The 225139-nt window shown below is 62.9% G+C and carries 231 protein-coding genes, 1 tRNA gene and 2 pseudogenes (2 of these 234 cut by a window edge); 116 read left to right on the top strand and 118 right to left on the bottom strand.

The annotated features are described in order from the left end of the window. Positions 1 to 1683 carry the 5' portion of a CHAT domain-containing protein gene (locus tag ABIB57_RS09540; protein ID WP_354040287.1) on the bottom strand. 129 nt of this gene lie to the left of the window's left edge, so the window shows 1683 of its 1812 coding nt (coding positions 1–1683); it begins with the start codon at positions 1681 to 1683; its stop codon lies off the left edge, out of view. Then, entirely contained in the window at positions 1680 to 3065 is a 1386-nt protein-coding gene (locus tag ABIB57_RS09535) for a lipase/acyltransferase domain-containing protein (protein ID WP_354040285.1), read from the bottom strand. The genes ABIB57_RS09540 and ABIB57_RS09535 overlap by 4 nt, the downstream gene beginning before the upstream one ends. 1031 nt (positions 3066 to 4096) lie before the next feature. Here ABIB57_RS09535 and ABIB57_RS09530 point away from each other — a divergent pair. Together ABIB57_RS09530 and ABIB57_RS09525 are read left to right on the top strand one after the other, a co-directional pair. Continuing rightward, on the top strand, positions 4097 to 4447 hold the full coding sequence (locus ABIB57_RS09530; RefSeq protein ID WP_354040283.1) for an antitoxin Xre/MbcA/ParS toxin-binding domain-containing protein: 351 nt from the start codon (positions 4097 to 4099) through the stop codon (positions 4445 to 4447). A gap of 8 nt (positions 4448 to 4455) precedes the next feature. Next, the gene (locus ABIB57_RS09525; protein WP_354040281.1) at positions 4456 to 4953 is read left to right on the top strand and encodes an RES family NAD+ phosphorylase; all 498 of its coding nucleotides are present in this window, start codon (positions 4456 to 4458) and stop codon (positions 4951 to 4953) included. Positions 4954 to 5242: 289 nt separating this feature from the next. On the opposite strand, the gene ABIB57_RS09520 is transcribed toward ABIB57_RS09525, so the two are convergent. The 14 genes from ABIB57_RS09520 to ugpB form a co-directional block, all read right to left on the bottom strand. Beyond that, positions 5243 to 6715, bottom strand: coding sequence for a tyrosine-type recombinase/integrase (locus ABIB57_RS09520; RefSeq protein ID WP_354040280.1), 1473 nt, complete (start codon positions 6713 to 6715; stop codon positions 5243 to 5245). Between the two features lie 279 nt (positions 6716 to 6994). Continuing rightward, positions 6995 to 7882: a TIM barrel protein gene (locus ABIB57_RS09515; RefSeq protein WP_354040278.1), complete on the bottom strand. Its 888-nt coding sequence runs from the start codon at positions 7880 to 7882 to the stop codon at positions 6995 to 6997. Between the two features lie 15 nt (positions 7883 to 7897). Further along, on the bottom strand, positions 7898 to 9016 hold the full coding sequence (locus tag ABIB57_RS09510) for an ABC transporter ATP-binding protein (protein WP_354040276.1): 1119 nt from the start codon (positions 9014 to 9016) through the stop codon (positions 7898 to 7900). A 13-nt stretch (positions 9017 to 9029) separates the two neighbouring features. After that, positions 9030 to 9947 (bottom strand): ABC transporter permease subunit, encoded by a 918-nt coding sequence (locus ABIB57_RS09505; RefSeq protein WP_354040274.1) that lies wholly within the window; start codon positions 9945 to 9947, stop codon positions 9030 to 9032. A gap of 10 nt (positions 9948 to 9957) precedes the next feature. Further along, positions 9958 to 10842: an ABC transporter permease subunit gene (locus ABIB57_RS09500; protein ID WP_354040273.1), complete on the bottom strand. Its 885-nt coding sequence runs from the start codon at positions 10840 to 10842 to the stop codon at positions 9958 to 9960. A 70-nt stretch (positions 10843 to 10912) separates the two neighbouring features. Further along, positions 10913 to 12256, bottom strand: coding sequence for an extracellular solute-binding protein (locus tag ABIB57_RS09495; RefSeq protein ID WP_354040271.1), 1344 nt, complete (start codon positions 12254 to 12256; stop codon positions 10913 to 10915). A gap of 77 nt (positions 12257 to 12333) precedes the next feature. Continuing rightward, positions 12334 to 13155 (bottom strand): HAD-IIB family hydrolase, encoded by an 822-nt coding sequence (locus ABIB57_RS09490; protein WP_354040269.1) that lies wholly within the window; start codon positions 13153 to 13155, stop codon positions 12334 to 12336. Beyond that, complete coding sequence (locus ABIB57_RS09485; protein ID WP_354040267.1) at positions 13152 to 13937, bottom strand: DeoR/GlpR family DNA-binding transcription regulator; 786 nt, start codon at positions 13935 to 13937, stop codon at positions 13152 to 13154. The genes ABIB57_RS09490 and ABIB57_RS09485 overlap by 4 nt, the downstream gene beginning before the upstream one ends. 8 nt (positions 13938 to 13945) lie before the next feature. Then, positions 13946 to 14554: a glycerophosphodiester phosphodiesterase family protein gene (locus ABIB57_RS09480; RefSeq protein WP_502914364.1), complete on the bottom strand. Its 609-nt coding sequence runs from the start codon at positions 14552 to 14554 to the stop codon at positions 13946 to 13948. Then, positions 14521 to 14694, bottom strand: coding sequence for a glycerophosphodiester phosphodiesterase family protein (locus ABIB57_RS26830; protein ID WP_502914363.1), 174 nt, complete (start codon positions 14692 to 14694; stop codon positions 14521 to 14523). Before ABIB57_RS26830 ends, ABIB57_RS09480 begins: the two co-directional genes overlap by 34 nt. 23 nt (positions 14695 to 14717) lie before the next feature. Further along, positions 14718 to 15764 carry a sn-glycerol-3-phosphate ABC transporter ATP-binding protein UgpC gene (gene ugpC / locus ABIB57_RS09475; protein ID WP_354040265.1) on the bottom strand — a complete coding sequence of 349 codons (1047 nt, stop codon included), beginning with the start codon at positions 15762 to 15764 and terminating at the stop codon, positions 14718 to 14720. A gap of 1 nt (position 15765) precedes the next feature. Further along, positions 15766 to 16614, bottom strand: a complete 849-nt coding sequence (ugpE, locus tag ABIB57_RS09470; protein WP_299727866.1) for a sn-glycerol-3-phosphate ABC transporter permease UgpE — start codon at positions 16612 to 16614, stop codon at positions 15766 to 15768. A gap of 9 nt (positions 16615 to 16623) precedes the next feature. Then, on the bottom strand, positions 16624 to 17508 hold the full coding sequence (gene ugpA, locus ABIB57_RS09465; RefSeq protein WP_354040262.1) for a sn-glycerol-3-phosphate ABC transporter permease UgpA: 885 nt from the start codon (positions 17506 to 17508) through the stop codon (positions 16624 to 16626). 72 nt (positions 17509 to 17580) lie between these two features. Then, positions 17581 to 18909 carry a sn-glycerol-3-phosphate ABC transporter substrate-binding protein UgpB gene (gene ugpB / locus ABIB57_RS09460; RefSeq protein ID WP_354040261.1) on the bottom strand — a complete coding sequence of 443 codons (1329 nt, stop codon included), beginning with the start codon at positions 18907 to 18909 and terminating at the stop codon, positions 17581 to 17583. Positions 18910 to 19226: 317 nt separating this feature from the next. On the opposite strand from ugpB, the gene ABIB57_RS09455 reads away from it, so the two are divergent. Together ABIB57_RS09455 and ABIB57_RS09450 are read left to right on the top strand one after the other, a co-directional pair. Next, entirely contained in the window at positions 19227 to 19748 is a 522-nt protein-coding gene (locus ABIB57_RS09455; protein ID WP_354040260.1) for an NUDIX hydrolase, read from the top strand. 52 nt (positions 19749 to 19800) lie between these two features. Continuing rightward, positions 19801 to 20094, top strand: a pseudogene (locus tag ABIB57_RS09450) (sugar phosphate isomerase family); the annotation flags it as partial. Between the two features lie 36 nt (positions 20095 to 20130). Here the strand turns inward: ABIB57_RS09450 and ABIB57_RS09445 are convergent. Both ABIB57_RS09445 and ABIB57_RS09440 read right to left on the bottom strand, forming a co-directional pair. Further along, on the bottom strand, positions 20131 to 20667 hold the full coding sequence (locus tag ABIB57_RS09445) for a sugar phosphate isomerase family (RefSeq protein ID WP_354040259.1): 537 nt from the start codon (positions 20665 to 20667) through the stop codon (positions 20131 to 20133). Further along, positions 20636 to 20764, bottom strand: a complete 129-nt coding sequence (locus tag ABIB57_RS09440) for a hypothetical protein (RefSeq protein WP_354040258.1) — start codon at positions 20762 to 20764, stop codon at positions 20636 to 20638. Before ABIB57_RS09440 ends, ABIB57_RS09445 begins: the two co-directional genes overlap by 32 nt. A 311-nt stretch (positions 20765 to 21075) precedes the next feature. On the opposite strand from ABIB57_RS09440, the gene ABIB57_RS09435 reads away from it, so the two are divergent. The 12 genes from ABIB57_RS09435 to ABIB57_RS09380 all read left to right on the top strand — a co-directional run bounded on the left by ABIB57_RS09435 (position 21076) and on the right by ABIB57_RS09380 (position 36357). Continuing rightward, the gene (locus ABIB57_RS09435; RefSeq protein ID WP_354040256.1) at positions 21076 to 22125 is read left to right on the top strand and encodes an HD domain-containing phosphohydrolase; all 1050 of its coding nucleotides are present in this window, start codon (positions 21076 to 21078) and stop codon (positions 22123 to 22125) included. Positions 22126 to 22687: 562 nt separating this feature from the next. Then, positions 22688 to 23029, top strand: coding sequence for an STAS domain-containing protein (locus ABIB57_RS09430; protein ID WP_354040254.1), 342 nt, complete (start codon positions 22688 to 22690; stop codon positions 23027 to 23029). Continuing rightward, on the top strand, positions 23026 to 23394 hold the full coding sequence (locus tag ABIB57_RS09425) for a response regulator (protein ID WP_299730593.1): 369 nt from the start codon (positions 23026 to 23028) through the stop codon (positions 23392 to 23394). Before ABIB57_RS09430 ends, ABIB57_RS09425 begins: the two co-directional genes overlap by 4 nt. After that, positions 23391 to 25478: a chemotaxis protein CheA gene (locus ABIB57_RS09420; protein ID WP_354040252.1), complete on the top strand. Its 2088-nt coding sequence runs from the start codon at positions 23391 to 23393 to the stop codon at positions 25476 to 25478. The genes ABIB57_RS09425 and ABIB57_RS09420 overlap by 4 nt, the downstream gene beginning before the upstream one ends. Further along, entirely contained in the window at positions 25475 to 25972 is a 498-nt protein-coding gene (locus tag ABIB57_RS09415) for a chemotaxis protein CheW (protein WP_354040250.1), read from the top strand. The genes ABIB57_RS09420 and ABIB57_RS09415 overlap by 4 nt, the downstream gene beginning before the upstream one ends. Next, positions 25969 to 28059, top strand: coding sequence for a HAMP domain-containing methyl-accepting chemotaxis protein (locus ABIB57_RS09410; RefSeq protein WP_354040248.1), 2091 nt, complete (start codon positions 25969 to 25971; stop codon positions 28057 to 28059). Before ABIB57_RS09415 ends, ABIB57_RS09410 begins: the two co-directional genes overlap by 4 nt. Positions 28060 to 28155: 96 nt before the next feature. Then, a complete protein-coding gene (locus tag ABIB57_RS09405; protein WP_354040247.1) occupies positions 28156 to 30096 on the top strand; it encodes a methyl-accepting chemotaxis protein in 1941 nt (646 codons plus the stop codon). 85 nt (positions 30097 to 30181) lie between these two features. Continuing rightward, complete coding sequence (locus tag ABIB57_RS09400) at positions 30182 to 32026, top strand: methyl-accepting chemotaxis protein (RefSeq protein WP_354040246.1); 1845 nt, start codon at positions 30182 to 30184, stop codon at positions 32024 to 32026. Positions 32027 to 32038: 12 nt separating this feature from the next. Then, the gene (locus ABIB57_RS09395; RefSeq protein ID WP_299747742.1) at positions 32039 to 32503 is read left to right on the top strand and encodes a chemotaxis protein CheW; all 465 of its coding nucleotides are present in this window, start codon (positions 32039 to 32041) and stop codon (positions 32501 to 32503) included. Between the two features lie 61 nt (positions 32504 to 32564). Next, positions 32565 to 33452 (top strand): CheR family methyltransferase, encoded by an 888-nt coding sequence (locus ABIB57_RS09390; protein WP_502914371.1) that lies wholly within the window; start codon positions 32565 to 32567, stop codon positions 33450 to 33452. An 8-nt stretch (positions 33453 to 33460) separates the two neighbouring features. Continuing rightward, the gene (locus ABIB57_RS09385) at positions 33461 to 34597 is read left to right on the top strand and encodes a protein-glutamate methylesterase/protein-glutamine glutaminase (RefSeq protein WP_354040242.1); all 1137 of its coding nucleotides are present in this window, start codon (positions 33461 to 33463) and stop codon (positions 34595 to 34597) included. Beyond that, on the top strand, positions 34594 to 36357 hold the full coding sequence (locus ABIB57_RS09380) for a hypothetical protein (RefSeq protein WP_354040241.1): 1764 nt from the start codon (positions 34594 to 34596) through the stop codon (positions 36355 to 36357). The genes ABIB57_RS09385 and ABIB57_RS09380 overlap by 4 nt, the downstream gene beginning before the upstream one ends. 24 nt (positions 36358 to 36381) lie before the next feature. Here the strand turns inward: ABIB57_RS09380 and ABIB57_RS09375 are convergent, their stop codons facing one another. Beyond that, entirely contained in the window at positions 36382 to 37419 is a 1038-nt protein-coding gene (locus ABIB57_RS09375) for an ATP-dependent DNA ligase (RefSeq protein WP_354040239.1), read from the bottom strand. Positions 37420 to 37545: 126 nt separating this feature from the next. Further along, a complete protein-coding gene (locus ABIB57_RS09370; protein ID WP_354040237.1) occupies positions 37546 to 37728 on the bottom strand; it encodes a hypothetical protein in 183 nt (60 codons plus the stop codon). A gap of 171 nt (positions 37729 to 37899) precedes the next feature. On the opposite strand from ABIB57_RS09370, the gene ABIB57_RS09365 reads away from it, so the two are divergent. Continuing rightward, complete coding sequence (locus tag ABIB57_RS09365) at positions 37900 to 39294, top strand: M20/M25/M40 family metallo-hydrolase (protein WP_354040236.1); 1395 nt, start codon at positions 37900 to 37902, stop codon at positions 39292 to 39294. Here ABIB57_RS09365 and ABIB57_RS09360 read toward each other — a convergent pair. The 4 genes from ABIB57_RS09360 to ABIB57_RS09345 all read right to left on the bottom strand — a co-directional run bounded on the left by ABIB57_RS09360 (position 39291) and on the right by ABIB57_RS09345 (position 42069). After that, positions 39291 to 39683 carry a DUF1304 domain-containing protein gene (locus ABIB57_RS09360; RefSeq protein ID WP_354040234.1) on the bottom strand — a complete coding sequence of 131 codons (393 nt, stop codon included), beginning with the start codon at positions 39681 to 39683 and terminating at the stop codon, positions 39291 to 39293. The genes ABIB57_RS09365 and ABIB57_RS09360 overlap by 4 nt on opposite strands. Continuing rightward, positions 39680 to 40174, bottom strand: coding sequence for a hypothetical protein (locus ABIB57_RS09355; RefSeq protein ID WP_354040232.1), 495 nt, complete (start codon positions 40172 to 40174; stop codon positions 39680 to 39682). Before ABIB57_RS09355 ends, ABIB57_RS09360 begins: the two co-directional genes overlap by 4 nt. 66 nt (positions 40175 to 40240) lie before the next feature. After that, on the bottom strand, positions 40241 to 41125 hold the full coding sequence (locus tag ABIB57_RS09350; RefSeq protein WP_354040230.1) for a carbohydrate kinase family protein: 885 nt from the start codon (positions 41123 to 41125) through the stop codon (positions 40241 to 40243). Further along, entirely contained in the window at positions 41122 to 42069 is a 948-nt protein-coding gene (locus tag ABIB57_RS09345; RefSeq protein WP_354040228.1) for a pseudouridine-5'-phosphate glycosidase, read from the bottom strand. The genes ABIB57_RS09350 and ABIB57_RS09345 overlap by 4 nt, the downstream gene beginning before the upstream one ends. Positions 42070 to 42472: 403 nt before the next feature. On the opposite strand from ABIB57_RS09345, the gene ABIB57_RS09340 reads away from it, so the two are divergent. The 4 genes from ABIB57_RS09340 (at position 42473) to ABIB57_RS09325 (ending at position 46886) form a co-directional block, all read left to right on the top strand. Further along, positions 42473 to 43564 carry a polyamine ABC transporter substrate-binding protein gene (locus ABIB57_RS09340; protein WP_354040226.1) on the top strand — a complete coding sequence of 364 codons (1092 nt, stop codon included), beginning with the start codon at positions 42473 to 42475 and terminating at the stop codon, positions 43562 to 43564. Between the two features lie 190 nt (positions 43565 to 43754). After that, positions 43755 to 44897 carry an ABC transporter ATP-binding protein gene (locus ABIB57_RS09335; RefSeq protein ID WP_354040224.1) on the top strand — a complete coding sequence of 381 codons (1143 nt, stop codon included), beginning with the start codon at positions 43755 to 43757 and terminating at the stop codon, positions 44895 to 44897. 157 nt (positions 44898 to 45054) lie between these two features. Beyond that, positions 45055 to 46077, top strand: coding sequence for an ABC transporter permease subunit (locus ABIB57_RS09330; RefSeq protein ID WP_354040223.1), 1023 nt, complete (start codon positions 45055 to 45057; stop codon positions 46075 to 46077). After that, entirely contained in the window at positions 46077 to 46886 is an 810-nt protein-coding gene (locus ABIB57_RS09325) for an ABC transporter permease subunit (protein ID WP_354040222.1), read from the top strand. Before ABIB57_RS09330 ends, ABIB57_RS09325 begins: the two co-directional genes overlap by 1 nt. A 318-nt stretch (positions 46887 to 47204) precedes the next feature. On the opposite strand, the gene ABIB57_RS09320 is transcribed toward ABIB57_RS09325, so the two are convergent. Together ABIB57_RS09320 and ABIB57_RS09315 are read right to left on the bottom strand one after the other, a co-directional pair. Beyond that, complete coding sequence (locus ABIB57_RS09320) at positions 47205 to 47633, bottom strand: RrF2 family transcriptional regulator (RefSeq protein ID WP_299730540.1); 429 nt, start codon at positions 47631 to 47633, stop codon at positions 47205 to 47207. A gap of 781 nt (positions 47634 to 48414) precedes the next feature. Beyond that, positions 48415 to 50178 (bottom strand): annotated as a pseudogene (locus ABIB57_RS09315) (cation:proton antiporter domain-containing protein); the annotation flags it as partial. Between the two features lie 198 nt (positions 50179 to 50376). On the opposite strand from ABIB57_RS09315, the gene ABIB57_RS09310 reads away from it, so the two are divergent. Next, entirely contained in the window at positions 50377 to 50709 is a 333-nt protein-coding gene (locus ABIB57_RS09310) for a nuclear transport factor 2 family protein (RefSeq protein ID WP_354040220.1), read from the top strand. Positions 50710 to 50775: 66 nt separating this feature from the next. Beyond that, positions 50776 to 51612, top strand: a complete 837-nt coding sequence (locus ABIB57_RS09305) for a transglutaminase-like domain-containing protein (protein WP_354040218.1) — start codon at positions 50776 to 50778, stop codon at positions 51610 to 51612. 161 nt (positions 51613 to 51773) lie between these two features. On the opposite strand, the gene ABIB57_RS09300 is transcribed toward ABIB57_RS09305, so the two are convergent. The 4 genes from ABIB57_RS09300 to ABIB57_RS09285 are packed head-to-tail and all read right to left on the bottom strand — an operon-like array spanning position 51774 to position 55486. Next, positions 51774 to 52664, bottom strand: coding sequence for a transglutaminase family protein (locus tag ABIB57_RS09300; RefSeq protein ID WP_354040216.1), 891 nt, complete (start codon positions 52662 to 52664; stop codon positions 51774 to 51776). Further along, complete coding sequence (locus ABIB57_RS09295; protein WP_354040214.1) at positions 52661 to 53749, bottom strand: ATP-dependent DNA helicase; 1089 nt, start codon at positions 53747 to 53749, stop codon at positions 52661 to 52663. The genes ABIB57_RS09300 and ABIB57_RS09295 overlap by 4 nt, the downstream gene beginning before the upstream one ends. Beyond that, positions 53749 to 54432 carry a fumarylacetoacetate hydrolase family protein gene (locus ABIB57_RS09290; RefSeq protein ID WP_354040212.1) on the bottom strand — a complete coding sequence of 228 codons (684 nt, stop codon included), beginning with the start codon at positions 54430 to 54432 and terminating at the stop codon, positions 53749 to 53751. The genes ABIB57_RS09295 and ABIB57_RS09290 overlap by 1 nt, the downstream gene beginning before the upstream one ends. After that, complete coding sequence (locus tag ABIB57_RS09285) at positions 54425 to 55486, bottom strand: aldo/keto reductase (RefSeq protein ID WP_354040210.1); 1062 nt, start codon at positions 55484 to 55486, stop codon at positions 54425 to 54427. The genes ABIB57_RS09290 and ABIB57_RS09285 overlap by 8 nt, the downstream gene beginning before the upstream one ends. A 241-nt stretch (positions 55487 to 55727) precedes the next feature. On the opposite strand from ABIB57_RS09285, the gene ABIB57_RS09280 reads away from it, so the two are divergent. The 8 genes from ABIB57_RS09280 (at position 55728) to ABIB57_RS09245 (ending at position 62158) form a co-directional block, all read left to right on the top strand. Further along, positions 55728 to 56591 (top strand): EamA family transporter, encoded by an 864-nt coding sequence (locus tag ABIB57_RS09280; protein WP_354040209.1) that lies wholly within the window; start codon positions 55728 to 55730, stop codon positions 56589 to 56591. Between the two features lie 205 nt (positions 56592 to 56796). After that, on the top strand, positions 56797 to 57186 hold the full coding sequence (locus ABIB57_RS09275; protein WP_354040207.1) for a YciI family protein: 390 nt from the start codon (positions 56797 to 56799) through the stop codon (positions 57184 to 57186). Further along, the gene (locus ABIB57_RS09270) at positions 57183 to 58451 is read left to right on the top strand and encodes an RNA polymerase sigma factor (protein WP_354040205.1); all 1269 of its coding nucleotides are present in this window, start codon (positions 57183 to 57185) and stop codon (positions 58449 to 58451) included. Before ABIB57_RS09275 ends, ABIB57_RS09270 begins: the two co-directional genes overlap by 4 nt. A 75-nt stretch (positions 58452 to 58526) precedes the next feature. Beyond that, a complete protein-coding gene (locus ABIB57_RS09265; RefSeq protein ID WP_354040203.1) occupies positions 58527 to 58928 on the top strand; it encodes a VOC family protein in 402 nt (133 codons plus the stop codon). Between the two features lie 21 nt (positions 58929 to 58949). Beyond that, positions 58950 to 59366 carry a DoxX family protein gene (locus tag ABIB57_RS09260; protein WP_354040201.1) on the top strand — a complete coding sequence of 139 codons (417 nt, stop codon included), beginning with the start codon at positions 58950 to 58952 and terminating at the stop codon, positions 59364 to 59366. A 221-nt stretch (positions 59367 to 59587) separates the two neighbouring features. Beyond that, positions 59588 to 60391, top strand: a complete 804-nt coding sequence (locus ABIB57_RS09255) for an MBL fold metallo-hydrolase (protein WP_354040200.1) — start codon at positions 59588 to 59590, stop codon at positions 60389 to 60391. Positions 60392 to 60400: 9 nt separating this feature from the next. Further along, positions 60401 to 60667, top strand: a complete 267-nt coding sequence (locus ABIB57_RS09250) for a DUF2277 domain-containing protein (RefSeq protein ID WP_354040198.1) — start codon at positions 60401 to 60403, stop codon at positions 60665 to 60667. Between the two features lie 102 nt (positions 60668 to 60769). Next, the gene (locus tag ABIB57_RS09245; protein WP_354040196.1) at positions 60770 to 62158 is read left to right on the top strand and encodes a diguanylate cyclase domain-containing protein; all 1389 of its coding nucleotides are present in this window, start codon (positions 60770 to 60772) and stop codon (positions 62156 to 62158) included. Between the two features lie 348 nt (positions 62159 to 62506). Here the strand turns inward: ABIB57_RS09245 and ABIB57_RS09240 are convergent, their stop codons facing one another. The 3 genes from ABIB57_RS09240 to ABIB57_RS09230 all read right to left on the bottom strand — a co-directional run bounded on the left by ABIB57_RS09240 (position 62507) and on the right by ABIB57_RS09230 (position 65022). Beyond that, positions 62507 to 63520, bottom strand: coding sequence for a LacI family DNA-binding transcriptional regulator (locus ABIB57_RS09240; protein ID WP_354040194.1), 1014 nt, complete (start codon positions 63518 to 63520; stop codon positions 62507 to 62509). 94 nt (positions 63521 to 63614) lie between these two features. Next, positions 63615 to 64058, bottom strand: coding sequence for a VOC family protein (locus ABIB57_RS09235; RefSeq protein WP_354040193.1), 444 nt, complete (start codon positions 64056 to 64058; stop codon positions 63615 to 63617). A 151-nt stretch (positions 64059 to 64209) separates the two neighbouring features. Next, a complete protein-coding gene (locus ABIB57_RS09230; RefSeq protein ID WP_354040191.1) occupies positions 64210 to 65022 on the bottom strand; it encodes an aldo/keto reductase in 813 nt (270 codons plus the stop codon). Positions 65023 to 65216: 194 nt separating this feature from the next. Between ABIB57_RS09230 and ABIB57_RS09225 the strand changes: the two genes are divergently transcribed. The 6 genes from ABIB57_RS09225 to ABIB57_RS09200 all read left to right on the top strand — a co-directional run bounded on the left by ABIB57_RS09225 (position 65217) and on the right by ABIB57_RS09200 (position 70901). Beyond that, positions 65217 to 66113 (top strand): carbohydrate ABC transporter permease, encoded by an 897-nt coding sequence (locus ABIB57_RS09225; protein ID WP_354040190.1) that lies wholly within the window; start codon positions 65217 to 65219, stop codon positions 66111 to 66113. 8 nt (positions 66114 to 66121) lie between these two features. Beyond that, positions 66122 to 67039, top strand: coding sequence for a carbohydrate ABC transporter permease (locus ABIB57_RS09220; protein ID WP_354040188.1), 918 nt, complete (start codon positions 66122 to 66124; stop codon positions 67037 to 67039). A 4-nt stretch (positions 67040 to 67043) separates the two neighbouring features. After that, positions 67044 to 68144, top strand: coding sequence for an ABC transporter ATP-binding protein (locus ABIB57_RS09215; RefSeq protein WP_354040186.1), 1101 nt, complete (start codon positions 67044 to 67046; stop codon positions 68142 to 68144). Between the two features lie 25 nt (positions 68145 to 68169). After that, complete coding sequence (locus tag ABIB57_RS09210; RefSeq protein WP_354040184.1) at positions 68170 to 69423, top strand: ABC transporter substrate-binding protein; 1254 nt, start codon at positions 68170 to 68172, stop codon at positions 69421 to 69423. Between the two features lie 78 nt (positions 69424 to 69501). After that, positions 69502 to 69981 carry a VOC family protein gene (locus ABIB57_RS09205; RefSeq protein WP_354040182.1) on the top strand — a complete coding sequence of 160 codons (480 nt, stop codon included), beginning with the start codon at positions 69502 to 69504 and terminating at the stop codon, positions 69979 to 69981. A gap of 164 nt (positions 69982 to 70145) precedes the next feature. Further along, positions 70146 to 70901: a sugar phosphate isomerase/epimerase family protein gene (locus ABIB57_RS09200; protein WP_354040181.1), complete on the top strand. Its 756-nt coding sequence runs from the start codon at positions 70146 to 70148 to the stop codon at positions 70899 to 70901. 119 nt (positions 70902 to 71020) lie between these two features. Here ABIB57_RS09200 and ABIB57_RS09195 read toward each other — a convergent pair whose 3' ends face one another. Further along, a complete protein-coding gene (locus ABIB57_RS09195) occupies positions 71021 to 72052 on the bottom strand; it encodes a helix-turn-helix domain-containing protein (protein WP_354040180.1) in 1032 nt (343 codons plus the stop codon). A gap of 356 nt (positions 72053 to 72408) precedes the next feature. Between ABIB57_RS09195 and ABIB57_RS09190 the strand changes: the two genes are divergently transcribed. The 8 genes from ABIB57_RS09190 to ABIB57_RS09155 all read left to right on the top strand — a co-directional run bounded on the left by ABIB57_RS09190 (position 72409) and on the right by ABIB57_RS09155 (position 80786). After that, the gene (locus tag ABIB57_RS09190; RefSeq protein WP_354040179.1) at positions 72409 to 73260 is read left to right on the top strand and encodes a sugar phosphate isomerase/epimerase family protein; all 852 of its coding nucleotides are present in this window, start codon (positions 72409 to 72411) and stop codon (positions 73258 to 73260) included. Next, positions 73257 to 74768, top strand: coding sequence for a sugar ABC transporter ATP-binding protein (locus ABIB57_RS09185; RefSeq protein WP_354040178.1), 1512 nt, complete (start codon positions 73257 to 73259; stop codon positions 74766 to 74768). Before ABIB57_RS09190 ends, ABIB57_RS09185 begins: the two co-directional genes overlap by 4 nt. Continuing rightward, positions 74765 to 75748: an ABC transporter permease gene (locus ABIB57_RS09180; protein ID WP_354040177.1), complete on the top strand. Its 984-nt coding sequence runs from the start codon at positions 74765 to 74767 to the stop codon at positions 75746 to 75748. The genes ABIB57_RS09185 and ABIB57_RS09180 overlap by 4 nt, the downstream gene beginning before the upstream one ends. Further along, positions 75745 to 76731, top strand: coding sequence for an ABC transporter permease (locus ABIB57_RS09175; RefSeq protein ID WP_354040176.1), 987 nt, complete (start codon positions 75745 to 75747; stop codon positions 76729 to 76731). The genes ABIB57_RS09180 and ABIB57_RS09175 overlap by 4 nt, the downstream gene beginning before the upstream one ends. 77 nt (positions 76732 to 76808) lie before the next feature. Beyond that, positions 76809 to 77936, top strand: coding sequence for a substrate-binding domain-containing protein (locus tag ABIB57_RS09170; protein ID WP_354040175.1), 1128 nt, complete (start codon positions 76809 to 76811; stop codon positions 77934 to 77936). Between the two features lie 258 nt (positions 77937 to 78194). Next, positions 78195 to 79163: an aldo/keto reductase gene (locus ABIB57_RS09165; protein ID WP_354040173.1), complete on the top strand. Its 969-nt coding sequence runs from the start codon at positions 78195 to 78197 to the stop codon at positions 79161 to 79163. A 52-nt stretch (positions 79164 to 79215) separates the two neighbouring features. Further along, positions 79216 to 79992, top strand: coding sequence for an SDR family NAD(P)-dependent oxidoreductase (locus ABIB57_RS09160; RefSeq protein WP_354040172.1), 777 nt, complete (start codon positions 79216 to 79218; stop codon positions 79990 to 79992). 164 nt (positions 79993 to 80156) lie between these two features. After that, the gene (locus ABIB57_RS09155; protein WP_354040171.1) at positions 80157 to 80786 is read left to right on the top strand and encodes a TerC family protein; all 630 of its coding nucleotides are present in this window, start codon (positions 80157 to 80159) and stop codon (positions 80784 to 80786) included. Between the two features lie 211 nt (positions 80787 to 80997). On the opposite strand, the gene ABIB57_RS09150 is transcribed toward ABIB57_RS09155, so the two are convergent. From ABIB57_RS09150 to ABIB57_RS09115, 8 genes are all read right to left on the bottom strand, one after another. Beyond that, positions 80998 to 81468, bottom strand: coding sequence for a GNAT family N-acetyltransferase (locus tag ABIB57_RS09150; RefSeq protein WP_354040169.1), 471 nt, complete (start codon positions 81466 to 81468; stop codon positions 80998 to 81000). Between the two features lie 17 nt (positions 81469 to 81485). Then, positions 81486 to 82496: an ABC transporter ATP-binding protein gene (locus ABIB57_RS09145; protein WP_354040167.1), complete on the bottom strand. Its 1011-nt coding sequence runs from the start codon at positions 82494 to 82496 to the stop codon at positions 81486 to 81488. Then, a complete protein-coding gene (locus tag ABIB57_RS09140) occupies positions 82478 to 83446 on the bottom strand; it encodes an ABC transporter ATP-binding protein (RefSeq protein ID WP_354040165.1) in 969 nt (322 codons plus the stop codon). Before ABIB57_RS09140 ends, ABIB57_RS09145 begins: the two co-directional genes overlap by 19 nt. Beyond that, a complete protein-coding gene (locus ABIB57_RS09135) occupies positions 83436 to 84467 on the bottom strand; it encodes an ABC transporter permease (RefSeq protein WP_354040163.1) in 1032 nt (343 codons plus the stop codon). Before ABIB57_RS09135 ends, ABIB57_RS09140 begins: the two co-directional genes overlap by 11 nt. A 1-nt stretch (position 84468) precedes the next feature. After that, positions 84469 to 85452, bottom strand: coding sequence for an ABC transporter permease (locus ABIB57_RS09130; protein WP_299730436.1), 984 nt, complete (start codon positions 85450 to 85452; stop codon positions 84469 to 84471). 159 nt (positions 85453 to 85611) lie between these two features. Then, a complete protein-coding gene (locus ABIB57_RS09125) occupies positions 85612 to 87282 on the bottom strand; it encodes an ABC transporter substrate-binding protein (protein ID WP_354040162.1) in 1671 nt (556 codons plus the stop codon). A gap of 119 nt (positions 87283 to 87401) precedes the next feature. Then, the gene (locus tag ABIB57_RS09120) at positions 87402 to 88424 is read right to left on the bottom strand and encodes a LacI family DNA-binding transcriptional regulator (protein WP_354040161.1); all 1023 of its coding nucleotides are present in this window, start codon (positions 88422 to 88424) and stop codon (positions 87402 to 87404) included. A gap of 293 nt (positions 88425 to 88717) precedes the next feature. Then, the gene (locus tag ABIB57_RS09115) at positions 88718 to 88954 is read right to left on the bottom strand and encodes a hypothetical protein (protein WP_299730429.1); all 237 of its coding nucleotides are present in this window, start codon (positions 88952 to 88954) and stop codon (positions 88718 to 88720) included. A gap of 141 nt (positions 88955 to 89095) precedes the next feature. Here ABIB57_RS09115 and ABIB57_RS09110 point away from each other — a divergent pair, with 141 nt between their 5' ends. Together ABIB57_RS09110 and ABIB57_RS09105 are read left to right on the top strand one after the other, a co-directional pair. After that, the gene (locus ABIB57_RS09110) at positions 89096 to 89623 is read left to right on the top strand and encodes a gamma carbonic anhydrase family protein (RefSeq protein WP_354040160.1); all 528 of its coding nucleotides are present in this window, start codon (positions 89096 to 89098) and stop codon (positions 89621 to 89623) included. A gap of 48 nt (positions 89624 to 89671) precedes the next feature. Next, positions 89672 to 90601, top strand: coding sequence for an aldo/keto reductase (locus ABIB57_RS09105; protein ID WP_354040159.1), 930 nt, complete (start codon positions 89672 to 89674; stop codon positions 90599 to 90601). A 134-nt stretch (positions 90602 to 90735) separates the two neighbouring features. On the opposite strand, the gene ABIB57_RS09100 is transcribed toward ABIB57_RS09105, so the two are convergent. After that, entirely contained in the window at positions 90736 to 91611 is an 876-nt protein-coding gene (locus ABIB57_RS09100) for an SDR family oxidoreductase (protein WP_354040158.1), read from the bottom strand. A 125-nt stretch (positions 91612 to 91736) separates the two neighbouring features. On the opposite strand from ABIB57_RS09100, the gene ABIB57_RS09095 reads away from it, so the two are divergent. The 5 genes from ABIB57_RS09095 to ABIB57_RS09075 all read left to right on the top strand — a co-directional run bounded on the left by ABIB57_RS09095 (position 91737) and on the right by ABIB57_RS09075 (position 97266). Next, entirely contained in the window at positions 91737 to 92687 is a 951-nt protein-coding gene (locus ABIB57_RS09095; RefSeq protein ID WP_354040157.1) for an AraC family transcriptional regulator, read from the top strand. 158 nt (positions 92688 to 92845) lie between these two features. Beyond that, positions 92846 to 93301, top strand: coding sequence for a MarR family winged helix-turn-helix transcriptional regulator (locus ABIB57_RS09090; protein ID WP_354040156.1), 456 nt, complete (start codon positions 92846 to 92848; stop codon positions 93299 to 93301). Then, entirely contained in the window at positions 93298 to 94908 is a 1611-nt protein-coding gene (locus ABIB57_RS09085; protein ID WP_354040155.1) for an MFS transporter, read from the top strand. Before ABIB57_RS09090 ends, ABIB57_RS09085 begins: the two co-directional genes overlap by 4 nt. Positions 94909 to 94975: 67 nt before the next feature. After that, positions 94976 to 96046, top strand: a complete 1071-nt coding sequence (locus ABIB57_RS09080; RefSeq protein WP_354040153.1) for an HlyD family secretion protein — start codon at positions 94976 to 94978, stop codon at positions 96044 to 96046. Positions 96047 to 96174: 128 nt separating this feature from the next. Beyond that, positions 96175 to 97266, top strand: coding sequence for a LacI family DNA-binding transcriptional regulator (locus tag ABIB57_RS09075; RefSeq protein WP_354040151.1), 1092 nt, complete (start codon positions 96175 to 96177; stop codon positions 97264 to 97266). Here ABIB57_RS09075 and ABIB57_RS09070 read toward each other — a convergent pair. Then, positions 97263 to 98285, bottom strand: coding sequence for a LacI family DNA-binding transcriptional regulator (locus ABIB57_RS09070; RefSeq protein WP_354040149.1), 1023 nt, complete (start codon positions 98283 to 98285; stop codon positions 97263 to 97265). The genes ABIB57_RS09075 and ABIB57_RS09070 overlap by 4 nt on opposite strands. Positions 98286 to 98439: 154 nt before the next feature. On the opposite strand from ABIB57_RS09070, the gene ABIB57_RS09065 reads away from it, so the two are divergent. The 5 genes from ABIB57_RS09065 to ABIB57_RS09045 all read left to right on the top strand — a co-directional run bounded on the left by ABIB57_RS09065 (position 98440) and on the right by ABIB57_RS09045 (position 105843). After that, on the top strand, positions 98440 to 101211 hold the full coding sequence (locus ABIB57_RS09065) for a glycoside hydrolase family 2 protein (RefSeq protein ID WP_354040147.1): 2772 nt from the start codon (positions 98440 to 98442) through the stop codon (positions 101209 to 101211). Between the two features lie 219 nt (positions 101212 to 101430). Continuing rightward, the gene (locus ABIB57_RS09060) at positions 101431 to 102507 is read left to right on the top strand and encodes an ABC transporter ATP-binding protein (RefSeq protein ID WP_354040145.1); all 1077 of its coding nucleotides are present in this window, start codon (positions 101431 to 101433) and stop codon (positions 102505 to 102507) included. Between the two features lie 100 nt (positions 102508 to 102607). Beyond that, a complete protein-coding gene (locus tag ABIB57_RS09055; RefSeq protein ID WP_354040144.1) occupies positions 102608 to 103882 on the top strand; it encodes a type 2 periplasmic-binding domain-containing protein in 1275 nt (424 codons plus the stop codon). Positions 103883 to 104083: 201 nt separating this feature from the next. Then, entirely contained in the window at positions 104084 to 104965 is an 882-nt protein-coding gene (locus ABIB57_RS09050; protein ID WP_354040142.1) for a carbohydrate ABC transporter permease, read from the top strand. Further along, positions 104962 to 105843, top strand: coding sequence for a carbohydrate ABC transporter permease (locus tag ABIB57_RS09045; RefSeq protein WP_354040140.1), 882 nt, complete (start codon positions 104962 to 104964; stop codon positions 105841 to 105843). Before ABIB57_RS09050 ends, ABIB57_RS09045 begins: the two co-directional genes overlap by 4 nt. A 27-nt stretch (positions 105844 to 105870) precedes the next feature. On the opposite strand, the gene ABIB57_RS09040 is transcribed toward ABIB57_RS09045, so the two are convergent. The 5 genes from ABIB57_RS09040 to ABIB57_RS09020 all read right to left on the bottom strand — a co-directional run bounded on the left by ABIB57_RS09040 (position 105871) and on the right by ABIB57_RS09020 (position 110415). Continuing rightward, positions 105871 to 106425 (bottom strand): c-type cytochrome, encoded by a 555-nt coding sequence (locus ABIB57_RS09040; RefSeq protein ID WP_354040138.1) that lies wholly within the window; start codon positions 106423 to 106425, stop codon positions 105871 to 105873. Positions 106426 to 106552: 127 nt separating this feature from the next. Beyond that, positions 106553 to 107440: a pentapeptide repeat-containing protein gene (locus ABIB57_RS09035; protein WP_354040136.1), complete on the bottom strand. Its 888-nt coding sequence runs from the start codon at positions 107438 to 107440 to the stop codon at positions 106553 to 106555. Further along, entirely contained in the window at positions 107430 to 108152 is a 723-nt protein-coding gene (locus ABIB57_RS09030; RefSeq protein WP_354040135.1) for a hypothetical protein, read from the bottom strand. The genes ABIB57_RS09035 and ABIB57_RS09030 overlap by 11 nt, the downstream gene beginning before the upstream one ends. Before the next feature lie 50 nt (positions 108153 to 108202). Further along, on the bottom strand, positions 108203 to 110002 hold the full coding sequence (locus ABIB57_RS09025; protein WP_354040134.1) for an outer membrane protein assembly factor BamB family protein: 1800 nt from the start codon (positions 110000 to 110002) through the stop codon (positions 108203 to 108205). Between the two features lie 194 nt (positions 110003 to 110196). Continuing rightward, positions 110197 to 110415: a calponin homology domain-containing protein gene (locus ABIB57_RS09020; RefSeq protein ID WP_354040133.1), complete on the bottom strand. Its 219-nt coding sequence runs from the start codon at positions 110413 to 110415 to the stop codon at positions 110197 to 110199. 126 nt (positions 110416 to 110541) lie between these two features. Here ABIB57_RS09020 and ABIB57_RS09015 point away from each other — a divergent pair, with 126 nt between their 5' ends. Beyond that, positions 110542 to 111054 carry a MarR family winged helix-turn-helix transcriptional regulator gene (locus ABIB57_RS09015; RefSeq protein ID WP_354040132.1) on the top strand — a complete coding sequence of 171 codons (513 nt, stop codon included), beginning with the start codon at positions 110542 to 110544 and terminating at the stop codon, positions 111052 to 111054. Positions 111055 to 111070: 16 nt separating this feature from the next. Here the strand turns inward: ABIB57_RS09015 and ABIB57_RS09010 are convergent, their stop codons facing one another. Beyond that, positions 111071 to 111700 (bottom strand): methyltransferase family protein, encoded by a 630-nt coding sequence (locus ABIB57_RS09010; RefSeq protein WP_354040131.1) that lies wholly within the window; start codon positions 111698 to 111700, stop codon positions 111071 to 111073. A gap of 256 nt (positions 111701 to 111956) precedes the next feature. Here ABIB57_RS09010 and ABIB57_RS09005 point away from each other — a divergent pair, with 256 nt between their 5' ends. Both ABIB57_RS09005 and ABIB57_RS09000 read left to right on the top strand, forming a co-directional pair. Further along, a complete protein-coding gene (locus tag ABIB57_RS09005) occupies positions 111957 to 114254 on the top strand; it encodes a Tex family protein (protein ID WP_354040130.1) in 2298 nt (765 codons plus the stop codon). A 161-nt stretch (positions 114255 to 114415) separates the two neighbouring features. Beyond that, positions 114416 to 115132 carry a FadR/GntR family transcriptional regulator gene (locus tag ABIB57_RS09000; protein ID WP_354040129.1) on the top strand — a complete coding sequence of 239 codons (717 nt, stop codon included), beginning with the start codon at positions 114416 to 114418 and terminating at the stop codon, positions 115130 to 115132. A gap of 2 nt (positions 115133 to 115134) precedes the next feature. Here ABIB57_RS09000 and ABIB57_RS08995 read toward each other — a convergent pair whose 3' ends face one another. The 9 genes from ABIB57_RS08995 to ABIB57_RS08955 form a co-directional block, all read right to left on the bottom strand. Next, positions 115135 to 116082: a dihydrodipicolinate synthase family protein gene (locus tag ABIB57_RS08995; protein ID WP_354040127.1), complete on the bottom strand. Its 948-nt coding sequence runs from the start codon at positions 116080 to 116082 to the stop codon at positions 115135 to 115137. Positions 116083 to 116113: 31 nt separating this feature from the next. Further along, complete coding sequence (locus tag ABIB57_RS08990; protein WP_354040126.1) at positions 116114 to 117340, bottom strand: mandelate racemase/muconate lactonizing enzyme family protein; 1227 nt, start codon at positions 117338 to 117340, stop codon at positions 116114 to 116116. 137 nt (positions 117341 to 117477) lie between these two features. Next, complete coding sequence (locus ABIB57_RS08985) at positions 117478 to 118245, bottom strand: ABC transporter ATP-binding protein (protein ID WP_354040125.1); 768 nt, start codon at positions 118243 to 118245, stop codon at positions 117478 to 117480. Continuing rightward, on the bottom strand, positions 118242 to 119096 hold the full coding sequence (locus ABIB57_RS08980; RefSeq protein ID WP_354040124.1) for an ABC transporter ATP-binding protein: 855 nt from the start codon (positions 119094 to 119096) through the stop codon (positions 118242 to 118244). The genes ABIB57_RS08985 and ABIB57_RS08980 overlap by 4 nt, the downstream gene beginning before the upstream one ends. After that, positions 119093 to 120025 (bottom strand): ABC transporter permease, encoded by a 933-nt coding sequence (locus ABIB57_RS08975; RefSeq protein ID WP_354040123.1) that lies wholly within the window; start codon positions 120023 to 120025, stop codon positions 119093 to 119095. The genes ABIB57_RS08980 and ABIB57_RS08975 overlap by 4 nt, the downstream gene beginning before the upstream one ends. 3 nt (positions 120026 to 120028) lie before the next feature. Further along, positions 120029 to 121081 (bottom strand): ABC transporter permease, encoded by a 1053-nt coding sequence (locus ABIB57_RS08970; RefSeq protein WP_354040602.1) that lies wholly within the window; start codon positions 121079 to 121081, stop codon positions 120029 to 120031. Positions 121082 to 121110: 29 nt separating this feature from the next. Next, entirely contained in the window at positions 121111 to 122697 is a 1587-nt protein-coding gene (locus ABIB57_RS08965) for an ABC transporter substrate-binding protein (protein ID WP_502914370.1), read from the bottom strand. 67 nt (positions 122698 to 122764) lie between these two features. Continuing rightward, positions 122765 to 123904 carry a mandelate racemase/muconate lactonizing enzyme family protein gene (locus ABIB57_RS08960; protein WP_354040121.1) on the bottom strand — a complete coding sequence of 380 codons (1140 nt, stop codon included), beginning with the start codon at positions 123902 to 123904 and terminating at the stop codon, positions 122765 to 122767. 620 nt (positions 123905 to 124524) lie between these two features. Beyond that, positions 124525 to 124614, bottom strand: a tRNA-Ser gene (locus ABIB57_RS08955). 113 nt (positions 124615 to 124727) lie between these two features. Between ABIB57_RS08955 and ABIB57_RS08950 the strand changes: the two genes are divergently transcribed. The 18 genes from ABIB57_RS08950 (at position 124728) to ABIB57_RS08865 (ending at position 140417) form a co-directional block, all read left to right on the top strand. After that, positions 124728 to 125186, top strand: coding sequence for a gamma-glutamylcyclotransferase family protein (locus ABIB57_RS08950; RefSeq protein WP_354040119.1), 459 nt, complete (start codon positions 124728 to 124730; stop codon positions 125184 to 125186). Positions 125187 to 125269: 83 nt separating this feature from the next. Continuing rightward, the gene (locus tag ABIB57_RS08945; RefSeq protein ID WP_354040118.1) at positions 125270 to 126046 is read left to right on the top strand and encodes an MBL fold metallo-hydrolase; all 777 of its coding nucleotides are present in this window, start codon (positions 125270 to 125272) and stop codon (positions 126044 to 126046) included. A gap of 226 nt (positions 126047 to 126272) precedes the next feature. Then, positions 126273 to 126848 carry a 50S ribosomal protein L21 gene (rplU, locus tag ABIB57_RS08940; RefSeq protein ID WP_354040117.1) on the top strand — a complete coding sequence of 192 codons (576 nt, stop codon included), beginning with the start codon at positions 126273 to 126275 and terminating at the stop codon, positions 126846 to 126848. 12 nt (positions 126849 to 126860) lie between these two features. Continuing rightward, positions 126861 to 127127, top strand: coding sequence for a 50S ribosomal protein L27 (gene rpmA / locus ABIB57_RS08935; RefSeq protein WP_354040115.1), 267 nt, complete (start codon positions 126861 to 126863; stop codon positions 127125 to 127127). Positions 127128 to 127246: 119 nt separating this feature from the next. Then, positions 127247 to 127774, top strand: coding sequence for a GNAT family N-acetyltransferase (locus ABIB57_RS08930; RefSeq protein ID WP_354040114.1), 528 nt, complete (start codon positions 127247 to 127249; stop codon positions 127772 to 127774). Further along, a complete protein-coding gene (locus tag ABIB57_RS08925) occupies positions 127771 to 128304 on the top strand; it encodes a GNAT family N-acetyltransferase (protein ID WP_354040112.1) in 534 nt (177 codons plus the stop codon). Before ABIB57_RS08930 ends, ABIB57_RS08925 begins: the two co-directional genes overlap by 4 nt. Further along, a complete protein-coding gene (locus ABIB57_RS08920; RefSeq protein ID WP_354040110.1) occupies positions 128301 to 128834 on the top strand; it encodes a GNAT family N-acetyltransferase in 534 nt (177 codons plus the stop codon). Before ABIB57_RS08925 ends, ABIB57_RS08920 begins: the two co-directional genes overlap by 4 nt. Further along, positions 128831 to 129874 (top strand): GTPase ObgE, encoded by a 1044-nt coding sequence (gene obgE / locus ABIB57_RS08915; RefSeq protein ID WP_299731810.1) that lies wholly within the window; start codon positions 128831 to 128833, stop codon positions 129872 to 129874. The genes ABIB57_RS08920 and obgE overlap by 4 nt, the downstream gene beginning before the upstream one ends. A gap of 247 nt (positions 129875 to 130121) precedes the next feature. Further along, a complete protein-coding gene (gene proB / locus ABIB57_RS08910) occupies positions 130122 to 131258 on the top strand; it encodes a glutamate 5-kinase (RefSeq protein WP_354040108.1) in 1137 nt (378 codons plus the stop codon). Next, the gene (locus ABIB57_RS08905; protein WP_354040107.1) at positions 131255 to 132535 is read left to right on the top strand and encodes a glutamate-5-semialdehyde dehydrogenase; all 1281 of its coding nucleotides are present in this window, start codon (positions 131255 to 131257) and stop codon (positions 132533 to 132535) included. The genes proB and ABIB57_RS08905 overlap by 4 nt, the downstream gene beginning before the upstream one ends. 172 nt (positions 132536 to 132707) lie before the next feature. Beyond that, positions 132708 to 133349 carry a nicotinate-nucleotide adenylyltransferase gene (locus ABIB57_RS08900; protein WP_354040106.1) on the top strand — a complete coding sequence of 214 codons (642 nt, stop codon included), beginning with the start codon at positions 132708 to 132710 and terminating at the stop codon, positions 133347 to 133349. 226 nt (positions 133350 to 133575) lie between these two features. Continuing rightward, positions 133576 to 133923, top strand: coding sequence for a ribosome silencing factor (gene rsfS / locus ABIB57_RS08895; protein WP_354040601.1), 348 nt, complete (start codon positions 133576 to 133578; stop codon positions 133921 to 133923). 9 nt (positions 133924 to 133932) lie between these two features. Then, positions 133933 to 134415, top strand: coding sequence for a 23S rRNA (pseudouridine(1915)-N(3))-methyltransferase RlmH (gene rlmH, locus ABIB57_RS08890; protein ID WP_354040104.1), 483 nt, complete (start codon positions 133933 to 133935; stop codon positions 134413 to 134415). A 106-nt stretch (positions 134416 to 134521) separates the two neighbouring features. Next, positions 134522 to 135994 carry a murein hydrolase activator EnvC family protein gene (locus tag ABIB57_RS08885; RefSeq protein ID WP_354040102.1) on the top strand — a complete coding sequence of 491 codons (1473 nt, stop codon included), beginning with the start codon at positions 134522 to 134524 and terminating at the stop codon, positions 135992 to 135994. Positions 135995 to 136010: 16 nt separating this feature from the next. After that, the gene (locus ABIB57_RS08880) at positions 136011 to 137483 is read left to right on the top strand and encodes a S41 family peptidase (protein ID WP_354040100.1); all 1473 of its coding nucleotides are present in this window, start codon (positions 136011 to 136013) and stop codon (positions 137481 to 137483) included. Between the two features lie 248 nt (positions 137484 to 137731). Further along, complete coding sequence (locus ABIB57_RS08875) at positions 137732 to 138844, top strand: divergent polysaccharide deacetylase family protein (protein WP_354040099.1); 1113 nt, start codon at positions 137732 to 137734, stop codon at positions 138842 to 138844. A 13-nt stretch (positions 138845 to 138857) separates the two neighbouring features. Next, positions 138858 to 139394 (top strand): RNA pyrophosphohydrolase, encoded by a 537-nt coding sequence (locus ABIB57_RS08870; RefSeq protein WP_354040097.1) that lies wholly within the window; start codon positions 138858 to 138860, stop codon positions 139392 to 139394. A 336-nt stretch (positions 139395 to 139730) separates the two neighbouring features. Then, positions 139731 to 140417: an aspartate/glutamate racemase family protein gene (locus tag ABIB57_RS08865; protein ID WP_354040095.1), complete on the top strand. Its 687-nt coding sequence runs from the start codon at positions 139731 to 139733 to the stop codon at positions 140415 to 140417. 61 nt (positions 140418 to 140478) lie between these two features. On the opposite strand, the gene ABIB57_RS08860 is transcribed toward ABIB57_RS08865, so the two are convergent. From ABIB57_RS08860 to ABIB57_RS08795, 14 genes are all read right to left on the bottom strand, one after another. After that, positions 140479 to 142392, bottom strand: a complete 1914-nt coding sequence (locus ABIB57_RS08860) for a methyl-accepting chemotaxis protein (RefSeq protein WP_354040093.1) — start codon at positions 142390 to 142392, stop codon at positions 140479 to 140481. 110 nt (positions 142393 to 142502) lie between these two features. Next, positions 142503 to 144392: a methyl-accepting chemotaxis protein gene (locus ABIB57_RS08855; RefSeq protein WP_354040091.1), complete on the bottom strand. Its 1890-nt coding sequence runs from the start codon at positions 144390 to 144392 to the stop codon at positions 142503 to 142505. Between the two features lie 51 nt (positions 144393 to 144443). Then, positions 144444 to 145028 carry a hypothetical protein gene (locus ABIB57_RS08850; RefSeq protein ID WP_354040089.1) on the bottom strand — a complete coding sequence of 195 codons (585 nt, stop codon included), beginning with the start codon at positions 145026 to 145028 and terminating at the stop codon, positions 144444 to 144446. A 149-nt stretch (positions 145029 to 145177) separates the two neighbouring features. Then, complete coding sequence (locus ABIB57_RS08845) at positions 145178 to 147370, bottom strand: methyl-accepting chemotaxis protein (protein ID WP_354040087.1); 2193 nt, start codon at positions 147368 to 147370, stop codon at positions 145178 to 145180. A 335-nt stretch (positions 147371 to 147705) separates the two neighbouring features. Next, on the bottom strand, positions 147706 to 148131 hold the full coding sequence (locus ABIB57_RS08840) for a F0F1 ATP synthase subunit epsilon (protein WP_354040085.1): 426 nt from the start codon (positions 148129 to 148131) through the stop codon (positions 147706 to 147708). A gap of 73 nt (positions 148132 to 148204) precedes the next feature. Continuing rightward, positions 148205 to 149644, bottom strand: coding sequence for a F0F1 ATP synthase subunit beta (atpD, locus tag ABIB57_RS08835; RefSeq protein ID WP_354040083.1), 1440 nt, complete (start codon positions 149642 to 149644; stop codon positions 148205 to 148207). 21 nt (positions 149645 to 149665) lie between these two features. Continuing rightward, positions 149666 to 150550, bottom strand: coding sequence for a F0F1 ATP synthase subunit gamma (locus tag ABIB57_RS08830; RefSeq protein ID WP_354040081.1), 885 nt, complete (start codon positions 150548 to 150550; stop codon positions 149666 to 149668). Positions 150551 to 150634: 84 nt separating this feature from the next. Continuing rightward, positions 150635 to 152170, bottom strand: coding sequence for a F0F1 ATP synthase subunit alpha (atpA, locus tag ABIB57_RS08825; RefSeq protein WP_354040079.1), 1536 nt, complete (start codon positions 152168 to 152170; stop codon positions 150635 to 150637). Further along, complete coding sequence (locus ABIB57_RS08820) at positions 152170 to 152772, bottom strand: F0F1 ATP synthase subunit delta (RefSeq protein WP_354040077.1); 603 nt, start codon at positions 152770 to 152772, stop codon at positions 152170 to 152172. Before ABIB57_RS08820 ends, atpA begins: the two co-directional genes overlap by 1 nt. A 176-nt stretch (positions 152773 to 152948) precedes the next feature. After that, the gene (locus ABIB57_RS08815; protein WP_354040075.1) at positions 152949 to 153254 is read right to left on the bottom strand and encodes a BrnA antitoxin family protein; all 306 of its coding nucleotides are present in this window, start codon (positions 153252 to 153254) and stop codon (positions 152949 to 152951) included. Then, positions 153244 to 153510 carry a BrnT family toxin gene (locus ABIB57_RS08810; RefSeq protein WP_354040073.1) on the bottom strand — a complete coding sequence of 89 codons (267 nt, stop codon included), beginning with the start codon at positions 153508 to 153510 and terminating at the stop codon, positions 153244 to 153246. The genes ABIB57_RS08815 and ABIB57_RS08810 overlap by 11 nt, the downstream gene beginning before the upstream one ends. Before the next feature lie 58 nt (positions 153511 to 153568). After that, positions 153569 to 155737 (bottom strand): primosomal protein N', encoded by a 2169-nt coding sequence (locus ABIB57_RS08805; protein WP_354040071.1) that lies wholly within the window; start codon positions 155735 to 155737, stop codon positions 153569 to 153571. 61 nt (positions 155738 to 155798) lie between these two features. Next, positions 155799 to 156473, bottom strand: coding sequence for a L,D-transpeptidase (locus ABIB57_RS08800; RefSeq protein ID WP_354040069.1), 675 nt, complete (start codon positions 156471 to 156473; stop codon positions 155799 to 155801). Between the two features lie 63 nt (positions 156474 to 156536). Beyond that, positions 156537 to 156869 carry a hypothetical protein gene (locus tag ABIB57_RS08795; RefSeq protein WP_354040067.1) on the bottom strand — a complete coding sequence of 111 codons (333 nt, stop codon included), beginning with the start codon at positions 156867 to 156869 and terminating at the stop codon, positions 156537 to 156539. Between the two features lie 222 nt (positions 156870 to 157091). Here ABIB57_RS08795 and ABIB57_RS08790 point away from each other — a divergent pair, with 222 nt between their 5' ends. After that, the gene (locus ABIB57_RS08790; RefSeq protein ID WP_354040065.1) at positions 157092 to 157283 is read left to right on the top strand and encodes a hypothetical protein; all 192 of its coding nucleotides are present in this window, start codon (positions 157092 to 157094) and stop codon (positions 157281 to 157283) included. Positions 157284 to 157291: 8 nt separating this feature from the next. On the opposite strand, the gene ABIB57_RS08785 is transcribed toward ABIB57_RS08790, so the two are convergent. Next, a complete protein-coding gene (locus tag ABIB57_RS08785) occupies positions 157292 to 158257 on the bottom strand; it encodes an omptin family outer membrane protease (protein ID WP_354040063.1) in 966 nt (321 codons plus the stop codon). Between the two features lie 90 nt (positions 158258 to 158347). Here ABIB57_RS08785 and ABIB57_RS08780 point away from each other — a divergent pair, with 90 nt between their 5' ends. The 3 genes from ABIB57_RS08780 to ABIB57_RS08770 all read left to right on the top strand — a co-directional run bounded on the left by ABIB57_RS08780 (position 158348) and on the right by ABIB57_RS08770 (position 162052). Then, positions 158348 to 159277 carry a tyrosine recombinase XerC gene (locus tag ABIB57_RS08780; RefSeq protein WP_354040061.1) on the top strand — a complete coding sequence of 310 codons (930 nt, stop codon included), beginning with the start codon at positions 158348 to 158350 and terminating at the stop codon, positions 159275 to 159277. Between the two features lie 210 nt (positions 159278 to 159487). Next, positions 159488 to 160438, top strand: coding sequence for a DMT family transporter (locus ABIB57_RS08775; protein ID WP_354040060.1), 951 nt, complete (start codon positions 159488 to 159490; stop codon positions 160436 to 160438). An 87-nt stretch (positions 160439 to 160525) separates the two neighbouring features. Beyond that, positions 160526 to 162052, top strand: a complete 1527-nt coding sequence (locus tag ABIB57_RS08770; RefSeq protein WP_354040058.1) for a hypothetical protein — start codon at positions 160526 to 160528, stop codon at positions 162050 to 162052. 287 nt (positions 162053 to 162339) lie between these two features. On the opposite strand, the gene ABIB57_RS08765 is transcribed toward ABIB57_RS08770, so the two are convergent. The 8 genes from ABIB57_RS08765 to ABIB57_RS08730 form a co-directional block, all read right to left on the bottom strand. Next, on the bottom strand, positions 162340 to 163122 hold the full coding sequence (locus tag ABIB57_RS08765; RefSeq protein ID WP_354040057.1) for a succinate dehydrogenase iron-sulfur subunit: 783 nt from the start codon (positions 163120 to 163122) through the stop codon (positions 162340 to 162342). A 24-nt stretch (positions 163123 to 163146) separates the two neighbouring features. Then, positions 163147 to 163440, bottom strand: a complete 294-nt coding sequence (locus ABIB57_RS08760; protein WP_354040056.1) for a hypothetical protein — start codon at positions 163438 to 163440, stop codon at positions 163147 to 163149. After that, the gene (locus ABIB57_RS08755; protein WP_354040055.1) at positions 163437 to 163877 is read right to left on the bottom strand and encodes a DUF3052 domain-containing protein; all 441 of its coding nucleotides are present in this window, start codon (positions 163875 to 163877) and stop codon (positions 163437 to 163439) included. Before ABIB57_RS08755 ends, ABIB57_RS08760 begins: the two co-directional genes overlap by 4 nt. Then, positions 163877 to 164506 carry a DUF1684 domain-containing protein gene (locus ABIB57_RS08750; RefSeq protein ID WP_354040053.1) on the bottom strand — a complete coding sequence of 210 codons (630 nt, stop codon included), beginning with the start codon at positions 164504 to 164506 and terminating at the stop codon, positions 163877 to 163879. Before ABIB57_RS08750 ends, ABIB57_RS08755 begins: the two co-directional genes overlap by 1 nt. Positions 164507 to 164509: 3 nt before the next feature. Continuing rightward, positions 164510 to 166366, bottom strand: a complete 1857-nt coding sequence (gene sdhA, locus ABIB57_RS08745) for a succinate dehydrogenase flavoprotein subunit (RefSeq protein WP_502914362.1) — start codon at positions 166364 to 166366, stop codon at positions 164510 to 164512. Continuing rightward, the gene (gene sdhD / locus ABIB57_RS08740) at positions 166329 to 166721 is read right to left on the bottom strand and encodes a succinate dehydrogenase, hydrophobic membrane anchor protein (RefSeq protein ID WP_354040049.1); all 393 of its coding nucleotides are present in this window, start codon (positions 166719 to 166721) and stop codon (positions 166329 to 166331) included. Before sdhD ends, sdhA begins: the two co-directional genes overlap by 38 nt. Beyond that, a complete protein-coding gene (gene sdhC, locus ABIB57_RS08735; RefSeq protein ID WP_354040048.1) occupies positions 166721 to 167107 on the bottom strand; it encodes a succinate dehydrogenase, cytochrome b556 subunit in 387 nt (128 codons plus the stop codon). Before sdhC ends, sdhD begins: the two co-directional genes overlap by 1 nt. A 119-nt stretch (positions 167108 to 167226) precedes the next feature. Beyond that, positions 167227 to 167364: a hypothetical protein gene (locus ABIB57_RS08730; RefSeq protein ID WP_299731903.1), complete on the bottom strand. Its 138-nt coding sequence runs from the start codon at positions 167362 to 167364 to the stop codon at positions 167227 to 167229. 213 nt (positions 167365 to 167577) lie between these two features. Between ABIB57_RS08730 and ABIB57_RS08725 the strand changes: the two genes are divergently transcribed. Beyond that, positions 167578 to 168147 (top strand): NUDIX domain-containing protein, encoded by a 570-nt coding sequence (locus ABIB57_RS08725; RefSeq protein WP_354040046.1) that lies wholly within the window; start codon positions 167578 to 167580, stop codon positions 168145 to 168147. A 16-nt stretch (positions 168148 to 168163) separates the two neighbouring features. On the opposite strand, the gene ABIB57_RS08720 is transcribed toward ABIB57_RS08725, so the two are convergent. Beyond that, entirely contained in the window at positions 168164 to 168370 is a 207-nt protein-coding gene (locus ABIB57_RS08720) for a DUF1737 domain-containing protein (RefSeq protein ID WP_354040044.1), read from the bottom strand. Positions 168371 to 168443: 73 nt separating this feature from the next. On the opposite strand from ABIB57_RS08720, the gene ABIB57_RS08715 reads away from it, so the two are divergent. From ABIB57_RS08715 to ABIB57_RS08705, 3 genes are all read left to right on the top strand, one after another. After that, on the top strand, positions 168444 to 169085 hold the full coding sequence (locus ABIB57_RS08715) for a carbonic anhydrase (protein WP_299731906.1): 642 nt from the start codon (positions 168444 to 168446) through the stop codon (positions 169083 to 169085). Positions 169086 to 169497: 412 nt separating this feature from the next. After that, complete coding sequence (locus ABIB57_RS08710; RefSeq protein WP_354040042.1) at positions 169498 to 169737, top strand: EF-hand domain-containing protein; 240 nt, start codon at positions 169498 to 169500, stop codon at positions 169735 to 169737. 102 nt (positions 169738 to 169839) lie between these two features. Then, positions 169840 to 170181 (top strand): EF-hand domain-containing protein, encoded by a 342-nt coding sequence (locus tag ABIB57_RS08705; RefSeq protein WP_354040040.1) that lies wholly within the window; start codon positions 169840 to 169842, stop codon positions 170179 to 170181. A gap of 46 nt (positions 170182 to 170227) precedes the next feature. On the opposite strand, the gene ABIB57_RS08700 is transcribed toward ABIB57_RS08705, so the two are convergent. Next, complete coding sequence (locus tag ABIB57_RS08700; protein ID WP_354040038.1) at positions 170228 to 171115, bottom strand: EamA family transporter; 888 nt, start codon at positions 171113 to 171115, stop codon at positions 170228 to 170230. Between the two features lie 123 nt (positions 171116 to 171238). Further along, positions 171239 to 172279, bottom strand: a complete 1041-nt coding sequence (locus ABIB57_RS08695) for an aspartate-semialdehyde dehydrogenase (protein ID WP_354040036.1) — start codon at positions 172277 to 172279, stop codon at positions 171239 to 171241. A 350-nt stretch (positions 172280 to 172629) separates the two neighbouring features. Between ABIB57_RS08695 and ABIB57_RS08690 the strand changes: the two genes are divergently transcribed. After that, complete coding sequence (locus tag ABIB57_RS08690) at positions 172630 to 173820, top strand: BaiN/RdsA family NAD(P)/FAD-dependent oxidoreductase (RefSeq protein WP_354040034.1); 1191 nt, start codon at positions 172630 to 172632, stop codon at positions 173818 to 173820. Here ABIB57_RS08690 and ABIB57_RS08685 read toward each other — a convergent pair. Further along, positions 173817 to 174617: an alpha/beta fold hydrolase gene (locus ABIB57_RS08685; protein ID WP_354040032.1), complete on the bottom strand. Its 801-nt coding sequence runs from the start codon at positions 174615 to 174617 to the stop codon at positions 173817 to 173819. The two genes, ABIB57_RS08690 and ABIB57_RS08685, sit on opposite strands and share 4 nt — an antisense overlap. A 104-nt stretch (positions 174618 to 174721) precedes the next feature. Then, on the bottom strand, positions 174722 to 175273 hold the full coding sequence (locus ABIB57_RS08680) for a hypothetical protein (protein ID WP_354040030.1): 552 nt from the start codon (positions 175271 to 175273) through the stop codon (positions 174722 to 174724). 159 nt (positions 175274 to 175432) lie between these two features. Here ABIB57_RS08680 and ABIB57_RS08675 point away from each other — a divergent pair, with 159 nt between their 5' ends. The 5 genes from ABIB57_RS08675 (at position 175433) to ABIB57_RS08655 (ending at position 177757) form a co-directional block, all read left to right on the top strand. Continuing rightward, complete coding sequence (locus ABIB57_RS08675) at positions 175433 to 175756, top strand: ArsR/SmtB family transcription factor (protein WP_354040028.1); 324 nt, start codon at positions 175433 to 175435, stop codon at positions 175754 to 175756. Then, positions 175753 to 176178: an SRPBCC family protein gene (locus tag ABIB57_RS08670; protein ID WP_354040026.1), complete on the top strand. Its 426-nt coding sequence runs from the start codon at positions 175753 to 175755 to the stop codon at positions 176176 to 176178. Before ABIB57_RS08675 ends, ABIB57_RS08670 begins: the two co-directional genes overlap by 4 nt. A gap of 27 nt (positions 176179 to 176205) precedes the next feature. Continuing rightward, positions 176206 to 176598: a VOC family protein gene (locus ABIB57_RS08665; protein WP_354040025.1), complete on the top strand. Its 393-nt coding sequence runs from the start codon at positions 176206 to 176208 to the stop codon at positions 176596 to 176598. 142 nt (positions 176599 to 176740) lie between these two features. Further along, positions 176741 to 177139, top strand: coding sequence for a DUF1801 domain-containing protein (locus ABIB57_RS08660; protein ID WP_354040024.1), 399 nt, complete (start codon positions 176741 to 176743; stop codon positions 177137 to 177139). Between the two features lie 105 nt (positions 177140 to 177244). Then, positions 177245 to 177757, top strand: coding sequence for a hypothetical protein (locus ABIB57_RS08655; RefSeq protein ID WP_354040023.1), 513 nt, complete (start codon positions 177245 to 177247; stop codon positions 177755 to 177757). Between the two features lie 65 nt (positions 177758 to 177822). On the opposite strand, the gene ABIB57_RS08650 is transcribed toward ABIB57_RS08655, so the two are convergent. Then, entirely contained in the window at positions 177823 to 178386 is a 564-nt protein-coding gene (locus ABIB57_RS08650; protein WP_354040599.1) for an acyloxyacyl hydrolase, read from the bottom strand. A 270-nt stretch (positions 178387 to 178656) separates the two neighbouring features. On the opposite strand from ABIB57_RS08650, the gene ABIB57_RS08645 reads away from it, so the two are divergent. Both ABIB57_RS08645 and ABIB57_RS08640 read left to right on the top strand, forming a co-directional pair. Further along, positions 178657 to 179667 carry an LLM class flavin-dependent oxidoreductase gene (locus ABIB57_RS08645; protein WP_354040022.1) on the top strand — a complete coding sequence of 337 codons (1011 nt, stop codon included), beginning with the start codon at positions 178657 to 178659 and terminating at the stop codon, positions 179665 to 179667. Positions 179668 to 179748: 81 nt separating this feature from the next. Beyond that, the gene (locus ABIB57_RS08640) at positions 179749 to 180039 is read left to right on the top strand and encodes a 4a-hydroxytetrahydrobiopterin dehydratase (protein WP_354040020.1); all 291 of its coding nucleotides are present in this window, start codon (positions 179749 to 179751) and stop codon (positions 180037 to 180039) included. A 2-nt stretch (positions 180040 to 180041) separates the two neighbouring features. On the opposite strand, the gene ABIB57_RS08635 is transcribed toward ABIB57_RS08640, so the two are convergent. The 3 genes from ABIB57_RS08635 to ABIB57_RS08625 are packed head-to-tail and all read right to left on the bottom strand — an operon-like array spanning position 180042 to position 185879. Next, a complete protein-coding gene (locus ABIB57_RS08635) occupies positions 180042 to 183461 on the bottom strand; it encodes an error-prone DNA polymerase (RefSeq protein WP_502914369.1) in 3420 nt (1139 codons plus the stop codon). Between the two features lie 44 nt (positions 183462 to 183505). After that, on the bottom strand, positions 183506 to 185185 hold the full coding sequence (locus ABIB57_RS08630) for a Y-family DNA polymerase (RefSeq protein ID WP_354040017.1): 1680 nt from the start codon (positions 185183 to 185185) through the stop codon (positions 183506 to 183508). Then, positions 185070 to 185879, bottom strand: coding sequence for an ImuA family protein (locus ABIB57_RS08625; RefSeq protein ID WP_354040015.1), 810 nt, complete (start codon positions 185877 to 185879; stop codon positions 185070 to 185072). Before ABIB57_RS08625 ends, ABIB57_RS08630 begins: the two co-directional genes overlap by 116 nt. 240 nt (positions 185880 to 186119) lie before the next feature. Here ABIB57_RS08625 and ABIB57_RS08620 point away from each other — a divergent pair, with 240 nt between their 5' ends. After that, a complete protein-coding gene (locus ABIB57_RS08620; protein WP_354040013.1) occupies positions 186120 to 186560 on the top strand; it encodes a tellurite resistance TerB family protein in 441 nt (146 codons plus the stop codon). A 16-nt stretch (positions 186561 to 186576) separates the two neighbouring features. Here the strand turns inward: ABIB57_RS08620 and ABIB57_RS08615 are convergent, their stop codons facing one another. Then, positions 186577 to 187152, bottom strand: coding sequence for a hypothetical protein (locus ABIB57_RS08615; RefSeq protein WP_354040011.1), 576 nt, complete (start codon positions 187150 to 187152; stop codon positions 186577 to 186579). A gap of 118 nt (positions 187153 to 187270) precedes the next feature. Between ABIB57_RS08615 and ppa the strand changes: the two genes are divergently transcribed. The 3 genes from ppa (at position 187271) to ABIB57_RS08600 (ending at position 189867) form a co-directional block, all read left to right on the top strand. Then, on the top strand, positions 187271 to 187804 hold the full coding sequence (gene ppa, locus ABIB57_RS08610; RefSeq protein WP_354040009.1) for an inorganic diphosphatase: 534 nt from the start codon (positions 187271 to 187273) through the stop codon (positions 187802 to 187804). A gap of 63 nt (positions 187805 to 187867) precedes the next feature. Continuing rightward, complete coding sequence (locus tag ABIB57_RS08605) at positions 187868 to 189256, top strand: serine hydrolase (protein WP_354040008.1); 1389 nt, start codon at positions 187868 to 187870, stop codon at positions 189254 to 189256. After that, positions 189253 to 189867 carry a chloramphenicol phosphotransferase CPT family protein gene (locus ABIB57_RS08600; RefSeq protein WP_354040006.1) on the top strand — a complete coding sequence of 205 codons (615 nt, stop codon included), beginning with the start codon at positions 189253 to 189255 and terminating at the stop codon, positions 189865 to 189867. The genes ABIB57_RS08605 and ABIB57_RS08600 overlap by 4 nt, the downstream gene beginning before the upstream one ends. A gap of 37 nt (positions 189868 to 189904) precedes the next feature. Here the strand turns inward: ABIB57_RS08600 and ABIB57_RS08595 are convergent, their stop codons facing one another. Next, positions 189905 to 190327: a VOC family protein gene (locus tag ABIB57_RS08595; RefSeq protein WP_354040004.1), complete on the bottom strand. Its 423-nt coding sequence runs from the start codon at positions 190325 to 190327 to the stop codon at positions 189905 to 189907. Positions 190328 to 190548: 221 nt separating this feature from the next. On the opposite strand from ABIB57_RS08595, the gene ABIB57_RS08590 reads away from it, so the two are divergent. Continuing rightward, positions 190549 to 190746, top strand: coding sequence for a hypothetical protein (locus ABIB57_RS08590; RefSeq protein ID WP_354040003.1), 198 nt, complete (start codon positions 190549 to 190551; stop codon positions 190744 to 190746). Positions 190747 to 190764: 18 nt separating this feature from the next. Here ABIB57_RS08590 and ABIB57_RS08585 read toward each other — a convergent pair whose 3' ends face one another. Further along, a complete protein-coding gene (locus tag ABIB57_RS08585; protein WP_354040001.1) occupies positions 190765 to 191601 on the bottom strand; it encodes an SMP-30/gluconolactonase/LRE family protein in 837 nt (278 codons plus the stop codon). A gap of 140 nt (positions 191602 to 191741) precedes the next feature. Beyond that, positions 191742 to 192218 carry a VOC family protein gene (locus tag ABIB57_RS08580; protein ID WP_354039999.1) on the bottom strand — a complete coding sequence of 159 codons (477 nt, stop codon included), beginning with the start codon at positions 192216 to 192218 and terminating at the stop codon, positions 191742 to 191744. A gap of 331 nt (positions 192219 to 192549) precedes the next feature. Here ABIB57_RS08580 and ABIB57_RS08575 point away from each other — a divergent pair, with 331 nt between their 5' ends. The 3 genes from ABIB57_RS08575 (at position 192550) to ABIB57_RS08565 (ending at position 195340) form a co-directional block, all read left to right on the top strand. Next, positions 192550 to 193464 (top strand): NmrA family NAD(P)-binding protein, encoded by a 915-nt coding sequence (locus ABIB57_RS08575; protein WP_354039997.1) that lies wholly within the window; start codon positions 192550 to 192552, stop codon positions 193462 to 193464. A gap of 1015 nt (positions 193465 to 194479) precedes the next feature. Next, a complete protein-coding gene (locus ABIB57_RS08570; protein ID WP_354039995.1) occupies positions 194480 to 194884 on the top strand; it encodes a hypothetical protein in 405 nt (134 codons plus the stop codon). Between the two features lie 210 nt (positions 194885 to 195094). After that, positions 195095 to 195340 carry a hypothetical protein gene (locus ABIB57_RS08565; protein ID WP_354039993.1) on the top strand — a complete coding sequence of 82 codons (246 nt, stop codon included), beginning with the start codon at positions 195095 to 195097 and terminating at the stop codon, positions 195338 to 195340. 65 nt (positions 195341 to 195405) lie between these two features. On the opposite strand, the gene ABIB57_RS08560 is transcribed toward ABIB57_RS08565, so the two are convergent. From ABIB57_RS08560 to ABIB57_RS08505, 12 genes are all read right to left on the bottom strand, one after another. After that, positions 195406 to 197547, bottom strand: coding sequence for a sodium-translocating pyrophosphatase (locus ABIB57_RS08560; protein ID WP_354039991.1), 2142 nt, complete (start codon positions 197545 to 197547; stop codon positions 195406 to 195408). 216 nt (positions 197548 to 197763) lie between these two features. Next, entirely contained in the window at positions 197764 to 198060 is a 297-nt protein-coding gene (locus tag ABIB57_RS08555; protein ID WP_299731968.1) for a YggT family protein, read from the bottom strand. A 306-nt stretch (positions 198061 to 198366) separates the two neighbouring features. Then, positions 198367 to 198792: a hypothetical protein gene (locus ABIB57_RS08550; protein WP_354039989.1), complete on the bottom strand. Its 426-nt coding sequence runs from the start codon at positions 198790 to 198792 to the stop codon at positions 198367 to 198369. Positions 198793 to 198874: 82 nt separating this feature from the next. Continuing rightward, on the bottom strand, positions 198875 to 199483 hold the full coding sequence (locus ABIB57_RS08545; protein WP_354039987.1) for a DedA family protein: 609 nt from the start codon (positions 199481 to 199483) through the stop codon (positions 198875 to 198877). 115 nt (positions 199484 to 199598) lie between these two features. Next, on the bottom strand, positions 199599 to 201413 hold the full coding sequence (gene typA, locus ABIB57_RS08540) for a translational GTPase TypA (RefSeq protein WP_354039986.1): 1815 nt from the start codon (positions 201411 to 201413) through the stop codon (positions 199599 to 199601). Positions 201414 to 201622: 209 nt separating this feature from the next. Then, entirely contained in the window at positions 201623 to 201835 is a 213-nt protein-coding gene (locus tag ABIB57_RS08535) for a VOC family protein (RefSeq protein WP_354039984.1), read from the bottom strand. A gap of 11 nt (positions 201836 to 201846) precedes the next feature. After that, entirely contained in the window at positions 201847 to 202002 is a 156-nt protein-coding gene (locus ABIB57_RS08530; protein ID WP_354039982.1) for a hypothetical protein, read from the bottom strand. Positions 202003 to 202028: 26 nt separating this feature from the next. Then, positions 202029 to 202634 carry an RNA polymerase sigma factor gene (locus ABIB57_RS08525; RefSeq protein WP_354039981.1) on the bottom strand — a complete coding sequence of 202 codons (606 nt, stop codon included), beginning with the start codon at positions 202632 to 202634 and terminating at the stop codon, positions 202029 to 202031. 119 nt (positions 202635 to 202753) lie between these two features. Beyond that, positions 202754 to 203410 (bottom strand): ferritin-like domain-containing protein, encoded by a 657-nt coding sequence (locus tag ABIB57_RS08520; protein WP_354039979.1) that lies wholly within the window; start codon positions 203408 to 203410, stop codon positions 202754 to 202756. 11 nt (positions 203411 to 203421) lie between these two features. Further along, positions 203422 to 204078, bottom strand: a complete 657-nt coding sequence (locus tag ABIB57_RS08515; protein WP_354039977.1) for a ferritin-like domain-containing protein — start codon at positions 204076 to 204078, stop codon at positions 203422 to 203424. Positions 204079 to 204327: 249 nt separating this feature from the next. Further along, positions 204328 to 206457: an EAL domain-containing protein gene (locus ABIB57_RS08510; protein ID WP_354039975.1), complete on the bottom strand. Its 2130-nt coding sequence runs from the start codon at positions 206455 to 206457 to the stop codon at positions 204328 to 204330. Between the two features lie 132 nt (positions 206458 to 206589). Continuing rightward, entirely contained in the window at positions 206590 to 207813 is a 1224-nt protein-coding gene (locus ABIB57_RS08505) for an argininosuccinate synthase (RefSeq protein ID WP_354039974.1), read from the bottom strand. A gap of 125 nt (positions 207814 to 207938) precedes the next feature. On the opposite strand from ABIB57_RS08505, the gene ABIB57_RS08500 reads away from it, so the two are divergent. The 3 genes from ABIB57_RS08500 (at position 207939) to ABIB57_RS08490 (ending at position 209493) form a co-directional block, all read left to right on the top strand. Beyond that, entirely contained in the window at positions 207939 to 208403 is a 465-nt protein-coding gene (locus ABIB57_RS08500; protein WP_299744872.1) for an Lrp/AsnC family transcriptional regulator, read from the top strand. A 91-nt stretch (positions 208404 to 208494) separates the two neighbouring features. Continuing rightward, positions 208495 to 208842, top strand: coding sequence for a hypothetical protein (locus ABIB57_RS08495; protein WP_354039972.1), 348 nt, complete (start codon positions 208495 to 208497; stop codon positions 208840 to 208842). 3 nt (positions 208843 to 208845) lie between these two features. Next, positions 208846 to 209493, top strand: a complete 648-nt coding sequence (locus ABIB57_RS08490) for a LysE family translocator (protein ID WP_354039971.1) — start codon at positions 208846 to 208848, stop codon at positions 209491 to 209493. Positions 209494 to 209636: 143 nt separating this feature from the next. On the opposite strand, the gene ABIB57_RS08485 is transcribed toward ABIB57_RS08490, so the two are convergent. From ABIB57_RS08485 to thpR, 5 genes are all read right to left on the bottom strand, one after another. Further along, positions 209637 to 210056, bottom strand: a complete 420-nt coding sequence (locus tag ABIB57_RS08485; RefSeq protein ID WP_354039970.1) for a GNAT family N-acetyltransferase — start codon at positions 210054 to 210056, stop codon at positions 209637 to 209639. Between the two features lies 1 nt (position 210057). Further along, positions 210058 to 211305 carry a dual-specificity RNA methyltransferase RlmN gene (gene rlmN / locus ABIB57_RS08480; protein ID WP_502914361.1) on the bottom strand — a complete coding sequence of 416 codons (1248 nt, stop codon included), beginning with the start codon at positions 211303 to 211305 and terminating at the stop codon, positions 210058 to 210060. A gap of 220 nt (positions 211306 to 211525) precedes the next feature. Then, positions 211526 to 212029, bottom strand: a complete 504-nt coding sequence (locus ABIB57_RS08475; RefSeq protein ID WP_354039968.1) for an invasion associated locus B family protein — start codon at positions 212027 to 212029, stop codon at positions 211526 to 211528. 158 nt (positions 212030 to 212187) lie between these two features. Then, entirely contained in the window at positions 212188 to 212715 is a 528-nt protein-coding gene (locus tag ABIB57_RS08470) for an invasion associated locus B family protein (RefSeq protein WP_354039966.1), read from the bottom strand. Positions 212716 to 212940: 225 nt separating this feature from the next. Continuing rightward, entirely contained in the window at positions 212941 to 213480 is a 540-nt protein-coding gene (thpR, locus tag ABIB57_RS08465) for an RNA 2',3'-cyclic phosphodiesterase (RefSeq protein WP_354039964.1), read from the bottom strand. 213 nt (positions 213481 to 213693) lie between these two features. Here thpR and ABIB57_RS08460 point away from each other — a divergent pair, with 213 nt between their 5' ends. Both ABIB57_RS08460 and ABIB57_RS08455 read left to right on the top strand, forming a co-directional pair. Beyond that, a complete protein-coding gene (locus ABIB57_RS08460) occupies positions 213694 to 214464 on the top strand; it encodes a Bax inhibitor-1/YccA family protein (RefSeq protein WP_299732041.1) in 771 nt (256 codons plus the stop codon). 90 nt (positions 214465 to 214554) lie between these two features. Beyond that, positions 214555 to 215052 carry a GNAT family N-acetyltransferase gene (locus tag ABIB57_RS08455; protein ID WP_354039963.1) on the top strand — a complete coding sequence of 166 codons (498 nt, stop codon included), beginning with the start codon at positions 214555 to 214557 and terminating at the stop codon, positions 215050 to 215052. Here ABIB57_RS08455 and ABIB57_RS08450 read toward each other — a convergent pair. The 4 genes from ABIB57_RS08450 to ABIB57_RS08435 all read right to left on the bottom strand — a co-directional run bounded on the left by ABIB57_RS08450 (position 215049) and on the right by ABIB57_RS08435 (position 217470). Continuing rightward, positions 215049 to 215510, bottom strand: coding sequence for a GNAT family N-acetyltransferase (locus ABIB57_RS08450; protein WP_354039962.1), 462 nt, complete (start codon positions 215508 to 215510; stop codon positions 215049 to 215051). The two genes, ABIB57_RS08455 and ABIB57_RS08450, sit on opposite strands and share 4 nt — an antisense overlap. Before the next feature lie 19 nt (positions 215511 to 215529). Beyond that, the gene (locus ABIB57_RS08445) at positions 215530 to 215922 is read right to left on the bottom strand and encodes a DUF2794 domain-containing protein (RefSeq protein WP_354039960.1); all 393 of its coding nucleotides are present in this window, start codon (positions 215920 to 215922) and stop codon (positions 215530 to 215532) included. Between the two features lie 343 nt (positions 215923 to 216265). Then, on the bottom strand, positions 216266 to 217003 hold the full coding sequence (locus ABIB57_RS08440; RefSeq protein WP_354039959.1) for a DUF1223 domain-containing protein: 738 nt from the start codon (positions 217001 to 217003) through the stop codon (positions 216266 to 216268). 86 nt (positions 217004 to 217089) lie between these two features. After that, positions 217090 to 217470: a VOC family protein gene (locus ABIB57_RS08435; protein ID WP_354039958.1), complete on the bottom strand. Its 381-nt coding sequence runs from the start codon at positions 217468 to 217470 to the stop codon at positions 217090 to 217092. 138 nt (positions 217471 to 217608) lie between these two features. On the opposite strand from ABIB57_RS08435, the gene ABIB57_RS08430 reads away from it, so the two are divergent. Beyond that, positions 217609 to 218328, top strand: coding sequence for a hypothetical protein (locus ABIB57_RS08430; RefSeq protein WP_354039957.1), 720 nt, complete (start codon positions 217609 to 217611; stop codon positions 218326 to 218328). Between the two features lie 51 nt (positions 218329 to 218379). Here the strand turns inward: ABIB57_RS08430 and acnA are convergent, their stop codons facing one another. Continuing rightward, the gene (gene acnA / locus ABIB57_RS08425) at positions 218380 to 221052 is read right to left on the bottom strand and encodes an aconitate hydratase AcnA (RefSeq protein WP_354039956.1); all 2673 of its coding nucleotides are present in this window, start codon (positions 221050 to 221052) and stop codon (positions 218380 to 218382) included. A gap of 160 nt (positions 221053 to 221212) precedes the next feature. Between acnA and ccmA the strand changes: the two genes are divergently transcribed. The 8 genes from ccmA to ABIB57_RS08385 are packed head-to-tail and all read left to right on the top strand — an operon-like array spanning position 221213 to position 225006. Further along, on the top strand, positions 221213 to 221848 hold the full coding sequence (gene ccmA, locus ABIB57_RS08420; RefSeq protein ID WP_354039955.1) for a heme ABC exporter ATP-binding protein CcmA: 636 nt from the start codon (positions 221213 to 221215) through the stop codon (positions 221846 to 221848). Beyond that, positions 221845 to 222510, top strand: coding sequence for a heme exporter protein CcmB (gene ccmB, locus ABIB57_RS08415; protein WP_354039954.1), 666 nt, complete (start codon positions 221845 to 221847; stop codon positions 222508 to 222510). Before ccmA ends, ccmB begins: the two co-directional genes overlap by 4 nt. Before the next feature lie 9 nt (positions 222511 to 222519). Continuing rightward, positions 222520 to 223284: a heme ABC transporter permease gene (locus tag ABIB57_RS08410; RefSeq protein WP_354039952.1), complete on the top strand. Its 765-nt coding sequence runs from the start codon at positions 222520 to 222522 to the stop codon at positions 223282 to 223284. After that, positions 223281 to 223454 (top strand): heme exporter protein CcmD, encoded by a 174-nt coding sequence (gene ccmD, locus ABIB57_RS08405; protein WP_354039950.1) that lies wholly within the window; start codon positions 223281 to 223283, stop codon positions 223452 to 223454. The genes ABIB57_RS08410 and ccmD overlap by 4 nt, the downstream gene beginning before the upstream one ends. Further along, positions 223454 to 223987, top strand: a complete 534-nt coding sequence (locus ABIB57_RS08400) for a DsbE family thiol:disulfide interchange protein (protein ID WP_354039948.1) — start codon at positions 223454 to 223456, stop codon at positions 223985 to 223987. Before ccmD ends, ABIB57_RS08400 begins: the two co-directional genes overlap by 1 nt. Before the next feature lie 3 nt (positions 223988 to 223990). Beyond that, positions 223991 to 224392: a DUF6232 family protein gene (locus ABIB57_RS08395; protein ID WP_354039946.1), complete on the top strand. Its 402-nt coding sequence runs from the start codon at positions 223991 to 223993 to the stop codon at positions 224390 to 224392. A gap of 46 nt (positions 224393 to 224438) precedes the next feature. Continuing rightward, positions 224439 to 224711 (top strand): type II toxin-antitoxin system ParD family antitoxin, encoded by a 273-nt coding sequence (locus ABIB57_RS08390; protein ID WP_354039944.1) that lies wholly within the window; start codon positions 224439 to 224441, stop codon positions 224709 to 224711. Then, complete coding sequence (locus tag ABIB57_RS08385) at positions 224704 to 225006, top strand: type II toxin-antitoxin system RelE/ParE family toxin (protein ID WP_354039942.1); 303 nt, start codon at positions 224704 to 224706, stop codon at positions 225004 to 225006. The genes ABIB57_RS08390 and ABIB57_RS08385 overlap by 8 nt, the downstream gene beginning before the upstream one ends. On the opposite strand, the gene ABIB57_RS08380 is transcribed toward ABIB57_RS08385, so the two are convergent. Further along, on the bottom strand, positions 225003 to 225139 hold the 3' portion of the coding sequence (locus ABIB57_RS08380; RefSeq protein WP_354039940.1) for a DUF1674 domain-containing protein. Its footprint extends 61 nt past the window's final position; the window shows 137 of its 198 coding nt (coding positions 62–198); its start codon lies off the right edge, out of view; it ends in the stop codon at positions 225003 to 225005. The two genes, ABIB57_RS08385 and ABIB57_RS08380, sit on opposite strands and share 4 nt — an antisense overlap.

Raw genomic sequence — 225139 nt, 5'->3', positions numbered from 1 at the left:
AAGCTGCTCGACCAAGCTGCGCACATAAAGCGAAGCGTGCTCGTCCTGCACCGACCACAGAGGCGCAACAATGCCGCCAAAGGATCGCTTAGCAAGCTGACTTGGCCAGCCCACAACAGAGCCAAGAGCAACGTTGGAACTGCCTACTTGGCAGGCGTTCAGGATAAAGAGTGGAGCGTCTCGCTCTCCAAGCTTCACACTGCTGTTTATATTCTCAACCGCAACCCAGTGGTCCTGCATTCTGAGCCCGATTGCGTTGGGTGGCCCTTCCGAAGCACCGTGCCCTGCAAAGTGGACGAGCTGAACCTTATCGACGGGCGGCTCCGTCAACAGGTCAACGAAATCGGCAAAGGTCGGATGGGCGCGGAGTACCCCATGGGTCTCGTGCAGCCAGCGCCCCTCTTCTTCAGCTGCCGGAAGCGTCGCACCGCGCTCGTAGCTGGGAACGAACGAGATGCGTTGACCGAAGCCGAAGCTTGATGCGGCCGCCCTTTCGTTTAGGGCCCATCGAGCTACGGGATGAAGGAGCAACAAATGCCCGTCTTCGCCGGCCACCGATGCCCCCAAAAACATCAGCTCCCAAGGAACATAAGGCTCGTCAGTCAAAATTTGGATCGTAAATCCTGGGCCGACTGCATCGTGAACTGCCCTGTAAATAGAAAGAAAGTCAGCCGGCACAATTTCGGAAATTCTTTCCCCGATACCGCGAAGCGCACCAGCATGTGCGCCCGCTGGCAATACGGGGCACATCTGAAACTTCGCGAGAAAGTAATCCTTCGGCGACTCGCCGCCCAATGAACTCGTACACACGGTGTTTGTCGCACCGATATGTCGAAGGGCGGGCGACGTCTCAAATGACCACGTGCACTGCCCATCAGACCGACCACCACTGTAGATCTTCACAGTGAGATCGGGTGGTGTTGCGTTCCTTTCAAGCGATAGCGAACCGTCGCCGGCCTTGTTGATAGGCTCGGCGGCAATGGTTTTTTGGACGCCCTTGACCTCAAGTGTTCTGCTTGCAGAACCACAGAACCGACCACCGAGCGAAAACGTCAGCTGAATGGTCACCTCTTGAGCGTCGGCGACGACCTTTCCTGAGAACAGTGTCGGTATCGAGCGCTCGAGACGACGAATACGGATAACCCCGCGCCGGTCCTGGGGGGCGATATCGAGCTGTAAGGAGTGAATCTCGACATCGACATCAAGTGACGTCCAATCTCCGTCGTCAAAGACGATCGGACCGCCGTCAACATTGTCGTTTGGCGACAGGCCAAGGTCAGCCACCACATCGATTACATCGCCGGGCGTAGCGACCTCGGTTGTCCGAATGTCTGGATACCTGATGACACCCGAAAAGCTGCTCGGATCCAAATCCAAATCGACCTGATGAGCACCAACAAAATCATCAAAAGGATCTCCAGCCGAGTAGAGCGGCGACGAGACAACCAGGTGATTATCAATCGTGGAAACAGATGTGTTTGCCAGGATGACTCTCTCTAGCGTCGTTTTGACCTCCAAGGAAAAAACCAAACCATCCAACACCGCACGTTCGCCATTCAGCGACAGCCGAAGCGTTTCAATCTGGTCGTCATACTGCTGCGTCAGGATTGTCCGAAGCGCTTCCCACTGCTGTCCGTCTGGCAGATAAAGCTGGGCGTGGTAGGCGTCCCAATCGTCGGTCATGGGTGTTCACTAAATACTGGTTGAACGAAGAATATGTCGCCTGCTGCTTCCGCACCCATACAAGCAGCGGTTGCCTCATAGACCCCAACCGGAAGGTCTCCCTGCCATCTATACCGGCCATCCTTGGGATACATTCGGGTTGTGAACGGAGCGGTCGCGCTATCGACTGGTTTGATCGTCAATTCGAGATATTGGGCTGAGACGCCCGTAATGGCGTGAATGATAACGGGCTCGTCGACCGGGTACATGTCCTCGATAATTAAGCTGATGGTCCCGTGGCCGCCGCGATCGCGGAGCGTGACTTCCGGAAGTCCAGCAATCGCATTGGTTATGTGAGCGATAGTGCTCTGGTGGGACGGGATGACCGCGTGGCCGGTGGGTACGAACGCTGCCACCTCCTCCCCTACTTCAGCAGGCGTAGCTGATGCGCGCGGAACAGTACCGTCACCCCATAGCAACCTGTTACCCGACGTCCCACCGTCGCAGAGAATAGATCCGTCGGGTTGTAGCGTGGCAAAACCCGAGGTTGGTTGTTCCGTCCCTATCACCGTCCGCATGGGACCCCGGCGTTGCGCATAGCCAGATTCATCGAGGTTTGACTTGGCGCGCGACGAGAGGTCGGTATGGAACTTGAGCGCTTCAATTGCACGCCCGCGGTCGATGTTTGGTATCGTGACATCGATTACCCTGCTCGCCTTGCCTGCGCCGTCGGTCACGAACTCTCCTGTCGGCAAGAGCTGGTATATGGAGTCAAAGTCCCTGACTTTGTTTATTGCCTCAGAGACATGCCCGGGCATCCATCGCTTCTGCAAACCATTGCTGAGAAACGAAATTGCATTGCCCGATCCCCCAAATGGGGTGCTGACCGCAAAAGTGGCCTTGGTCGTTTTCCAACCGTCCATGGCCTCCACAAAGTGTCGGGCCACCAGCCCGCCCATTGAGTGCGCGACGAGGATCAGTTTTGCTTTATCATTTCCGCTGGAGCCGCGCCAGGCAGCCAGCCAGACATGGGCGGCTTTTGCGAGCTTTGATGCCGCCACTCGGTTGTCGCGCCGCCAATCGTAAGCGAACTCGAAAAAGTTCTGCCCATTCGATAGCCCAAGAGCTGACTGCAAGCCCGCACTAAGGTCCTGATAGGTGCCGATCTTCCAGAAATCCGGGATCAGAGCCGGCCTTCGTAGTATTCCAGTAGCGACAACTCCATCACCGATATCCTCATCAAGACTGCCTTGAGCATGTAATGCCAGTTTTGAAATGCCATCGAGTGCCAGCGCATTCCAGAAGACGCTGGCACTCGCTCCCCAAATGACTTGGCCATCTTTGGAGAGTTCAGACCCAATGATGCCTGGGATCAATATCACAACGTCGGAAAATCTGGACAAGCTTGCCTCCGCCCCTTGAAGCAATCGGCTCAATTCATGAAAAACAGAGCACCGAATCAATAATACAAGTAGTTGCGGGCTTTGCGACCAGATATTTGCAACATGCTGCGACCTCATAAAGCTCGCATGGGTTGGCGTAAATGCGACCAATTCGTTCGCCGCGCGACCTGGATCTAAGCGCCGCTACTGACGATTGCGAAGGCTGATGCCGGAAGCGAAGGATTTGCCCGGGACGAAGGCATGCAGCCCGAAAGGACGTGGCGTTAAATTGGTCCTGACGCACAGACATATTCATTTGCGGCCAACGCCACCTGCCTTGCGCTCGTTGCCCAGCATTTACTACCTCAAAGCTCCATGCAGGACCTTGTTGGAATACAGAGCCCGCCCTAGCGGCTTCCGCTGGTCTGCGGTGCGAGAAATCCTGCGTCAGCCCTCATGCCAACGGTGATCGTGAAAGGTCGAATCAGGCCAGCCGAGAGAGCTTCAGCGATATCGTCGGTCAGCGCGCTTTTCGAACGTGACGACTTTAATGTCTGGAGATTAACACCTGCTTGGGCAAGCCGCGAAGGTTGGGTTTTTCCAAATTTCCGGCTCTGTGCAGGCAGGTCCAAATGACTTCGAGCTTCGGCCCCAAGGCATGAATGATCGTTCCTGCAGCCGGCATTGTTGTCTCCGTCGCTAGCCACAATATCCGCCGGCGCAGTGGTGCGAAACAGCCGCGTTTCATCCTATTTCATTCTCGCGACGGAGGGTTTGGTGGCCTGGACCAGGATTTGGGCACGAGCCGGCAGGCATTAGCGCCTTGACGCGAACCAGTTTCACCCCCGGGACCGGACGACCAATATCGTTTCATCCGATGGGACAATGTTCAACAGCGCATCCGGGATTCATTCCGATCTCGATGGTTTCGTCGCGGAACGCCCGGATCTGCGAGTGGATTACTCGCGTTCCCTACCGTCTATCCGCATTGCAATCCGGGCATTCTGACGCTATATTGCGTCATAATGATTGGCAGATAACTGGAGTATTCTATGGGCCTTGCTCAATATGCTGATGGCGGTCTCTTCTCGCCCCGCAAGATCGCGGCCGCATTGCGCACGACGAGCGAGGAAATCGCTCGCACGGCCGGACTTGGAAAGGATGCGATCCAGCGAAAGGATCGTATCAGCTCGGATAAGACGCAGCGTCGACTGCGCGAGATGACGGAGATCGTCAACAAGGTCGAGCCGCGCTTCGGTTCGGCGCTGATGGCTTATGCCTGGTATCGCTCCGAGCCGCTGCCCGGCTTTTCCGGGCAGACGGCGATGCAGCTCGTCCGTGACGGACGCTCCGACGACGTGCTCGACTATATCGACGCGGTCGACGCCGGCGTCCACGCCTAGTTCGGTCCGTGCGTTTCCAGGGGGCACTATACCGGGCACTGAACCCGATCTATGCGCGTGAACCGATGTCGGGACGTGGCGCGGAGCTTTACGGCGGGCGCTTCAATCGGAAGGGAACACCCGCACTCTATTTGTCCTTATCGGTCATGACGGCATTGCGGGAAGCCAATCAGGCCGGCAGCCTGCAACCGACAACGCTGGTGTCCTATGACGCGGATATCGAGGGCGTTTTCGACAGCCGCGACGATGCTGCCCTCAAGGCGGAGGGTATGGACGCGGTAGCGCTCGCCGACGGGCGTTGGCGCGACCAGATGAAGGCGACCGGAGAAGCGGCGACGCAAGCCTTCGCCCGGCGTCTCGCCGCGGCGGGCTATAGTGGATTGCTCGTCAGCAGCTACGCTCCCGGCGCAACCATGGCCGGTCTCAACCTGGTCCTCTGGACATGGGGCGCCACGACACCATGTCGCCTCACGCTGATCGACGACGAAGACCGCTTGTCGCGGTAGCGCCGGATGTCGGCCATCGCCTAGCCCGCAGCTGGACTAGGCTGTAATCGGGCGCCCCGCCGGTTCGCTAAAAGCGCCGCTGACGTCGAGCTGCGAAATGATAGTGGCAATGTCGAATTGTCGATGACGCGCCCCTCTCGGCCCTCTCGGGGGCGCAGACTAGTTGCTCGCGCATCTCGCTCCAGAACTGGCGCGGTCAGCCTGAGCAGCTGCGCTATTGTCGGGTTCAACATTTGTCTGGCAATTCCCGAGGTATCGCGCCGAGCCGAGGTGACTTTCTCTGCTGCGGTTATGATTTCGGGGTTACGGCCTCGGGTTGGATGACCGGCGAGCCGTCCAGAGGCGGTAGCTTGATCTTGCCCACGGTGCGACGGGCCGCCTTCATTTCCGGTCCCTCCGAATAGACGCTAAGCGTCATGCCTTCGCGAGTATGTCCAACCAATGCCGCAATCATTCCCTCCGGCGGGTTCGTCCGTTCCCCCTTGGTGATGAACCAACGCCTGAACGAATGGTAGTTCACCCGCGACCGGCGCTTTCCCTCGACCACGTCGGCAACGCCAACAGAGCGACGGTATGTCGTGAAATGTTTGGACGCTCGGAAGCTGCGCTCGACCTTGGGGTTTCGCTTGTCCTTAGGGTTTCGCTTGTCCTTGGGATACTCGGGGAAGAAGTCATCCTCGGCTTTCCCCGCCGTTCGACGGTGTACGATCTCCATCAAATCCGGATGGATCGGAACGTAGCGTTCTGCGGTCTCGTGCTTTTGAGGGTCGAAGCGAAATACCTTGTTTTGGATGACATCACCTATTTTGAGACTCACGATGGCGTTGATACGAGCGCCGGTCAGTGCGCCCATCATCATCAAATCCTTCATGACGGGCTTTGCGGGCCCAGTCAGCAAGGTCACCATCTCCCGTTCGGTGAACGGCCGCTCCTTTTCTGCATTTTTGATCACCTGCATGAACACGACAGCATCGCGCCAAGGATTGATGGATACCTGTCGCAGAGATTTTAGATAGTCAAAATAGAGGGCCAATCGCGATACGTATTTCTTGATCGTGCGCCCCGTCAGGCGGCGGTTGTTCTCGAGATAGGCGAGGAAGTCGGTGACGACGAATTCATCGACCGCTTCGACGTCATCGCCGCGCCCCTTCTGGATGCACCATGCTGCCAGCAACCGCAGCGCCCTGTCATGGTCGTCTTCGGTGCGGGGCGAAACCCTGAGGCGGCTTTTCTTGTAATCCGGGTCGGCGTTAGCAATGGGCCGGCTGCCCTTCAGGGCGACCGCAACGAATTGGTCCGCAAGCCTGACCCGGTCGGGGTCGTATACCGGAACCCGCACCGGACTAGGATCGTAGGTATCGTTGTTCTCGTATGCGGGAACCGCGGTATCGTACCGCACCGGTACGCCGATGATCTCTGTCGTCCTTGCTTCGATGTGGTCCCTAGCGGCGGGGTACCGATCCTTGGGATCGTATTTTTCCAGGTACGCGGCGATTTCGGCCGCTTCCCGCAGGGTGCGGGTGCGCTCGTCGTCGCTGGTCGCCTTGCCGGCCCTCTCAAAGGACCGCATCTTGTCCTTGAGCTGCTTGATCACGCCCCACCGCAATTCCTTGGCGACGGCCAGACTGTCGGTATGCAAGGATTGTTTGAGCTTAGTCGCGCCAACAACTTTTTGCAGGCTCGTCGGCACGGACAAGGTCACACGCCATTTGCCGCCATGCATTTCCAGGAATTGTCGATCGGTATTGGCGATGCGCGCCATGGCAAGGTCCTCCGTACCCAAATTCGTACCCAAACAGGGTACCCTAAGTCCAAGGAATACGGGCATCATGTTAAGGAATAATGGGAAATTCCTTGCTATTGGGAGTGCCCGCTCAGCTCCACCATTCCGGCTTTCAGAACATCGCTGCGTCGACGCCCGACCAGTTCCACGCTTGGCCCGAAGCTCTCGCAGGTGAGAATCGGAACAGGCGGAAGCGCTCGCTTGCGCCCCCGCCCGGCATTGTCTCCTGGCCCGCAATGCGCGGGCCACCCTGATGGCTTACCGTGCCGTCATCAGCGCCTTGGCGCGCTGCAGGCTGTCGGGCTGTTCGCTGCGATAGCGGCAGCCGATTTCCATCATCAGGACGGTGTCCGGCAGGAAATCGAGTTCGGCGAAGATGTCGTCCCAGGCGATATCGCCCCAACCCAGCGGCATGTGCAGGTCGCCAATGCCCATCGCGGTGTTTTCCTGCGGGAAGAACGGCTTGTAGAAGGCCTGGGGACGGCCGAAATTGTCGTGCACATGCAGGTGCCCGGTGACCGGGGCCATCGCGGCGATCTGCTCGCGGAAGTTGAGGCCCTTATAGGTGCTTTCCAGATAAGCATGGCCAAAGTCGATCAATGCGACAACGTTGGGATGATTGACCGCCTTGACGGTCTCGGCCAGTTCGGCCGGAGTCTGGCGGTACTGGCCGGGCTCGGTGGTGAAAATGTTCTCGAAGGCGATGCGCACGCCATGCGGACTGGCGAAATTGCCCACCTCCACCAGTGCCTCGCGTTCGCGCAGGTCCGCCGCGGGACGATCCTGCCACTGGTCAGCGCGCAGGCAGCCGCCGTGCTGCACGATGATGCCGGCGCCAATATCGTTGCACACCTCGATCAGCGCCTTGGCGGCGGCGATCTGGTAGGGCGCGGTCACCGGGTCCATGAAGTTGGACGAGACCAGGCCGTGCACGGTGTAGCGGAAATCGAACTGGCTGGTGATCGCCTTGAGGCGACGGGCGCGTTCGGGGATGATGCGGCCACCGGCCACCAGGTCAAGGCTGGTGACGGCCAGTTCCACCGTGTCGACGCCCATGTCCGCCAGCGCGCGCAGGTCGGCCTCAAGGCTGGGCAGTTCGCCATCGTCGGAGCCGGCGTTGAAACCGACAGCCGTAATATTGCTCATGAAACTTTCCTAAAATCAGGCGTTGATGGGGTGGGCGGCGTGCGCCGCGATGCGAGCCGCGCTGGCGTGGGTTTCGATGCGGCGGCCATCCTCGGCGAAGAGGTGAACATCCTGTTCGGCGAAGGTGAAATGCAGCTTTGTGCCGCTGGGCAGCGGACCGTTGCCGGCATCCACCACGATCAGCCGGCTGCCGTTGGCATCGGCATAGATCAAGCGCGAGGCGCCCAGTTCCTCGACATAGTCGACCACGGCGGCGATGGCGCCATTGCTGCCCTCGGCGGCGCGGCGGATGGCTTCGGGACGGATGCCCAAAGCGGCCTTGCGACCAGCCATCGCCAAGCCGCCCTCGGTGCGTAACTGCCCGCCTTGGCCGTGGTGAAACACGCCCTTGGCGTCGAATTCACCCTCGATCAGGTTCATCGCCGGCGAGCCGATAAAGTCGGCGACGAAGCGGCTGGCGGGATTGTGATACACATCGGACGGTCGCCCGATCTGCTCGACGCGACCGCCATTCATAATGATCAGCCGATCGGCCAGCGTCATTGCTTCAGTCTGGTCATGGGTGACAAACACCGAGGTCACGCCCAGGTCGCGGTGCAGCCGCCGCACTTCCGAGCGCATGGCGACACGCAGTTTGGCGTCGAGATTGGAAAACGGCTCGTCGAACAGGAACACCTTTGGCTCGCGCACCATGGCCCGCGCCATGGCGACGCGCTGGCGCTGGCCACCCGACAACTCGCCGGGAAGGCGGTCGAGATAACCCTCAAGGCTGACCGACTGGGCCACCTTGAGCACCCGCGCCTCGCGTTCGGGCTTGGGCATGCCGGCGACCTTGAGCGCATAGCCGATATTCTTGCGCACGCTCATATGCGGATAGAGCGCGTAGTTCTGGAACACCATGGCGCAGCCGCGTTCGCGCGGTTCGAGCTGGTTGACCACGGTATCGCCGATCAGGATTTGCCCGTCGCTGATCTCCTCGAGGCCCGCGATCATGCGCAGCAGCGTGGACTTGCCACAGCCCGAAGGCCCCAGGATGACGACGAACTCGCCGGACTCGATCTGCGCATCGACGCCGTGCACGACGAGCGACTTCTGGTAGCGCTTCTTGACGGATTTGAGGGTGATTGAGGTCATGGGAGAATCCGTTTCATTTGTCGCGAGAAATGAGCCCGCGCACGAACCAGCGCTGCATCAGGGCAACGACGAGCAAGGGGGGCAGCATGATGATGAGCGCGCCGGCCATGGTCACATTCCAGTCGGGGGTGCCGTTCTGGGCCGGGATCAGCGCCTTGAGCTGCATCACCACGGTGCCGAAATTCTTGCGGTCGGTGGTGATCAGCAGCGGCCAGAGATACTGGTTCCAGCTTGAGACGAAGAGGATCGTCGCCAGCGCCAGCATATTGGTGCGGCTGAGCGGCAGCAGCACATCCCAGAAGAACCGCAGCGGGCCAGAACCGTCCATCTTGGAGGCCTCGACCAGCTCGTCGGGGATGGTCATGAAGAACTGACGATACAGGAACGTGCCGGTCGCGGTCGCCACCAGCGGCAGGATCAGCCCGGGATAGGAGTTGAGCAGGTTCCAGTTCAGCACGATTTGCGTGCCGGTCAGCGACTGCACCAAGCCGGTAATGCCCAGCACATCCAGCAGCGCCTGGAACGGCCCCAGGGCATTGGCGGCGATGGAATAAGTGGGCACGATGCGCACTTCGAGCGGCAGCATCAGGGTGATGAAGATCAGCCAGAAGCACAGCATGCGAGCGCGGAAGTTGAAGAACACGATGGCGAAGGCCGACAGCGCCGCCAGCGTGATCTTGCCCACCGTCACGCCCACGGCTACGATCAGCGAGTTGACCATTTTGGGACCGAGATCGGCGCGCCGCCAAGCCTCGGACAGGTTCTCCAGCAGATGACCGCTGGGCCATAGATGGAGCGGCACTTGCGAGACTTCTTGCAAGGATTGCGAGCCTGCGACCAGCACGACCCAGAATGGCACCAGCACCAGGAACAGGCCGAACACCATGGCCGCATAGGTGAAAAAGTCGAAAACAGGCGAACGTTCGATCACGACCCGCTCCTCAATTGTAGTGAATGCGGCGTTCGACCCATTTGAACTGGACGAAGGTCAGGGCGATGACGAGCACCATGAGAACGATCGACTGCGCGGCGGCGCCCGAATAGTCGAGCCCCTTGAAGCCATCGACATAGAGTTTGTAGACCATGACTTCGGTCGAACCGATCGGCCCGCCCTCGGTCATCACGTCGATCAAACCGAAGCTGTCGGTGAAGCTCGAGATCAGGTTGATGATCAGCAGGAAAAACACGGTCGGCGCGATCAGCGGCAGTTGAAGGTCCAGCATGCGCTGCATCGGGCGGGCGCCGTCCATGGCCCCGGCTTCCGAAATCGAGCGCGGGATCATCTGCAAGGCCGCGAGGAAAAAGATGAAATTGTAGCCGATGCCCAGCCAGGCATGGCAGACGATGACCATGCCCAGGGCATGCCAGCCATTGATGGCCGGGTTCCAGATGCCGGGCCACATCTGGTTGATCGAGCCGATCAGCCCGGCCTCGGGCGAGAAGATGAAGCGGAATGCCACACCGGCAGCGGGCGCCGCAATCGCGTAGGGCCAGACGAACACCGACTGGAACAGGCGCGTGCCCTTAAGCGCACGATCGACGAACATAGCCAGCATGAGCGCCACCACCATCGACAGGCCGGTTGCGGTGATGGCGTAAAAGGCGCTGCGGCCGACGGTGTTCCAGTAGCGCCCGTCATGAAACAGGCTCATGAAATTGTCGAAGCCGACCCAGCTATTGCCGCCGCCCCAGGCCTGTTCGAGTGTAAAGGCCCAGTACAGCGCCTGCGAAGTCGGCCAATAGAAGAACACGAAAACCAGGATGAGCTGGGGCGCGATCAGCAGCCAGGGCAGTGTGCCGTTTTTATAGAAGGCGCGTCGTTCCATCAGTCATGGCCTTTGGCTATGCGGAAAAGATGATGGGCGGCCGAAGCCGCCCATGCCGGAGCCGTAGAGATCAGGGTAGCGCAACGCCCTTGTAGGTCTGCTCGAACTTGCGCAGCACGGCGTTGGAGCGTTCGGCGGCAGTATCGAGGGCCTGCTGGACGGGAACGTTATTGAACAGCACGTCCTGCATGGCGTTCTGGATTTCGACGCGCACGGCGCCGAAATTGCCCAGGCGCACGCCGCGGGTATATTCGGTCGGCGGAGTGAAGGTCAGGCTCTTGATCGCCAGTTCGCGGCCCTTATAGGGGGCAGCATTGTAAAAGCCCTTGGCGACCATGGCCTGGTAGCCGGTATTGGTGACCGGAATATAGCCGGTCACGGTCGACCACCATTCGGCCTGCTTGGGCGTTGCGATGAAGGCGTAGAACGCGGCAGCGCCCTTATATTCTTCAGGCGATTTGCCCTTGAGGGTCCAGAGCGCCGCGCCGCCCACCAGCGAATTGGTGCGCTCGCTGCCTTCCTGCAGCGGCAGCATGGCGACGTCCCAGTGCATGCCGGCAATTGCCTGCTTGCCGAAGGTGCCATGATCGGCGATCGAGGACGAAGTCATCTGGCACTTGGCATTGACGAAGGCGTCATTGGCGGTCTCGCCGGTGGCCTTGCTTTTGACGACGAACAGACCCTCGTCGTACATCTTCTTGATCCAGGTAAGCTGATCGACGAACTTGCCCTGGTTGAATTCGACCACAGCATCGAGCCCGCCGTAACCATTGCCTTCCGAGGCGATCGGCTGGTTGTGCACGGCCGAAAACTGTTCCCACCACTGCCACTGGCCGGTCGGATCGAACGCCACGGGGCACTCGTAGCCGGCGGCCTTGAGGTCCCGGGCGATCTTTTCGACCTGCTGCCAGGTCTGCGGCGCGCCGTCAAAACCGACAGCCTTGAGGGCGTCGGTATTGTAGTAGAACATTGCGGTCGAGCTGTTGAAAGGCATAGCCAGCAGCTCGCCCTTCGAGGTCGAGAAATAGCTGGCGATACCGGAGAAATAGTCGTCCCACTTGATGTCGTAGCCGTTTTCTTCCATCAGCTGGCGCACCGGGATATAGGCGCCCGACAGCATCAGGTCGACCACGCCGCCATCGCTGATCTGGGTGATCGTGGGCTGCTTGTCGGCGCGGAATGCCGCGATGGTGTTCTGCAGGTTGGACTCGTAATTGTCCTGGCTGACGCAGACGATTTCGTAATCGGCCTGGGACGCATTGAAATCCTTGCACATGTCCTGGATGCGCTCGGACAGATCGCCCGACAGGCCATACCAGAACTCGAACTTGGTGGGAGCCGCGAGGGCGGGCGCAGTGGCGAGCGCAAGCGCGCCCACCGAAAATGCTGCATTGAGCAGCCAATTGCGTGTCATTGGGGTCTCTCCGAATGGGGTGCCGAGCGCTCTTGCCAGCGGCGGCAGTCCTATTCGGCCAGTTTGACAGTCGCGCTTCATGGCCGTGACGGTGATGTGACCCTTATACGACGGTTGCGCGACGCGCCGCGGTCCGCCCCCTTAGCTATTGGCGCGGACCAGAATACTGGCGATATCGCTGAAACCCAGCGCGGCGCGACCGGAAGCTCGTCCAGATAGGGCACGATATTGCGCACCCCAAACGTGTTGCCGATGGCGCTGAACATAGAGGCATCGTTGCGCGAATCCCCCACAAAGCACACCGCGCCACCCGCCTCGGCCAGCGAAAGTCCCGACAAAGCCAAGAGCACCCGCTCGCTCATGGCGCGCTTGTCATAGCGGCCGATCCAGCTGTTGATATGGATGGAGCTGATCGCGGCGGTGGCGCCGCTGGCCCGGATTTCCGCCGCCAGCGCATTGATCGCCCCGGGCTCGTGGCCAGCAATGTCCACCGCCACGTCGGCAATCCTGAATGCCTGGTCGTGCGCCAGCCCGAACCCGTCATGACGCGCCAACGTCTCGGCAACGAACGCCAATTGCTCGGCCTGCCGCTGGCGCTGAACGGCCTCGCTCTCCCAGAACTCGAAAGCGACGCGGCCATTGTCCTGCGTCATCGCTACCGCGCCGCTCTCGGCGATCGCGGCGGCCACCGGCCAGGTCCGCACGATATGCTCGCACCAACCGGCCGAACCGCCGGTCACTGGCACGACGGCAATACCCACCCCGGCCAGGTCCCAGAGCGCCTGATAGGTCTGCGGCAACAGCTTGCCGCCGGTGGTCAGGGTATCGTCGATATCGGTGCACAGGTAGCGCACCCCGGCCAGCTCAGCCAGCGAGGGTGCGGCGCCGAGAAAGCTCATGCCCCCGCCTCATCGCACACCACAACCTTGACGCCGCTCTGTTTCAAAGCCGCTTGGGTCGCCTCGTCATCGGGCCTCCTATCGGTCACCAGATGGGTGAACTGGTCGAACGGCGCCACCCTTATGCTGGCATCGCGGCCCCATTTGCTGAAGTCGGCGGCGAGGAACCGCACCCGCGAATTCTCGATGATCGCATTGGCGATCTGTGCCTCGCCATAACTGAAATCGAGCACGCCATGTTCGGCGCTGAGGCCACCGGCGCCGATCACCGCAAAGCTCGCATAGAACTTGCCAAAGAACTTGACGGCATCGGGCCCCACGACGTCCTGGTCATTGGCCCGCCAGATGCCGCCTGTGAGGTGCAGTTCCACATCGGGTGCCTCGCCCAGCGTGCGCGCCACATCGATATTGTTGGTGACCACCGTCAGCCCGCTGCGCTCGCGCAGGGCGGCGGCAACAAACTGCACCGTGCTGCCGATCCCGAGGAACACCGTCGAGCCATCAGTGATCTGCGACGCGATATAGAGCGCGATGCGCCGCTTGGCGCTGCTGTTGAGCTGCGAGCGCGCATTGACCGAAATATTGCGCGACATCACCGGCAGATCGACGCCGCCGTGAAACCGCCGCGCCTGGCCGAGATCGCAGAGGACATTGATGTCACGGCGAATGGTCTGGGTCGTCAGCCCAAACCGCTGCGCCAGATCCTCGATCTGTTGGGCACCATCGGCCTCGATCAGCGCCATGATGTGCCGCTGCCGAACCGACAGTTGGGGGACGGCCATGGCGAACCTCAGCTCAGGAATAACTTTGGATTGTCGGTAATGACGCCAGCCAGCCCTTCGGCCCAGAACGGCGCCAGTTGCTCGGGCGCGTTGCAGGTCCAGACCCGCACCAGCACGTCGCGCTTCCGCGTCGCATCGAGCAGGGCGAAGCTCAGATGACGATAGTGCAAATGAATGGCGCTGGCCGGAATGGCGTCTAGCACGGTTTCCCAGTCAGCCGGCAGCTCGCCCCACAGCATGGCGACGTCATAGCTCGGATCGAGCTGTTTCATCGCCTTCAGCGCCTGGGCATCGAAGCTGGAAATCATCACCTGCGTCTGCCCGTTGCGCCGCTGCAAATCTGCGTGCACCGCTTCGGTGAGTTGCGCCAGCGATTTGTGATGGGCGTGCTGCTTGATCTCGACATTGACGTTCAGCCCCAATTCGCCCAGCGCCACCAGCGCCTGCTCAAAGGTCAGCAGCTTCTCGCCACCGAATAGGGGATCGAACCACGATCCTGCGTCGATCGTGTGAAGGTCCGCCGCGCCTATTCCGGCCAGCGACCCCGATGCCGATGTGGTCCGATCCAGGCTCGGATCGTGGATCACCACCAGCGTGCCGTCGCCCAGCAGCGCCACGTCGAGTTCAACCCACCGCGCCCCTGCTCGCGAGCCGCGCGGAATGCCGCCAGGGTGTTTTCCGGCGCCACGGCAGAGGCTCCGCGATGCGCCTGCACCTCGTCGACAGTGCGCTTGGTGGCAGAAGAGAGATCGGTCATTGACGCTAAATATCCTTGCTCGCTCAGTCGGTTCGGTTTCCGCTGGCGCGGTTATAGGGATGCAGCTCGCTTATGCGGGCGAAGACGGAAATCTCGGAGCCCTCGACAAAGCTGGGCCGGCCCGGCACCCGCACGATGGCCAACTGGTTAGAGCCAGCCAGCCGGATATGCAGATGGCTTTCGCCGCCGACCGGCTCCAGCAATTCCACAGTCGCTTTGAGGGCGATGGACGGCTCGGCTGGCCCGATCAGCACCATATCGTCAGGGCGAATACCCACGAGGTCGGTCTCGTTCGGCAATGCCAGGTCGGTCCCGACCGACTGCGCGCGCAAATAGTCGAGATCGACCAGGTTCATTGGCGGCGAGCCGATGAAACCCGCCACGAACACCGTGGCCGGCCGTTCATAGACCTCGACCGGCGTGCCAACCTGCTCGACCAATCCGCCATTCATAACCACCAGCCGATCCGCCAGCGTCATCGCCTCGAGCTGGTCATGCGTCACATAAAGACTGGTGGTCTTGAGCCGGCGCTGCAGTCGCCGGATTTCCACCCGCATCTGCACCCGCAGCTTGGCATCCAGATTGGACAGCGGTTCGTCGAACAGGAACGCCGCCGGTTCGCGCACCAAAGCGCGCCCCATGGCGACGCGCTGACGCTGCCCACCCGAGAGTTCGCGCGGCTTGCGATCGAGCATCGGCCCGATCTCCAGCATCGCCGCAGCCTCCTGCACGCGTCGGGTGATTTCCTCGTTCTTCACGCGCCGATTGCGCAGGCCATATTCGAGGTTCTTGCGCACCGTCATGTGCGGATAGAGCGCGTAGTTCTGGAACACCATGGCGATGTCGCGCTCGGCGGGCTCGGCCTTGACCACATCGCGGCCACCGATCTCGATGCGCCCCGAGGTCACGCTTTCCAGCCCCGCCACCATGCGCAGCAAGGTCGACTTGCCGCAGCCGGATGGGCCGACCAGAACGATGAACTCGCCATCGGCAACACTGAGGTCCACGCCCTTGACGGCCGGAATGGCTCCATAATTCTTCTTGAGGTCGATCAGCTCGATCGTTGCCATCCTATTTCTCCGTTTCCGTGAGACCTTTGACGAAGAGGCGCTGCATGGCGACAATCACCAGCACCGGCGGCAGCGCCGCCAGCATCACTGCCGCCATGACGATATTCCAGCGCGGTTCGGCATCGGCCACCGCCGCCATCCGCTTGATGCCCATGACCACGGTATAAAGGTGGGGATCGGTGGTGATCAGCAGCGGCCACAGATACTGGTTCCATCCCAAGACGAAGAGGATGATGAACAGCGCCGCGATATTGGTGCGCGACAGCGGCAACAGGATATCCCAGAAGAACTTCAGCGGCCCCGCTCCGTCGACGCGGGCGGCTTCCATCAACTCGTCGGGCACCGTCAGGAAGAACTGGCGGAACAGGAATGTCGCCGTCGCCGAAGCGATCAGCGGCACGATCAGCCCGCCGTAATTGTTGAGCATCCCCAGGCTTGCCACCACCTGGAATGTGGGCACGATGCGCACCTCCACCGGCAGCATCAGGGTGATGAAAATCATCCAGAAGGCCAGCGTGCGGAACGGAAAGCGGAAATAGACGATGGCGAAGGCCGACAGGATCGAGATGGAAATCTTGCCCACCGCGACACCCACCGCCATGATCAGCGAATTCCACATCATCGGCAGCAACGGCGGCGCTCCCGAACTGGAAAGCCCCGTGGTCAGCATCTGCGAATAGTTTTCCAGCAGATGCGGCCCCGGCCACAATGGCACCACCCCGGACAGGAAATCGTTGGGCCCGTGGGTCGAGGCGATGAACGCCACATAGACCGGGAACACCACCACGGCGACGCCCAGGATCAGCAGCAGGTGCGACAGGAAATTCAGCAGTGGACGGTTTTCAACCATGATGCGCCCTCAATACTGTACGCGCCGCTCGACCCAGCGGAACTGGACGACGGTAAGGCCGATAACGATGACCATGAGAATGACTGACTGCGCGGCGGACGAACCCAGGTTGAGCCCGACAAAGCCGTCGAAATAGACCTTGTAGACCAGGATTTCGGTGGCCCGTGCCGGCCCGCCTTCGGTGGTGGCGTGAATGACGCCGAAGGTGTCGAACATGGCGTAAACCACGTTGATCACCATCAGGTAGAATGCCGTGGGAGACAGCAGCGGGAAGATGATGGTCCAGAACCTTTTGGTCGGCCCGGCTCCGTCGATGGCGGCGGCTTCTTCCAGCGAATGGGGAATGGATTGCAGCCCCGCCATGAAGAACAGGAAATTGTAGGAAATCTGCTTCCAGGTCGCGGCGATCACCACGAGGATCATGGCGTCGTTCGGATCGACCAGGTGGTTCCAGTCGATACCGAAGCGCCGCAGCACATAGGAGATGATGCCGATCGAGGGATTGAACGGGAACCACCACAGAATGCCCGCAATGGCCGGCGCCACCGCATAAGGCCACACGATCAATGTCGAATAGATGCGCGACGAGCGCAGCATCCGCGTCGCCGCCACCGCCAACAGCAGGGCAATGCCCAGCGACAGCAGCGATACCGCCAGCGAGAAGATCACCGTGGTGCGGAACGAGTTGAGATAAACCGGATCGGCGAACAGCTTGGTATAGTTGGCGAACCACACGAAGGTGGTCTTGAACCCGAACGCATCCTCGCGCAGAAACGATGACCAGAACGCCTGGGCTGCCGGCCAGAGGAAGAAGACAATGGTCACGGCCAGCTGCGGCAACAGCAGCAGATAGGGCAGGACCTTGTTGGGAAAAACGGTGCGCTTGCCTTGCATGGCCCCTCGCGTCGGATCAGTTCTGCCCTCGAAGGGGCCGGCGCTCGCACACCGGCCCGGGAGGTATGGGGCCTACTCGTTGGCGCTCTGGAAATCGCGCAACTGCTCGTTGCCGCGCTTGACGAGGTCATCGAGCGCTTCTTGCGCGGTCTTCTGCCCGCCCAGAAGAGCGGCGAACTCATCATCGATGAGGCCGCGCACCTGCACGTAATTTCCGAAGCGAATGCCTTTGCTGTTCTCCGTGGGTTCGACCCGGGTTAGCTGCTTGATGGCAATGTCCGAACCGGGATTGGCCTCGTAATAGCCCTGGCTCTTGCCCAGCTCATAGGCGGCTTCGGTGATCGGCAGGTAGCCGCTGAACTGATGCCAGTCGGCCTGCACTTCGGGCTTTTGCAGATAGGTGAAGAACTTGGCGACGCCGGCATATTCCTCGGCCGGACGGCCCTGCAACGTCCACAGCGTGGCCCCACCGATGATCGAGTTCAGCGGCTCCTGGATCACGTCGTCATAATAGGGCAGCGGCGCAAAACCGACCTTGAAATCCTTGGCGTTGTTGATCACCGCGGCGCGGCCGGCCGAGGAGTTCATGAACATCGCGCATTCCTGCGAATAGAACAGCGGGGGTGTGTTGTCGCCGCCGGCCGGGCCGCCGAACTTGAACAGCCCTGAATCCTGCCACTTCTTGCGATTGCCCCAATGCCGCACGGTCAGCGGGTTGTTGAACACGAACTCGGCGCCCAGACCGCCAAAGCCGTTGGCCTCGGTCGAATAGGCCATGTTGTGCAGGGCGTTGAGGTTCTCGGTGTGGATCCAGGAAATCCACGCCGTGGTGAAACCGCAGGTGGCGGCACCGCTATCGACGATCTGCTGGGAGAACTTTTCCATGTCCGCCCAGGTCTTGGGCGGCGTCTCGGGATCGAGGCCGGCTTTTTCGCACACGTCCTTGTTGTAATAGAGGATCGGGGTCGACGAGTTGAACGGCAGTGACAGCACATTGCCGTCGGTATCGGAATAATAGCCCACGACGGCGGGCAGGAACTTGGATTGATCCCACGGCTCGCCCTGGTCCTTCATCAATTGGTAGACCGGATAGACCGCGCCCTTGGCGGCCATCATGGTGCCGGTGCCTACCTCGTAAATCTGGATGATGGCAGGTTGTTCATTGGCGCTGAAGGCCGCAATTGCGCCGTTCATCGCCTCGTCATAGGTGCCCTTGAACACCGGGTCGATCTCGTAGTCGGACTGCGATTGGTTGAACCCCTTGGCGATCTCTTCGAGCTTGGCGCCGTTTTCGCCACCCATGGCGTGCCACCATTGAATTTGCGTCGCCGCCTGTACCGTCGGGGAGGCCGCCAACATGGCGACGAGACCCGCGGACATGACCAAAGCCTTCTTCAACATGCTCTCTCCCACTTATGCTTGCCGGACCTCCCGCCCCTGATTGCGACAAGTCGTAGCGGCATGTCGCTTTGCAACCCAGAAATGTTCAAATGAACATTTTGAAGGTGCTGGGTGCCGTGTGTCCCCGGGCAATAAACTCCAGATAAACGGGAGCAGGGGGCGTTTGCACAGCCTTTTTCGCAGCGACGTTTCAATAGGACAAATATCGCTTGGACATTGCGACCCTACGGCTCACATGAACATTGTGCTGTGATGAGGGGTTGGGGGGGCCATCCCGTCGCCTGTCCGAAGGACTCAACCATCCAAAGCGACTCTGTGTGACTGAACTGGCGCCGTATTCGAAACGCCTCAAGCAAGTGGCCGCGCTGCCATGGCGATTGAACGCGAACGGCGAGCTGGAAATCCTGCTCGTCACCTCGCGCATCAGCCGTCACTGGCTGCTGCCCAAAGGCTGGCCGATGGATGGCAAGAGCAACGCCCAAGCGGCGCGCCAGGAGGCGTTCGAGGAGGCCGGCATCGAGGGCAGGATCAGCAAGTCGCGGCTGGCCAAGTTTGCCTACCGCCGCATCGAGCCAGACGGCTCGACCTCGCCCTGCGTGGTTTCGGTCTTTGCTTTACGGGTCAGCCACCAATTGGATGACTGGCCCGAGCAGCATCAGCGCGACCGGCAATGGTTTGCGCTGGACGCCGCCGCCGCCGTAGTGTTCGTGCCGAGTCTGGCCGCCATGCTGTCGCTGCTGATGGTCAAGAACGATGCCCTCGTTCTGCGCCGCGTCTGGCGGCCGAAAGGGGGGCGCTCCAGGACCTCCACCTTCGGCAGCGATCGCAGCGACGAATAGTCCTAAAGCAGCGTCTGCTCGTTCCGCCCCATGAAGCCTTGGCACCACATTCCACGCTTTGCACGAAATCCTCGTGCGTCATCCCGGCGTGCTGATCGCCACGCCTAATCTTGAAGTCGCTTATTCCTACGCGCTCAAAACCGACGCAACCGTCTATGTCTATGGCGGCTACGTGCGCAACAAGGACTCCCCGGTGCTGACCCTGGCCGACTCTAACCGCCAGCGCTTCAAGTTCGACATCGCCATCATCGGCGCGCGAGTGCCATCGACCGCGATGGCTCGGTGCTGGAATTCGATCCGATGGAAGTCGATCTGGTCAGCGATATCCTGCCCGCATAACCGTTGACCTGCAGATCAAACAGGCCGGCGCTGCTCCAGGAACTCATCCGAGCAAGCTGGCCGATGCCAAGTCGAGATGTAGCGTCGCATCGGCATGTTGCTGCAGGATCGAGGCCGGAAACTCCGGGCTGACCGGCCCTTGCGCCGCGTGTCGCACGGCTTCGGCCTTGCGGACATCGGGCACCGACAGGATGATCTTGCGCGATTTCATGGTCTGGCGAATGCCCATCGACACCGCCCGCTGCGGCACGGCGTCGAAGTTCTCGAACCAGCCTTCGCCCAGTTGCTGACGCCGGCAGGCCTCATCCAGCGCGACCACGATATAGGGATCCTCGATGGTGAAATCGGCTGGCGGATCGTTGAAAGCCAGATGGCAATTCTCCCCGACGCCCGCAAAACACACATCGACCGTGTCGCGCCCGAGCCGATCGTTGAGCCGCCCAATTTCCCCCCTCAGGTCCTCGGCATCGCCCCCCACCATGACGAATTCCGCCAGTGCCGGCAGCCGCTCCACCACCCGTTGGCGCAAATAGCCGCGAAAGCTCGCTTTATGCGTGGCCGGGCAGACCGACATATTCATCAAGGTGAAACGCCGTGACCTTAGCCCAGTCGATATCGGCCTGGATCAGGCTTTCCAGCGTCGCGAACTGGCTCGTGCCGGTAGCAAGAATGACCACAGCGCGGCCCTGCTTGCGATCGCACTATTGATCGCCTCGGCGCCTTGCTGGGCCGCGGCCTGCCCCATATCGGCGGCATCTCTGTGATGGACCATTTTCATGGTGCGATCATCGCCGCGGTGGGAAGATGGCGCAAGAGCCAGGTCTGGACGCATCGTCGTGCACCCGCGATTTCTGAGCCCCCACCGTCGTTTAAACGCCTTGGAAACCGTGTTTTATCTTCGGCTGACAGGGCGTTCCGGACCCGCAAAAATTAAGCATCGAATAAGAGCTTGCCCTTATGTTTCGGGTGGGGAATTCCAGGGGCGAAAATGCGGGTGCTCATAGTCGACGACAGCCGCTCGAGCCTTGCGATGATCGGCTCGATCGTCAAGCAGGCCACCACCGCGCTGATCGATACCTGCCTGCTGCCGCTCGACGCCATCGCCATGACCAAGGCCTGCCAATACGATCTGATCCTGGTCGATCACATCATGCCCGGCATGGACGGCATCGAGCTGACCGCGGCGCTGCGCGCGCGCGATGCCTATCGGCTGGTCCCGATCATCATGGTCACCTCCGACATCGACAAGCACACCAAGCTCGAAGCGTTTCGCGCCGGAGCGACCGACTTCGTCAACAAGCCCTTCGACCCCACCGAATTGCAGGCCCGCGTCGTCAACCTTTTGGCGCTGCGCCAAGCCCAGGTCGAGCTGGCCGATCGCGCCACCTGGCTGTCGCGCGAAGTGGATCAGGCCACCAAGCATTTGCTGGAGCGCGAGGAAGAAGTCATCTGGCGGCTGGCCCGTGCCATCGAATATCGCGACGGCGACACCGGCGAGCATGTCTCGCGCGTCGCCCTGATCAGCCAGTTGATCGCCGCCGGTATTGGCCTCAGCCCGCAGCGCTGCCGCACCATCTATCTGGCCGCCCCGCTGCACGATATCGGCAAGATCGCCATCGCCGATGCCATTCTCAGCAAGCCCGGCAAGCTGACGCCCGAGGAAATGGCCATCATGCGCGAGCATGTCACCATCGGCGCCCGCATTCTGGAAAACGGCTCGTCCGACCTGATCAAGACCGCCGAGCTGATCGCCCAGAGCCACCACGAACGCTGGGACGGCGCCGGCTATCCCGACAAGCTCTCAGGCACCGATATTCCGATCGAGGCCCGCGTCGTCGCCATTGCTGACGTGTTCGACGCACTCTGCTCGAAGCGCCCCTACAAGCAGGCCTGGCCCATCGAAAAGGCCTATGCCGAAATCATCGCCTGCAGCGGCACCCATTTCGATCCGACCTGCGTCGCCGCCTTCCGCGACAAGTGGAGCGACATCCAGGTGATCATGCAGGGCGAGCCACCGCGCGCCGCCATCGGCTTCTAGTCCGGGCGCACGCCACTCCACTTCCCCGCTGCCTATCGCTAACCTACGGTCGCGCAAGAGATTTACGATTTGTTGCCTGGTGCGCTCACGTCCTCGATTTGTGGCAAATTTGCGGCACGGATGCTGCCGTCACAAGTCTATATTTGCCAAACTTCCGAATACCGGCAAAGAGCACAAGTCTAATTTTAGTATATCGATACCGATTTGATTGGACCGACTCGCCGATCTGAATCGATGACTCGCCCTCTCCGCCAACGGATTCATTCGCAGCCGCAGGAATCCGGGAATGATTCATGGCAAGTCGATAAATATTGCTTCGTCGCCATCATGTCACCGCAAGTGTAACTTTGCACGCCCAGTAACGCTCAATTAAGCACCTTCGTATACCTTAAGTCATGCGCTCGATGGGAATAGGGCGCACACAGAAGAAACTCCGTGATGCAGATCGAAGGCAAATTAATAGACTAGTAATACCTCGAAAAGCGCCTCCGCTTCCCAACCTCTTAGTGCGGTAGAGTAATATAATGCCCAGCCATATCAGTCTTGCCTTCCGGTCATTCCAATGACCGGAGATAGCGCCCACATGCTCTCCATCAGCGGTGATGCCGGCCTGCGCAATGTGCAGGATATAGCCGGGTTACTGCGCCAGGCCCTGGATAACCACGATACCATTACCGTGGTCGCCGATGGCCTGACCAGTATCGACGTCACCATTCTCCAATTACTCGTCGCCGCCCGGAAATCCGCCCTGGCGTCAGGCAAGACATTGACCCTGCATGCGCCCCCGGACGGCGTGCTGCATCGTCTCCTGGTCCAAACCGGATTTGTCGGCACCGATGGCAAGTCGCGCACGCCGGAAGGCGAATTCTGGACCGGCCCCTCACCAACGGAACACGCAGCATGAGCAAAACCATCCTGACCATCGATGACAGCGCCTCCATCCGGCAGATGGTAGTCATGACCCTTGCATCCGCAGGCCACGAGGTCATCGAGGCCATCAACGGCGCCGATGGCTACACCAAGGCCACCACCAACACCGTGCACGCGGTCATCACCGATCTCAACATGCCGGTGCTGAACGGCATCGAGTTCATCCGCAAATACCGCCAGCACCCCTCCAGCAAGGGCGTACCGATTATTTTGCTGACCACCGAGTCCGATGATGAGCTCAAGCGCCAGGCCAAGGAAGCCGGCGCCACGGGATGGATCGTCAAGCCGTTCAAGCAGGACCAGCTGTTGGCCGTCATCAAGAAGGTAACCGGCGAATGAGCTTTCCCGATCCTACCGAGACCTTCCGCCAGGAAGCGCGCGAGCTGCTCGAACAGCTTGAGCAGGGCCTGCTCGATCTGGAGCAGAACCCCGCCAACGACGATCTGATCAACTCCACCTTCCGCGCCCTGCATACCATCAAGGGTTCGGGCGCCATGTTCGGCTTCACCGCCGTCGCCAATTTCGTGCACGAATTCGAAACCGCGTTCGATCAGGTCCGCAAGGGCCAGACCGTAGCGACCCCCGCACTGATCGAGGTGGCGCTGGACGCCAAGGACCACATCCACAAGCTGATCGAGCAACCCGATACCAAGCTTGCCGGCGGCGACGCCATACTCGAGGCACTGCGCGCCGTCATCGATGGCACCAATGCGCCCGTCGAAGCCGCAGTTGCGCCCGCCGAAAGCGCCGTTATCGCGCTGGATCTGGACGAGCCGGCCGTGACCGAAACCGCGGCCGCCGCACCGAGCACCTGGCGCATCCGCTTCCGCCTGCCCAGCGACGCGCTGGTCTATGGCACCAATCCGCTGCTGCTGCTCAAGGAAATCACCGACCTTGGTCCCTGCGTAGTCACTGCGCTGACCGACACCATTCCAAACCTCGAGACCATCGATCCCGAAGTGCCCTATCTGGGCTGGCAGATCGACCTCACCATGGCCGAGGACCCGCACGCCGCCATCGACGATGTCTTCATGTTCCTGCGCGACGGCATGGAGCTGTCCATTGTGCCGCTGACCGGCGCCGAGCCCGCCGCTGAACCTGTCGCGGTCGCTGCCCCAGTTGTCGAAACCGCACCGACCCCCGTGGCCGCCGCGCCAAAACCTGCCAAAGCCGCCAAGGCCAAGCCTGCGCCCGCGCCAGCCGCCGAGGCCCCGTCCGCGCCCCCCGTCGATGCCAAGGCGCCCGCCGCTTCTTCCATGCGCGTCGATGCCGAACGGCTCGACGAGTTGATGGACCGCGTGGGCGAACTGGTGATCGCCCAGGCCCGCCTGACCCAGATCGCCGCCTCCAGCAGCGACGGCAATCTCAAGACCATCGCGGAGGAACTCGAACGCCTGTCCTCAGGCCTGCGCGATACCACGATGGGCATCCGCATGGTGCCGATCGGCACCCTGTTCAGCCGCTTCCGCCGCCTGATCCACGACCTCAGCCGCGACCTCGACAAGGACATCGAGTTCATCACCACCGGTGAAGATACCGAACTCGACAAGACCATGATCGAGCGCTTGGCCGATCCCCTGGTCCACCTGATCCGCAACTCGGTCGACCATGGCCTCGAGAGCGTCGAAAAACGCCTCGCCGCCGGCAAGACCCCCAAAGGCACGGTCCGCCTCTCGGCGGTCTATGCTGGGGCCGAGGTGGCTATCTCGGTTTCTGACGACGGCGCCGGCCTCAATGCCGAGCGCATCCGCGCCAAGGCCGAGGAAAACGGCATCATCACGCCCGAACAGAAGCTGACCGACCAGGAACTCAACCACCTGATCTTCGCACCCGGCTTCTCCACCGCCAAGGAAGTCACGTCCCTGTCGGGTCGCGGCGTCGGCATGGACGTGGTCAAGCGGACCATCGATGGCCTGCGCGGCAGCATCGATGTCACCACCAAGGCCGGCGAGGGTTCCACCATGACCCTGCGCCTGCCCCTGACCCTGGCCATCATCGATGGCATGCTGGTGCGCGTCGGCAATGGCCGCTTCACTATCCCGCTCTCGGCGGTGGAAGAATGCGTCGAGTTGCCCGAAGGCATCGACGGCAAGGGCCGCAACTTCCTCGATATCCGCGGCGCCCTCGTGCCCTTCCTGCGACTGCGCGAAGTGTTCAACACCACGACGCCCGCCGAACCGCACCAGAAGGTGGTCATCGTCTCCTCGGGCGAAGGCCGGGTCGGGCTCGTGGTCGATCAGATCATCGGCAACAACCAGACCGTGATCAAGCAGCTCAGCAAGCTGCACTCGCCCATCAAGTCCTTCTCGGGCGCCACCATTCTGGGCGACGGCACCGTCGCCCTCATCCTCGACACCGCCCATCTGGTTGCCCACGGGCAGACCTATGTCGACCGCAATAAGTCCGAAGGGAAAGCCGCATGAAAGCGTTCAAAGCCGGGCCCATGAAAGCCCTGACGCTGCGCCTGCAGGACGAGCTGTTTGCCATCGAGGCCGAGAGCGTGCGCGAAATCCTCGATCTCGTGCCGATCACCGAAGTGCCCAATGCACCCCCCTTCGTGGGCGGGCTGATCAATGTGCGCGGCCGCGTCGTTCCGCTCGCCGATCTGCGGGTCATGTTCGGCATGGATCGGCCACCGCCGGATAAGGACACCCGCATCGTCGTCATCGAGATCGAGATCGATGGCGAACCCACCATCGCCGGCGTGCTTGCCGACAAGGTGCATGACGTCACCGACATCGAGGCCGCTTCCATCGAAGAGGCCCCCCGCGTCGGCATGCGCTGGCGCGCCGACTTCGTGCGCGGCATCGGCAAGCGCAATGGCGGCTTCATCATCATCCCCGATCTGGGGCGTATTTTCGAAACCCAGGGCGCCCGGACACCGCCCTCCACAGCAGAAGAAAGACTTGCATCGTGAGACTGACCATCAAGGCTAAACTGGCAGGCGTGTTCGTCGTCGTCGTCGCCCTTTCGGGCATCAGCATGTTCTTTGCCCTGCAGAGCCTGGGCAAGATTAATGATTCGCTGGGCGACATCGTCAAGGTCCGCTCGGCCAACACCATCACCATGTCCAATCTGCAAACCGCGCTCGAAAGCGTTGGCTCGCAGATGCGCGCCATGATCATCACCTCCGATCCCGATCTGATGGCCACTTTCAGTGCCGGCATCGCGTCGGAAATGGCCAGCATCACCGCTGATTATGCGACGCTGGACGGCAATATAGTCGACCCCAAGGTGCGCGAGGGCCTGGACCAGTTCCATGTCAAGCTCACCCAGTATCAGGCGATGATCCCGCAGGTCGAGGAACTCACCACCCAGAACAGCGATGCCGTTTCGCTGGCTATCTCGCGCTCCGATGGCAGCACGGCGCTCGGCCAGGTCGAAGACACCATGGTCGCGCTCAAGAAGGCGCTCGCCGCCCGCGTATCGGCCGGCGACATGACCGTGTTCCCGGCCTATCAGGCCGCCACCGACATGTACCTGACCATGACCGACATCTTCCGCCAGCAGCGCAATGTCCTGCTCGCCTCTGGTGACCCGGAGCTACAGGACAAATGGCACGCCGACTACATCACCGGTCTGGCGGCGATAGCCGAGCAGATGCCGGCGCTGCAACGCCTGATCCCCGCCGCGGACACGGCCCTCTTCACCGCCGCCAAGGCCGCCTATGATGGTCTCGTCGTCGCCATGGACAAGGCTGTCAGCGTCGCCATGACGCGCACGGACTTCCTCGCCACCGCCAAGGCGGACGAAGCTGGCACCATCCGCGCCGAGGGCGATGCCATGCTCGACACCATGATCGATCTCAACAAGGCCGCCCTGCAACAGGCCGACGCGGATGCCGATGCACTCTACAATTCGAGCATGGCCCTGTTGATTGGCCTGCTCATCGGTTCGGTGCTCATTGCCGCCGTCGCCGCCACCTGGATTGTCGTGGCCATCTCCCGCTCGCTGTCGAGCGCCGTTGCCCTGGCCAACGCTGTCGCCGGTGGCGACCTCAATGCCACGGCGACCGCCAAGGCGGATGACGAAATCCGCGACCTGATCAATGCCCTCAACGCCATGGTGCGCAAGCTGCGCGATGTGGTCAGCGAAGTCACCACCGCCACCCGCAACGTCGCGGCCGGCAGCCAGGAAATGTCGGCCACCGCTGAGCAATTGAGCCAGGGCGCGACCGAGCAGGCATCCTCCACCGAAGAGGCTTCGGCCTCGATGGAAGAAATGACCGCCACCATCAAGCAGTCGGCCGATAACGCCAACCAGACCGAGAAGATCGCCCGCCAGTCGGCGGCCGATGCCATCGCCTCCGGTGAAGCGGTCAACAACGCCGTCGCCGCCATGCAGACGATTGCCGAAAAGATCATGGTGGTGCAGGAAATCGCCCGCCAGACCGATCTGCTCGCCCTCAACGCCGCGGTGGAAGCCGCCCGGGCCGGCGAACATGGCCGCGGCTTTGCGGTCGTCGCCTCCGAGGTTCGTAAGCTCGCCGAACGCAGCCAGGCTGCCGCCGCCGAAATCTCGACCCTCTCCGGCACCACCGTCAAGGCCGCGCGCTCGGCTGGCGACATGCTGGCCAAGCTGGTGCCCGATATCCAGCGCACCGCTGAACTGGTCGAGGAAATCTCAGCCGGCAGCCGTGAGCAAAGCTCAGGCGCCAGCCAGATCAACACTGCCATCCAGCAGCTCGACAAGGTGACCCAGCAGAACACCAGCGCCGCCGAAGAAATGTCGGCAACGTCGGAAGAACTGGCCTCCCAGGCCGAACAGCTCCAGTCGGCCATCTCCTACTTCCGGCTCGACGAACACCACAGTGGGCCCGCTCCCGTCGTGGCCCAGCCAGCCAAGGCGCGGGCCTCCAGCGCCGCCCTGCGTCAAGCTATCGCCGCCAAGGCGCCACACACGGTCCGCAAGGCCGCGCCCGCCAATACCGGCGGTTTCGACCTCGACCTCGAAGACGGCCACGATGCACTAGACGGAGAGTTTTCCCGCCGCACCGCTGCCTGATTGCTTTGCCGGCCGCGGTCCGCCGCGGCCGGCTTCCTATATTGCCTACCTTTTTTCACTGAGGGCCGCAGAAGCGGCTCTGCTTAGGGGGTTACCGTGAGACTTACGATCAAGGCCAAACTCACCGCTGCGTTTGTAGTGGTTATCGTCCTCTCTGGAATCAGCATGTTCATCGCCCTGCAGAATCTGGGCGCATTGAACGACAGCTTCAGCGCTGCCACCGAGGGCAACGTCAAGCGCATCCAGCTCGCCTCCGAGCTGGAAGTCGCCACCTTGACGGTGGCCCGTGACGAAAAGAATTACATTCTCACCCAGGATGCCCCTGGGCTTGAAAAGTTGGCCGCTGAAATGGATGCCAAGATCGCGGAAATTGCCGCCGCGTCATCCCAGCTCAAAGACTTGTCGAGCCAACAAGGCAAGCCGCTGGTTGAGCAGTTCACGGCCGACTACAACGCCTATCTGGTCCAACACGCCGAAGTGCGTCGTCTCGGCAGCCTCAATCTGAACGCCGAGGCCTTTGCCTTGGCTTCAGGCAAAGCCGCCCAGGTGCGCGCGGCCTCGGTCACCGCTCTCGACAACATCGCCAAGCTGAACAACGAGCAATTGGCCGAAGCGGTCCAGGCTGCCGAGGACCTCTACAATACCAGCCGCCTTCTACTGCTCGCGCTGCTGGGCGGTTCGTCCATCCTCGCCATTGGCGCGGCCCTGTGGATCATCACCGGCATCAGCCGCGGCCTGGGCAAGATCAAGACCGCCATCGATGCCGTCGCCATCGGCGATCTCGACCAGAAGATCGAGATCAAGACCAATGACGAGATCAAGGACGTCGTCGATACCGTCAATACCATGACCGATAACCTGCGCGCCTCGGCCGCTATTGCCGACGCGATCGGCTATGGCGATCTGGCCAACAAGCCCAAGATCCTGTCCGACAAGGATACGCTGGGCAAGGCCATGGAGCGCATGGTGGATGGCCTGCGCGCCTCCGCCTCCATCGCTGAACAGATCGCCGCCGGCGACCTGACCGTCACCCCCAAGCCGCTATCCGATAAGGACACGCTGGGCCTGGCACTTCTGCAGATGGTCGAAAAACTGCGCGAAGTCATCGCCGATGCCATCGCCTCGGCCAACAACGTCTCGGCCGGCAGCCAGGAAATGTCGGCGACCGCCGAACAGCTGAGCCAGGGCGCCACCGAACAGGCATCGTCCACCGAAGAGGCCTCGGCCTCGATGGAGGAAATGGCCGCAACCATCAAGCAGTCGGCCGATAATGCCAGCCAGACCGAAAAAATCGCCCGCCAGTCCGCGGCCGATGCCCTGGCCAGCGGGCAAGCCGTGACCAACGCCGTGGCCGCCATGCAGACCATTGCCGAAAAGATCATGGTGGTGCAGGAAATCGCCCGCCAGACCGACCTACTCGCCCTCAATGCCGCCGTGGAAGCGGCCCGCGCCGGCGAACATGGTCGCGGCTTCGCGGTCGTGGCCTCCGAGGTTCGTAAGCTTGCCGAACGCAGCCAGGCCGCGGCGACCGAGATTTCCACCCTCTCCGGCACCACCGTCAAGGCGGCCCAGTCGGCTGGCGACATGCTCGCCAAGCTGGTCCCCGATATCCAGCGCACCGCCGAACTGGTTGAGGAAATCTCCGCCGCCAGCCGCGAACAGAATGCCGGCGCCGCCCAGATCAATACGGCGATCCAGCAGCTCGACAAGGTGACCCAGCAGAACACCAGCGCCGCCGAGGAAATGTCGGCAACCTCCGAAGAGCTGGCCACCCAGGCCGAGCAGTTGCAGTCGGCGATCAGCTACTTCCGCATCGATGAACGCCAGATCGCCAACAGAAATGAGGCGACCGGGCCTGCCCGCAAGTCCCTCACCAAGCCCAAGGCCGACATGCGTTCCGCCGTCATGGCTTCGGCGCCCCACATGTCCTCCAATCGCGGCTCCAGCAACACTGGCGGCAGCGGCGGGTTCGATCTGAGCCTCGACGACGCCCATGACGACCTCGACGGCGCCTTCAGCCGCCGCGGCGCGGCCTAGCCTGAACCCACCCTGATAGCGACGCCGCCGGCATGGTGCCGGCGGCACCACGGCCGCCCCATCTAATTCCCCCATGGATCACCCAATGACCACCGCCAGTGCCCGCCGTTCGAAATTCCGGAGCATCTCCGCCAAAATCCTGATCGTCCAATTGCTGTCGGCCTTTTCGATCGCGCTGATCGTCGGCGGCATGGGCTATTACGGCATGAGCCAGATGGCCGCGCAGATGACCTCGATGTATGACGATCGGGTCATACCACTGCAGCAGCTTAAAACCGTCTCGGACGCCTATTTCGCCGATATCGTGGGCACCGCCCATAAGGTCGCCGCCGGCTCGGTGAGCTGGTCAGACGGTCGCAATTTGCTCCAGACCGCCCGCGGCGATATCGACACCAACTGGAACGCCTATCTGGCTACCCAGATGACCGATGAGGAATTGATCCTGGTCGAGAAGGTCAAGACCGCCCTGGCTGGCTCCAATGCCACGATCGATAAGCTGAAGACTTTGCTGGACAGCCAGAACATGGCCGGCCTGCAGCAATTCGTCGCCACCGAGCTTTACGCCGCCACCGACCCGGTCGATGCCAGCGTCGATGCCCTGTCCTCGTACCAACTGGTCCAGGCCCAGGTGCTGCGCACCGACGGCGACGCCCTGTTTGGCTTCCTGACTTGGATGATCGTGGGGGCGGCCCTGCTGGTCACCGTGGTCGCCATCGTCATCGTACTGCTGGTCACCTCGGCCATCAAGCGCAACCTGGCCTCCGCCATCGCACTGGCCAACGCTGTCGCCGCCGGCGATCTCAGCGCCACCGCGACAGTGACCTCGGCCGACGAAGTGCGCGACCTGGTCGACGCCCTCAACGTCATGACGACCAACCTGCGCGGTACTGCCGAGGTCGCCGACATGATCGCCAACGGCGATCTGACCGTCGATCCCAAGCCGCTCTCGGACAAGGACACGCTCGGCATCTCGCTCAAGCGCATGGTCGAAAAGCTGCGCGAAGTCATCTCTGACGCCATCGCCTCGGCCAACAACGTCTCGGCCGGCAGCCAGGAAATGTCGGCGACCGCCGAACAGCTGAGCCAGGGCGCCACCGAGCAGGCATCGTCCACCGAAGAGGCCTCGGCCTCGATGGAAGAAATGACCGCCACCATCAAGCAGTCGGCCGATAACGCCAACCAGACCGAGAAGATCGCCCGCCAGTCCGCGGCCGATGCCATCGCCTCCGGTGAAGCGGTCAACAACGCCGTTGCAGCCATGCAGACCATCGCCGAAAAGATCATGGTGGTGCAGGAAATCGCCCGCCAGACCGATCTGCTTGCCCTCAACGCCGCGGTGGAAGCCGCCCGTGCCGGTGAACATGGCCGTGGCTTTGCGGTCGTCGCCTCGGAGGTTCGTAAACTAGCCGAACGCAGCCAGGCTGCCGCCGCCGAAATTTCGACCCTCTCCGGCACCACCGTCAAGGCGGCCCAATCGGCTGGCGCCATGCTCGCCAAGCTGGTGCCCGACATCCAGCGCACCGCCGAACTGGTGGAAGAAATCTCCGCTGGTAGCCGCGAGCAGAGTGCCGGTGCTTCCCAGATCAACACTGCCATCCAGCAGCTCGACAAGGTGACCCAGCAGAACACCAGCGCCGCCGAGGAAATGTCGGCAACGTCGGAAGAGCTGGCCTCCCAGGCCGAGCAGCTGCAGACGGCCATCTCCTACTTCCGCATCGATGGCAATCAGGTCAACCGCGCCAGGGCTCCCGCTCCAGCCGTGCGCAAGCCAGCCAAACCCAGCATGCGCGATGCCGTCATGGCCGGCGCCCCCCATATGAGCGCGCGCAAGCCGGCTGCGGCCGATAATGACGGCGGCGGTTTCAACCTGTCGCTCGATGACGCCCACGACGAACTCGACGGTGCTTTCTCGCGCCGCGGCGCAGCGTAAAGGCAGGACAAGATGGCAGAGAACCAGCAATACGTAACCCTCGGGGTCGCGGACGAAATCTTCGCCGCCCCCGTCGAAAAGGTACAGGAAATCCTGGACATGCGCCCGATCGCGCGCCTGCCCCAGGCCCCCGCCAACCTGCTCGGCATGATCGATGTCCGCGGCCAGGGTATTCCGGTGCTCGACCTGCGCCTGACGCTCGACATGGAGCCGCGCGAGGACACCGAGAACACCCGCATCGTGGTGCTGTCGATCGACGGCGCCGATGGCGAGCGGCGACTTGGCCTGCGCACCGACCGGGTGTTCGAGGTCACGATCCTCGACGAAAACGAGCTCGATCCGCCCCCCTCGATCAGCGGCGCCTGGAACGGGCGCTGCATCGCCGGCATCGGTCGTCGCAACGGCAAGTTCGTTACCGTGCTCGATCTCGACACTCTGCTGGGCGCTTCTGCGGCGCCCGTGACGCAGGCTGCCTGAACCCTTCCGGCACGTCGTCCCGCAGCAGCGGGCTTCGACGTGCCGCCACCGGCCGGAGTTTATTGTGTCCCTTCCCGCTCGTACCGCCGCCGCCATCCGCATCGACGACGAAGACGATCACCTCACCGCGCTCGACTACAAGCGCATCGCCACCCTGATTGTCGACGAGGTCGGCATCAAGCTGCCGCCCGCCAAGCGCCTGATGGTGGAAGGTCGCCTGCGCAAGCGTATCCGCACTCTGGGTCTCGATAGCTTCGACGCCTATTGCGCCTACCTGTTCAAGAAGGACGGCCTCACCGCGGAGCGCCCCTTCCTGATCAATGCGGTGACCACCAACAAGACCGATTTCTTCCGCGAGCCCGAGCATTTCGACTGCCTCGAACAGCGCATGGTGCCTGCGTTGCTGGAATTGCGGCGCGGCGAACGAGCGCCCATGCTCAAAATCTGGAGCGCCGCCAGCTCCACCGGCGCCGAGGCCTATACGCTGGCGATGGTGCTGGCCGACCTCGCCGGCCAGCGCGGTGACTTCCGCTTCTCCATCCTGGGCACCGACATCTCGACTGCCGTGCTGGACCAAGGCCAGCGCGCCGTCTATCCGGCCGAAATGATTACGCCCGTCCCCCAGGCCAAGCAATCGCGCTACCTGATGTTCGCCCGCAAGGCCGGTGTCCGCTCCGAAGTGCGCATTGTGCCCGAATTGCGGCGCCTCGTGCGCTTCGCCCGGCTCAACCTGATGGACAAGGCCTATCCCTTCGATAACGACGTCGACATCATCTTCTTGCGCAATGTGCTGATCTATTTCGAGAAGGTCGATCAGGAAGCCGTGATCCTCAAGTTGATCAAACATTTACGCCCCGGGGGGTATCTGGTCCTTGGTCATTCCGAATCCATGATCGGGACCAACATCACCATGCGCCAGGTCGCGCCCGCCGTTTTCCAGAAGCCGTGAGCGCGCCCATGCCCGAAGCCTCCCAGAGCGGCTCCCATCGCAAGATCCGCGTCCTCATCGTCGATGACAGCGCCTCCGTGCGCATGACCCTGAGCGAGATCATCGGCAGCGATCCCGACCTCGAGGTCATGGCCACCGCCGCCGATCCCTATGTGGCCGTCGAGCGCATCCGCCAGGAAGTGCCCGACGTCATGTTCCTCGATATCGAGCTGCCGCGCATGGACGGGCTGACGTTCCTGCGCAAGATCATGAGTCAGCGGCCCATCCCTGTCGTCATCTGCTCCTCGCTGGCCGAAGCCGGTTCGGACACGCTGATGCAGGCGCTTGAAGCCGGCGCCGTCGACGTCGTCACCAAGCCGCGCGTCGATACCGCCGAATTCCTCAAAGAATCCCGGATGCGCATCTGCGACGCCGCCAAGGCCGCAGCCCATGCGAAATTCCGTGGCGTGCACAAGCCGGCCCCCCGCCTCACCGTCGAGGCCAAGCTCAATGCCGACGCGATCATCCCGCCCCATTCCGAAGCTCGCGCCGCCTCCCAGCGCGCCAAGATGCCGGTGACGGAGCCGATCATCTGCATCGGCGCATCGACCGGCGGCACCGAAGCGCTACGCGAAGTGCTCGAAGCCCTGCCCGCCACCACGCCGGGCATCATCATCGTCCAGCACATGCCGGAAAAATTCACCAATGCCTTCGCGCGCCGCCTCAACGGCATCTGCGCCATGGAGATCAAGGAAGCCGAGGATGGCGACGTGGTGCAAGCCGGCCGCGTCCTCATCGCGCCGGGCAACCTGCACATGCTGCTGCACCGCGCCGGCTCCCGCTACACCGTCAATATCGTCGAGGGCCCCCACGTCTCGCGTCACCGCCCCTCGGTCGACGTGATGTTCCGCTCCGCCTCCCAGGCTGCTGGCAAGAACGCCATGGGCATCATCCTGACCGGCATGGGCGACGATGGCGCACGCGGCCTGCTCGAAATGCGCCAGGCCGGCAGCTACACGGTCGCCCAGGACGAAGAAAGCTCCGTCGTCTTCGGCATGCCCAAGGAAGCCATCCAGCGCGGCGCCGCCGCCAAGGTGGTGGCGCTCAACCGCGTCGCCAACGAAATCAACACCTATGTCCGCACCGCCTTAGGGGCAATCAAATGACGGCTCTCGCCCGCCAGACCCAAACTGCCCTGCCCACCGCCAGCGACCTGCGGGCGCTCGTGCCCGGCATTGTCGAGCCGCGCGAGCGCATCGAAACCACCTTCGTGGCGGTCGGCGATCGCCTGACCAAGGGCGCGGCCATGCTCAACCGCATCACCCGCATTTTCGAGGCCCTGCCGCAGAGCCTTGAGAGCCCAGAACTGCACGAGGCCTCGGCGCGCCTCGCCGCCATTGGCACCGAATCCCAGGCCATCGCCGCCGTCTTTGCCACCGAGCAGGCCGATCTGGCGCGTCTGGTCAGCGTTGTCGCCGCCGCCGATCATCCGATTTCCGACCTGCGCCGCACCGTCAAGATGATGGGCATCGTCGCCATCAACGCGCGCGTCGTTGCCGCCGGCATCGTCGGCGATGGCGATGACTTCGAGGTCTTCACCACCGATATCGCCAAGCTCAGCGAAAGCGCCAGCCGCACCATCCAGGAATTCTCCACCGTCTATCGACAATTGACCGACGAAGTGCGCCGCGCCGCCGAACAGCGCGCCCATTTCGAGGCTGCCCATGCCGATACCCTGAGTGGCCTCGCCGCCAGCATGGATGGCAGCCTTGAGGCCGTCACCCGCCAGCGCCAGGCCTCGGTCGATGGCAGCGCCGAAACCGGCCGTGTCTCGCGCCAGATCGGCGGCCGCATCGCCAGCGCCGTCATGGCCCTCCAGGTCGGCGACGCCACCCGCCAGCGTCTCGAACATGTCGAAACCGCGCTTGAAACCCTGGCCGACCTGTTTGACGGCAAGAGCGTCGCCGGCGCCGATCTGCCCGCCGAGGAGCACGACGCCGCCCTTGCCGCCATCACCGGCTTGCAGGCCGCCCAACTGGCCAGCGCTGCCGACGCCTTTACCGCCGACGTCGCCGACGCCGCCAATGCCTTGAGCGACCTGGCGACCGATGCTCGCACCATCATGGTGCGCAGCCGCGATATCTACGGCCACGGCAAGGCCGGCGCCCAATCCCCGCTTGCCGCCCTCAGCGACCAGCTCCGCCACGCCGCTGAGGTGCTGCGCGATTGCGAGACCGAGCGCGGCAAGCTCGAAATCGTCGCCGGCGCCGTGCAGGCCACGGTGCAATCCCTGCTCGGCCATGTCGAAGCCGTGCAGGAAATCGAGGCCAACATGCGCCTTGTCAGCCTCAACGCCGCCGTCAAATGCGCTCAGCTCGGGCCACGCGGCACCGCCCTCAACGTCATTGCCAGTCAATTGCGCGAATTGACCGGCGAAACCGTCGCTGCCGCCGAAACCGCCATGAGCGGCCTTCACGAAGCCGCCGGCCTCGCCCAGTCCTTCGGCGCCGCCGCCTCGGGTGACGCCGCCGGCCAGGTCGGCCAACTGGAGCAGGAAGCCACCGCCGCCCTCGGACTGCTCGAAACCGTCGATCAGACGCTGGCCGAAGCCCTTGGCGTGCTCAACCTTGATGGCCCCAAGGTCGTCAACCTGTTGGGCGAAGCCGCATCCAGCTTTGCCGACCAGTCCGCCATTTCCGAAGCCATGGCCGACATGCACGTCCTCATCGCCCAATATTCGGCCGACCACATCGATCCGCCGTCCGAAGCGCTGGCCGCAGTGCTGTCCGTCTTGCGCACCAAATACACCATGGACGCAGAACGCCGTATCCATGAACAACTCTTCGGCAAGGATCTCACCGCTCCACCGCCGGTTGTTGCCAGCGAGACCTCGGCCGAAGCGGACCTGGACGATCTGTTCTTTTAGCGCCGCGGCACGCTTGCCGGCCCTCTAGCCGCCGGCAATCGTCTTAGCCACCACGCCCTCGGGCTTCCGCGCCGGCTCCAATTGCTCGAACGTGCACTGGCGCGGCGCCTTGTCCGGGCGCCAGCGATGCAGCTTGGTGCCGTGGCGGAACCGGTTGCTCGTCGCATGGTCATACAGCACCTCCACCACCAGTTCATGGCGCAGGCTCTCCCACTGGGTGGAACGCTCTGTCGACCACCGGCTCGGCCCGCCCGGCGCGTCCCCGGTAAAACCCGGCGGTCCCTTGAGCGCTTCCAGCCGCTCGGTGATCTCCGGCTTCTCGGCCTCCGAAAGTCCTGAGGTAAACCCCACATGGTCGAGCAGCCCATTGTCGTTGAACAGTCCCAGCAGCAACGAGCCGACGAGTTTGCTGTCCGTGCCATAGCGAAACCCGCCCACCACGCAATCGGCCGAGCGAATCCGCTTGACCTTGAGCATGGCCCGCTCGCCGCTGAGATAGGTCCCATCCAGTCGCTTGGCGATAACGCCATCCAGCGCCCCGCCCACCTTTTCCAGCCATTTGACCGCCTGCTTGCGATCAAGCGTGAACGGCGACAGCCGTAGTCCCGGTGCCTTGGCCGCCCCCACAAATGCCTCCAGCGCCGCACGGCGCAATTCCAGGCTCGACCCAGTCAGGTCGCCCTCCGCATTGGCCAGCATATCGAAGGCAATGAACAGCGCCGGCGTCTCTGCCGCCAGCTTGCGCACCCGACTCTCGGCGGGATGCAACCGCATCTGCAACGCATCGAACGACAGCTCATCGCCAGTCTCGATTACCAGCTCACCATCGAGTACAAAGTGCCCGCCGGGCAGTTCAGCAATCATCGCCACCACTTCGGGGAAATACCGCCCTAGCGGCTTGCCCGATTTGGCGAACAGCGCCACCGCATCCCCGCTGCGCACTGCAATGCAGCGAAAACCATCCCACTTCGGTTCGAACTGCCAGCCCTCGTCCTCCGGCAGGTTTTCAACGCTCCTGGCTTCCATCGGCTCGATCGGCTGCGGCGCTGCGGTCTTGGTCATGTGCGGTCTCCACTCGCTCAACGACTGGCGCCACGCAATCGGTTCCCGACCAAGAAAAAAGCCCCGGTACGAGACCGGGGCTTGAAGTTTGTGCATGGGAGGAAGGAGGTCAGGCAATAAATAGGATCAGGCGGCCATAGCTTGCCTGACATTGCCGTCGCCGGCCTTGCCCTGCAGGAATTGCGGTGTCGATATCGGCGCCATCGCGGAGGAGGTGCGGCCGATGGTGGATACCGGCGCGGCCTCGGTCAGGCTGCCCACGCCGGCAGCAAGCAGCAAAGCCGTGATGGCTGAGGCTGAAAGGTGCATGGGAAACTCCTTTGGTTCGCGTCCAGAACATCCGAACTTGCGTTAACCATAAATGGTTCCAACTGACGCCCGCTTGAGCGCCCCGTTCATGTTCGATTCATCATAAATCGGCTGGACAGGCTTCATCGCCCCGCGCCATGGTCGCGCCAAATCAAATCGGAAGTTCTACCCATGACCATCGCCCCCGCCACGCTCGACGCAGTCCTTGCCCGCGTCGATGCCGATCTCGACAACAGCCTCGAGCGCCTCAAGACCCTGCTGCGCATCAAGTCGATCTCGACCGATCCGGCCTATGCGGACGAATGCCAGCGCGCCGCGCAGTTCCTGGTCGATGATCTGGTCGGCCAGGGCTTTACCGCCGCTGCTCGCCCCACGCCCGGCCATCCCGTCGTCGTCGCCCATGACACTGTCACCACCGGCCCGCATGTGCTGTTCTATGGCCACTATGACGTGCAACCCGTCGATCCGCTGAACCTGTGGCACACCGATCCATTCGAGCCGGTGATCAAGGACGATGCCAACGGCCGCAAGATCATCGTGGCGCGCGGCTCATCCGACGACAAAGGCCAGTTGATGACCTTCGTGGAAGCCTGCCGCGCCTGGAAACAAGTCAATGGCGCCCTGCCCGTCCGCGTCTCCCTGATGCTCGAAGGCGAGGAGGAAAGCGGTGGCAAGAACCTGCCCCCCTTCATGGCCGCCAATGCCGACGAATTGCGCGCCGATATCGCTCTCGTCTGCGACACCGACATGTGGGACCGTAAAACCCCCTCGATCACCACCATGCTGCGCGGCCTCGTCGGCGAGGAAATCGAAATCACCTGCGCCAGTAAGGACTTGCATTCGGGCATGTTCGGCAATGCCGCCCGCAATCCCAATCAGGTGCTGGCCGAAATCATCGCCAGCCTGCGCGCCCCCGATGGCAGCGTCACCCTGCCGGGTTTCTACGACGACGTCGCCGAAGTGCCCGACGCCGTCAAGGCGCAGTGGAAGGGCCTGGGCTTCGACGAAAAGGCCTTCCTCGCCGAAGCTGGCCTCTCCATCCCCGCCGGTGAAAGCGCCCGCTCGGTACTGGAGCAGACCTGGTCGCGTCCTACCTGCGAAATCAACGGAATGATCGGCGGCTATACGGGCGACGGCTTCAAGACCGTCATTCCCGCCAAAGCCAGCGCCAAGATTTCCTTCCGTCTCGTTTCCGGCATGGTGCCCGACAAAATCCGCGCCGCCTTCCGCAAGCATGTCGAGGACCGCATCCCCGCCGACTGCTCGGTGACCTTTAGGGAACATGGCGGTTCCCCCGCCATCACCGTCCCCTCGGACGGCGTCTATCTCAAGCAGGCTTTGGCCGGCCTCACCGGCGAATGGAACAAGGAAGCCGTCATCACCGGCTCGGGCGGCTCCATCCCCGTCGCGGGCGAGTTCAAGACGATCCTCGGCATGGATACGCTGCTCATCGGCTTCGCCCATGTGGACGACAGCATCCACAGCCCCAACGAGAAATACGACCTCGAAAGCTTCCACCGCGGCATCCGCTCCTGGGTGCGGGTGCTGGCGGCATTCGCCGCCTAAACAGCCGGCGGATCGGTCTGCAGGTAAATCGCCATGGTCACCACGATCATGGCGATCACAGCCGGCACGGTCTGGACGAACAGGATCGAGCGCTTGGCGGTAATCGCACCATAGATCCCCGCAATCGCCACGCAGCCAAGGAAGAACATCTGCAATTCCCAGGCGACCTGCCGATCCGGATGCAGCAGTCCCCAGACCAGCCCGACCGCCAGGAACCCATTATAAAGCCCCTGATTGGCCGCCAGCGTCTTGCTGGCCTCTGCCGATTCAAGCGTTTGCCCAAACGCCTTGAGCCCGCGCGGCGTAGTCCACAGGAACATCTCCAGCACCAGGATGTAAAAGTGCAGCAGCGCGATCAGCCCAACCAGGACTTGCCCGATGAAGCTCATTTGGTCTTGGTTTTCCCCGATGGGGCCGGCAGTGCCGAGGTCCCCGCGTCCCAAGCATCCTGCATCTTGCGCCAATCCTCATAGGCTGCGTCCTGATCCGGCAGCGCCTCGCGCGAGCCGCCATGGGCGACCAGGTCGTCAAGGATCGGCTGAACCTTGGGACCCTCGACGGCGCAGGTATCGGCCTCGTCGAGCGCCGCAAATGCCGGCGTCTCATAGGTGGCGACATATTCGTCTGTCGTCAGCTTCAGATTCTCATGAGACACAATATCGGCCGAGTCGGTCAGCAACGACCATTCCTCTTCGGTCGCCTCAAAGCCCGGGCAATTGGAAGACACGATATTGGCCAGCACCACCTGATGCAGGAAATCCTCGGCTTCCCGGCCCTGATAATCCGACAGGTCCGGCAATTGCACATAGATCTTGCCATCGGCCATTGCCGGGCCTGCCAGCATCAATCCAACGAGACCGGCGCCTATCAACTTCCGCATCAATGTCTTGCTCCTCAAAAATTGCTACTCAGTCTAGCACTGTCGATTGGGACCAAACCATGGCCCTTAGGCGGGCTGCCCGCCAATCGAACGCACCGCCTTGGCCCCCGCCTCGATGGCACGCGACAATGACTGCTCGACGCTCGCCCCATCCACATGCGCCGCCAGAAACCCCGCTGCGAACGCATCGCCCGCCCCGGTGGAATCCACCACCGTTACCACCGGCGCCTCCATGGTCAGCCTGATCCCGTGCGAACCGCCCAAAGCCGCGCCGAAGCGCCCGCGCTTGATCACCACATTGACGTAATGCGCACCCAACAGCCGCATCTGCACATCCAGTTCCACCGCCCCGCACAGCGTTTCCGCCTCGTCCTGATTGGCGAAAATCCAGTCCGCCCCCGCCGTCCATTCGATGAACCTGTCTGGCCCCACTTCGAGCAAAAACCCTTCCGACGCCGGATCGACGGCGACAGCCACCCCGCTCGTCTTGGCCCGCACCATGAAGTCGCGCACCGCCGCGCGCGGTCCCGGCGCGAACAGCGCATAACCTGAGACCACCACCATACCCAGCCCGTCGAGCAGACTCTCTGGCAGATCGTCGGCACACAGGTTCAGGTTCGCCCCGCGATCGGTCAGGAAGCTCCGCTCCCCATCCGGATCAACGATGGTCACCAGCACGCCCGATGGCAATTCCTTGTCGCCCGCGAGGAATGGCACCACGTCCAGCCCACGGAAATAATTCTCGTACATATGCAGCTCGTCGGCGCCGACCCGCGACACCAGCCCCACCTCGGCCCCCATGGCGCCCAGCCAAACGGCTTGATTGGCGCCCGAGCCGCCTGGCCGGCTGCGCACCTTGGCGCGCCGATCACTGCCCCGGACCAGCGGCCCTTCGGGCATGACGATAACATCGGTCATCACATCGCCGACGACCAGAACCTGTCGTTTCATGCGCGACGGATCGCAGGCTTGGGCTGGGCCCGCGCAGCCAGTGCAACCGCGATCTGCGCCGCGACCTTGGCGTTGTTTTCCACCAGCGCGATATTGGACTTGAGCGACCTGCCTTCGGTCAATTCGAAAATGCGGTTGAGTAGGAACGGCGTCAGCGCCTTGCGCGACACCCCTTCGGTTTCGGCCCCGCGAATGGCCTCGGCAATGCGCGCCTCGATGCTGGCCGCATCCAACGCATCGGCCTCGGGAATCGGATTGGCGATCAAGACGCCCCCCATGCCCAGCTCGATCTGCAGCGCCACCACCTTGGCGAGATCGGCGACATCATCGAACCGGTGATCCACCTTGTGCCCGCTGACCCGCGCCCAGAATGCCGGGAACTCGTCGGTGCCATAGCCCAGCACCGGCACGCCATTGGTCTCCAGCACTTCGAGCGTCTTGCCGATATCCAGGATCGACTTGGCACCCGCGCAGATCACCGCCACCGGCGTGCGGCTCAATTCCTCCAAGTCCGCCGAAATATCGAACGTGTCCTCGGCGCCGCGATGCACGCCGCCAATACCACCGGTGGCGAAAATGGCGATCCCCGCCAGCGCCGCGATCTGCATCGTGGTCGCCACCGTGGTGCCCGCCATACCGCCCTGCACCAGCAGCGCCGCAACATCGCGCCGCGATGCCTTGGCGGCCTTGCCGCCCTCCAGCGCCAGCCGCTCCAGATCATCACCCGAAACGCCCACTGCGAAGCGCCCGTCCATGATGGCGATCGTCGCCGGCACGGCGCCATGCTTGCGCACCACCGCCTCGACGTTCTTGGCCATTTCCAGGTTCTGCGGATAGGGCATGCCATGGGTGATGATGGTGGATTCCAGCGCCACCACCGGCTTGCCGGCCGCAAGAGCGGCCTTCACTTCATTGCTGATCGAGAGATACGCTTTGGCGCTCATGTTCGCGCTCCGTCACTAGGGTCAAACGGCCGCCTGCTGCGGCCCTGTTGCCCCGGTTTTGCGCTTGCGCCGCGCCGCGCGTCAACCCCTGCAAAATCTTGCCACGCAATCTCTTGTGGCCCCGCAATTTTGGCTCTAGCTTGCCCCCATATTCCTCGCGCCAAGGGTTACTTCGCTGAAGACGATCATCATTGATTTCGCCTTGTTGGCGGATCGATACGCGCCCGGCCCCGGGCCCATGACCAGCGACTGTCCCGATGCCCGCCGGCATCCCCTTGGTGCAACCCTATCGGTTTTTTCAGTTCTTCTCGGCCCGCAAAGATAAGCGCGTCCGGCTTCGCCAATTGCCGCGCGTCAGAACGCGGCACCGCCAAAAATCGACCCTCACAGGAGTTCAATCCAGATGAACAAATCGCTCGTCCTCGCCCTTGGCGCCCTGATGGTCGCGGCCCCCGCCGTGGCCCAGGAAGAAGCCGTGCTCAACGTCTATAACTGGTCCGACTATATTGCCGAGGACACCATCGCCAATTTTGAGGCGGAGACCGGCATCAAGGTCAATTACGACGTCTACGACAATAACGAGATCGTCGATGCCAAGCTCCTGGCTGGCTCCTCGGGCTATGACGTCGTCGTGCCCTCGGGCAATTTCCTCGAACGCCAGATCAAGGCCGACCTGATCCTGCCGCTCGACAAATCCAAGCTCCCCAACCTGGTCAATCTCGACCCGGCCGTGATGGCGACGGCGTCCAAGCAGGACCCCGACAATGCCCACGCCGTGCCCTACATGATCAACACCATCGGCTATGGCTACAATGTCGCCAAGGTCAAGGAAGCGCTGGGCGACGCTGCCCCGGTCGATAGCTGGGACCTGATCTTCAAGCCTGAAAATGCCGAAAAGCTCGCCTCCTGCGGCATCAGCCTGCTCGACAGCCCGTCCGAAGTCGTCGGCATCGCGCTGAACTATCTGGGCCTCGATCCCAATTCGGAGAACGAGGACGATCTCGCCAAGGCCGAGGCGCTGCTGACCTCGATCAAGCCCTATATCCGCTACTACAGCTCGAGCCAGTATATCGACGACCTGGGCAATGGCGAAACCTGCGTGGCGCTGGGCTATTCGGGCGACGTGTTCCAGGCCGTCGACGCCGCCGCCAAGGCCGCCACGCCAGCCGAAGTCAAATACGTCATCCCCAAGGAAGGCGCCGCGACCCTGTTCGACTTCCTCGCCATCCCCGCCGATGCACCGCACCCCGACAATGCGATGAAGTTCATCAACTACATCCTTGAGCCCAAGGTCGTCGCCGCGATCACCAATTACGTATTCTACGCCAACCCGAATTTGAAGGCGACCGAGTTCGTGGACGACGCCGTCAAGAACAATCCCGGCATCTATCCGCCGGCCGAAACCATCGCCAAGGCCTTCGTGCTGGGTGCCCACAGCCCCGATTTCGAAGAAACCCTGACCCGCACCTGGACCCGCATCAAGACGGGGCAGTAGGGCCGAGTTCGGCGCGCCCTGATCTGCCTCCCTCCCCCTTGTGGGGAGGGAATGAGGGTGGGGGTCGCCGGACGTTCAAACGGGCATCCTGCTCGGGATCGCTCCACAGCACCCCCACCCTAACCCTCCCCACAAGGGGGAGGGAACTGATTGTGGCTCTCCACCTGATGCGCCTGCCTGGGAACCTGTAATGGCCAAGAAACCTCAGATCGCTGCTGACACCCGCCCCTGGCGCGATCCTGCCGCAAAACCCTTCGTGCGCATCAGCAACGTCACCAAGAAATTCGGTGACGTGTATGCCGTCGCGGATGTCTCTCTCGACATCTACAAGGGCGAACTGTTCTGCCTGCTGGGCGGCTCGGGCTCGGGTAAATCCACCCTGCTGCGCATGCTGGCGGGCTTTGAGGAGCCCACCTCCGGCAGAATAGAAATCGACGGCCAGGACATGACCGGCGTCGCGCCCTACAATCGCCCCGTCAACATGATGTTCCAGTCCTATGCGCTGTTCCCGCACATGAATGTGGAGCAGAACATCGCCTATGGGCTCAAGCGCGACCACCTGCCCAAGGCCGAAATCGCCGACCGCGTGGCTGAACTCCTGTCCCTCGTCAAGCTGCAGGACTACGGCAAGCGCCGCCCCGACCAGCTTTCGGGGGGCCAACGCCAGCGCGTCGCTCTCGCCCGCTCGCTCGCCAAGCGACCAAAACTGCTGCTGCTCGACGAACCCCTCGGCGCGCTCGACAAGAAGCTACGCGAGGAAACCCAGTTCGAATTGGTCAAAATCCAGGAAACGCTGGGCGTCACTTTCATCGTCGTCACCCACGACCAGGAAGAGGCCATGAGCCTCGCCACCCGTATCGGCGTGATGAACTACGGCGAAATCGCCATGATCGGCGAGCCCACCGATATCTACGAATTCCCCAATTCCAAGTTCGTCGCCGGATTCATCGGCTCGGTCAACATGGTCGAGGGCGTCGTCACCGAGGACGAGGCCGATCACGTGCGCATCCGATCGGCCGAGCTGGGCTGCGATATCTTCGTCGGCCACGGCGTCGATTGCGCTCCCGACCAGATCCTCTGGTGGGCCATCCGCCCCGAAAAGATCGCCCTCAGCCGCGAACGCCCCGAAGGCGACGCCAATGTCACCAAGGGTCTGGTCGAAGACATCGGCTATCTGGGCGACATGAGCGTCTATCAGATCCTGCTCGACAGCGGCAAACGCCTGCGCGTCACCCAGACCAACACCGTCCGCGGCAATCCCGACGCCATCACCTGGGACGAGCCCGTCTACTGCACCTGGGACGACAATGCCGGCTCGGTGCTGACGGTATGAGCGGGCTTGTGGGCATCGGCTTTCTTCACCTCGCCCTGGGGGGAGAGGTCGGCGCGCAGCGCCCGGTGAGGGGGCCTTCCCCAAACACCCAGCGCCGCAAAGGCCCCCTCACCCGACCCAAGCGGGTCGACCTCTCCCCCGAAGGGAGAGGTGAGCCATGAGCTCCTTCGACATCGATCACCCCGCTCCACGCCGTCGCCGTCCCTGGACCGTCGTCGAGCGCGCCTTCGCTGCCGTGGGCCTCTCCGGCCGCGCTCTCGTCATCGCCGCGCCCGCCGCCTGGCTGACGCTTTTGTTCCTGATCCCCCTCGCCGTGGTCTTCGGCATATCGCTGGCCACCAAGCAGTTCGGCAAGCCGCCCTATTCCGATCTGCTGACCACCGAAGACGGCACCGTGCAGCTTACCCTGCACCTGTCCAATTACGTCCGCCTGTTCACCGACAGCCTCTATGTCGCGGCCTATCTCAACTCGATCAAGATCGCCTTCATCTCGACCATCTTCGCGCTGCTGATCGGCTTTCCGATGGCCTATTTCATCGCTCGCTCCTCCGATCGCTGGCGCAACATCCTTCTTATGCTGGTCATCTTGCCGTTCTGGACCTCGTTCCTGCTGCGCGTCTATGCGCTGACCGGCTTCATGCGCGGCAATGGCGTCATCAACCAATTCCTGGAATTCATCGGCTTCCAGCACGTCATCAACGGCTTCAACACAGTCATGGTCTGGTCGGGCTTGCAGATGCCCTCGCTGCCCTTCGTGATGATGCAGACCGATTTCGCCGTCTATGTGGGCATCGTCTACACCTACCTCCCCTTCATGATCCTGCCGCTGTTCACAAATCTGGTGAAGCTCGATGGCGCCCTGCTCGAAGCCTCCGCCGATCTGGGCGGTCGCCCGATGCGAACTTTCTTTTCCATCACCCTGCCGCTCTCCATGCCCGGCGTCATTGCCGGCTCGATGTTGGTCTTCATTCCCGCCATCGGCGAATTCGTCATACCCTCGCTGCTTGGCGGGCCCGAAACCCTGATGATCGGCCGTGTGCTCTGGGACGAGTTCTTCACCAATACCAATTGGCCGCGCGCCGCCGCCGTGGCTATTGCCATGCTGGTGGTCGTCGTGGTGCCCATCATGCTGCTGCAAAAGGCGCAGGACGCCGTGCAAGACACCGCGAGGACCAAATAATGCGCCGCGGCTGGTTCCTGCCCACAATGGCCATCCTGGGCTTCGTCTTCCTCTATGCGCCCATCATTTCGCTGGTCGTGTTCTCGTTCAACGAAAGCCGCCTCGTCACCGTCTGGTCGGGCTTCTCCACCAAATGGTATGGCGAGCTGTTCGCCGATCCGCAAATGCTGGGCGCCGCCTGGCTGAGCCTGCGCATCGCCGCCGTCTCGGCCACCATCGCGCTGGTGCTGGGCACGCTCTGCGCCATCGCCCTCGTCCGGTTCCGCCGCTTCCGCGGCCGCACCGCCCTCTCCGGCATGGTTTCGGCCCCGCTGGTCATGCCTGACGTCATCACCGGCCTGTCGCTGTTGCTGCTGTTCGTGGGCATGGAGAGCATTTTCGGCTGGCCCGCCGGCCGCGGCATGCTCACCATCATCCTGGCGCATTCGACCTTCTGCATGGCCTATGTCTGCGTCGTGGTGCAGTCGCGCCTCGCCGACTTCGACATGAGCCTCGAGGAAGCCGCCATGGATCTCGGCGCCACTCCGGCCCGCGTCTTCTTCGACATTACCCTGCCCATCATCGCTCCGGCGCTGGTGTCGGGCTGGCTGCTGGGCTTCACCCTCTCGCTCGACGATCTGGTGATCGCCAGCTTCGTAAGCGGCCCCGGCTCGTCCACCCTACCCATGGTGATCTTCAGCAAGGTCAAGCTCGGCGTCTCGCCCGACGTCAATGCGCTCGCCACCATCATCATCGGCTTCGTCGCCCTCGGCGTCTTCGCCGCCACCATCTTTCAGCTCCGCTCGCGCCCCAAAAAGGCGCGCGCCTGAACTGAGTCGTTCACGCTACACCGCCGATCACGTAAAATCTAATCAGCGTTTGTTCATATTTAGTTCGCGTTCCGTTCATAAATGGACCTATTTACAGGTCGGAAAAACGGGCGCATGCTTTCCTCATGTTCAACCAACGTGAAGGAGGTGATCCAATGGCTTATGAGATTACGGCGCTCGAAGAGGGTCTTGGATATAATGTGTTCGTGTCGGGGGTAAGCCTCGGCTAGAACACACTTCCTTCAGACGAGAGATCGTCAGGCACTTGAGGCCGAATACTCATGGAAGGGTCGCAGCAATGCGGCCCTTTTCTTTTGCCTAGACTGGAAGGTCTTCCAGACGCAGCGAATCCGCCAGGGTTGTACTGTCGAGCACTGCGCGCGTCGCCAGCGTCACCCGCTCGAACACATGCCGGATTTCGCAAGAGCTTTCCTCCCGGCAATCCTCGCATTTGCGATAGGCAATTTTGGACAAACAGGGCAGCGGCGCGATCGGCCCATCGATCAACCGCAGCACCTCGCCGAAGCGAATTTCCTCGGGCGCCTTGAGCAACTCATAGCCCCCGGTCCGCCCACGCCGGCTCGCCACAAACCCAGCCCGCTTGAGTTCCAAGAGGATCTGTTCGAGGAATTTTTTGGGGATCGCCTGCTCGCGCGCGATGTCGCCGATCATCATCGTGGCGCCACGCTGGGCCCGCGCCAGTGACACCAGCGCGCGCAGAGCATATTTGGCCTTCTGCGAAATCATCGAAGCTCAGTGACTTTCAAATCTTGGGTTCTGGCACGACAGGCGGCACTTTAGGCTCTTCCGGCTCGCTTGGCTCCGACCCAGGCTCGGCGTCAACCGAAACCACCGGGCTACCCTCGGAGACTTCATCCTCAGCTTCGATTTCTGCCTCAGCCTCAGCCGCGATTTCGGCCTGCACCTCGCTCACCGGCTCGGCCGGAGCCACAGCCACGATTTCGGCAGGGGCCGCATCGGCAATCCCAGGCGCCGCCGGCACGATCACCGGGCTGCCTTCATAAATCTCGTCTTCCGCCGCCTCTTCTTCAGGCGTCTCGTCGGCAGGCAAGGCGGGCTCGGCAATCTCTTGCGGCGTCTCGGCCACGGCCGGCGTCGCCTCGACGCTTTCCAGCATTGCAGCCTCGACGATAGCGGCCTCTTCGCCGACCACCGGTTCCGTCGCCGCAACCGGCGCTGCCTCGACCGCCTCGATCACCGCTACATCCTTGAGCGGCGCAGCCGGCGGCGGCAATTCGATGACGGTTTCGGGCGCCGCCACCTCGGCGGCTTCCGCCTTTGCGGCGGGCTGCACGGCGGCAGGTTCGGCCGCGCCGATCGGCTCCCGGGTCGCCACCAGTTCCACTGGCACGGGCGCCTCAGCCGCGACCGGGGGTTGGGTCGCAACCACCGCAGCGGTCGCTGCGGCCTTTTCCAGAATATTGTCCACCGGCGCCAGCTTGGGCTCCACTGGCGGCACCGGGGCCGTGTCGACGATATCCTCGGTGCGCTCGCCGCGCAGCCAGGCGAGCATGCCCAGGCCGATCTCGCGCTCGCCCATGATCACCTGGTCGGCGCCCAGGTGCCGCAGATGGTTCTCTTCGTCTTCCGAATGCGCCCGCGCCAGAATGCGGATGCCCGGATTGATCTTGCGGCCAACCTCAACCACCGTTCCGGCCTCAAAGCCATTGGGAATGGCGATCATCAACACCTTGGCCTGCGCCAGGTTGGCCAGCTTCAGCACCTCGGCGCTGGCCGCATTGCCGCTGACCACTTCGATACCCTTGGAGCGCGCATAAGCGATGCTGTGATCGGAATCCTCGATCACCACCAGCGATGCGCCGGCATCCTTGAGCCCCTGCCCGACCACGCGACCCACCCGGCCAAAACCGACCAGGATCGTATGGTCCTTCTGCCGCGTCGGCTGGGCCTCGTCCTCATGGTCCGAAACCGGCGCCTCTGCGGCGGGCGCTTCGGGCGCAATCGCGCCTTCGACCGCAACGGTATTGTCGCCAGGCTCGATCCGCACTTCGGGCTCGCCGCGACGACGCGCGACGCGCTGCTCCAGCCGCGGCTTGGCCATCTCGACGGCCCAGAACACCACGGGATTGAGCACGATGGAAATCAACGCACCGGCCAGGATCAAATCCTGCCCTTCCTTGGGCAGGATCGCTAGCGACACCCCCATGCTGGCCAGGATGAACGAGAATTCACCGATCTGCGCCAGGCTGGCCGAAATCGTCAGCGCTGTGGCCACCGGTCGCCGGAACAGCAGCACGATGGCAAAGGCCGCCACCGACTTGCCGATGACGATGATGAACACCGTCGCCAAAACCTGCAGTGGCTGGCTGACCAGAATGGACGGATCGAACAGCATGCCGATGGAGACGAAGAACAGCACAGCGAAAGCGTCACGCAGCGGCAGGGTTTCCTGCGCCGCCCGTTGGCTCAGTTCGCTCTCCGCCAGCATCATGCCGGCAAAGAACGCGCCCAGCGCCAGCGACACGCCGAACAACAGCGAGGAACCCAGCGCCACGCCCAGCGCAATGGCCAGCACCGCCAGGCGGAACAGTTCGCGCGAGCCGGTATGGGCCGTGGCATGCAGGGCCCAGGGAATCGCGCGGCGTCCGACGATCAGCATGAAGCCCACAAAGGCCGCAACCTTGATCAGGGTCAGTGCAATAACGCCGTAAATGCCGATCTGCATGCCCAGGATGCGCTCGACGAACGATACGAATGGATCGTGGATGGCGCTTTCGGCATTGCCGGACAGGCTCGCAAAGGCGGGGATCAGCACCAGCGCCAGCACCATGGCCAGATCTTCGACGATCAGCCAGCCAACTGCGATGCGGCCCTTTTCAGTCTCGATCAGGCGCTTGTCCTGCAGGGCCTTGAGCAGCACCACTGTGGAAGCCACCGATAGCGCGAGGCCAAACAGGATACCGGCGCCCAGGCCCCAGCCCAGCAGCGTCGCCAGCCCCAGTCCGAGCAGCGTTGCAAAGGCGATCTGTACCAGTGCGCCCGGAATCGCCAGGGCGCGCACGCTCAACAAATCCTTGAGCGAAAAATGGAGGCCCACGCCGAACATCAGCAGGATCACGCCGATTTCGGCGAGTTCGGCGCTCAGTGCCTGGTCGGCCACAAAGCCCGGCGTATAGGGCCCCGCCAGCATGCCGGCGAACAGATACCCCACCAATGGGGGCATCTTGAACCGGTTGGCGATCATCCCAAATATGTATGCAAGCACAAGACCCGCGACGATCATGGTGATCAGGGGGGTTTCATGCTGCATGGGGCGCCTCCGGAGCGGTAATAAACCTGTCGAACTAAACTCTACGGACAAGATGGGGTATTGGCCTTCCGCATGCAAGCGCATGGCGTCGGAAAATCGAGCAATCCCGCATGTTTGGCCGCAAGCCTTCACATTAGGCGATACATCAGGGTAAGTTCGGCTTTGTCATGGCGTAACCAGCACGCCGGAGGATCAGCAATGGCCGACGAAAGCCTTCCACCAATCCTCATCCAGGTCCGCGACGCCATCAATGGCGGCGACACCGACGCTTTCCTAGGCTTTTTTCCCCCCTCGGGCATTGTCGAAGACTGGGGCCGCCGCTTTTCCGGCCTCACCGCCATTCGCGGCTGGAGCGACAAGGAACTGATCGGCGCCAAGGGGACCATGACCTTCGGCTCCGTCATCGAAGAGACGCCAGAGCGCATTAGCCTGAACGTCGACTGGACCAGCAGCTTCTATACCGGGCCCGGCGTTTTCACCTTCGTCTTCGCCGATGACAAAATCCGCGAAATGAAGATTTCGGGCGCCTGACCGCCGGAACCACGGCGTGGCGCCCGTGTTGTCGCAATAACGCGGTATGGCCGCAGAGGAACGCCCGTGAGATTTAATGTCGGCTGTGAAATCGGCTACGAGGTCAATGACGCTGCAACGCTGATTTTCAACATCGAGGCCATGCGCGGCGGGCGACAATCCATCTTGCACGAAACCCTCACCATCACCCCGCAATACGAGGCCGACGAGAACACCGCCGCCGATACCGGCAACCGCTATCTCCGCCTCACCGCGCCGCAGGGTCCGGTGCAATTGCGCTACGAGGCCGTGGTCGAGCTCGATCCGGTGCACCAGCAGCCCGACTTCATTGGCGAGGTGCCGGTGGCAAAGCTGCCGCTCGACACCATGGCCTATATCAATCCGTCGCGGTATTGCCCGTCGGACCAGCTTGCCCGCTTCGCCGGCCGGCAATTCGGCAATATCCAGCCCGGCTTCCAGCGCGTCACCGAAATCTGCAACTGGATCAACGGCGAAGTCGACTACATGTTCGGCTCCAGCGACACCAGCACGACTGCCGCCGATACGTTTTCAACCCGTGCCGGGGTCTGCCGCGACTTCGCCCATCTGGGCATCACCTTTTGCCGCGCGCTGGGCATCCCGGCCCGCTTCGTCTCTTGCTACGCCTGGCAATTGCAGCCGCAGGATTTCCACGCCGTGTTCGAGGCCTATCTGGGCGACCGCTGGTATCTGTTCGACGCCACCCGCATGGCCGCGCTGGACGGCATGGTCCGCATCGGCTGCGGCCGCGACGCTGCCGACACGGCCTTCGCCACCATCTACGGCAACGTCAACTCCATGCCGATCCGCGTCTGGAGCGAAGCCATCGACGGCGACAAGAATGAGGAGTGGACCACGGATGCGGTAAGCGTGGCGCGGGTTTAGCAAATTCCCGCGTTCGCACCTGAAATATCCCACCCACCGTCGCTTCCCGCGGACTTGATCCGCGGGCCACTATCAGGCTGGCACTCACGACGAGAGACCCGCCGATCAAGTCCGCGGGAAGGCCAAAGTGGTTGTCCAGTATCTATACGAACGGACGGGGTCTACCCCATGCCATCCTGCAACGACACCACACGCTCCACCTTCACCTCGACGTCCATGCCGATATAGTCGCCCTTGCTCCCGATAAACGTCCCCGCAATCGGGATCGCCTGCCTTGGCTCCCGCGCCACGCCCACCCGGATCAAATCCCGCGTGCCGATAATGCCATTGGTCGGATCGAACTCCACCCAGCCCGCGCCCGGCAGATAAACCTGGCACCAGGCATGGGTCGCCCCGCCGCCGCGATGATAACCGTCCCGCGCCGGTGAATAGAGGTAGCCCGTCACAAACCGCGCCGAAAATCCCAGCGACCGGCACGCCTCCATCATCAGCCAGGCGAAATCGCGGCACGTCCCCTGGCGTGTGGACAGCGTCACGGCCGGCGTCTGCGTCCCCGGATCGGGCCGCCGCAGATATTTGAAGCCTTCCTTGATGGCATAGGTCATCGTCATCAGGAGATTGCCCGTATTGGTCGCCCCGCCGGCATTGACGAACCGCCGCGCCCAGGCATCGACTTCAGTCTGCTCCGGAAACTGCCGCAGCGTCGTCGACGCCAGGTCGATCGCGTCGGCGGCCGCATACTCAAACGGATAACTCCGCGCCCGGGTGTCGATCTCGAAATCGGGCGTCAGTTCCGGCGCATGATCGAGCACCATATGTGCCTCGATCCGCAACTGCTTGGCCTCGCCCTCGAACTCGGCAATCGCGATCCCATTGCCGAACACGTCATGAATCCAGCGCACAGCTTTGGGCTCCGGCCAGATGCGCAGGCTGAAGCTCTCCAGCGTCTGCTCCATGCTGTCGCGCGGTCGCACCAGCATGCGATGCTCGCCGAACCGCACTGGCGTGGCATAGCTGTAAACCGTCTGATGACTGACTTGCAGCAGGGTCACGAAACGACCGTGATCTTTTCGGCTGCCCGCGTGATGCCGGTATAAAGCCAGCGTGCCCGCTCCTCGCGGAACACAAAACTCTCGTCGAACAGATAGACATTGTCCCACTGGCTGCCCTGCGCCTTGTGCACGGTCAGGCAGTAGCCAAAGGTGAATTCGTCGAACTGCCGCCGTTCGGGCCAGCTCATGGCGTCTTCCTCGCCGGAAAAGAACGCCTTGTGGGTCAAGACCCGCGTCTCGCCCTTGCCCTCGTCGTCGGCCATCAACAGGCTCCATTTGCCATTGGTGCGGCGCGTCACCTCGGTGCAGATCCAGATTTGTCCATTGAGCAGCTTCTTGCGCGGATTATTGCGCAGGCAAACCATGCGGTCGCCCTCGACCGGCTCGTGGAAGGGCAGCCCCTTCAGCTCGCGCAGCCGGTCGTTATATTGCAACCGCGTCTTGTTGCGCCCCACCAGCACCTGGTCGGCCAGCAGCACCGCGCCGCGATCCACGTCTTCGCGACCGACCACCACGGACTCGCCATAGCTGCCGCGCTCGAGATAGCCGCCCTCGCGCACCTGCATCGACAGGTGGATGATCGGATTGTCCGCCGCCTGACGGTGAATCTCGGTCAGCATGATGTCGGGCTCTTCGGCGGTGAAAAAGCCCGCGCCCTGCACCGGCGGCAGCTGGAACGGATCGCCCAGCACCAGCACCTTGACGCCAAAACTCAGCAGGTCCCGCCCCAGCTGCTCGTCCACCATCGACACTTCGTCGATGACGATCAGGCCGGCGTCGGCCGCGGGCGATTCCGGATCGAGCACGAAACGCGGCTCGCCCTCTTTCTCGCTGACCAGCGTATAGATCAGGCTATGGATAGTCTGCGCGCCCTTGCAGCCGCGCTTGCGCATCACCAGCGCCGCCTTGCCGGTAAAGGCCGCGTATTTGACGCTCTTGACGTCCTGCGCCAGGTGCACCGCCAGCGTCGACTTGCCCGTGCCGGCCCAGCCGAACAGGCGGAACACTTGCGGCCCGTTCTTGTCCTTGAGCCATTCGGCGACGGCGACGAGCGCCGCGTCCTGCTGGGGCGACCATTCAACCATCAGACTATTCTGGTCCTGACCGTGCCGACGCCTTCGATCTTGCCTTCCAACAGGTCGCCCCGCACCACCGCGCTGACGCCCGAGGGCGTGCCGGTCATGATCAGGTCGCCGGCCTTGAGCGCCACGAAGCGCGACAGTTCGGCAATCGTCGCCGCCACGCTCCAGATCTGGTCGCCCAGATCGCCGCGCTGCCGCTCCTGTCCATTGACGCTCAGCGTGATGGCGCCCTTGTCCGGATGGCCAATATTGCTCGCTGGCTCGATCGAGCCGATCGGCGCCGAAAAATCGAACCCCTTGGCCATTTCCCACGGCCGCCCGGCCTTCTTGGCCACGGCCTGCAGGTCGCGCCGCGTCATGTCGATGCCCGCCGCGTAGCCATAGACATGGTCCAGCGCATCGGCCTCGGCGATATTCTCGCCATCCTTGCCGATCGCCACGACCAGCTCGATCTCGTGATGGAAATCGGCCGTCAGGCTCGGATAGGGCGTGTCCGCCCCGCCGATCACCAGCGCATCGGCCGGCTTGGCGAAAAAGAACGGCGGATCGCGCTCGTCATTGCCCATTTCGCGGATGTGCTCGGCATAGTTGCGCCCCACGCAATAGATGCGGCGGACGGCGAACAGCCCGCCTCGCGCAATCGGCACACTGGCAGGCGCGTAAGGTTCGAACAGGAAATCAGCCACGGCGATCTTCTTCCACGAAAGGAGCAAGCAAGGTCATGTCGATCGGCCCCGCGCGATCGGCGGCCGTGAACGTCTGGTGCCAATAAGGATACAGCATGGGCGGCTGGCTGACCTTGTCGAGCCTTGCGCGCTCGTCGTCCGTCAGTTTCAATTCCGCCGCGGCGAGATTGTCCTTGAACTGCGCTTCGCTGCGCCCGCCGATGATCACGGAGGTCACGCCGGGTCGGCCCAGTTCCCAGGCCAGCGCCACCTGTGCGCCCGATACGCCACGGGCGTCCGCAATCTCCACGACCACGTCGACGATATCGTAGAGGCGATCCCAGTTCGGCACCGGCGGCTCCTTCGAGCCACCCACATGGCGCCCCGCCTCCGGCCCGCCATTGCGGCGATACTTGCCGCTCAGCAGGCCACCAGCCAGCGGCGACCAGATCAGGATGCCCAGGCCTTGGTCCAGCGTAATCGGCACCAGCTCATATTCGGCTTCGCGCGAATGCAGCGTGTAGTGGATCTGCTGGCTGACGAACCGCTGCCCGTGCCGCGAATCGGCCGCGGCGAGCGCCTTCATGATGTGCCAGCCCGAATAATTCGAGCAGCCGATATAGCGTACCTTGCCCTGCTTCACGAGCGTATCGAGCGCTTCCATCGTCTCCTCGATCGGCGTCAGCCCGTCCCATTCGTGAACCTGATAGAGATCGATCGCGTCGGTCTTGAGCCGCTTGAGGCTCGCTTCCGCCTGCGCCACGATATGATGCCGGCTCAGCCCGATCTCGTTGGGACCATCGCCCATCTTGAAGCGCACCTTCGTCGCCACCAGCGCCTTGTCGCGACGGCCGTTCTCGCTCAGCGCCACCCCGATCATCTCCTCGGAGACGCCCGCATTGTAGACATTGGCGGTATCGAGCAGGTTGATGCCATGGTCGAGACACAGGTCGATCTGCCGATTGGCATTGGCCTGGTCGGTATGGCCGACCTTCTCGCTGCCGCCAAACGTCATCGTGCCCATGGTCAGCACCGAAACTTTGAGCCCTGAACGGCCCAGCAACCGATATTCCATAATCAACTTCCTCTTGCCCGAAGCCGCACCGTAGGCAGACTCACGGAACTATCGCACCTACATAAAGCACGGCGCCATTCCCGCGAAGGCCGTATCTCGACCACCGCGTCATTCCCCCAAAGCCGGAACCTGTTCTTTGCGAGGCTCGTGACAGCGATGAGTTCCGGCTTTGGCGGGAATGACGCGGTGGGAAATATCGCAGAACCCTGCTACGCACAGGCGCAATTCTGAGAGTCGCAGCGTGCGCCCGTCTTCCATCATTCTGCCCGTCGCCCTCATCACCTTCGGCATGGTGGCGACGCAAATCGGCGCCTCGCTGGCCAAGGGCCTGTTTCCCGCGGTCGGTGCCTCGGGCGCTACTGCCCTGCGCTTGACCCTGGCCGCGCTGGCGCTACTCGCCTTGTTCCGCCCCTGGCGCCATAAGCTCGACGCAAGCCAATGGCGTGCCGTGCTGCTTTATGGCGCCGCCATGGGCGCCATGAACCTGCTGTTCTACGGCGCCATCGCGCGCATTCCCCTCGGCATCGCCGTCGCCCTCGAATTCACCGGCCCGCTCGCCGTGGCCCTGGCGGGCTCGCGCAAGCCGCTCGATTTCCTCTGGATTGGCATGGCCCTGCTCGGCTTCCTTGCCCTCTTGCCGTTTGGCAAGATGAGCGGCGCCCTCGACCCCGTCGGCATCGCGCTGGCGCTGGCCACCGGCATCTGCTGGGCCGGCTATATCGTCTTCGGCCAGCGCGCCGGCACCGGCGGTGGCCCCCATATCGCCGCCCTCGGCGTCGGCCTTGCGGCCATCATTGCCCTTCCCTTCGGCATTGCCTCGGCCGGCATGGCCCTGGTCGATCCAGCCATCCTGCCGATCGCCTTGGGCGTGGCCCTGCTGTCCAGCGCCATCCCCTATACCCTGGACATGATCGCCCTGCCCCACATCCCGACGCGCCTGTTCTCCATCCTCGCCAGCGCCCATCCGGGCCTCGCGGCGATTGCCGGGTTTGTCATCCTGTCCGAACAGCTCAGCGCCTGGCAGATCGCCGGCATCACCTGCATCGTCCTCGCCTCCATCGGCGGCACCGCCACCATCACGCGAGATACTCCTCCTTTGGCCTAGCCTTTCTTCACCTCTCCCTTTGGGGGAGAGGTCGGCGCGCAGCGACGGGTGAGGGGCCTTCCCCGCACACCTCACCCAGTAAAGGCCCCCTCACCCGACCCAATGGGGTCGACCTCTCCCCCAGAGGGAGAGGTGAAAAAAACGCTGCAAGCCGTGTCTGTCTTGGGCATAGTCATCCGTCATAACCTCATGACAGGGACACGCCATGCAATACGCCATCCTCTGCTATAACGACGAAAACGCCGTCGCCTCCTGGACCAAGGAGGAGGACGATGCCTGTATGGCGCGCCTCGCCAAAGTCCAGGGCGATATGGCCGCCAAGGGCAAGATGGGCCCGGTCGCGCGCCTGCTGCCCACCACCGCGGCCACCACTTTGCGCAAATCGGCAACCGGCACCATGGTCATCGATGGCCCCTTTGCCGAAACCAAGGAGCAGTTCCTCGGCTTCTACGTCGTCGAGGCCGACACGCTGGACGAGGCCATCGCCTTCGCCAAGGACTTGGCCGTGGCCAATCCGGGCATCGGCGCTTACGAACTGCGCCCCGTCTCCCTGTTTTTCCCCAACACCATCGCGGTGGGAAGCGGGGCCACATGACCGACAATGCCTGGATCGGCGCTGCGCTTGCCGCCGCCCGCCCACAGGCGGTCAGTGCCCTGCTGCGCTATTTCCGCCAGCTCGATACCGCCGAAGAGGCCTTTCAGGAGGCGTGCCTGCGCGCTATCCGCACCTGGCCCGACAAGGGCCCGCCGCGCGATCCCACCGCCTGGCTGATTTTCGTCGGCCGCAATTCGGGCGTCGACGCCATCCGCAAGAGCCGCCGCAATGTCGCCCTGCCGCCCGAAGACCGGCTATCGGACCTCGATGACGCCGAAGCCAATATCGCCGAGCGCCTCGATGGCGAGCATTACCGCGACGATATCCTGCGCCTGTTGTTCATCTGCTGCCACCCCGACCTGCCTGCCAACCAGCAGATCGCGCTGGCGCTCCGCATCATCGCCGGCGTCCCGACCGCAAGAATCGCCCGTGCCTTCCTCGTCAGCGAAACCGCCATGGAGCAACGCATCACCCGCGCCAAGGCCCGCATCGCCGCCAACGACACGCCGTTCGATCCGCCCGATGCCGTGGCGCGGCAGGAACGGATCGGCACCGTCGCGCTCATGCTCTATCTGGTCTTCAACGAAGGCTATTCGCGCGGCCATGCCGATCCCGCCGCCGCCCAGCTTTGCGACGAAGCCATTCGCCTGACCCGCCTGCTCTTGCAGCTCTTCCCGGCCCAGCCCGAAATCATGGGCCTCTGCGCGCTGATGCTGCTGCAACATTCGCGCTCGCCCGCCCGCACCGATGTCAGTGGCCAGATCGTACTGCTCGACGCACAGGATCGCGCCTTGTGGAGCCGCCCCAAGATCGCCGAAGGCCTGGCGCTGGTTGACAAGGCCCTGCGCCACGGCACCCCCGGCAGCTACCAGGTGCAGGCCGCCATCGCCGCCCAGCACGCCCGCGCTCGGCATGCCCAGGATACCGACTGGGCCGCCATCGACCGCCTCTACCAGATCCTCGAAGTCATCCAGCCGTCCCCGGTCATCACCCTCAACCGTGCCGTCGCGGTATCCAAATCCCGGGGCCCGGCCGCTGCCCTCGCTTTGATCGCTCCCCTCGCCGACCAGCTCGACAACTATTTCCATTTCCACGGGGTCCGGGGTGGCCTGTTGCAGCAGCTCGGCAATGCAACCGCCGCCCGCCTCGCCTTCAACCGCGCCATCGCGCTGGCCAATTCGCCGGCCGAAGCGGCCCATATCCGCGCCCACCTCGATGCCTTGAGCGCCCCTGCGCTTCCCGATCCGGCGGCCGCCGCAAAATAATCGACGTGCGCTGTCGAAGTCGCCGGCTACCGCTCGTCGTACTTGCAGAAACCCACAAACGGAGGAAACCACACCATGACCGACACCCCAGCCACCAGCGGCCTGACGCCCTATATCAGCATCGACGGCACCAGGGCCGCCATTGCCTTCTACGAGAAAGCCTTTGCCGCACAGGTCATCGACGTGCGCGATGCCGATGGCATGGACGGCAAGGTCATCCACAGCCAGGTCCAGATTAACGGCGCGCCGCTGTTCATCTCCGACTTCTTCCCCGACTACGGCTATCCGGCCGTCGCCCCGGCCGCCTTCATGCTGCACCTGCAGGTCGAGGACGCCCAGTCCTGGTGGGACCGTGCAGTCGGCGCCGGCTGCGCTATCAAGTCGCCCATCAAGGTCGAGTTCTGGGGCGATATCTATGGCCAGCTCACCGACCCCTACGGCGTCGTCTGGACCATCGGCCAATCGGTCAAGAAGTAACCCCCCAGCAGGAGATCCATCATGGCCGCCATCGATAATTCCACCGCCCTCGCCCCACCCCGCAACTGGACCTTCTGGCTCGGCTGGGTGCTTTCGGGACTGTTCATCGCTTTCATGATCTTTGATGGCGCCATCAAGCTGGTACCGATCCAGCCGGTGATCGATACCATGACCGAGCTGGGCTACCCCGTCGAATATGCCCGCCTGCTCGGCATCCTCAGCCTCGTGGGCACACTGCTCTACGCCATCCCGCGCACCTCGGTGCTGGGCGCCGTACTGCTAACCGCCTATCTGGGCGGCGCCGTCTCCGCCCATGTGCGCATCGGCTCGCCGCTATTCACCCACGACCTGTTCGGCGTCTATATGGGCGTCTTCGCCTGGGGTGGCATCTGGCTGCGCAACCCCCGCCTGCGCGCCATATTTCCTATCGTGCGCTGAGTTCTCCTCGCCCTCAGGCCGTCTAGCAGACCCGGACGTTACGGCTCTTTCTGTCCCCTCCCCCTTGAGGGGAGGGCTAGGGTGGGGGTGTCGGGAGCCGGCCACACTCCCCGCCATCAGCTTGCTGAACTGCCGCCCCCCTAATCCCTCCCCTCACATCTCCCGGTTGCGATGATGTCGCCTGCCTGCCAAGCTGCGTCATCGCCACTCGGATGCCCGCCATGACCATTTTTCTCTGCGCCACCTGCGGCACTTCGTTCCCCGATAGCGCCACGCCACCCGCCGCCTGCCCGATCTGCGACGACGAACGCCAATATGTCCCCGCCTCAGGCCAGGCCTGGACCACGCGCGACGCCCTGGCCAAAACCTATCGCAATGCCTGGCAGCATCACGAACCCAACCTGTTCAGCATCCAGCCGGTGCCGGCCCTCGGCATCAACCAGCGCGCTTTCCTGCTCCGCACGCCGTCCGGCAATGTGCTCTGGGACTGTGTCGCGCTGCTCGATGACGCCACCAAAGCCCTGGTCGATAGCCTGGGCGGCATTGCTGCCATTGCCATTTCCCACCCGCATTATTACACCGTGATGCAGGACTGGGCCGAAGCCTTCGGCGCCACCATTCACCTGCACGCCGCCGACGCCGCCCACATCGTGCGCCCCGATGCCAATGTGCACCTGTGGCACGAGGAAACCCGCCAACTTCTGCCCGGCGTCACCCTGATCCGCGCTGGCGGCCATTTCGATGGCGGCACGGTGCTGCATTGGGCCGATACCGAAGACAAGGCCGGCGCCATGCTTGTCGGCGATATCCTCCAGGTCACCCCAGGCGGCCACCGCGTCTCCTTCATGTGGAGCTATCCCAACATGATGCCGCTCTCCGCCGTCAAAATCCGCCACGTCACGGACGCCATCGCTCCCTGGCGCTATGATCGCATTTACGGTGCCTTCGCCGGCCAATATATTCCCACCGACGCCCCTGCCATCGTCGCCCGCTCGGCCGCCCGATACATCGAATTGATCGCGTAGGAGTTTGCCATGTGCCGCAACATCAAAACCCTGTTCAATTTCGAGCCGCCCGCCACCGGCGACGAAATTCACGCGTCGGCCCTGCAATATGTGCGCAAGCTGAGCGGCTTCACCCATCCGTCGCAAAAGAACCAGGCGGCCTTCGAACACGCCGTCGAGGAAGTCGCCGCCACCACCCGCCGCCTGCTCGCCGCGCTCGAGACCAATGCGCCGCCGCATGATCGCGACATCGAAGCCGCCAAGGCCCGTGAACGCTCCAAGGAGCGTTTCGCCTGATCGCGCCGGCCGAGCGCCGATTGCGCGCAATGTCAGAAATTCTTAATCGCCCCCGCGCTAGGGTTCACCAATTGTGCATCCGCACGTCAACCGAGTTTAGCGATGCTCGCCGCCGCTTCGGCCCAGATGGCTTCCGCACCGTTCCAAACCCCGTCTCGGGTCGGTCGTGCCGCCAGCGGCCTGGCGCCCCTGCTCGAGAGCATCCGCCAGCGTCTCGATGTCGATTTCGCCACACTGCGCCTCATCGAGGGCGATCAACTGCTGCTAAACTGTTCGGCCGGCGAACCGCCCCACGCCCTCGAAACCGAGGCCCGTTTCTCCAGCCATGCCTTGATGGCGCCCCTGGTCGTCCCGGATACGGCTCTGGATGCGCGGTTCCGCCACTCTGGATCGATCCGGTTTTACGCCGGCATTCCGCTGGTGACCGCCGAGGGCGCCACCATCGGGCTACTCAGCCTGTTCGACCATTCACCGCGTCCTCTCAAACTGGCCGCGCGCCTCGCCCTTCTGGCCGCCAATGCCATGCGGCCGGTCGACGAACCGCCGAGCCAGCAGCGGCTCATCGCCACCCTCCGGGGGCAATTGGCCGACCAGGCCCGCCTGATCCACGAGCAGGCCGATGCGCTGGACCATAGCCGGCTGATCTTCGAACGCGCCGCCGCCACCGCGCGGATCGGCGTTTGGGAATGCGATCTGGCGACCGAGGAATTGACCTGGACCGACGGCGTCTACGACCTGTTCGAACTGCCGCGTGGCAGCACCATCGACCGGGCCACGACCCTGTGTTGCTACGCCCCGGCCTCTCGCGCGCTGCTGGAAAAGCTGCGCGCCCAGGCCATCGCAGGGGGCATCGGCTTCACGCTCGACGCCGAAATCACCACAATCCGGGGCACTCGGCGCTGGATGCGGCTGACCACCAGCGTGGAATCTGAAAACGGCGTTGCCACCCGCCTGTTCGGCATGAAGCAGGACATTACCGAAGAAAAAATCCTGGCCGACCGCACCCGCTATCTGGCCGAATTCGATGTCATGACGGGGCTGGCCAACCGCAGCCGCTTCCAGTCCCGCCTTGCCGATCCGGCCCAGGCGATCGGCGCGCTGCTGCTGGTCGACCTCGATGGCTTCAAGTCGATCAACGACACCTTCGGCCATGCCCTGGGGGATGAATGCCTCAAGGAGACCGCTTTGCGCCTCGAAGCCGTTGGCATCGAGGCCGAACTTGTTGCCCGCATCGGCGGCGACGAGTTCGCCGTCCTGCTCGGCCCCCAGACCGATGGCGCCGCTGCCGCACTGCTGGCCGGCAAGATCGTCGAAATCCTCGGCCGCCCGGTCACCCGTGGCGATCAGGTCCTCCAGCTCGGCGCCTCCGTCGGCATTGCCCTAGCCGCGCCCGATATCTCCCCGGACCAGCTGTTCAAACAAGCCGACACCGCCCTCTACGCCGCCAAAGCCGCCGGCCGAAAAACTTTTCGGCTGTTCGACGCCATCTAGCGCATCGAACCTTTACCTGCACCCTCCCACCGTCATCGCCGGGCCCCTCCCGGCAATCCAGCGATATGCCCCCACCCCTTGACCACCGGCACAAGCCCAGTGGTGACGGCGCGAAGGGAGCGTGTGTTTGGCTGATGGCTCCCCCCGCACTCAGTCTTCCCGCGGGCTTGACCCGCGGGCCTCTCACCATCCCACCCAATTCAGTGCGAACCGTCAGCGCCCCGCGGGTCAAGCCCGCGGGAAGGACGGTGGATGGGGGTCCCTGAGTGGACACGAACCGACTTTCACCCTGCGTCCCTCCCTCAAGAGCGCCATTTGCAGACCGGCCTCACCTGAATATCGATGCACCTACCCGTTGGTGCTGTCGCGGATGACGAGATCCGGCTCGATCATGGTCACGCGCGGCTCCGGCAGCACGTCGCCGGCGCCTATCAGCCCGATCAGCCGCTCCACGGCCTGCTCGGTCACCATCTGCACCGCATAATTAACGCTGGAGATTGGCGTCGCCGCGTGCTCGGCGAATTCGATATTGTCGAACCCCATGATGGCGACGTCCTGCGGCACCCGATAGCCATTCTTCTGGGTCCAGCGCAATGCCCCCATCGCCAGGCTGTCGCAGGCCGCGAGCAGCGCGGTGGGCGGCTTGGCAAGGTTCATCAGCCGATCCATGGCCCAATAGCCACGAATGACCGCATTGCCCTGCGGGTCGGCGACGAGGCTTTCGTCGGTGCTCAATCCCGCTTCGGTCAAGGCCCGCGCATAACCCTCGCGCTTTTCGAAATTGCCGCCCGGCTTGGCGCCATCGATGATGCCGATGCGCTGGTGGCCGATATCGATCAGGTGCCGCGTCGCCTGATAGGCGCCCCGCCTTTCGTCCATGCACACCGCGTCGATGCCCGCATCGAGATCGGCCACCAGCAGCACCACCGGATAATTGTTGTCGCGCAGCCGCCTGATGTGATCGAGATCGCGATGGTTGCGCGGATAGATCAGCATGCCGTCCACCTGGCGCGAGCGGAACATCTCGATGACCCTCTTCTCGGTCGCCAGGTCATTGTTTGAGGTCGCAAACAGGGTGGAATAGCCGCGCTCGGCCAGCGCCAGCTCGATCGCCTGCGCCACATGGGTCAGCATCGGATTGGTGATTTCGGTCAGCACCAGCCCAATCGTCATGGTCTGCCGGCTGACCAGCGATTTGGCCACATGATTGGGCGCGTAGTTCAGCGCTTCGGCCGCCTGCTGGATGACGACGCGCGTGTCCTCGGGAATGCGCGCGCTTTGGCGCAAGGCCAGCGACACGGTGTTTACCGAGAACCCGGTGCGCTCGGCAATGTCCTTCAGGCGAACGATGGATCTGCCCATGCTTACTGTCTATCCCGCTTCAGTCTGCCCGATTGCTCCCTAGCACGCTTAAATGCGGCGGCGACCGCCAATCGGGCACGCTGGCGTTATCCGATCAAATTCCCTGTTGGCGCAACCGCGCGATCGCCTGCAATTGCTGGCTATTGGGGTGCATCTGCATCAGCTCGATCTTGTTGCCATCGGGATCCAGCAGCCAAGCCTGGCTATTGCCGTCGGCGCCCGATTTCGGCTCGATCATCATGGTGATGCCCTTGCCCTTGAGCTCCGTCACCACCGCGTCCAGATCGTCCACCATCAGGCACAGATGCCCAAACCCATTTGCATGCCAGCTCTCCGAGGTCTTCTCGGTTTCGGCGCCAGGAAAGATTTCGATGAACTGATCATCGGTGACGCGCAGATAGACCAGCCACGGCTCGCCGCTATCATGGTTGATCCGCATCATCTCGGGAAACCCCATCGTGCCGATGTAGAAATCCAGCGACTTGCCGAGGTCCGCGGTGTTGATCGCCACGTGCCCGATGCTGATAATGCCCTTCATTCGAAATCCTCCCGGCCGTCATTGCGGCCAAAACTTGCCCGTAACCCTTAGGGCGCCAATGCGCCCCGGAACTCCGTGTTCCACCGTGTAGGAACGTTAATACGGCGGACCATACGCCACGCTTTGGTCTTGTCAACAGCCGTGCTCGGGATCAGTCCCAGGCCGGACCCCAGCTCGGATTGATCTCGCGCTGGCCCCGGTCCACGCCCTCGATGGCGGAAATATCCTCGGCGCTCAGCGTCAATTTGGTCGCTTCGAAGTTGGAGCGGATGCGCTCGGCCTTGCCTGAAGTGGGGATGGCAATGTAGCCCTTGGCGAATTCGAAGGCCAAAGCCACCTGCTCGGGCGTAGCCCCATGCTTGTCGGCAATGGCGCGGACCACCGGCTCGCTCCCCAGCACGCCCCGCGCGATCGGCAGATAGCAGGTCACCGAAATTCCGTTGCCTAAACAATAGTTTGCAAGCTTACGATTTTGCAGCAGCGGATTGAGCTCGAACTGATTGTTGGCAATGGGCACTGCGCCCAAAACCATTTTCGCCTGCTCGATCAACGCGATGGTGAAGTTGGAAACCCCCACCAGCCGCGTCAGCCCCAGCGCATGGGCCTCGGCCAATTGCTCGATATAGACCGGCAGCGCGATCTCCTCGTTGGGCGATGGCCAATGGATCAGCGTCAGGTCCAGAGCGTCCACCTGCAGGTTATCGCAGCTCTGCTTCAGCGATGGGACCAGCGCGCCCTTGCCGAAATTCGACGTCTTGATCTTGGTGGTCAGGAACACTTCGGAGCGTTTTAGCCCCGAACGCCGCACCGTTTCGCCCACTTCCGTCTCGGTGCCATAATCCTGCGCCGTGTCCAAATGTCGATAACCGGTCTCCAGCGCCACCAGCATGGCGGCGATTCCCGCCTCCCCGCCTCGACCATAAGTGCCGAACCCCATTGCCGGGATACCATATTGATTTGTCATCGCTTTTAACCTCCACACGCCCCCTCGGGCCGCTTGCTATTTTCCACAGCCTCGATGCTGCCGCTGATAGACGCCGATTTTTTTATTGACGGACTGTTCCGGATGACCTTAGTTTAACGATAATATGGCTCGCAAGGGCAGAGATGCCAAAGAGCAGAATAATCTGACGTGGCGAATTGGAAAGGGAGAGGATCATGGCCTTTCGGTGGAGCCGATGGTCGCCACAACTGGCTTTGGTGCCGGCGGTAGCCGTCACTGCGGTCGCCTTTGTGGGCGCGATCATCTGGACCATTTACCTGTCGCTGACTCGGAGCCGGCGCCTGCCGGAATACGAGATCGACTGGTCCGAGCCGCTGCGGCAATACACCCGCCTGTTCGCCGACGACGCCTGGGCGATTTCGCTGAAGAACCTGATCATCCTTGGCCTTGGCAGCGCCCTGGCAATCGTGTTCGGCTTCATCCTGGCCGCCATGATGGACAAGGAAAAGCGCGGCGAGAGCCTGTTCCGCACCGTGTTCCTTTACCCCCTCGCCGTCTCGCTGATCGTCACCGGCACCGCCTGGCGCTGGCTGTTCAACCCCGAATTCGGCGTCGAGCATGCGCTCCATTCCATCGGCCTGACCTGGATCAACTTCTCCTGGCTCGCTTCGGGTGAAACCGCCATGTACGGCGTGATCCTGGCCTCAGTCTGGCAGTCTTCGGGCTTCTACATGGCGCTGATGCTGGCTGGCCTCAAATCCATCAATTCGGAAATCTGGAGCGCCGCCCGCCTCGATGGCGTCAGCCTCTTCCGCCTCTATACCGAAATCATCATTCCGATGATGAAGTTCACCTTCGTCACCTGCGCCATCCTGCTCTCGCTGGGGGTGATCAAGGCCTATGACGTGATCGTCGCCATGACCAACGGGGGCCCCGGCCAGTCCACCTTCGTGCCGGCCTATTTCACCATCCAGGCGCTCTCGGCCAAGGGTAATCTTGGCTTCGCCTCCGCCGCCGCCGTCATGATGCTGGTCATCACCGCCGTGATTTTCCTGCCGCTGGTCATGCTCACCGCCTGGCAGCAACGCCGCACCGGGAGGGCTGCACATTGAGCGACACCATGGCCCAAAAGACCCTCGGCGCCGAAATCGCCGTCCGCAGCGCTCCCTATTTCCCGCGCCAGAAAAAGCGCATCTCCAGCCGCTCCATCGGCATCATCGTCTTCTTGTCGATCTGCGCGCTGTTCTTCTGCATACCGCTCTATGTGGTGGTGATCACCTCGTTCAAGACCATGGACCAGATCCGCGAGGGCGCCATGTTCGCCCTGCCCAATGTGTGGACGCTGGAAGCCTGGGATCACGCCTGGAACAGTGCCTGCTCGGGCATCAACTGCAACGGCCTCAAGGTCGGCTTCTGGAACTCGGTGCAAATCCTGTTCCCCTCGCTGATCCTCTCCATCGGCATTTCCATGATCACCGGCTATGCGCTGGCCTTGTGGAACGTGCGCTGGGCCGGCGGCTTCCTGTTCCTCTTGTTCATCTGCGCCTTTGTGCCGTTCCAGATCATCATGTTCCCGCTGATCTCGATGACGGCGGCGATCAAGGTCTACGGCAATATCTGGGGCGTCGCCATCATCCATGCCGTGCTGGCCATGCCGGTGCTGACGCTGATCTTCCGCAATTACTATAAGGATATCCCCCAGGAGATCATGAATGCGGCGGTGATGGATTCCGGCTCGTTCTGGAAAATCTTCACCGAGATCATCCTGCCCATGAGCGGCAATATCCTGATCGTGGTGCTGATCATGCAGATCACCTCGATCTGGAACGACTACCTGATCGGCGTCACCTTCGGCGGCATGGGCAGCCAGCCGATGACCGTGAACCTGGCCAACCTGATCACCATCTCGACCGGCACCACCCGCTACAATGACAACATGGCGGCCGCCCTGCAGACCGCCATTCCCCCGCTCGTCATCTACTTCTTCGTCGGCAAGCTCTTCGTCCAGGGCATCACCGCCGGCGCCATCAAGGGTTGAACCCATGCCACAAGTCAGCTTCGAGCACATCACCAAGACCTACGGCCAGGTGCCCGTCCTCAAGGACCTGAACCTGGCCATCCATGACGGCGATTTCCTGGTTTTGCTCGGGCCATCGGGCTGCGGCAAGACCACGCTGCTGAACCTGTTGGCCGGCCTGCTCGACGTCACCGACGGCCGCATCATGATCGGCGACCGCGACGTCACCGATGTCGACCCCAAGGACCGGGGCCTGGCCATGGTGTTCCAGTCCTACGCGCTCTATCCGACCAAGACCGTCTACGGCAACCTCAAGTTCGGCCTCTCGGCCAGCAAGCTGCCCAAGGACGAAATCGAGCGCCGCATCGCCTGGGCCGCCAAGCTGCTCCAGATCGAGCCGCTGCTCGATCGCAAGCCGGCGCATCTGTCGGGTGGCCAGCGCCAGCGTGTCGCCATCGGCCGCGCTCTGGTGAAAAACGTCGGCGTCTTCCTGTTCGACGAGCCGCTCTCCAATCTCGATGCCAAGCTGCGCACCGAGATGCGCCTCGAGATCAAGAAGCTGCACGATACGCTGCATCACACCATCGTCTACGTCACCCACGACCAGATCGAAGCCATGACCATGGCCACCAAGATCGCGGTGATGAATGGCGGCGTGATCCAGCAGTTCGGCACGCCCGACGAAATCTACGAGCAGCCTGCCAACCTGTTCGTCGCCGGCTTCATCGGCTCGCCTGCCATGAATCTGCGCAAGGCCACGCTCAGCATCGCCAATGGCAAGACCGAAGCCGTCTTCGCCTCGGGCGTCCGTTTCGACCTGTCCGATTACCGCTTCATGACCCCGCCTCGGGATGGCACGACCGTCACCCTGGGCCTGCGCCCCGAACACTTCGTGGTCGGCGCCGGCACTGCGGCCGATAGTGCCGCCACCTTCGAGGTGCCGGTGCAATACGCCGAGCGCACCGGCCCCGATGCCAGCGCCTACTTCGTCTTCGAAAACGATTTGCTTGCCCTGCGGGTCGAGCCGGCCATCGCCGCGGCTCTCAAGCCCGGCCAGCAGGTGCCGGTGCATTACCTCAAGGGCAAGGCCCACCTATTCGACGCCCAGACCGGGCAGAGAATGTAAGTCGACATCAAAGGGAGAGAGACCGATGTCTAAGAGAACTCTAGCCGCCGTCATGGCCGGGCTCATGCTGAGCACGGCCTCGTTCAGCGCCATGGCCACCGATCTGGTGATCTACCACACCTGGTCCGCTGGCCCCGAAGTCGCTGCCCTCAACGTGCTCAAGGGCGCGCTCGAGGCCAAGGGCCACTCCTGGACCGATATCGCTATTCCGCACGATACCGGCTCCAATGTGAACCTGATGAGCATGGTCACCGGCGGCTCGCCACCGAACCTGTTCGTTGAATCCAATCCCGGCGTTTATCGCGACCTCGCCGGCCTGGGTTATGAGTTCGATCTGACCCAGTGGTATGCCGACAATAACATCCTGCCGAACCTGCCGAAGGCCGTCGCCGACTCGCTCTCGGTCGATGGCAAGATCGTCAAGGTGCCGATGGCGCTGCACATCGACGGCATGGTCTATTACAATATGGACGTTGCCAAGAAGGCCGGTGTCGATCCCGCGACCTGGACCTCGCTCGACGCCATGTTCGCCGATTTCCCGAAAATCCGCGAAGCCGGCTTCGCCCCGCTCGCCGTCGGCAGCCAGCCCTTCCAGGTCGGCTACCTGTTCCACACGCTGGTGGCAGCCGTCGCCGGCCAGGAACTCTACAACCGTGTCTATGGCGAGGATGTCGACGAGACCGCGCTGGACGATCCGGCATTTGCCAAGGCTCTGCAAGAGCTGCGCCTGTTCGCCAATGAGGCCGGCCCCGAATCGCAGAACCGCCCCTGGAACGAGACCACCAACGAGGTCATCACCGGCAAGGCGCTGATGCAGATCCACGGTGACTGGATGAAGGGCGAATGGCTCGCTGCCGGCAAGAAGGCCGGCACCGATTTTGGTTGCTTGCCGATTCCGGGCGCCAAGGCCGTTTCGGCTTCCGTTGACTCCTGGGGCCTGCTGGGCGGCAGCGGCGTCGCCGACGACGTCAAGAAGGCCGAACTGGACTTCGCTTCTATCGTCGTCGATCCTGAAATCCAGGCCAAGTTCGCCGCTGCCAAGGGCTCGACCCCGGTGCGCAGCGATGCGCCTGCCGCCAGCCTCGACGCCTGCTCGACTGAAGTTCTGAGCATCCTGTCGGATCCCGCAAAGGGCGTACAGACGCCCAATGCCATCACCGATGCCGATTGGCGCAATTCCATCTGGGACGTCGTCTTCAACTACTGGAGCGATCCCTCGATGACTGTCGAACAGGCCATCGCCAAGATGAAAGAAAACTACGAGACCATCCTCGGCTAAGTTTCCTCCCAAGGAAAGCGGCCCGGTGCTCCCTCGCACCGGGCCGCTCTGTTTCAAATCCAACCAATGGATGCCTCAATGGACAAGCGCTTGCTTGATGAAGACGCGGTGATGCAGATCTGCTTCGTCACCGACGACGTGGAAAAATCCGCCGCCTGGTTCTCCGACCTGACCGGCAAGCCCATCCCCCCTGAGGGCCGCGCTGCCGAGCCCGAAGAAGCGCAGGCCATCTATATGGGCAAGCCCGCTTCCGTCGGCTGCCGCATCATGATGTTCAAGTTCGGCAATATCGACGTCGAATTCCTCGAGCCCGGCCCGGAAAAGAGCGCCTGGCGCGACCTGCTCGAAGAAAAGGGCCCAGGTTGCCACCATATCGCCTTCAAGACCAAGAACCTGACCAAGCGCGATGCCTACCTGGAATCCAAGGGTCACAAACTCCTCCAGCGCGGCGAATTCGACGGCTCCCACGGCCGCTACGCCTATTACGACACCGTCAAAGCCCTCGGCGTCATGATCGAACTGCTCGAATTCGACAACGACAAAGAGCCACAGAACTGACTTTCTTCACCTCTCCCTTTGGGGGAGAGGTCGACCTTCTTGGGTCGGGTGAGGGGGCCTTCCCCACACGCCGCACCCGGTAAAGGCCCCCTCACCCGGCGCAGTGCGCCGACCTCTCCCCCAAAGGGAAAGGTGAAGAGCGCCGCCACCGCCTGGAGCCCCCCATGACCTACCCCATCGCCTACCAGCTCTATTCCTCCCGCAATTTCCCCCCGCTCGCCGACCAGCTCCCGATTTTGAAATCCATGGGCTACGACGCCATCGAGCCGTGGTTGCCCGCCTATGAAGCCGACCCAAAACTGTTCCGCCGTCAGCTCGATGACGCGGGCCTCGCCTGCTATGGCTTCCACATGCCACTCTCGGGCCTCGTGTCCGAACCCAACCGCTTCATCGAGATCGCGCTGACCCTCGGCGCCACCGTCCTCATCCCGCCCTATGTCACCGCCGAAGAGCGCGAAAACACCCCCGCCTACTGGCAGTCCCTCGGCCATAAGCTCGCCCAGGGCGCCGATGCCGCCAAGCCGCACGGTCTCAAGGTCGCCTGGCACAACCACGATTTCGAATATTACGCCCTGCCCGACGGCACCCGCCCCATCGACCACATCTTCGAGCAAAGCGGCGATGCCTGGTTCGAGATCGACTGCGGCTGGATCGTCCGCGCCGGTGCCGACCCCGCGGCCGAGCTCAAGCGCTACGCCTCCCGCATCATCGCCATCCAGCTCAAGGACACCGCGCCGATCGGCACCAAGCAAGACGATGGTTGGACCGCCACCGGCGACGGCATCATCGAGTGGGGCCACCTGACTCCCTTGTTCCGCGCCACCACTGCCGACCATCTCGTCGCAGAACACGACAACCCCACCGACTGGCAGGCCTTCGCCAAACGCTCGATCGACTACATGAAGAAGATCGGGCTGTAGGACAGGCAAGGCACCTCCCCCTTGAGGGGAGGGCTAGGGTGGGGGGAACGCCCCACACAAACGGAGCCCCACCCGAACCCAACCTTAGTCGTCAGTGCGAGATCAGGGTGAGGGGTGTCTCACTCCGCAGCCACCATCACCTGCCGCCTTGCATCGACCGGGGAAATCCCGAACCGCTTCTTGAAGCAGGTTGCGAAATACTGGCTCGACGAAAACCCGCAATCATAGGCCACCGCCGTTACCGCTAGGCCCGGCTGCTCCACCAGCATGCGCCGCGCCGCGTCCAGCCTTATCATCTGCAGATACCGCACCGGCGTAATATTGGTCAGCCCCAGGCAATGCTGGGTAAACTGGGTGCGCGACAGGTTGCACTCCGCCGCCATGTTCTCCAGCGTCCAGTCCTCGTCCAGGGCATGCCGCAGCCGCTCAAGGAAAATCTGCACCGTGCGCTTGGAATGCGCCAAGGCCTGGTCCAGTGCCGGCGCCTGCGCTTCGATCTGCACCATGAAATGCATCAGCATCATCGAAATGGTCAGCCGCAGCCGGATTTCCCCGCCCTCGATATCCCCGGTCGCCACGATATCCGCAATGCTCTCGAAGTCGCGTGCCACCTCGCGTGACGCCTGGTAAAACGGCTGCTCGTTCTTGGACAGCAGTTCCGTCAGCCGCTTCTGGTCCCGTTCCGGCCAGGCCAGCCAGTCCGGCCATAGCCACGGATCGTGCGGCCGCCGCGTGCCCATATCGAACAACACCCAGACGATCTGGCTCGCCACCACGTTGGGATCGCCAAAGGCGTGCAACTGCCACGGCCGCACGACGAACATCTGGCCTTCCTGGATGTGGTGCTTGTGGCCATCCAGCGTCAGCGTCAGGCTACCCCGCGCCAGATAGGCGATTTTGACGCCCTCATTGCAGTGCACCTTGAGGCCCCAATCCTGCGGCGCCGTCGCGTCCCAGCCACCCACCGAACAGACCTGCGGCAACGCTTCGCCCAGATCGCGCCCCGGATAGCCCCGCCGCGTCCACGCGTTCAGCGTTACTTTCCCGGCCAGCGAGGCATCCAGCAAATCCTTGCAATTGCCGGCATACAGCAGGGCGCCCGGCTCGCGGAACACCGCTGGTCGCCCCAATGCCATGGCCCTGATATCCATCCCGCCCTCGTGTTCAAAATTTACCGGCGCGCCATTTCGAACGCAAATCACCGGCGGCTGGACAATGATCGCCTAACGCCAGCCGCGCCGTGATCCTAGGGAGGAGACGCCGGAAAAGTCAACGCTACGGGCAATTTCTTGGCTAGCCGACAAGGCAGGAGCAAATCGGCCCCGCCGAAAGGGTCAGTATCGCTGACGTTCGAAAATCGCCGGCACGGATTACGAGGCACGCTCCTCATGCCGTTTCGTCTCAACTATCGGACTTTGGGTAAAGTTTGCGCATTGCACGCTCACCCAGCTTCCAAAATACTGAATGCATAACAAGGCCTCGCAAAAGAGGCCGGTGGGGAGAAGCAATGCAGGTCGGCATCAATCTGCTGTGCCTTAGCGGGTTCATCGAAGACCATCACCTGCCTCAGATCAGGCGGCTGAAGGAACTCGGCTATGACGGCGTCGAGGTTCCCGTGCTGCGCGGTGACCCCTCCCACTATGCCTGGCTCGGTCGCGAACTCGATTCCATCGGTCTGCGCCGCACCACCACCTCGGTTATCCCCTCGCCCGAAGCCAGCCCGATCAGCAGCGATCCAGAAATCCAGCATGCTGGACAAAAACACCTCGATTGGGCGCTCGATTGCGCCATCGCGGTCGGTGCCGAAAGCGTCGGTGGACCCTTCCACGCCCCCATCGGCCACTTCACCGGCTCGGGTCCCACCGAGAGCGAACTGGCCCACGGCGCCGAGGCCCATCACCGCATGGCCACCCGCGCCAGCGCCAATGGCATGTTCCTCGCGCTCGAGCATTTGAACCGCTTCGAGACCTATTTCCTCAACACCATGGATCAGGCGCGCGCCTATGTGGACCGCGTCGATCACCCCGCGTTCCGCATCATGTACGACACCTTCCACGCCAATATTGAAGAGCAAAAACAACCACTTGCTATCGCCAAGCTGGGTGACGGCATGGGCGTGCTGCACATCTCGGAGAACGATCGTGGCATTCCCGGCCGTGGCCACATCGACTTCGCCGAGATATTTTCCGCCACTCGGAAAACCGGCTTCGATGGCTGGGTAACGCTGGAAGCCTTCGGCGCCGGCCTGCCCGAACTCGCCGCCGCCACCCGCGTCTGGCGCCCATTATTCCCCGATTTCGAAACCCTGTTCACCGAATCCATCGCCTTCATCCGCGCCGGCTGGAAGGCTGCCGCATGAGCGATACCCCCGTCATCGCCATGGCCCACATTTCCAAATCCTTCCCGGGCGTACGCGCGCTCAATGATGTCAGCTTCGCCTGCCACGCCGGCCAAGTGCATGCTTTAGTTGGAGAAAATGGCGCCGGCAAATCGACGTTGATCAAAATTCTGTCGGGCGTCTACCGCCCCGACGCGGGCAATATCGTGCTCAACGGCGCCAACGCCAATTTCAAGCACCCCGTCGAATCCCTGCGCGCCGGCATCTCCGTCATCTACCAGGAATTCTCCCTGCTGCCCGAACGCACTGTGGCGCAGAACATCTTCCTCGGCCGCGAACCCCGCAAAGGCCTCGTGCTCGACCATGCCGCCATGCGCTCCGAAACTCGTCGTGTGCTCGACCTGTTCGGCGCCGGCGCCCGCGTTTCGCCCGATGCGCTGGTCGCCGATCTCGATGTCGCCACCCAGCAAATGGTTGAAATCGCTAAGGCAATTTCGCTCGACGCCCGCGTCGTGGTGATGGACGAGCCCACCGCCGCCCTCAACGAAGCCGAATGCGAAGTGCTGTTCGCCACCGTCGACAAGCTGCGCGAGCGCGGCACGGCGATCATCTACATCACCCACCGCATGCGCGAAGTCACGCGCCTGGCCGACCGCGTCACCGTGCTCAAGGACGGCGAAGTCGCCGCCCATTTCGACACCCCGCCCGCCCCCGACGCCATCGTGCGCGCCATGGTGGGCCGCGACATCGCTGACTATTACGCCCCACCCGCCACGCAAGCCGAGATCGGCGCGCCAGTTCTGAGCGTTCGCAATGGCGGCAACGCCTTCCTGCGCCATATCGATCTCGACCTGCGCGCTGGCGAAATCGTCGGTTTTGCCGGCATCCAGGGCGCCGGCCGCGTCGCCCTGGCCATGGCGCTGTTCGGCCAGGTGCCGTTCACGACGGGCACCGTCACCCTCAATGGCGCCAACGCAGCCTTCGCCAATCCGCGCGACGCCATTCGCGGCGGCGTCGGCCTGCTGCCCGGCGACCGCAAGGCCGAAGCCCTGGTGCTGATGCAATCGGTGCGCGACAATGGCCTGCTCACAGCCCGTGCCTTCTCTCCGCTGGTCGGCACGCAAAAATCCAACGCCCACGCGAGCCTCTCCAGCATGGACGCGCTCCTTGACCAGATGCAGGTCAAGGCCGCCTCCTATGAGCAGGACATAAAATTCCTCTCCGGCGGCAACCAGCAGAAGGCCGTGGTCGCCCGCTGGCTGGCGCTCAAGCCCAAAGTGCTGATCTTCGTCGAGCCAACCCGCGGCATCGACGTCAACGCCAAGGCCGGCATCTACCACCTGATGCGTGATCTGGCCCGCGCCGGCACCGCCATCATGATGATCTCGTCGGACCTTCCCGAAGTGATTGGCGCCGCCGACCGGATTGTCGTCATGCGCGCCGGCACCATCGTGGCAGAATTCCCCCACGGCGCCGCCGAAACCGACCTCATGCTGGCGGCGACCGGCGAGACGGAGGTAGCCGCATGACCGATCTTATCGCAACCCGGCCAAAACTGGCATTCCGCTTCGACCGCTGGGCGCCCGCTTTGCTGCTGGCCATCGCCCTGCTCGCCTATGTCGTCATCGCGCTTTATACCGGCCAGACCCAGTATCTGACCGTCGACAACCTCATCTCCGTGCTCGGGCGCTCGATCGCGCTGGGCATCACCGCGGTCGGCCAGACCTTCGCCATCCTGGTCGCGTCGATCGACCTGTCGGTCGCCAGCCTCATCTCGGCCGTCTCGGTGCTGACTTCGGTGATCATGAACGGCAATCCCGCCATGGTGCTTCCCGCCATAGCCGCCGCGCTCGCCCTTGGCCTCGTGGTCGGCCTCGTCAACGGCCTCATCATCACGCGGCTCGAGGTCAATCCGCTGATTGCCACGCTGGGCATGAGCCTGATCATCCAGGGCTGCCTGTCGGCTTTCGTGTCCAATTTCGCCGGCTCCGTCCCGCCCGAATTCCAGGTCTTCGCTTATGGGGGTTTTGGCAGCCTGTCCTATAGCCTGATCTTCCTGGCGCTGCTGGCCGTCGCCGCCTGGTTCGTGCTGCGCCATACCCGCTTCGGTTCCGATATCTACGCCGTCGGCGGTAACAAGGACGCCGCCCGCGTGGCCGGCATCAAGACCGCCCGCGTCACCATCGGCGCCCATATCCTGTGCAGCCTTTGCGCCGCCATGGCCGGGCTTTACCTGGCCAGCCGCCTGCGCTCGGGCGCTCCCTGGATCGGCAGCGATGGCGTTTATGATCTGGAATCCATCGCCGTCGTCGTCATCGGCGGCACCATCCTGGCCGGTGGCCGCGGCGGCATCTGGGGCACCATGGCGGGCGTCATCATTTTCTCCCTGATCGACTCGATCTTCAACCTGGCCGGCGTCGACGCCTTCGCCAAGCAGGTGCTGCGCGGCATCATCATCGTGGCGGCCGTCGCCTTCTATGCCGTGCGCTCCAAGAGGCTGGTAGCATGACCGAACAGACCCTGCCCCATGCCGACCGGCGCAAGCGCCAACTGCCGCAGATCAACCCGGTTTATTTCGTGCTGGCCGCGCTTATCGTCGCCATCGTGGTCATGAACCCGGCCTTCGCCGAACCCACCGGCTACATGAATTTCCTCAAGCGCGCCGCGCCCTTGGCGATCCTAGCCGCCGGCCAGCTCTACGTCATCGTCTCGGGTGGCTTCGATCTTTCGGTCGGCTCGGTCATTACCCTCGTCGTGGTCGGCTCCTCGATCCTCTCCAACAACGATCCCAACTCCACCTGGTGGGTCATCGCCACCATGTTCGCCATTGGTGCTGGTGTCGGGCTGATCAATGGTCTGGTGGTCTGCTACCTCAAGGTGCCGTCCCTGATCGCCACACTGGGCATGATGATCACGCTGAACGGTGTCGCTTTCATGTGGTCGGGCGGCTCGCCGCGTGGCTACCTTACCGACCAGTTCCGCTTCTTCGGTCGCGTCAACATTTCCGATCTGCCGCTGATCCGGATCCTGCCGGTTGCGCTCATCGTGTTGATCGTACTTGGCTTTGCGCTCTATTGGCTGATGCATCGCACCAATCTGGGCCGCATGATCCACGCCATCGGCGACAATCCCCGAGCCGCCAATCTGGCCGGCGTGCCGGTCAATCGCGTCCGCATCCTGGCCTTCATCGTCTCCTCGCTCAGCGCCGTCGCGGCCGGCATCATGCTGGGTGGCTTTGCCGGCGTTTCGACCGACGTGGGCACCGGCTATGAGCTGCAGGCCATCACGGCCGCCGTGCTGGGTGGCGCCCAATTGCTCGGCGGCCGTGGGTCGGTCCCGGCCGCTATTGCGGGCGCGCTGACACTCAACGCCATTTTCACCCTGCTCAATTTCCTGGGCCTGCCGCAGCCGATCCGACAGGTGGTCCAAGGCCTCATTCTCATCGCCGCCGTGGCTGTGGCCATGCAACGGCGCAAGCATACCGGGCGCTAGTGCCCGATCCTGCATTCGTACGAGCCGGTCAACCCGGTCGCGCGAACGACGACCGCAACCCTAGGGAGGATTTTATCATGAAGAAGATTTTGGCTCTGGCGCTCGCCGCCGGGCTGGCACTGACCGGGGCCGCGTTCGCGCAGGCGCCCAATTTCGACGATCCCGCCGAGTTCGCGCGCCAGAAGGCGCTGCTGACCACCACCCCGATGGGGCCGGCGGACATGCCTTGGGAGCAGTACCTTGTCGATGGCATGAAGGACACCGCGTCCTTCAAGAAGGAAGGCCCGTATACGGTCTGCTTCTCCAATGCCGGCGTGAACAATCCCTGGCGCGTGGTCGGCTTCACCGATCTGCAGCAGGAAGTTGCGCTGCATCCTGAAATCGGCGAACTCGTCCATGTCGATGCCGAAGGCTCCGACGACAAGCAGATCGCCGATATCGATGACCTGCTGGCTGGCGGCAAGTGCTCGATCCTGATCGTCTCGCCCAATACCACCGCCGCCCTCACCCCCGCCGTCGAAAAAGCCTGCGCCGTGCTGCCGGTCATCGTCTTCGACCGTGGCGTCAACACCGATTGCCCGGTCACCTTCGTGCATCCGGTCGGCGGTTACGGCTTTGGCATCCAGGGCGCCGAGTTCATCGCCGCCAACGTCAAGAAGGGCGCCAATGTGCTGATGTTACGCATCCTGCCCGGCGTGGACGTGCTCGAAACCCGCTATTCGGGTGGCAAGCACGTGCTTGAAGACGCGGGCCTCAACATCGTCGGTGCCGAATTCACCGACGGCGATAATGCCAAGACCAAGTCGATCGTCGAGGACTATCTGCAGCGCGGCACCATCGACGCCGTGTGGATGGACGCCGGCGCCACCGCCGTGGCCGCCGTCGAAGCCTTCCAGGATGGCGGCTACCCCATCCCGGTCTTCGTTGGCGAAGACCAGCAGGATTACCTGCAGACCTGGCAGGCCAATGGCATGACCGCCATTGCGCCCACCTACCCGACCTACCAGTGGCGCACGGCGATCATCGCCGCCGTCAAGACGCTCAAGGGTGAAGCGGTCCCCAGCCCGGAATGGATCCTGCCGCAGCCTGCCATCACCATGGACACGCTCGACAAGTTCGTGAACCCCAAAATGCCGCCGCTGCATTATGCGATGTGCGGCTGCGAAGCCATGGCCAACTACCCCACCGCATGGGGCGGCCAGTAAACCACAATCTCGGCCACCCAACGGCCAACACTGGGCGCTCCTCGGAGCGCCCTTTTTTATGCGTCGGAATAGTGCTGTAGCACCGTCCTCGCGAACAAAATGTCAATAATCGGGTTGCCGCCAGTCCAAACCCCGGTGTAACCTTCAGCCGCGCCTCCCCGCGCATCCATTGGTTATCACCATCTCATTCAGCGCCGGCTTCTCCGCCCAGACCTTCCTCTGGCCGCGACCGCCCGGTGCATCGCAAAAGGAATTGCCATGAAAACCGTCCGGCTCGGCCGCACCGGCCTCGAAGTCAGCCGCATCTGCTTTGGCTGCATGTCCTTCGGCAAGCTCACCGAGGAGCGCCCCTGGGTGCTTGGCCTCGATGAGGCCCGCCCGCTGTTCCAGCGCGCCTGGAACGAGGGCATCAATTTCTTCGATACGGCCAATGTCTATGCCCAGGGCACCAGCGAGGAAATCACCGGCGCCCTGATCAAGGAACTCGCGCCGCGCCAGGAGATCGTGCTGGCCACCAAGGTGTTCGGCCGCATGCGTCCCGGCCCCAATGGTCAGGGCCTGTCGCGCGGCGCCATCATGGCCGAAATTGACAATAGTCTGCGCCGCCTCGGCACCGATTATGTCGATCTCTACCAGATCCACCGCTTCGATCCGTTCACGCCGGTCGAGGAAACCATGGAGGCCCTCAACGACGTGGTCCGCGCCGGCAAGGCCCGCTATATCGGGGCGTCTTCCATGTATGCCTGGCAATTCGCCAAGCTGCAGAACGCCGCCGAGCGCCATGGCTGGACCAAGTTTGTCTCCATGCAGGACCAGCTCAGCCTGGTCTATCGCGAGGAACAGCGCGAAATGCTCCCCCTCTGCCGCGATCAGGGCATTGCCGTGCTGCCCTGGAGCCCGTTGGGCGGCGGCAAGGTCACCCGTCCGTGGGGCAGTGAAACCAAGCGCGCCACCACCGACCGCTATAACAAGTCGATGTATGAAAAGGACGACGCCAAGCCCATCGTCGATGCCGTCGAGGCCGTCGCCAAGGCCCGCAATGTGCCGATGGCGCAGGTCGCCATGGCCTGGGTTCTGGCGCAGCCCGATGTCACCTCGCCCATAGTGGGCGTCAGCAAGATGGGCCATTTGGAAGACGCCGTGGCGTCGGTCGATCTGGTGCTGACCGCCGACGAGATCGCTAAGCTCGAAGCGCCCTACAAGCCCTTGGTCGTTACCGGCTTCTAGGCTTTATTGGGCCGGACGCATGTCCGGCCCCACCCCATCACAAGGCAGTCCCATGACCACGCTCACCATTCCCGACCTGGCCGGCAAAGCCGTGCTCATCACCGGCGCCTCCACCGGCATCGGCGCCGCCCTCGCCAAGGGCTTCGCAGCGCAAGGCGCCCTGGTCGGCCTGCACTACAATTCCAGCAGCGATGCCGCCCATGCGGTCGCCAAGGACATCGAAACCGCCGGCGGCAAGGTTGTCCTCATCAAGGCTGACGCCAATCACTCCAAAGAAATGGCCCGCGCCGTCGATGAAACCGCACAAAAATTCGGCCGCCTTGATGGCCTGATCAACAATGCCGGCGGCATGGTCGCCCGCGTCAAATACGAGGACATGACCGACGCCCATTACGACGCGGTGATGGACCTCAACGGCCGCTCGGTGCTGGCCGCCTGCACCGCCGCCATCCCGCATTTGAAGCGCCAGAACGGCGGCTTCATCATCAACACCACCTCGATCGCCGCCCGCAATGGCGCCAGCAACGGCGCCGGCATCTACGGCTCGTCCAAAGCCTTCGTCTCCAACGTCACGCGCGGCATGGCCAAGGAACTGATTGCCTTCGGCATCCGCGTCAATGCGGTAGCGCCGGGCGTCATCGATACGCCATTCCACGAACGCTACTCCACCGAGGCGCAGATGCAGGCCATGCTGGCCACCATCCCGCAGGGCCGCGTCGGCACCGCCGAGGATTGCCTGGGCACGTTCCTGTTCCTGGCGTCCGCGGCCCTGTCCGGCTACATCATCGGCCAGACCATCGAGGTCAATGGCGGCCAGTTGATGCCGTAATCGAGGGACGCAATGGACCTAGCACTATCGGCTAGGTCTCACGGCGCCCGATAATTGCTATGACCCTAATGAGTGCTTATCTGATGATCGCGTGGTCATATTTGCCTGCAATGCCTTAGGCCCGCACCACCGGCGCGGGCCTTGAGTTCCGGGAACGCCGACCGATGTTTTTCGACGCCGCCACCATTTCCGCCTATCTCGAAATCATCACCATCAATATCGTGCTCTCGGGGGACAATGTCGTCGTCATCGGCATGGCGGCCGCCACGCTGGCGCCAGAACTGCGCTCGAAGGCGATCCTGGCCGGCATCGCCGCCGCCACCGTCATCCGTATCGGCTTCGCCGTGCTGGCGACCCAGCTTCTCGCCGTGCCCGGCCTGCAACTGGTCGGCGGCCTGTTGCTGCTCTGGGTGTGCTGGAAGATGTACGAGGAACTGCGCGAGCAGGGCCAGGCGCACGCACCCACGGCCGAGGTCGCCAATCTACCCCGCAAGACCCTGCGCCAGGCCGTTACCCAGATCATCATCGCCGACGTATCGATGTCGCTCGATAACGTGCTGGCCGTGGCGGGCGCCGCCAAGCAGAACATCACTGCGCTGGTGTTCGGCCTCGTGCTCTCGGTCGTGCTGATGGGCTTGACCGCCAGCCTCGTCGCCCGCATCCTCGATCGCTATCGCTGGATCGCCTGGGTAGGTCTTCTGATCATCGTCTACGTCGCCGCCACCATGCTGTATGAAGGCGCCGACCAGTTGATGGGCCACACCCTGCCGAACATTCCGCTGCTCAAGGGCTAGGATTTTAGCTTCCCGCTTCCGGCTTTAGGTTTCAACGCCTCCAGCGCGCGGAGTACTTGGCCTGGTCTATCCCACCCACCGTCCTTCCCGCGGACTTGATCCGCGGGCCTCCATCAGCACGGCAAAAAAACGGCCAATGGCCCGCGGGTCAAGCCCGCGGGAAGATCGGTGGGGAGGAGCGTGCGAGCATCCACCGGGAAACGCCAGTCCCCTAACCCCTCAACATCCCCGCATAAACTCCAGGCTTCGACTTCGGAATTTCCACCGCGTCCAGCCGCTTCTGGTAAAACGCCACCGGCCCGGGATCGCCGATCACCGCATAGCCGTAACCGGCCTCGCGCATACCCTTGAGTGTGGCGATCAACAGCGCCTCGCCGATCCCCTGGCCGCGCTCGGCTTCACCCACCCCGGTGGGTCCAAAAAAGCCCTTTGCCGTGGTATCGTGGCAGGCAAAGCCAACCATCTTACCGTCCTTGACCGCGATCCACACCGTGATCGGCGCCAGCGCCAGCCCCCGTGTCGCCTCCGATACCCAGGCCGGCCCGAAATGCTTGGCAATCCACGCCAGCACCACATGCGCCTCCGGCGCAATCGCGCGCCGCACCACGATACCGGCGGCGGCAACCCGCGCCTCGGCTTCAAACACGGGCAGGTCGTAAAGGCGGACCAGAAGGTCGGTCACACTAGGCTCCTATGACTTCAAATATGATGGCAACGCACGCTGTGAGCCGCACCGACAAAGACCGGTTCGGGCATCACCTGCTTGCAGATGGCGCTGACGCGCGGGCAGCGAGACACAAACGGGCAGCCGACACTTTTATTGGTCCAGAGCGGAATATCGGTTGCCCGCCGTGTTCGCGTGGTCGAAATCTTGCGCGCCGGGTTCGGCACCGCCTCGATCAGCAATTGCGTATAAGGATGCTGCGGCCGCTCGGTAATGGCCTCGCTCGGCGCCTGCTCCACCAAGTGCCCGGCATAGAGCACTGCAGTGTCCTCGGCGAAATACCGCGCCGTGGCGATATCGTGGGTGATGTAAAGCGCCGCCAGATTGCGCTGCACCTTCATGTCTTCCAGCAGATTCAAAATCCCCAGGCGCACCGACACATCCAGCATCGAGGTCGGCTCGTCGGCTAAGAGCACCATCGGCTGCACCGACAGCGCCCGCGCAATGGCGACGCGCTGCCGTTGCCCGCCCGACAGCTCATGCGGCCGCCGCGCCAGATAATCCGCCGCCGGCTTGAGCCCCACCCGATCCAGCAGCGCCAGCATTTCCGCATTCACCGCAGCCCCGCGCAGGTCCGGCCGATGCAGCCTTATCGGCCGCTCCAGATGATAGCCAATGGTCTGCACCGGATTGAGCGAGCCGAACGGGTCCTGGAACACCATCTGCACATCGCTGCGATACCGCTCCAGCCGCCGTCCCTTGAACGCCGAAATATCCTCGCCCTCGAATGTGATCCTGCCCTTCTGCGGCGAATACACCCGCGCCAGCATGCGCGCGCAAGTGCTCTTGCCTGAGCCCGACTCCCCCACCAGCGCCAGCGCCCGTCCGCTCACCAGCTTCAGCGATACGCCCGACAGCGCCCGCAACACTACCTGGCCGAAAAACGCCCCGCCCAGCACGAATTCGGCTGTGACATTGTCCATCTCGACCACGGTGCGGCCGGCCGGCAGCACCGGCGTTTCCAGATTTACTGCAGCAAGTGACATGCGGCCTGCCCCTGGCTTTGAGGATAATATTTCAGAGGTGGCGCCACCTGCGTGCACACGTCCATGGCCCGGCTACAGCGCGGCGAAAACCGGCACCCTTGCGGCAGCGCGCGCAGATCAGGCGGTGAACCGGCAATGCCTTCCAGCCGCCGCCGCGGCCCGGTCAGCGGCGGAAACGAATTGCCCAGCGCCCGCGTATAGGGATGCTGCGGTGCCGTCAGGATTGAGGATGCGGCCGCGACCTCCACCAATTCCCCCGAATACATCACCCCAATGCGGTCGCAGAATTCGATCATCAGCCCCAGGTCATGGGTGATGAACAGCACCGAAAATCCCAACCGGCTTTTCAGCTCGACGATCTGCTCGATGATGTCACGCTGCACCACCACGTCCAGCGCCGTGGTCGGCTCGTCCATGATAATCAGCTTGGGATTGAGCGCCAGCGCGATGGCGATGCAGATGCGCTGCCGCATGCCGCCCGAAAACTGATGCGGAAAATCGTCCAGCCGCTGGCTCGGAATGCCCACCAGTTCGAACATCTCCACCGCCCGCGCCCGCGCCCCGCGCTTGCCCAATTGCGGCTGATGCGTCTCGATCACGTCCATGATCTGCTCGGCCACGGTGATCACCGGATTGAGCGCATTCATCGCACTCTGGAACACGAAGCTGGTCTCGCGCCAGCGATAGGCCTTGAGCCGGGCCTTACTGAATTGCAGCACGTCGTGCCCCTCGAACCGCACCGTGCCGCCGCTCACCAGTCCCGGCAGTCGCGTCAGCCGCGCCAGCGCAAACGCCACCGTCGACTTGCCGCAGCCGCTTTCGCCTGCCAGCCCAAACGCCTCGCCCTTGCGGATATCAAACGAAATCCCGTTGACCGCTCGCGCGATCGAAGTCTCGCCCACATAGTCAACGGTGAGGTTGCGAACCTCCATCAGCGTCTCAGAAAACATCGACGGACCTTCCCCGGCGCTTGAGGAATTTTTTGATCCGTCCGCCCAGCCGGGCAGCGCGCAATTGCGGGCTGGTGATCTCGTCGACGCCGAAATTTATCAGCACCAACGCGGCGCCCGTCACCATGATCGCCACCGCCGGCGGCCAGACTTCCCACCAAGCGCCGGTCTGCAACGACTGCGACCGCTGCGCCCAATAGAGCATCGTTCCCCAGGTCACCGAACTCGGGCTGCCCAGCCCAATGAACTCCAGCGCCGCTTCCGCCAGGATCCCGTAGATTGTCGCCAGCACCGCGCCGCCGACCACGAACGAACTCATATTGGGCAATATCTCGCGCACGATAATGCGCCATTTCTTTTCGCCCATCAGCTCGGCCGCCAGGACGAATTCCCGGCTCTTGATCGACAGCGTCTGCGTGCGGATGGTGCGCGCGCTCCAGCCCCAGCCGGTAAAGGCCAGCACCAGGCCAATGATTGTCGGGCTTGCCTCCTCGACAAAGGAGGCCAGCACAATGATGAGCGGCAGCGCCGGGAGCACCAGAGCCACGTTGACGAAGAACGTCAGCACCTCATCCACCTTGCCGCCGAAATAGCCGGCCGAAATCCCCACCGCCAACCCGATCAGGGTCGCGCTAATGCCGGCGATGAACCCCACGGTCAGGCTGGTCCGCCCGCCCTCCAGCAACTGGCTGAAAATATCCTTGCCCTGCCGCGAGGTGCCCAGAAAATGCTCGACGCCCGGCTGCACATGCGGCTTGCCCGCCCGCCGATAGGGATCATAGGGCGACAGCAACGGCGCCAGCGCCGCCATCACCACGAACACCGTCAGGATGATTAGCCCCGCCACGCCCTTGCCATTGGTGAGGAAAGTCTGCACGCCGGACGGAAACCGCCGCAAAAACCCCGGCCGCCGCTTGATCTTGAGCTCGCCCATCAGCGCGTCCAGCGTCGGGGCCGGATTGCCATTGGTCACGCTCTGCTGTGTGGCGATGAACGGCCCGCTCTCGGTCAATTCGCTCATGCTAGTGCCCTCCCGACGTACGCAGCCGCGGATCGAAGATGACGTTGAGCACGTCGCTAATGAGGTTGGCGATCAGCACGCTGCAGGTGAGCAGCGTCAACTGCGCCTGGATAAACGTGTAGTCACGCGACTCGATGGCATTGAGAGTGAATTTGCCCAGCCCCGGATAGTTGAACACCACCTCCGAAATGAACGCCCCGCCGAATACGAACCCCACCGACAGCGCCAGCGAGGTGATCTGCGGCAGGATGGCGTTGCGCGCCACATAGCGATAACGCACCCGCCGGTCGCTCAACCCCTTGGCCTTGGCCAGCACCACAAAATCCTCGTTGAGGAGGTTGATCATCGTGTTGCGCATGCCCAGGTGCCACGAGCCGAAATTGACCAGCACGATGGACAAAACCGGCAGCACCGCATGCCACGAGATACTGACCGCGCTCTCCCAATTCCACCCCGGCACGAGGTTGATGTCATGCGCCCGTCCCAGTGGAAACACTGCCCATTCCAACGCAAACGCGTACCACAGCAGCAGCGCCACCACGGCCGGCGTGAAGGCATTCATCATCACATTGATCGGCGTGAACACGCTGTCGAAGAACCCGCCGCGATGCCAGGCCGAATAGATGCCCATCACCAGCCCGATGCCGAACGACAGGAAGGTCGCGACGCCAACGAGGAACAGCGTCCAGCCTGCCGCATAAAATAGGAGACTAGAGGTCGGCTCGGGAAAATTGACCGTCGAAATGCCGAAATCCAGATGTAGCAGCTTCCACAGATACTGCCCATATTGCTCCAGCAGCGAGCCGTCATAGCCATAGGCTTTCTTGAGCATTTCCATCTGATCTGGCCGCATCTTGCCACGCAGCGCCATGAAAATGCGCGTCGTCGGATCGCCCGGCATCCAGCGCGGCAAAAAGAAATTGAGCGTGATCGCCACCATGAAGGCCGCGAAATAGAACCCCAATCGTCGCGCCAGAAATGCCATATGCCGACCTACTCGATTAATCGCAATGCCAGACCAAACGCGATGTCACCCCGGCGCAGGCCGGGGCCCATCTCGAAATCTCAGGATGGGTCCCCGCCTGCGCGGGGATGACACCGAGAGTGGGGAGCGTGCAGGTTTGAACCCACACGCCCCCAAACCTTACTGCGCCTTCGGCTTCAAGCTCAGCAGCACTTTCACCCGCTCATGCACGCCGGCCGGATTGTTCGGCCGTGCCCAGGCATTGTCCGCATCCGGCCAGCCGGTGAAGTTGCGCGTCGAATATTCGTACCAGGCCGGGTTGGAGAACAGCGTGATCACCGGCAGGTTCTCCGCGACCTGCTTCATGATGTCGGTCACCTTGGCCTTCTGCACCGCGACGTCCGCCGTGCCGCTGATCGCATCGAGATCGGCCTCGATGCCCGGAATACGCATCTGGTGCATGGATTGCTCGTTGAGCGTGCCCGGCGTCATCGTGCGCGGATTGAACATCGAGTGATAGGTGAACCACGGCGTCGAGGAGAGATTGGTCCACATAATGTAGACGTCGAAATTGCCGGTCGGGATATTCTCGAACCAGGCGCCTTCCTCGGGCGTCTCCATCTTGGCATTGACGCCGATATCGGCCAGGTTTTCCGAAATCGTCTGCACCGAATTGACCCAATCGTCCCAGCCGGAAGGCACCGCCATCTTGAAGGCGATCGGCGTCCCATCGGGATTGTCGCGCCAGCCGTCGCCGTCCTTGTCGACGAACCCGGCATCGTCCAACACCTTCTTGGCCGCGTCCGGATCGTAGTTCAGCAGGTACGCGTACGGCTCCAGCGCCGCGTCATCGATCCAGTCCTTGTAGAACATGCCCTCGCCGATCGGATATTTCGCCGGGCTGGTCAGCCCGAACGTGGCGATATCGAGCAACGTCTCGCGGTCGATCGCCATCGACATCGCCTTGCGGAATTCCAGATTATTGAACGGCGCCTTGGTGGTGTTGAGCTGCAGGTTCGTGCCGGCATCGGCGGGCAGCCAGTAATGGTTGTCCGGGCTCTTGGGCGTGTAGGTGATGTCCGGATCGGTGATGCCGTCGGTCGCCCAATCAAGGTCACCATTGGTGATCGCGGCGATCACCTGCAGATTATCCGAGAGCTGCGGATATTCGATGCAGTCGATCGTATTGGTGGCGTTCTCGCGATAGTTCGGATTGCGGCACAGCTTGAACGAATTACGGGAGAAGTCGCGCACCTGCGTAAACGGCCCCGTCCCCACCAGGTTCGGATTGGCGAAATTCTTGGGGTCGGCAACGTCCTTCCAGATGTGTTCGGGCAGCGGGAAGATCGAGCCGATATTCAGATGCGCCAGCGAGTCGGGATGCTGCAGCAGGAATTTTACCGTGTGGTCATCGATTTTCTCGACCCCGGTCAGGATGCCGCTCTGCTGCGCCTCGTCGTAGAAGTCGAAGCCGACCGGATAGTCGCGATGCTCCTTGGCGTAATTATAGGTGAACACCACGTCGTCGGCTGTGAAGGGTTGGCCATCGCTCCACTTCTCGCCCTCGCGCAAGTGATAGGTCACGCTCATCAGGTCGGGTGCGATATCGAAGCTGGTCGCCAGCCCCGGAAAATCGGCATCGGGATGCCACACATTGTAGATCCACAGCGGCTCATAGGCGAAATCCTGCACATAGGCCTGGGGACCGGAATAATTGTACGGATTATAGTTTTCCACCATGGCGTCGGTATGCACCGGCGCGAGGCGAATGATCACCTCGGCCTGCGCCGCCGTGGTCAAAGCCGTGCCCAGCAACGCCGCGCCGGCCAGCATCATCAATGTCCTGCTCATCTTGCACTCCCTGTGTGAGATCGATCCCAGAAACGAACTAAGGTTTCGCCGCTTTGGCGCCGGTGCCGCGCGCCCCTCAGCAGCGCGGCACGGTTTGGCTGCCCGCAGGCAGCGTATGGTCAGGCCCTCTCCTCGACAAGCCGAGGCAATGCCACGCTTTCGCGCAGCACCAACTGCGTCGGCACCGTAATTTCAGTGTGTTCGAGCTGTTCGCCGCCCAGCAATTGCAGCAGCAGGTTCGCCGCCAATTGCCCCGCCTCGCCGACCGGCTGCCGCACCGTGGTCAGCGCTGGGGTCAGATGCCGGGCGTGGAAATTGTCGTCGAATCCGATCAGCGACACGTCCTCGGGCACGCGTTTGCCATGGCGCTTCAAAGCCAGCAGGGCGCCAGCCGCAATGTCGTCGTCACCGGCAAAAATCGCGGTAAAATCCCCGCCCGAGCCCATCAGCGTCTCGGCCCCCGCAAAGCCGAACCGCTCTTCGAACTCACCATATTCCACGCGGATATCGTTCAGCGTCATGCCGTATTCGCCCAAAGCCGCCTCGATGCCGCGCAAGCGCTCGCGACTGTCGCGATAGATCAGCCCGCCGCTGAGATGCGCAATCCGCCGATGCCCCAGTACCAGCAGGTGCCGCATGGCCTCGCGAGCGCCAGTGAAATTGTCGATCGTGATCCTGGCTCGCGCTACCGGGCAATCGTCGCCCCCAATGGTCACCACCGGCACGCCGGATTTGCGCAGGATGTCCAGCACATCGCCCCGGATCGGATTTTCGAGATAAAGGATCAGCCCATCGCAGGCCCGGTCCAGCAATTCGATGATCGCCCGCGACTCCGCCTCGACCTCCGCATGCCCCGAGGTCACCAGCAGCGACTTGCCCGCCGCCCGGCAGGCCACCTGCGTGCCGCCTACCATCTGCGCGTAGAACGGGCTCGACACGTTCACCACCACGCCGCCGATAATGTCGCTGCGGTTCGACCGCAGCCCCCGCGCCATGGTGTTGGGTCGATAGCCCAGTTCGGCAATCGCCTCCAGGATCGCCTGGCGCTTCTCTTCCGACACGTAACCATTGTCGGCGACGACGCGCGACACCGTCGAGCGCGATACACCAGCCCTTTTGGATACATCGGTGATCGTCGCCATACACGCTCCTCGTCCCATGTGGGACCGATCCCACAATCAGAGTTGCAACGCTCGGCCAAGTCAAGATGACCACTTTGTCATTTGCGCAAAATAGTCGGGCGCCCACCTGGATGCGGAAACGGCGCCGAACGTCGCCACCAAGGCTTTGACGACGCTCGTTTTTTAGCTTGTGCTGCCGCTAGACAAAGGGCAGTGCCGGTATTGCTTTGGTAGCAAGTGGTCCCAAAGTGGTATTAGTTCTACGGCCGCCCGCTGCCGGCTTGCGAATTGGCCACACGCGGTCGCGACGTCAATCAGCCTTTGAAATAGAGCTTGGTTTCCACCCGCTGGCCCGCGGCGTCCAGCCGCCACACCGTCGCCCGCAACCGTTCGACATTGCCGATCCGGAACAACTGCTCCTGCAGCACCTTGGCGGCGGCTGCCTCGGGGGTCGCCGCCGTGACGCACTGGCTTTCGGTCTGCTGTGGCCGGCCAAGCGGATTAGTGTTGTAGGACTCGACGGTGAACTCGAACTGCTCTGTACGCTGCATATTGTCTCCCATGCCCCGACCTTACCGCAGCACGCCAGGAAAAGCGAAACGCGAAAACGATGGCGATCCCTATTGGCCACTCGACAAATCGGAGCCGTCCGGGGACGATGCACGCAAAGACGCCGTGCCGGAGGAACCACCATGCCGATCTTTGCCCTCGAGGGCATCACGCCCAACTTCGACGAGGAAGCGAGCCTCTGGATCGCCCCCGACGCCACGGTGATCGGCCGCGTCAGCCTGGGCCGCGAAGTCGGCATCTGGTTCGGCGCCGTCTTGCGCGGCGATAACGAGCCGATCGCTGTCGGCGAGCGCACCAATGTGCAGGAACACGTGATCATGCATACCGATCCGGGCTTCCCCGTCACCGTCGGCGCAGGCTGCACCATCGGCCATCGCGCCCTGCTGCATGGCTGCACGGTGGGTGACGATAGCCTCATCGGCATGGGTGCCATCGTGCTCAACGGCGCCCGCATCGGCAACAACAGCCTCGTCGGGGCCGGAGCCCTCGTCACCGAAGGCAAGGAATTCCCCGATGGCGCCTTGATCGTTGGCAGCCCCGCCAAGGTGGTGCGCATGCTCGACGACGCCGCCATCGCGCGCCTGCGCAAATCCGCAGAGACCTACGTCGCCAACGCCGCCCGCTTCCGCGCCGGGCTGCGTCCGCTATAAGGCTGTTGCCGTCGAACGAAGACGAATCAATCAGCCAAGGCCCCAGCCATGAAAACCTACCAACTGCCCCAGACCGGCCGCACCGTCTCCAGCGTCATCCTGGGCCTGATGCGCATCAAGGCGATGAGCAATGCCGAGATTCAGCACCTGATTGGCGCGGCGCGCGATGCCGGCGTCGATGTTTTCGATCATGCCGATATCTATGGCGGCGAACGCCACCTGTGCGAGGCCCGTTTCGGGGAGGCGATCACCCTGAGCCCCGCCGAGCGCGAACAGATCGTCATCCAGAGCAAGGTCGGCATCCGCAAGGGCTTTTTCGACTTTTCATCCGAGCATATTCTTGAGTCGGTTGACGGTTCGCTGGCTGCATTGAAGACCGGTTATCTCGATCTGCTGCTGCTGCACCGCCCCGATACCCTGGTCGAGCCCGAGGATGTCGCCAAGGCCTTCGAGGTTCTCAAGGCCTCGGGCAAGGTTCGCAATTTCGGCGTCTCCAACCACACCCCCGGCCAGATCGAACTGCTCAAGAGCGCCGTCAAGCAGCCGCTGATCGTCAACCAGGTGCAGCTCAGCATCACCCATGCGCCGCTGATCGCGCAGGGTGTCGCCGCCAACATGGCCGGGCTCGACCAGTCGATCACCCGCGACGTCGGCCTGCTCGACTATTCGCGCCTCAACAATATGATGCTGCAGGCCTGGTCGCCGTTCCAGAAGGGCTTTTTTGACGGCGTCTTCCTCGGCGACCGCGAGAATTTCCCCGAGCTGAACGATGTCATCGACGAGTTGGCCAAGGCTCATGGGGTGACCCCGACCGGCATCGCCGTCGCCTGGATCACCCGTCACCCCGCCAATATCCAGGTCGTGCTCGGCACCACCAAGCCCAGCCGCGTGGCCGAATCCGCCGCCGGCTCGGACGTACAACTGACGCGCCAGGAATGGTACCGCCTGTTCACCGCCGCCGGCCACAAACTGCCCTAAGGCGAAGCGCAGTCGCCCCCTCCACGAGGGGGGCACAACGGTTCTTGCACGAAATAGCCAAGCACGCGATGTCACCCTCCCCCTTTTGGGGAGGGCAGGGCGGGGGTCGCCTCAACAGGCGCCGGACCTGGCCGTCACCCCTCGAAATAGTACCCTGGCTCAAGATCGGCCAGCAGGCCCTTCTGCGCCGGTTTCCATCCCAGCGCCGCCTGCGTCTTGGCGCTGGAGTTCGGCACATCGATCCCCGCAAAACCCGCGAGAAATCCAAAATGCTCCGGCGCTTCCTCCGGCGTCTTGGCCACCACGGGCACGTTCAATTGCCGCCCGATGACCTCGGCGATGCTTCGGAACGGCACCCCCTCGTCGCCAACCCCGTGATACCAGGCCTCCTTGGCCCCTTTCTCCAGCGCCAGCCGGAACAGGATTGCTGCGTCAAGCCGATGCACCGCCGGCCAGCGGTTGAGCCCGTCGCCGACATAGGCCGAAACGCCTTTCTCCCGCGCCGCCGCGATAATCATCGGCACAAAGCCATGGTCGCCCTGCCCATGCACTGACGGCGGCAGCCGCACCACCGACACCCGCACGCCTTGCGCGGCCACGTCGGCCGCCGCGGCCTCCGTGGTCAGGCGGGGATGCGCGGTGAAATCGGGCGCCCGCTGGTTTTCCTGCAGGAACCCCGTCCCCGCCGTCACGATCAAGGGCCGCTCGGACCCCACCAGCGCCGATCCCAGCGCCTCGATGATCGGCCGGTCCGCCGCGCAATTGGCCAGATAGGTCGCAAAATTATGGTTGAACGCCGTATGGATCACCCCGTCTGCCGCCGCCGCGCCCTGGCGCAGGCTGTCGAGGTCTTCGAGCGAGCCGCGATGCACCTCGGCCCCGGCCGTCATCAGCGATGCCGCGGCCGCGTCGGAACGCGCCAAGCCCAGCACCTGGTGGCCTGCCGCTATCAATTCATTGACCGTGACCGAACCCACAAACCCATTTCCGCCGGTAACAAATACGCGCATCGTCCGTCTCCTTGGCATCATCCCGGGCCGCCTCAGCCGCCGTTGATGCACACCATAGGCACCGCATAAAATACGATCTATGCTTTGGCGTCCGCCTTATCTTCGCAATCGTCCAGGAATCTCGCATGGATCCGCTCTCTGACGTGCTCTCGCTGCTCAAGCCGCGCAGCTACCTCTCTGCCGGTTTCGACGCCGGCGGCGACTGGGCGATCCACTTTGCCCGCAACGTCGGCATCAAGTGCTATGCCGTGGTGTCCGGGCAATGCTGGCTCGGTGTCGACGACGTGCCCGAACCAGTCTTGCTGCAGGCGGGTGACTGTTTCCTCTTGCCGGGCGGCAGGCCGTTCCGGCTCGCCAGCGACCTGGCTCTGCCGTCGGTGGATGCCCAGCCGGTCTTTGCGCAGGCTCGCGAAGGCGGCGTTGCCCGTTACAAAGGCGGCGGCGATTGCTTCCTTGTCGGCAGCCGATTTACCCTCACGGGCAATGCCAGCATGCTCCTTGGCATGCTGCCACCCATCGTGCATATCCGCACCGAAACCGACAAAGCCGCGCTGCGCTGGTCGGTCGAACGCATGATGCAGGAACTGCGCGAGCCGCAACCCGGCGGCTACCTGATTGCCGAACACCTGGCCCACATGATGATGGTGCAGGCGCTGCGCCTGCACATGGCGGATAGCGCCGGGAGCGGCGTGGGCTGGCTGTTCGCCCTGGCGGACAAGCAGATGGGCGCCGCGATCAACGCCATGCATGCCGATCCCGCCCGCCGCTGGACGCTGCTGACGCTGGCCGAACAGGCTGGCATGTCGCGCTCCAGCTTTGCTCTCAAGTTCAAGCAAACGGTGGGGACCTCCCCGCTGGATTATCTGACACGCTGGCGCATGCTGCTGGCCGGCGACCGGCTGACCCATTCGGGCGACCCCACCGCGGTGATTGCCCTGTCGCTCGGCTATGAATCCGAGAGCGCCTTCAGCACCGCCTTCAAGCGCGTCATGGGCGCCTCACCCCGCCATTATGGCCGCCGCCAGACGCTTGCGCCATGGTCACAAAACGACGCCGAGACCGTCTCGGCTCGCTGATTTTGCGCACCTATGGTCCAGCCTTTGCGCTGCCTCTCCACCGCTAACGCATTCCAGCCATGCGGATTTTCTCATCGACAGCCTCTACGGCATTTCGTATTGGATCAATATCAGTAGTGCACTATCTATTGCTGCACTAACAAACCGGACATCCGCACGTGTTGAAAAACCTGTTCATCGCCGCCCGCGAACTGGGGACCGAGTTCGACGCCCAGCTCAAGGGCCTCGGGCTGACCTCGGCACGGGTCCGCGTGCTGCTGCTGCTCGCCCGTTCAGACGGCGGCATGACCCAGGCCAGCATTGCCGATCGCCTGCGCGTCGAACCGCCCACCGCGGTGCGCATCCTGGATGGCCTGGAAGCCCTGGGACACATCCGCAGGCTCCCGATGCCCAATGATCGGCGTGCCAAGATGGTCGAACTGACCCCGAGCGGAGAGCCGCTGGCGCGACAGGCCGGTGCCGTGAGCGATCGACTGGAACAGCTATTGCTCAATGACCTCGACCCCGCCGATATCGCGGCGACCGACCGCGTTCTTGCGACCTTGACGGCAAAGATCGAAGCCCTAAAGTCCACGGGACTGTCCCACGCTGCAACGCACGGGAAACCGTCATGAGCGACACCAGCGGCCTAGCGGTTGCCGAGACCGAAAAGCCCGAAGCTCTGCCCGCGACCCCGCCGGCTGCGCCCCCGCCCTTCGTGCCCAAATCCGTGTTCTGGTCGGCGCTCTATGCGCTGAGTTCTGTCCTGCTCGGCATTACCCAAGGGCTGGGCCTCAATCTCATCACCGCCAACTTGCCGGGCCTGCAAGCCTCGTTTGGCGCCACCCAGCAGGAAATGGGCTGGCTGCCAGCCGCCTATTTTGCCACCAACATGGCCGGCACCATTTTCATGTTCAAGGTGCGCAGCCAGTTCGGCCTGCGCCGCTTCGCCGAGATCGGTATCCTGGTCTACGTGCTGGTGGTGATCGCCCACCTATTCACCCATGACCTGCAATCCGCCATCCTGGTCCGCGCCATCATGGGCGTGGCTGCGGCGCCGCTGAGCACACTGGCGTTTTTTTACATGCTCGAATGGCTTCCCCCGGCCAAAAAGATGAGCATCGGCATCTGCTTCGGCCTGCTGGGCAGCAGCATGTCCCTGCCGCTGGCCCGCGTGATTTCACCCGATCTGCTGCAATTGGGCGATTGGCAGGGGCTTTACCTGGTCGAGGTGGGGCTGGCGCTGCTGAGCCTTGGCGTCGTGTTCAGCCTGCCCCTCACCCCGCCGCCACGCATGAAGGTGTTCGACCGCGACGACATCGTCAGCTTCCCGCTGTTGACCATCGCCTTTGGGTGTTTCGCCATCGTGCTATCGATGGGCCGATCCTATTGGTGGTTCGAGGTTCCTTGGCTTGGGGTCCTGCTCGCCACGGGCATTGGCAGCGCGGTGCTGCTGGTGCTGGTGGAACTTCACCGCAAGAACCCCATCATCGATCTGCGCTGGCTCTCCAGCCGCGACATGTTGGCCTTTGCCGGCGCGCTGGTGGCGTTCCGTCTCCTGCTCTCGGAGCAATCGGTCGGCGTCTTCGGGTTGTTCACCGTGCTCAATGTGCAGAACGATCAACTGATCCCGATTTTCGGCGTTATCGGCGTCGCCACGTTTGCGGCGACTGCCGTGCTCAGCACGATCATCAAGCCGTCTCGCACGCCCGCCATCCACCTGGTGGCGCTGATCCTGATCGCCATCGCCTGCTGGCTCGACAGCCAGAGCACCGCTCTTAGCCGTCCCGAACAATTCTATCTCAGCCAGGGGCTCATCGGTATCGCCAGCGGTATTTTCCTGCCACCGGCCCTGCTCAATGGCTTCACCAAGGCGCTGACCCGCGGGCCGCAATATATCCTGTCGTTCCTGACGGTTTTCCTGACCACGCAGACTTTTGGCGGCATTCTGGGCAGCGCGGTGTTCACCACCTTCGTGGCTATCCGCGAGCAGTACCATTCCAACGTCATCAGCCAGGGCATTACGCTGCTTGATCCGATCGTGGCGCAGCGCATCCAGCAATATGGCGGCGTTTACGCGCGCGTCCTGACCGACCCGGCCCAGCGCGACGCCAGGGGCTGGCCCTGCTCGGCCAGTCGGCCACCCAGCAAGCCAATGTCCTGGCCTATAACGATCTGTTCCTGGTCATTTTCTACGGCACGCTGCTCACCATCATGGCCCTGTTGTTTCAAATGGCGCTGACGGCGCTCAACAAGCCCGCAGTTCCCGTCGCCACGGCCGCGGCCTAATCGTTCTCCGAAAGAGTCCCATGCGTATCAAAGAAATCGTCCTCTCCAAGGCCACAATTCCCGTCCTGCTTGCCGGCATCCTGGGCATCGCGGCGGTGCTCTATGCTTGGCAATTGCCGCCTTTCACTTCGAGCGTCCAGACCACCAACAACGCTTTCGTTAAGGGCCGGGTGACGCTGATCGCGCCCCAGCTCCCCGGCTATGTGGTTTCCGTGCCGGTGAGTGACTATCAGCATGTGGCCAAGGGCGACGTGCTGGTGCAGCTCGACGATCGCATCTACCTGCAACAGATCGCCCAGGCCGAGGCGACCCTGCAGCAGCAGCAAAATGTGCTGGCCAATTTCGAGCAGAACCACGCCTCCAAGCAAGCCAGCGTCGATCTTGCCAATGCACAGCTTACAGCGGCGGAAGCGGCCCTTGCGAATGCGCAATCGGCATCCAGCCGCAGCGATTCCCTCTTGGCCTCCGGCATCTCGCCGCAATCCGCGGCCGATGTGGTACGCCAGGCTCTGGTGCAAGCCCAATCCAGCGTCGCCCAGGCGCAGGCGTCGCTGAGCATCGCCCAACAAAACCTGGCGCTGGTAGATGCCGGCCTGCCCGCGCTCCAAGGCGCGGTCAAAGGCGCCCAGGCGACGGTGGAACTCGCCCGCATCAACCTGAGCAACACCAAGATCGTCGCTCCCGTCGATGGCACTCTCGGCGAAGTCACCGCGCGCGTCGGCCAATATGTGTCCGTGGGCAGCCAGCTGACCTCGGTGACGCCGCCCAACACCTGGGTGATCGCCAATTTCAAGGAAACCCAGATGTTCGGCATCGCCGTCGGCCAGCAGGTGAGCTTCACCGTCGACGCGCTCAACCATGCCAAGCTGACCGGCCATATCTCGGAAATCTCGCCCGCCGCCGGCTCCGAGTTCAGCGTCCTCAAGCCCGATAACGCCACCGGCAATTATACCAAGATCGCCCAGCGCATTCCGGTTCGCATCGAGATCGATGCCGACCAGCCCCTCAGCACCAGCCTGCTGCCCGGCATGTCGGTCGAAGTCGCGGTCGACACGGCACTGGCGGGCACCGCCGCTCCGGCCACCCACTAGACGCACCGGCAACTTGGCGATTGTTTCGATCAGATCGCCAAGCGCCTTGGGTGAAGATGGCTTGCTAATATGAATTAGTTTTTGATACCTATTAGCTTACCGACCTTCCAACCCGCATTGGGCACCCCATGCCGCGGCATACCGAAACCACTGTAGCTGCCGCGGGGTCCGCTCGTGTGATCCGGGCGGAACGGGCCCGTCGCATCACCATGACGGATGTGGCGCGCGAAGCCGGCTGCTCGCAGGCCACAGTGTCCTTTGTGCTGAACAGCGCCCCCGGCATCAAACTATCGGCTGAAACTCGGCAGCGCGTTTTCGATTCCGCGCGGCGTCTCGGCTATATCGCGCCCCTCAGTGGCGCCTCGCTCAAACGCGAAACCGCCGTCCCCCGGGTCGGATTCGTGGTGGATCAATTGGCCACCAGCCCCGAAGCCGCGGTGGCTATCGACGGCGCCCACACCGCCGCGCGCTCGAACGGCATGATCGTCATGGTCGCCCAAACCTCCAACGATCCCGAGACCCAGACTGAAGTGGTCCGCGCCTTCGTCGATCAGGGGATTTCGTGCCTCGTCTACATGACCATCTTCACCCGCGAAGTCGAACTGCCACCCGAGATTCTGGCGCTCGACGTGCCGGTCTTCCTGCTCAATTGCTACACCGAAAAGCAATCGCACCTGGCGGTCGTGCCCAGCGAGATCGCCGGCGGCCAGCGCAGCACCCGCCATCTGGTGGACCATGGCCATCGGCGCATCGCCACCATTACGGGTGAAATCTGGATGGAAGCCGCGCAAGACCGCCTCAAGGGCTACCGCCGCGCCCTCGCCACAGCCGACATTCCGTTCGATCCTTCGCTCGTGGTCGAGGGCAATTGGTCGGCCAGCGCCGGTTATGAGGCCACGCGCAAATTGCTCGCCCTGCCCGAGCCGCCCACCGCCATCTTCTGCCAGAACGACCGTACCGCTATTGGTTGCTACGAGGCGCTCAAGGAGGCGGGGCTCGATATCCCGCGCGACATGTCCGTCATCGGCTATGACGACGAGGAAATCTCGCGCCACCTGCATCCGCGCCTGACCACCTCGATCCTGCCGCATCGCGGCATGGGCCAGTGGATCATCGAGCAATTCGGCGAAGCCACCCCCACCGCGCACCGTTTTCCCATCACCAAGCTCGAATGCCCCCTGGTCGAGCGCGACTCCGTCGCCGCCCCGCGCAAAGTCTAAGCCATTGGCGGACCGATTGACTCCCGCTCGACAAACTCGCACTCGATTTTGATCTTTTGCAGCCGATCGTCCTGGTCGGCGCTGTCGTAGCCGTCCAGCAACTGCCCGACGGCCCAGCGCGCCATTTCGTCATGCGGCAGCACCATGGTGGACAGCCCAGGATCCAGAAACCCCGACAGGTCCTCGTCGTCAAAGCCCATGATGGAAACGTCCTGCGGAATACGCAGGCCCAGTGACTGCGCCGCCTGATAGCAACCGATCGCCATGCGATCGTTGAAGCAGAACACCGCACTTGGCCTATCCGGCCGCGACAGCAGCGCCAACGCCCGCTCGCGCCCATGCCGCAAGGTCCAACCGCCCAGCGAGACCAGCGACTCCTCCACCGGCACCTTCCAGTCCGCCATCGCGTGGCGGAAACCTCGCTCACGATCCACCGAGGCCTCGATAAAGCTCTCGCCAGCCAGATGCGCAATGCGGCGATGCCCCGCCTTGAGCAGCGCCTCGGTCGCCACATAGCCACCCACGATGTCGCCCGGCACCACCGTCGGATAGCGCAGCTTGCGCTCATAGCAATTGAGAAGCACCAGCGGCAGCGCCGCGAACATTTCGGGCACCACCAACTGCCGCGTAATCAGCGACGTGTAGATCACCCCGATGGTCTTTTGCGACACCAGCAGGTCAATCGCCGCCTGTTCGAGCGCCGGATCGCTTCGCGTGCAGAACGTCGCTACGCTCACCTCCTGCAACGCCGCCTCGTCGCGCGCGCCCTCGATGAACTGCGCCGAAAACGGCGTCGTCGATACCTCGTCGATGAACAGCCCGATCACCCGCTTGCGCCCCTCGGGCACCGGATGGGCCTTGCCGCGGCGATAGCCCAGCGCCTCGGCCGCATCGAGCACGCGCCGTCGCGTCGCCTTGGATATCCGCGCATTGGGCACCCCGTTGAGCACCAGCGATACCGTCGCCTGCGACACGCCCGCCAGTTCGCCCACTTCGAGCATGGTCGCGCGCTTTTCCATCGCGGATTCCCCCTACGGCCTTCAATTCCTTGCAAGTCTTAGCCGAACGGGACGCCCGATGGCTACCGATTGCGCGTCCCATTCACCCCCTTGCCAGACCGATGCAGTCGCCATATGCTGATAATAATATAACTAATATTGCTGAGGGTGGAGAATGAACGGTACGAGCCTGGCCAGAGCCGAGGACACAAATTCGGCCTCGCGCCGCAGCCTGTCGCTGGATGGCGTCTGGCGCTTCCGCCACGAGGACGGTCCTTGGCGCGATGCGCATGTGCCCGGCCCATGGCAGGCCGAATTCTCCGATCTCGTTGATACTAGCGGGCACGCCGTCTACCAGCGCAGCTTTGCCGTGCCCGAAGGCTGGGGCAGCCACGAGCTCGCGCTCAAGTTCGGCGCCGTCAGTTATTTCTGCGAAGTCCTGCTCAACGGCGAGGCCATCGGCACCCATGAAGGCGCCTATCTGCCGTTCGAATTCGTACTGCCGACCCGCCTGCTCAAGGCCAGCAACCAGATCGAAGTGCGCGTCACCATGCCCACCGCCGATCAGCGCGCCTATCCCGATTTCCCGTTCGGTGAAGTGCCTCACGGCAAGATCAGCTGGTATGGCCGCATCGGCGGCCTCTGGCAGTCGGTAACGCTGGAGGCCCGTGACAGCCGCCGCACCCAGCATGTCATCATCACCGCCGGCATGGACGGCACGGTCGATCTCGATCTCGCTTTCACCGATACCGCCGTCGGTCTCCCGGTCCAACTCACCGTGCTCGACGCCGATGGCGCGGAAGTCGCCACCGCCAGCCTGACTGCCGCCGCGAGCGTCGCGGCTTCCCTCCCGGTGGCCAATGCCAAGCTCTGGTCCCCCGAAGCCCCCAATCTCTATTCGCTCGTCGTCGACCTCGATGACGGCACCGACCGCGCCACCCACACGTTCGGCTTCCGCACCATCGAAGCCAAGGACGGCCAATTGCTGCTCAACGGCGAGCCGATCTACATGCGCGGCGCCCTCGACCAGGACTATTACCCCGACGGCATCTATACGCCTCCGTCGTTGGAATTCCTCGAAGACCAGGCCCGCAAAGCCAAGCATCTCGGGCTCAACCTGCTGCGCTGCCACATCAAGGTACCGGACCCGCGCTATTATGAAGTCGCCGATCGCTTCGGCCTCCTCGTCTGGACCGAAATTCCCAACGTCGCCAATTTCACCACAAAATCCGCCCAGCGCATGCGCGACACCATGACGGGCATTTTGAAGCGTGACCGCAACCACCCCTCGATCATCGCCTGGACGATCATCAACGAGGACTGGGGCACCCGCATGCTCGAAAATGCCGAGCATCGCCAATGGGTCAAGGACACCTATGATTGGCTGAAGGCCAAGGACTCGACGCGCCTTGTCGTCGATAACTCCGCTTGCTTCCCCAACTTCCACGTCAAGACCGACCTCAACGACTACCACTATTACCGCTCGGTGCCCGAGCGGCGGCAGGAATGGGACGACATCACCGCCCAGTTCGCCGCCGGCGCCGATTGGACGTTCTCCTCCCTGGGAGACGCCGAACGCCGGGGCGATGAGCCACTCATTGTTTCGGAGTTCGGCGTTTGGGGCCTTCCCGATCCGGCCAAACTGCGCCGCCCCGATGGCAGCGAGCCCGACTGGTTCGAGACCGGCTCGCTCTGGGGCGATGGCGTCGCCCTGCCGCACGGCATCGAGGAGCGTTTCGCCGCGCTCGACCTGCACCGCACCTTCGGCTCGTTCGACGGTTTCATCACTGCGGTGCAGTGGTACCAGTTCATGAACCTGCGCTACGAAATCGAGACCATGCGCCAGCATGCCTCGATCATGGGTTATGTGATCACCGAGTTCACCGACGTGCACTGGGAGGCCAATGGCCTCCTCGATATCGAGCGCAATCCGCGCGTCTTCCATGACGTCTTCGCTCAGATCAACAATGACATCGTCATCGTGCCGCGCCCCTCGCGCTATTCGGCCTATGCGGGCACCAGCCTGCCCATCGATGTCACCATTGCCAGCGGCGGCCAGACCATTCCGGCCGGCGCAGAACTCACCTGGAGCGGCGACCTCTCGGGTTCGACCGCCATTGCCGCCAGCGGCAAGGTTTCGACCACGCTGACCTCGCTCCACCTGGCCATTCCGGCCGGGAGCGACAACCGCGTGCTGCACCTCGATTTCGTGCTGAGCGCCAACGGCACCGAACTGTCGCGCAACAGCCTCGAAATCTCGGTCTATGCCACCCGCCGGACCGCGTCGCTGCCAACCCTGGCCGTCGCCGATTCCAAGCTCGCCGCCTACGCGACGGGCCTCGGCTATCGCGTCGTTTCCGCCGCCGAAGCTGATGTCCACCTCGTCCACGCCGTCGACGGCGCCGATGTCGAGGCCATCAAGGCCGGCGCGCGCTATGCGATCCTCGCCGACGGTACGGTCAAGACCAACAACAACCTGCGCACCGACATGCCCGATGGCGAACTGCCCCACCGCAGCATCGTCGCCGATGGCAAGAAATTCCGCGCCAGCACTGAGCAACACCTGCCCGGCATTACCCTTATCGAACGCGATGGCACCATCTATCGCGGCGACTGGATCGCCGGTTTCTCCTGGGTCCGCCGCGACGGCCCCTTCGCCCACATTCCGGGCGGCCCGATTTTCGATCTCTCGTTCTCCGACGTGGTGCCGCACCACCTGCTGGGCGGCTTCCGCCCCTGGGAATTCGGCTCCAACGTGCATGCCGGCATCGTCGTCGGCTGGGTGCACAAGGCGGCCGCCATCATTGGTGAAAAACGGGTTGGGCGTGGCGGCGTGGTGGCGACGACGTTCCGGCTGACGCGGGAAGCGCCGGGTGCGGATCCGGTCGCCGCAGCACTCTTCGATGGCGTCGTTCAGACGGCCAAGGAACTCCAGGTGGATCGATAGAGACCGGCCTGGGCACGATCTAGCTCCCTCCCCCTTGAGGGGAGGGTTGGGGTGGGGGTGTCGGCCCACCCAGCGACTCGGCGTTTGCTGGAGGCGCGACACCCCCACCCCCGACCCCTCCCCCCAAGGGGGAGGTGAGAAGTAAGCCGATGGTTCGACGCAAATCGCCAGCGTGAGACGGGAAAACCCGCCGCGCCAGACACATGAGGAGCAATACCGATGGCCGATATCGTCCTGTCCGAGGTCAGCAAGTCCTATGGCGCCGTGAGCGTGCTCGAACACGTCTCGATGCACATTAAGTCCGGCGAGTTCATCGTCTTCCTCGGCCCTTCCGGCTGCGGCAAGTCCACCCTGCTGCGCATGATTGCCGGCCTCGAGGAGGTCGACGAAGGCGAAATCCGCATCGGCGAGCGCCGCGTCGATCAATTGCCGCCCGGCCAGCGCGGCGTCGCCATGGTGTTTCAGAATTACGCGCTCTACCCGCATATGACGGTGCGCGAAAACATGAGTTTTGGCCTGCAGAATGTGGGTACCGACAAGGCCGATATCGCCCGCCGCGTCGATGAAGCCGCCCGCATGCTCGAAATCACCGCGCTGCTCGAACGCCGCCCCGCCCAGCTCTCGGGCGGCCAGCGCCAGCGCGTCGCCATCGGCCGCGCCATCGTGCGCGAACCCGCAGCGTTCCTGCTCGACGAGCCCCTGTCCAATCTCGACGCCAGCCTGCGCGTCCGCACCCGGGTCGAATTGGCCCAGCTACACCAGCGCCTCAAAACGACGATGATCTTCGTCACCCACGACCAGATCGAGGCCATGACTTTGGCCGACCGCATTGTCGTGATGAACAACCGAAAGATCGAGCAGATCGGCACGCCGATGGAAGTCTATTCCCGGCCCGCCTCGCGCTTCGTTGCGGCCTTTGTCGGTTCCCCGGCGATGAATTTCCTGCCCGTTACCGCCCTGGCCGAACAGAACGGCCGCGCCGTCGTCACCACCGGCGGCACAGTGATCGAAACCAACATCTCCAGCATTGGCCTGCCCGCGGGCGAACTTACCTTCGGCGTTCGCCCCGATGCCCTCCGGGTTGCCGCCAATGGCAGTTTCACCGGCACCATCGAGCTGGTCGAACGCCTGGGCGATCGCACGCTGCTGCATGTCCGCCTGCGCGACGGCACGCTGGTCGTGGCCGAGGATGTCGGCAAGAGCCTCTTGCAAACCGGCGCCCCCGTCGCGCTCGCCGCCGATGGCGACGGCACGCATCTCTTCGATGCGGCGGGAGTGGCCTACCACGCCGATTGAGATCGGCATCCAGTTTCCGGCGGTGCGCTTACCAGGCTCAATGCGACGCACCGCCCGACCGACATGCCGCATAGAGCAAAACCAAATGGGAGGAATACGCATGAGAAAATCAATACGACGCCTCGCCCTAGCCTCGACGGCCTTCTTCGCGCTCGCCACCGGCGCCATGGCGCAGCAGACCGTGGTCTGGTGGGACTTCCTGGCCGGCGGCGACGGCGTGCGCATGAAGGCGCTGATCGACGGCTTCAACAAGGAGCATGACGGCCAGATCAAGATCGAAGGCACGACGCTGGAATGGGGCACTCCGTTCTACACCAAGCTGCAAACATCCTCTGCCATCGGCGAAGGTCCCGATATCGCCACCTATCACCTGTCGCGCATTCCGCTGGCAGTCAGTAGCGGCACGCTTTCGCCCATCACCGATGAGGAACTGGCCGCAGTCGGCCTCGCCGATGACCAGTTCACCCCCGCCGCCGCCGAAGCCGCCAAGGTCGATGGCACGCGCTATGCAGTGCCCTTCGATCAGCATGGCCTGATCCTCTACTACAACAAGGCCATGCTGGCTGAAGCTGGCTATATCGGCGACGATGGCCTGCCCAAGGGCCTCGACGGCATGGAGAACTTCGAGGCTGCCCTCGCCAAGTTCACCCATGACGATCAGGTTGGCCTCTCCATGCCGACCGGCGATCGCTACCGCGCCGTCTACTCCTTCTTCGGCCAGCAGGGCGGCACCATGTTCGATGCCGATGCCGGCGGCTTCTTCCCCACCGACGAGGACCTCGCCAAGCTGACCACCGCGACCGCCACCATGGCCCGCTGGGTCGAAAAGGGCTGGACCCCCAAGCAGATCGAATCTCCCGCAGCGCTCGCCACCTTCACCTCCGGCAAGGCCGCGTTCTTCATCATGGGCAATTGGGAAGTCCCCACCATGACCGATCTCAAGGCCAAGGGCGAACTATTCGATTGGGGTGCCGTGCAGCTTCCCGTGCTGTTCGACAAGTCGGCCGCCTGGTCTGACTCGCACTCCTTCGTCATCCCCGCCAATGCCGGCAAGGAAGCCGATCCGGCGAAGCGCGCCGCCGTCCTCCAGGTCATCAAGTGGATGGACGAGCACTCCATCTCCTGGGCCGGTGCCGGCCATATCCCGGCCTTCAACGCGGTGCGTGAAAGCGCCGAGTTCAAGGCCCTGAAGCCCCAGTCCGACTATGCCGGATTTGCCGCCACCGCCGTCTTCGATCCGCGCACGGTTCTGGCCGGCCCTGCGGCACCGCTCGGTGATGCCTGGACCAACTACATCGTGCCCGCCACCAGCGGCGAAATCGACCCCGCCGAAGCCGCCACGCAAATGCGCGACGATTTGAACGGTCAGCTTTAGTCTTTCTTTCCCTCCCCCTTGTGGGGAGGGAAGCGAGATAGGGCTTGGCGTCGCCAAGCCCGTGATCGAGCAGGGTGGGGGTGTGCGGCCGCAAACGCGACAGCAGAAGGACCCCCACCCTAGCCCTCCCCACAAGGGGGAGGGAACCGACCGAGGCTCGCAACGGAGCATCACAGTGGTCGCGCAAACGGGAGAACAACAATGCTCAGAGATCGACGCAAGGAATATCTCGCCGCGGCGGTTCTGGTTGGACCCTTCGTGCTCATCTATGGCGTGCTGTTCGTCTGGCCCACCATCCAGATGCTGATCATGAGCTTCACCGATGCCCCCCTGATCGGCCCCGGCGAGTGGGTTGGCTTCAAGAACTACGTCCGCATCATCACCCACAAGCTGTTCAGCGCCGCGTTCCTCAACACCGCCTATTTCGTCCTGCTGACGGTCATCCCCAACACCCTGATCTCGCTGGCCATCGCCATGGCGGTCAATCGCCTCAAGGGCTGGAAACAGGGCTTCGTCATGGCCTGCTTCTTCCTGCCCTATATCCTTCCCGTCTCGGTCGTCTTCCTCACCTGGAACTGGATCATCGACGTGCAATACGGCATGATTCAATACCTCGTGCGCCCCTTCAATGGTGGCCAGCCGATGTCGCTGACCCGCACCATTCCGTTCTTCATGCCCACTGTCGCCGTCGTCACCATCTGGTGGACGCTGGGCTTCAACGTGCTGCTGTTCATCGCTGGGCTGCGCAATGTGTCGCCCGAAATCTACGAGGCTGCGGCCCTCGACAATGCCGGCCGCTGGCGCCAGTTCAGCCGCATCACCTGGCCGCTGATCTGGCCGGTCACGGCGCTGGTGTTGACCATCCAGCTCATCGCCCAGCTCAAGATTTTCGACCAGGTCTACCTGTTCTCCATCGGCGGGCGACAGGATGCCACCATCGTTCTGGTGCAATACATCTACAAAGCCGCCTTCCAGCAGAACAAGGGCGGCGAGGCCGCTGCCGCCTCGGTGATCCTGTTCGGCATGATCATCGTGCTCTCCGTCCTGCAATATCAATTGCTCCGTGCCCGAGGTGAGAAATGAGCGCCGACGCCATTCCACAAAGCCGTGTCATCCCCGATCGCGCCCGGCGCGACCGCAGCATCGATATCGGCGGGCTGATCCTGTCGGCCATCACCATCGTTTTCGCGCTGGCGGCGTTTTTCCCGATTTATTGGGCGGTGATCACCTCGTTCAAATCCGAAACCGAGGTCATCGCCGATGGCCTGTCGCTCTGGCCCAAGCGCCTCAATGTCGAGGCCTATCAATATATCTGGACCAATACCCGGATCGGCTACTGGTACGTCAACTCGCTGGTGACCTCGGCGCTGATCACCGTCATCGTGATCGTCAGTTCCGCCGGCTGCGCCTATGCGCTGAGCCAGCTCGATTTCCCCGGACGGCGCGTCATCTACGTGCTGATCCTGGCCTGCTTCATGGTGCCCATGCAGGCGCTGATCGTGAACCATTTTGTCTTAATGGCGCAGTTCAAGCTGCTCAATACCTGGCCCGGCATCATCCTGCCGCAGCTCATCGTGCCGGTCGTCATCATCGTCTACAAGCAGTTCTTCGATAGCGTGCCCAAGGAATATCGCGAGGCCGCCCAGATGGACAGCGCCGGCCCGTTCAAAATCCTGTTCCGCATTTACCTGCCGATGAACTGGGGCATTACCAGCGCCCTCGCCATCATCACCTTCATCGGCGCCTGGAATGCCTTCCTCTGGCCCTTCCTCGCCGCCACCGGCGAAGCCACCATGACGGTCCCCGTCGGCATCACCCAGGTCAAGGACGCCTATGGCATCGTCTATGCCCGCCTGATGGCCTCCGCCGTCATGGCCGGCCTGCCGGTGGCCGTGGTCTACCTGCTGTTCCAGCGCCGTGTGACTCAGGCCATCATGCTGTCCGCCGGGGTCAAGGGATAACCCCGGCGTCAAGCTTATCTGCGCCGATCAGGGATAGGCGCTGCACGCGGCGTTACCAGCACCATAATAGCCTTCGCATTCGTCCCTGGTGATGTCGGTGCGGCCCTTGAGATAGCCCGCCACATAGGCGGCGATCGCATCCATGTCCGCCGGCCTCAGCGCGAGGCCCTTGACCGGCTTGTCGACCCCGATATCGGCCGAAGTCATGCCGTAGCAACGATCATCCGTATAGGCGAGCCGGTCATGCGACGGCATATTGGTGCCGGGCCGGCCGCACTGGATGACTTCGCGGATATCGGCAAACTCCAGCTGGGTTTCCCGCAGCGAGGGGCCGGGAGGAATGGGGCCGGTATCGTGGCCATTGCCCGACCAGCCGTGACAACTGGCGCAATCCGACTTTTTCCAGGCCGCCCGGTTGGTCTCGATCTGCTCCGGCGTCAGCGAGCCCGGCGCAACGTCGGTGACCGCAGGCGCCGCGTCCTGGGCGGAACTGCTCACGGTCAGCGGCAGCGTTCCCGCCGCGACAATCGCCAAGGCCCATAGAATGCGGACGGGCACCGCTGCAAATCGCACAAAACTCACTTTTTCCTCCATCGACCGGACACCCGGTGCATTGCCGGCGCATGGGGAACAGCCCCATGCGGTATCGTCTTTATTTGTCTGGCGCCCAGCCAATACGTGGCTGGGGCAAATGATCGTTCAGCCCGTTTCAGTTGTGCATTGTGCCGCCCGGCATTGTCACTCCAGTCAGCAAGGTCTGGTCAAACTTCGTTCCGCCGACATGGGCGCGGCGCAGGATGGCGCCGCTGAGATTGGCCCGGCTCAGATCGCTATTGCGCAAGTCGGTGCTGTAAAGGCTGGTCCCGGTCATGGTGCTGCCGGTCAGATCGCTGCCGCGCAAATCCGCCCATGGCAGCCGCGCATCCACCAGGCTCGCCCCCGACAAGATCGTATCGCGCATGTCGCCATGATCGAACGCCGATCTGTCCAGCGTGGCCCCGCCGAAATTGACGCCGCGCATCGCCGCCTCGGTGAAGTCGACACCCACTGCCGTCGCGTCACTCAAATCGGCTTGCGGCATTCTGGCATGGCCGAGCATGGCCTGGCTCAAATCGGCGCCCTGGAAATTCGCCTTGCCCAAATTGGCGGCATATAACATCGCCCCAACCAGTTGGGCGCCACTCAGATCAGCCTGCGACAGATCGGCCCGGTTGAAATTGGCACCGGTCAGATTGGCGCCGTCGAACCTGGCATTGCGCAATTCGGCCGCGTGGAAATTGCCATTCTGCGCCGTCGCGCGGCTCAGCACCGCCCCCGTGAGATCGGCGCGTTTCAGCCGCGCCCCATCCAGATTGCCGCCGGTGCAATCCGTGCCCACCAGTTTAGCCGCATAAAGATCGGCGCCCGCTAAATTCGCCCCCGCCAGATTGCCCCCCGACAGATCGCGATGCTTGAGGTCGGCATTGGACAAGTCGCACCCGGCGCAATCCACACTGGCGCCCGACAGGAACGCGCTCAAGGCGTCAGCGCGCGCTGACATCGGCGCCAATGCGGCCACCACCAGCGCCAATACCCTGATCACAGCGCTAGTTTTCATGAATTTCAAACCCGGCTGAACTTTCGAACTGCCCGCGAACGACCTGTCCGGTGAACCGGTTGGTCTGCGTCTCGCCGCGCCGCCGGAACAGATGCGAGCTGACAGCTACGGTCGTGCCATCCACCACCTTGATGCAGCTCTTGTTGACATACTGGCCCGCCAGCGGCTCCTCGCCGCGGCTGGCTGGCGTATCGACACAGGCCCAACCGTCGAGACCAAACCGGTTTAGAAGCGCGTCCGACATCAGATAGGCGGTGGCGCGATTGCGCAGCGTCGTGCGATCATCGGTAACGGCGCGCACCCCGCGCAGCACGCCGCCATCGTCGAACAATGCCGAAGCGATCACGCTATAGTCGTAGACGGTCGTGCCGCCATTGGTTTCGGCGCCCTGTAGGTCGCCGCGCGCGAGCAGCCGATATTGCAGCTCGTCATCATAGCGAAAGGCCACTTCGTGCAGCCCGTCCGCTTCGGTGGCGCAGCGGGCAAAATCCGTAAACCCGCCCAGCGCGGTTCCGGGCGGTCCACCCTTGGTGCCGCAGGCGAAATCGATAAACGCCTCTTCCGGCAGGTCCTTGGCGGCAGAACCGAGCTTGAGGTCCCAGATATCGAGGCGATGCTGGCTGTTCTGTTGCGCCTGTGCGGGGCCGCCCACACAGCACAGCACCACAATGATCACGGCGAAACTTGAACCTCGATACCGGCCGACGCGCATAGGACCTCGAAAGATTGGCGGAGGCGGCCATTGCGGGCCGCCCCCCTTGATTAAAGAGCGAAGAAATAGACCGTCGCGCTGGTCTGCATATTGGCGGCCGCGTCGGGGTCTGCACCCTTGGAGTTGTAGCCCAGCAGATCGAAGATCGGCGATGCGCCCACTTCGATCGCCACATACTGCTTGCCGTTGACCGTGTAGGTGATCGGCGGCGCGCTGATCTGCGACCCCAGATTGACGCTCCACAGCACGTCAAGCGTGTCGGCATCCATGGCCTCGAACGAGCCGTCGATCTGGCTGGAAAACAGCAGATCGCCGGCCGTTGCCAACACCCCGCCATAGGGCGCGAAATCGGTAGCGCGCTTCTTGGTCACTGCGCCGGTTACAGGGTCGAGCTGCACGACACTGCCGCGGATCACGTTATCGACCGTCCCCCCTGCACCGGCAGTGGCAAAGGTTGAACAGCCTTCGAAGGCCACGGCGTAGAGCCGGGCGGTCTTGGGGCTATACGATACCGGGAAGTAATTGGTGCCGCCCTGCAGCATGGGGCAGGTTGTGTCGACCTTGCCATCGAGACCACCCGGACGCGTGGTCGGGATATAGGTCTGGACCGGCAGGCTGGCGTCATATTCCACCGGCATCCCGGTCTTGGGATCGAGCCCCTTGGTCCAGGTTACCTTGTCGACATACTGCCCGCCATTGACGAAGGCGCCGCTGGCGCGGTCAAGTCCGTAGTAGAAGCCGTTGCGGCCAAAATGGGTGACCAGCTTGCGGCTTTCCCCGTCGACGGTCGTGTCGACCAGCACATGCGCGCCGATTTCGTCATAGTCCCAGGAATCGTTCGGCGTGTACTGGAAATGCCAGTCCAGCTTGCCGCTGGTAGCGTCGAGCGCCAACAGGCTGTTGGTATAGAGATTGTCGCCGGGACGCGCTGCCGGGTCATAGGCCGGGAACGGATTGCCCACCCCCCAATAGGTGACATTGGTGGCCGGATCGTAGGTGCCGGTATTCCACGGCGCGCCGCCGCCATTCTCCCAACCGTTGGTGGTGTCTTTCCAGCTATCCCCGCCCGGCTCGTCGGGGCCAGGGATGGTATTGAACTGCCAATTGAGATCGCCGGTCGCCGCATCGCGCGACTGGATCCAGTGGCGCCCGCCGCTGTCGCCGTTCGCCGTGCCGATCAGGATGGAATTGCCGATCGCCAGCGGCGACATGGTGAAGGCCTGCTTGGGATCGGTCTGCACCAGCTGTTCCCAGACCACATCACCTGTCGCCGCGTCGGTCGCGGTCAGCCGACCATCGAAGGTGAGCGAATAGACATTGTTGCCCAGCAGGGCGACGCCCTTGTTGTTGGGCGGCTCGACCACGCCGGGAGCGACTTCGGCCTGCGGGTCCATGATCCACTCGATCGAGCCGCGCTTGCCGCTCGTCAGGTCGATCTTGTAGACGCGGCTCAGCCCGTCGGTCAGATACATATGACCGTCGCGGACCAGCGGCGTGCCTTCAAGGCCGGAGAATTTGAAATTGCCCAATGCGCCATTGGGCGGCGCCAGCGCCACCGTATAGGCCAGCTTGAGGCCCTTGAGGGTGTCGCGGTTGATTTCGTCCAGCGGGGAAAACCGCTGCCCGTCATAGGTGCGGTTATACATCAGCCAGTTGGCGCTATCGGAGTTGGCATCCAGCAATTGCTGGGCCGTCACCCCCGCATCGGCGGCCGGTGCGGCATCGGCGACTGGCGCGGCGTCAGTGGCCGGGGCGGCGTCTTGCGCCAGCGCCGAGCCCGCGCAACTGGCGAGCAAGATTGCCGCCATGGCGCTGATGGAAAATCGTGTGTTTCGGCCTGGTGCTGCCAAGGTCCTGCTCCCGTTTTTATCGACTTTTACCGGCGAAGATCAGCCCGCCGGGCCTGCCATTCATGATCTCAAAGTCGCATTTGCACTATAGTGGGGAACCCAATGTGGCTCATAGGCAACCTATGGGATGTCCAGCCCCAAACGCCCTCCACAACGCGCCAGAGTGGCCTTGGCTGAACCGCCGCGCACGCACACTAATGGGCCCCTGAAATTCTGCGCCGGCCGGTTTGCGGCGGCCGCTGCAGGCTCTGCAACCGCTTGTCCATGTCTTCGGCTTCGATGCTGCTGAAGCGCCCCCAGCGGAAGCCCTCGACAATGGCGTCGATCTCGGCTGACCGTCGTCGGAGGTGGGCCTCCGATTCGCCTGGAAACGACTTGGTCTGGGTCTTTGACCACTTATGATAGACAGCCATTTTGCCTAAGGTGCGCCACTACTGGATACGATCTCACCCGCTTTGTATCATGGCATACAATTGGTGCCAGCAGTTTGTATGCTACGCTACAGCCTCGTGAATGCCTGGAACGAAGGGGACTCTGCCGTGCCGCAGGACAGACTCGAAAGCGCCGGGGCCGAAGCCATCCGGCTCAAGACGCTCTCCAAGCCCGGTTATGTGGAACACGAGGAGCTGTTCTACCTGATCGTCGAACTGTCCCGCCACATCAGCACCCAGTTCGACAAGCTGATGCTCAAGCATCGCCTGACCCATTCGCAGTGGTGGGCCCTGATGCACATCTACAAGCAGGAGGGCCTGACCCAGTCGGCCCTGGCCACGTTGATGCAGGTGGGGCGCGCATCGGCCGGAGCCCTCTTGGAAAAACTCGCCGCTGCCGGCTGGATCGAGCGTCGCCCCGACCCCACCGATAGCCGCGTCCGGCGCGTTTTCCTGGCTCTTGGAGCCGTTCCGATCTTCGAGCAGATGCAGGCCGAGGGCGAAGCCCAGTTCAAGATGTTTCTGAAGGACATGAGCCTTGCCGAAGAGCGACAGCTCATCGATGGCCTGCGCCATATCCGGACAAATTCAGAACAGCACTCCACTGCGCCGACATCCTAGCCGGGAGTCCGCCCGCTCAGAAGACGCCGGGGATCAGGCGGTAGCGCACGCGCGCCACGAACTCACGGTATTTGCTGTCGGCGTTCAGCAGCTTTTCTTCGGCAAGGATACGGCCGATCTGGGCCAGCGAGCAGACGCTGTACGCCAGAGCGTTCCAGGCGCTCGGATTTATCAGGAGAAACCCGATATGGGTCATCAGGTAGCCCGCATACATGGGGTGACGCACCAACCGGTATGGCCCCCCCACCTTGACGCCGCGGTTGGCCGCCACGGCCCCGAAGCTGCGGCGCAGGGTGAGCTTGGCGGCGAGCTGGACCATAAGACCAGCCAGCATCAGGATAGCGCAGAACGCCGTGAGCATAGCATTGGCGCCGGTGCCGGCAGGATGCACGAGCAGGGGCGCCGATGAGCCCACGAACGCCAGCGCCCAATCGCCGGGACGAAACGAGACATCATCGGTAAATCGGCGCACGAGCACGAAGACCAGCACAGCGCCTTCTGAAACCAGCAGGATTGCCGTGACGATCGAGCCGCCTTCCAGCCAGTCCTGCACGAATGTCCACACCATATAGCTGAACAGGGCCGCCAAAACGATGCGCTCACCGATGTCGAGCAGGCGCGGCGAGTAACGGGTAGCTGGAAGCATACGGCCTGTCCCGGTTAACGGTTCAATTCGGACTAACCCCTAGAACTCAAGAAAGCCGCCGATGCCCGTTCCAAGATGGGCATAGACGGTGAATGAAGGTTTAACGACCCCTGCTCCGTCCGATCACTTTACCGTCCCCTAGCCGCCAGACAGGCTCCTCCCGCCACTCCGACACTTGAGGAAATCGTCCCGCCCCGGGTGTCGCCCCGGGGCCGAGGCGACTATGGTCGCGCCAGCCAAACCACAAAGTAGATTTATGTCCGCACTCGACACTCGCATTGCCGCCCAGATCGCCACCGAAGTCGCTGCCCGCCCCGAACAGGTGCGTGCCGCCGTGGAGCTGCTCGATGGCGGCGCGACGGTGCCTTTCATCGCCCGCTACCGCAAGGAAGTGACCGGTGGGCTGGATGATACGCAACTGCGCCTGCTGGCCGAGCGCCTGACCTATTTGCGCGAACTGGAAGCCCGCCGCGCCGCGATCCTCAAATCCATCGACGAACAGGGCAAGCTCACCAACGACCTCGCCACCTCCATCATGGGCGCCACCACCAAGGCCGAGCTCGAAGATTTCTATCTGCCCTTCAAGCCCAAGCGCCGCACCAAGGCCGAAATCGCGCGCGAACGCGGCCTCGGCCCATTGGCCGACGCCATCCTCGCCAATCGCAGCGCCGACCCCCGGCTCCTCGCAGAAGGCTACATCACCGAGGAGGTTCCGGGCACCAAGGAAGCGCTGGAAGGCGCGCGTGACATCGTCGTGGAAAGCCTGTCGGAAAATGCCGCCCTGCTCGGGCGGCTCCGCGCCTATATGCGCGACAAGGCCATGCTCACCGCCAAGGTCCTCAAGGGCAAGGAAGAAGCCGGCGCCAAGTTCTCCGACTATTTCGATCACTCCGAACGGTGGACCAAGGTTGCCGGCCACCGTGCCCTCGCCATGATGCGCGGCCGCACCGAGGACTTCCTCAGCCTCGATATCGAAGTGGACGCCGACGTCACCGACCCGATCAAGCCGGCGGAGCGCTTTGTGGCTGGTGCGCTCAATGCCCAGGGCAATGGCGCTGGCGACACATGGCTGCGCGACGTCGCCGGCTGGGCCTGGCGCACGCGCCTGCGCGTGACGCTTTCCATCGACCTGATGGTGGAACTGCGCGAACGCGCCGAAGTCGAGGCCATCAACGTCTTTGCCCGCAATCTCAAGGACCTGCTGCTGGCCGCCCCCGCTGGCGCCCGCGCCACAATGGGGCTGGACCCCGGCATCCGCACCGGCGTCAAGATCGCCGTCATCAATGCCACCGGCAAGGTGCTCGATACCGAAACCATCTATCCATTCTCGCCCCGCAATGACGTCATGGGCTCGCAGGCCGCCATCCAGGCGCTGATCAAAAAGCATGGCGTGCAACTGATCGCCATCGGCAATGGCACCGGCAGTCGCGAAACCGAAAAGCTGGTCTCCGACCTGATCGAGCGCCTGCCCGCGCCAAAACCCACCAAGGTCATCGTGTCCGAAGCCGGCGCGTCGGTCTATTCGGCCTCCGAATTGGCGGCGCTGGAATTCCCCAATCTCGACGTATCGCTACGCGGCGCCGTCTCCATCGCGCGCCGCCTGCAGGACCCGCTGGCCGAACTGGTCAAGATCGAACCCAAGGCCATCGGCGTCGGCCAATACCAGCATGACGTCGATCAGTACCGGCTCGGCCGCTCGCTGGACGCCGTGGTGGAAGATGCGGTGAACGCGGTGGGCGTCGACCTCAATACCGCTTCCGCGCCCCTCCTCGCCCGCATCTCGGGGCTCGGTCCGTCCGTCGCCGAAGCCATCGTCAGCCACCGCGATGCCAATGGCCCGTTCCGCTCGCGCAAGGCGCTGCTCGAAGTCCCGCGCCTGGGCCAGCGCACCTTCGAGCAGAGCGCCGGCTTCTTGCGCATCACCGACGGCACCGAGCCGCTCGACGCCTCCTCCGTTCACCCCGAAGCCTATGGGATTGCCCGCAAGATCGTCGCCGCCTGCGGTCGCGACCTGCGCACCATCATGGGCGACAAGTCCGCCCTGTCGGGCCTCGATCCACGCAGCTTCGTCGATGACCGCTTCGGCCTGCCGACGGTGCGCGATATCCTGGCCGAACTCGAAAAGCCCGGCCGTGACCCCCGCCCGGCCTTCAAGACCGCGACCTTTACCGAGGGCGTGGACGAGATCAAACACCTTAAGCCCGGCATGATGCTGGAAGGCACCGTTACCAATGTGGCCGCCTTCGGTGCCTTCGTCGATATCGGCGTGCATCAGGACGGGTTGGTCCACGTCTCTCAACTAGCCGATAAATTCGTCAAGGACCCCCACGAGGTCGTCAAGGCCGGCGATGTGGTCAAGGTCCGCGTGGTCGAAGTCGACGTGCCCCGCAAGCGTATCGCCCTCACCATGCGTAAGGAAATCGACACCGCCGCCCCGCGCGAACGCCCCCGCGATTCGCCCCTCCGCGCCAACCAGCGTCCGCCCATGGAGCCCCCCCGCAGCACCGGCTCCCTTGGCGACATGCTCAACGACGCCATGCGCAAGAAGAAATAGTGTTCGCGAACCGGCACTGTCCTGGTTCTCGAAATCTATGACAACGACGCGCCGGCCAGATGAGATAATTCGCCAGAGCTTCCGAAAGTTATAAACATTCTTGTCAAGTTTGCTAAAAGCAGGTGGTGCCTGGAAGCGGGCGTGGTGCGTCAGGATGGCCAATGAGTAAAATGCGAATTACGCCGGCACTGAAACCGCGTTTGGCGGACGTTCTATATGGCCAGTTGCTGGAGCAGATCATGGCCGGCGTCTTGGCGCCTGGGGACCAGCTTCCCACCGAGAACGCCATATGCGACGCCTTCCAGGTATCGCGACCGGTGGTGCGTGAGGCCTTGATGCGCCTTCAGGCGGACGGGCTGGTCGAAAGCCGGCGCGGCTCGGGCACTTATCTGCTTCATGCCCCATCGCCCAATATCAGCCGCTTTTTGGAGTCTGCGGATTTCGCCGGCTATCTAAAGGCCTTCGAAGTGCGCCTCGCCATCGAACCCGTGGCCGCCCGCTACGCCGCGCAACGGCGATCGGCCGACGACCTGGTGCGCATCAAGAGCTTGGCGCAGCAACTCAGGGAGGCAATCGCGTCGGGTCAAAAGGGCCAGAAGCTGGACATAGCCTTCCATCGCGCCATAGCGCTGGCGACCGGCAATGAGGCGTTCGCCCTGCAGCTCGACGCACTCAGCGTTGAACTGGCAGGCTTCATGACGACGTCTCTTGGGCTCACCGGTCTGGGTTCGAGCCTGCGCAAGGAGATCGTGGCGCAGGAGCACCAGCAGATTATCGACGCGATCGAGCTGGGCGATGGCGACCTGGCGGCGATCTATATGCAGTTTCACCTCAGCCAGGCGCGGCGGCGCATCACCGACGTGACGCGCCAGCCGTAGGGCTAGGCGGGCACGCGCCCACCGCGCAGGTGCGCGGCATCCAGGTCGCGCAATGTGGTGGCGGCGGAGCGGATGGTCGCCAGAATACCCTTGTCATCGATATTGCTGAGGAACGGCAGCAGCGGACCGGTGTCGGCGATGCCGGCCTCGGCGATGGCCGCGTGCAGGACGCGCAGCGGCGAATGGCCGTCGCGGAGGTCTTCAAGCGGGATGAAATGACTGCGCAACGCCATCGCCTCGTCGACACGTCCGGCCTTTAGCGCCGTCAATATGGCCGCCGACATCGCCGGCGCAATGCAGACCGAGCCGGAGGTAAAGCTCTGCAGCTTGAAGCGGGTCATATGAGCGACGACCGGGCGCTCGCCGATACCCGAGACGATCATGCTGGTATCCACGTCCTGGATCAGGTCGGCGAGGAACGGATCGTCGGCCGGGTCCTGGCGGACGACCGCGTATTTGATGGCGCAGATAGCCCCGTCCCTCACCACGGCAGCCAGGTCGGCGGGGCTGATGTAGTCGGTGGATTTTACATAAGCGATGATTGGTCGCCCATAGAGATCGGCGATCCGCCGCAGGCCGGTGGCGACCCCGGCCGAGGTGATGGGGGAGTTCAGCGGCAGCACCATGGCGGTCGGCAGATCGCGGCCCTTGAGCACCGCCACCTGATCGGTCGCCTTGCCATAATCGGGGCCAATCGAAGGGATCAGCCAGGTCCCGGCCGGCGCGACGCTTTCCAGCTGATCGAGCATGGGGCCGAGTTCGCTGACCGACATGTTGTAGAGATTGGCATTGCCGCCATACAGAGCCGTGGTGACCCCGCCGGCGGCCATGTGCGCGAGGATTTTCCGGTTCCCTTCGCGATCAAGACTGTAGTCTGCCTTGCGCGCCAGCGGCGGCACGGAAATGACGGAGGCGGCAAGCATTGCAGGGCTGACGGTGGGGTGGGTCATGGGAGAATCCGTATCTGTGTGATGAACAAGGTCAACGCCGGCCCCGACGCAGGCTCGATCCGCGTTTGAAGCGGGTCTGGAAATAGGGCAGTTCGGACGCGGTACCGATTTCGTAGGTCGTGCCCGTGTCGCCGGCGATGGCGCGCACGTTGCGCTGGCTGGGATATTTGACGATCTCGTCGATGACGATGTCGACACCGAGGCCCGGCGCGTCCGGCACCTTGAGATGGCCATCCACCACCTTGAGCGGCGGCGTGACGACGGCGTCGCGTCCGGCCCAATCGAATTCCAGTCGTTCCAGCATCAACGCGTTGGGAATGGTCGCCATCACGTGGAGCGCGGCATATTCGGCCACCGGCCCCAGCGATCCCGAATGGGGCGCCATGGTGATGAAGTGGCTCTCGGCCATCGCCGCCATCTTGCGCATCTGGGTGATGCCGCCGGCTCGACCGGTATCGGGCTGGATCACGTCGACAAGGTCGCGCTCGATATAGGGCAGCATGCCCCAGATATTGGCGACCCGTTCCCCGGCAGCGAGCGGCACGGAGACGGCGTCGCGGACCCGGGCCAAAGCGTCGAGATTCTCAGGCGCCACCGGATCTTCGTAGAACAGCAGGTCGAGCTGTTCGAACTCGCGACCGACGAGGATCGCGTCCTGGACGGTCATCCAGGGCGGGCCATGCGCATCCACCATCAGGTCGATATCGAAGCCGATATGCTCGCGCATGGCAAAGACCGTGTCGATATCCACCTTGCCGGTGAACCCGACCTTGATCCCCGTATAGCCCAGCCCCAGCAGCTCATCGGCGCGAGACGGCGTCTTGGCATGGCCGTAGACGCGGATGCGATCGCGGAAGCGGCCACCCAGCAGATTCCAGACCGGTTGGCCAAGCGCTTTGCCCTTGATGTCCCAGAGGGCCATTTCGATGCCGGTCAGCGCGCCTCCCCCAACGGTGCCGAGCACGCCGTGCCCCATCATCGACGTCAGCATCTTGTTCCAGAGCCGGTCGATATGGGCGGGATCTTCGCCGATGAGGATATGGGACAAGTCCCTGACAGCGGTCTCGATAACCTTGGGCCAGCCCGAGCATTCACCGACGCCGTGGATGCCCTCGTCGGTGTGGATCTTGACGAACAGCCAGTTGCGCGAGCCGCCGAAATCGCCGCCCTCGCCATAGCCCTGCTGGGGCATGCCGGGGGCTGGCGCCAATGGGCCACCGACCTGCATGAGATAGGTGTCGATCTTAGTGATTTTCATGGTTCCGCCCTTCCCGATATCGGCCTGTCCGATCCAGCATGCTGGATTTCTTGACTGTTCATTTTCCAGACCGGCCGCTCAATAGTTGTAATTTATGATTACATCTTTGTCGATAGAAATGTCATTGTGTCGGTTCGTCAGGAGCGGAGGAGCGCGCCCTCGTCCTGCCTGCCGTAGGATTGGCTGGCCGCCAGCAGTTGGCGTGAATAGGGGTGCTCCAGCTCGCCGCGCCGAAGTTGCTCGATATCGACTTCTTCGACGATGACGCCGGCCTGCATGATCGCCACCCGGCTGCACATATGGGCGATGACCGCCAGATCGTGGCTGACCAGCAGGTAGGTCAGCCCTCGCTCCTGGCGCAGGTCGGAGAGCAGGTTGAGGATTTCGGCCTGTACGGAAACGTCGAGCGCCGAGGTCGGCTCGTCCAGCAGCAACACATCGGGATCAAGGATCAGCGCCCGGGCGATGGCGACGCGCTGGCGCTGGCCGCCCGAGAGCTGGTGGGGAAAGCGGTAGCTGAGCGCGGTATCGAGCCCGACAGCGCGCAGCGCGTCGTCGGTCTGGGCGGTGGAGCGATCGAGCCACTGGTTGCGGAGCGGCTCCATCAACTGGGCGCGGATGGTCTTGCGCGGATGCAGCGAGCCATAGGGGTCCTGAAACACCATCTGCACACGTCGGAAGAAGGCGCGGCTGCGACGCGGACCCAGCTCCTCCCCATCGAGCGCGATCCGGCCGCCGTAATTGCCGTTGAGGCCGGAAATGGCGCGCAATACCGTCGACTTGCCGCAGCCTGACTCGCCGACGAGGCCAAAGGCAGTGCCCTTGTCGACGGCGAAGCTGACGCCGCGGACGACCGGCGGCGTGGATGGCGCAAAGCGCACGGTGAGATTATCGACGGTGATCATCGCGAGCCTTCCGCAGCGTCGGTGAGCCAGGCCGGATCGCGCTGCAGCGTGGGCAAGCGCGCCGGTATCCGATCGATGGCGGGAAGCGATGCCAATAGGCCCCGCGTATAGGGATGCCGGGCCTGGTCCAGTTCGGAGGCCTTGAGCGTTTCAACGATGCGGCCCGCATACATGATCAGCACGCGATCGCAGAACCGGCGCACCAGATTGAGATCATGGCTGATGAAGATCAGCCCCAGATTGCGGCGTGCGACCAGCTCGTCGAGCAGCGCCAGAACTTCGAGGCGCACGGTGACGTCGAGTGCCGAGGTAGGCTCATCGGCGATCAGCACTTCAGGCTCGGCGATTAGCATCATGGCGATCATGACGCGCTGGCCCATGCCACCGGAAACCTCATGCGGATAGAGGCGCGCCACCCGCTGGGGATCGCGGATTTGCACGGCGGCCAGCATGTCGAGCATTTTGGTTTTCGCGGCGGCCTGCCCTGCACGGGGATAGTGCTGCAGGTAGGTTTCGGCGATCTGTTCGCCGACGCGCATCACCGGATTGAGCGAATATTTCGGATCTTGCAGGATCAGCCCGATGCGGCGACCGCGAATTTGCATCATCTCGCGTTCGCTGGCGCGAGCCAGATCGATATCGTGGAAGGCTAGACGATCGGCGCTAATCCGCGCCGTCGGCGGCAACAGGCGCATGATGGCGCGACCGACGGTGGACTTGCCGGAGCCCGACTCTCCCACAATCCCGAGCTTCTCGCGGCCCAGGGTGAAGCTTACGCCACGCACGGCCTTGACGGTGCCGCCGCCAAAGCTGATTTCCAGATTGTCGATGTCCAGCAGGGGCTTGCTCATTCCGAACCCCGCGGATCGAGCACATCGCGCAAGGCATCGCCGAACAAGTTGAACGCCAGGCTGATGGCAGCGATGGCGAGGCCCGGCGCCGCGATGACCCAGGGGCTATCGATCATGAACTCGCGGCCGGTCGCGGCCATCGATCCCCATTCGGGCGCCGGCGGCTGCGCCCCCAGGCCGAGAAAGCCCAAGCCCGCGGCGGTGAGAATGACGCCCGACATGTTGAGGGTGACGCGAACGATCACCGAGGGAATGCACATGGGCAGGATGTGGCGCAGAATGATGGCGCCGGCCGATGCACCCTGCAGCCTGATGGCGGCAATATAGTCGGCCTGGCGCAGGCTGAGCGTTTCGGCGCGTGCCAGGCGGGCAATCGGCGGCCAGGCCGTCAGCGAGATGGCGATGATGGCATTGGTGATGCCAGGTCCCAGGGCCGCCGCGAAGCCCAGCGCCAGGACCAGGCCGGGGAACGACAGGAAGATGTCGGTGATCCGCATCAGCACCTCATCGACCCAGCCGCCGAAATAGCCCGAGCAGGTGCCGATCAACAGGCCAATGGGGGCGATGATCACGGTGACCAGCATGACGATGTAAATCGTCGTGCGGGCCCCATAGATGATGCGCGAATAGACATCGCGGCCGAAATTGTCGGTGCCGAACCAGTGCTCCGCCGATGGCGGGGCCAGCCGCACCGTGAAGTCCTGCATGATCGGATCGTATTTGGTCAGCAGAGGCGCAGCGACCGCCATCACCACCAGCAGCAGGATCAGCGCCAGGCCGACGAGGCCCATCGGATGACTGCGGAATTGCACCCAGCCCTGGTAGAATTGCTGGGCCGATGCCTGCAGGCGTCCCCTGGGATCGGGCGAAGTCAGCCAGTAGCCGAGGCCGGTACGGTTCGAAGCGAGGTGTGTGGTTGGCTGGGGCACTGGTCAACGGGTCCGCGGATCGAGGATGCGATAAAGGAAATCGGAGACGAGGTTGATGATGAGGAAGACGATGCCGATGGTGAGCACCGAGCCCATCACCACATTCATGTCGTTCATCTGCAGCCCGCGCGTCAGGTATTGACCCAGCCCCGGCCAGCCGAACACGGTCTCGATCAGCACGGCCCCATCGAGCAGGCCCCCGAAGGTCAGCGCCACGATGGTAAGCAACTGCACGCGGATGTTGCGGAAGGCGTGGCGCCAGATCACCTGGCGCGAACCCAGGCCCTTGGCGCGGGCGGAGACGATATATTCCTGGCTCAACTGCTCGAGCATGAAACTGCGCGTCATGCGGCTGATATAGGCCACCGAATAATAGCCGAGCAGCGCGCCGGGCAGGATGATGTGATTGAGGGCGCTGTTGAACACGTCCCATTGCTGCTCGATGGCGGCGTCGATCAGCAGGAACCCGGTGATCGGGGTGACGAGGCCCTCGTAATACACTTCGACGCGGCCCGAGGCGCCGACCCAGTGCAATTGCGCGTAGAACAACAGCAGCGCCATCAGCCCGAGCCAGAAACTGGGGACCGAATGGCCCAGCAGGCCGATCAACCGCGCGATGTGGTCGATCAGCTTGCCCCGGTGCACGGCGGCGGTGATCCCCAGCGGCACGCCGAGGCCAACGCCGACGATCAACGCTGTCACCGCCAGCTCGACGGTCGCCGGGAACACCGTCAGCAGATCGACGATGATCGGCTGCCCGGTGATGGCGGAGACCCCCAGATTGCCCGAGAGCACGTTCTTCACGTAGCTGAAAAACTGGACCCATACGGGCTGGTCGAGGCCCAGTTCGAGGAACACGCGGTCATAGACCGCCTTGCTGACTTCGGGCCCCGTAATGGCGAGCACCGGGTCGGCGGGCAGCAGGCGGCCCATCGAGAAGGTCAGCGCCAACAGCCCGAACAGGGTGGTGACGACGGCCACGAGGCGGCCGACGATACGACCGGCCTGACGCCGTAAGGCGCTGCCTGATGACTCGCCTTGCGGCGAGCCATCCATTGCTGGTGCGGGTGCGGTGGTGAGCACGGCTATTGCTTGGTCACGTCATGCCAGCGGGTGGACCAGGTGGTATGGCCTTGATAACCCTTGACGCTGGCCCGCATCACGTAGGGATCGCTGCGCTGGAAGAAGATGACGAGCGCAGGGTCCATGGCGTTGAACACCTGGTCCATCTTGGAGAACATCGCGGTCCGCTTGGCGGGATCGAGTTCCTTCATCGACTGGTCGACCAGGCTGTTCAGCTCATCATTCTGCTGGCCGACGCGCCACAGGTAGTAGCTGGAGAGGCCTGCGGCGTCGCTATTGTCGGGGTTGTAGGCATATTGGGTGGCGACGGCGAACGGATCGGGCAGGCGGGCGCCGGAATTGCCGGTCAGCACCTGGAATTTGCGTTCGCGGAAGGCCGGGGTGAACTCACCGGGCACCAGTTCAAGATCGAAACCGGCTTCCTTGGCGCTGGCCTGGAAGGCCTCGGTCCAGGCCAGGTGGGCGGCGCCGGCCGGATTGAGCACCTTCTTGAGCCCATTGGGATAGCCGGCTTCGGCCAGCAGGGCCCGCGACTTGGCGGGATCGTAGTCATGCAGCGAGGTGCCGTCCTCGGGAGCGCCGCTCATGCCCCTGGGGATCATCGACTGCCACGGGAAGCCCGTATACTTCATGATATTGCCTTCGATCGCCTTCCAGTCGAAGGCATGCTGGAAGGCCTCGCGCACCAGGGGCTTCTGCAGGTCCGGATCGTTCTGGTTGAGGGCCACATAATAGAAGCCGAGCCCGGGCACGTTCTGGATGACCACATTGGTATCGCTCTCGAGCGCCTCTAGGTCACCGGCTGACAGATATTGAGCCACATCGACGTCGCCGGCCTGCAATTGCAGGCGCAGGCTGCCGGACTCGGGGATATGGCGCACAGCCACGCGTGCCATGGCGGGGGCACCGCCCCAATAGTTCTTCTGGGCGTCGAACAGCGCGATATCGTTGGGGCGCCACTGCGACAGCACGAAAGGCCCGCTGCCAGCCGTATTGGCGCCGAGCCAGGCGGAGGCCAGATCGCCATTGTCTTCGTGTTCCAGCGCGGTCTTGCTGTCGATGATGCCAAGTGAGGCGCCGGCGAGCGAATAGAGCACGAGGTCGACATTGATGACCTGTGGCAGCTCGATCACCAGGGTCTTGGCATCGGTAGCGCGCACCAATTTTTCGACGTTCTCGGGCGTAAAACCCCAGAGCGCAAAATCGGTGGAACCGACCTGCCCCAGCTTGATGACGCGTTGCAGCGACCAGGCCGCGTCGGCGGCCGTCAGCGGATTGCCACTCTGGAACACCGCATCCTCGCGCAGCGTCAGGGTGATGGTCTTGCCATCCTCGGAGGTGGTCCAGGCGGTGGCCAGCATCGGCTTGATTGTCTGCAGATCATCGGCCGTCGTCTGCACCAGCGTGTCATAGACGTTGGAGATCAGCTCCGATGCGGTACGGGCATTGTTTTCGGCCGGATCGAAGGTACGGATGCCGGTCAGGTTCGTGCCGATCACCAGCATGTTCGGCGGCGAGGCCGCCAAGACCGGTGCGGCGGCGAACAATCCGGCAGCCACCAGCACGCCGGCGGCGAGTAATTTGCGTATCACTGCAGTTCTCCCATGTGTTCAGTGAAATTCCGTCGGCTGATCCAACCCGCCTCCTCGCGGTCGATCATGGATAGCCAAACGAACCGTCGGGCTTGACCGGAAGCTTGCGCTCCCAATGCACGTAACTGTCCCTGACCAATTCGGCCTCGTTGATCTCCACCCCCCAGCCCGGCCGGTCGGGCCGCAGCTGTAGATAGCCGCCCTCGGGCAGATAGGGGTCCTTGACGTAGGGCGCGTCGAGCGGCAGCCGGTATTCCAGAATCTTGAAATTGGGGATCGACGCCGAAAAGTGCAGGTTGACCGCGGTGGCCAATGGCCCCATCGGATTGTGCGGGGCGATCTGCACGTAATGGGCCTCCGCCAGCACCGCGATCTTGCGCATTTCCAGCATGCCGCCGACGACGCAGATATCGGGCTGGGCGATATCGCAGCCGCGGGCCGACAGCAGGTTGAGGAACTCGTAGCGGCTGTAGAGACTCTCTCCGGTCGCCAGCGGGCACAGCATCTTGGCCTTCATTTCGGCCCAGGCGGGAATATGCTCGGGCCGGATCGGCTCCTCGAAAAACAGCGGATCGTAGGGCGCCAGCGCATTGGCCAGTTGCACGGCCTGCCACGGGTCGTAAATCTTGGCATGCGCGTCAAAGGCGTATTCGAAATGGGTCGGCGACATTTCCCGCAGCTTGCGGAAATATTCGGCGCTGGTACGCACCACCTCGCCCCAACGCTCTGCATGAAAATCGACGCGGTAGGGGCTGAGCTTGAACGCCGTCAGTCCGTATTTTTCATTATGGCCCATGACCTGGTCCAGCAGATCGGCCGGATCGGGCGCCGTATAAACGCCGAGATAGACGCGCACCTTGTCGCGCACTTCGCCGCCGAGCAGCTTGTAGACCGGCAGGTTGACGGCCTTGGCTGAGATGTCCCACAGGCAATGGTCGATGGCCGAAAACGCCGCCAGATGCATGGCCCCGCCAGGGAAGCGCGCCTGCTGCTGCAATTTGAGCATCAGGAACTCGATGCGGCGGGGATCCTCGCCTTTGATCTGTTCGAAGAAGTAATCCAGAATTGCCGGCAGCGCGCGGTCGGGACCATGGTTGTAACATTCGCCCCAACCGGTAATGCCCTCATCGGTATCGATGGCGACAACCAGGCGAGGCCGGTTGCCGTCGTGGCTCATATAACTGCGCAGCGCGGTAATCCGCATTGTCGAAATTCTCCCACTCAAACTGGACACAACCGCGCCCTGCCATTCGCGATGAGCGAGCGGCCACAAGTTCCTGTCGTTTCATTGCGCGGCCGAGTGCGACTGCTCCTGACTGCCGGTCAGGCGACCGACAGCGGAAACCGCATGCAGGCTGCGCCTGCCACCGACCTGCGAGTCGTCAACTGTTGCCCGAAACGTCACCATTGCGGGTCGGCCGTCGATGTCCGAAGCTCCTCACCTCGCATAGAGAGCTATCCTGCGCCCCATTAGTTGTCAATTTAAAATCTCAACTTGCCACAAACGAACGTGAAATATGTATGGACAGTTGATAACTCCCCGCTTGGGCAAACTGCCGGAGCGTCGAACGCCGCGGTGGCCCGGCGCGGCAAAGCAGCAGCGTCGCGACACCATCGGCTGAGCCGAGACTTTCGACCGGCCCGCTGGTCGCTGACGCACAAAGATCCACGGAGGCCCGAACGTCCGAGGCGAGAGCGGACCTCGCCGGTGAACCAACCATCAGTTCCGGGCATGACAAAACACGCCCAAGGCCGTGACGGGATGCTTTGACAGAATCCGTTCGCCGATCCGGTTCAACGCCAACAATTTCAATGAGGTAGAAGTGGCGGAGAGGGTGAGATTCGAACTCACGGTGGAGTCACCCCCACGCCGCATTTCGAGTGCGGTGCATTCGACCACTCTGCCACCTCTCCGCGAGGTCGTAACGCCCCCCTTGCGGCGGGCTGGGTCGACATGGCCGGGCTTATGGCATAGCAAACACAGACCTGCAACTCCCCATCTGCGCCTGCAGCAAAACGAGATGGCTTTGAGCGCACGACCCCTCTTTGTCTACGGCACATTGCGCGATCCCGAGGTCCTGTACGCCCTCCTTGGCCGTACCCTGTCGGCATCCGAATGCGTCGGTGCCTGCACGCCCGGCTTCCAGGCCGTCCATTATCCGCAGCGCGTCTATCCCGCGCTGATCGCCGTGCCCGACGGCAACGCCCCCGGCCTCCTGCTTCATGACCTCAGCGCCACGGAGCTCGCCGTCCTCGATGCCTTCGAGGGCGACGAATATCGCCGCGCCTCCATTTCGGCGATGGCGCCGTACGGCACCGTCGAGGCCGATGTCTACCTGCCGGTCGCCCACATCCCGGCTGATGCCGAGCCCTGGACGCTGGACAACTGGACCAGGCTGCATAAACTCGGCGTGCTGGACGGCGAACGGCGCACCTCCCAGGCCCTACGCGACCGGCTCAGCGTCGCCCGCAAACCCGCCTTCTGAAGTCAACTTTTCGGGAGCCTGGGATTATTTCGCGCCCGCCGGTGTTTGACTACCGGATAACCCTGCGCAAAAAGGAATTGGACATGACCAACCGTCGTAACCTTGTCATCGGCATGGCTGCATTACCCCTCGCAACTTTAGTGACAGGGGCTCTGGGCCCCGTCTTTGCCCAAACGGAGGCCGCTTTGGACGGCGATACCCTCACCACCTCAGATGGCGATCTCATCATTCATCCGGTCAGCCATGCCAGCCTCCTGCTCGGCTGGAAGGACCAGGTCATCTATGTCGATCCCGTCGGCGGCGCCGCGGCCTATGACGGCCTGCCCAACGCCACCGCCATCCTGATCACCCACGGCCATGGCGACCATTTCGATATCCCGACGCTCGAGGCCATCGCCGGCAGCGCGCCGATCATCACCACCAAAGAGGTGCTCGACAAACTGCCGCAGGCTCTCAAGGCCAATGCCAAGCCGCTCGCCAATGGCGACAAGGGCACGCTGGTCGATATCCCGGTCGAGGCCATCCCGGCCCAGAACACCACCGCCGATCGAATGCAGTATCACCCGCCCGGCGTTGGCAATGGCTACCTGCTGACCTTCGGCGACAAGATCGTCTACGTCGCCGGCGATACCGAACCCACCCCCGAAATGCTGGCACTCAAGAACATCGCCGTCGCCTTCCTGCCGATGAACCTGCCCTATACCATGACCCCCGAGCAGGCCGCCGCGGCCGTCAACACCTTCAAGCCCGCCGTCGTCTATCCCTATCACTACAAGGGCAGCGATCCCCAAACCTTCAAGGCCGCCGTTGGCCCCGACACCGAAGTGCGCCTGCGCAAATGGTATCCTGCGGGCGCTTGAAGTATTGACTCCGGGCACATTTGCCACGATAAGCCGCCTTGGAATGCGTGCCAATTCAACTTGGCGCGCTTCTTTGGTTTATCAAACCGCTGCTTGAGGCTGCCCGCCGGACCCGTCCGGCAGACTGTCCGAAGACCGCAGAACCGGGGCTTGCCCCAAGGGTTCTTCTGCGGCGCCGCAAAGCGCGACACAAAGGGACCGGGCGTTTGCAACGCCTGGCGCAGATATGACTTTCGCCGTGATCAAAACCGGTGGCAAGCAGTACAAGGTTGCCGCCAACGACGTTATCAAGATTGAAAAGCTCGATGCCGAAGCCGGCTCCATCGTCACCTTCGACCAGGTGCTGATGATCGGCGACGAAATCGGCGCTCCGCTGATCGAAGGCGCGCTTGTCGCTGCCGAACTGCTCGATACCAAGAAGCAGAAGACGGTCATCATCTTCAAGAAGAACCGTCGCCACAACTATCGCCGCCGCAACGGCCACCGCCAGTTGCTGTCGACCGTGCGCATCACCGAAATCCTGACCGGCGGCGCCAAGCCAACCGTCCAGGCCGCCGCCAAGGTCGAAGCACCGGCCGCTGTCGTCTCGGTCAAGCCTGCGAAGGCCCGCGCAGCCGCCAAGGCTGCCGCTGCCACCGAAACTGCAGCTCCCGCCGCTGCAGCCAAGCCCGCTAAGGCTGCCGCCGCTCCCAAGAAGGCAGCGCCCAAGAAGGCCGCCGCCGTCGAAACCGAAGCCGCCGCTGAAAAGCCGGCGAAGAAGGCCCCGGCCAAAAAAGCCGCTCCCAAGGCCGATCAGGAATAAGGAAGAAGCACCATGGCACATAAGAAAGCAGGCGGTTCATCCCGCAACGGTCGCGATACCGCCGGCCGTCGTCTTGGCGTCAAGAAGTTCGGTGGCGAAGCCGTCATCGCCGGCAATATCCTGATCCGTCAGCGCGGCACCAAGTGGCATCCCGGCACCGGCGTTGGCCTGGGCAAGGACCACACCATTTATGCACTCGTCGACGGCAAGGTTGCGTTCCGCACCAAGGCCAATTCGCAAGTGTTCGTGTCGGTCGAGCCGGCACTGGCCGCCGAATAACCCGGCTTGGTCTGACAAACCGCGGCCGGGTGACCTGTTCCCCGGTTTGACGTTTGCCAAACCCATTTGATTGAGGGGAACCGGTCACCGGTTCCCCTCTTTCGTTTTGGATGCATCCCATGGCGAGCCTGCGCGACACACTTCCAGAGACGATCCAAACCGAGCGGCTGGTCCTGGCCACGCCGTCGCTGGCGCACGTCCCGGACATGGCCGTGCTGGCCAATAGCCGCGCTATCTACGAAGTGCTGTCGCGCCTGCCCCATCCCTATAGCGAGGACGACGGCCGCGTCTTTGTGCAGACCATCGCCCGCGGCCCCGCCGAATGGGCCTGGTCCATCCTGCGCGACGGACAATTCATCGGCACCATCGGGCTGCACCTGCTGCCCGATCAATTGCCCGAACTCGGCTATTGGCTCGGAGAGCCCTTCTGGGGGGTTGGCTATGCCACGGAGGCCGCCATTGCCGTCGTTGCCGCCGCTCGCACCGCCGGCGTCACCGCCCTGCGCTCGCGCGCCCTGCTGACCAATACCGGCTCGCGCAACGTGCTGCGCAAGGCCGGTTTTACCGAGATCGGCGAAGGTGTTGATGCCACCGGCACCCTGCAGGGCCAGGGCGTCGCCCTCATGCGCCTGGAGTTCGCCGCATGACCCAGGCCCGCGACGCCTTGCCCGATACCATCCAAACCGCCCGCCTTACCCTGCGCGCGCCGCATCTCGATGACCTCAACGATCTGGTCACCCTGGCCAACAATCCCAAGGTCATCATGATGACGGCCGGCCTGCCCCTTCCCTATCTGGAGGAACATGGTCGCGGCTTCATCGAGCGTTACAGCCAAAAACCCGGCAATCGCAGCTACGCTATCGCCGATGCCGAGAACCGCCTGATCGGCGTCATAGGCCTCTACTTTTTCGACGATAAGCCGGTCGAGCTCGGCTACTGGCTAGGCGAACCCTTCTGGGGCCAGGGATACGTGCCCGAAGCCATCGCCGCCCTGCTCGAAACCGCCCGCGCCACCGGCCTCTGCTCCACCATCAATGCCCGCGTACTGGCGGATAATCCTGCTTCGGTTCGCGTCCTCGAAAAGTCCGGCTTCGCCATCACCGAACACACCCACAGCGTGGTCGAGCGCCATCGCGGCAAGCCGCTGCTGATCCTGAGCTGGAGTGCCACACCATGACCAGCCTCGCCACCCGTCGCTTCATCCTGCGCCAGCCCGCCACGGGCGATGCCGAGCCGATCGCCCGCTATCTCAACGATTTCGATGTCGCCGGGAACCTGGCGCGCGTGCCCTTTCCCTATCACCTGGCCGATGCCCGCGCCTGGCTCAAGACCCGCCGGCCTGGCCTGCCGCTCGATGAGACCAATTTCGCCATCGACCTGCCCGGTATCGGCTTTGCCGGCCAGATCGGCTTTCATCGCGGCGCCACCGGCACCATATTGGGCTATTGGCTGGGCAAGCCGTTCTGGGGCCAAGGCATCATGACCGAGGCGGTGATCGCCAGCCTCGATTGGTATTTTCGCGCCAGCGGCGTTTCCGAAGTGATTTCCGGTGTCTTTGCCTTCAACCAGGCATCGCTCGCCATTCAGACCAAGCTCGGGTTTACCCAAACCGGACGCTCCACCCTGCTCTGCCTTGCGCGTAACGCCGAGGTGGAGCATATCGACACAATCATCACGCGGGCCGCGTGGACTGGAAGACCGCAATGAAATTTCTTGATCAAGCCAAGGTCTATGTCCGTTCGGGCGATGGCGGCGCCGGCGCCGTCTCGTTCCTGCGCGAAAAGTTCGTCGAATTCGGCGGCCCCAATGGCGGCAATGGCGGGCGCGGCGGTGACGTGGTCATCGAATGCGTCGACGGTCTCAACACCCTCATCGATTACCGCTACCAGCAGCATTTCAAGGCCAAGATCGGCACCCATGGCATGGGCAAGGACCGCGCCGGCGCCCATGGCGAGGATACCGTGCTGCGCGTCCCCGTCGGCACCCAGATTTTCGAGGACGACAACGAAACCCTGATCGCCGACATGACCGAGGTCGGCCAGCGCGTCGTGCTGCTCAGTGGCGGCAATGGCGGTTTCGGCAATGCCCATTTCAAGACCTCGGCCAACCAGGCCCCGCGCCACGCCAATCCGGGCATTCCCGGGGTGGAAAAGTGGATCTGGCTGCGCCTCAAGCTCATCGCCGATGCCGGCCTCGTTGGCCTGCCCAATGCCGGCAAATCGACCTTTCTGGCCGCCGTCTCCGCTGCCAAGCCCAAGATCGCGGCGTACCCCTTCACCACGCTCCATCCCAACCTGGGCGTCGTCTCCATCGGCGAGCGCGATTTCGTGCTGGCCGACATCCCCGGCCTGATCGAGGGCGCCAGCGAGGGCGCCGGCATCGGCGACCGCTTCCTGGGCCATGTGGAACGTTGCGGCGTGCTCGTCCACCTGATCGACGGCACCGAAGCCGATATCAAGACCGCCTACACCACCATCCGCTCCGAGCTTGCCGCCTATGACGAGCGCCTGGCCGAAAAGCCCGAATTGGTCGTGCTCAACAAGATCGACGCCATCGATCCCGACGAGCTCAAGGAAAAACTGAAAATCCTCAAGAAGGTCAGCAAGCAGGACGTCATGCTGGTCTCGGGCGTCACCGGCAAGGGCACCGATCTGGTGCTCTACGCCATCGTCGACACCCTCGACGCCACCAAAGCCGCCAAACTGGAAGCTGCGAGGCGCAAGGCCGAACCCAATTGGGCGCCCTGATGGATTTTGGTGCGGCCTTCTTCACCTTTCCCTTTGGGGGAGAGGTCGGCGCGCGGCGCCGGGTGAGGGGGCCTTCCTCCCGCATCTTATCGAGAAAAGCGCCCCTCACCCTAGCCCTCTCCCCAAAGGGGCGAGGGGACCAGACCGCGTTTGCGGCACGATCAAGCTACGCTCACCGCACCGCCCCCTCGCCCCTCCGGGAAGAGGGCTGGGGCGAGGGGCTCTCCCTCTTTGCGCTGAATCCAAGATGACCTCCCCCCTCGCCCCCTACCGCCGCCTCACCATCAAAATCGGCTCCGCTCTCCTCGTCGATAGCGGCAGCGGAAAACTCCGCTCGTCTTGGCTCGCCGACCTGTCCGAGGACATCGCAGCCCTCAAATCCGCCGGCACCGAGATCGTCATCGTCTCCTCCGGCGCCATCGCGCTCGGCCGCCGTCTGCTCAAGCTCGACGCAATCGCCCTCCCCCTCGAGCAATCGCAAGCCGCCGCCAGCGCCGGCCAGATCGCATTGAGCCAGGCCTGGGCGGAAGCGCTCGGCCGCCACAATATCGTCACCGGCCAGATCCTCATCACCCCCAATATCACCGAGGAGCGCCGCTACTACCTCAACGCGCGCACCACCATCGCCACCCTGCTGGGCCTTGGCGCCGTCCCCATCATCAACGAGAACGACAGCGTCGCCACCGCCGAGATCCGCTACGGCGACAATGACCGCCTCTCGGCCCGCGTCGCCACCATGATCGAGGCCGATTGCCTGGTGCTACTGTCGGACGTGGACGGTCTCTATACCGCTCCGCCCGCCAAGGACCCGACCGCCACTCACCTGCCGGTCATTACCAGCATCACCCCCGCCATCGAAGCCATGGCGGGCGGCGCGGCGAGCCACCTGTCGCGCGGCGGCATGACCACCAAGGTCGAGGCCGGCAAGATCGCCACGCAAGCCGGCACCGCCATGATCATCGCCAAGGGCACCGAAGCTCATCCGCTTCGCGCGCTCACTGACGGCGCCCGCCACACCCTGTTCCACCCCGCCCAGTCCCGTGCCCAGGCCCGCAAGCGCTGGATCATGGGCACGCTCGCAGTCGCCGGAACCCTGCAGGTCGATGCCGGCGCCGCCCGCGCTTTGCTCACCGGCAAGTCGCTGCTGCCCATCGGCGTCACCAAGGTCAAGGGCGCCTTCGATCGCGGCGATGCCATCGCCATCACCGATCCGGATGGTCACGAAATCGCCCGCGGTCTCGTCGGTCTCGATAGCGATGAAGCCCGCCTCGTCATGGGCAAACGTGGCCCCACCGTGGTCGAACTGCTGGGCGTGGGCAACCGCAGCGAGCTTGTGCATCGCGACAATATGGTCATGGTATCAAAGTCAGGAGAGGTTCTATGAGCGCAGTGTCATCGGTGACCGACATCGCCTCCACCATGGCCGAGATCGGCCGCAATGCCCGTGCCGCCGCGCGCGTGCTCGCCACCGCCTCTCCCGCCGCCAAGCGGACGGCCCTGCTTACCGCCGCCGGTGCCATCAATGCCCATCGCAAGAAAATCCTCGCCGCCAACGTCAAGGACATCGAGGCCGCCACACTCAAAGGCATTTCCAGCGCCTTCCTCGATCGCCTGACTCTCAATGATGACCGCATCGACGCCATGGTCGAGGGCCTCAAGACCATTGCCGAACTGCCCGACCCGGTCGGCACCGTTATCGCCGAATGGGACCGCCCCAACGGCCTGCATATTTCACGCGTTCGCACCCCGCTTGGCGTCATCGGCGTAATCTTCGAGTCGCGCCCCAATGTCACCGCCGATGCCGGCGCGCTGTGCATCAAGTCCGGCAATGCCGTCATCCTGCGCGGCGGTTCGGACAGCTTTCATTCCTCCCATGCCATCGTTGATTGCCTGCTCGATGGTCTTCACCTTGCCGGCCTGCCCACCGAGGCGATCCAGCTCGTTCCCACCGTGGATCGCGCCGCCGTCGGCGAGATGCTCAAGGGCCTCGATGGCAATATCGACGTCATCGTCCCCCGCGGCGGCAAGACGCTGGTCGCCCGCGTCCAGGACGAGGCCCGGGTGCCGGTCTTCGCCCATCTCGAGGGCATCGTGCACATCTATATTGACGAGACCGCTGACTTGAGCAAAGCCGTCCCCGTCGTGCTCAACGCCAAGATGCGGCGCACCGGCGTCTGCGGCGCCGCCGAAACCCTGCTTGTGCATAAGAACGTGGTCAGAACCCACCTCAAGCCCATCATTGATGCGCTGGTGGAAAAAGGCTGCGAAATCCGCGGCGACGCTGCCGTGATGCGGCTGATCCCCGAAGCCAAGGCCGCCACCGAGGAAGACTGGCACACCGAATACGAGGACGCGATCATCTCGGTAAAGGTCGTCGACAGCCTGGAAGCGGCCATCGCCCACATCGAGCACTATTCCAGCCACCACACCGAGGCCATCATCACCGAGGACCTGGGCGCGGTCGAAAAATTCTTCAACGAGATCGATTCGGCGATCCTGCTGCACAACGCCTCCACCCAGTTCGCCGATGGCGGCGAATTCGGCTTCGGCGGCGAAATCGGCATTGCCACCGGCAAGATGCACGCCCGCGGCCCGGTCGGCGTCGAACAGCTCACCACCTTCAATTACCGCATCCGCGGCACCGGCCAGACGAGGCCGTAGCAGTGAATTTGGGGGCACTGAATCATCAGTCGACGCCCTCCCCCTTGTGGGGAGGGATCAAGGGTGGGGGTTCTTTTAACGCTCACTCTGGCAGACTGAAGCACCCCCACCCCAACCCTCCCCACAAGGGGGAGGGAGGCCGACTGCTGGCCGATTGCCCGAAAAGCCAGATTTGACCCACCGCCCCATCCTCCGCATCCCCGGCATCACCGAACTGCCGCCGTCCGGCGCCGGCATGCGCATTGGCCTGTTTGGCGGCAGCTTCAATCCCGTCCATGAAGGCCACCGCCTCGTCGCCGAGCAGACCTTGCAAAAGCTGCAGCTCGACGCGCTGTGGATTTTGGTCACCCCCGGCAATCCGCTCAAGAATCACCAAGACCTCGCCCCGCTGGCGGACCGCGTCGCCGCCACCCGCGCCATGATGGATCACCCCCGCATTCGCGTCACCGGCTTTGAGGCCGCGCACGGCTTCACCTATTCGTGGCAGACCATCATGTTCCTCAAGAAGACCATGCGGGACCGCCATTTCGTCTGGATCATGGGCGCCGACAACCTGGTCAATTTTCACCGCTGGGAACGCTGGCAGGATATCGCCGCCATGCTGCCCATCGCCGTCTATGTGCGCCCCGGCTCCTCGCGCCGCGCCCCCGCCTCGCTGGCCGCCACCGCGCTGGCGAAATACCGCGTCGACGAGACCGATGCGGGACGCCTGGCCATGCATGACGCGCCCGCCTGGACCTACCTGCACGGCCTGACCTCTTCGCTCTCCTCCTCGGCCATCCGGGCCCGCCGGCGCGGCAAGCAGACCATCTAAGGCCGCCGCCTTGCACAAAGGCGTTAAAAAGCGCATATTGACCAGGTGTGACGATGATCACCAGAACGGGAACAGATCGCTTGTCCTTTGAAAAGACGTTGCGACATTCCGATCAACAACCAAGGATGCTACCCCCACGCATGACTCATGCTCTTATGGCATGGGCGGAAGGCCATTGCTGATGGCCGGTTTGCCCAACAATTCCGCTCCGGACACCGCGCCCACCATGGCGGCTCCCCTGCGCCCCCTGATCGATGTGATCCTCGACTGCCTTGACGATGCCAAGGCGGAAGAGACCATTGCGGTGGACATCACCGGCAAGTCGTCGCTGGCCGACCATATGGTCGTCACCTCCGGCCGCTCGCAGCGCCATGTCGGCGCCGTTGCCGACCAGATGGTCACCGCCCTGCGCGAAGCCGGTTACGGCAAGCCACGCATCGAAGGCCTACCCCATTGCGATTGGGTTCTGGTCGATGCGGGCGACGTGATCGTCCACATTTTCCGCCCTGAAGTGCGCGAGTTCTACAACATCGAAAAGATGTGGCAGGCCGATTTCGCCGCCGACGCCCACTAGCCTTCTGGGATGCGTCTCAGCATTGCCGCCATCGGCCGCATGAAGGCCGGGCCTGAGCGTGAACTGGTGGCGCGCTATCTCGATCGCGCCATCGGCGGCGGCAAGCCGCTGGCGTTGACCGGTTTCGACGTCATCGAACTCCCCGAATCCCGCGCCTCTTCATCGGCCTCCCGCAAGGCCGATGAAGCCAAGGCCCTGCGCGCCGTTCTCCCCGAAGGCATCGTCGTCGCCCTCGACGAACGCGGCAAATCCATTGGCTCCGAGGCTTTTTCCGCCCTCATCGCCCGCTGGCGCGACGACGGCCGCCCCGCCACCAGTTTCATCATCGGCGGCGCCGACGGCCTCGAACCCGCCTTCGTCTCAGCCGCCGACATGACCCTTTCGTTCTCGCCCCTCACGTGGCCCCACCAGATGGTGCGCATCATGCTGGCTGAGCAACTCTACCGCACCACCACCATCCTCTCCGGCCACCCCTACCACCGCGGCGATTGACCGACCGAAATCCCCGCATGGTTAAATTTCATTAACCTGCGGTTTTCCACGCTCTTGCTATGGTGCGAACACTGATTCGGGGCCGCGCCCCATGGATGGAGTTGGCATGTCGGTGCGTTCCGGCTTCAGGATTGGCATTGTGGCGGGCGTCGCGCTCGCCGCGCTGTCGGCCCTGCCATTGCTGGCCCAGACCGAAACGCCCGCTCCGACGACGACGACGGCGCCCGTCGAAACGGCCCCTGTCGCGGCGCCCCCGGCCGCACCCCACACGCCGGCCGTATCCGAACCGTCACCCACCGCACCTGTCGCCGCCCCGGCGCCGGCTGCCGGTACTGCGCCCGCAACCGCCGCTCCGGCTGCCGCTCCTGCCACCACGCAACCCGACGCCGCCGCCAGCCAGGCCGATCTCGACGCCGTCATCTCCTCCATCAGCCTCAGCAAGGAGCGTTCCGACGCGCTCAAGAAAGAGATCGCCGATATGGAGGGCGATCGCACCAAGCAGAACGCCGCCCTGATTGCCGCCGCCCAGCGCGTCAAGCTGGCCGAAATCGAGGTCGCCGATGTCGAGGAGCGCCTGTCCGACCTGATCGTCTCCGAGCTCGAGGTGCGCGGGCGCCTGGATGGCGCCGATAGCCAGATCGCCAATGTGCTGGCCGCCCTGCAGCGCATCTCCCTTAATCCTCCGCCCGCCCTCATCGTCGATCCCGACGATGCGCTAGGCTCGGCCCGTAGCGCCATCCTGATCGCCGCCATCGTGCCGCAACTGCGCGCCAAGGCCGATGCCGTCACTGCCGATCTCAAGAAGCTCACCGAGATCAAGCAGGCCGCGCTCGATGAGCAATCCGTGCTCGAAGCCAATTATTCCGTGCTTGAGGAAGAACAGTTGCGCATCGCCACCCTCATCGTCGCCCGCAAGCAGGGCGTCGCGGTGATGACCAGCCAGCTCCAGGCCGAGGAACAGGACGCTATCGCGCTCGCGGCCCGCGCCACCTCGCTCAAGGAACTGATCGATAGTCTGGGCCAACGCATGACCAGCGTCTCGACCGCCGCCGCCACCTCCAATTCCGAAGCCGCCGGCGTCGCCATGACCCCCGCGGCCATCCAGACTGCTCTCGCCAATACCGCCCGCACCGAACCGGCTTTGCCCTTCGGCCAGGCCAAGGGCTACCTCACTTTGCCCTCTAACGGCGTCAACGTGGTGGAGTTCGGCGCCGGCGATGGCTATGGGGGCATCAGCCAGGGCCTGTCGGTGGTGACCCGCGCCCAGGCCCAGGTCGTTGCGCCCGCCGATGGCTGGGTGCTCTATAAAGGGCCTTACCTCAATTACGGCCAAATCATCATTCTCAATAGCGGCCAGAGCTACACCGTCCTTCTGGCGGGCCTTGAAACAGTGAGCGTCGATATCGGCCAGTTTGTCCTGATGGGCGAGCCCTTGGGCACCATGGGATCACGCACAATTGGGCGCACCGTCACCACCAGTGCTGGCAACTCCCAGCCGACCCTTTATATAGAACTGCGACACGACAACGCGCCCATCGATCCGACCGGCTGGTGGGCCGCCCCGTCCAAAACGAGCTGAGAGTGGATAAACCCTGATGCGCTTTCCGACCATCCGCGCCGCCGCAATGACCTTGGCGCTGCTGCTGCCTGCGTCCACCCTCGTTGCCCAGGAGCAGCCGGCGGCGCCCGCACCGGCCACCGATCCCGCCGCCCCGGCCCCCGCTCCTGCTGGCGAGCCATCCACTCCCGCCCCCGATCAGGCACCGGACCAGGCCCCGGCGGCCGATCCTGCGCCCGGCGGCGAAGAGCCCGCCCCGACCGCCGCTGAAGCCGCCGCCGCTCCGCGCGATCCGCTTCAGGTCTATTCGGACCTCAACCTGTTTGGCGAAATCTTCGACCGTATCCGCGCCGAATACGTCGATCCGCCGGATGAGCAGAAGCTGATCCGTGCCGCCATCCAGGGCATGCTGACCTCGCTCGACCCCCATTCCGGCTACCTGCCGCCCGCCGATTACGACGCCATGCGCGAGGATACCTCGGGCGAATTCGGCGGCCTCGGCATCGAAGTCACCATGGAAGAGGGCGTCATCAAGGTCGTCTCGCCCATCGACGATACCCCCGCCGCCAAGGCCGGCATCCTGTCCAACGACCTGATCGTCAAGCTCGACGACATCGAAGTGCAGGGCATGACGCTCGACGCTGCGGTCGACAAAATGCGCGGCCCCCTGGGCAGCTCCATCAAGGTCACCGTGATGCGCGAAGGCGTCGCCGACCCGATCGATTTCACCCTGCAGCGCGCCACCATCGCCATGCAGGCCGTCAAATGGTCGATGGAAGGCGATGTCGCCGTGCTGCGCCTGTCGCGCTTCTCCGAGCAGGCCTTTGTGGGTATCGAAAAGGCCATCAAGGCCATCTATGCCCAGCGCAAGGACGTAGCCCCCAAGGGCATCATCCTCGATCTGCGCAACAATCCGGGCGGTCTCGTTGATCAGGCCGTGTTCGTCTCGGATGCCTTCCTCAAGCAGGGCGCCGTGGTGCTGACCCGTGGCCGCCTGCCGGCCGAAAGCGCCCGCTATGACGCACAGCCCGATGCGCTTGATGCCCTGATCGCCGATGTGCCGCTGGTGGTGCTGATCAATGGCGGCTCCGCTTCCGCCTCCGAGATCGTCGCCGGCGCCCTGCAGGACCACAAGCGCGCCACCCTCATCGGTAGCCGCTCGTTCGGCAAAGGCTCGGTGCAGTCGATCATCTCGCTCGGCCCCGATGGCGCCATGCGCCTGACCACCGCGCGCTACTACACGCCGAACAACCGCTCGATCCAGGCCCTGGGCATCCAGCCCGATATCGCCATCCAGGAAGTCGTGCCTGCCGAATTCCAGGGCAAGGACACTATCGTTGGCGAAGCCGGGCTTGCCGGCCACATCACCATTGCGGGCCAGGAAGAAACGACGGTTGGCTCCTCGGTCTTCGTGCCGGCCGACAAGGCCGACGATACCCAGTTGCAATATGCCATCCGCCTGATCGACGGCAAGGAGACCGACCCGGCCTTCCCCGCCAAGGGCGACTAAGGCCGCGAGCTTTCAGCCGAACTCGCTCCCTCCGCGCCGCCACCACCGGGCCTGTCCCGGTGGTCCATGGGGCGCGGTAACATCGCTGGATTGCCCGGACCCGCCGGGCAATGACGGCAATCCGGGTTCGGGCGCCCCTGAACCCGCGATGCTCTAAGCCCAAGCCGGTCTGTGTTATGTTTTGAGGGGACGAGGCCGGTGATTCGCCGCCTCGTCCCCTCACTATTTAAACCCCCGCGGGACCCCCAATGGCCAATGATCTCAGCACGCCGCTGACCAGCCGCAAACGCAAACCCAGTTCGGGCAAGCCGCGCAGCTTCCCATTGGCCCGCGTTCTGCTGGGGGTCATCGTTCTGGCGGTCGGCGGCTTCGTGGCGCGCCTGATGCTGGTCGATGATCCCGATGGCGGCCGCCCCAGCGAAGAGGTGAGCATCACCTCTACCCGCAACGGCAATGCGCTGGCCAATGATGTCGCCACTGGCCCGGTCACCATCACGGCTGACCCGCAGCAATATCCGGCCGGCGAGGCGCCGCTGACCCCACTGACGCCCACCGCCTCCACCGGCGATCCCTACGCCGCCCTGCCCGACTTCAGCGAGGAAACCGCCAACGGCCCGATTCCGCGCATCTCCACCACGGGCGAAACCCCGTTCAAGACCTATTCGACGCCCCTCGCCACGCCCCTCGCGCCCGGCAAGCCTGCCATCGCCATCATCGTCACTGGCCTGGGCATCAACGAGCAGGGCTCGCTCGACGCCATCGACCAGCTTCCGCAAGCCGTGACCCTTGCCTTCGCGCCTTATGGCAAGACCCTGCAGTCGACCGTCTCGTCCGCCCGCTCCAGCGGCCACGAAGTGCTGCTCGAAGTTCCGCTCGAACCTTTCGATTATCCGCAGAACGATCCCGGCCCCCAAACCCTGCTCACCGGCGAGCAGCCGCGCGCTAATCTGGACAAGCTGTTCTGGCTGATGGCGCGCTTTGGCGGCTATGTGGGCCTGATCAACAATATGGGCGCCCGTTTCACCGCCTCGGCCGCCGATTTCTCCCCGGTCATGGAGGAATTGGGCTCGCGCGGCCTGGGCTATGTGGATGACGGCTCGTCCAATCGCTCGCTGGCCCCCCAGCTTGCCGCCGGCAACAAGGTGCCGTTTACCCGCGCTGACCTGGTGATCGACACCAATCCGGCCCGTACACCCATACTCGCGGCGCTTGGCAGCCTTGAGGCCAAGGCACTGCAGAATGGCTCAGCTATTGGTATTGTGAGCGCCCTGCCCATATCAGTGCAGAGCGTGGCCGAGTGGTCGCGCGAGCTGGAGGCGAAGGGCATCACGCTCGTCCCCATCAGCGCCCTGATGAAATAGAAAGCGCCTCGCCATGCCCGCACGCCCCGCTCGTGAAACCTTGCCCTATCGCGATTGCGCGGGGATTGCCGTGTTCAATTCCGATGGCAATGTCTTCATCGGCCGCCGCAAGTGGGAGGGCGATCCCGAGGCCAGCGCCGAGAGTGGCGCGCCCTGGCAAATGCCGCAGGGCGGCATCGACAAGGGCGAGGACCCGCTCAAGGCCGCGTTGCGCGAACTGCACGAGGAAACCAATATTTCCTCGGTGAGCCTGCTCGCCGAAGCCCCCGAATGGATTTACTACGACCTGCCCGATGACGAGCTGGGCGTCGCCCTCAAGGGCAAGTATCGCGGCCAGCGCCAGCGCTGGTTCGCCTTCGCCTTCACCGGCAATGACAGCGAAATCGACGTGCTGACCCCCGGCGGCGGCAAGCACCCCGCCGAATTCGATGCCTGGCGCTGGGAACGCCTCAGCCGCACCCCCGGCCTCATCGTGCCCTTCAAGAAAGACGCCTACGACAAAGTGGTCGCCGCCTTCTCCGACATCCCCCAGCGGTTTACCCACGCCTGAGACGTCTTCACCTCTCGCCTCGCCTCTCTCGGGTCGGGTGAAGAGGCTTTCCACGCCCACGGAGTCATTCCGCGCGGGCAGGTGCTTCCTTCCGCTCCCTTCTCCACGCCCTGCTCCGCTTCCTTCTTCTCTTTCCTCCCGCGGGCTTGACCCGCGGGCCCTGATCAACACGGCACAAGCGGCCAATGGCCCTCGGATCAAGTCCGAGGGAAGATCAGTGATCGGGATGCACCAAGCCAAACCCTGAACGCTCTGGGGCGGCACCCGCCACGTCATTCCCCCACCGGCAGCCCGCCACCCCTTGACCACCGCCTCGCCACCCTCTCCAATGTCCCCATGAAAACCATCGGCCTTATCGGCGGCATGAGCTGGGAATCCACCGCCCACTATTACCGCGTGCTCAACCAGTCCACGGCGACCCGCCTCGGCGGCCTGCACTCCGCCCCGCTGCTCATCCACTCGGTCGACTTCGCCCCCGTTGCCGCCATGCAATCGGCCGGTGATTGGGAGGGCGCCGGCGCTATCCTGGCTCAAAGCGCCAAGACCCTGGTCGCCGCAGGGGCCGAGATCATCGGCCTCGCCACCAACACCATGCACATCGTCGCCGACACCATCACGGCCGGCCTCGACGCCCCGTTCGTGCACATCGGCGACCCCACCAGCGACGCCCTGCTTGCCGATGGCTTCGACACCGTCGGCCTCCTGGGCACGCGCTTCACCATGGAAATGGGCTTTTACCGAGAGCGCCTCGAGGCTCGTGGCCTCAAGGTCCTCATTCCGGAGGTCGGCCGCACCAACCTCAACGGCATCATCTACGAGGAACTCTGCCTCGGCATCATCCGCGAGCAATCGCGAACCATCTATATCGACGCCATCGCCCAACTCGCCGCCCGCGGCGCCCAGGCCGTCATCCTCGGCTGCACCGAAATCGGCATGCTGATCGACGACAGCACCAGCCCCCTGCCGGTCTACGACACCACCGACCTGCACGCCAAAGCCCTGGTCACAGCGGCCTTGGCCTAGCCTTACCTCGCCCCTTCGGGGAGAGGTCGGCGCGCAGCGCCGGGTGAGGGGGCCTTGCTGTCTAAGCCGCCCGGCGAACCCGCCCACCCTGCTGGTTCCCCAGCTTGAACACATCCACCACCCGATCCAGCTCGACGGCCTGCGCCTCGGTCTGCTCGATTGCCGCATTGGTTTGCTCAACCAAAGCCGCATTGTGCTGGGTCATCTCATCCATGGTGCGCACCGCCACGGTCACTTCCTCGATCGAGGAAGCCTGCTCGCGGCTGGCCCTGGCGATAGCGTCCAGCGCCTGGTGATTATCGCGCACCGCCGCCAGCATCTGCACCAGCTTGCCCGCCGCGTCGGAGACGAGCTTCGAGCCGCCCGCCACTTCCTGCGCACTCTGTTCGATCAACAGCTTGACGTCCGCCGACGCACTGGCCGCCGATTGCGCCAGCCGGCGCACTTCCACCGCCACCACCGCAAATCCCTTGCCCGCATCCCCGGCCCGCGCCGCTTCCACCGAGGCGTTCAGCGCCAACAGATTGGTCTGGAACGCAATGTCGTCGATCATGCCGATAATGTTGGAAATCTTGCCCGAACTCTGGGTGATCCGCTCCATCGCCTCAGTGGCCTTGGCCATCACTACGCCGCCCTCTTCGGCGGTGCGCGCCGTATTGCCGGCCTGCTTGCTGGCCATTTCGGCCTTGCCGGCATTGTCCATCACCGTGCCCGACAATTGCTCGATCGCCGCCGAGGTCTCCTCGATGGTCGCCGCCTGCTTGGTGGTACGTTCGCTGAGATCATTGGCGCCCGACAGGATTTCCCCCGTCGCGGTCTTGAGCGCTTCCGAAGTAGTCTTGAGCTGGGTGACGATCTCGGTCAGCCGGTCGGCCACCGCATTGGTGTCGCCCTTGAGCTTGCCGAACGCGCCCTTGTAATCGCCCATCACCCGGCGATCCAGCTCCGCCCGCGCGATCGCCGCCAGCACACCGCTGGTCTCGGACAGGCCCGTATCCACCGTCGCGACCAGCAGGTTCACCGCCTCGGCCACCGCACTCAGTTCGCCATCCGCAAAAACCGTTTCCAGCCGCCGCGACAGGTCGCCCGCCGCCGCCGCACCCACCACATCGGCCAAACTGCGATTGAGGCTGGCCGATTCGGCCGCCCGCTGCGCGTCGAGCCTGGCGCTGGCTTCGGCGCTCGAGGTCAGCTCGGCCCGGCTGCGCAAGGCTTCGGCGAACACCATCAATGCCAACGCCATGGCGCCGATTTCGTCCACCGCCTGTTTCTTGTCGATCGAGACCTCCAGATCGCCGGCGGCCAGTTGCCCCATGCTCGCCGTTATTCCGACCAGCGGCCGCGTCACTAGTTTCCGGCTCAGCGTCATCATGGCCAGCACCAGCAGCGCGATCAGCGCGGCCCCGCCCCAGGTGGCCAGGCTCGACAGCATTTCTGCCGTGCCCGTGGCCGCATTGGCACGCACATTGCCCGCCTCGATGGTGTCGGAAACCGACGCCATGCCAGTCTCGAGCGTGCCGAACACAGTTTCGAACGCCGGCAACTGCGCCTTGGCCTCATCGATCTTGCCTGCGGACGCCAATCCCACCAGCGTCTCCGCACTAGCGATATAGGCGTCGAGTGGCCCCGCAATGTTATCCAGCGCGGCACGAATATCGGCCGGCAGATCCAACGCCGTTTGTGCGTCGATCGAAGTGCGGAAGAGCTGCGAATACTCGGCCAGCTGGGCCTTGGCTTCGGCGGTCGTTGCTGCGTCGGCGCTCACGGCGGCATAGAGCGAGCGATAGACCACCCCGCGCATCGCATCGTGCATCATGTCCGCAGTCATCTGGTCACGCATCGAACTCATCAGCACTGCTGAATTGTGCTCCGCCTGGGTAAATGTCTGGCCCACCAGAAAACTCGACCCCGACATGACGGCGCCCGTCACCAGCACGGCGCCACACACGCAGGCAACCATCGTTGCAAATTTCATGACGCATCTACTTCTGTTGCTGGCAGCCGGAAGTGAAATTCAGGCCATGCGAATAGTGTACAGCGCGGAACTTAATGAAGTCGTAACCATACTTACCCGACCCGACCATCTCACGCGGCGCGACGGTCGGCCCGGCGCGCAGCATTGCGGCCGATCACCGGCGCCTCTTCCAGCGTGAACACATCGACGATGCGATCCAGCTCGCTTGCCTGCGCTTCGGTCTGTTCGATAGCCGCATTGGTTTCTTCCACCAGCGCCGCATTGTGCTGGGTCATCTCGTCCATCAACCGCACCGCGATCGCCACTTCCTCGATCGCCGAGGCCTGTTCCTTGCTGGCCGAGGCAATATCGAGCAACAGCGCATTGTTTTCGCGCACCGCGCCCTGCATGGCCGAGAGCTTGTCGGCCGCTTCCGCCACCAGCTTGCTGCCGCCCGCCACCTCGGTAGCCGAAATTTCGATCAGTGCCTTGATCTCGGCCGAAGCGCCCGCCGCCGATTGCGCCAGCCGCCGCACTTCCACCGCCACCACGGCAAATCCCTTGCCGGCGTCCCCGGCCCGCGCCGCTTCTACCGAAGCGTTCAGCGCCAACAGGTTGGTCTGGAACGCAATGTCGTCGATCAGCCCGATAATATTGGAAATCTTGCCCGAAGACTGCGTGATCCGCTCCATCGCATGGGTGGCGCGACCCATCACGGCCCCGCCATCTTCGGCGGCCCGCGAGACCATGTCGGCCTTGGTGCTGGCCGACGCCGCCTTGACGGCATTCTCGTTGACCGTGCCGGCCAGTTGCTCCACCGCCGCCGACGTCTCTTCGATGGTCGCCGCTTGCCTCGTGGTCCGTTCGCTCAGATCGTTGGCGCCCGCCAGGATTTCCCCGGTCGCGGTTTTCAGTGATCTCGACGTCTGGCGCAATTGCCCCACGATATCGGTCAATTGTTCGCCCACCTTGTTGGTGCTGTCGCGCAGCGCGCCGAACGCCCCATGGTAGTCGCCCTGCATGCGCACGCTGAGATTGGTATCGGCCAGCGCCGACAAGACGGTCTGCGTCTCGTCCAGCCCGCGCTCGACCGTCGCCACCAGGTTGTTGACGCTGCTGGCCAGCAGGTTCAGCTCGTCATCGGGGAAGTCCGCCATCACCCGCTGGCTGAAATCGCCGGCCACAGCGGCGTCGACTACCTGCCCGAATGCCACCAGCAGCGATCCCATCATGTCGGTGCGCTCGCCCTGCGCCCGCGCCTGCCGTGCCTGCTCGGCGCTGTTCATTTCGGCAACCTTGAGCCCGTTGTCGCGGAACACCGCCACGGCCCGCGCCATCTCGCCCAGCTCATCCTGCCGCCCGGTGCCCGGCACTGTCTCGACATCGGCCGGGTCGGCCGCGATAGCGCTCGCCGTATGCACCAGCTTGCGCAGCGGTCCGGTAATGCCACCCCGCACGAAGGCATAGAGCCCAGCCACCAGCAGCGCCATCAGCCCCAGGCTGATCGCCGCATTGTTTAGCGCTGACTGGCTCTGGCGCGCCAGGGCCTCGCTCATGTCCCAGACGAACACCGCAGTGCCCACAATGGCCTTGTCCGGCCCGAAATGCGCCGGCACGGCCACGAATGTCATCGCGCCGGTGGTCATGTGCTGCACCGCGTCGGCCCCATTGGCGGTCTTGGCCAAGGCCGCCATGTCGGCCGCATAGCTCTCGGCGCCTTCGGTGGCGACAATCTGAGCGCCCTGCAGGTCGAAGCTGGCGCCGGCGGCGAATTGCTGACCCAACAGGGCCTTCAGCCCGCCATAAGTGGCCGTAATGGTCTCCGGCTTGCCAAAGCGGATGCCGCCCGCCAGTTGCTCGGTGCTGGCGCCGGCGACGATCACATTGGCCCGCTCCAGTTCACCGCGCAGCAAGGCGCTGTTCTGAGTGGTCGACAGCCAGATATTGGCACCCGCCCCCATCACCATGGTCAATATGACCAGACCGACGATCTTCTGGGTCAGCGAAATCTTCAGCGCCATGATGGCCTCAATCCGGGGAATAGGGCCGGCGACTAACCGCCGGCCGGTTTATTACAAAGCCGAAACGTCGACGCCAACGGTGATGGCACCAATCACGGCGCCAGTGGCCGGATCGGAGATCGGCACGCTCACTTGGCTCTGGAACACTTGGGTGCTCTCGTCCTGCTCGACGTCGCCGAGATTGACAGCATCGGCGCCGGCACCAAAACTCTTGGTGAACTTGTCCTCGTCGCCCTGCCAATAGTCGGAGGTCAGCGTGCTTTGCGCGACATTGAGCCCCTTGGCGTCCATGGCGAAGATTTCGGTATACTTGCCCGCCGAGGCGTCCTGCACGCCCTTGAGATATTGCGAGGCGGCATTGCCCAGCGTCGCGTCGATCAGCGGCTTGCTGGCGGCGCCCACTTCGGCCTTCCACTGCGCGTCGAGCGCATCGATCTTGGCCTGGTCATAGCTGGCCGTAACCGCATTCTGCGCCACGATGGCGGCGACTAGCGCCGGGTCCGACGCGAAGGCTTTGATCTCGCCATTGGCCAGCGCGGTCAGCGGCGCGGTGAATTCATCGGCCTGGGCCGGAACAGCCAGCGTCAAGGCCAGCGCGACGCCGGCCATGCTCTTCAATACAACAGAAAAATGCACGTGTGCCCCCTGAGCAATCTCTGCCCAGGGCGATGCGGTAAACTGCCCTGGACTTGGGCAAATCATCCGTTTTTATCGTAAAGACTCGGTGAAGACCCGTACGTAGCGCCCGCAGAGCGGCGCAAACCGTTCACAGTGCTCGAAAGAATTTACGCGACACGGCGCGTCCCTACCCCACTATTGCGGCTTTGCTCAGTCGCTGGCGCCACTTGGTCGAGCGTAAACACCGCCACGATCCGATCCAGCGTCGTTGCCTGCGTCTCGGTCTGCTCGATTGCCGCATTGGTTTGCTCAACCAGCGCCGCATTGTGCTGGGTCATTTCGTCCAGCGTATTGACCGCCACCGAGACCTCGCCGATCGCCGCAGCCTGCTCCTGGTTCTCACGCACCATGGTGTCCATCATCGCCGTATTGGCGCGGGTGCGCTCCAGCATGGCCTGCAGCCGTGCGGCCGCGTCGGCCACCAGCTTGGAGCCCTTGGTGACCTCGGTTGCCGATTGTTCGATGAGCCGTTTCACGTCGGCCGACGCGCTGGCCGCCGATTGCGCCAGCCGGCGCACTTCCACCGCCACCACCGCAAATCCCTTGCCCGCATCACCCGCCCGCGCCGCCTCGACCGAGGCGTTCAGCGCCAGAAGATTGGTCTGGAAGGCGATATCGTCGATCAACCCGATAATGTTGGAAATCTTGGCCGACGAGGCTTCGATCCCGCTCATCGCCGCATTGGCCTTTTCCATCACTTCGCCGCCCTCTTGGGCGGTGCGCGCGACGAGGCCGGCATCGGTGCTGGCCTGCTGCGCCAGCTTGGCATTGCGGGTCACGGTCTGGGCCAGTTGCTCCATCGCCGCCGCCGTCTCCTCGATGGTCGCGGCCTGCCGTGTGGTGCGTTCGCTCAGATCATTGGCGCCCGACAGGATTTCTCCGGTCGCGGTCTTGAGCGTGCGCGAGGTCGCCTTGATCTGGCCCACCACCGCGCCGAATTTGTCGACCGTATCGTTGAGCGCCGTCCGCAGCCCCTCGAATTCCGGCTGGAACGCAGTATCGATGCGCGCGGTCAGATCGCCTTCCGCCAGCTTTTCGAGCCCCGCGCCGACCGCCGCCACCGCCTGCTTTCGCGCCGTCACGTCGATGGCGAACTGCACCACCTTATAGGGCGCCCCATCGGTGCCCATGATCGGGTTGAACGTGCTCTGGATCCACAGCTCGCCGCCGTTCCGCGTCTTGCGACGATATTCACCGCTCTTGAACGCGCCATCGGCCAACTCGCGCCAGAATTGCTGATAGCCGTTCGAACTCGGATCGGCATCGAATAGGAACAACGCATTGGACTGCCCCCGAATTTCGGCACTGCTATAGCCCAATAGCTTGAGAAAATTCTCGTTGGCGCTCAGCACCTCGCCGCCGAGGCTGAACTCCACCACCATCTGCGACATCGAAATGGCGTTGAGCTGGCCGGCATGGTCGGCCGCCCGCTCCAGATGCTGGTCGGTCTCGGCGCCGAGTTCCGCCACGCGCAAGCTATTGCCACGGAACACTTCCACCGCCCGCGCCATGGTGCCGATTTCGTTGCGCCGTTCGGTATAGGGCACGACAGTGTCCAATTCCCCCGCCGCAATCGCATTCATCACGCCCGACAGTTTTGGGATCGCCTTGGTCAGTTGCCGCGAAAGCAGCAGGCCCAGCGCGCCGATGATCACCAGCGCCCCGCCGCCCACCATGGCCAGCATGCTCAGCGTCGTGCCAACCACCGCTGCGATCGGGCCGCGCGCCACCGCCACTTCCAGCGCCCCGATCACCGTGCCGTCCGCCATGCGGATCGGCTGGTGCAGGGTGTAATAGTCCACGCCGTTGAGCATGGTCTCGCCCCGCACCGGCGTGCCTGCCATCATCGCCTCATAGAGCCCGTCACCCGCCACGATGGGCGCATCCAGCATCCGCTCGCCCGCGGCGTCGAGCAGGCTCGTCGTGCCGACGATGAAATCGGGACCAACTTCGGGATTGTAGACATAGATCGCCGCCTGCTGCGCGGTGGTGCGCGCGATGGTGTCGATCACGTCATGGCTGCGGAAGCGCGGCATCGAGCGCATCTGCAATTCGGCGACGTTGCCGGCGTCGTCGGCGGTCACCTCGAGGCTGGGCAGGTTGACCTGCAGGATCGCCGCCGTGATACGGGTTGCCGCCGCCACTTCCTTGTCGGCGTCGTCGCGGGCCGAACCCGATAGCGTGATGAACACGCCCAACGACACTGCCAGGATCGCAATAGCGATCGAACTCACCGCCATGGCGGCAATGGCGAAGGTCAGCCTGATATTGCCAAACACCCTTCCGAAAAGCTTGCCCATGCCCCAAAGCCCCACTTGGCCGCCATGTTGCCATGCCGGCGCGTCCACACCTGGGCGTCAGAGTGCGCAAAAATCCTTAAGCAGGCGTTTATGTCGTGATAATTTCATAGGCGAACCAAGCACTTGCCTATTTGTTGAGCGTAATCGTCGCAATCCATGGACACAATTGCCCGCCCATATCCCCACATACAAAAAGCCGCCCCTTTCGGAGCGGCTAATATGTCGAGGGCGTGTTGAGTTTTAGGTCAGGCCCACCGGAGCGGAGCGTACATAAGTACCGGAAGCGCAGATAACTGCCGTTCGCAGACCGGCATCACCTGAAACTCGACATACCCTTAGTGGACGTGAGCGCCGTTGAGCTGCCCGGCTTCGATGGCGAGGTTCAGCAAGCCGCTGACCACGTCTTGAGCATATGACTTGTCTTCGAACGACTGCGCCTGTGCCAACTGCTCTTCGGCCGACTTGATCTCGGCTGCGAGTTCCGCGTGGTCGAACTCGGCATAGGGCGAGGCCTCTTCCGCCAGAATGGTCAACCCGTCGGGCGACACGTCGGCAAAGCCGCCGCGCACGAAATAGATCTCGTCGCGCCCACCCTGGCCACTGACCGTGATGAAGCCCGGCTTCAGCGTCGTCATGAACGGCGCATGGTCGTTCATCACCGTGAAATAGCCCTCGGTGCCCGGCACCGTGACCGAGGTCACGACTTCCGACAGCACCAGCCGCTCGGGCGACACGATCTCGATCTTGAGGCCTTCAGCCATTCACTCGGTCCTTTAGCAAGAAATCCAGCATGCTGGCTGGCCCGCCGCGAACGGCGGGCCGATTGGCGACAAATCAGGCGGCCTGTGCGGCCAGCTTCTGGGCCTTCTTGACCGCATCCTCGATGGTGCCGACCATGTAGAAGGCGCCTTCGGGAAGGTGGTCATATTCGCCAGCCACCAGGCCCTTGAAGCCCTTGACGGTGTCTTCGAGCGATACGAACACGCCCGGCGTACCGGTAAAAACTTCAGCAACGTCAAACGGCTGGCTCATGAAGCGTTCGATCTTGCGAGCGCGCGCCACGGTCAGCTTGTCCTCTTCGGACAGCTCGTCCATGCCCAGGATGGCGATGATGTCCTGCAGCGCCTTGTACTTCTGCAGCACTTCCTGCACGCTACGCGCCACGCGGTAATGCTCTTCACCCACCACCAACGGATCCAGAATACGCGAATTCGACGCCAGCGGATCCACCGCCGGATAAATTCCCTTTTCCGAAATCGCCCGGTTCAGCACGGTCACGGCGTCAAAGTGCGCGAACGAGGTCGCCGGCGCCGGATCGGTCAAATCGTCGGCGGGCACGTACACGGCCTGCACCGAAGTGATCGAGCCCTTGTTCGTGGTGGTGATGCGTTCCTGCATCGCGCCCATGTCGGTCGCCAGCGTCGGCTGGTAACCCACGGCGGACGGGATACGACCCAGCAGAGCCGACATTTCGGCGCCGGCCTGGGTGAAGCGGAAAATGTTGTCCACGAAGAACAGCACGTCCTGGCCTTGGTCGCGGAAGTTTTCCGCAACGGTCAGGCCGGTCAGCGCCACGCGGGCACGGGCACCAGGGGGCTCGTTCATCTGGCCGAACACGAGGGCGCACTTGGAACCGGCGGCCGAGCCACCGTTCTCATGGGGGTCCTTGTTCACGCCCGATTCGATCATTTCGTGATAGAGATCGTTGCCTTCGCGGGTGCGTTCACCCACGCCCGCGAACACCGAATAACCACCATGCGCCTTGGCGACGTTGTTGATCAGTTCCTGGATCAGCACGGTCTTGCCCACGCCGGCGCCGCCCATCAGGCCAATCTTGCCGCCGCGTGCGTAGGGAGCGATCAGGTCCACGACCTTGATGCCGGTGACCAGAACCTGGCTTTCCGGGTTCTGCTCGGCAAAGCTCGGTGCGTCCTGGTGGATTTCGCGCTTGTCGGTTTCGCCGATCGGGCCGGCTTCGTCGATCGGCTCGCCGATGACGTTCATGATGCGGCCCAGGGTCGCTTCACCCACCGGCACCATGATGGCAGTGCCCAGATCGGTCACTTCGGCGCCGCGCACCAAGCCTTCGGTAGTGTCCATGGCGATGGTGCGCACGGCGTTTTCGCCCAGATGCTGGGCTACTTCCAGCACCAGACGCTGGCCATTGTTGTAGGTTTCCAGCGCATTGAGGATCGCGGGCAGGTGGTCGTCGAATACGACGTCAACCACGGCGCCGATGACCTGCGATACGCGACCGGCCTTTTTGTCTGCCATTTGTTGGTCCTCGCTTGAGAGTTAGAGCGCTTCCGCGCCCGAAATGATTTCGATGAGTTCTTTGGTGATCTGGGCCTGGCGCTGGCGGTTATAGCTCAGCTGCAGCTGCCCAATCATTTCGCCAGCGTTCCGGGTCGCATTGTCCATCGCGGACATCTGCGCGCCATAGAACGAAGCGCTGTTTTCCAGCAGCGCGCGCAGAATCTGCACCGAGATATTGCGCGGCAGCAGGTCTTCGACGATCGCCTCTTCGCTGGGCTCGTATTCGTAGGGGATAGCGGCGGCCGCGGCCTCGCCTTCGCCCTTGGCCGGCAACTTTGCCGGAATGATCTGCAGCGCCGTCGGCACCTGGCTGATCACCGACTGGAAGCGCGCGAAGAACAGGGTCGCCACGTCGAATTCGCCGGCATTGAACATCGCCAGCACCTTTTCGGCGACCTGGCTGGCCTGGGCGAACCCGACCTGCTTGATCTCACGGAAATTGAAGGTGTCGACGATATTGTCCGGATATTGCCGGCGCAGGATTTCATGGCCCTTGCGGCCCACAGTCAACATTTTGACCGTCTTGCCCTGGCCAATCAGCTTGGCCGCATGCTCGCGCGCCAGACGGGCGATCGAGGAATTGAAGCCGCCGGCAAGCCCACGCTCGCCGGTCGCCACGATCAGCAGATGCACCTGGTCCTTGCCATTGCCACCCAGCAGAACGGGGGCATTGGCCTGGCCATCATAGACCGCGCCAAGCGCTGCCAGCACCTTTTCCATGCGCTCGGCATAGGGGCGCGCAGCCTGGGCCGCATCCTGGGCACGGCGCAGCTTGGCCGCCGCAACCATCTGCATGGCCTTGGTGATCTTCTGCGTCGACTTGACCGAGTCGATTCGGTTCTTGAGGTCCTTCAGCGAAGCCATGGGGCCCCTGCTCCTTATGTGGCCTTCGGAGCGTGACCGGCAAAAGTGAGTTTCACTTTTGCCGCGCGATCACGCGACGACGAACTAAGCCGCGTAGCTCTTCTTGACGTCGTCGAGCGCAGCCTTGAGCTGGGCGCGACTGTCATCGGACAGCGCCTTTTCGGTCGCAATGGTGCTCAGCAGCGCAGCATACTTGCCGCGCAGGGCCGACAGCACCGACTTTTCGAAGTCCGCGACCTTGTTGACCGGCAGGCTGTCGAGATAGCCATTGGCGCCGGCAAAGATCACCGCGACCTGCTCTTCCATCTTGAGCGGGCTGAACTGGGGCTGCTTGAGCAGCTCGGTCAGGCGCGCACCACGATTGAGCAGACGCTGGGTCGAAGCGTCCAGATCGGAACCGAACTGCGCGAAGGCGGCCATTTCGCGATACTGCGAAAGTTCACCCTTGAGCGAGCCGGCGACCTGCTTCATCGCCTTGACCTGCGCGGACGAGCCCACGCGGCTCACCGACAGACCAACGTTCACGGCAGGGCGGATGCCCTGGAAGAACAGGTTGGTTTCGAGGAAGATCTGACCGTCGGTGATCGAAATCACGTTGGTCGGAATATAGGCCGACACGTCGTTGGCCTGGGTCTCGATCACCGGCAGAGCGGTCAACGAGCCCGAGCCGTGAGCTTCGTTCAGCTTGGCGGCGCGTTCCAGCAGGCGCGAATGCAGGTAGAACACGTCGCCCGGATAGGCTTCGCGACCCGGCGGACGACGCAGCAGCAACGACATCTGACGGTAGGCAACGGCCTGCTTGGTCAGATCGTCATAGGCGATCACGGCATGCATGCCGTTGTCGCGGAAGAACTCGCCGATGGCGCAGCCGGTGAACGGCGCGATGTACTGGAGTGGTGCCGGATCGGACGCGGTTGCGGCGATGACGACCGAATACTGCAGCGCACCGGCTTCTTCGAGTTGGCGCACGAACTGTGCCACGGTCGAACGCTTCTGGCCGATGGCAACGTAGATGCAATACAGCTTGTCGGTTTCCGACGCGTTGGCGTCGTGGGCCGGCTTCTGATTGAGGAAGGTGTCGAGAATGATCGCCGACTTGCCGGTCTGGCGATCACCAATGATCAGCTCGCGCTGGCCACGGCCGACGGGGATCAGCGCATCGATAGCCTTGAGGCCAGTCGACATCGGCTCATGCACCGACTTGCGCGGCAGAATGCCCGGCGCCTTGACGTCGACGCGGCGGCGTTCAGTATGCTCGATCGGGCCCTTGCCATCGATCGGATTGCCCAGACCATCAACAACGCGACCCAGCAGGCCCTTGCCGACCGGAGTATCCACGATCGAGCCGGTGCGCTTGACGACGTCACCTTCCTTGATCGAACGGTCATTGCCGAAGATCACGACGCCGACATTGTCGGTTTCGAGGTTCAGCGCCATGCCCTTGATGCCGCCCGGGAACTCGACGAGCTCACCGGCCTGCACCTTGTCCAGGCCATAGACGCGGGCGATACCGTCACCGACGGAAAGCACCTGACCGACTTCGGAAACCTGGGCTTCCTGGCCGAAATTCTTGATCTGGTCCTTGAGGATCGCAGAAATTTCCGCGGCTTTGATGTCCATTATCCGACCTCTTTCATGGCGATCTTCATCGCAGCGAGTTTTGTCTTGAGGGAGCTGTCGATCATCTGGCTGCCGACCTTCACCTGAAGGCCGCCAATCAAGGAGGAATCGACGAATTGGTTGAGCGTAACGGTCTTGCCAATCTTGGCCTTGAGCGTCTCCGCGAGGTCAGCGACCTGCGCGCCTGTCAGCGGCGTCGCCGAAGTCACGTCGGCGGTCACTTCGCCACGCGCCTTGGCGGCGAGTTCGCGGAAGCCCACGATGATCTGATCGAGCGCGAACAGGCGCCCGTTCTTGGCGACCAGCTTGAGGAAATTCGCCACCAGCGCGTTGGTGTTGGCCTTAGCCAGCAACGCATCGAGCGCGCCTGCCTTGGCATCGCCGGTGATCACCGGCGAACGCAGGAAGCGGGCGAAATCTTCGCTCTCCCCGATCAGCCTGGAAATATCGGACAGCGACGTCTCCACGGACGCCAACTGGTTCTCGCTCTCAGCGAGATCGAACAGCGCCGACGCATAAGGTCGTGCGATCTGCACAAGCACTGAATTCTGCGCTGCCAATGCCGCATCACCCTCTTGGTTGCCGCCTGCCTCTTCGTCCAAAACTCGAAGGAATCCAGGCGGTCGCTGACGCTTGTTGTTTTTATGAGAAAGAGGCCGTCTGGAGACCCCTTCAAAGTCGCGCCCGCTCTAACACGACCCTCGCGCGGCTTGCAAGGCTTGGAGCCGAGATTCCCGCGCGGTGAAAGTGTCGCAGGGGCGGTTTAGGCAAGCCCAGCTCAAGCCTGTTTCTTGGACTGCTTCAGACTCTCGGCCAAAACCGCGTTCATCCGCGTCTGCCAACCGGGCCCGTCGGACTTGAAACCATTGAGAACATCCTGATCCAGCCGCAGGCTGACGGACACTTTGGGCGCCGCCGATTTAGGCCGTCCAGGCATAGGCAGCCCGCGCTCCGCAAAGAACTGCTTTGCCGGAACGGATCGGCGCATTGCCTCCTCAGTCAGTTCAGGCGTGTCCTCATCCGGGACGCCATAGATGCGCTTTGGCCGCTTTGCTTCACCCGCACTTCTAGGATCACGCTCCATAGCGTCGATAGTCCTTTCTGCTGAACTGCCGCATGGTGATTATCCTGATCTTGCCATCGCGGACAGTGAAAGCGATGTGATAGCCCGTGCCATCGTTAGCGAGCCCACGGGCAATGAAGCGGTCTTCACCATAGTCCCGTCTAAGGTCTACTTCGATGATCGCGGCATCCCATGGGAAATGGCTTGCCATCTCGAACGCGACGCCGTGCTTGGTCTTGTTGGAAGAATTCTTCGTCTCGTCCCATTCGAAGTCCATCGAGCCCCCTCAATGTAATCCGCTCAGCCCCTGCCGTCAATTTTTGTATATACGGAAATTACATAAAGCTCATCGGATCGATATCCACTTGCACGCGCAGGTTGCCCGTTACCCTCTCCGCCGATCCCAGCCAGAACCGCACGTACCCCGACAAATCGAAATCCTTGCCGCTTTGCGCCAGGAGCCGCACCCGGTGCCGCCCGCGCACCATGGCGACCGGCGCATCGGCCGGGCCGAACAGTTTGACCCCATCCGCCATCGGCGCCGCCGACAGCAGTTTCTTGGCGAACCCCATCGCAGCATCGTGTTCGTTGGCCGAGACAATCAGCGCGGCCAGCCGCCCGAACGGTGGCAGCCCACCGGCTTCCCGCGCCATCAGTTCGTGCGCATAGAACGCCTCGCGATCACCGCTGACCATCGCCTTCATCACCGGATGGTCGGGATGATAGGTCTGCAGGAACGCCTTGCCGGTGCGTGAGGCCCGGCCGGCCCGGCCAGCCACCTGGGTCAATATCTGAAATGTCTTCTCCGCTGCACGCGGATCGCCATGCGCCAACCCCAGATCGGCATCGAGCACGCCAACGACCGACAGCTTTTCGAAATGGTGCCCCTTGGACACCAGTTGCGTGCCGATGATCAGGTCGAACTCGCCCTTTTCGATCTCGGCGAATCGGTCGCGCAATTGCGCATTGCTGCCCATGTCAGACGACAGGATGACCCGCCGCGCATCGGGAAACCGCGCCGCAGCCTCCTCTGCCACCCGCTCGATCCCCGGCCCGACCGCGGTCAGCGTATCGGGCTCGCCGCACTTGCCGCACACTTTTGGCGTGCGCACTTCATGCCCGCAATGATGGCACATCAGCACGCCGCGGAATCGATGCTCCACCATCCAGGCCGAACAATCCGGGCACTGATATTGGTGCCCGCAGGCGCGGCACAGCGTCAGCGGGGCGTAACCGCGCCGATTGAGGAACAGCAGCGCCTGCTCGCCTCGCTCGATCGCCGCAAACACTTCGCGCGCCAATTGTGGCGCGATCCACTGCCCCTTTTCCGGCCCGTCCACGCGCATATCGATGGTGGTGATATTGGGCATCGCCGCCTCGGCAAAGCGCGAGGTCAGCAGCACATGCGCGTAACGCCCCACATTGGCATTGTTGCGCGTCTCGACCGACGGCGTCGCCGACGACAGGATCACCCGTGCATTGGCCAGGTGTGCCCGCACCACCGCCATGTCGCGCGCATGATAATTGACGCCCTCCGCCTGTTTGTAGGCGCCGTCATGCTCCTCATCGAGCACCAGCATGCCTAGTTCGCGAAACGGCAGGAACAGCGCCGAGCGCGCGCCCACGACTGCCCGCACCGTGCCGTCCAGCACCCCGCGCCACACTTTGCCGCGCTGCACCGGCGTCATGTCCGAATGCCACTCGGCCGGCCGCGTGCCGAACCGTTTGGTGAACCGCTCGAGGAAAGTATGCGTCAGCGCAATCTCCGGCAGCAGGATCAGCGCTTGCCGCCCGGCCCGCAGCGTATCGGCAACCGCCTCGAAGAACACCTCGGTTTTGCCGCCCCCGGTCACCCCGTCGAGCAGCGCCACGCCAAAGGCGTGCGGGTCGAGCGCCGTGATTTGTTCCAGCGCAACCTGCTGTTCGACGTTCAATGTGGCAATCGAGCTGTCTGGATCGGGCGGCAACACAATCGGCGGCGGCGCCATTTCCAGTCGCTCCACTGCCCCTGCCCGCTCCAGCCCCTCGATGACCGAGAGCGAAACCCCGGCCGCGCCAATCAGCGCCGGCTTGGGCCACGCCATATCGTCATTGAGCACATCGAGTACCCGCAGCCGTGCTGGCGTCAGCTTGTCCGGCTCGAACCCGGTCCGCCGAAACGCCACTACCGGCTTGGGTGCGTCCAGCGCCTCGCTTGAGCGCAACACCGCCCGCAGCACCTGCCCCGGCGGCGCCAGCGTATAGCGCGCCACCCATTCCACCAGCTTCAGCAATTCCTCGCTGAGTGGCGGCACTTCGTAAGCGTAGCCGATGTACTTGAGCCGATTATGGGCAAAATTGTCCTTGGGCAGGCCCCAAACCACACCCAAGGTCAGCCTCGGCCCCAGCGGCACCGCGACGATCGAGCCGCGCGTCACCGCCATGCCCGCCGGCACGCGATAGGAATACGGCCCCTCGACCGCCACCCCCACCATCACTGCCACAATGTCCGGACGATCCAGCATAGTACCCGCTTTGTTCACTGCGCAAACATAGGGATTGCGCAGTGATTCTGCGAGCCGCCCCCTACATCACCACGAGGATCGAGCCGGTTTTCACCGAATCGGCCAGGTGGATGACATCCTGTTGCAGCAGGCGCACGCAGCCGCTCGACACGGCCTTGCCGATGCTGGTCTCGTCGGGATTGCCGTGGATGCGATAGATGGTATCGACCTGGCCCTGATGGATATACATCGCCCGTGCGCCCAGCGGATTGCCGATCCCCGGCTCCATGCCGTGCCGGTACTGTTCCAGCTCCGGCTGGCGGTCGATCATTTCGGATGGCGGCGTCCAGGTTGGCCACTTCTTCTTGTAGGCGATATGAGCGCGGCCGGCCCACGCAAAGCCATCGCGGCCGATACCGACGCCATAGCGCGTTGCCATTCCGGCATCGCCCACATGGTAGAGGAAGCGGTTGGCGGTATCGACCACAACTGTGCCGGGCTTTTCGCCGGTCGGATCGACAACCTGCTGGCGCCAGTACAGCGGATCAACCAGCGTCATGTCGGCGGCGCGCAGGGAATAGCCCTCGTCGACCAGCGGGCCATACATCATCGCCACGTCGGCCGGCACGGCGTGGCGCGGCTCGACGACTTCGACAAGGCGTGGCGGCGTGGTTGTGGCGCAGCCTGCCAAAGCCAGGGCCGAAAGGCTGGCAGCGCTCGCCAGGAACTGGCGGCGGCCAAGAGAAACATTGATCATAGCAATACTCGGATGAGCGGCCGGGCGGCCGCGGAAAACAAAATGGTGAAGCTGACTTGCGGCTTAGCCCAGCCTGGGCGGCGGCAATTCCGCCTCGGGCGTTGCCGCCGTCAGCGGGGGCATCATGGCCCGTGCGAGGTGGTGGCCGATCGATGGCCGCACGGTCGAAACTGTCGTCACCATAACGCCCAGATCAGGATGACAGGGCAACAGGCGCTTGCCCCCCACAAGGTGGCACCCCACCACGATCCGATCCGACGCCGGTCCGGACACTGCGCTATCGCTGGGAATTGACGTCCATAGCGGTCCCCGCACGCCCGCGCCCAGCGAAACGCTGGGTGCGCTCAGGGCAACCAGTGCCATGATCAGGGCCAAAATGCTGAGGAAACGCGTCATGCTCCCCCTGTATCGCGCGCTTCTGCCCCATGAAAGGTCTGTCACGCCGCCGTGTAGCCGCCTGGGCGCATCCCGGCGCGCAGTGGTGCAAATTGGCTACAGAAAGCAGCGCGCCCGAGAAGCGAGAGCTAGTTTTCGCCGCAATGCTCGTCGCCGCAGACCTGCTGACAGGCCCTGACAGCAGCCGGGCGCATGCTCATTCTCCAAGCCAAGGAGGATGTCATGACCGACATGACCGATCGTCTGCCAGCCCACAACGACCTCGTCGCCATCGCCGAACGCGCCAGCCTTTACCAGCTGCTGCTCTCGGCGCTGCACTACCAGCGCAAGCCCCAGCCCCTGCCAACTTGGCTCTATGCCGATCTGGGCCTGCAACCGAGCCGGGACCGCGAGTTCGTGCCCCGAGGGCGGTGAAGGGCGCCCTAAAAGCTGGCCTTCAGGCCCGCGGTGACGTCGATGGTGCGCAGGTCCAGCCCCCCGCTATTGCTGCCATAGAACAGTACCGCGCCGGTGCTGGTATCGCGCACATCGCTGGTGGCCTTGGTGGTGAAAACCTGGTTATAGCGCGCCGCGACGAACAGCTGCGACGTGGGGCCTAGATCGAACGCCGCATTGGCGCCGATTGCCAGCGTGGGGCCAATATAGAGTGCATCGGAAAACCGTAGGTCGCGCTGCCAATGCTCGTCGGCCGAGCGACCGAACACCGTCACCCCGGCGCGCAACATACCGCCCAAATGCAGCCTGCCGCTGTCCATCTGCCCGTCGACGCCTGCAAAGACCGAGGGCAATTGTTGGCGATAGGTGACCACCGGCCCCGCCGGAATATTGAAGCTGTTATTGCGAAACCCGCCGGTGCTGTAGAGCGCGCTGCCGCCGGATGCCGTCCATTGCACGTCGCTATATTGCAGCCCGCCATTGAGGTTGATCGAGCCAGTCTCGCCTCGCACCAGATCGTAGCCCAAAGCCGCGCTGCCGCTGGCGAAATAGTCCAGTTGTGTATCTGGATGCTGGCTTCGGTCGGTCCAGTCATCGGGCCCATCCCCGGGCACGAAAGGACCGGCGCCGTCATAGTCGCGCCAGTCATAGTCTTGCATGTAGGAACTGCCCGATAGCGCCAGCGCGCCCTCGGCCTTGAGCGTGAAACCATTACTGAGTTGCACATCGGCGCCACTGCGCAAAACCGGCGCTGTGCTTTGCCAGGTCAACTGGCTCAGCGTGTGATTGCCGTCGAACACGAACTCATTGGCCCTTAGGTTCATGGCGCCGATGCTGGCCGAAAAGACCACGCGCTGATCCAGCGTATCGTTGCTGATATCCTGCGCCAGCGCGGGAGCGCAGCCCAGCATGAGCGCCAGCCCGGCGCCACATCGCCATGATGATCGCAGCATGATGGGTTGTGCTCCACGTTCTCTTGTCTCCTGTATAAAGCCATTATGGCGTTAAACAACGCTTTACCACCTGCGCCGAGACTGTTGGCCATGGCCGATTCTGCCTTCGCCACCGATGAAACCGTTCGCGCCCAGATCAATCTGTGGCAGCGCGACCTTGGCTCGGTGCGCCGCCTCGCCGACAATACGCTCGAGGCCTATTCCCGCGATCTCGATCAGTTCCTGACCTTCCTCAGCGCTCATACCGGCGGCCCCGTCACCCTCGCAACCTTCCGCGAACTTCGCGGCGCCGACATCCGCGCCTTCATGGCCCAGCGCCGTAATGACAGTCTCGGCTCGCGCTCACTGGCGCGGGTGCTATCGGCGCTCAAATCCTTTTTCCGCTTCCTCGAGCGTGAAGGCGTCGTCACCACCGAAGCGCTCAACATCATTCGTACCCCAAAACTGGCCCGCTCGCTGCCCAAGGCCCTGACGGTGATCGAGGCGCGCAGCACCATAACCACCACGGCCGAACTGGAAGAGCGCCCCTGGGTCGCCGCCCGCGACATGGCGGTGCTGTCGCTGTGCTACGGCGCGGGCCTGCGCATTTCCGAAGCGCTCGCCATCACCCGCGGCGATCTTGAGGACACGGCGCTGCGCGTCACCGGCAAGGGCGGCAAAATCCGCCTCGTGCCGCTGATCGACGCCGTGCGCCGTTCCATCGATACCTATCTGGAAATCTGCCCGTTCAAGCTCTGGCCCGAAGAGCCGCTGTTTCGCGGCATCAAGGGCGGTGTGCTGTCGCCCCGCCTGATCCAGCTTCGTGTCGCTCAATTGCGCGGCGCCCTCGGCCTGCCGCCTTCGGCCACCCCGCATGCGCTACGCCATTCCTTCGCCACCCATCTGCTCAGCCGGGGCGGCGACCTGCGTGCCATTCAGGAACTGCTCGGCCACGCCTCGCTCTCGACCACGCAAATCTATACCGCCGTCGATACCGACCGGCTGCTCGACAGCTACCGCAAGGCTCATCCCCGCGGCTGAATTGATTAGCATCCTATTGGCTTTACAGCCGCTGGCCCGCAATGCTACCAAGCTGGCATGCACTCGACCGCCAATCTCCTCCTTACGATCTGGCTTTCTGGCACCCTTCGGGCCCGGACCGAGCGCTGACGACCTAAGCGATCATGTTCACCGGCCCGCCCTCGTGGCGCTCCGGTGTGCTACAGGCGGGTCCTTCCAGGACTTCACACAATGTCATCGCCTGCCGCAGTCCCCTCCGCCGCCAGCGCCGCCGATCCTCTGGGCTATGCCTTCGCCATGGGCGGAGCGATCCTGTTCTCGTCAAAATCGATCCTGATCAAGCTCGCTTATGCCGAGGGCGCGCCGACCGAAACCCTGCTCGCCTTGCGCATGCTGGTGGCGCTGCCGGTCTATGTGGTCATCTTTTTCGTGCTGCTGCGTCGCCAGCCTGAATTGAAGACCAAGCTGACGCCGAGGCTGGTGCTGCCCGCCATGGCCACCGGCATCCTGGGCTATTACGTTTCCAGCTACCTCGATTTCGCCGCGCTGAACTACATCACCGCCCAATATGGCCGGCTGGTGCTGTTCACCTATCCGTTCTTCGTGGTGCTGTTCGGCGCGCTGTTCTTCCGCGAAAAATTCGATTGGCGCATCGTGCCCGGTATGCTGGTGGCCTATGGGGGCATAGTGCTGATCTTCGGCTGGAGCTTTCTCGACCAGCCCGATGGCTTGCTGCACGGCACCCTGCTGGTGCTGACCGCCGCCGTCACCTTCGCGTTCTACCAATTGTTCGCCAAGGGCCGCATGCGCCAAATGGGCGCCGGGCTGTTCACCTGTATCGGCATGTCGACCGCCGCGCTTCTCGCCATCGCCCAGAGCATGGTCATCGGTGGGCCCGATGCCTTCGTTCATCTGCCGCACATGGTGTGGGTCTATGGCCTGGGCTCGGGCGTATTCGCCACCGTGCTCCCCTCATTCCTGATGAATGCCGCCATTGCGCGGATCGGTCCGCGGGCCAATTCCTCGACCGCGGCCTTTGGCCCGATCGTTACAATTGCCTTCGCGGTGGTGTTTCTATCGGAACCATTTACGGTCTTCCATGCCGTGGGAACTGCCTTAGTCATCCTCGGTTCAGTAATGTTCAGCCATGCAGAGCGCCGAGAAAGAAACCGCCAAGTCTAAAACTTTGGGACAAGGCTTTTGAGCGCCGCAAAGCCGCTGTAATGTGCAGCCAGGCCTTGTGGACAGACCTTTGGGAGAACGCACTTGATGATCATCACCAGTAAGCTGCTGGCATGCACCTTGGCAGGGCTTGTCCTGTCGACAGGTCTGGCACTGCCGGCCTTTGCACAAAAGATCGGCGCGCCGGCACCACCGGCCGCTACTGCCACAACCGGTGACGTCGATTTCGGTGACGACAGCGGCCAGTGGCCCAAGGACACCGAATGCGACGACTCGCGTTTTACCGGCACCGGCATGGCCACCGAGATGGACGACAGCGCCATCCGCAAGGATGCCACCGACTGTAGCGCCGCCTTTGCCAAGGGCACCATCACTCTCAAGGACACCGGTACGGCCCCGGCCGATATCGCCATCGCCACCCCGATCGACGCCATCAATTTCGGCGACGACACCAGCGAATGGAACAAGGACGGCGAGTGCGACGATCCGCGCTTCCAGGGTACCGGTTCGGCCAGCGAACTGGTCGATGCCGACCTGATGAAAGACGCCACCGATTGCAAGGCCGCCTATGAGAAGGGCACTATTACCCTCAAGGATACCGGCACCACCACCGCCGACACCCCGGTCGACATCAACAATACCGACATCGACTTCGGCGACGATAGCAGCGAGTGGAGCAAGGACGGCGAGTGCGACGACTCGCGCTTTGACGGCACCGGCATGGCCTCCGAAATGGATGACAGCGCCATCCGCAAGGACGCCACCGATTGCAGCGCCGCCTTCGCCAAGGGCACCATCACCCTCAAGGACACCGGCACCACGACTCCAGTCGCCACTACCGATGTCGATTTCGGCGACGACAGCAGCCAGTGGTCCAAGGATGGCGAATGCGACGATCCGCGCTTTACCGGCACGGGCGCAGCCAGCCAGCTGCTCGATGAAGATAAGCTGCACGACGCCACCGACTGCAAGGCCGCCTTCACCGCCGGCACCGTGACGCTGAAGAGCGACGGCACCGCCGTTCCGGTTGTTGCCAGCGGCGACATCGTCTTTGGCGACGATTCCGGCGAATATAACAATGACCAGGAATGCGACGATCCGCGCTTCGAGGGCACTGGCGTTGCCAGCGAACCGGTTGTCGAAAACCGTATGCACGACGCCACCGATTGTCAGGCTGCCGTCACCGCGGGCACCGCGACCATGAAGGCCGGCGAGACCAACGAGGCCGCTGCGTTCGATTACGGCACCGACAATTCCAAATATGCCAATGACGGCGAATGCGACGACAAGCGCTTTGTCGGCACCGGCATGGACAAGAAGCTGCTTGAGGAAGACGTCTCCAACGACGCCACCGATTGCCGCACCATGGTGGAATCGGGCGCCCTGAGCATCATCCCGGTCTACGATCCCGCCTATCTTGCCGGCGCCCCCTATGACAGCAAGGGCATCAACTTCGGCGACAATACCTCCGAATACGCTAATGACGACCAGTGCGACGACCCACGCTTCCAGGGCCCGGGCACGGCCTCGACCCTGCTCGACGGCGACCTGCGCCACGACCGCGACGACTGCAAGAAAGCCTATGAAGCCGGCACGGTCATCCTGATCGACTAAGCCGGGCCGATCTGAAAACGACAAACGGCGGGACCTGGGTCCCGCCGTTTGTGTTTGTCGCTGCCGCTATGGAAACGGCCTGCCCGGTGCCCCACCCACGGTGTCATTCCGCGAAGGCCGGAACCCATCACGAGATATCATCGCAGCCGCTCAAGTCAGGCTGAGTCGAACCGAAAGTCCGCGCCAGCGAAAACTGGGCTCTTCGAGAACCGGAGCGGAGCGTCCTTAAGTAGGTGAGCACCGGAAGCGCAGAAGAGCACAGTTCGCAGGCCGGCATGGCGTGAGGATCAAGCGGCCCGGCGTTCGACCATCATCTTCTTGATCTCGGCAATCGCCTTCGCCGGGTTCAGCCCCTTGGGGCAGACCTTGGCGCAGTTCATGATGGTGTGGCAGCGATAGAGCTTGAACGGATCTTCGAGGTCATCCAACCGCTCGGTCTGGCTCTGGTCGCGCGAATCGATCAGCCAGCGATAGGCCTGCAACAGCGCCGCGGGTCCCAGATACTTCTCCCCATTCCACCAATAGCTCGGGCACGAGGTCGAGCAGCAGGCGCAGAGGATGCACTCGTAAAGCCCGTCGAGCTTGGCCCGCTCGGGCACGCTCTGCGTCCATTCCTTGTCCGGCGCCGGCGTCGTGGTCTTGAGCCAGGGCTCGATCGCGCGATGCTGGGCGTAAAAGTTCGACAGGTCCGGGATCAGGTCCTTGACCACCGGCATATGCGGCAACGGGTAGATCTTGATCGGTCCCGAGCTGTCATCCATGCCCTTGGTACAGGCCAGCGTATTGAGCCCGTTGATGTTCATCGAACACGAGCCGCAAATGCCCTCGCGGCACGAACGACGCAGCGTCAGCGTCGCATCGACCTTGTTCTTGATCCAAAGCAGGCCGTCCAAAATCATCGGCCCGCAATCATCCAGATCGACGAAATAGGTATCGATGCGCGGATTGTCGTCGCTGTCGGGATTGTAGCGATAGATGTGATATTCGCGCAGCCGCTTGGCGCCGGCCGGCTTGGGCCAGGTCTTGCCCTTTGCGGGCCGCGAATTCTTGGGGAGCAGCAGCTCGACCATCTCGGTATTCCCTAGTCCTGAAACTCAGTAGTTCGGCTTGCAGATCTGGTTGCTGTGCGCGACGTAGTCGTTGTAGCGGACGGCATATTTCGGATCGAGCGTCTTGCCACCCATGGAGGCGATGACCACCGTCATGAAGTCGCTATCAATCAGCTTGTCGGTTGCCTCGGCCTTGCAGGAGCACAGCGTCTCATTCTGCGCGATGCCCATGCAGGTAGCGTGAAACTCGGCCTTCTGCTCCGCAGTCGGCGGCGCCGCTATCGCTGAACTCGCGCCCAGGCCCGCCAGCAACAGCCCAATAACCAACGCCGTCTTCATCTCAATTCCTTCCGGATCACCAATTTCAGGCCCGACCAGATTGCGTCGACCGCACAAACCTTCACGTCCACCAGCCCGATCGGCAGCATCACCTCGCGGATCGTGTCCTCGGTGATGTCGGTGGGCACCTTGCTTGCCTTTTTCGGCCAGCTCACCCAGATCGCCCCGGCGCGGTCGACACTATCCAGCAATGGTTTCGCGGCCGTCTCCAATTGCTGACGCGAGGTCGTAAACCCATGGATCACGTCATATCCCGGATCGCCATCGGTAAAACTCGCCCACCCCGCCTGCGCCATTTCGACAAAATGGCGGGACATGCGCAAATCGTTGAGCTCCGGCGGTAGGCTGATAAACAACACCCGCTGCCCATCCTTGAGCCCCAACTTCTGGGCGAGGGGCACGCCGGAATAGCTGGGGTCTGGCGTGGTCCCGGCCATCAATGCCCCACCGCCATTTCCCCGCCGCGCGCCGACGCGGTGAGCCAGTTATTCCTTGGCGCCAGCGGGCAGACCCAGCGCGGCGAATAATAGCACGACGGGTTATAGGCGAAATTGAAGTCGAGAATGATGCGGCCATCGGCGTCGGTGCCGAGATCGGCGCTCTTGATCGAGTCGATCAGGTAGCGGCCGCCGCCATAGGTCTCGTGGCCCGAAGTGCCGTCGCGGAACGGTAGGAAGACCCCACCGCCATAGCCACCCAGCCAATAGAGCGTCAATTCGCCACCGAAGCGTTCGGCCAAGCCGCCCGTCGTCGCAAACGGCGTCAGCGCCGCCTCGCCATCCGCGCCGGCCGACAGGAACAGCGGCTCATCGGTCTCGGGCTCGCCCAGTTCAACCGCCAACCGCAGCGCCGGGTCATAATCAAAATAGATCGGCAGCGGCGCGCCTGGCTCCAATGGGGTCTGCGCGTGATGGGCAAACAGGTCCGCTTTGGTAGTCTTCCACAACTGCCAGGCTGTGAACGGATCGGGCTCCGCCCGCACCTGCGCAAACAGGTTGGCGACCCGGAGCCGCCAGTCCCACAGCGAGGTGGTCGAAGCCAACAGCTCTGCGCCGGCCGCGGTCATGGCTCAGTACACCCGCGCCTTCGGCGCGATCTTCTTGAGATCAATCCCGCCTTCGCTTTCCGGCGTCAGCGGATCGACATGCACCGGCCGGTAGCCAAGCGTGACCGCGCCGGTATCGGTATCGATCCAGCTCAGCGTATGCTTGCGCCAGTTGACGTCGTCGCGGCTGGGGAAATCCTCATGCGCGTGGGCGCCGCGGCTTTCGTGCCGCGCTTCGGCGCTCACGACGGTGACCATTGCGTTGGCCATCAGGTTTTCGAGCTCCAGCGTTTCCACCAGGTCCGAATTCCAGATCAGCGAACGATCGGAAACCCTCACGTCTGGCAACTGGCCATAAATCTCGGTCATCCGCTTGACGCCCGATTGCAGCGACTGCGACGTGCGGAACACGGCGGCGTCTTCCTGCATGGTGTGCTGCATGGCGTCGCGCAAAACCGCTGTCGGTTTGCTGCCATTGGCGTTGCGCAATCGATCAAACCGCGCCAGGATTTTCTCGTCCTGCGATGGGTTGATCGCCGGTATCGGCGCTGCCCGATCCATCACGTCGCCGGCCCGCAGAGCTGCGGCACGGCCGAACACCACGAGATCGGTCAGCGAATTGGAGCCCAGCCGGTTGGCGCCATGCACCGAGGCGCAGGCCGCTTCGCCGACTGCCATCAGGCCGGGGACGACGGCATCGGGGTTTTCCGGCGTCGGGTTCAGCACTTCGCCATGATAATTGGCCGGGATGCCGCCCATATTGTAATGCACCGTCGGCAGCACCGGGATCGGCTCGCGCGTCAGGTCGACGCCGGCGAAAATCTTGGCGCTCTCGGTGATGCCCGGCAGCCGCTCATGCAGCACTTTCGGATCGAGATGATCGAGGTGCAGATAGATGTGGTCCTTCTTCGGCCCCACGCCGCGCCCCTCGCGGATTTCCAGCGTCATGCAGCGGCTGACGACATCGCGCGACGCCAGGTCCTTGGCGTTGGGCGCATAGCGCTCCATGAAGCGTTCGCCCTCCGAATTGGTGAGGTAACCGCCTTCGCCACGCGCGCCTTCGGTAATCAGCACGCCCGCGCCGTAAATCCCTGTGGGATGGAACTGCACGAATTCCATGTCCTGCAGCGGCAGGCCGGCCCGCGCCACCATGCCATTGCCGTCGCCGGTGCAGGTATGGGCCGAGGTCGCGGAAAAATACGAGCGGCCATAGCCGCCGGTCGCCAACACCGTGGTCTTGGCGCGGAAACGGTGCAGCGTGCCGTCGTCCAGCTTCCAGGCCATCACGCCTTCGCAGGCGCCGTTGTCGCCCATGATCAGATCGAGCGCGAAATATTCGATATAGAACTGCGCATTGTGGCGCAGGCTCTGGCCATAGAGCGTGTGCAGAATCGCGTGGCCGGTGCGATCGGCGGCGGCGCAGGTGCGCTGCACCGGTGGGCCATCGCCATATTCGGTCATGTGGCCGCCGAACGGGCGCTGGTAAATCTTGCCATCTTCGGTGCGCGAGAACGGCACCCCGTAATGTTCCAGCTCATAAATGGCGGCCGGTGCCTCACGCACCAGATATTCCATGGCGTCGTTATCGCCCAGCCAGTCCGATCCCTTGACGGTATCGTACATGTGCCACTGCCAGCTGTCGGGGCCCATATTCTGCAGGGACGCCGCGATGCCGCCCTGCGCCGCCACGGTGTGCGAGCGGGTGGGAAACACCTTGGTGATGCAGGCGGTATTGAACCCCTGCTCGGCCATGCCCAGCGTGGCGCGCAGGCCGGCGCCGCCAGCCCCCACGACTACGACATCGAATTCATGATCGATGATTTCGTAAGCAGAAGCCACGGCGCTAACCCCAGAAGACCAGTTTGAGGATCGAGGCGACACCCGCCACCGCGATGATGATGCAAAACATGGTATTGAGCATCATGATAAGGCTGTAGACGCGCCCGGCGAAGTAATCTTCGAGCACGTCGCGCATGCCATTGCGCATGTGGATCGTGGCGATCACCAACAGCACCGCCAGCGGAATGCCGATCCAGCCATTCCCGATGGTTGCCACCATATTGGCCCGGTCCGACCCGGCCAGTTTCATCACCACATAGAGCAGCAGGATCAGGAAGACGATATTGATCGCCCCGGTCGTGCGCTGGATGATGAAGTGGCGCGTCGAGGCTTTGGCGTCGCCGTATTTGCTCTTGGGATTGGCGATGATGTCGCGGGTGATGATCTGTTCGCGCATTATGCCACCCACACGAAAATGGTCCAGATCGCCAGCGTCAGCACCACCGACAGCACCAGATTGGCCCAGGCCAGCATTTCGCGCTGTCCCGGCTCCATCCCCTGGATGAAATCCCAGATGAAATGGCGGATGCCGCCCAGCATGTGATGTACCAGGCTCCAGGTGTAGAGGAACAACACCAGCTGGCCGAACCAGCTGCCATAGACCATGTTAACCACATCGAGCGGCCCCTGCCCAAAGGCCGCCGCAGCGAGCCAGATGATCAGGAACGCCGTGCCGACATAGTTGGCGATGCCCGTGGCCCGATGCACGATCGACATCGTCATCGTGATGGTCCAGCGGTAAATCTGCAGGTGGGGAGATAGGGGACGGGGTCGAACCGGCATAGGGCCTCGCTGTTACGCGGCGAGCGCCGCTACAGTTTGGAATGGTTCGAGACTTCTAGCCCCCCAATGTTACAAAATCAAAGCCGTAAAACGCATGGCGCCATAAACTTTGGCTGCAGTCAGCGTGTCGCGAAGTGCAGGCCCAGGGCGGCAGCCGAAATCGGGGGCAGTTCGGCGCTCTGCACCGGCGCATGGACCCACAGGTTCATCAACAGGGTGAAGGCCGCAATGCCGATGGCGGATGCAAGATAATCCATGAAAATTCTCCAAAGTCTGGCGCCTCCGGCTGCGTTCGCCGGCTCGCTCTGATGTTGGACACCTCCTAAGCCCGCGCGCCCTGACCCAGCGTGAATTGCGCGTTAAGTTTGCATTCACGATTGCCAACCCTGAGCCGCTCTGCGCCGAGCCCACTTGCCCGCGGCGAAAAGGCCTGCCATTGGCATCGGCGACACGCCGGCACGGGGGCACACATGGACGAGCGCATCAAACTGATTGGCATCGAGACCCTGTCCAAAGCCTGGGGCACGCTGACCCGCGCCACGCTGGACTATCGCCGCCTCGATGGCACCTGGCTCACGCAGAGCCGCGAGGTCTATGACCACGGCAATGCAGCCGCGATTATCCTGTTCGATCCGGCCCGCCGCACCGTGCTGCTGACCCGCCAATATCGTTATCCGGTTAGCCTCAACGGCGATCCAGCCTGGCTGATCGAGGCCTGCGCCGGCCTGCTCGATGGGGATGACAAACTCACCGGCGTCATGCGCGAGGCGCTGGAGGAAACTGGCCACCAGCCACGCGACGTGCAATTCCTGTTCGACGCCTATATGAGCCCCGGCTCGCTGACCGAGCGCCTGTCGCTGTTCGTCGGCCACTACGACGCCAGCACCAAGGTCGCCGATGGCGGCGGGCTGGAGGCGGAAGGCGAGGAAATCGAACTGCTCGAAATGAGCCTGGATGACGCCATGGCAATGGTACGCGATGGCCGGATCATCGATGCCAAGACCATCATGCTGCTGCAGTGGGTGGCGCTGAACCGGTAGGTCCGCTCGGGATCGCTTAGAAATCCACCAGCTTCCTGTCCGGATCGTAGAGCTGATCCTTGGCCACCCGTGTCACCGCCTGCCCACACCGCATCTTCTTGGTGAACCCGTCATAGGCGTAGCTCGGCGAGCCATGCAGCACCCAGCCCTCGGACAGAGCCTTGGTCACCTTGTGACAAAAGCTGACGTCGTCTTCGCCCGACAAGAAGCGGTAAATCTGCATGCATGCCTCCAATGCGGCGCCCACAAATGCGCCGGTGTTGATCTTGTTGCCTCTTAGCGCTAATCGAGTGCCCATGCATCGGTTTCCTGAAGAACTGCTGACGGGTCACGCCAATTTCATGGCCGGGCGTTATGCTCGTGAACGCGACCGGATTCGCGACCTGGCCGCCCAGGGCCAAAATCCCACCACCATGATCATCGCCTGCTGCGACAGCCGCTCGGCCCCCGAGACGATTTTCGACGCGGGTCCCGGCGAGCTCTTCGTGCTGCGCAACGTCGCTAATCTGGTGCCCACCTACCAGCCCGATGGCGGCCAGCACGGCACCTCGGCGGGCATCGAATTTGCCGTCAAGGCCCTGGCCATCAAGAACATCGTCATCATGGGCCACGGCCGTTGCGGTGGCATCAAGGCCGCGCTCAATCCCGATTCGACGCCGCTGGATTCCGGCGATTTCATCGGCAAATGGATGGCCATGCTGGGCGACCTGCCAGACCAGGTGGGTCAGAACGATCTGATGACGCCTGCCGAACGCCAGACCGCGCTGGAGCGCATCTCCATCCGCTCCTCGATCCACAACCTGCGCACCTTTCCCTACGTCGCCGAGCTGGAAGCCGCCGGCAAGCTGGCCGTGCATGGCGCCTGGTTCGATATCTCGACCGGCGAACTCTGGGTCATGGATGGCGATACCGGCGACTTCGTCCGCCCGCTGATCTGAGCCTGCCACCCCCGGCGCTAGACTTGCCAAGCACAGACAAAACCGCCTCGTTCACGGCCCCGTGAGCGAGCAATAGTCTGTCGGGCGCCGATCGCGGGGCAGCAACTCTTGCCTGCCACAAAAAAGCACTTGGCAGCTCGACTAACAGTGCCGGCACGATTCCGCGCGACGATAATAGCGTCGCAATTTCTATCTCGCGACGACCCAAAAAACTTTGGTTTATCTTGCAATTGCCTCCAAAATCCATTGCCCAGAAATGACCCGATTGTGTGCCGATCAGCACCAATTTTTGGGCCGCTACGGACCACATTGGGCTTCCATTGTTCTGGTCACGGGCCGCAGGAGAGCGGGTCGTCGGGAGCCGGCTAACCGGGTGCCGTTTTTATCTCCACCAACATGGAGCTTAACCGCCATGAAGAAGATCATCTTGTCCTCGTTCATCGTTCTCGGCCTGTCCACTGCAGCGTTCGCGCAGGCAGCCACCGATTTCGCCACTGTCGATGCCGATGCCAGCGCGGGCGTGTCCTGGGCTGAAGCCTCGGCCGCCTGGCCGACGCTGACCGAAGACGCTTTCAAGACCGCCGACACCGATGCCAGCGGCGAGCTGTCCGCCGAGGAATATGCCGTCGTGACGACGCCCGCCGCGCCTTAAGGCGCGCATTAGCGGGGCCGCCCCACGCCCGGGGTGGCTCCGCTCCTCTATCGATCCAGCCCTGCCGCCGCCTTTGGCGCGGCTCATGAATGGAGATATCCCATGCACAAAATTGCTTTGACCCTCGCCGTATTTGGCCTTTCCGCCACCGCTGCGTTCGCCCAGGCGCCCACCACCTTTGCCGAGCTCGATGGCGACGCGAATGGCGAGCTGTCCATCACCGAAATCCAGGTGGCCTGGCCCGATCTCGGCCAAGATGAGTTCACCACGGCCGACGCCGATGCCAGCGGCGGCCTGTCGACGGCCGAACTGAGCACGCTACAGCCCGCGGCCGGCGCTCCGGCCGCCGAAACCCTGCCGGCCCCCACCCTGGCGCCGAGCGATAGCATGGCCCCGGCCGATGCCGCCGCTCCCCCGAAGCCTTCCGAATCGCTGATGCAATAAGCGCGGTCGGCTGAGGCCCTGGCCGTCCCGGTTCGCCGGGGCGGCTTCATGGCGCCGAGGAAACCCGCGCTGCAAACAGGCGGGGACCGAAAACATTGAGCAAGAGGCCAATAAACACCAGCAGGCTACCGAGGATTTCCAGGGTACTGACGGTTTCCCCGAGCAGCACGATTGTGCTGGCAATTCCGGCCACCGGCACCAGCAGTGAAAATGGGGCGATCAGGCTAGCCGGATAGCGCGCCAGCAAATAGCTCCAGAGCCCAAATCCCAGAATTGTCGCCGCATAGCCGTTGAAGGCAATCACCAGGATCGTGCGCATGCCGATGCCGGTCATCGACGCGACGATCACCGTTGGCCCTTCCACGACAAGCGATAGCGCAAACAGCGGCAGGATCGGCACCAGGCTCCCCCAGACGACAAAGGATAGCATGTCGATCTGCCCCGCCTTTTTGGAGGCGATATTGGCGACGCCCCAGAAGAAGGCGGCAAGGATCACCATCAGCAGGGGCACCAAGGCAGTGACCTCGAACCGCTCGGAGGCAATGGCAACGATGCCCCCAATGGCGACCAGTGCGCCGAGCGCTTGGTAGCGGTTGAGCTTTTCGCCAAGAAAAACCAGAGCCAGCGCAATGGTAAAAAACGCCTGCACCTGAATGACAAGCGAGGCAAGACCGGCGGGCATGCCGAGCTTGATGGCGGTAAACAGCAGGCCGAACTGGGCAAAACCGATGGCGAGACCATAGGTGATGAGGATGGTTAGCCCAACCTTGGGCCGCTTGATGAAAAAGACAGCCGGCACCGCCGCGCAGAGATAGCGTAGTCCGGTCAGGAACAGGGGCGGCACGGCCTCGACGCCCCATCTGATAAAGACGAAGTTGACGCCCCATATTGCCACGACAAGCAAAGCCAGAAGCAGGTCGCGGACGGAAAGCATGGCAGGAGCCCTTGGTGAGGTTGCGCGCGAGCGTTCACACACGCGGTGTCACCCCGGCATAGGCCGGTATGACACCGCGTGTTTGGGTAGGAACTGCGCCCAAATCGCCGCAGTTGGTGGTGCTTACGCGGCCTTCTTGGCCATCAGGTTGCGCTCGATCAACGTCTCGGCGATCTGGATCGCGTTGAGCGCCGCGCCCTTGCGCAGGTTGTCCGACACCACCCAGATGGCAAGGCCATTCTCGACCGTATTGTCTTCGCGGATGCGCGACACGAAGGTGTCGTATTCACCCACGGCATCGATCGGGGTCGCGTAGCCACCCGGCTCGCGCTTGTCGAGCACCGCAATGCCCGGCGCCTCACGCAGGATATCGCGGGCTTCGTCGGCCGAAATGGGGTTCTCGAACTCGATATTGACCGCTTCCGAATGCCCCACGAACACCGGCACGCGCACGGCGGTGCAGGTTACGCGAATCTTGGGATCGAGTATCTTCTTGGTCTCGGCCAGAACCTTCCACTCTTCCTTGGTGTAGCCGTCTTCCATGAACACATCGATGTGCGGGATGACGTTGAAGGCGATCTGCTTGGGGAACTTGCCGACCGTGGCGGTATCGTTGACAAAAATGCCCTTGGTCTGGTTCCACAGCTCGTCGACGCCTTCCTTGCCGGCGCCCGAAACGGATTGATACGTCGAGACGACAATACGCGTGATCTTGGCGAAGTCGTGCAGGGGCTTCAGCGCCACCACCAGCTGGGCCGTCGAGCAGTTCGGATTGGCAATGATATTGTTGCGCTTGGGATTGGCCATATAGCCATCCAGCACATGCGCGTTCACTTCGGGCACAATCAGCGGCACGTCCGAATGATAACGCCAGAAGCTGGAATTATCGATGACGATGATGCCCATGGCGCCAAGCTTGGGCGCCCAGGTCTTGGAAATCTCCGAGCCCGCCGACATGATGGCGAAATCGACGCCCTTGAAGTCGTAATCGTCGAGATTCTTGGCCTTGAGGATCTTGTCGCCAAAGGAGATTTCGCGCCCGGTGGAGCGCGAGGAGGCGAGAGCGATCACCTCGTCGGCCGGAAACTTGCGTTCGGCCAGAATGTTGAGAACTTCACGGCCCACATTGCCCGTGGCACCGATAACAGCGACGCGATAGCCCATTTTTGGAACTCCAGTCCCTTACCATTTTCCGCCCCCGCGCGATGTCAACATCGCGGCCCATCCGGGTTCAGCCTCTCCCCGTCGGGAGACGACCCGGGGAAAAGCGTCAGGCGGTTTTGGTAGTTTTGGTTGCAAACGCAGCAAAACCACGACGGGCTTTAAGCCCGGTGGTGGTCATCATGGCGATGATGAAGGCGCTGCGCATCGGTTTGACTGCTTTGTTGAAAGCACGGTTCTCATACGCCCAAATGGCAAAGAGTCAATGAATTTGCCGTGGCTCTTCTGCTTCCTACCCCTTGTGGTGTTGGCTCGGCTGGCTGTAACTGCGCCAAACCTGAAAGTCGCAAAATATGGCCCATTACGACGTAATCATTCTTGGCGCCGGCGCCGCCGGCATGATGGCTGCTATCGAGGCCGGCAAGCGTGGCCGCACGGTCCTGCTGGTCGACCACGTCCAATATGCCGGCGAAAAAATCCGCATCTCCGGCGGCGGTCGCTGCAACTTTACCAACGTCAACGCCACCGTCGAGATCGGCCGCGACCGCTTCCTCTCGCAGAACCCGCGCTTCGCGCTGTCGGCGCTGAGCCGTTACACCCCGGAAAACTTCATCGCGCTGGTGCGCCGCCACGGCATCACCTTCCATGAAAAAGTGCTCGGCCAACTGTTCTGCGATGGCCCTGCCACCCAGATCAACACCATGCTGCTGGGCGAAATGCGCGAGGCCGGCGTCGCCTTCTCGTTTTCGACCAATATCGAGGCCGTCGAGAAAACCGAGACCGGCTTTTCGGCGCGCTTCGCCTCCGGCTACGCCACGAGCGACAGCCTGATCATCGCCACCGGCGGCAAGTCCATCCCCAAGATGGGCGCCACCAGCTTCGGCTACCAGATCGCCACCCAGTTCGGCCTGCGCGTTACCGAGACCCGCCCGGCTCTGGTGCCGCTGACCTTCGAAACCGGCGCACTGGAGAAGCTCAAGGAACTGGCCGGCATCGCCACCGACGCCATCGTCAGCCACGGCAAGACCAAGTTCGAGGAAGCGCTGCTGTTCACCCATCGCGGCCTGTCCGGCCCGGCGATCCTGCAGATTTCATCCTATTGGCGCGAGGGCGATGCGATTTCGGTCGACCTGCTCCCCCATGTCAGCGCCATCGACCTGTTGCGCGCCGCCCGCGCCGCTACGCCCAAGCTGCAGGTGCAGACCATCATCGCCAATACCTTGCCCAAGCGCCTCGCCCAGCTGCTCGGCGACGAACTCGACATGCACACCATGATCGGCGACTTCCCCGACAAGAAGCTCGCGATCGTCGAGGCCAAGCTCAAGGCCTGGAGCCTCAAGCCTGTTGGCTCCGAAGGTTACCGCACCGCCGAAGTCACCCTCGGCGGCATCGATACCCGCGATCTCGATGCCAAGACCATGGCCGCGCGCTCAGTCCCCGGGCTCTATTTTGTCGGCGAAGTCGTCGACGTTACCGGCTGGCTCGGCGGCTACAATTTCCAATGGGCCTGGGCCTCGGGCTGGGCGGCCGGGCAAGCAGCCTAAGCCACCTTCGCCAGGAAACCCAACACGGCGGCATTGAACAGTTCCGGCCGCTGCAATGGCGCGAAATGGCTCACACCATTGAGCTCCACCAGTTCCGCCCCCGGAATGGTTTGCGCGATATAGGCCGCGTGCTCGGGCTTGATGAACTCGTCATGCTCGCTCTGCAGCACCGTTACCGGCACGGCGATCGCCGCCAGGTCCGCCGCCGAATAATTTGGCTGCGTCCCCTGCATCAACCCGACCGCATCGGAAAATGCCTGGAAATCATCTGGCGTCGCCGACAGGGCCGCGTAATCGGCCTGATGCCGCCCGATGCAGTTGCCGATCATCGGCGTGAATTCGAACGGCCTGGTGCCACTGTCATCCACATTGCAGGCGAAAAACAGCACGCCGTCGACCCGCTCCGGCGCCATGCGGGACATCGCCAGCCCCGTGCAAGCGCCATCGCTCCATCCCACGATCGGTGCGCGCTCGATCTTGAGCGCATCCATCACCGCCAGTACATCGCGCGCCATCAGATCGTAACTATAGGGCTGCCCATCCCGCGTACTGTGCCCATGCCCACGGCTGTCGATCAGCACCGCGCGATATCCTGCCTCGACCAGCGTCGGCACCTGATGGGCAAAATTGCCGCTATGCCCCAGCCCGCCATGCAAAAGGATCACCGGCGCGCCGGCCCCGTAGCTCACATGCCAGATGCGAGCGCCCTTGTGCTCCACAACCCCCGCTTCGCCCCCGGCCGGCAATGCCGCCCCCTCTGCCGCGAAAATTTCCAACCCGTCATCATGCCAAATCATCGCGATCCTCCGCTCTTCTGATGATCTTCATCGAGTGGCAGGCGACTGGTTCGACAATGCTGGCCAAAAGAAATACGCGCCGTGCCGCCATGCGAGCACTCGCCTCAAAATCTATGCCCGACCCGCACCATCACATTGGTAGCTGCCCGGTTGGGATCATCACAGGCGCCGAAATCCGGCAGATGCTCCAGCGTGCCGATCAGCGAAAATCCCGCCGGCAATTGCAGCCCCGCGCTGCCGGCCAGACGCAGTCCCACCCCGCAACCGAAATTGCGCGATGCGTCCCCGTTCGGCGCGTTCACCAGCGCACTGGTCAGCACCGCGCCCGCGCTGGCCTCCACGAATACCGGCAGCACCGGCACCTGCACCGTCCAGCTCAGCCCCGCATAGATATCGCTCTTGCTCCCGTCAAAACTGACGCTGGCGCCCAGATGCGGCCGCAGCTCGCCTAGCACTGCCCAGGCATTGAGATCGGGCACCACAAACAGCAATTCCACATTGGCATCCCGGATCGAGCCCGGATCGAGCAGTCCGTCGCCCTGGGTCACGAGACCAGCGCGCATTTCGGGCAACCAGTTCACCTGCGCCTGCGCCGCGCCACCGGCCAGCACCAGCAGCATTAATCCGATCAGCGCCCGCAATCCAACCCGGCTCATCAGCGCCCACCCCCGAAAAACGCAGTTGAGCCTCCGCTACCCCAATCGTCAAAATTTGAATCAAATCATGCTGACCAAATGCTTTCCATCGACGCCGTCTTGACTAAACCATAGCTCATTGGCTATTGATTAATTCATAGCCATACAGGTATGGATTAAATGCTCACCTCGCAGGACCTGCTGTTCAAGACGCTGGCCGACCCGACCCGACGGGCCATTTTCGAGCATCTGTGCCGTGAGGGCGAGCAGACCGTAGGCGCCCTGACCCTGCATGCGGGCGTGTCGCAGCCGGTGGTCTCCAAGCATCTGGGCATTCTCAAGCAGGCCGGCTTGGTGCGCGACCGCCATGAGGGTCGCCAGACCCATTGCAGCGCCCAGCTCGGCGCGCTGGCGCCGCTACTCGACTGGACGCGGGAAATGGCAGGGTTTTGGGAGAACCGCTTCGACGACCTGGAAGACCTGCTCAAGAGGATGGACCAATGAGCGGCGCCGCCACCCAGACCCGCTCGGTCATTATCGAGCGCGAAATCGCCCATCCGCCTGAAAAGATCTGGCGCGCGCTGACCCAGCCGCACTTGATCGAGGAATGGCTGATGAAGACCGATTTCAAGCCCGTCGCTGGCCACCAGTTCAACTTGCGGCGCGAGCCGATGCCGGGCGTGAACGTGGTCGTCGATTGTGAAGTTCTGGCGGTCGAACCCCACAAGACGCTGTCTTACACCTGGGCCGCCTATGGGCTGGACAGCGTCGTCACCTGGACGCTGACGCCAACCGCGACCGGCACCCTGCTGCGCATGGAGCAGTCCGGCTTCCGGCCCGACCAGAGCCAAGCCTATCACGGTGCCCGCACCGGCTGGCGCGAGTTCCTCGACGCCCTCGACGCGGTCCTGGCACGGACCGATTGACGAACCCGCAACCACAGGAGAAGACTCATGAAGATCAAGCTGACCACCATTTACGTCGACGACCAGGAACGGGCCTTGCGCTTCTACACCGACACCCTGGGCCTGGCCGTAAAGGCCGATTTCAGCAATGGACCCTACCGTTGGCTGACGGTGATCTCGCCCGACGAGCCGGAAGGCACCGAGCTGCAGCTCGCGCTCAACGACAATCCGGCCGCCAAGGCCTATCAGCAGGCCATGTTCCAGCAGGCCCAGCCCGCGGTCATGTTCTATAGCGATGACGTCAAGGGCGACCATGAGCGCATCGCGGCGCGTGGCGGGCAATTCAGCATGCCGCCCACCGCGGTCACCGGCTCCACCATCGCCCAGTTGAACGACACCTGCGGCAATCTCATCCAGATCACCCAACTGGCGCGCTGGTAGGTTTGCATGGTCGTCGCACCCTATATCGCCAATCGGCGCCGCGAGCGGCGGATCGCCAGACAGGAGTGACCGCAATGGCAAAGAAAGCCGATAGCGAAGGGCGGCGCGCTGAGCCCGCCCAGTCAAGACAAAGGCACAATCCATGACCGCAACTGAACAGATCGACCAGCTGATCGCCGGCCTCACCGACTGGCGCGGTGCCACGCTCGCCAGCATCCGCCAGACCATGCTGGCGGCCGATCCCAATATCATCGAGGAATGGAAATGGATGGGCAGCCCCGTGTGGTCGCGCGACGGCATCATTGCTGTCGGCAATGCTCACAAGGACAAGATCAAGCTCACCTTTTCCCACGGCGCCGACCTGCCCGATCCCGACAAGCTCTTCAATGCGGGCCTTGACGGCAAGGTCTGGCGCGCCATCGATATCCCCGAGGGCGCCTCGGTCGACGCGGAGGCCTTGCAGGCCCTGGTCCGCGCCGCCATCGCCTACAACCAGGCCAGGCCCAGCAAGCTGTCGGTTAGAAAGCCCAAAGCCGTTTAGTCACGTATGGACTGAGTGGCTTCGCGGGTGCCGCCGCCTTAGTCAGCTCTGGTTCAGCTGGCGGCGATTATCTATCCTCCTGACCTGGCTCAGGAGGAGGTTCCCATGCGCTTCTTTGCCGTAACTCTTGCTGTCGTGGCCCTCACCTGCCCCGCTCTCGCCGGCGATCTCACGCCCGATCTCATCCGCGCCATGCTGGCCAAGGATGGCCCGACGGCTGTCGTTCAATCGCTCGACAATGATGACGCGGAAAACAATCCCTGGTTCGGCGTGCTCGACCAGATCGAGACCGGCGATCAGGACTGGATCGACCTCGTGCCCCCGCTCGCCCCCGGCACCGATGCGGGCACCGCCGAAGGCCTGGTCATCGCCTTGTCGCGCACCCTCAAGACCAATGCCCCCGCCGTGCTCAAGCTGATCGCCGATGGTCAGTTCACCGTCGAGGACATTTGCCTCGACAATGATATCGAAGTCCCCATCACCGACGACATCGCCTTCCTCGACAAAGTAGTCATAACCGTCGCCGCCGTGCTCGACCCTGCACTGCGCGACGTCCGCAACGCCTGCCTGCACCGGATCGGCACTGCTCGCATCTCGGCTTTGGTCGACGGCGACTAGAAAAAAGCCGCCGGACGAAACCAGCGGCTTGCAATCATATCTCGGCTTTAAACCGCCTCTCGGTCCTAGAATTTCCAGCCGACGCGCAGGCCGAAATTGGACAGGCCGTCATTGGCGTCGCACCAGTCGTTATTGGACGTGTGCTCATAGCTCAGCGTCGCCGTGGCATTGTCACCCAGCTTGGTGCCGATGCCGTAGCGCTCGTAGAAATTGACCGAGCAGCCGAAGTTCTTTGTGCCCGCGGGGGCGCCCTGATTGTACCCCGTGTGGGCTGCGGCACCGAGCGTGCCTTCGAGGTAAATCGGCGTATCGAAGATCGGTAGCTGCCAGGTCAGCCCGAGATGGGTCAGGCTCTCATGCCCACCAAAGTTGATCGTCGCGCCCAGTTCGGGCCGGGGGGATCCGATCCAGCGGAAGGCATCAAGGTCAGGGGTGGTGAACAGCACGTCGAAGCTGACATTCTCGATGCGGCTGAGATCCCATTCCCCAACCCGAAACGGCAAGGCCGCATAATCGACATCATAGGCTTGAACGCCAAAGCGCAGCTCGTCGACCCAGCCGGCCAGCGGCTTGGGCGACAGCAAATCCTGCGCACTCGCCGGCGCCGCCGCAGCCGCTCCGAACAACATCACCAAACCGATTATCCGCCGAAAAGCCATCTGCAGTACTCGAACCTTACATTGCCCCTATGAGCCGTCATCGTCGGGCCAAGTCAATGCCATCACGCCAATTCTTGGCCGCCTGTGCTGAACCGAACACGCCAACACTGCGCTATCTTCGTTCATCGGGCGTTAAACGCGCCGATTCCCCGTCTCGCTTTCATCGTAGTTTGCCGATATAGAGTGGGACAACCATTTTGTCCCGCCCTTCCGTTGATGATCCCGTAAAGACGCCGCGCCATGACCGCACTTATCCCCCTTTCCATGCAGGATCTTGCCCCGATCGCCGAGGGCATTTCCACCGCCGATGCGATGGCGGAAACCATAAAGCTCGCCCAACTGGGCGACGCCTTGGGGTTTACCCGCCTCTGGTATGCCGAGCATCACGGCATGCCCTCGATCGCCTCCTCGGTCCCCGAAATCCTGATCGGCTCGGCCGCCGCGCACACCAAATCCATCCGCGTCGGCTCCGGCGGCGTCATGCTGCTCAACCACGCGCCGCTGCGCATCGTTGAGGCTTATCGCACGCTCGAGGGCCTGCATCCCGGCCGCATCGATCTGGGTCTCGGCCGGGCACCGGGCGGCGACAGTTATGCCATGCGGGCGCTGCGTACCGGCGGCGGCGAGGAATTTTCGGCCTATCTCAGCGAGATGATGGCCTTCGAGGAGGATAGTTTTCCGCCCGAGCATCCCTATTCGCGCGTGCCGGTAGCGCCGGGCGGCATCAGCCTGCCTCCCCTTTGGCTGCTCGGCTCGTCCGGTGCCAGTGCCCAAGCCGCCGGACAATTGGGCGTGGGCTACGCCTTTGCCGCTCACTTCAGCCATACCCCGTCCGCGCCTGCGTTCGAGGCCTATCGCTATGCCTTCAAGGCCACCCAGGCGTTTCCAAAACCCTATGCGATGATGTGCGTCTCGGTCGTGTGCGCGCCCACCGATGAGGAGGCGCGCTATCTCTCGAGCTCCCAGGAACTAAGCTGGGCGCTGTTCCACTCGGGCCAGATTCGCAAGCTTGTCTCCCCCCAGGAAGCCACCGCCCACGCTTATACCGAGCAGGAACGCCGCATTATCGAGCATCAATCGACGCTCTGGATCGTCGGTTCGCCCGAAACAGTGCGCGAGCAGATCATGGCCAAGGTGGCCGAGAGCCGGCCCGACGAGGTGATGATCACCACCACCATCCATGACTATGCGCTTCGCCGCCGCTCCTATCAGCTCGTTGCCGAAGCGTTTGGCCTGCAACCGCGGCAATAATAGAGACGCGTTGGAACCGGACATGGAACGGGCGTGTTCGAAGTCTAGACGAAATGACCGGCGGGAACAGGACATCATAAAATGGCGGAAAAACTTACCTCTAAGCAGCGCGATACGGCCCTGCGTGGCCTCAATGGCTGGGTCTATGACGAGGCCAGCGACGCCATCAGCCACGTCTTCAAGTTCAAGAGCTTTTCCGAAGCCTTCGGCTTCATGACCCGCGTCGCCATCGCCGCCGACAAAGCCGGCCACCATCCCGACTGGTCCAATGCCTACGATAGCGTCACCATCGTGCTCTCCACCCACGATGCCGGCGGCCTGACCGACAAGGACGTCGCCCTCGCCAAGGCCATCGACGCCATCCTCGCCTGATCTCAGTGGAAATTGCGGCCGCCCGGCAGGGCTGCACGGGCACGGCGCCGTACCATCTCCTCCTCGCGCAGAACATGTCGATCCCGGCTCGAACTGACGGGCGGCCCTGACTTGCCTTCGTCGGCTCGCGCCACTACGGCATCGCCGATATCGGCACCATTGCTAATGGCGAGGAGCTGGGGCGTCAGGTCCATCATGTCTTCGACGATGACATGGATCACCAGCCCCTCTTTTTGCACCTTGCCTTTAACCGCGAGCATGCGGCTCGACAGCAGGGTCCGGCGCATCTCGTCGTTCTCGAACAGCTTGGGCCAGACCACGAGATTGGCCACCCCCGTTTCGTCCTCCAGCGTGACGAAAATCACGCCGCTCGCCGTACCCGGCCGCTGCCGGACCAGCACCAGTCCCGCGACCTCGATGCGGTGCCCATCAGCCACGGTGGACAGATTGCATGCTCGTGTCGTGCCGCGCGCATTGAGCATGGGACGCATGAACTGCACGGGATGTCCCTTGAGCGACAGAGTAAGGCTGGCATAGTCGTGAATGACCTCCTCGCCGGGGGACATCAGGGGCAGGTTTCCCGCTTCCTCGATCGCTAACGCGCTCGGTAATCCGGAAGCGGCGAACAGCGGCAGCGTTTCGGCCCCATGGCTGCCTATCAGGCCCTTGACCGCCCACAGCGCTTCGCGCCGGTTGAGCTTTAGCGACGAGGCGAAAGCATCCGCCCGCGCGAGCTTTTCAAGACTGGCGACAGGCACGCCGGTTCTGAGCCAGAGATCACGAATGGAGGCATAACCCGCGCCGCGCTGCTCGACGATGCGAAGGATGTCCTTCTTTGCCAGCCCCTCGACCTGCCGCAGACCCAATCGGAGCGCTTTGTCCGAACGGATATCGTTCTGCATCACGGCGTGCTTTGGCCAGACATGCTCGCCAATGGGCCAGCCGTCTTCTTCCAGCGAACTGTCGTAGCCCGAGTAGTTGATGTCTGCGGCGCGAATCTCGACGCCGTGCTCGGCAGCATCGCGAGCCAGTTGGCTGGGCGCATAGAAGCCCATCGGCTGGGAGTTGAGCAAGGCGCAAAGGAACACGTCCGGATAATGGCACTTGAGCCAGCACGAGGCATAAACCAGCAAGGCAAAGGAAGCCGCATGGCTCTCCGGAAAACCATATTCGGCAAAGCCTTCTATCTGCGAGAAACAGCGTTCGGCAAATTCGCGGCTATAGCTGCGCTTGGGATTATTCATCATCCCGTTGATGAAGCGTTCCTTGAAGATGCTGATCCGGCCTGTACGTTTCCAGGCCGCCATGGCCCGCCGCAACTGGTCCGCTTCCCCAGGCGTAAAACCCGCGCCTTTGATTGCCATTTGCATGGCCTGCTCCTGGAACAACGGAATACCAAGGGTTTTCTCTAGAACTTTGTCGAGTGGGTCATCTGGATCGGCTTTCCAGGGATCGGTGCCATCGCGCCGCTTGAGATAGGGGTGCACCATTCCGCCCTGAATGGGTCCCGGCCGGACGATGGCGACTTCAATCACCAGATCATAAAATATCTTTGGCTTGAGACGCGGCAGCATGGACATCTGGGCCCGGCTCTCGATCTGGAAAACCCCGATCGTGTCGGCCCGCTGGATCATTTCATAGACCGGGACTGCCCTTTTTGGATGGTCAAATTCCTCATTCTGCAGGTCGGCCAGTTTTACTGTCTGCTTGTAGTGAGTTTCCATCAGCCCGAAAGCCCGCTGCAGGCAGGTCAGCATCCCCAGCGCCAGCACGTCGACCTTGAGAATCTTCAAGGCATCGATGTCGTCCTTGTTCCATTCGATAATGGTACGGGTTTCCATGGCCGACTTGCTGATCGGCACCATGCTTTCCAGCGAGTCGCGCGTGATGACGAAGCCGCCCACATGCTGGCTGAGGTGGCGCGGGAAACTGCGCAACACCTTCACCACCTCGAACATCTGCGCCAGAACAGGGTCATCCGGATTAAGCCCGATACCGGCGACATTGCGAAGGTCCACGCTTGACCCCCAGCCCCAATGCAATTGGTTGAAAGCCGTGATCGTATCGTCCGATACGCCAAACACCTTGGCGGTTTCGCGAATGGCGCTTTTGGAACGGTAGCAGATGACATTGGCAGTCAAGCCAGTGCGCTTGCCACCGTATTTCTTGTAAACATACTGCATCACCTCTTCGCGCCGTTCGTGCTCGAAATCGACATCGATATCGGGCGGCTCGTCGCGTTCGGTGGAGATAAACCGCCCGAAGACCAGATTGGCCTTGCGCGGATTGACTTCGGTGATCTCAAGACAATAGCAGACCGTGGAATTGGCCGCCGAACCCCGCCCTTGGCACAAGATGTCAAGCTCGTAACGAGCATAGTGGACGATGTCGTGTACGGTCAGGAAATAGGCCGCATAAAGCTTTTCATCGATGAGTTGGAGTTCGGTTTCGATATTGGCGGCGATGTCGGCCGGAACCCCTTGGGGAAAACGTTTGGCTGCTCCGGCCCAAGCCAGCCGCTCCAGCGTTTGCTGAGCCGTTTCGCCATTACCGATAGTTTCTTCGGGATAATTGTATTCGAGCTGATTGAGCGAAAACCCAATCCGCTCGCTAAAGCGCTGGGTTTGGGCAATGGCCTCGGGATGCTCGGCAAATAGGCGCGCCATTTCGTCCCGCGGCTTGAGATGACGTTCGGCATTGGCCTGCAGCCGGCGTCCCGCCGTCTCGAGCGTCAGATGTTCGCGGATACAGGTGACGACGTCTTGCAGGATGGCCCGGTCCGGGTCGTGATACAGCACGTCATTGCTGGCCAGCATCGGCACACCACAGCGGCGGCCCAGATCGGCAGTACGGCCAAGCCTGGCGCGGTCCCGGCCAAGATAGCGTGCAACCCCAGCCACCCAGACATTGCCTGGGAAATGCTGGGCCAGCGCCCCAAGGACGGTCTCGGTCAATGGCCAGTTCCGCTCGTCGGGGATCAGGATGAAAAGCTGACCCAGGCCAAAGTTTTCCGTAGGTCCCTGCTGGGCATTGGACGCGACAGGCCCACCCGATGCCAGTAAATCCGTCAGATTGAGCAGCGGCTTGCCTTTTTCGCCGTTCTGATTGGCGATCGTGAGCAGCTTGCACAGCCGCCCATAGGCCACCCGGTTGCTGGGATAGGCCACTATATCGGGGGTGCCATCGGCGAAACACAGCCGCACTCCAACCAGATAGCGAAAATCAGCAAAACGCTCGTCGCGTTCGCGCGCCGTGACAAAGCCCCTGACCACGCCGGCAAAGCTGTTGCGGTCACAGAGGCCCACACCGTTCAGGCCAAGATACATGGCGCCTGAAACCAGCTCTTCGGGATGTGATCCGCTTCGCAGGAAAGAAAAATTACTGGTCGTGACCAGTTCGGTGAAGGCAGGCGCCGGTGGCACTGCGAGCGCTTTTCCCGGCGAGCCGGTGAACGGAACAACCTCGCTCACGAGAAAAATCCGTGCAGATACCAGGTTGGGTTTGGCGCAACACCATAGATTCCCAAGCGGAACAGCCAGAAGCGGCGACCGCCCGCGTCTTCCGCGACATAATAATCGCGAACGGCGTTCCATGTATAAAACAGCGGTACGTTCGGTATGTAGGGAGGCGTCTTTCCCAGTTTTTTGAGTTCTTCCAGCTCTTGCGGCGTGGCGGGAGGAACCAGCACGAGACGCTGGCCACTACGCCACCATTCGGCATTGAGCCGCTCTGGCCCCTCGGCTTTGACAAACCTGTAGCTCACCCGTCGCCAGGTCATTGCCATGGGCGGGCCGTCAGGCACTTCGGCGGTAATGCCGATGGGTTCCGGCATAGGCAGCAACCGTAAAGGGCGCTCCTGTTCGGGATCGGGCATGGAAGCTGGATTATCGGCGCTCCGCGCAATCACCGGTTCAAGCCGCACCGCACGCTCGGGAATATGAGTATCGACGAATGCACTGCGCACCACTGAAAACATGCCCAGCCGACTGCTCATGCGATCGTAGAGACGACCCAGATCCGTGCCATCCTGTCGGGAAAATGCACCCAGCTGGCTGGCTTCCAGCGGCGACACCGAGCTGGCCGCCAGACGGATCATGTCGATACCGAAGCCGGCGTCGTATTCGCCCTGCAAGCGCTCCGCGCGATTTGCGAACAGCCGCGCAATATGCCCAGGCTCGCGGGTCGGACTGCCGGCATTGACCGAGAGGGTCATGACCTTGTGATCAACCCGATAAAGGAACAGGTGAAACGCCTGCGCGCCAAGCCCCTCGCTTTCAAGTCTTATCCCAAGCTGAATGCCCAGGTCATGCGTGGTCATCAGCACGTCGTCCATGAGTCCGATCGGATCGGGAAATTTCCGTTCGGCATAGCGCTCGGCAATCGGCAGGCGCGGGGTCATGCGCTCTTCGAGATAGCCATAGGCTTGGTCGATGCGCATGATCAGCGAGGCCCCGAACCGCGCCTGCAGGCCCTTGCGGTCGCGGCCACGCAACTGGCCGATCTGCTTGAGCCCCATCTGGGTCAACCCGGCTATCTGCATCGGCAGCAGACGCAGGGCTGCGACCGAGAGGCCATCGAGCAGGCTCCCCGTCTGATCGGCCGCGACCACGCGGTTAGGAGCGAAATGGCTGGCGGCCCAGGCGGCTCCGATGGTGGAGGCCACGGCACCGTCAGCCGCATAGCCCAATTGGCGCAAACGCAGGACCATCGTGCGCAACATGGCCAGTTCGCTCCCGAACAGGTGGGACACTCCGGTGATGTCGAGCACCAGATCCCCATAGGCATTCATGTCGTTCATCACCGCCACCAGCGGGCTGGCATTGGAGTGCCAATCGGCAAAAATGCCGAACGCCGCTTCCAGCAGCGGCAGATCGATTTCACGCGCAGTCAGATCCGGCACCATGGCATGGGCATCAGCCAGGTTCTGCCCAATATAAAGCATTTGTGCCGCCGCCAGCCGATCCACCGCCGCCAACCGCAACCCGCCTTTTATCCGCTCGTACAACGCCAATGGACCGGTCAGGCTAGGCTCAGCCCGCTTCAGATAATCGGTCGGCCAGGTCGGCAAATAGATCGCCAGGTAGCGACGGTCGCTCAACAGGCTGGGCTGGACGTCTTTCCCTGTCATCGACGATGTGAAAGCCATTTTCCGTCCACTCCAGCAGCCATTCCTGGTTTTGCCTGTCGCCGATAACGCCCCGTTCCAGCCGGGCTCGCCATCGCGTTTCGCCCGGCGCGCGGGCATCGAATTGCGTGGTAGCGCTCAAGGCGGGCACCAGGTGCCAGCGCAACTGGGCTGCGCTGGCCTCGCGCCAGGCGCCATAGCGCAGCAGGAACAGTGACGTGCCGCCGGCATCGGCGCGCAGGCTAAGGCGGCGGCTGGCGGTGAAATCGAGCACTTTGGGATGGCCCGCAATATCGGCGATCACCGCCGCCACCGCCCCACAGGCCAAAGCCTCCTCGACCGCCCACAGCAGCTCGACGATATTGGCCGGCCGGATCAACACCAGCGCATCGGGATCGAACCCGAAGGTGGCCAGCCCCGGCCCATAGGGCAGGCCCATTTCCTGGGCCTCGGCCAGCATCTGCAGATAGATCACCGCGCGACGCACGGGCGTCAGCAGGCTGCGCGCCTGCCCCAGGGCAAACCCCAGCAGCGCCGCAGTGTTGCGCCGCTCATCGGCAAACACTTCCTGCACCAGGCCGGGCGCCGGCACGATGAACTGATCGGGCGCATGGGCTTGCGTGCTGACCGGATCGCTCAGCACCGGCCGGCGCTCGATATTGGCGATGCTGGCGCGCAGCGCCGCCAGCCGTTCCTGTTTTGCAAGGCCGCTCATGGAGCCAACCTTTCTGTTGCTCGTTAAGAACAAACAGTGAACACTGGAGTCAGCTCAAGAGTCAAGCTGACTCTTTTCAGCACGTTCAAGTGTGGCGGCCCGGCATCAGCCGTGCACAAGACCGCGCAATGCCGAGGACGTGTTCTTGAGAGAATCCGGGACGCTGTCTATCGTGCTTTGGCCTGCCTCCCGGCGTGCTCCATCTTCTGTCGTTTCGCGCTCCTCAAGGAGGCTTTTGCCGTGTTCGAGGCCATTACCCGTCTGTTCCAAAAGCCGGATGACGCGCTCTCCGTCCACGACCCAAAGCTGGCCGTGGCGGCACTGCTGGTGCATCTGGCGGCTGTCGATGGGCAGGTCAAGGACGAGGAACGCAAGGCCATCAAGGGCGCGCTGCAGGATCATTACGATCTCGACGAAGCCGCGGTCGACCGGCTGGTCAAGGAAGCTTCCTTGCGCGACGCCGAATCGGTGGATTTCTACAAATTCACCTCGACCCTGTCTTCGCTGGACAACGCGGACCGCATCGAGATCATCGCCATGATGTGGACCGTGGTGTTTGCCGACAAGGACAATCACGAACTCGAGGACAACATGGTCTGGCGCATTGCCGAACTGATCGGCGTTTCGGCGCGCGACCGCACCGTGCTGCGCAACCAGATCGGCAAGGGCCGCAAGGCCTGAGCCAGCCGCGCTCGGCTCAATCCCGTACTTCCCAGGCGGTGAACTTGCCGATGATGTCCACCTTGTCATTGACGCAGTCGAACTTGCCGGCCTTGTCGGCGGCCTGCCGCGCCAGCTCGTTGGCATTGGGATTGGCCAGCGCATCGATATAGGCGATGTGGCAGGTCTGGCCCTCGAGCAATTGGGTCACCACCAGCACCTCGTTGGTTTCTTTGTAGGTTTCCTGGTTCTGGGTAAAATAGCGCACGATGGTCGCCACCGGCAGCCAGCCGCCCGATTCATTGCTGAGCCGCCATTCCAGCTTCGGCCCCAGGTGATTGAACGGCCCCATCGACTGCCCGAAGCCCGGCTCCTTCTGGATGTTGAAGCCATAGTTGAGCGCGAAGCGCAGATCGCCTTCCGTCACTTGCAGCGGATAACCCTTGTAGCCGGGGCAGGCCCAGCTGGCCCCGAAATCGTCGGCGTCGAGCACGAGGCATTGATCCAGATTGATATCCGTATAGGCGCTGTTGAAGCCGGCGAAGGCAGGTTGTGCCACGCCGAACGCGCCGGCCAGAGCCAGCATGGGAAGCCACCAAAAAGTCTTCGTCATAGTCTCGTCTCCTCACGCGCATATCGGTATCGTGGGCAATATGGCTTGCTTTTGGGGCGCACCCTAGGCAGAACGCCGCCAGACTGCCGCCCTCCGCATGAACGAGACCTGACAGATCATGAACATCGACGCCATTCCGACCGGCAAGAACCCGCCCGACGACCTCAACGTCATCATCGAAGTGCCGATGGGTGGCGAGCCGATCAAGTACGAGATCGACAAAGCCTCTGGCGCGCTGTTCGTCGACCGTTTCCTCTATACGCCGATGCGTTACCCCGGCAATTACGGCTTCGTGCCCCACACGCTGTGCGGCGACGGTGATCCGCTCGACGTCATCGTGATGAATTCGCGGCCACTGGTCCCCGGTGCCGTGGTGCGCTGCCGTCCCTTCGGCGTGCTGTTCATGGAAGACGATGGCGGGCAGGATGAAAAAATCCTCGCCGTGCCGGTCTCCAAGCTCACCGCCATGTATGACCACATCAAGGATCTGGGCGACATGCAGGCCATCCAGGTCGAGCGGGTGAAGCACTTCTTCACCCATTACAAGGATCTGGAGCCCGGCAAGTGGGCCAAGATTTCCCATGTCGGGGGCTATGAGGACGCCAAGAAGGTGATCCTCGAATCGATCGAAATGGCCAACAAGGCCAAGTAGGGCTTCGAACCCGTCGTAGACCTGAGGCATTGTGTGCACAACGCCATGCCTTGGGAGCCCATCATGAAAACCAGCATTGCTGCGGTAATCGGCTTGCTGTTGGTCCCCTATCTTGCCATGGCGCAAGCGCCGGAGGATCAAGCCATGCCCGATAATGCCGCAATCATGCAAATTCTGGCCGACCGGATCGACCGCGACCAGCAAGGCGTCGGCATGGCGACAAGCCTGGTCGAAGGCAGCCTCCCCCGCTTTGTCGCGCATGGCAGCCTCGCGGCGGGCAAGGCGCCGGTCGATGAACACACGCTATTCGAAATCGGCTCGATCACCAAAATTTTCACCAATCTACTGCTGGCCGATATGGTGCTGCGCGGCGGCATGACGCTTGACGACCCGGTGGTCGACTATCTGCCCGCGGACACGGTCATCCCGGAGCGTGGCGGCAAGCAGATCACCCTGTTCGATCTGGCGACCCACAGCTCCGGCCTGCCGCGCATGCCGACCAATTTTTCGCCTGCCGATCAGGCCAATCCCTATCCCGATTACGGTGCCGACCAGCTCTACAGCTTCCTTGCCGGTTACGCGCTGCCGCGCGATATCGGCACCCAGTTCGAATATTCCAATCTCGGCACCGCGCTGCTCGGTCAGGCGATCGTCACCACGTCCGGCATAGACTACGCCAGCCTGGTGCGCACCCGCATTCTCGAGCCGCTGGGCATGACCGATACGACGATGACTCTCACGCCGGAACAGACAACTCGCTTCGCCACCGGCCACGACAGGCAACTGGAAGCCACCTCGCATTGGGATTTCGATGTCTTTGCACCGGCCGGCGCTTATCGGTCCAGCGCTGCCGACATGGCCAAATTTGTCGCCGCCGCCAGCGGAACGGTCCCCACGCCACTGGACGCCGCCTTCGCGCTGATGCTGGCTCAAACCCGCCCGGTGGACACAGGCGCGACAATCGGCCTGGGCTGGCTGATCCGCGACCACGACGGCCACCAAATCGTCTGGCACAACGGCGGCACTGGCGGCTTCCGCAGCTTTATCGGCTTTGATAGGGCCAGCAAATCCAGCGTGGTGGTACTGTCCAACACCGCAACCGACAGGGGCGTCGATGATATCGGCATGTACATGATCAATGCCGACCTGCCGCTTGCGGCGCAGCCCAAACTTCGTCTCGCCGTCGATCTTGACCCCGCCTCGCTCGACAATTATGTCGGCGATTACGCGCTGAGTCCGGACTTCGTCCTCGCCGTCACTGGTGAAAATGGCAGCCTGTTCGTGCAGGCCACGAATCAGCCCAAAAACCAGGTGTTCTTCGAAGGCGACCATAATTTTTTCTACAAGGTTGTCGACGCGCAATTGAGCTTCACCATGGGGCCGGATGGCAAGGCCACCAGCGTGGTCCTGCATCAAAACGGTCAGGACATTCCGGGGCCGCGACAGAAATGATCAGTTCCGGCCAGATCGTCATTCTAAACGGTGCGCCGAGGGCGGGGAAATCTTCGATCGCCGCCGCCATCCAGGCCAGCCTGAACGGCACCTGGATCAATCTGGGCGTCGACACCTATGCCAAGGCGACACCGCCGCAATTGATGCCCGGCATCGGCTTGCGACCGGGTGGCGAACGGCCGGACCTCGAGGCTTTCGTTCCGATTCTGTATGCGGCGCTCTATGACAGCATCGCGGCTCATGCCCGACTGGGGCTGAATGTCGTCGCCGATTTTGGCCATCACGACGATTATTCCCGTCCCCTCCGCATCCTGCCCGATTGCGCCCGGCGGCTGGCCGGACTGAATGTGCTGTTCGTGGGCGTATTTTGCCCCCTCGATGTCATCATGGCCCGCCGCAACGCCAATCCGCAGAACGGCCTTTATGCTACTGGCGAAACGCCGCCGCCCCCGGTGCTGCGCTGGCAGGAGGCGGTGCATGTGCCGGGGATTTACGATTTGACGGTCGACACCGCCACGACCAGTCCTGAACACTGCGCGGCCGCCATTGCCGAAGCCATTACCCATCCGCCAGCCGGCCCCAGCGCCTTCGAGCAATTGGCGCGGATGTAATGGTTGCGACCGCCAAGCGGCCGCAACCAATTCTTGCTTAAAGCCCGAAGGTCACGTGCCCATCGGCGTCGATCGGCCAGGATGGGTTCCAGGCGATCTCCCAGGCATGATCGTCGGGATCGGCCACATAGCCACGAAACCCGCCATGCGGCGGCGCATCGCCATTGCGCAAAATGCGGCCGCCGGCGCTGGCCAGTTGATCGAGCACGATCTGCACCTGTTCCTGCGTGGGCACGTTATGCGCCAATGAAAACGCGCCGGGTCGCACGAGGCCGCTCCGGTTCATGTCCGCTTCCAGCGACGCCTGCTGGAAGGTGCCCAGCACGAAGCCGTTCATCTGGTAAAAGGCGATTTCGGCATTTTCGAACACCGGCTGCCAGCCAAAGCCCTGCGTATAAAAGCGCCGCGACCGTTCAAGATCGACAACGCCCAGCGTAATGACGGAAATCTGGTTTTGCATATCCAAGTCCTTGTGCTCGCGGACGCATTATTGCGTCAGCGTCAAAGGTCTTGGGACTCATCGCCTGGGCGAAGGACAGGACCCGCCTACACGGGGTCGGGCTAACCGCACCGACTGAACCTTTTTCGACAGCGCCGTTTTACCGGCTTCGAGACGAAATGCAAACGTGATTTGCCGCTTATCCCGTGCCGGGCGCATCGTCGCTCCGATAGGAGACGGTCATGAAAATTCTCGGCAATATCGTCGGCGTGGTCCTGCTGTTGGTGGGTGCATTATGGACGCTGCAGGGCGCCAATGTGCTGGCGGGCAGCGTGATGTCGGGCCAAAGCCAATGGCTTTATATCGGCATCGTTCTGCTGATCGTCGGGCTGGTCGCGCTGTATTGGACCAATATGCGCAAGCCCATGCCTCGGCGCTGATCCACAGTGTGCTAGGGGCTACCGGCTTTTCGGAAAGCCCGCATGGGGCACGGCCACGCTGGTGCTATAGAGCTTGCCCGTCGGGTGATCGGTATTGATTTGGCCTGTCCATTCGTTGGCGGTGATAAACAGCGTGCGCCCGTCGGCACCGCCCAGCATGCACGCAAAGGCCATCAGGTCGAGCGGCACCTCTTCGAGCACCCTGCCCCCTTCGGCCACCCGCACGCACCGCTGGCCTGAACCGGCCCAGACGGCGCCCTCCGCATCCATGCAGATGCCGTCGGCACCCTGTCCATCGAGCTTGGCCCAGACCCGCTGGTTGGAAAGGCTGCCATCATCGGCAATATCGAAGGCCGTGAGGTTGCCGTTGAACGATTCCGCGCAGATCAGCGTCCTGCCATCCGGCGTGATCGCCATGCCATTGGGAAAGGCCAGCTCGCCAGGCTGACGCTGGACCCTGCCATCCGGCGTGACCAGGAGAATGAAGCCCGGCCGGAATTGGCCGCCGGGGAATTCGAAATTGACGCAGTTGAGATAGCTATTGCCTCGCCCGTCCACCACGATTTCGTTGCAGGCGTGGTCCAGGGCGGCGAACAGGGACAGCGAGCCATCCTCGGCCAGAACCTGCAGCGCCTTGGCGCGCGCATTGACCACGAGGCATCGGCCATCGGGCAGCCAGTCGATCGAGAATGGCAGTGACGCAACCTTGGCGACCGCAGTGCTGTGGCCGTCCTCGGTCACCGCATAGAGCGTTTCGGCCACCCAATCGGCAAACCAGATACGGCCATCGTGCCAGCGTGGCGACTCCCCCAAAAGGATGCCGGCCTGCAAGGTCTTGAGCTGGTAATCGGACATTGTCATCTCCATGCCGCGGTTATGACAATGTCGCGCGACCCGGGCCCATTTCGACACCCACGCTGGATTTCTGCCGCAAACGCGAAGGGCGGGACCGTTGCCGATCCCGCCCCTGATAGCATGCGATGAAACGCCGGGGATTACTTGCGCGGGTTTACGGGGCGCATGAGGCTGGTGACGCCCTTGCCGGCATTGAACGCCTTGATGGCATCGTACTGCACGCAATCGGGCGCCATTTCCATCAGCTCGATGCGGTTGCCATCGGGATCTTCCACCCAGGCGCCGCGATTGTTGTCGAGGCCCTTCTTGTCGACGAACGGGTTCATCAACGCGATGCCGGCTGCGTCCAGCTCGCGGAGCGCCGCGTCCATGTCATCGACGGTGATGCAGAGGTGATTGAAGCCGGTCGGCTCCGGGCCGGGCGACCGCGCGACGCCGCCGCCGGTCAGCTCCAGATAAAGATTGTCGTCGAACTTGAGGTAGACGATCCACGGCTTGTGGTCCTCGTCGGTCAGCTCGAGAAAGAGCTTGAAGCCCAGCGTCTCGTAGAACGCGATCGAGGCCTTGAGGTCCCGCGTCTTGAAATTGATATGCCCGAGCGTCTGAAACGCACCCATGGTCTTCTCCCTGTGCCCTAATGGCGGTGGCGGAAGTTTTACGGCATATTATCGCTAATACAAGGGTGTCGAGGCAGATTATTCCCATATTAATGGCCTGCCCGTGCCGGCAATGTTCGCCGGGGCCGATTGGCCTTGAAGCAAAGGCAACGGGCCCGCTGCGCCACTCCATAACCTGTCCCTATTCCAAGCCACGGCAGGAAACGACGCCATGATAGCGTATCGCCCTGACCTCGTGGATAAGTGCACTGCGCAGTGGCATGGCCGAACAGGCTCGACGCAACCCGCCGCCACAACCCGCGTTGCTTGCCCACACAGGTGAGGATTTCCCATGACATCGACAATCGCCCTGGCCGGCGCGACCGGCAATCTCGGCCTCCGCATCGCCAAGGCCCTGCGGCACCAGGATGCTGAAGTCTGGGCACTGGTGCGGCCGCAAACCGGGGAAGACAAGCTGGCCGCCCTGATCGAGAGTGGCTGCACCGTGGTCAAGGTAGACTTGGCCAATCCCGAGCAATTGCGGGCGGCGCTCAAGGGCGCTGACGGAGTGATCTCGGCACTGCAGGGCCTCCGCGATGTCATCGTCGATACGCAGACCGACCTGCTGAATGCCGCGGTCGCCGTGGGGGTCAAGCGCTTCATTCCCTCGGACTATGCCGCCGATTTCACCAAGACGGCAGACGAGCCCAACCGCAATTTCGACATGCGGCGGGAGTTCGGCACGGTGCTGGATGCCGCCCCGATCGAGGCGGTCTCGGTGCTCAATGGCATGTTCATGGACCTTCTGGCCTATGGCATGCCGCTGTTCGATCTGCGCAAGCACAGCGTCAGCTATTGGGGCGATGCCGATCAATTGCTCGACCTGACCACGATGGACGACACCGCTGCCGTCACCGCGCTGGCGGCGCTCGATCCGCAAGCGCCGCGTTACGTGCGGGTCGCCGGCGACCAGATCAGCGCTGCGGGATTGGCAGCGCTGGGCGGCGAGCTCACCGGCACAGAGTTTGACCTGGTGCGCGCCGGCAGCATTGCCGAACTCAGCCAGGCCATCGACAAAACCCGCGCCGCCGATCCCGGTGGGGAAAACGAGGAATTTCCGCGCTGGCAGCAGATGCAATACATCCGCAACATGATGAGCGGCAAAGCCAAGCTGGACCCCGTGGACAATGCGCGGTTTCCCTCCATCGCCTGGACCACGGTGCGCGATTTCGCGACCGGCATGCTGGCCCATCAGGGCGGGGGCTGACGTGGGGCGTGCACAAACGCCGCGCGGCTGGGGCCGGCGGATCAAATGAGCGGTGATGGCGAGACCGCGGCCTCGTAAGGTAGATGAAGAGTGAGGCCGAGGTCTCGCCACCACGCCGGGATTTGTCGCGGGTCCGGTTCAAGACGCGGTATTATTGCAACCGCGCAAGCCGAATTTCCCCCGCGCAAGATGGACGACTCCACCTCCCCGGCCGTCTCCCCGCTCATCACTCGTCATGATCGCGCTCTGGCGGGGCGATGGGAGGAGTTTACGCGGGGTAGAGGGGGCGGGGATAAGATGGATGAGGGGCACCGCCATCGCCCAGGCCACAGACCTGCTTCTCCCCCTTCCAGGGGGAGGCCGGGTGGGGGTACCAGCGCCCAAATTTCGCAGAATAGCACCCCCACCTTGATCCTCCCCCTGAGAGGGGGAGGTGTCGACTGAGGCCTTGGTCGACACCATTCGCAACTTGCGGTTACGCACCGCGCTCCCACACACGCGATGTCATCCCCGCGCAGGCGGGGACCCATCTCAAGATACTCCCGTCCGCAAGGTAGCCGAACAGCGATCTGGCGGGATGCGGACTGATCTCGAGATAGGCCCCTGCCTTCGCCGGGGCGACACCGTGGGTGGGGCGGCATTGAAGATTTCTCTTACGACCTCAGAGCCTAATCCACTTCCCGACAATCCGCTCATCGCTCGTCATGATCATGCCTAGCGGAGGGGCAGCGGAATAGGAGTAAGATGAATTACGTGCTCGCCTGGCGACTGCAAATACTTGGCCCGGCAACAAATCTGCCTGTTAGAAAACAATTCCATCGGTAAGTAACTGTATTTACAAAGCAAGGCAGCGGGTGTAACGAAAAACCATTTTTTCGTTACACCCGCTGCCTTGATCTAATATTTGCTCGATAATATTTTTAGTAAGTTTTTGTTTTTGTTGTAGAAAAACGATCTCCGTGCAAATAAGGCGGCCATATTGCTAGGTCTTATGGCACCCTGTAATGTCCTTGTAATGAGATCCAAAACACAACTCCTGAAAAGCCAAGATCGCCTAAAGGCCGCGGTTGAGGCGCTGCGTGACGAGCTTCGCCAGATAGAAGACGAGTTGCGCCAGTATGACCGCAGTGTCCCTCTCAACGACGAATTCTTTTGGGACAACTTGGTCCCGCTTTTGGCAAAGACCTCAGGGGGACTGACAAGCGCAGAAATCCAACGGCAACTGGAAACGGCAGGCCATGAAATCAACACCATCAGCCTTCGTACTTTTCTCAGCCGCAACAAGGCACGTGGCCGACTACTAACGTTTGACGCACCTTCGCCAGCAAGATGGCAGATTTCTCTGCACACGTCACACCTAATTGGCGGGCTTGGCGTTAGAACGGTCGAACAGCCGTCTGAATGGTATCACATCAAGTAAGCGTTTTAGCGCCATGCGCGCAAATGGATTGGACCGTCCGAAGCTACCAACAACGGACGGCCCAAGCCCCGGAAATTCGGTGTTCGAACCGCGGGGCACGTGGTCTGTTACAACCAGTATGATGGAATCATCGTCTGGCCTCCACGTCAAGGTTCGGCATCACAACCCGTGCGGGATGATCCCCATGGGAACCTTGATCAAGGAGCCAACATGGCTTGGTACACTAACGCATCCACGCTGACGGTCAGCGACGGAACTGGTGACTGGTGGAAGAATGTCTACAGCCCAAGCGACGGAGTGCCCGTATCCGGCATCTATCGCTGCGTGGGTTGTGGAAAGGAAGTGACCTGCAACGATCCTGATCGCTTCCCACCGCAGAACCACCACCAGCATTCCTCCCAGCAAGGAGCCATCCGCTGGAAGCTGAGTGTTCGCACGAATACCAAGGGCGATTAGCCGAAGTCACAGAAGGCCCGGAGTTTCCTCCGGGCCTTCTTAATTCCAGTCCAGACAACGTCTGGTCAGCCCAGATGCGCCAGCACTGCCAACAGCAACAGCGCCACGATGTTCGTAATCTTGATCATCGGGTTCACAGCCGGGCCGGCCGTGTCCTTGTAGGGGTCGCCGACGGTATCGCCCGTCACGCTGGCCTTATGCGCCTCGCCGCCCTTGTGGTGGACGACGCCGTGGCTGTCGGTGAAACCGTCTTCGAAGCTTTTCTTGGCGTTATCCCAGGCGCCGCCGCCGGCGGTCATGGAGATCGCGACGAAGAGGCCGGTGACGATGACGCCCATCAGCATGGCGCCCAAGGCCGCAAAGCCTTCGGCGCGGCCGGCGATCCAGAAGATGGCGAAGAACACCACGATTGGCGACAGCACCGGCAGCAGGGACGGCACGATCATTTCCTTGATCGCCGCCTTGGTCAGCATGTCCACGGCCTTGGCATAATCGGGCTTGGACGTGCCCTTCATGATGCCTGGATCGGCCTTGAACTGGCGGCGAACCTCGACCACCACCGATTGGGCGGCGCGACCCACCGCCGTCATCGCCATGCCGCTGAACAGGAACGGCAGGAGACCACCGAAGAGGAGGCCGACGACGACGTAAGGATTGGCCAGCGAGAAATTCACCGCCGCCATGCCGTAAAAGAAGCTGCCCTCGACCGCATTGGCGACGAAGTATTGCAGATCCTGCGTATAGGCGGCGAACAGCACCAGGGCGCCCAGGCCCGCCGAGCCGATGGCATAGCCCTTGGTGACGGCCTTGGTGGTATTGCCCACGGCGTCGAGCGCGTCGGTATTGTGGCGCACTTCCTTGTCGAGACCGGCCATTTCGGCGATGCCGCCGGCATTGTCGGTGACGGGGCCAAAGGCGTCGAGCGCCACGACGATACCGGCCAAAGCCAGCATGGTGGCAACCGCGAAGGCGATGCCGAACAAGCCCGCCAGATTATAGGTGACGATGATGCCGGCGATGATGACCAAAGCCGGCAGCGCCGTGGACTCCAGCGACACGGCGAGGCCCTGGATCACGTTGGTGCCATGGCCGGTAACCGAGGCTTCGGCGATGGAATTGACCGGGCGCCGATTGGTGCCGGTGTAATATTCGGTGATGACGATGATCAGCCCGGTAATGGCCAGGCCCGTCACGCCGCACCAGAACAGGCTCCAGGGCGTGAAGGCTTTTTCGGCGGTGCCGAGGGCGGCATTGAGATCGCCGAAGACGAAATACAGCACCGGCAGCAGCACGATCAGCGACAGCACGCCGGTGGCGATGATGCCCTTGTAGAGCGCGCCCATGATATTGTTGGAGGCACCCAGCTTGACGAAATAGGTGCCGATGATCGAGGTGACGACGCAGGCGCCGCCAATGGCCAAAGGCAGCACCATGCCGGCCAGCTTATAGGCATCGGGCAGCACGATGGCGGCCAGCACCATGGTGGCCACGATGGTCACCACATAGGTTTCGAACAGGTCGGCCGCCATGCCGGCGCAATCGCCAACGTTATCGCCGACATTGTCCGCGATGGTGGCCGGGTTGCGCGGATCGTCTTCGGGAATACCGGCTTCGACCTTGCCCACCATATCGCCGCCCACGTCGGCGCCCTTGGTGAAGATGCCGCCGCCCAGACGCGCGAAGATCGAGATCAGGGAAGCGCCGAAGCTCAGGGCCACCAGCGAATCGATGACGGTGCGGCTGGTGGGCGCAAAGCCCATGCCGGTCAGGATGATGAAATAGAGCGTGACGCCCAGAAGGCCGAGCCCCGCGACCAGCATGCCGGTAACGGCGCCGGATTTGAAGGCCAGGTCGAGCCCCTTGGCCAGCGAGGTGGTCGCCGCCTGGGCCACGCGTACGTTTGCCCGCACGGAAACGTTCATGCCGATGAAACCGGCCGCGCCGGACAATACCGAGCCGATCAAAAAGCCGATGGCGGCATAGATGCCCAGCAGGAAAAACGCGGCGATCAGGATGACCACGCCCACAATGGCGATGGTGGTATATTGCCGCTTGAGATAGGCCGAGGCGCCTTCGCGCACGGCGGCTGAAATTTCCTGCATCCGGGCCGAGCCCGCATCGGCGGCCAGCAGGGTTTGCGTCGTAACGACGCCATAAACGATAGACAGACCGCCACACACGACGATCAGCCACAATGCCAAAGTCATAGACTTGTCCTCAAACTAGGGTCCTCCGAAGTCCCCTGCCGGGCGCCGATTCTACGATCGGTCGTCCCAGCCCTCCGCGGGCCTTCTCGTGAGGCAAGCTTAGTCGGATTGTTTTGGCTTAAGCAATGGGAAACGCGATGTTTTGTCGCGGGGGCGCCCAAACGAAAAGGCTCAGCCCGATGAGGCTGAGCCGATAGGGCAGCGCTGCCGTCACGCCTAATACAGGCGCAGCAGGCGCGGCAGGTCGTTGGCGATGAACGACTGCAGGAAGAAGATGATGACGAAGACGATGATGGGGCTGAGGTCGAACCCGTTCACCGGCGGGATCAGGCGGCGGATCGGGCGCAGGATCGGCTCGGTGATCGCGTTGACCACCTGCCACAGCCCGGCCACGAAGGCGTTGCGGGTATTGATCACGTTGAAGCTGATGAGCCAGCTCATGATGATCATGATCAGAAACACCCACCAGACCAGGGTCAGCACCATGGAGAGGGTCTGCAGCAAAGCGATCATTAAGGTCCCCTGTGTCGTGAACAGTCACGGCAGCATATGCGCTCGTATGTAAGGCGGCTTGGCCCGACCCACAAGTGCAACGCTATCAAGCACAAGAGCCCCGCACCGGGCAACACGGGGCAGGGCTCGAATGACTGACATCCGGTACGCAGTACAAAATCCGGACAGGACCCTAATTGCACGAAGCGTGCCAAGCCGCAGGACGCCGGAAACGCTGAGATTATCGGGTTAAGGTCTTGTAAAGTTTCGCGAATTGCGGAGGGGATGGATTGCAGAATGCAAGGGGCTTTGCATTTTGCAAGTGACTCACATGCACGGGTTCATTAGTGGCTCGCGCGGCACTGAAAGGAGGTCCGCAATATCCGAAGTGACGGTGGCGGGGTCACCCTGCCGGATTCCCCAGATCATCGAAGCAAAAGATCCGTCGCCCGGTTTGAACGCACAGGCATCGTCTGGCACCTGCGAGGCGAACGTGAGCTTCTTCTCGTCAAGCATCTGCTGGCTAACAGGCGTGGATGAGTTCTCAATAATGAAGGCGTCCATCTTGGCAATACCCGTCTCAACAGCGCTATCCACCGCATTGTGCATCCAGCCGCACTTTCGGGAGTGTTGATCGATCAGCTGGTAGATGCCCCACACGCACAGCACAGGTCCCTTGCCACTGGCATCGGCCGGTGGAGAACGGTCCTGACCGTAAGCGGAACTTGAGGACACCACGAGGGTCAGCAGCACTCCGATAGTGATCCACCGCATTGCAACGCCCGCCCTTGGCCATTCGGCGAAGCTACAGCGGGGTTACCAACTCAGCAAGCGGTCAGCCGATATCCTTGATCGGCTTCCAGGTGATGAAGCGCCAGATGTAGATCACCACGGCCACGGCGACGACGGCGGTGGAGACGGGATCGACCCAGCCTTCGACCAGATCGTACTGCTCGTGCAGTAGGTAGCCGGCGGCGGTGAGGATGGCGGTCCAGACCGTCGTGCCGACCGCCGAGACGATGAGGAATTTCCACACGGGCATCGCCGCAAGCCCGGCGGGCACCGAGATCAGCGTACGGATGGCCGGGACCAGGCGGCCGAACAGCACCGCCCATTGCCCATAGCGGCCGAACCAGTGCACGGCCTTGTCGATATCGTCTTCGGAAATAGTGGCAAAGCGGCCGAAGCGGTTGCACAGTTTTCGGAAGCGCTCGATGCCGAGCAGGCGCGCGGCGACGTACCAAGCCAGCGTGCCCACGATGGAGCCGGCAACACCGGCAATCAGCACGCCAAAAACATTAAGATCGCCATTGGCGGCGGCAAAGCCGGCGAATGGCATGATGAGTTCGGACGGAATGGGGGGGAAGATATTCTCGGCCACCATCATCAGGAAAATCCCGAGATAGCCCCACTGGGTCACGAAGCCGATGATCCATTCACTCATGGGATACTCCTGGTGCCTGACAATAGATAAGGGCCAACCCGCAGTCCGCCCTACCACCTGTATTGAGTGGCGAGAGCGGGTGCGTGTTGGCCCTTATGATCTTAAAACCCGAGGACTAGCTGGCCTTGGTGCCGCGCATGGCGCGCTTGCGATCATTGGGGTCGAGCCAGATCTTGCGCAGGCGGATCGACTTGGGAGTGACTTCGACATATTCGTCTTCGGCGATATAGCCGAGTGACTGTTCGAGGGTGAGCTTCTTGGGCGTGGTCAGGCGCACCGCTTCGTCCTTGGACGTGGTGCGGATGTTGGTGAGCTGCTTGCCCTTGAGCGCATTCACTTCGAGATCGTTCTCGCGCGAATGCTCGCCGATGATCATGCCTTCATAGATATCGACGCCGGAGTCGATCATGATCGGGCCGCGATCTTCCAGGTTCCACAGCGCGAAGGCCACGGACTGGCCGGTGCCGTTGGAGATCAAGACGCCGGTGCGACGGCCTGGCAGGTCGCCCTTGAAGGGGGCGAATTCATAGAACAGGCGGTTGAAGATGGCAGTGCCGCGGGTGTCGGACAGCAATTCGGGCTGGTAGCCGATCAGCGAGCGGGTCGGCACGTGCAGGCGAATACGCGTACGGCCAACGCCCGAAGCGCGCATTTCGACCAGATCGCCTTTGCGCTCGGTCATCTTCTGCACGACGGTGCCGGTATATTCATCATCGACGTCGATGATGACTTCCTCGATCGGCTCCATCTTGACGCCGTCGACTTCGCGCATCAGCACCTTGGGACGACCAATGGTGAGCTCGAAGCCCTCGCGGCGCATGTTTTCGATCAGCACGGCCAGCTGCAATTCGCCACGACCGGCAACGTCGAACGAGTCATTGTCGTCGCCCGGGGTCACCTTGATGGCCACATTGCCTTCGGCTTCGCGCATCAGGCGCTCGCGGATGACGCGGGACTGCACCTTGTCGCCTTCGCGCCCGGCGAGCGGGCCGTCATTGATGCGGAAGGTCACCGACAGGGTCGGGGGATCGATCGGCTTGGACGCAATTGGCGTCATGTTCTGCGGCACCGAGATGGTATCGGCCACGGTGGTGGTTTCGAGACCCGCGATGGCGACGATGTCGCCGGCTTCGCCGATATCGACCGGCGTGCGCTCGAGGCCACGGAAGGCCAGAACCTTGGAGACGCGGCCCTTTTCGATGATCTTGCCTTCACGCGACAGCGTGTGGATCGGATCGCCCGGCTTGACCTGGCCCGAGAAGATGCGGCCGGTCAGGATACGACCGAGGAAGGGGTTGCGCTCGATGGTGGTGACCAGCATGCGGAACGGGCCTTCTTCGACCTTGGGTTCCTTGACGTAATCGATGACCTTGTCGAGCAGCGGGCCGAGGTTGTCCTTCGGGCCTTCCGGCTGCTCGCTCATCCAGCCCTGCTTGGCCGAACCGTAGAGCACTGGGAAATCGAGCTGCTCGGGGGTCGCGTCGAGCGCGATGAACAGATCGAAGATTTCTTCGAGAACTTCGAGGTGACGCTCGTCGGACTTGTCGATCTTGTTGATCGCCACGATCGGGCGCAGGCCCTGCGCCAGCGCCTTGCCAAGCACAAACTTGGTCTGGGGCATTGGGCCCTCGGCCGCGTCGACCAGGATCACCACGCCATCGACCATGGACAGGATGCGCTCGACTTCGCCGCCAAAGTCGGCGTGGCCGGGGGTGTCGACGATATTGATGCGGGTGTCTTTCCAGAGCAGGCTGGTCACCTTGGCCAGGATAGTGATGCCGCGCTCGCGCTCGATATCGTTGGAATCCATGGCGCGTTCTTCAACGCGCTCGTTTTCGCGGAACGAGCCGGACTGCTTCAACAGAACGTCGATCAGCGTGGTCTTGCCGTGGTCAACGTGGGCGATAATGGCGATATTGCGCAAAGACATAGTGATCAGGCCTCTTTGGCATGATCCCAAAACCTTGGGCCGCGAAAGGGGCGGCGGCAAACGGCTGAACCATGCAGGAATAACATCGCGCCACCCCTCGCGAGAATGCGGGACTGGCACAGTTGGCGGTGCCTTACATGAGAACAGCGTTTTCCACAAGCGCAGCACGCGCAGAGGTGGGTTGCGGACGGCCGGAGCCGCCAGCAGGGTCACGTCAGCGAGCGCGGCAACTCGCCCGATTGCCAGAGCCCGAGGCCAAAGCCATCCGGGTCCAGAAAGTCGGCGCTCCAGCCGCCGGGCGCCTCCGACACCGGGGTGACGATGGTGACGCCCTTGGTGGCCAGTCCGGCCACGATGTCGTCGATGCCCCCCTCATCGACGGTAAAGATCAGCGCCGGCGTATTGCCGCGCACGCCATCCATCTGAAAGAAAATCAGGTCGAGGCTACCCAGCGTGCCCTGCAGCCAGAACGGCTCGGCGCCCTCCTCGCGGCTGAGCGCGAGCCGAGGGTCTGGTTGTAGAATTTCTCGGTGCGAACAATGTCGCTGACATAAAAGACGATGCTGGCGCTCTTGGGTTTAAAGCTCATGGAGCCCTCCTTGCTGGTTACGTCCCTTATTGCCGCGGCGCCGACTTTTGTGAGCGCCGCACGATAAAAAGATGGCCATCGGGATCATGGCTGGCAAACAGGCCGCCGTGCTGCTGCAGGCTGGGCAGCAGCGCATCGCGGATTTTTCCATAGGCGAGGTCCAGACTAAGCCCCGGCAAATCGGCGGGCAGCGCCAGGCCCGCCAGCACCACGCGGCGCCGCAGATCGCTGATACGCCGGCGCAAGGCAGTGTCGGTCAGACCCAGCAGATAAGCGATTTCACGCCGGTTGTGGCCCGAGAGGGTGAGGGCCGCGACGGCCTTGAGCGCCGGCGGCAAGGCGGCCAGCAGGGTGGCGACCTCCGATGGCTCGGTGGCCGGCGACGGTGGCGCCGCCTGAGCCTGCCACTGGGTGTCGCGCGTGCGGCGACGGCCGGCGGTGCGTGTGGCCATGCGTGCCTTGTTGCGCACCGTGCCGGCCAGCCAACGGGCCGTATCAGGCGCATCGAAATCGGTGCGGCCGGCAAGCACTGCCGCCAGCAGGGCCTCCTGCACCATATCGTCGGCCGCGCCCGCATCGCGTCCCTCGCGGCGGGCTATGGCACGGAGCTGGGCGTACAGGGCGGGGCGCATGCGCCACATTTGGCAAAAGGCCCAATCAAACACAACCGCCGCCTTCCCGGAGGAAGGCGGCGATGATTACAAGCGCCGCGCCCCGGCGGGGGCGCGGCTGACCGTCCCAGTCTTGCGGTTTAGGCCAGGAACGGCGTTGCGGCGGCAAGCACGGCAGACTTGCTCAGCGGCTTGTCGAAAGCCCCATCCCAGCCGAGGCGCAGCCCGATGCGACGCACTTCGGAGGCATGGCGAGCTTCCACCGAGTGGATCTGCAGCGCCGTGGTGAGGACCGGCGTGCCGGCAAGATTGCCGGCCTGACCCTTGTAGGCGGCGACGCCGAGATCCTCGAAAGTCTGGCTCAGGGTCAGAAAGGTGTCGAAGTTGGAGAACACGTCGGCATATTTGCCGCCAGCGGTGAAATCGACGGCCGGTGCCTTGACGGCGGCGGCGCCGAGCGCGCCCTGCAGCAGCTTGACGTGGGCGGTCTCATGCTGGCCGATGGTGCGGAACACCGTCTTGTACTTGCCTGGGATCAGGCCGCTCGCCTTGTTGCCGGCGTCGTAGAAGGCCGCTTCCAGATATTCGAGGGTCAGCGCGAAATTGAGCACGTCCTCGACCTTCTTGGGGAGCGCCTGCCCGAAAGCCTCGTTGGATGCCAGGGCGATCACCAGCGGAGCACTGGCGAGGAAACCAGCGCGACGGGCATATTTGGCGAACACATCGCGGCGGCTGGAGAGAATGGTATCGGCGAGTTCGGGTTCGATCTCGCTCAGGATTGAATTCTGTTCGGTCATTTTGCTGATCCTTAAGCGAGGGAAGCGGCGGTGACGGGGGTCTTGATGAACGGGGCCGCCTTGGGCAGCACCTGGCTCGGCAGCAGCGCGCCATCGAGGCCCTTGCTATCGACATGGCCACGACCGACGGCCTGGGCGCTATAGGGGCGCAGCAGATCGGAGATGGCGGCGGCATGGCGCGCCTCGATCGACACGATCGAGCCGGCAGCGGCGAGATAATCGACATTCTTGATCAGCTGACCGGCGCCGTTATAGGCGGCAACGCCCAGGTTCTCGAACACTTCGGCAGTGCCCAGCACGCTGGCACGGCTGCCGAAATCGACGGCCGAGAAATCGACTTCCAGAGCGCCGATGGCGTTGCGGCCAAGCGCCTTCTTGAGGAAATCGCGGTGGGCGATTTCATGGTCGCGGATCGAGGTCAGGATGACCTGGTCGTTTTCCTGCATGCTGGAGAACGGGGTCTTGAGCACCTGGATGTAGAACGCCGCTTCGAGCTGCTCCAGCGCATAGGCATAGTTCAGCACACCCACATCGCCGTCGCCGAGTTCGGCGCCCAGCGCGGTGGAAATGCCGAAGTTCGGCAGCAGCGAGCCCGCGACCATGATGCCGGCACCAACGCCGGTCCACTTGAGAATATGGCGCCGTGACGCCTTGGTCTGCATGTCCATGTGAAATCTCCATATTGCAGGAATGCACCTGCGCTTGGCTTACTGACGCCTGTGTTCAGTTACGGCCCGCAACGGGAGAAGTTTCACAATGTATCCGGTGCCGAGCGCCGGTATATTTTTACGGACGGCAGGAAATCGCGCGGAACGGCCCAAGATGCGTTGCGTTCACGCGCCCGATGACCAGCCGGCTCGCGAACACTGTGGAGCGAGGGTGGTTCCATCACTGTAGATTGAGTGCAATAGGCGAGCTTAAGACGCTTTTTTCCGCTGGGTCTGGCGCGTGGCCACTTCGCTATGCAGCAGATTGGCCAGCGCGGCGGGCGGCAGCGGCGGCGAGAACAGGAAACCCTGCACCTCATCACAGCCCTGGCTGCGCACCATTTCGAGCTGGTCTTCGGTCTCGACGCCCTCGGCGGTGGTCGACATGCCCAGCGACTGTCCCAGCCCGATCACCGCCTTGATGATGGCGAGGCTATCGCCGCGGGAGGTGAGATCGCGCATGAAGGAGCGGTCGATCTTGATCTTGTCGAAGGGGAAGCTTCGGAGATAGCTCAGCGACGAATAGCCGGTGCCGAAATCGTCCATGCAGATGCGCACGCCCATGGCCCGCAGGTCGTGCAGGGCTTTCAGCACGCTATCGCTTTCGGCGAGCAGCAGGGATTCGGTGATTTCCAGTTCCAGTCGCGTCGCCGGCAGCTTGGCATCTGCCAGCGCGGACTTCACCAGCCCCACCAGGTCCCGGTTCTTGAACTGCACCGGCGACAGGTTGACGGCGATGCGGATTTCGCCTGGCCAGCTGGCGGCGGTAAGGCACGCCTGACGCAAAACCCATTCGCCGATCGGCACGATCAGCCCGGTTTCCTCGGCGATCGGGATGAACTCGACCGGCGAGATGGCGTGCTCCTCATGGTCCCAGCGCAGTAGCGCCTCGACGCAGGTGACGCGGTTTTCGCTGAGGCCGAGGAGGGGCTGGAATACCAGGCGCAATTCCTGGCGCTGGAGCGCCAGGCGCAGGCCGGCCTCGATGGACCGCCGCTGTTGCAGCACCGCATCCATGCCGCTTTCGAAGAAATGATACGTCGAGCGACCTTCGCTCTTGGCCTTGTAGAGCGCGAGGTCCGCGTTCTTGACCAGCGTATCGGTCTTTTCGCCATCGCCGGGGCCGACCGCGATACCAACGCTAGCGCCGATCTCGATCTGCTGGCCGCCGATCATGAACGGGGCGGCGATGGACTTGATGATGCGATCGGCCACCCGCGCCGCATCGGCCGCGTCCTCGACGGGCCGCATCAACAGGGCGAATTCGTCGCCGCCCAACCGCGCCAGGATGTCGGTTTCCCGCGTCGTGCCCCACAGCCGCGCCGAAGCCTGCTTGATGACTTCGTCGCCCACCGCATGGCCCAGCGTGTCATTGACGGCCTTGAAGTGATCCAGATCAATATAGAGCACGGCGGCCATTTCGCCCCGCGCCAGCCCGGCCTCGGCCTTGGCCATCTGCTCGAGGAATTCGATGCGGTTGGGCAGGTCGGTCAAGGCGTCATGGCGCGCCAGGTGGCGGATGCGCGCCTCGTTCTGGCGCTGCTCGGTAATGTCTTCGTGGGTCGACACCCAGCCGCCATCTTTCATCGGATGGTGCTGCATCATGATGGTGCGGCCATTGAGCTCGTGGATATTCTTGCCGTATTCCCGCCGCGCGATGACGTCGCGCCGCCACAGCACATATTCCTCGCGCGTGCCACCGGCGCTCATGCCGACATCGAACAGATGGCCCAGAATATCTTCGAGCTGGATGCCCGGCTTGATCAGCCGCTCGGGCAGATTATAGATTTTGATGTAGGGCTGGTTGCAGATGACGAGCCGCCCGCGCGGGTCGAACATGCAAAGACCCTGGGAGATATTGTTGACCGCGGCGTCGAGGCGGATGTTCTGGCGCTCCAGCTCCAGCTTGCGCTTCTGCACCAGCTCGGTGCGGGCCATTTCGTCGGTCACATCCTCATGGGTGATAACCCAGCCAATGGCCGGCGAATAGACATGGGCGGTTTCGATGACGCGGGCGCCGTGCACCACTTCCTGCGTCTTGGCCCGGGCGCCATGACGATTGTTCAGCAGCGCGTCCGTATAGGCCTCGTAGAATTCCTGGGGGGTCTGGTCGGGATGATTGCCGAGCGTGGAGGATAGATTGACCACCTCCTCCAGCGTCATGCCGCGCTGCAGTGCAGTGCTGGAAAAGCCGTAGATATCGCGGTAATTCTTGTTCCACATCACCAGGCGAAACTGTGGCGACCAGACGCAAAAGCCATAGGGAATGCTCTCGAGCGCTGCATCGAGTAGCAAGGCCTCAGCCATTTCGCTCAGATTGCCAGCGTCTTCTGCCTGCACCCGATCCATCTCCCGCCATAATGCATTCTGCACGACGCTTGGATGACAAGCTAGAGGGCGCTGCTTAAGGGGGCCTTAAAACGATTTCAGGGATGCCGGACGGTAAAGACTTTACCATCCGGCATGACTTGGCTAGCGGCCGGCCTTCTTGTTGCGCGCCGCATAAGTCTTGAGGCGCAGGCCGTTGAGCTTGATGAAGCCCTCGGCATCCTTGTGGTCATAGGCGACGGCGCCTTCTTCGAAGGTCACGAGATCCATCGAATAGAGCGAGAACGGCGAGGTGCGGGCGATGACGCTGGCGCTGCCCTTGTAGAGCTTGAGGGTGACTTCGCCGGTGACGAAGGCCTGGCTCTTGTCGATCAGCGCCTGCAGCATTTCGCGCTCGGGCGCGAACCAGAAGCCGTTGTAAATCAGCTCGGCATACTTCGGCATCAGCTCATCCTTCAGATGCGCCTCGCCACGGTCGAGCGTGATCGATTCAATGCCGCGATGCGCCACCAGCATGATAGTGCCGCCGGGGGTTTCGTAGAGCCCGCGGCTCTTCATGCCAACAAAGCGGTTTTCCACCAGATCGAGCCGGCCCACGCCATGCTTGCCGCCCAGCTCGTTGAGCTTGGTGAGCAGGTTGGCTGGGCTGAGCTTGACGCCATTGACCGAAACCGGATCGCCCTTCTCAAAACCCACGGTGATGATTTCAGGCTCGTTGGGCGCGTCTTCCGGGTTAACGGTGCGCTGCGCCACGTAATCGGGGGCCGGCACTGCGGGGTCTTCCAGCACCATGCCTTCGGACGAGGTATGCAGCAGGTTCGCATCGACCGAGAACGGCGCCTCGCCGCGCTTGTCCTTGGCGATCGGAATCTGGTTGCGTTCCGCATAGGCCAAGAGCGCCGTGCGGCTGCGCAGGTCCCATTCGCGCCAGGGCGCGATCACCTTGATCGAGGGATCGAGCGCATTGGCGGTCAGTTCGAACCGCACCTGGTCATTGCCCTTGCCGGTGGCGCCATGGGAAATCGCGTCGGCGCCGCTCTCCTGGGCGATCTCGACCAGCCGCTTGGCGATCAATGGCCGGGCGATCGAGGTGCCGAGCAGGTAGACGCCCTCATAGACCGCATTGGCGCGGAACATCGGGAAGACGAAATCGCGTACAAATTCCTCGCGCAGGTCCTCGATGTGGATTTGCTTGATCCCCATCATCTCGGCCTTCTTGCGCGCCGGCTCCAGCTCTTCGCCCTGGCCCAGATCGGCGGTGAAGGTGATCACCTCGCAATTGTAGGTTTCCTGCAGCCATTTGAGGATGATCGAGGTATCGAGCCCGCCCGAATAGGCCAGCACGACTTTCTTGATGTCTTTCGCCATAGTCCGTCCCCTGTATGATTGCGTGGAACGATAAAGCAGATCAGGCGCAACAATCTTGCGAAAACGTCACGCATGGCTGATGGTGTGGCAGAAAACACCGCTCCAGCACTCATCAAGAGCAGAAAATGCCAACAACGCTCGACGCCATCGACAAGCGCATCCTGCGCGCCTTGCAGCGCGATGGTCGCATGTCCAATGTCGAACTCGCCAATGAGGTGGGCCTGTCGCCCTCGCCCTGCCTGCGCCGGGTGCGGCTGCTGGAGGAATCGGGCGTCATCGATCGCTATGTGGCGGTGCTGGACGGCGCCAAGGTGGGCCTGACGCTGACGGTCTTCGCCCGCGTCTGGTTCAAGACCCAGGACGCCGAGATCACTCACCAGTTCGCCGAGACGGTGCGCAAATTTCCCGAGGTGGTCGAATGCTACCTCACGACCGGGGAATGCGACGCCATTATGCGCATCGTTACCGCCGACCTGCACGCCTATTGGCGCTTCCAGTCCGACTATTTGATGCGCATTCCCAGCGTGCAAAGCGTCAAGACCGATGTGCCGATGGAAACCATCAAGCGCAGTTATGAGCTGCCGCTGTGAAGTAACATGCACTATGCATGTTTTATGGAAACACTCGCCTATCGCCGGCACCCGCGTTAATGCTGGCTGATACTATTGGACTTGAGCCGATATGCCCGCACTCCGCCGCACACTATCAATTCTGGCGCTCGCCCTCTGGGCAGTGCCGGCCTTCGCCCAGGCGACGGCTACGGTGAAATACGAGTGCCAGGACCCGACCGGTTTTGAAGTGCTGGCGTGGATCACCCTGAGCGGCACGCATTACAGCCTCAAGTCCCAGATGCAGGTTAGCGGCGAGGGTGAGCTTGCCCTGCAGGATGGTGGCAGCGGGCTCGTGGTGCTGTCCGGCCCGCTCGCCAGGGATTTTGGCCTCCTCGGCGCCAAGCCGGCCTCGGGGCCAAAACTGACTTTCGTCGATGAACGCGGCCCCGTCATGATCTGCCGCCAACAGCAAAGCTGAGCCATGCCCGCTTTCGTACCCGATCTCTCCGTCATCCTGACCTTCGCCCTCGCTGCCTTCGTGCTGGCCATAACACCGGGGCCCGACATGGCGCTGCAGATGTCGCGCGCCATCAACTATGGTCGCGCCCATGGCTTTGCCACGGCGGCCGGGGCGATGACCGGCATCGTCGTGCATACCACGCTGGTTGCCTTGGGCATTTCGGTGCTGATCGTGGCAGCGCCGACGGCGTTCTGGGTGCTCAAGATCGCCGGGGCGATTTACCTGCTGTGGCTGGCCTATCAGGCCATCGTGCATGGCGGCGGATTGAAGCTGTCGGCGCGCGCCACAAGAGTGCCGACCCTGAAGGAAAGCTTTGCCACCGGGGTGGGCATCAACCTGCTCAATCCCAAAGTGCTGCTGTTCTTCATGACCTTCCTGCCCCAATTTGTCGATCGTCACGATACCGCAGCCCCGGCAAAACTCTTCTTCCTCGGGGCCGAGTTCATCGTGGTGTCGATCCCGTTGGCGATATTGATGGTCGTCGCGGCCGAGAAGCTGGCCGGGGTGTTGCAGACCAATGTGTGGGTCAGCCGGGCACTGAACTGGACGTTTGCGGGCGTGTTCACGGCGTTCGCCGCGACGATATTGCTAGCCGAGGGGCGGCGGTAGGCGGGCTTTGCCATACCGATCCCCCACCGCATCCTTCCCGCGGACTTGATCCGCGGGCCGCTCACAGCACGGCATGAGCGGATAGTGGCCCGCGGATCAAGTCCGCGGGAAGGACGGTGGGTGGAGCACCATTCCGTCAATCCTCAGAGTTTGAACTCATAATATTTGATGGTGTCTTCCGCACCGCCGAACCGGCGATAGAGCCCATTGGCCGCATCGTTGTCGATCTCGGTGCCGAGCCAGGCTTCGACACAACCCCGCTCGCGGCCCCAGGCGAACAGTTCGGTCAGCATCGCGGTCGCGATGCCTTGCCGCAAATAGGCCGTGGCGGTGCCCACTTCATCAACATAAAGCTCGGTGACCTTGTCGGGATGGTGGTGCACAACGCCGACGCATTGGCCGACCACAAGGTCGCCATCGAGCGCCAGCACCATGATATGGCCGGGCGTGGTCAGATAGGTGGACAGTCGCTCGGGATCGATCGGCTCGTCGAACACATCGGCGGCGATATTGGCGAAGAGCCCGTCATCGTCAGCCGTGATGCGTTTGACGACGATTGCCATCTCACCCCGCCAATGCTTCGCGGTCTTTCTTGCTCAGGCGTTCGGTTTCGCTCTTGAGCTGGCCGCACGCCGCAAAAATATCGCGGCCGCGGGGGGTGCGGACGGGGCTGGCATAGCCGGCCGCGTTGACGATATCGGCGAAGCGCTCGATGCGGCTCGACGGCGAGGTGCCGTAATTGCTGCCCGGCCATGGATTGAACGGGATCAGGTTGATCTTGGCGGGAATATTTGCCAGCAGCCGCACCAGTTCGCGCGCATCGGCGTCGGTATCGTTGATGCCGTCGAGCATGACATATTCGAATGTGATGCGGCGCGAGTTGGAAACGCCGGGATAATTGCGGCAGGCCTCGAGCAGTTCGGCCAGCGGGTACTTCTTGTTGATCGGCACCAGCACGTCGCGCAGGTCGTCGTTCACCGCATGCAACGAGATGGCCAGCATGACGTCGATTTCGCGGCCGGTCGGCTCGATAAAGGGCACGACGCCCGAGGTCGACAGCGTGATGCGGCGACGGCTCAGGCTCATGCCGTCGCCGGCCTGGGCGATCAGCAGCGCCTGCTTGACGTTCTCGTAATTATAGAGCGGCTCGCCCATGCCCATCATCACCACATTGGTGATGGCGCGGGTATCCCCGTGAGGCACGAGGCCCCCGTCATCGGGCCGCACGCCGCCGGGGAAATCGCCCAGCCGCTCGCGCGCCATCAAGACCTGGCCGAGAATTTCGCCCGCCGTCAGGTTCCGCACCAGCTTCTGCGTGCCGGTATGACAGAACGAACAGGTGAGGGTACACCCGACCTGGGACGACACACACAGTGTCCCGCGATCTTCCTCGGGGATGTAGACGGTTTCCACTTCGACCGGTGGATAGTTCGGATTGGCCGGGTCGCGGAAGCGGAACAGCCACTTGCGGGTGCCGTCGGAGGACACCTGCTCGGAGACGATTTCGGGCCGGTCGAGAATGAAGCTGTCAGCCAGGAGCTGGCGCACGGGCTTTGCCACATTGGTCATCTTGTCGAAATCGGTGACGCCGTTGACATAGAGCCAGTTCCACAACTGGCTGGAGCGCATGCGGCTTTCCTTTTCGGCGATCCCCACGCCCTGCAGCGCTTCGGCCAGCATCGGCTTGCTCAGCCCGATCAGCGACGGCCGGCTGAGCGAGGCGGGGCGGATGGCGCTGGAATGATCGAGATTAAGAGCAATGCTCATGGCAAAGGGCGTCCGGAAGGCAGGGGATGGCGCGGCCAATACCATATAGGCGCAGTTTGCGCAAAGTCAGGGGGTGCGGACGGGCAATGCGTCGGGCGCAGGCACCGTCATGGACTTTAGGAAAGCAGCGTGCGGCCACACCCACCGCACTTCCCGCGGACTTGATCCGCGGGCCCTGACAGCTTGTGCCGAATTGAGAGTGGCCCGCGGATCAAGTCCGCGGGAAGGCCGGTGTTTGATTTTGTACCGAGCCTGCCAGCGAGCCCTACTTGCAGTCCGCCATGGCCTGCGAGGCGGCAGTGGCGCCGGACAGCGAAAACGTCTCGACTATCTTGATGCCCGCCGCGGAGGTGCCTTCGACCACCATGCTGGAGCCGGCGCGGATGGCGCTGGCCAGCGTGGCGCTCTGGCCGGCGTCGTCGAGCCAGGCGGCATCGTTCTGGGTGAACAGGTTGAACACCTGCCCGCTGACATTGACCGTGGCGGCGCTATCGGGCGCAAAGGTGAAGCCGGCGACCAGGTTGAACTCGTTGGCGACGTTCTCGCCGGGACGATTGGTGATGTAGAGGCTGCCCTGGGTGTAGCCATCTGGCTCGGGCGAGACTTTCTTGGGCTTGGTCATGGCAAAACAGACCGGGCCGGTGCCGTCGGCAGCCGCATAGGACGACCAGTCGCGATAATCCCCCAGGAGGCGCACATTCTGCGCGGCGGCCGATCCGGCCATGATGACGGTGGCGGTGACCGCCAGCAGCAGCGCGCGCAGGGACATTGAACTTGGCCTCATCAATTCTGCAGACAATATCGCGTGGATCGTCTTGCCCAATTATGGCGTTTGCGCGCCGCGGGCAACCGCAAATTCGCGGTTTATCCCATAGTCATGCCAAGGCCCCCGTCGTTGGACGGAGGCCGTAGCCATATGGGAGCCGATCAGGCGCAGGCAGCGTCGATGGCTTTCATCGCCGCCGTGGCGCCGCTCAGCGAATAGGTATCGCTGGTATTGGTGCCGCGCTGGCTGGTGCCCTTGACGACCAGATTGGTGCCGGCCTTGAACGCCGCCACGAACCCGCCTTCGTCGCCGGTCGAGGCCAGCCAGCCGGCCGAGCCTTCCACCACCATCGGATAGGTTTTGCCATCGATGGCCGCGCTCGCCTTGGCATCGGTGGCATTATAAGGATAGCCGATAATGGTCTGGACTTCGTTTTTGGTGCCCATCCCCTTGCGGTGGATGATCATGAAATGGATCGGGTCGCGATTGGCGCCATTGGGTTCGCTCGCCGAAGGGGCGGCCGAAATGTAGCAGATCTTGCCGCTCGCATCGGTCGCGGTCCAGGCGGACCAGGCGTTGAAGGTGCCGAGTTCCGTTGCGGCCTGTTGCTGCGCCTGCGCGGCAGGCGCCAAACCCATCAATGCGGACACCGCAAGCCCAAGGACAAGGCCACCGGTTTTCGTCATCATTGCCAATTCATCCTCTGTTTAATCGGTCCGTGGCCGAGAGCACGCGCCCGCAAGCTTGCCCCCAACAGCGTTACCAGGAAGTCAAATGCCGCCGCATTTGATTAAAACCTGCAATGGAAGCCAATCGTGACGGCAATTTGGCGCGAAGTTCAGCCGTTACCAGCGTTTGCGCCGCTATGGTTAAGGTTTCGCTAACATAAGCGTGAACGTGATGGTTTTAAACGCCTAAGCGGCCAGCGGATAGCTCTGCTCGACCACATAGGGGCCACCCCCGACGGAGTCCTTGCTGGAGAACAGCACGAACCGCCCGACCGTGAAGGTGAGCGGCTCGAAGCGGCCGGACTGCGCCAGGAACCACGCCACATCCTGCGCGCTGGAACCGCGCAACCTCGCCAGCGACACATGCGGCACGAATTTGCGGCCTTCGGGCTCCAGCCCCGCCCGTTGCAACACCCGCTCCTGCGCGGCCTGCAGCCGTACCAGGCTCTCGTTGACATCGGCCCCGGCATAAAGCGCCCGCGGGGTATTGCCCCCAAAGGTCGACAGATGATTGAGCCGCACCTGGAACGACATGGAATTGCTGAGCTGGTCGAGGCTGTCGGCAACGTCATTGGCGGTGGTGTTGTCCACGTCGCCGATGAAGCGCAGCGTGATGTGGTAATTTTCGGGGTCGATCCAGCGCGCGCCATTGAGGCCGCCGCGCTTCATCGAGAGTGCCAATCCCACTTCGGCGGGGATTTCGAGGCCGGTAAAGAGCCGGGGCATATAACCCTCCTCTTCAAAAAGGACGACGAACACAAGGGTGATTTGCCCACCAAGCCTAGCACAAGGAATCTGGCCGAACAGGGCCTTATTGTCACGCTCGGCGGAGCGGCCTTGTAAAAAGCGGGGTCTGCATCCATATTCTTCCCAAGTGGCAGGAAATGCCTCCGGCGGAGCAGAAATCCGCATCCGATTGCTAGGGAAAGGATCACGACTATGGCTGAATATGACCGTCAGACCCTCAATGCGCGGGCCGGCTCGGCCGCTGCCATTGACGAGGGCCTACGCAGCTACATGCTGCGCGTTTACAATTACATGGGTATCGGCCTGGTCGTGACCGGCCTTGTGGCATATTTCGCCAATGCCGCCGCCCTGACCACCAATGCCGACAACGCCGTGGGCACGCTCGCCAATGGCACGATGGTCACCCAGTGGGGCGCCCTGCTCTATACCAGCCCGCTGGCCTGGGTCGTCATGCTGGCGCCGCTCGCCTTTGTGATGGTGCTGAGCTTCGGCATCAACAAGATGAGCGTCGGCACCGCCCAGCTCGTGTTCTGGGCTTTTGCCGCGGTCATGGGCCTGTCGCTGTCGTCGATCTTCCTGGTCTATACCGGCGCGTCCATCTCCAAGGTGTTCTTCATCACCGCCGCTACTTTTGGCGCGATGAGCCTTTACGGCTACACCACCAAGCGCGACCTGACCTCGATCGGCAACTTCCTGATGATGGGCCTGATCGGCCTCATCATCGCCTCGGTCGTGAACATCTTCCTGCAATCCGACTTCATGTCGTGGGTGATCTCGGCCGTCGGCGTGCTGATCTTCGTGGGCCTGACCGCCTATGACACCCAGAAGATCAAGGAAAGCTACAACGAGGCGCATGGCATGGACGTGATGGCCAAGAACGCCATCATGGGCGCGCTGTCGCTCTACCTCGACTTCATCAACCTGTTCATGATGCTGCTCCGCCTGTTCGGCAACCGCAACTAACAGGATCGCCAGCCAGCAATTTGGTTGGACGACAAATCGGGCCGCGGTCTACAAAGACCGCGGTCCTTTTGTTTTCCCCGGTTGCCGTTCATGTCTGAAATTTCGCTGCGCCCCTTCGCCTGGGGCGACGTCCCCGCCATCACCGCCATCTACAAGCATTACTGCGAAACCTCGACGGCCACCTTTGACCTCGAAGCGCCCGGCCCCACCTACATCGCTGAAAAGTTCGGGCACATGCTCGAAGCCGGCCATCCTGTAGTCATCGCCGAACGCGGCGGCGAACTCATCGGCTACGCGTATGCGTCGACCTACCGGCCGCGCCCGGCCTATCGCTTCACCTGCGAGGACTCGATCTACCTGCGCGCCGACGCCACCGGCATGGGTCTCGGCCGCACGCTGCTGGCCGAGCTGATCGCGCAGAGCCAGGCCTTCGGCTTCAAGCAGATGATCGCCGTCATCACCGCCGAATCGGCCGCCTCCATCGCCCTGCACGAAAAGTTCGGATTTCACACCGTGGGTCGCCACGAGGCATTAGGACTGAAATTCGATAAGTGGCTGGATGTCGTGCATATGCAGAAGGCTCTTTAGAGCGTCTTCCGCATCGGATAGCCGTTGACCACGCGACCGTCGGCCTGGGGGCCATCCGCGTTCCAGCCTCGGCTTTCATAAAACGCACGCGCGGTCACCGTCGCTTCGAGCTGACCCTCACGGTGACCAAGAGCGAGCAGGGCGGCTTCCAGCCGCTCCAGCATAGCGCTGCTGACGCCCGAAAAACGCGCAGCGGGAGTGACGTAGTTGAGGCCGACATGGCCATGGGTGGTCACCGCGCCGACAGCGACGATGACACGATCGCGCTCGGCCACGTAGATCTGCAGGTCCGGATTGGCCAACATCGCGGCTACGCCGTCTTGGCTCTTGTTGGCTGTCCACGCAGCAATGGCGCGAGGATTCCCGCCATGGTCGGCCGCGCACAGTTCGGTGATTGAGCTTGTCAGCACCATGCTCATGGCCGGCGCATCGGCTGGCGTCGCCAAGCGGATAGTCACGTTCGGCACCAAGTGACGATTACCCCACCACCGCCAATTGCGGGTCGAGCACGCGTAGCACCACCGCCAGCTCGTGGCCGCGCTTGAGAATGCGGCCCTGCTGGTTGGTCACGGTATATTGCCCCTGCTTGTTGCGCATCTTGGGGGTCTTTTCCACGATGAACAGCGGCCGCTCGGAGACGCGGGCATAGATCGAGAATACGGCCCGGTCACGCAAAAAATCCATCGCATAGTCGCGCCATTCGCCCCGCCCGACCTTGCGGCCATAGACATTGAGAATTGTCGCCAGCTCGCGCCGGTCGAACGCCACGATACCGGGCACCTTGCTGGCGGCCGGAGCCGTCGGCGGCTCGCTGACATGCACCAGCGACAGGCTGGCATTGTGCTGATCTGGGGTACGGCCTTGCGCCAAGTCCCTAAGCCTCCGCGTCATTGGGATGTCATGATTGCCAGATTTGCCCGCACTGGCAAGCGCTTTGCGCCGACCACGCCCACAAATGAAGATTCCCCATTTTGGTCACATTCTGTCCCTGTCCTCGCCAGAATGCGCAGTCAATCTATGTCCATTGCCTCCAGTGATCGGCAGCCGGGCTGAATGAGCCCCCAAACCTGAGGCCCGGCTGCTGATCGCCTCCAAGTTGACCAGTCAATCTTTTCCCCTCCCTGCCCCCAGGGAGGGGATTTGTTTTTGGGCTATATCGGTCTTCAGGTGATGCCGGTCTGCAACCGGCGACGTTCTGCGCTTCCGGCGTAGCCTAGCGCTCGAACGCGGCGGCGCCGATGATTGCGCCCGGCAGGCCATCGTCGTCCTGCTGCACCAGCACGGCGACGCCGGTGCTATCCTGGTCGAGCACTTCGTCGAGCGGCAGCTTGAGCTGGGCGCCGGTGGCGGCCTCCCACATGCCCAGCACCTGCCGCTTGGTCACCACCTGGGTATAGACCATGGTCTTGCCGGCATTCTCGCCGCTGTCGATCTTGACTTCGGCGCGGTCGCGATAGGTCACCAGCCACACCACGGCATCGCTCTCGCCGGCGCGCGGCGGCACGGCGATCTTGAGCATTTGGCTGGTCGTGGTGATGGTCACCGGCAGGCTGAGCGTGGCGGCATCAAGCGCCGTCTGCACCTCGGTGCGGCGCGAGCCGACGACGTCCTTGGTGCCGTTGATCACCATTTGGGGGGTATAGATGCGCGAGGAATGCCAGCCCTTGGCATAGGAGCGCTGCAGCTTGGAATTGTCGGCACTGCCGAACGTATCGGGCCAGCCCACATAGTCCCAATAATCGACATGATAGGCCAGCGCGATGACATCGTCGTCGTCCGCAAGGCTGGTCAGCAGGGCATCGGCGGGTGGGCAGGAGGCGCAACCCTGGCTGGTGAACAATTCCACCACGGCCTTGGGATGGGCTCGCAGCGTCTCTGCAGCCACCGGGGCGGCGAGAGCCAGGACTGCGGCAAAACCGGACATGGGGCCAAGCAGGCGTCTTGCGATCATGGACATTCTTGTAAATCAGCCCGACATGGTCTCGCCAGTCAATTCAGGGTGAGAAGCTAAATTGCTGCCAGGCCGGGTTTCCCGCGCTAATAATCGCGAAAAACGGCTTCGACATTATAGCCATCGGGGTCCAGCACATAGGCAGCGTGATAGCGCGGATCGTATTTTTCGCGCGGTCCCGGCGCGCCATTGTCGCGGCCGCCAGCCGCCAGGGCCGCCTCGTAAAATGCCCGCAATGCCTCGGCGCTTTCGGCCGGGAAGGCGAAATGGATTGCCTCGGGATGCGGCACACCCTGCTTGAGCCAGAAGTACAGGGCGCGATTGCTGCCGAACCCGATCAGGTCGGCATGACCGTGCGGCCCCTCATAGTGTACGCCGTGGGTAATGCCGAGCGGCGCCAGGGCAGCGCGGTAGAAGGAAGTGGACCGGTCGGTGTCGGAGACGGTGAGGACGATATGATCGAGCATGGCGTTTCCTTTGCTGGCAAGGCGGTCCTAGCCACCCCTGGTGTCAGGCACTGTCAGCAGTAACCTTTGCCGGAATACAAATTGCCGGGCCGCGCGGGTTCTGCTCTGCTGCCCCACAGACCTTTGGGGGGATAGAGCATGCGAACATTTCTAAGACGGATACCAACGGCCTTTTGGCTCATCGTCGCGACGATGATTTCGGCAGGCCCGGCCGCCGCGCAGGATCTGGGTGGCGTTACCAATATGTCGCGCAGTCCCGGGCATGGCACGCAGGTCGAATATGTGGCTGAGGGCGGCAAGACCTATCTCTGGTATCCGCGCAATACCAACATCCTCAAAGGCCAGTGGAAGGTCGAAGACGGCAATATGTGCTTTGCCTATGGGGCCAACAGCTACAACCCGGTGACCAAGCAGCGCGGCGGCTGGGAATGCGAGCCGGTCGGCGCCTATCAGGGCGGGATCGCCCAGCAGGTGTCGGGCGATCCGATGGGGCTGGCGGGGCGCCGGGCCGTGCCGTTCGATCTGACCGGCCGGGCGATCTCGCTCGACCAGATCCTCGCCATGGTGATCAATCCGGGCCCGCCTGCCATTGGCGGGGACTTCAGTTGCGAGGGGGTCATCGCCAATGCCGAACGCAGCAAAAGCGACATGTCGATCGCAGCCGGCACTTATTTCAGCGGCATGTTCATGGGCAAACGCTGTGTCGATGTCGACTATGCCCGCGCTTTCGCTCTCGCCGAGAAATCCGGCACCGGGGTGGATGCCTATCTCAAGGTGTTGCGGGAGCGCGCCGCAGGCGGCAATCCAAGGGCCGAGTCGGCGCTGCGCCGGCTGGGCTACGAACTGACCGCCCAATAACAAAAATGGCGGCCCATAGGCCGCCATTTTCAATTCCGAAACCCGAAAGCCCTAGGCGGCGACGAGGCTGCGCAGCACATACTGCAAAATGCCGCCATGCTTGTAGTAGTCGAGCTCATTGGCGGTATCGATGCGGCAGAGCGTTTCCACGTTGAGGCTGGAGCCATCGGCGCGGGTGATCTTCACCGTCACCTTCGACCGCGGCACAATGCCGTTAACGTCGTCGATGGAGACCGTTTCGGTGCCGTCGAGCCCCAGCGTCTGCCAAGACTCGCCGTCTTTGAACTGCAGCGGGATGACGCCCATGCCCACGAGGTTGGAGCGATGGATACGCTCGAAGGACTGGGCGATCACGGCGCGGACGCCGAGCAGGTTAGTGCCCTTGGCCGCCCAGTCGCGCGAGGAGCCGGTGCCATATTCCTTGCCGGCAAACACCACCAATGGGGTGCCGGCCGCCTGGAAGGCCATGGCGGCGTCATAGATGGCCATCTGCGAGCCATCGGGGCCCTTGGTGTAACCACCCTCGACACCCGGCAGCATCTGGTTCTTGATGCGGATATTGGCAAAGGTGCCGCGCATCATCACTTCATGATTGCCGCGACGGGCGCCATAGGAGTTGAAATCGCGCGGTGCGACCTGGCGTTCTTCCAGATACTTGCCGGCGGGGGTCGTGGCCTTGAACGAGCCAGCCGGGGAGATGTGGTCGGTGGTGATCGAGTCGAGGAACAGCGCCAGCACGCGGGCATTGGCCACATCGGTGATCGGCTTGGGCTCCATGGTCATGCCCTCGAAGTATGGAGGGTTCTGCACATAGGTCGAGCTGCCGTTCCAGCCATAGGTCTCGCTGTCATCGATGGCGATGTTCTGCCAGTTGGTATCGCCCTTGAACACGTCCGAATAGCGACCCTGGAACATCTCCTTGGTGACGTGCTTGCGCACGATCTCGGCGACTTCCAGATTGGTCGGCCAGATATCCTTGAGATAAACCGGCTGGCCGTTCGAGCCGGTGCCAATCGGGTCCTTGGTAATGTCGATCTTCATCGAGCCGGCCAGCGCATACGCAACAACCAGCGGCGGGGAGGCGAGGAAGTTCGCCTTGACGTCGGGGTTCACGCGGCCTTCGAAATTGCGGTTACCCGACAGCACCGAGGCGGCCACGATATCGCCGGCCTGCACGGCCTTGGAGATTTCGACCGGCAGCGGGCCGGAATTGCCGATGCAGGTGGTGCAGCCATAACCCACGAGGTTGAAGCCGATGGCGTCGAGATCGGCCGAGAGACCAGCGCTATCGAGATAGTCGGTGACCACCTGCGAGCCGGGAGCCAGCGAGGTCTTGACCCAAGGCTTGGAGTCGAGGCCAAGCGCCCGCGCCTTGCGGGCCACGAGACCGGCGGCGACCAGCACCGAGGGGTTGGACGTATTGGTGCAGGAGGTGATCGCGGCGATCACCACGTCGCCATGGCCGATGGTGTAATCGGCGCCGTCGACGGGCACGCGCACGTCGTCGGTTTTGCCGAATTCCTTGGGCAAAGCCAGCGCGAACGCCTGCTTGGCATTGTCGAGCGCGATACGGTCCTGCGGGCGCTTTGGGCCCGAGATCGACGGCACGACGGTGGTGAGGTCGAGTTCGAGCGTCGAGGTAAACACCGGATCGGGCGTGCCCGCATCGCGGAACATGCCCTGCGCCTTGGAATAAGCTTCGACCAGGGCGACGCGATGTGGATCGCGGCCCGAAGTGGTCAGGTATTGCAGCGTATCGGCATCGACCGGGAAATAGCCGCAGGTGGCGCCATATTCCGGAGCCATATTGGCAATGGTCGCCTGATCTTCGAGGCTCAGGTAATCGAGGCCCGGGCCGTAGAACTCGACGAACTTGCCGACCACGCCCTTCTTGCGCAGCATTTCGGTGACGGTCAGCACCAGATCGGTCGCGGTGATGCCTTCATTGATCTTGCCGGTCATCTTGAAACCGACGACTTCGGGGATCAGCATGGTGATCGGCTGGCCGAGCATCGCTGCCTCCGCCTCGATGCCGCCGACGCCCCAACCGAGCACGGCGAGGCCATTGACCATGGTGGTGTGCGAATCGGTGCCCACCAGCGTGTCCGGATAGGCGACGGTTTCGCCGTCCTCGTCCTTGATCCACACGGTCTGCGCCAGATATTCCAGGTTCACCTGATGGCAGATGCCGGTGCCGGGTGGCACGACGCGAAAATTGTCGAAGGCTTTCTGGCCCCAGCGCAGGAATTCGTAGCGCTCGCCATTGCGCTCATATTCCAGCTCGACGTTCTGGCCGAACGAGGCGGCGGTGCCGAAATTGTCCACCATAACCGAGTGATCGATGACCAGATCGACCGGCACCAGCGGGTTGATCTTCTGCGCATCGGCGCCGAGCGCCTTGGTGGCGTCGCGCATCGCGGCGAGGTCCACCACGGCCGGCACGCCGGTGAAATCCTGCATCAGCACGCGGGCCGGGCGGTAGGAAATTTCCTGCTCGGAGGTGCGGGTCTTGAGCCATTCGGCGACGGCCAGAATATCGGCGCGCGTTACGGTGCGATCGTCCTCGAAGCGCAGCAGGTTTTCCAGCACCACCTTCATCGAACCGGGCAGCGCCGAAACGCCGGCGAGGCCATTCTTTTCGGCCTCGGGGATGGAGAAATACGTATAGGTCTTGCCGCCGACCACGAGGGTCTTTTTCGACTTGAAACTGTTCAAAGAGGCCATCGGGTCCCACCCTGTCATTCGATTTGCTGCTGTGAAGACAGTGTTTAGCCCGCCGGCCGTTAACACCGCCTTTTCTGGAATGACTCCAAACTATTGGGCGTTATAGAGAACAAAGATTGGGCTTGCCAGCACGACCATGGCTTCAATACGAGAAGGGGTCATGACCGAACGGCACGTCTTTGGCCCTCTAGCCCTTTCCGCGCACGCTCTGGCCGTCGGCCGCGGCGGAATTGCGCTTGCCCAGGGACTGGAATTCACGGTCCAAAATGGCAAATGCCTGCTGTTGCGCGGGCCCAATGGGGTCGGCAAATCCACGCTGCTACTGACGCTGGCAGGGATCGTCGAGGCGCTGGCCGGCCGGTTCGATCTTGATGGCGCCACATCCGAAGACGGCCCCCTGCTGCATTATTGCGGTCACCGCAATGCGATCAAGCCGCGATTGAGCGTGCTGGAGAACCTGGACTTCTGGGCCCGGATCTATGGCCCGACCGGCGTCCCGCCCATCGCGGCTTTGGAGACCGTCGGTCTCGATCACGTTGCGGGTCTCGATGCCGGCTATCTGTCGGCCGGCCAGGGCCGCCGCCTTGCCCTCGCGCGGCTGCTGGTGACCGCCCGTCCGCTCTGGCTGCTCGACGAGCCCACCGCCGCGCTCGACAGCGAGGGGCATGACCTGATCACCCGATTGATCGACGCGCATCTGGAGGCCGGCGGCCTGGTTGTTGCCGCCACCCACGATCCGATCACGCCCACCGATCCAAACAGCGTCGAAACCCTCGTCATGGCGGGTCTCCATTGAAGGCCTTCACCGCCCTTATCACCCGCGAGCTGCGCCTCTCGATCCGCACCGGTGGCGATGTGCTGACGCTGGTGCTGTTCTTCGTCATGATCGGCGTCGTCGTGCCCTTTGCCGTCGGCCCCGATCGCGCGCTGCTCGGTCGCCTCGCCCCCGGCGTAGTCTGGATCGCCGCGTTCCTCTCCATGCTGCTCGGGCTCGACCGGCTGTTCCGCGCCGACCACGAGGACGGCACGCTGATCCTGCTGCGTCACGCCGACCTGCCGTTTTCCGCCGTGGTTGCCGCAAAAGTGATGGCGCACTGGATCGTCTCGGCGGTGCCGCTGATCGTCGCCAGCCCGCTTCTTGCAGTCATGCTGGCACTCGATGGCGCGGCCTTCTGGCGCGTGGTGCTGTCGCTGCTGGTCGGCACGCCGGCGCTGGCGGCCCTGGGAGCCATCGGCGCCGCGGTCACCGTGTCGATCCGGCGCGGCGGGCTGATTGCGCCGGTGCTGATCCTGCCCCTGGCAGTGCCCGTGCTCATCTTCGGCGTCGGCGCCATCTCGACCGGGCCGGGACCCGACCTTTCGGGCTCGGCGCTGTTGTTCCTTGCGGCAATCAGCCTCATCACCCTGGCGCTCTCTCCCTTTGCCGCCGCCCTTGCGATAAGCTCGGGCGAGGATTAGGACCGTCCGATGACCACCGACACCGCGCCAAAACCCAGCTTCTGGTACCGCCTCGCCCATCCCGGCCAGTTCGTGGCGTTGACGCGGCCATGGCTGTGGCCGCTGACGCTCATCACGGTGGCGCTGTTTGCCGTTGGCCTGTGGTTCGCCTTCTTCAATTCGCCCGAGGACTACCAGATGGGCGATACGGTGCGCATCATGTACATCCACGTGCCCACCGCCTGGCTCAGCCAGTTCGTCTACGGCCTCATGGCGGTGTCGGCGATCGGCTCGCTGGTCTGGCGCCATCCCATAGCCGATGTCTCGATGAAGGCCGCTGCGCCGTTGGGTGCGACATTCACCGCATTGGCGCTGTTCACCGGCTCGCTCTGGGGCCGCCCCACCTGGGGCACGTTCTGGGAATGGGACGGGCGCATGACCTCGACCCTGGTGCTGCTGCTGATCTATCTGGGCATCGTGGCGCTGTGGCGCGCGTTTGACGATCAGCTCCGCGCCGCCCGCGTCATCGCCGTTTTCACCCTGGTTGGGGCCATCAATATTCCGATCATAAAATTCTCGGTCGATTGGTGGAGCACGCTGCACCAGCCCTCCAGCGTCTTCACCATGAGCGGCCCGCATATGCCGCCCTCGATCCTGACGCCGCTGCTGGTGATGGCCATCGCCTTTACCATGCTGTTCCTGACCCTGCATCTCAAAGCCATGCACACCGAGGTCGCCCGCCGCCGCCTGATGGCGCTGCAGCGCCAGGCCGCGCAGACTGGGAAAACCGCATGATCGATCTTGGCCCCCACGCCGTCTTCATCGTCAGCGCTTATGCGGGCGTCACCCTGGCCGTCGTGGCGCTGATTGCCTGGACCCTGTTCGACGCCCGCCGCACCGCCAGCAAAATGGCAGCTCTGGAAGCCCGCGGCATTCGCCGCCGCTCCGCCGGACCCGCCGCCTGATGCGCTATGTGCTGTTTGCCTTGCCGCTGCTGGTGCTGGTCGCGCTATTCGCCATCTTTGCCAGCTCGATCAACCGCGATCCCAGCCTGATCCGCTCGGTGATGATCGACAAGCCGGCCCCCCAATTCACCCTCGCGCCCGTCGCGGCACTGGGCGTACCCGGCTTCGATACCGCCAGCCTCAAGGGTCAGGTGACCGTGGTCAACGTCTTTGCCAGCTGGTGCATTCCGTGCCGCGCCGAGCATCCGCTGCTGACCGCCCTTAAGGACGTCGCCGGCGTGCGCCTCTTCGGCATCAACCAGAGCGACGCGCCCGAAAACGCCAAGAAATTCCTCGACGAACTCGGCAATCCCTATGACGCCGTTGGCGCCGACAGCGACCGCCGCGTCTCCATCGACTGGGGCGTCTATGGGGTCCCCGAAACCTTCGTGGTCAATGCCGACGGCATCATCACCTTCAAGGTCACCGGCCCGCTGACCCCGCAAACGCTGGACAACGAGCTGCTCCCCGCCATCGCCAAGGCGCGCGGCTGAGCCATGGCGGATGCCCGGGACGGCTGGCAGGTCGAGAACGGCGCCATCGTCCTTCCCGGCGGCGGGACCTATACTCTCAAACCCCAACCCATCCCTTTGGACGCCATCACCGGCACGCGCATCGAGCGCCATGGCCGATGGTCCAATGATGCCCTGTTCTGCATTGCGGTCGGCCTCGGCACCAGCGCCCTTGGCCTCGTCGTCCCCGACTTCGGTCTCACCACTTTCGTGCTGGGCTTTGCGCTCATCGCCGTTGGCCTGCTGATTGCCCTGCTCACGAGGCCCGTCTACGCCCTGATCGTCACCAGCGGCGGGGCGAACACCATTTTGACCAAACATACCGACAAGGCGACCGTCGAAGCCGCCAGCGCATCGCTCGACCAGCTCCGCGCGCAGCGGCAATAGCAATCTTTGTGAATTTTTGTTATTCTGGCGGCAAAGGAGATTTCCCATGGCAACGATGACAGTGTCGCTTCCCGACCCGATGAAGGACTGGATCGAGGAGCAGGTGAAGCGCGGCGATTACGCCTCGACCAGCGATTACGTGCGTGACGCGGTGCGTAAGGATCGGGAACGGCGGGAGCCGAATTACCCTCTGACCATTGAGGAATTGCGCGATATGATTGCGGAAGGCGAAGCCAGCGGCGTCAGCGACAAGACGCTTGAAGAGATCTTTGAGGAGGCCATGCAGCGGGTAAACGCAAAGCATAACCGCGTTGCCTGATTACCGCCTCAGCGCAAGCGCCCTGCTCGATCTCGGCGACATCTTTGCGTTCAGCGCCCAGCAGTACGGACGTAGTCAGGCAGAGAAATACTTCGCGTCGATGCGCGCGACGTTCCACAGACTCGCGCTAAATCCAAACATCGGTTCTGCCGCCAGTGGCGTTACACCAACCTTGCGGAGACACTCCGTCGGCACTCATGTCGTTTTCTATCGACCGACTAGTACAGGCATTTTTATCGTTCGTGTCATTCATACGGCGCGCCTCACCGGCAACTTGCCCGACGACCTCGCCTAAAAATCGCTCGTCAGTCCCTTGATCTCCCAATCCCCATAGCGCGCCGGCTCCAGCCCGCCACGGCCGCCCTTTTCGGCTGGCGCCTTGGCCACCTTCGCGTCGATCTCGCGCCGCCGAGCTTCCGCCTCGGCCA

Source organism: Devosia sp. UYZn731, from assembly GCF_040546795.1.
Classification (GTDB): Bacteria; Pseudomonadota; Alphaproteobacteria; order Rhizobiales; family Devosiaceae; genus Devosia.
The sequence above is the reverse complement of the archived record's forward strand: the minus strand, read 5'-3'. Positions and strand labels throughout refer to the sequence as shown.

Excerpts from the sequence above, each read along its gene's own strand:
- ABIB57_RS08795 (WP_354040067.1), bottom strand. The coding sequence starts at position 156,869 with ATGACGCGTTTCCTCAGCATTTTGGCCCTGATCATGGCACTGGTTGCC.
- ABIB57_RS09005 (WP_354040130.1), top strand. The coding sequence starts at position 111,957 with ATGTCCGCACTCGACACTCGCATTGCCGCCCAGATCGCCACCGAAGTC.
- ABIB57_RS09230 (WP_354040191.1), bottom strand. The coding sequence starts at position 65,022 with ATGACAAATCAATATGGTATCCCGGCAATGGGGTTCGGCACTTATGGT.
- rlmH (WP_354040104.1), top strand. The coding sequence starts at position 133,933 with ATGCGTCTCAGCATTGCCGCCATCGGCCGCATGAAGGCCGGGCCTGAG.
- ABIB57_RS08675 (WP_354040028.1), top strand. The coding sequence starts at position 175,433 with ATGCTCACCTCGCAGGACCTGCTGTTCAAGACGCTGGCCGACCCGACC.
- ABIB57_RS09380 (WP_354040241.1), top strand. The coding sequence starts at position 34,594 with ATGACGGCTCTCGCCCGCCAGACCCAAACTGCCCTGCCCACCGCCAGC.
- ABIB57_RS08535 (WP_354039984.1), bottom strand. The coding sequence starts at position 201,835 with ATGGATGGCGTGCGCGGCAATACGCCGGCGCTGATCTTTACCGTCGAT.
- ABIB57_RS09530 (WP_354040283.1), top strand. The coding sequence starts at position 4,097 with ATGGGCCTTGCTCAATATGCTGATGGCGGTCTCTTCTCGCCCCGCAAG.
- ABIB57_RS09275 (WP_354040207.1), top strand. The coding sequence starts at position 56,797 with ATGCAATACGCCATCCTCTGCTATAACGACGAAAACGCCGTCGCCTCC.
- ABIB57_RS09240 (WP_354040194.1), bottom strand. The coding sequence starts at position 63,520 with ATGGGCAGATCCATCGTTCGCCTGAAGGACATTGCCGAGCGCACCGGG.
- ABIB57_RS09200 (WP_354040181.1), top strand. The coding sequence starts at position 70,146 with ATGACCTACCCCATCGCCTACCAGCTCTATTCCTCCCGCAATTTCCCC.
- ABIB57_RS09210 (WP_354040184.1), top strand. The coding sequence starts at position 68,170 with ATGTCTAAGAGAACTCTAGCCGCCGTCATGGCCGGGCTCATGCTGAGC.
- ABIB57_RS09105 (WP_354040159.1), top strand. The coding sequence starts at position 89,672 with ATGAAAACCTACCAACTGCCCCAGACCGGCCGCACCGTCTCCAGCGTC.
- ABIB57_RS09395 (WP_299747742.1), top strand. The coding sequence starts at position 32,039 with ATGGCAGAGAACCAGCAATACGTAACCCTCGGGGTCGCGGACGAAATC.
- ABIB57_RS08455 (WP_354039963.1), top strand. The coding sequence starts at position 214,555 with ATGTCTGAAATTTCGCTGCGCCCCTTCGCCTGGGGCGACGTCCCCGCC.
- ABIB57_RS09350 (WP_354040230.1), bottom strand. The coding sequence starts at position 41,125 with ATGAAACGACAGGTTCTGGTCGTCGGCGATGTGATGACCGATGTTATC.
- ABIB57_RS09075 (WP_354040151.1), top strand. The coding sequence starts at position 96,175 with ATGCCGCGGCATACCGAAACCACTGTAGCTGCCGCGGGGTCCGCTCGT.
- ABIB57_RS08490 (WP_354039971.1), top strand. The coding sequence starts at position 208,846 with ATGCCCGCTTTCGTACCCGATCTCTCCGTCATCCTGACCTTCGCCCTC.
- ABIB57_RS08520 (WP_354039979.1), bottom strand. The coding sequence starts at position 203,410 with ATGACCGAACAGAATTCAATCCTGAGCGAGATCGAACCCGAACTCGCC.
- sdhD (WP_354040049.1), bottom strand. The coding sequence starts at position 166,721 with ATGCGCGAACAGATCATCACCCGCGACATCATCGCCAATCCCAAGAGC.
- ABIB57_RS09235 (WP_354040193.1), bottom strand. The coding sequence starts at position 64,058 with ATGAAGGGCATTATCAGCATCGGGCACGTGGCGATCAACACCGCGGAC.
- ABIB57_RS08555 (WP_299731968.1), bottom strand. The coding sequence starts at position 198,060 with ATGATCGCTTTGCTGCAGACCCTCTCCATGGTGCTGACCCTGGTCTGG.
- ABIB57_RS09495 (WP_354040271.1), bottom strand. The coding sequence starts at position 12,256 with ATGACACGCAATTGGCTGCTCAATGCAGCATTTTCGGTGGGCGCGCTT.
- ugpE (WP_299727866.1), bottom strand. The coding sequence starts at position 16,614 with ATGGTTGAAAACCGTCCACTGCTGAATTTCCTGTCGCACCTGCTGCTG.
- ABIB57_RS08860 (WP_354040093.1), bottom strand. The coding sequence starts at position 142,392 with ATGAAATTTGCAACGATGGTTGCCTGCGTGTGTGGCGCCGTGCTGGTG.
- ABIB57_RS08770 (WP_354040058.1), top strand. The coding sequence starts at position 160,526 with ATGATCATCACCAGTAAGCTGCTGGCATGCACCTTGGCAGGGCTTGTC.
- thpR (WP_354039964.1), bottom strand. The coding sequence starts at position 213,480 with ATGCCCCGGCTCTTTACCGGCCTCGAAATCCCCGCCGAAGTGGGATTG.
- ABIB57_RS08685 (WP_354040032.1), bottom strand. The coding sequence starts at position 174,617 with ATGATTTGGCATGATGACGGGTTGGAAATTTTCGCGGCAGAGGGGGCG.
- ABIB57_RS08990 (WP_354040126.1), bottom strand. The coding sequence starts at position 117,340 with ATGAAAATCACTAAGATCGACACCTATCTCATGCAGGTCGGTGGCCCA.
- ABIB57_RS09255 (WP_354040200.1), top strand. The coding sequence starts at position 59,588 with ATGACCATTTTTCTCTGCGCCACCTGCGGCACTTCGTTCCCCGATAGC.
- typA (WP_354039986.1), bottom strand. The coding sequence starts at position 201,413 with ATGTCTTTGCGCAATATCGCCATTATCGCCCACGTTGACCACGGCAAG.
- ABIB57_RS09310 (WP_354040220.1), top strand. The coding sequence starts at position 50,377 with ATGGCCGACGAAAGCCTTCCACCAATCCTCATCCAGGTCCGCGACGCC.
- ABIB57_RS08855 (WP_354040091.1), bottom strand. The coding sequence starts at position 144,392 with ATGGCGCTGAAGATTTCGCTGACCCAGAAGATCGTCGGTCTGGTCATA.
- ABIB57_RS09490 (WP_354040269.1), bottom strand. The coding sequence starts at position 13,155 with ATGAGCTTTCTCGGCGCCGCACCCTCGCTGGCTGAGCTGGCCGGGGTG.
- ABIB57_RS08830 (WP_354040081.1), bottom strand. The coding sequence starts at position 150,550 with ATGGCTTCGCTGAAGGACCTCAAGAACCGAATCGACTCGGTCAAGTCG.
- ABIB57_RS09010 (WP_354040131.1), bottom strand. The coding sequence starts at position 111,700 with ATGCTTCCAGCTACCCGTTACTCGCCGCGCCTGCTCGACATCGGTGAG.
- ABIB57_RS09045 (WP_354040140.1), top strand. The coding sequence starts at position 104,962 with ATGAGCGCCGACGCCATTCCACAAAGCCGTGTCATCCCCGATCGCGCC.
- ABIB57_RS08800 (WP_354040069.1), bottom strand. The coding sequence starts at position 156,473 with ATGATCAATGTTTCTCTTGGCCGCCGCCAGTTCCTGGCGAGCGCTGCC.
- rlmN (WP_502914361.1), bottom strand. The coding sequence starts at position 211,305 with ATGGTATTGGCCGCGCCATCCCCTGCCTTCCGGACGCCCTTTGCCATG.
- ABIB57_RS09320 (WP_299730540.1), bottom strand. The coding sequence starts at position 47,633 with ATGATTTCGCAGAAGGCCAAATATGCTCTGCGCGCGCTGGTGTCACTG.
- ABIB57_RS08720 (WP_354040044.1), bottom strand. The coding sequence starts at position 168,370 with ATGCAGATTTACCGCTTCTTGTCGGGCGAAGACGACGTCAGCTTTTGT.
- ABIB57_RS09055 (WP_354040144.1), top strand. The coding sequence starts at position 102,608 with ATGAGAAAATCAATACGACGCCTCGCCCTAGCCTCGACGGCCTTCTTC.
- ABIB57_RS08805 (WP_354040071.1), bottom strand. The coding sequence starts at position 155,737 with ATGCTGGATCGTCCGGACATTGTGGCAGTGATGGTGGGGGTGGCGGTC.
- ABIB57_RS09355 (WP_354040232.1), bottom strand. The coding sequence starts at position 40,174 with ATGCGGAAGTTGATAGGCGCCGGTCTCGTTGGATTGATGCTGGCAGGC.
- ABIB57_RS09425 (WP_299730593.1), top strand. The coding sequence starts at position 23,026 with ATGAGCAAAACCATCCTGACCATCGATGACAGCGCCTCCATCCGGCAG.
- ABIB57_RS08570 (WP_354039995.1), top strand. The coding sequence starts at position 194,480 with ATGAGATCCAAAACACAACTCCTGAAAAGCCAAGATCGCCTAAAGGCC.
- rpmA (WP_354040115.1), top strand. The coding sequence starts at position 126,861 with ATGGCACATAAGAAAGCAGGCGGTTCATCCCGCAACGGTCGCGATACC.
- ABIB57_RS08670 (WP_354040026.1), top strand. The coding sequence starts at position 175,753 with ATGAGCGGCGCCGCCACCCAGACCCGCTCGGTCATTATCGAGCGCGAA.
- ABIB57_RS08995 (WP_354040127.1), bottom strand. The coding sequence starts at position 116,082 with ATGACCCACCCCACCGTCAGCCCTGCAATGCTTGCCGCCTCCGTCATT.
- ABIB57_RS08790 (WP_354040065.1), top strand. The coding sequence starts at position 157,092 with ATGACCGACATGACCGATCGTCTGCCAGCCCACAACGACCTCGTCGCC.
- ABIB57_RS09050 (WP_354040142.1), top strand. The coding sequence starts at position 104,084 with ATGCTCAGAGATCGACGCAAGGAATATCTCGCCGCGGCGGTTCTGGTT.
- ABIB57_RS09515 (WP_354040278.1), bottom strand. The coding sequence starts at position 7,882 with ATGAGCAATATTACGGCTGTCGGTTTCAACGCCGGCTCCGACGATGGC.
- ABIB57_RS09370 (WP_354040237.1), bottom strand. The coding sequence starts at position 37,728 with ATGCACCTTTCAGCCTCAGCCATCACGGCTTTGCTGCTTGCTGCCGGC.
- ABIB57_RS08780 (WP_354040061.1), top strand. The coding sequence starts at position 158,348 with ATGGCCGATTCTGCCTTCGCCACCGATGAAACCGTTCGCGCCCAGATC.
- ABIB57_RS09325 (WP_354040222.1), top strand. The coding sequence starts at position 46,077 with ATGCGCCGCGGCTGGTTCCTGCCCACAATGGCCATCCTGGGCTTCGTC.
- ABIB57_RS08435 (WP_354039958.1), bottom strand. The coding sequence starts at position 217,470 with ATGCTCGATCATATCGTCCTCACCGTCTCCGACACCGACCGGTCCACT.
- ABIB57_RS08495 (WP_354039972.1), top strand. The coding sequence starts at position 208,495 with ATGCCCGCACTCCGCCGCACACTATCAATTCTGGCGCTCGCCCTCTGG.
- ABIB57_RS08705 (WP_354040040.1), top strand. The coding sequence starts at position 169,840 with ATGCACAAAATTGCTTTGACCCTCGCCGTATTTGGCCTTTCCGCCACC.
- ABIB57_RS09020 (WP_354040133.1), bottom strand. The coding sequence starts at position 110,415 with ATGGCTGTCTATCATAAGTGGTCAAAGACCCAGACCAAGTCGTTTCCA.
- ABIB57_RS08775 (WP_354040060.1), top strand. The coding sequence starts at position 159,488 with ATGTCATCGCCTGCCGCAGTCCCCTCCGCCGCCAGCGCCGCCGATCCT.
- ABIB57_RS09185 (WP_354040178.1), top strand. The coding sequence starts at position 73,257 with ATGAGCGATACCCCCGTCATCGCCATGGCCCACATTTCCAAATCCTTC.
- ABIB57_RS08660 (WP_354040024.1), top strand. The coding sequence starts at position 176,741 with ATGACCGCAACTGAACAGATCGACCAGCTGATCGCCGGCCTCACCGAC.
- ABIB57_RS09165 (WP_354040173.1), top strand. The coding sequence starts at position 78,195 with ATGAAAACCGTCCGGCTCGGCCGCACCGGCCTCGAAGTCAGCCGCATC.
- ugpA (WP_354040262.1), bottom strand. The coding sequence starts at position 17,508 with ATGCAAGGCAAGCGCACCGTTTTTCCCAACAAGGTCCTGCCCTATCTG.
- ABIB57_RS09060 (WP_354040145.1), top strand. The coding sequence starts at position 101,431 with ATGGCCGATATCGTCCTGTCCGAGGTCAGCAAGTCCTATGGCGCCGTG.
- rplU (WP_354040117.1), top strand. The coding sequence starts at position 126,273 with ATGACTTTCGCCGTGATCAAAACCGGTGGCAAGCAGTACAAGGTTGCC.
- ABIB57_RS09295 (WP_354040214.1), bottom strand. The coding sequence starts at position 53,749 with ATGGTTGAATGGTCGCCCCAGCAGGACGCGGCGCTCGTCGCCGTCGCC.
- ABIB57_RS08680 (WP_354040030.1), bottom strand. The coding sequence starts at position 175,273 with ATGAGCCGGGTTGGATTGCGGGCGCTGATCGGATTAATGCTGCTGGTG.
- ABIB57_RS08695 (WP_354040036.1), bottom strand. The coding sequence starts at position 172,279 with ATGGGCTATCGCGTCGCTGTTATCGGTGCCACGGGCAATGTGGGCCGT.
- ABIB57_RS09415 (WP_354040250.1), top strand. The coding sequence starts at position 25,475 with ATGAAAGCGTTCAAAGCCGGGCCCATGAAAGCCCTGACGCTGCGCCTG.
- ABIB57_RS09420 (WP_354040252.1), top strand. The coding sequence starts at position 23,391 with ATGAGCTTTCCCGATCCTACCGAGACCTTCCGCCAGGAAGCGCGCGAG.
- ABIB57_RS26830 (WP_502914363.1), bottom strand. The coding sequence starts at position 14,694 with ATGACCGATCTCTCTTCTGCCACCAAGCGCACTGTCGACGAGGTGCAG.
- ABIB57_RS08530 (WP_354039982.1), bottom strand. The coding sequence starts at position 202,002 with ATGAGCTTTAAACCCAAGAGCGCCAGCATCGTCTTTTATGTCAGCGAC.
- ABIB57_RS09335 (WP_354040224.1), top strand. The coding sequence starts at position 43,755 with ATGGCCAAGAAACCTCAGATCGCTGCTGACACCCGCCCCTGGCGCGAT.
- ABIB57_RS09120 (WP_354040161.1), bottom strand. The coding sequence starts at position 88,424 with ATGGCGACGATCACCGATGTATCCAAAAGGGCTGGTGTATCGCGCTCG.
- acnA (WP_354039956.1), bottom strand. The coding sequence starts at position 221,052 with ATGGCCTCTTTGAACAGTTTCAAGTCGAAAAAGACCCTCGTGGTCGGC.
- ABIB57_RS08600 (WP_354040006.1), top strand. The coding sequence starts at position 189,253 with ATGATCAGTTCCGGCCAGATCGTCATTCTAAACGGTGCGCCGAGGGCG.
- ABIB57_RS08730 (WP_299731903.1), bottom strand. The coding sequence starts at position 167,364 with ATGGATTATCTTGCATCCGCCATCGGCATTGCGGCCTTCACCCTGTTG.
- sdhC (WP_354040048.1), bottom strand. The coding sequence starts at position 167,107 with ATGCCGGTTCGACCCCGTCCCCTATCTCCCCACCTGCAGATTTACCGC.
- ABIB57_RS08985 (WP_354040125.1), bottom strand. The coding sequence starts at position 118,245 with ATGATCACCGTCGATAATCTCACCGTGCGCTTTGCGCCATCCACGCCG.
- ABIB57_RS08810 (WP_354040073.1), bottom strand. The coding sequence starts at position 153,510 with ATGGACTTCGAATGGGACGAGACGAAGAATTCTTCCAACAAGACCAAG.
- ABIB57_RS09330 (WP_354040223.1), top strand. The coding sequence starts at position 45,055 with ATGAGCTCCTTCGACATCGATCACCCCGCTCCACGCCGTCGCCGTCCC.
- ABIB57_RS08440 (WP_354039959.1), bottom strand. The coding sequence starts at position 217,003 with ATGATCGCAAGACGCCTGCTTGGCCCCATGTCCGGTTTTGCCGCAGTC.
- obgE (WP_299731810.1), top strand. The coding sequence starts at position 128,831 with ATGAAATTTCTTGATCAAGCCAAGGTCTATGTCCGTTCGGGCGATGGC.
- ABIB57_RS08505 (WP_354039974.1), bottom strand. The coding sequence starts at position 207,813 with ATGGCGAAAGACATCAAGAAAGTCGTGCTGGCCTATTCGGGCGGGCTC.
- ABIB57_RS08760 (WP_354040056.1), bottom strand. The coding sequence starts at position 163,440 with ATGAAGACGGCGTTGGTTATTGGGCTGTTGCTGGCGGGCCTGGGCGCG.
- ABIB57_RS09430 (WP_354040254.1), top strand. The coding sequence starts at position 22,688 with ATGACCGGAGATAGCGCCCACATGCTCTCCATCAGCGGTGATGCCGGC.
- ABIB57_RS08880 (WP_354040100.1), top strand. The coding sequence starts at position 136,011 with ATGCGCTTTCCGACCATCCGCGCCGCCGCAATGACCTTGGCGCTGCTG.
- ABIB57_RS08710 (WP_354040042.1), top strand. The coding sequence starts at position 169,498 with ATGAAGAAGATCATCTTGTCCTCGTTCATCGTTCTCGGCCTGTCCACT.
- ABIB57_RS08565 (WP_354039993.1), top strand. The coding sequence starts at position 195,095 with ATGGCTTGGTACACTAACGCATCCACGCTGACGGTCAGCGACGGAACT.
- ccmD (WP_354039950.1), top strand. The coding sequence starts at position 223,281 with ATGATCGATCTTGGCCCCCACGCCGTCTTCATCGTCAGCGCTTATGCG.
- ABIB57_RS08475 (WP_354039968.1), bottom strand. The coding sequence starts at position 212,029 with ATGTCCCTGCGCGCGCTGCTGCTGGCGGTCACCGCCACCGTCATCATG.
- ABIB57_RS09000 (WP_354040129.1), top strand. The coding sequence starts at position 114,416 with ATGAGTAAAATGCGAATTACGCCGGCACTGAAACCGCGTTTGGCGGAC.
- atpD (WP_354040083.1), bottom strand. The coding sequence starts at position 149,644 with ATGGCAGACAAAAAGGCCGGTCGCGTATCGCAGGTCATCGGCGCCGTG.
- ABIB57_RS08875 (WP_354040099.1), top strand. The coding sequence starts at position 137,732 with ATGGCCAATGATCTCAGCACGCCGCTGACCAGCCGCAAACGCAAACCC.
- ABIB57_RS09175 (WP_354040176.1), top strand. The coding sequence starts at position 75,745 with ATGACCGAACAGACCCTGCCCCATGCCGACCGGCGCAAGCGCCAACTG.
- ABIB57_RS08845 (WP_354040087.1), bottom strand. The coding sequence starts at position 147,370 with ATGGGCAAGCTTTTCGGAAGGGTGTTTGGCAATATCAGGCTGACCTTC.
- ABIB57_RS09205 (WP_354040182.1), top strand. The coding sequence starts at position 69,502 with ATGGACAAGCGCTTGCTTGATGAAGACGCGGTGATGCAGATCTGCTTC.
- ABIB57_RS09065 (WP_354040147.1), top strand. The coding sequence starts at position 98,440 with ATGAACGGTACGAGCCTGGCCAGAGCCGAGGACACAAATTCGGCCTCG.
- ABIB57_RS09485 (WP_354040267.1), bottom strand. The coding sequence starts at position 13,937 with ATGGCCGTCCCCCAACTGTCGGTTCGGCAGCGGCACATCATGGCGCTG.
- ABIB57_RS09070 (WP_354040149.1), bottom strand. The coding sequence starts at position 98,285 with ATGGAAAAGCGCGCGACCATGCTCGAAGTGGGCGAACTGGCGGGCGTG.
- ABIB57_RS09190 (WP_354040179.1), top strand. The coding sequence starts at position 72,409 with ATGCAGGTCGGCATCAATCTGCTGTGCCTTAGCGGGTTCATCGAAGAC.
- ABIB57_RS08605 (WP_354040008.1), top strand. The coding sequence starts at position 187,868 with ATGAAAACCAGCATTGCTGCGGTAATCGGCTTGCTGTTGGTCCCCTAT.
- ABIB57_RS09500 (WP_354040273.1), bottom strand. The coding sequence starts at position 10,842 with ATGGAACGACGCGCCTTCTATAAAAACGGCACACTGCCCTGGCTGCTG.
- ABIB57_RS09445 (WP_354040259.1), bottom strand. The coding sequence starts at position 20,667 with ATGAATATGTCGGTCTGCCCGGCCACGCATAAAGCGAGCTTTCGCGGC.
- ABIB57_RS09260 (WP_354040201.1), top strand. The coding sequence starts at position 58,950 with ATGGCCGCCATCGATAATTCCACCGCCCTCGCCCCACCCCGCAACTGG.
- ABIB57_RS08700 (WP_354040038.1), bottom strand. The coding sequence starts at position 171,115 with ATGCTTTCCGTCCGCGACCTGCTTCTGGCTTTGCTTGTCGTGGCAATA.
- ABIB57_RS09195 (WP_354040180.1), bottom strand. The coding sequence starts at position 72,052 with ATGGATATCAGGGCCATGGCATTGGGGCGACCAGCGGTGTTCCGCGAG.
- ABIB57_RS08545 (WP_354039987.1), bottom strand. The coding sequence starts at position 199,483 with ATGAGTGAATGGATCATCGGCTTCGTGACCCAGTGGGGCTATCTCGGG.
- ABIB57_RS09270 (WP_354040205.1), top strand. The coding sequence starts at position 57,183 with ATGACCGACAATGCCTGGATCGGCGCTGCGCTTGCCGCCGCCCGCCCA.
- ABIB57_RS08655 (WP_354040023.1), top strand. The coding sequence starts at position 177,245 with ATGCGCTTCTTTGCCGTAACTCTTGCTGTCGTGGCCCTCACCTGCCCC.
- ABIB57_RS09080 (WP_354040153.1), top strand. The coding sequence starts at position 94,976 with ATGCGTATCAAAGAAATCGTCCTCTCCAAGGCCACAATTCCCGTCCTG.
- ABIB57_RS08575 (WP_354039997.1), top strand. The coding sequence starts at position 192,550 with ATGACATCGACAATCGCCCTGGCCGGCGCGACCGGCAATCTCGGCCTC.
- ABIB57_RS09220 (WP_354040188.1), top strand. The coding sequence starts at position 66,122 with ATGGCCCAAAAGACCCTCGGCGCCGAAATCGCCGTCCGCAGCGCTCCC.
- ABIB57_RS08485 (WP_354039970.1), bottom strand. The coding sequence starts at position 210,056 with ATGGCAATCGTCGTCAAACGCATCACGGCTGACGATGACGGGCTCTTC.
- ABIB57_RS08500 (WP_299744872.1), top strand. The coding sequence starts at position 207,939 with ATGCCAACAACGCTCGACGCCATCGACAAGCGCATCCTGCGCGCCTTG.
- ABIB57_RS09030 (WP_354040135.1), bottom strand. The coding sequence starts at position 108,152 with ATGCGCGTCGGCCGGTATCGAGGTTCAAGTTTCGCCGTGATCATTGTG.
- ABIB57_RS09225 (WP_354040190.1), top strand. The coding sequence starts at position 65,217 with ATGGCCTTTCGGTGGAGCCGATGGTCGCCACAACTGGCTTTGGTGCCG.
- ABIB57_RS09085 (WP_354040155.1), top strand. The coding sequence starts at position 93,298 with ATGAGCGACACCAGCGGCCTAGCGGTTGCCGAGACCGAAAAGCCCGAA.
- ABIB57_RS08430 (WP_354039957.1), top strand. The coding sequence starts at position 217,609 with ATGCGAACATTTCTAAGACGGATACCAACGGCCTTTTGGCTCATCGTC.
- ABIB57_RS09365 (WP_354040236.1), top strand. The coding sequence starts at position 37,900 with ATGACCATCGCCCCCGCCACGCTCGACGCAGTCCTTGCCCGCGTCGAT.
- ABIB57_RS08625 (WP_354040015.1), bottom strand. The coding sequence starts at position 185,879 with ATGAGCGGCCTTGCAAAACAGGAACGGCTGGCGGCGCTGCGCGCCAGC.
- ABIB57_RS08460 (WP_299732041.1), top strand. The coding sequence starts at position 213,694 with ATGGCTGAATATGACCGTCAGACCCTCAATGCGCGGGCCGGCTCGGCC.
- ABIB57_RS09435 (WP_354040256.1), top strand. The coding sequence starts at position 21,076 with ATGCGGGTGCTCATAGTCGACGACAGCCGCTCGAGCCTTGCGATGATC.
- ABIB57_RS08785 (WP_354040063.1), bottom strand. The coding sequence starts at position 158,257 with ATGCTGCGATCATCATGGCGATGTGGCGCCGGGCTGGCGCTCATGCTG.
- ABIB57_RS08640 (WP_354040020.1), top strand. The coding sequence starts at position 179,749 with ATGGCGGAAAAACTTACCTCTAAGCAGCGCGATACGGCCCTGCGTGGC.
- ABIB57_RS09285 (WP_354040210.1), bottom strand. The coding sequence starts at position 55,486 with ATGGAATATCGGTTGCTGGGCCGTTCAGGGCTCAAAGTTTCGGTGCTG.
- ABIB57_RS08755 (WP_354040055.1), bottom strand. The coding sequence starts at position 163,877 with ATGGCCGGGACCACGCCAGACCCCAGCTATTCCGGCGTGCCCCTCGCC.
- ABIB57_RS09160 (WP_354040172.1), top strand. The coding sequence starts at position 79,216 with ATGACCACGCTCACCATTCCCGACCTGGCCGGCAAAGCCGTGCTCATC.
- ABIB57_RS09100 (WP_354040158.1), bottom strand. The coding sequence starts at position 91,611 with ATGCGCGTATTTGTTACCGGCGGAAATGGGTTTGTGGGTTCGGTCACG.
- ABIB57_RS08590 (WP_354040003.1), top strand. The coding sequence starts at position 190,549 with ATGAAAATTCTCGGCAATATCGTCGGCGTGGTCCTGCTGTTGGTGGGT.
- ABIB57_RS09035 (WP_354040136.1), bottom strand. The coding sequence starts at position 107,440 with ATGAAAACTAGCGCTGTGATCAGGGTATTGGCGCTGGTGGTGGCCGCA.
- ccmA (WP_354039955.1), top strand. The coding sequence starts at position 221,213 with ATGACCGAACGGCACGTCTTTGGCCCTCTAGCCCTTTCCGCGCACGCT.
- ABIB57_RS09245 (WP_354040196.1), top strand. The coding sequence starts at position 60,770 with ATGCTCGCCGCCGCTTCGGCCCAGATGGCTTCCGCACCGTTCCAAACC.
- ABIB57_RS08690 (WP_354040034.1), top strand. The coding sequence starts at position 172,630 with ATGGCCCATTACGACGTAATCATTCTTGGCGCCGGCGCCGCCGGCATG.
- ABIB57_RS08400 (WP_354039948.1), top strand. The coding sequence starts at position 223,454 with ATGCGCTATGTGCTGTTTGCCTTGCCGCTGCTGGTGCTGGTCGCGCTA.
- ABIB57_RS09520 (WP_354040280.1), bottom strand. The coding sequence starts at position 6,715 with ATGGCGCGCATCGCCAATACCGATCGACAATTCCTGGAAATGCATGGC.
- ABIB57_RS09345 (WP_354040228.1), bottom strand. The coding sequence starts at position 42,069 with ATGAGCGCCAAAGCGTATCTCTCGATCAGCAATGAAGTGAAGGCCGCT.
- ABIB57_RS08815 (WP_354040075.1), bottom strand. The coding sequence starts at position 153,254 with ATGGAGCGTGATCCTAGAAGTGCGGGTGAAGCAAAGCGGCCAAAGCGC.
- ABIB57_RS08715 (WP_299731906.1), top strand. The coding sequence starts at position 168,444 with ATGCATCGGTTTCCTGAAGAACTGCTGACGGGTCACGCCAATTTCATG.
- ABIB57_RS09250 (WP_354040198.1), top strand. The coding sequence starts at position 60,401 with ATGTGCCGCAACATCAAAACCCTGTTCAATTTCGAGCCGCCCGCCACC.
- ABIB57_RS08905 (WP_354040107.1), top strand. The coding sequence starts at position 131,255 with ATGAGCGCAGTGTCATCGGTGACCGACATCGCCTCCACCATGGCCGAG.
- ABIB57_RS09140 (WP_354040165.1), bottom strand. The coding sequence starts at position 83,446 with ATGTTTTCTGAGACGCTGATGGAGGTTCGCAACCTCACCGTTGACTAT.
- ABIB57_RS08945 (WP_354040118.1), top strand. The coding sequence starts at position 125,270 with ATGACCAACCGTCGTAACCTTGTCATCGGCATGGCTGCATTACCCCTC.
- ugpB (WP_354040261.1), bottom strand. The coding sequence starts at position 18,909 with ATGTTGAAGAAGGCTTTGGTCATGTCCGCGGGTCTCGTCGCCATGTTG.
- ppa (WP_354040009.1), top strand. The coding sequence starts at position 187,271 with ATGAACATCGACGCCATTCCGACCGGCAAGAACCCGCCCGACGACCTC.
- ABIB57_RS08560 (WP_354039991.1), bottom strand. The coding sequence starts at position 197,547 with ATGACTTTGGCATTGTGGCTGATCGTCGTGTGTGGCGGTCTGTCTATC.
- ABIB57_RS09385 (WP_354040242.1), top strand. The coding sequence starts at position 33,461 with ATGCCCGAAGCCTCCCAGAGCGGCTCCCATCGCAAGATCCGCGTCCTC.
- ABIB57_RS09155 (WP_354040171.1), top strand. The coding sequence starts at position 80,157 with ATGTTTTTCGACGCCGCCACCATTTCCGCCTATCTCGAAATCATCACC.
- ABIB57_RS09340 (WP_354040226.1), top strand. The coding sequence starts at position 42,473 with ATGAACAAATCGCTCGTCCTCGCCCTTGGCGCCCTGATGGTCGCGGCC.
- ABIB57_RS08840 (WP_354040085.1), bottom strand. The coding sequence starts at position 148,131 with ATGGCTGAAGGCCTCAAGATCGAGATCGTGTCGCCCGAGCGGCTGGTG.
- ABIB57_RS08595 (WP_354040004.1), bottom strand. The coding sequence starts at position 190,327 with ATGCAAAACCAGATTTCCGTCATTACGCTGGGCGTTGTCGATCTTGAA.
- ABIB57_RS08930 (WP_354040114.1), top strand. The coding sequence starts at position 127,247 with ATGGCGAGCCTGCGCGACACACTTCCAGAGACGATCCAAACCGAGCGG.
- ABIB57_RS09125 (WP_354040162.1), bottom strand. The coding sequence starts at position 87,282 with ATGAGCAGGACATTGATGATGCTGGCCGGCGCGGCGTTGCTGGGCACG.
- ABIB57_RS08960 (WP_354040121.1), bottom strand. The coding sequence starts at position 123,904 with ATGCGGATTACCGCGCTGCGCAGTTATATGAGCCACGACGGCAACCGG.
- ABIB57_RS08885 (WP_354040102.1), top strand. The coding sequence starts at position 134,522 with ATGTCGGTGCGTTCCGGCTTCAGGATTGGCATTGTGGCGGGCGTCGCG.
- ABIB57_RS09170 (WP_354040175.1), top strand. The coding sequence starts at position 76,809 with ATGAAGAAGATTTTGGCTCTGGCGCTCGCCGCCGGGCTGGCACTGACC.
- ABIB57_RS08515 (WP_354039977.1), bottom strand. The coding sequence starts at position 204,078 with ATGGACATGCAGACCAAGGCGTCACGGCGCCATATTCTCAAGTGGACC.
- ABIB57_RS08920 (WP_354040110.1), top strand. The coding sequence starts at position 128,301 with ATGACCAGCCTCGCCACCCGTCGCTTCATCCTGCGCCAGCCCGCCACG.
- ABIB57_RS08725 (WP_354040046.1), top strand. The coding sequence starts at position 167,578 with ATGGACGAGCGCATCAAACTGATTGGCATCGAGACCCTGTCCAAAGCC.
- ABIB57_RS09265 (WP_354040203.1), top strand. The coding sequence starts at position 58,527 with ATGACCGACACCCCAGCCACCAGCGGCCTGACGCCCTATATCAGCATC.
- ABIB57_RS08650 (WP_354040599.1), bottom strand. The coding sequence starts at position 178,386 with ATGTTGTTCGGAGCGGCTGCGGCGGCGCCGGCGAGTGCGCAGGATTTG.
- ABIB57_RS08980 (WP_354040124.1), bottom strand. The coding sequence starts at position 119,096 with ATGAGCAAGCCCCTGCTGGACATCGACAATCTGGAAATCAGCTTTGGC.
- ABIB57_RS09400 (WP_354040246.1), top strand. The coding sequence starts at position 30,182 with ATGACCACCGCCAGTGCCCGCCGTTCGAAATTCCGGAGCATCTCCGCC.
- ABIB57_RS08615 (WP_354040011.1), bottom strand. The coding sequence starts at position 187,152 with ATGACGAAGACTTTTTGGTGGCTTCCCATGCTGGCTCTGGCCGGCGCG.
- ABIB57_RS09115 (WP_299730429.1), bottom strand. The coding sequence starts at position 88,954 with ATGCAGCGTACAGAGCAGTTCGAGTTCACCGTCGAGTCCTACAACACT.
- rsfS (WP_354040601.1), top strand. The coding sequence starts at position 133,576 with ATGGCGGCTCCCCTGCGCCCCCTGATCGATGTGATCCTCGACTGCCTT.
- ABIB57_RS08410 (WP_354039952.1), top strand. The coding sequence starts at position 222,520 with ATGACCACCGACACCGCGCCAAAACCCAGCTTCTGGTACCGCCTCGCC.
- ABIB57_RS08580 (WP_354039999.1), bottom strand. The coding sequence starts at position 192,218 with ATGGGTGCGTTTCAGACGCTCGGGCATATCAATTTCAAGACGCGGGAC.
- proB (WP_354040108.1), top strand. The coding sequence starts at position 130,122 with ATGACCTCCCCCCTCGCCCCCTACCGCCGCCTCACCATCAAAATCGGC.
- ABIB57_RS09130 (WP_299730436.1), bottom strand. The coding sequence starts at position 85,452 with ATGGCATTTCTGGCGCGACGATTGGGGTTCTATTTCGCGGCCTTCATG.
- ABIB57_RS09180 (WP_354040177.1), top strand. The coding sequence starts at position 74,765 with ATGACCGATCTTATCGCAACCCGGCCAAAACTGGCATTCCGCTTCGAC.
- ABIB57_RS09510 (WP_354040276.1), bottom strand. The coding sequence starts at position 9,016 with ATGACCTCAATCACCCTCAAATCCGTCAAGAAGCGCTACCAGAAGTCG.
- ABIB57_RS08925 (WP_354040112.1), top strand. The coding sequence starts at position 127,771 with ATGACCCAGGCCCGCGACGCCTTGCCCGATACCATCCAAACCGCCCGC.
- ABIB57_RS08630 (WP_354040017.1), bottom strand. The coding sequence starts at position 185,185 with ATGGCTTTCACATCGTCGATGACAGGGAAAGACGTCCAGCCCAGCCTG.
- ABIB57_RS08585 (WP_354040001.1), bottom strand. The coding sequence starts at position 191,601 with ATGTCCGATTACCAGCTCAAGACCTTGCAGGCCGGCATCCTTTTGGGG.
- ABIB57_RS09145 (WP_354040167.1), bottom strand. The coding sequence starts at position 82,496 with ATGTCACTTGCTGCAGTAAATCTGGAAACGCCGGTGCTGCCGGCCGGC.
- atpA (WP_354040079.1), bottom strand. The coding sequence starts at position 152,170 with ATGGACATCAAAGCCGCGGAAATTTCTGCGATCCTCAAGGACCAGATC.
- ABIB57_RS08390 (WP_354039944.1), top strand. The coding sequence starts at position 224,439 with ATGGCAACGATGACAGTGTCGCTTCCCGACCCGATGAAGGACTGGATC.
- ABIB57_RS08970 (WP_354040602.1), bottom strand. The coding sequence starts at position 121,081 with ATGGATGGCTCGCCGCAAGGCGAGTCATCAGGCAGCGCCTTACGGCGT.
- ABIB57_RS09215 (WP_354040186.1), top strand. The coding sequence starts at position 67,044 with ATGCCACAAGTCAGCTTCGAGCACATCACCAAGACCTACGGCCAGGTG.
- ABIB57_RS09360 (WP_354040234.1), bottom strand. The coding sequence starts at position 39,683 with ATGAGCTTCATCGGGCAAGTCCTGGTTGGGCTGATCGCGCTGCTGCAC.
- ABIB57_RS09135 (WP_354040163.1), bottom strand. The coding sequence starts at position 84,467 with ATGAGCGAATTGACCGAGAGCGGGCCGTTCATCGCCACACAGCAGAGC.
- ABIB57_RS09110 (WP_354040160.1), top strand. The coding sequence starts at position 89,096 with ATGCCGATCTTTGCCCTCGAGGGCATCACGCCCAACTTCGACGAGGAA.
- ABIB57_RS09095 (WP_354040157.1), top strand. The coding sequence starts at position 91,737 with ATGGATCCGCTCTCTGACGTGCTCTCGCTGCTCAAGCCGCGCAGCTAC.
- ABIB57_RS09375 (WP_354040239.1), bottom strand. The coding sequence starts at position 37,419 with ATGACCAAGACCGCAGCGCCGCAGCCGATCGAGCCGATGGAAGCCAGG.
- ABIB57_RS08470 (WP_354039966.1), bottom strand. The coding sequence starts at position 212,715 with ATGATGACGAAAACCGGTGGCCTTGTCCTTGGGCTTGCGGTGTCCGCA.
- ABIB57_RS08750 (WP_354040053.1), bottom strand. The coding sequence starts at position 164,506 with ATGACCGCGGCCGGCGCAGAGCTGTTGGCTTCGACCACCTCGCTGTGG.
- ABIB57_RS08865 (WP_354040095.1), top strand. The coding sequence starts at position 139,731 with ATGAAAACCATCGGCCTTATCGGCGGCATGAGCTGGGAATCCACCGCC.
- ugpC (WP_354040265.1), bottom strand. The coding sequence starts at position 15,764 with ATGGCAACGATCGAGCTGATCGACCTCAAGAAGAATTATGGAGCCATT.
- ABIB57_RS08870 (WP_354040097.1), top strand. The coding sequence starts at position 138,858 with ATGCCCGCACGCCCCGCTCGTGAAACCTTGCCCTATCGCGATTGCGCG.
- ABIB57_RS08665 (WP_354040025.1), top strand. The coding sequence starts at position 176,206 with ATGAAGATCAAGCTGACCACCATTTACGTCGACGACCAGGAACGGGCC.
- ABIB57_RS08395 (WP_354039946.1), top strand. The coding sequence starts at position 223,991 with ATGGCGGATGCCCGGGACGGCTGGCAGGTCGAGAACGGCGCCATCGTC.
- ABIB57_RS08645 (WP_354040022.1), top strand. The coding sequence starts at position 178,657 with ATGACCGCACTTATCCCCCTTTCCATGCAGGATCTTGCCCCGATCGCC.
- ABIB57_RS08525 (WP_354039981.1), bottom strand. The coding sequence starts at position 202,634 with ATGCGCCCCGCCCTGTACGCCCAGCTCCGTGCCATAGCCCGCCGCGAG.
- ABIB57_RS08765 (WP_354040057.1), bottom strand. The coding sequence starts at position 163,122 with ATGGTCGAGCTGCTGCTCCCCAAGAATTCGCGGCCCGCAAAGGGCAAG.